This window comes from Jannaschia faecimaris (genome assembly GCF_900107415.1).
GTDB lineage: Bacteria > Pseudomonadota > Alphaproteobacteria > Rhodobacterales > Rhodobacteraceae > Jannaschia > Jannaschia faecimaris.
Window position 1 is genome coordinate 394,785 of the sequence record NZ_FNPX01000001.1, and the last position, 181,136, is coordinate 575,920.

169 protein-coding genes, 1 tRNA gene and 3 pseudogenes are annotated in these 181,136 nt (G+C 61.0%); 110 read left to right on the plus strand and 63 right to left on the minus strand.

What is annotated here, in order from left to right; translation table 11 throughout:
* Positions 1 to 33 precede the first annotated feature (33 nt).
* The 7 genes from BLV27_RS01920 to BLV27_RS01950 are packed head-to-tail and all read left to right on the plus strand — an operon-like array spanning position 34 to position 5,253.
* The gene (locus BLV27_RS01920; RefSeq protein WP_092641454.1) at positions 34 to 714 is read left to right on the plus strand and encodes a WbqC family protein; all 681 of its coding nucleotides are present in this window, start codon (positions 34 to 36) and stop codon (positions 712 to 714) included.
* A gap of 4 nt (positions 715 to 718) precedes the next feature.
* Positions 719 to 1,768: a glycosyltransferase family 2 protein gene (locus BLV27_RS01925; RefSeq protein WP_211605471.1), complete on the plus strand. Its 1,050-nt coding sequence runs from the start codon at positions 719 to 721 to the stop codon at positions 1,766 to 1,768.
* Entirely contained in the window at positions 1,761 to 2,399 is a 639-nt protein-coding gene (locus tag BLV27_RS01930; RefSeq protein WP_092641461.1) for a class I SAM-dependent methyltransferase, read from the plus strand. The genes BLV27_RS01925 and BLV27_RS01930 overlap by 8 nt, the downstream gene beginning before the upstream one ends.
* Entirely contained in the window at positions 2,399 to 3,061 is a 663-nt protein-coding gene (locus BLV27_RS01935; protein ID WP_211605472.1) for an acetyltransferase, read from the plus strand. Before BLV27_RS01930 ends, BLV27_RS01935 begins: the two co-directional genes overlap by 1 nt.
* Complete coding sequence (locus BLV27_RS01940) at positions 3,062 to 3,970, plus strand: glucosamine inositolphosphorylceramide transferase family protein (RefSeq protein WP_092641467.1); 909 nt, start codon at positions 3,062 to 3,064, stop codon at positions 3,968 to 3,970. It begins immediately after the preceding gene.
* A 60-nt stretch (positions 3,971 to 4,030) separates the two neighbouring features.
* Entirely contained in the window at positions 4,031 to 4,402 is a 372-nt protein-coding gene (locus tag BLV27_RS01945) for a GtrA family protein (RefSeq protein WP_170831319.1), read from the plus strand.
* Positions 4,399 to 5,253 (plus strand): class I SAM-dependent methyltransferase, encoded by an 855-nt coding sequence (locus BLV27_RS01950; RefSeq protein ID WP_092641474.1) that lies wholly within the window; start codon positions 4,399 to 4,401, stop codon positions 5,251 to 5,253. The genes BLV27_RS01945 and BLV27_RS01950 overlap by 4 nt, the downstream gene beginning before the upstream one ends.
* 10 nt (positions 5,254 to 5,263) lie before the next feature.
* Here the strand turns inward: BLV27_RS01950 and rffA are convergent, their stop codons facing one another.
* Positions 5,264 to 6,391 carry a dTDP-4-amino-4,6-dideoxygalactose transaminase gene (gene rffA, locus BLV27_RS01955; RefSeq protein ID WP_092641478.1) on the minus strand — a complete coding sequence of 376 codons (1,128 nt, stop codon included), beginning with the start codon at positions 6,389 to 6,391 and terminating at the stop codon, positions 5,264 to 5,266.
* A gap of 244 nt (positions 6,392 to 6,635) precedes the next feature.
* Between rffA and BLV27_RS01960 the strand changes: the two genes are divergently transcribed.
* The 4 genes from BLV27_RS01960 to BLV27_RS01975 all read left to right on the plus strand — a co-directional run bounded on the left by BLV27_RS01960 (position 6,636) and on the right by BLV27_RS01975 (position 8,673).
* Positions 6,636 to 6,878 carry a transposase gene (locus BLV27_RS01960; protein WP_092641481.1) on the plus strand — a complete coding sequence of 81 codons (243 nt, stop codon included), beginning with the start codon at positions 6,636 to 6,638 and terminating at the stop codon, positions 6,876 to 6,878.
* A 34-nt stretch (positions 6,879 to 6,912) separates the two neighbouring features.
* Positions 6,913 to 7,827 carry an IS481 family transposase gene (locus BLV27_RS01965; RefSeq protein ID WP_092641484.1) on the plus strand — a complete coding sequence of 305 codons (915 nt, stop codon included), beginning with the start codon at positions 6,913 to 6,915 and terminating at the stop codon, positions 7,825 to 7,827.
* Between the two features lie 155 nt (positions 7,828 to 7,982).
* The gene (locus BLV27_RS01970) at positions 7,983 to 8,261 is read left to right on the plus strand and encodes an IS3 family transposase (protein WP_139176531.1); all 279 of its coding nucleotides are present in this window, start codon (positions 7,983 to 7,985) and stop codon (positions 8,259 to 8,261) included.
* A gap of 7 nt (positions 8,262 to 8,268) precedes the next feature.
* A complete protein-coding gene (locus BLV27_RS01975) occupies positions 8,269 to 8,673 on the plus strand; it encodes a DDE-type integrase/transposase/recombinase (RefSeq protein ID WP_425283631.1) in 405 nt (134 codons plus the stop codon).
* Between the two features lie 547 nt (positions 8,674 to 9,220).
* On the opposite strand, the gene BLV27_RS01980 is transcribed toward BLV27_RS01975, so the two are convergent.
* The 10 genes and pseudogenes from BLV27_RS01980 to BLV27_RS02020 all read right to left on the minus strand — a co-directional run bounded on the left by BLV27_RS01980 (position 9,221) and on the right by BLV27_RS02020 (position 19,926).
* Entirely contained in the window at positions 9,221 to 11,200 is a 1,980-nt protein-coding gene (locus BLV27_RS01980; protein ID WP_092641494.1) for a hypothetical protein, read from the minus strand.
* A gap of 216 nt (positions 11,201 to 11,416) precedes the next feature.
* Positions 11,417 to 11,632: pseudogene (locus BLV27_RS19650) on the minus strand (IS3 family transposase); the annotation flags it as partial.
* Positions 11,633 to 11,705: 73 nt separating this feature from the next.
* The gene (locus tag BLV27_RS01985) at positions 11,706 to 13,169 is read right to left on the minus strand and encodes a capsular polysaccharide export protein, LipB/KpsS family (protein ID WP_092641498.1); all 1,464 of its coding nucleotides are present in this window, start codon (positions 13,167 to 13,169) and stop codon (positions 11,706 to 11,708) included.
* Positions 13,166 to 14,215 carry a pseudaminic acid synthase gene (gene pseI, locus BLV27_RS01990; RefSeq protein ID WP_092641501.1) on the minus strand — a complete coding sequence of 350 codons (1,050 nt, stop codon included), beginning with the start codon at positions 14,213 to 14,215 and terminating at the stop codon, positions 13,166 to 13,168. Before pseI ends, BLV27_RS01985 begins: the two co-directional genes overlap by 4 nt.
* The gene (gene pseG / locus BLV27_RS01995; protein WP_092641505.1) at positions 14,212 to 15,744 is read right to left on the minus strand and encodes a UDP-2,4-diacetamido-2,4,6-trideoxy-beta-L-altropyranose hydrolase; all 1,533 of its coding nucleotides are present in this window, start codon (positions 15,742 to 15,744) and stop codon (positions 14,212 to 14,214) included. The genes pseI and pseG overlap by 4 nt, the downstream gene beginning before the upstream one ends.
* Before the next feature lie 4 nt (positions 15,745 to 15,748).
* The gene (gene pseF / locus BLV27_RS02000) at positions 15,749 to 16,447 is read right to left on the minus strand and encodes a pseudaminic acid cytidylyltransferase (protein WP_092641508.1); all 699 of its coding nucleotides are present in this window, start codon (positions 16,445 to 16,447) and stop codon (positions 15,749 to 15,751) included.
* Positions 16,448 to 16,589: 142 nt separating this feature from the next.
* A complete protein-coding gene (gene choV, locus BLV27_RS02005) occupies positions 16,590 to 17,606 on the minus strand; it encodes a choline ABC transporter ATP-binding protein (RefSeq protein WP_092641511.1) in 1,017 nt (338 codons plus the stop codon).
* Entirely contained in the window at positions 17,603 to 18,016 is a 414-nt protein-coding gene (locus tag BLV27_RS02010; protein WP_092641514.1) for a GFA family protein, read from the minus strand. The genes choV and BLV27_RS02010 overlap by 4 nt, the downstream gene beginning before the upstream one ends.
* Positions 18,013 to 18,912 (minus strand): choline ABC transporter permease subunit, encoded by a 900-nt coding sequence (gene choW, locus BLV27_RS02015; RefSeq protein WP_092641518.1) that lies wholly within the window; start codon positions 18,910 to 18,912, stop codon positions 18,013 to 18,015. Before choW ends, BLV27_RS02010 begins: the two co-directional genes overlap by 4 nt.
* Positions 18,913 to 18,990: 78 nt before the next feature.
* The gene (locus BLV27_RS02020) at positions 18,991 to 19,926 is read right to left on the minus strand and encodes a choline ABC transporter substrate-binding protein (RefSeq protein WP_170831320.1); all 936 of its coding nucleotides are present in this window, start codon (positions 19,924 to 19,926) and stop codon (positions 18,991 to 18,993) included.
* Positions 19,927 to 20,037: 111 nt separating this feature from the next.
* Here BLV27_RS02020 and betI point away from each other — a divergent pair, with 111 nt between their 5' ends.
* From betI to betA, 4 genes are all read left to right on the plus strand, one after another.
* Positions 20,038 to 20,610 carry a choline-binding transcriptional repressor BetI gene (betI, locus tag BLV27_RS02025; protein ID WP_092641522.1) on the plus strand — a complete coding sequence of 191 codons (573 nt, stop codon included), beginning with the start codon at positions 20,038 to 20,040 and terminating at the stop codon, positions 20,608 to 20,610.
* Positions 20,607 to 22,115, plus strand: a complete 1,509-nt coding sequence (betC, locus tag BLV27_RS02030; RefSeq protein WP_092641525.1) for a choline-sulfatase — start codon at positions 20,607 to 20,609, stop codon at positions 22,113 to 22,115. The genes betI and betC overlap by 4 nt, the downstream gene beginning before the upstream one ends.
* Positions 22,116 to 22,194: 79 nt before the next feature.
* Positions 22,195 to 23,655: a betaine-aldehyde dehydrogenase gene (gene betB / locus BLV27_RS02035; RefSeq protein WP_092641528.1), complete on the plus strand. Its 1,461-nt coding sequence runs from the start codon at positions 22,195 to 22,197 to the stop codon at positions 23,653 to 23,655.
* Entirely contained in the window at positions 23,655 to 25,310 is a 1,656-nt protein-coding gene (gene betA / locus BLV27_RS02040; RefSeq protein WP_092641531.1) for a choline dehydrogenase, read from the plus strand. Before betB ends, betA begins: the two co-directional genes overlap by 1 nt.
* A 58-nt stretch (positions 25,311 to 25,368) precedes the next feature.
* Here betA and BLV27_RS02045 read toward each other — a convergent pair whose 3' ends face one another.
* Both BLV27_RS02045 and BLV27_RS02050 read right to left on the minus strand, forming a co-directional pair.
* Positions 25,369 to 26,070 (minus strand): DUF6639 family protein, encoded by a 702-nt coding sequence (locus BLV27_RS02045; protein ID WP_092641534.1) that lies wholly within the window; start codon positions 26,068 to 26,070, stop codon positions 25,369 to 25,371.
* A 192-nt stretch (positions 26,071 to 26,262) separates the two neighbouring features.
* Positions 26,263 to 26,919 (minus strand): GntR family transcriptional regulator, encoded by a 657-nt coding sequence (locus tag BLV27_RS02050; protein WP_092641537.1) that lies wholly within the window; start codon positions 26,917 to 26,919, stop codon positions 26,263 to 26,265.
* Between the two features lie 146 nt (positions 26,920 to 27,065).
* Here BLV27_RS02050 and dctP point away from each other — a divergent pair, with 146 nt between their 5' ends.
* The 10 genes from dctP to BLV27_RS02100 all read left to right on the plus strand — a co-directional run bounded on the left by dctP (position 27,066) and on the right by BLV27_RS02100 (position 38,473).
* Complete coding sequence (gene dctP, locus BLV27_RS02055; protein WP_092641540.1) at positions 27,066 to 28,046, plus strand: TRAP transporter substrate-binding protein DctP; 981 nt, start codon at positions 27,066 to 27,068, stop codon at positions 28,044 to 28,046.
* A 61-nt stretch (positions 28,047 to 28,107) separates the two neighbouring features.
* Positions 28,108 to 28,656 (plus strand): TRAP transporter small permease, encoded by a 549-nt coding sequence (locus tag BLV27_RS02060; protein ID WP_092641543.1) that lies wholly within the window; start codon positions 28,108 to 28,110, stop codon positions 28,654 to 28,656.
* Positions 28,656 to 29,972, plus strand: a complete 1,317-nt coding sequence (locus BLV27_RS02065; RefSeq protein ID WP_092641546.1) for a TRAP transporter large permease — start codon at positions 28,656 to 28,658, stop codon at positions 29,970 to 29,972. Before BLV27_RS02060 ends, BLV27_RS02065 begins: the two co-directional genes overlap by 1 nt.
* Complete coding sequence (locus tag BLV27_RS02070; RefSeq protein ID WP_092641549.1) at positions 29,969 to 31,213, plus strand: malonyl-CoA decarboxylase; 1,245 nt, start codon at positions 29,969 to 29,971, stop codon at positions 31,211 to 31,213. The genes BLV27_RS02065 and BLV27_RS02070 overlap by 4 nt, the downstream gene beginning before the upstream one ends.
* 11 nt (positions 31,214 to 31,224) lie before the next feature.
* Complete coding sequence (locus BLV27_RS02075) at positions 31,225 to 32,742, plus strand: malonate--CoA ligase (protein WP_092641552.1); 1,518 nt, start codon at positions 31,225 to 31,227, stop codon at positions 32,740 to 32,742.
* A gap of 233 nt (positions 32,743 to 32,975) precedes the next feature.
* Positions 32,976 to 34,559, plus strand: a complete 1,584-nt coding sequence (locus BLV27_RS02080; protein WP_092641554.1) for an ABC transporter substrate-binding protein — start codon at positions 32,976 to 32,978, stop codon at positions 34,557 to 34,559.
* 549 nt (positions 34,560 to 35,108) lie between these two features.
* Complete coding sequence (locus BLV27_RS20160) at positions 35,109 to 35,384, plus strand: LysR family transcriptional regulator (protein ID WP_092641557.1); 276 nt, start codon at positions 35,109 to 35,111, stop codon at positions 35,382 to 35,384.
* Between the two features lie 142 nt (positions 35,385 to 35,526).
* A complete protein-coding gene (locus BLV27_RS19260; RefSeq protein ID WP_170831322.1) occupies positions 35,527 to 35,799 on the plus strand; it encodes a hypothetical protein in 273 nt (90 codons plus the stop codon).
* 85 nt (positions 35,800 to 35,884) lie between these two features.
* Positions 35,885 to 36,868 carry an NAD(P)H-binding protein gene (locus BLV27_RS02095; RefSeq protein WP_092641563.1) on the plus strand — a complete coding sequence of 328 codons (984 nt, stop codon included), beginning with the start codon at positions 35,885 to 35,887 and terminating at the stop codon, positions 36,866 to 36,868.
* A 54-nt stretch (positions 36,869 to 36,922) separates the two neighbouring features.
* A complete protein-coding gene (locus BLV27_RS02100) occupies positions 36,923 to 38,473 on the plus strand; it encodes an ABC transporter substrate-binding protein (RefSeq protein WP_092641566.1) in 1,551 nt (516 codons plus the stop codon).
* Between the two features lie 37 nt (positions 38,474 to 38,510).
* Here BLV27_RS02100 and BLV27_RS02105 read toward each other — a convergent pair whose 3' ends face one another.
* Together BLV27_RS02105 and BLV27_RS02110 are read right to left on the minus strand one after the other, a co-directional pair.
* Complete coding sequence (locus BLV27_RS02105; protein ID WP_092641569.1) at positions 38,511 to 38,912, minus strand: glyoxalase superfamily protein; 402 nt, start codon at positions 38,910 to 38,912, stop codon at positions 38,511 to 38,513.
* Positions 38,909 to 40,267, minus strand: a complete 1,359-nt coding sequence (locus tag BLV27_RS02110) for an MATE family efflux transporter (RefSeq protein ID WP_092641572.1) — start codon at positions 40,265 to 40,267, stop codon at positions 38,909 to 38,911. The genes BLV27_RS02105 and BLV27_RS02110 overlap by 4 nt, the downstream gene beginning before the upstream one ends.
* A gap of 283 nt (positions 40,268 to 40,550) precedes the next feature.
* On the opposite strand from BLV27_RS02110, the gene BLV27_RS02115 reads away from it, so the two are divergent.
* Genes BLV27_RS02115 through BLV27_RS02130 form a run of 4 tightly spaced genes read left to right on the plus strand, consistent with a single transcriptional unit; the run spans position 40,551 to position 44,483 of the window.
* Positions 40,551 to 41,528: an ABC transporter permease gene (locus BLV27_RS02115; RefSeq protein WP_092641575.1), complete on the plus strand. Its 978-nt coding sequence runs from the start codon at positions 40,551 to 40,553 to the stop codon at positions 41,526 to 41,528.
* Positions 41,525 to 42,514, plus strand: coding sequence for an ABC transporter permease (locus tag BLV27_RS02120; RefSeq protein ID WP_092641578.1), 990 nt, complete (start codon positions 41,525 to 41,527; stop codon positions 42,512 to 42,514). The genes BLV27_RS02115 and BLV27_RS02120 overlap by 4 nt, the downstream gene beginning before the upstream one ends.
* Complete coding sequence (locus tag BLV27_RS02125; RefSeq protein WP_092641581.1) at positions 42,514 to 43,497, plus strand: ABC transporter ATP-binding protein; 984 nt, start codon at positions 42,514 to 42,516, stop codon at positions 43,495 to 43,497. Before BLV27_RS02120 ends, BLV27_RS02125 begins: the two co-directional genes overlap by 1 nt.
* Positions 43,494 to 44,483 (plus strand): ABC transporter ATP-binding protein, encoded by a 990-nt coding sequence (locus BLV27_RS02130; RefSeq protein WP_092641584.1) that lies wholly within the window; start codon positions 43,494 to 43,496, stop codon positions 44,481 to 44,483. Before BLV27_RS02125 ends, BLV27_RS02130 begins: the two co-directional genes overlap by 4 nt.
* 9 nt (positions 44,484 to 44,492) lie before the next feature.
* Here BLV27_RS02130 and BLV27_RS02135 read toward each other — a convergent pair whose 3' ends face one another.
* The 4 genes from BLV27_RS02135 to BLV27_RS02150 all read right to left on the minus strand — a co-directional run bounded on the left by BLV27_RS02135 (position 44,493) and on the right by BLV27_RS02150 (position 48,679).
* On the minus strand, positions 44,493 to 45,269 hold the full coding sequence (locus BLV27_RS02135) for an IclR family transcriptional regulator (RefSeq protein ID WP_092641587.1): 777 nt from the start codon (positions 45,267 to 45,269) through the stop codon (positions 44,493 to 44,495).
* A 3-nt stretch (positions 45,270 to 45,272) separates the two neighbouring features.
* Positions 45,273 to 46,631 (minus strand): TRAP transporter large permease, encoded by a 1,359-nt coding sequence (locus BLV27_RS02140; RefSeq protein WP_092641590.1) that lies wholly within the window; start codon positions 46,629 to 46,631, stop codon positions 45,273 to 45,275.
* Positions 46,628 to 47,314: a TRAP transporter small permease gene (locus BLV27_RS02145; RefSeq protein WP_092641594.1), complete on the minus strand. Its 687-nt coding sequence runs from the start codon at positions 47,312 to 47,314 to the stop codon at positions 46,628 to 46,630. The genes BLV27_RS02140 and BLV27_RS02145 overlap by 4 nt, the downstream gene beginning before the upstream one ends.
* 135 nt (positions 47,315 to 47,449) lie before the next feature.
* Positions 47,450 to 48,679, minus strand: coding sequence for a TRAP transporter substrate-binding protein (locus BLV27_RS02150; RefSeq protein ID WP_092641597.1), 1,230 nt, complete (start codon positions 48,677 to 48,679; stop codon positions 47,450 to 47,452).
* Between the two features lie 124 nt (positions 48,680 to 48,803).
* Here BLV27_RS02150 and BLV27_RS02155 point away from each other — a divergent pair, with 124 nt between their 5' ends.
* The gene (locus tag BLV27_RS02155; RefSeq protein ID WP_092641600.1) at positions 48,804 to 50,420 is read left to right on the plus strand and encodes a GMC family oxidoreductase; all 1,617 of its coding nucleotides are present in this window, start codon (positions 48,804 to 48,806) and stop codon (positions 50,418 to 50,420) included.
* Between the two features lie 558 nt (positions 50,421 to 50,978).
* On the opposite strand, the gene BLV27_RS02160 is transcribed toward BLV27_RS02155, so the two are convergent.
* Complete coding sequence (locus BLV27_RS02160) at positions 50,979 to 53,930, minus strand: L-glutamate gamma-semialdehyde dehydrogenase (protein ID WP_092641603.1); 2,952 nt, start codon at positions 53,928 to 53,930, stop codon at positions 50,979 to 50,981.
* A 129-nt stretch (positions 53,931 to 54,059) separates the two neighbouring features.
* Here BLV27_RS02160 and BLV27_RS02165 point away from each other — a divergent pair, with 129 nt between their 5' ends.
* The 5 genes from BLV27_RS02165 (at position 54,060) to BLV27_RS02185 (ending at position 57,701) form a co-directional block, all read left to right on the plus strand.
* Positions 54,060 to 54,521, plus strand: a complete 462-nt coding sequence (locus BLV27_RS02165) for an Lrp/AsnC ligand binding domain-containing protein (protein ID WP_092641607.1) — start codon at positions 54,060 to 54,062, stop codon at positions 54,519 to 54,521.
* 211 nt (positions 54,522 to 54,732) lie between these two features.
* Positions 54,733 to 56,028 (plus strand): flagellin, encoded by a 1,296-nt coding sequence (locus BLV27_RS02170; RefSeq protein WP_092641610.1) that lies wholly within the window; start codon positions 54,733 to 54,735, stop codon positions 56,026 to 56,028.
* Between the two features lie 113 nt (positions 56,029 to 56,141).
* The gene (flaF, locus tag BLV27_RS20165; RefSeq protein ID WP_092641613.1) at positions 56,142 to 56,513 is read left to right on the plus strand and encodes a flagellar biosynthesis regulator FlaF; all 372 of its coding nucleotides are present in this window, start codon (positions 56,142 to 56,144) and stop codon (positions 56,511 to 56,513) included.
* Positions 56,514 to 56,526: 13 nt separating this feature from the next.
* Positions 56,527 to 56,919 carry a flagellar biosynthesis repressor FlbT gene (locus BLV27_RS02180; RefSeq protein ID WP_170831323.1) on the plus strand — a complete coding sequence of 131 codons (393 nt, stop codon included), beginning with the start codon at positions 56,527 to 56,529 and terminating at the stop codon, positions 56,917 to 56,919.
* Positions 56,916 to 57,701, plus strand: coding sequence for a DUF1217 domain-containing protein (locus tag BLV27_RS02185; protein WP_170831324.1), 786 nt, complete (start codon positions 56,916 to 56,918; stop codon positions 57,699 to 57,701). The genes BLV27_RS02180 and BLV27_RS02185 overlap by 4 nt, the downstream gene beginning before the upstream one ends.
* Here BLV27_RS02185 and BLV27_RS02190 read toward each other — a convergent pair.
* Positions 57,641 to 59,050 carry a FliI/YscN family ATPase gene (locus BLV27_RS02190; protein WP_092641622.1) on the minus strand — a complete coding sequence of 470 codons (1,410 nt, stop codon included), beginning with the start codon at positions 59,048 to 59,050 and terminating at the stop codon, positions 57,641 to 57,643. The genes BLV27_RS02185 and BLV27_RS02190 overlap by 61 nt on opposite strands.
* 91 nt (positions 59,051 to 59,141) lie before the next feature.
* Between BLV27_RS02190 and BLV27_RS02195 the strand changes: the two genes are divergently transcribed.
* Genes BLV27_RS02195 through BLV27_RS02235 form a run of 9 tightly spaced genes read left to right on the plus strand, consistent with a single transcriptional unit; the run spans position 59,142 to position 63,572 of the window.
* Positions 59,142 to 59,501 (plus strand): flagellar basal body protein, encoded by a 360-nt coding sequence (locus tag BLV27_RS02195; protein ID WP_244504510.1) that lies wholly within the window; start codon positions 59,142 to 59,144, stop codon positions 59,499 to 59,501.
* 3 nt (positions 59,502 to 59,504) lie between these two features.
* A complete protein-coding gene (gene flgC, locus BLV27_RS02200) occupies positions 59,505 to 59,897 on the plus strand; it encodes a flagellar basal body rod protein FlgC (RefSeq protein WP_092641628.1) in 393 nt (130 codons plus the stop codon).
* A 24-nt stretch (positions 59,898 to 59,921) separates the two neighbouring features.
* Entirely contained in the window at positions 59,922 to 60,179 is a 258-nt protein-coding gene (gene fliE / locus BLV27_RS02205) for a flagellar hook-basal body complex protein FliE (RefSeq protein WP_092641631.1), read from the plus strand.
* Between the two features lie 4 nt (positions 60,180 to 60,183).
* Positions 60,184 to 60,450, plus strand: coding sequence for a flagellar biosynthetic protein FliQ (locus BLV27_RS02210; RefSeq protein ID WP_092641634.1), 267 nt, complete (start codon positions 60,184 to 60,186; stop codon positions 60,448 to 60,450).
* 2 nt (positions 60,451 to 60,452) lie between these two features.
* On the plus strand, positions 60,453 to 61,166 hold the full coding sequence (locus BLV27_RS02215) for a flagellar hook-basal body complex protein (RefSeq protein ID WP_092641637.1): 714 nt from the start codon (positions 60,453 to 60,455) through the stop codon (positions 61,164 to 61,166).
* 10 nt (positions 61,167 to 61,176) lie between these two features.
* Positions 61,177 to 61,962 (plus strand): flagellar basal-body rod protein FlgG, encoded by a 786-nt coding sequence (gene flgG / locus BLV27_RS02220; RefSeq protein WP_092641640.1) that lies wholly within the window; start codon positions 61,177 to 61,179, stop codon positions 61,960 to 61,962.
* Positions 61,959 to 62,372 (plus strand): flagellar basal body P-ring formation chaperone FlgA, encoded by a 414-nt coding sequence (gene flgA / locus BLV27_RS02225; protein ID WP_092641643.1) that lies wholly within the window; start codon positions 61,959 to 61,961, stop codon positions 62,370 to 62,372. The genes flgG and flgA overlap by 4 nt, the downstream gene beginning before the upstream one ends.
* Before the next feature lie 16 nt (positions 62,373 to 62,388).
* The gene (gene flgH, locus BLV27_RS02230) at positions 62,389 to 63,117 is read left to right on the plus strand and encodes a flagellar basal body L-ring protein FlgH (protein WP_092641646.1); all 729 of its coding nucleotides are present in this window, start codon (positions 62,389 to 62,391) and stop codon (positions 63,115 to 63,117) included.
* 14 nt (positions 63,118 to 63,131) lie between these two features.
* Complete coding sequence (locus BLV27_RS02235) at positions 63,132 to 63,572, plus strand: hypothetical protein (RefSeq protein ID WP_139176533.1); 441 nt, start codon at positions 63,132 to 63,134, stop codon at positions 63,570 to 63,572.
* A gap of 16 nt (positions 63,573 to 63,588) precedes the next feature.
* On the opposite strand, the gene BLV27_RS02240 is transcribed toward BLV27_RS02235, so the two are convergent.
* The 9 genes from BLV27_RS02240 to BLV27_RS02280 form a co-directional block, all read right to left on the minus strand.
* Positions 63,589 to 63,915 (minus strand): hypothetical protein, encoded by a 327-nt coding sequence (locus BLV27_RS02240; protein WP_092641652.1) that lies wholly within the window; start codon positions 63,913 to 63,915, stop codon positions 63,589 to 63,591.
* The gene (locus tag BLV27_RS02245) at positions 63,912 to 64,985 is read right to left on the minus strand and encodes an EscU/YscU/HrcU family type III secretion system export apparatus switch protein (RefSeq protein ID WP_092641655.1); all 1,074 of its coding nucleotides are present in this window, start codon (positions 64,983 to 64,985) and stop codon (positions 63,912 to 63,914) included. Before BLV27_RS02245 ends, BLV27_RS02240 begins: the two co-directional genes overlap by 4 nt.
* Positions 64,982 to 65,737, minus strand: coding sequence for a flagellar biosynthetic protein FliR (locus tag BLV27_RS02250; protein ID WP_092641658.1), 756 nt, complete (start codon positions 65,735 to 65,737; stop codon positions 64,982 to 64,984). Before BLV27_RS02250 ends, BLV27_RS02245 begins: the two co-directional genes overlap by 4 nt.
* Entirely contained in the window at positions 65,734 to 67,749 is a 2,016-nt protein-coding gene (locus tag BLV27_RS02255; RefSeq protein ID WP_244504511.1) for a flagellar biosynthesis protein FlhA, read from the minus strand. The genes BLV27_RS02250 and BLV27_RS02255 overlap by 4 nt, the downstream gene beginning before the upstream one ends.
* Positions 67,750 to 67,859: 110 nt before the next feature.
* Positions 67,860 to 69,653: a hypothetical protein gene (locus BLV27_RS18970; protein ID WP_139176534.1), complete on the minus strand. Its 1,794-nt coding sequence runs from the start codon at positions 69,651 to 69,653 to the stop codon at positions 67,860 to 67,862.
* Positions 69,650 to 70,513, minus strand: a complete 864-nt coding sequence (gene motA, locus BLV27_RS02265; protein WP_092641667.1) for a flagellar motor stator protein MotA — start codon at positions 70,511 to 70,513, stop codon at positions 69,650 to 69,652. Before motA ends, BLV27_RS18970 begins: the two co-directional genes overlap by 4 nt.
* 3 nt (positions 70,514 to 70,516) lie before the next feature.
* Positions 70,517 to 71,092 carry a MotE family protein gene (locus BLV27_RS02270; protein WP_092641670.1) on the minus strand — a complete coding sequence of 192 codons (576 nt, stop codon included), beginning with the start codon at positions 71,090 to 71,092 and terminating at the stop codon, positions 70,517 to 70,519.
* Positions 71,089 to 71,490 (minus strand): hypothetical protein, encoded by a 402-nt coding sequence (locus BLV27_RS02275; protein ID WP_092641673.1) that lies wholly within the window; start codon positions 71,488 to 71,490, stop codon positions 71,089 to 71,091. The genes BLV27_RS02270 and BLV27_RS02275 overlap by 4 nt, the downstream gene beginning before the upstream one ends.
* Before the next feature lies 1 nt (position 71,491).
* The gene (locus tag BLV27_RS02280; RefSeq protein WP_092641676.1) at positions 71,492 to 71,986 is read right to left on the minus strand and encodes a flagellar basal body-associated FliL family protein; all 495 of its coding nucleotides are present in this window, start codon (positions 71,984 to 71,986) and stop codon (positions 71,492 to 71,494) included.
* Positions 71,987 to 72,108: 122 nt separating this feature from the next.
* On the opposite strand from BLV27_RS02280, the gene fliF reads away from it, so the two are divergent.
* The 5 genes from fliF to BLV27_RS02305 are packed head-to-tail and all read left to right on the plus strand — an operon-like array spanning position 72,109 to position 76,018.
* Positions 72,109 to 73,782, plus strand: coding sequence for a flagellar basal-body MS-ring/collar protein FliF (gene fliF, locus BLV27_RS02285; protein ID WP_092641680.1), 1,674 nt, complete (start codon positions 72,109 to 72,111; stop codon positions 73,780 to 73,782).
* A complete protein-coding gene (locus BLV27_RS02290) occupies positions 73,782 to 74,387 on the plus strand; it encodes a hypothetical protein (protein WP_092641683.1) in 606 nt (201 codons plus the stop codon). Before fliF ends, BLV27_RS02290 begins: the two co-directional genes overlap by 1 nt.
* A complete protein-coding gene (locus BLV27_RS02295) occupies positions 74,380 to 74,655 on the plus strand; it encodes a FliM/FliN family flagellar motor switch protein (RefSeq protein WP_092641684.1) in 276 nt (91 codons plus the stop codon). The genes BLV27_RS02290 and BLV27_RS02295 overlap by 8 nt, the downstream gene beginning before the upstream one ends.
* Positions 74,652 to 75,374 (plus strand): flagellar type III secretion system pore protein FliP, encoded by a 723-nt coding sequence (fliP, locus tag BLV27_RS02300; RefSeq protein WP_244504500.1) that lies wholly within the window; start codon positions 74,652 to 74,654, stop codon positions 75,372 to 75,374. Before BLV27_RS02295 ends, fliP begins: the two co-directional genes overlap by 4 nt.
* An 11-nt stretch (positions 75,375 to 75,385) precedes the next feature.
* Positions 75,386 to 76,018: a hypothetical protein gene (locus tag BLV27_RS02305; protein ID WP_092641687.1), complete on the plus strand. Its 633-nt coding sequence runs from the start codon at positions 75,386 to 75,388 to the stop codon at positions 76,016 to 76,018.
* On the opposite strand, the gene ettA is transcribed toward BLV27_RS02305, so the two are convergent.
* Positions 76,008 to 77,663 (minus strand): energy-dependent translational throttle protein EttA, encoded by a 1,656-nt coding sequence (ettA, locus tag BLV27_RS02310; RefSeq protein ID WP_092641690.1) that lies wholly within the window; start codon positions 77,661 to 77,663, stop codon positions 76,008 to 76,010. The two genes, BLV27_RS02305 and ettA, sit on opposite strands and share 11 nt — an antisense overlap.
* Before the next feature lie 329 nt (positions 77,664 to 77,992).
* Here ettA and BLV27_RS02315 point away from each other — a divergent pair, with 329 nt between their 5' ends.
* On the plus strand, positions 77,993 to 78,628 hold the full coding sequence (locus BLV27_RS02315; RefSeq protein WP_092642044.1) for a nicotinate-nucleotide adenylyltransferase: 636 nt from the start codon (positions 77,993 to 77,995) through the stop codon (positions 78,626 to 78,628).
* Here BLV27_RS02315 and BLV27_RS02320 read toward each other — a convergent pair.
* Positions 78,591 to 79,433: a DMT family transporter gene (locus BLV27_RS02320; RefSeq protein WP_092641693.1), complete on the minus strand. Its 843-nt coding sequence runs from the start codon at positions 79,431 to 79,433 to the stop codon at positions 78,591 to 78,593. The two genes, BLV27_RS02315 and BLV27_RS02320, sit on opposite strands and share 38 nt — an antisense overlap.
* A 104-nt stretch (positions 79,434 to 79,537) precedes the next feature.
* Between BLV27_RS02320 and dacB the strand changes: the two genes are divergently transcribed.
* The 3 genes from dacB to BLV27_RS02335 are packed head-to-tail and all read left to right on the plus strand — an operon-like array spanning position 79,538 to position 81,785.
* Positions 79,538 to 80,986: a D-alanyl-D-alanine carboxypeptidase/D-alanyl-D-alanine endopeptidase gene (gene dacB / locus BLV27_RS02325; RefSeq protein ID WP_244504501.1), complete on the plus strand. Its 1,449-nt coding sequence runs from the start codon at positions 79,538 to 79,540 to the stop codon at positions 80,984 to 80,986.
* A complete protein-coding gene (locus tag BLV27_RS02330; protein WP_092641696.1) occupies positions 80,983 to 81,444 on the plus strand; it encodes a tRNA (cytidine(34)-2'-O)-methyltransferase in 462 nt (153 codons plus the stop codon). Before dacB ends, BLV27_RS02330 begins: the two co-directional genes overlap by 4 nt.
* Positions 81,445 to 81,473: 29 nt before the next feature.
* Positions 81,474 to 81,785, plus strand: coding sequence for a DUF5665 domain-containing protein (locus BLV27_RS02335; protein ID WP_092641699.1), 312 nt, complete (start codon positions 81,474 to 81,476; stop codon positions 81,783 to 81,785).
* 72 nt (positions 81,786 to 81,857) lie between these two features.
* Here the strand turns inward: BLV27_RS02335 and BLV27_RS02340 are convergent, their stop codons facing one another.
* The gene (locus BLV27_RS02340) at positions 81,858 to 82,121 is read right to left on the minus strand and encodes a hypothetical protein (RefSeq protein ID WP_092641703.1); all 264 of its coding nucleotides are present in this window, start codon (positions 82,119 to 82,121) and stop codon (positions 81,858 to 81,860) included.
* Between the two features lie 187 nt (positions 82,122 to 82,308).
* On the opposite strand from BLV27_RS02340, the gene BLV27_RS02345 reads away from it, so the two are divergent.
* The gene (locus BLV27_RS02345; protein ID WP_092641706.1) at positions 82,309 to 82,584 is read left to right on the plus strand and encodes a GlsB/YeaQ/YmgE family stress response membrane protein; all 276 of its coding nucleotides are present in this window, start codon (positions 82,309 to 82,311) and stop codon (positions 82,582 to 82,584) included.
* A 104-nt stretch (positions 82,585 to 82,688) separates the two neighbouring features.
* On the plus strand, positions 82,689 to 83,093 hold the full coding sequence (locus BLV27_RS02350; RefSeq protein ID WP_170831325.1) for a c-type cytochrome: 405 nt from the start codon (positions 82,689 to 82,691) through the stop codon (positions 83,091 to 83,093).
* A 9-nt stretch (positions 83,094 to 83,102) separates the two neighbouring features.
* Here BLV27_RS02350 and BLV27_RS02355 read toward each other — a convergent pair whose 3' ends face one another.
* Entirely contained in the window at positions 83,103 to 83,873 is a 771-nt protein-coding gene (locus BLV27_RS02355; RefSeq protein WP_092641712.1) for a DUF6782 family putative metallopeptidase, read from the minus strand.
* Positions 83,870 to 86,029, minus strand: coding sequence for an excinuclease ABC subunit UvrB (gene uvrB, locus BLV27_RS02360; protein WP_092642050.1), 2,160 nt, complete (start codon positions 86,027 to 86,029; stop codon positions 83,870 to 83,872). The genes BLV27_RS02355 and uvrB overlap by 4 nt, the downstream gene beginning before the upstream one ends.
* Before the next feature lie 247 nt (positions 86,030 to 86,276).
* On the opposite strand from uvrB, the gene BLV27_RS02365 reads away from it, so the two are divergent.
* Complete coding sequence (locus BLV27_RS02365) at positions 86,277 to 86,588, plus strand: ETC complex I subunit (protein ID WP_092641715.1); 312 nt, start codon at positions 86,277 to 86,279, stop codon at positions 86,586 to 86,588.
* A gap of 4 nt (positions 86,589 to 86,592) precedes the next feature.
* Here BLV27_RS02365 and BLV27_RS02370 read toward each other — a convergent pair whose 3' ends face one another.
* Positions 86,593 to 87,759, minus strand: coding sequence for a BaiN/RdsA family NAD(P)/FAD-dependent oxidoreductase (locus BLV27_RS02370; protein WP_092641718.1), 1,167 nt, complete (start codon positions 87,757 to 87,759; stop codon positions 86,593 to 86,595).
* Positions 87,760 to 87,841: 82 nt separating this feature from the next.
* On the opposite strand from BLV27_RS02370, the gene BLV27_RS02375 reads away from it, so the two are divergent.
* The 3 genes from BLV27_RS02375 to BLV27_RS02385 all read left to right on the plus strand — a co-directional run bounded on the left by BLV27_RS02375 (position 87,842) and on the right by BLV27_RS02385 (position 89,786).
* Positions 87,842 to 88,357 carry a CIA30 family protein gene (locus BLV27_RS02375; protein ID WP_342023379.1) on the plus strand — a complete coding sequence of 172 codons (516 nt, stop codon included), beginning with the start codon at positions 87,842 to 87,844 and terminating at the stop codon, positions 88,355 to 88,357.
* On the plus strand, positions 88,354 to 89,673 hold the full coding sequence (locus BLV27_RS02380; protein ID WP_092641721.1) for an ABC1 kinase family protein: 1,320 nt from the start codon (positions 88,354 to 88,356) through the stop codon (positions 89,671 to 89,673). Before BLV27_RS02375 ends, BLV27_RS02380 begins: the two co-directional genes overlap by 4 nt.
* Before the next feature lie 39 nt (positions 89,674 to 89,712).
* Positions 89,713 to 89,786: transfer RNA gene (locus tag BLV27_RS02385), tRNA-Arg, on the plus strand.
* A 194-nt stretch (positions 89,787 to 89,980) separates the two neighbouring features.
* On the opposite strand, the gene BLV27_RS02390 is transcribed toward BLV27_RS02385, so the two are convergent.
* The 6 genes from BLV27_RS02390 to typA form a co-directional block, all read right to left on the minus strand.
* Positions 89,981 to 91,264 carry a TRAP transporter large permease gene (locus BLV27_RS02390; RefSeq protein WP_092641724.1) on the minus strand — a complete coding sequence of 428 codons (1,284 nt, stop codon included), beginning with the start codon at positions 91,262 to 91,264 and terminating at the stop codon, positions 89,981 to 89,983.
* Positions 91,261 to 91,809: a TRAP transporter small permease subunit gene (locus tag BLV27_RS02395; RefSeq protein ID WP_092641726.1), complete on the minus strand. Its 549-nt coding sequence runs from the start codon at positions 91,807 to 91,809 to the stop codon at positions 91,261 to 91,263. Before BLV27_RS02395 ends, BLV27_RS02390 begins: the two co-directional genes overlap by 4 nt.
* 26 nt (positions 91,810 to 91,835) lie before the next feature.
* Positions 91,836 to 92,867 carry a TRAP transporter substrate-binding protein gene (locus BLV27_RS02400; protein WP_092641729.1) on the minus strand — a complete coding sequence of 344 codons (1,032 nt, stop codon included), beginning with the start codon at positions 92,865 to 92,867 and terminating at the stop codon, positions 91,836 to 91,838.
* 34 nt (positions 92,868 to 92,901) lie between these two features.
* Positions 92,902 to 93,717, minus strand: a complete 816-nt coding sequence (locus BLV27_RS02405; RefSeq protein ID WP_092641732.1) for a putative hydro-lyase — start codon at positions 93,715 to 93,717, stop codon at positions 92,902 to 92,904.
* Positions 93,718 to 93,820: 103 nt separating this feature from the next.
* Positions 93,821 to 94,699, minus strand: coding sequence for a LysR family transcriptional regulator (locus BLV27_RS02410; protein ID WP_092641735.1), 879 nt, complete (start codon positions 94,697 to 94,699; stop codon positions 93,821 to 93,823).
* A 361-nt stretch (positions 94,700 to 95,060) separates the two neighbouring features.
* On the minus strand, positions 95,061 to 96,881 hold the full coding sequence (gene typA, locus BLV27_RS02415) for a translational GTPase TypA (protein WP_092641738.1): 1,821 nt from the start codon (positions 96,879 to 96,881) through the stop codon (positions 95,061 to 95,063).
* A 117-nt stretch (positions 96,882 to 96,998) separates the two neighbouring features.
* Here typA and BLV27_RS02420 point away from each other — a divergent pair, with 117 nt between their 5' ends.
* A complete protein-coding gene (locus tag BLV27_RS02420; RefSeq protein ID WP_092641741.1) occupies positions 96,999 to 98,291 on the plus strand; it encodes a cytochrome-c peroxidase in 1,293 nt (430 codons plus the stop codon).
* A gap of 66 nt (positions 98,292 to 98,357) precedes the next feature.
* Here the strand turns inward: BLV27_RS02420 and BLV27_RS02425 are convergent, their stop codons facing one another.
* On the minus strand, positions 98,358 to 99,818 hold the full coding sequence (locus tag BLV27_RS02425) for a CRTAC1 family protein (protein WP_092641745.1): 1,461 nt from the start codon (positions 99,816 to 99,818) through the stop codon (positions 98,358 to 98,360).
* On the minus strand, positions 99,815 to 101,059 hold the full coding sequence (locus BLV27_RS02430; RefSeq protein ID WP_092641749.1) for an ROK family protein: 1,245 nt from the start codon (positions 101,057 to 101,059) through the stop codon (positions 99,815 to 99,817). Before BLV27_RS02430 ends, BLV27_RS02425 begins: the two co-directional genes overlap by 4 nt.
* 214 nt (positions 101,060 to 101,273) lie before the next feature.
* Between BLV27_RS02430 and xylF the strand changes: the two genes are divergently transcribed.
* The 6 genes from xylF (at position 101,274) to xylA (ending at position 107,724) form a co-directional block, all read left to right on the plus strand.
* Entirely contained in the window at positions 101,274 to 102,308 is a 1,035-nt protein-coding gene (xylF, locus tag BLV27_RS02435; RefSeq protein ID WP_092641753.1) for a D-xylose ABC transporter substrate-binding protein, read from the plus strand.
* A gap of 85 nt (positions 102,309 to 102,393) precedes the next feature.
* Positions 102,394 to 102,870: a hypothetical protein gene (locus tag BLV27_RS02440; RefSeq protein WP_092641756.1), complete on the plus strand. Its 477-nt coding sequence runs from the start codon at positions 102,394 to 102,396 to the stop codon at positions 102,868 to 102,870.
* A 68-nt stretch (positions 102,871 to 102,938) separates the two neighbouring features.
* The gene (locus tag BLV27_RS02445; RefSeq protein ID WP_092641759.1) at positions 102,939 to 104,231 is read left to right on the plus strand and encodes a sugar ABC transporter permease; all 1,293 of its coding nucleotides are present in this window, start codon (positions 102,939 to 102,941) and stop codon (positions 104,229 to 104,231) included.
* Positions 104,231 to 104,980: an ATP-binding cassette domain-containing protein gene (locus tag BLV27_RS02450; RefSeq protein WP_092641762.1), complete on the plus strand. Its 750-nt coding sequence runs from the start codon at positions 104,231 to 104,233 to the stop codon at positions 104,978 to 104,980. Before BLV27_RS02445 ends, BLV27_RS02450 begins: the two co-directional genes overlap by 1 nt.
* Positions 104,981 to 104,996: 16 nt before the next feature.
* A complete protein-coding gene (gene xylB / locus BLV27_RS02455; protein WP_092641765.1) occupies positions 104,997 to 106,418 on the plus strand; it encodes a xylulokinase in 1,422 nt (473 codons plus the stop codon).
* Position 106,419: 1 nt separating this feature from the next.
* Positions 106,420 to 107,724, plus strand: a complete 1,305-nt coding sequence (gene xylA, locus BLV27_RS02460) for a xylose isomerase (protein WP_092641768.1) — start codon at positions 106,420 to 106,422, stop codon at positions 107,722 to 107,724.
* Here xylA and BLV27_RS02465 read toward each other — a convergent pair.
* From BLV27_RS02465 to BLV27_RS02475, 3 genes are all read right to left on the minus strand, one after another.
* A complete protein-coding gene (locus BLV27_RS02465) occupies positions 107,715 to 108,329 on the minus strand; it encodes a hypothetical protein (RefSeq protein ID WP_139176535.1) in 615 nt (204 codons plus the stop codon). The two genes, xylA and BLV27_RS02465, sit on opposite strands and share 10 nt — an antisense overlap.
* Positions 108,330 to 108,417: 88 nt before the next feature.
* Complete coding sequence (locus BLV27_RS02470; RefSeq protein ID WP_092641774.1) at positions 108,418 to 109,041, minus strand: VPLPA-CTERM sorting domain-containing protein; 624 nt, start codon at positions 109,039 to 109,041, stop codon at positions 108,418 to 108,420.
* Positions 109,042 to 109,144: 103 nt separating this feature from the next.
* A complete protein-coding gene (locus BLV27_RS02475; protein WP_092641777.1) occupies positions 109,145 to 110,320 on the minus strand; it encodes an NAD(P)/FAD-dependent oxidoreductase in 1,176 nt (391 codons plus the stop codon).
* Between the two features lie 87 nt (positions 110,321 to 110,407).
* Here BLV27_RS02475 and yddG point away from each other — a divergent pair, with 87 nt between their 5' ends.
* A complete protein-coding gene (yddG, locus tag BLV27_RS02480) occupies positions 110,408 to 111,256 on the plus strand; it encodes an aromatic amino acid exporter YddG (protein WP_170831326.1) in 849 nt (282 codons plus the stop codon).
* A 3-nt stretch (positions 111,257 to 111,259) separates the two neighbouring features.
* On the opposite strand, the gene BLV27_RS02485 is transcribed toward yddG, so the two are convergent.
* Positions 111,260 to 112,189, minus strand: a complete 930-nt coding sequence (locus tag BLV27_RS02485; RefSeq protein WP_092641783.1) for an ABC transporter ATP-binding protein — start codon at positions 112,187 to 112,189, stop codon at positions 111,260 to 111,262.
* Positions 112,190 to 112,358: 169 nt separating this feature from the next.
* Between BLV27_RS02485 and BLV27_RS02490 the strand changes: the two genes are divergently transcribed.
* The 8 genes from BLV27_RS02490 (at position 112,359) to BLV27_RS02525 (ending at position 120,004) form a co-directional block, all read left to right on the plus strand.
* A complete protein-coding gene (locus tag BLV27_RS02490; RefSeq protein WP_092641786.1) occupies positions 112,359 to 112,568 on the plus strand; it encodes a zinc-finger domain-containing protein in 210 nt (69 codons plus the stop codon).
* A gap of 240 nt (positions 112,569 to 112,808) precedes the next feature.
* On the plus strand, positions 112,809 to 113,324 hold the full coding sequence (locus tag BLV27_RS02495) for an MbcA/ParS/Xre antitoxin family protein (RefSeq protein WP_092641789.1): 516 nt from the start codon (positions 112,809 to 112,811) through the stop codon (positions 113,322 to 113,324).
* On the plus strand, positions 113,321 to 114,019 hold the full coding sequence (locus BLV27_RS02500; RefSeq protein WP_211605473.1) for an RES family NAD+ phosphorylase: 699 nt from the start codon (positions 113,321 to 113,323) through the stop codon (positions 114,017 to 114,019). The genes BLV27_RS02495 and BLV27_RS02500 overlap by 4 nt, the downstream gene beginning before the upstream one ends.
* Positions 114,020 to 114,292: 273 nt before the next feature.
* A complete protein-coding gene (gene trhA / locus BLV27_RS02505; RefSeq protein WP_092641792.1) occupies positions 114,293 to 114,961 on the plus strand; it encodes a PAQR family membrane homeostasis protein TrhA in 669 nt (222 codons plus the stop codon).
* A 108-nt stretch (positions 114,962 to 115,069) separates the two neighbouring features.
* The gene (polA, locus tag BLV27_RS02510) at positions 115,070 to 117,862 is read left to right on the plus strand and encodes a DNA polymerase I (RefSeq protein WP_092641795.1); all 2,793 of its coding nucleotides are present in this window, start codon (positions 115,070 to 115,072) and stop codon (positions 117,860 to 117,862) included.
* A gap of 117 nt (positions 117,863 to 117,979) precedes the next feature.
* Positions 117,980 to 118,879 carry a cation diffusion facilitator family transporter gene (locus BLV27_RS02515; protein WP_092641799.1) on the plus strand — a complete coding sequence of 300 codons (900 nt, stop codon included), beginning with the start codon at positions 117,980 to 117,982 and terminating at the stop codon, positions 118,877 to 118,879.
* Positions 118,879 to 119,409, plus strand: a complete 531-nt coding sequence (locus tag BLV27_RS02520) for a pseudouridine synthase (RefSeq protein ID WP_092641802.1) — start codon at positions 118,879 to 118,881, stop codon at positions 119,407 to 119,409. The genes BLV27_RS02515 and BLV27_RS02520 overlap by 1 nt, the downstream gene beginning before the upstream one ends.
* Positions 119,410 to 119,470: 61 nt before the next feature.
* Entirely contained in the window at positions 119,471 to 120,004 is a 534-nt protein-coding gene (locus BLV27_RS02525; RefSeq protein WP_244504502.1) for a peroxiredoxin family protein, read from the plus strand.
* 7 nt (positions 120,005 to 120,011) lie between these two features.
* On the opposite strand, the gene BLV27_RS02530 is transcribed toward BLV27_RS02525, so the two are convergent.
* Both BLV27_RS02530 and BLV27_RS02535 read right to left on the minus strand, forming a co-directional pair.
* Complete coding sequence (locus BLV27_RS02530) at positions 120,012 to 120,239, minus strand: DUF2798 domain-containing protein (RefSeq protein WP_092641805.1); 228 nt, start codon at positions 120,237 to 120,239, stop codon at positions 120,012 to 120,014.
* A gap of 123 nt (positions 120,240 to 120,362) precedes the next feature.
* Positions 120,363 to 120,929, minus strand: a complete 567-nt coding sequence (locus BLV27_RS02535; protein ID WP_092641809.1) for a DUF1285 domain-containing protein — start codon at positions 120,927 to 120,929, stop codon at positions 120,363 to 120,365.
* A 67-nt stretch (positions 120,930 to 120,996) separates the two neighbouring features.
* Between BLV27_RS02535 and BLV27_RS02540 the strand changes: the two genes are divergently transcribed.
* The 8 genes from BLV27_RS02540 to BLV27_RS02575 all read left to right on the plus strand — a co-directional run bounded on the left by BLV27_RS02540 (position 120,997) and on the right by BLV27_RS02575 (position 131,656).
* The gene (locus tag BLV27_RS02540; RefSeq protein ID WP_092641812.1) at positions 120,997 to 122,013 is read left to right on the plus strand and encodes an AAA family ATPase; all 1,017 of its coding nucleotides are present in this window, start codon (positions 120,997 to 120,999) and stop codon (positions 122,011 to 122,013) included.
* Positions 122,010 to 122,894, plus strand: coding sequence for a DUF58 domain-containing protein (locus BLV27_RS02545; RefSeq protein ID WP_244504503.1), 885 nt, complete (start codon positions 122,010 to 122,012; stop codon positions 122,892 to 122,894). The genes BLV27_RS02540 and BLV27_RS02545 overlap by 4 nt, the downstream gene beginning before the upstream one ends.
* On the plus strand, positions 122,891 to 125,584 hold the full coding sequence (locus BLV27_RS02550) for a DUF4159 domain-containing protein (protein WP_092641818.1): 2,694 nt from the start codon (positions 122,891 to 122,893) through the stop codon (positions 125,582 to 125,584). Before BLV27_RS02545 ends, BLV27_RS02550 begins: the two co-directional genes overlap by 4 nt.
* A 1-nt stretch (position 125,585) precedes the next feature.
* Positions 125,586 to 127,646 (plus strand): hypothetical protein, encoded by a 2,061-nt coding sequence (locus tag BLV27_RS02555; protein WP_092641821.1) that lies wholly within the window; start codon positions 125,586 to 125,588, stop codon positions 127,644 to 127,646.
* Positions 127,647 to 127,783: 137 nt separating this feature from the next.
* The gene (locus BLV27_RS02560; RefSeq protein ID WP_092641824.1) at positions 127,784 to 128,812 is read left to right on the plus strand and encodes a TRAP transporter substrate-binding protein; all 1,029 of its coding nucleotides are present in this window, start codon (positions 127,784 to 127,786) and stop codon (positions 128,810 to 128,812) included.
* 69 nt (positions 128,813 to 128,881) lie between these two features.
* Entirely contained in the window at positions 128,882 to 129,460 is a 579-nt protein-coding gene (locus BLV27_RS02565) for a TRAP transporter small permease (protein WP_092641828.1), read from the plus strand.
* Entirely contained in the window at positions 129,457 to 130,767 is a 1,311-nt protein-coding gene (locus tag BLV27_RS02570; RefSeq protein ID WP_092641831.1) for a TRAP transporter large permease, read from the plus strand. Before BLV27_RS02565 ends, BLV27_RS02570 begins: the two co-directional genes overlap by 4 nt.
* Positions 130,768 to 130,825: 58 nt before the next feature.
* Positions 130,826 to 131,656, plus strand: a complete 831-nt coding sequence (locus tag BLV27_RS02575; protein WP_092641833.1) for a 3-oxoadipate:acetyl-CoA acetyltransferase — start codon at positions 130,826 to 130,828, stop codon at positions 131,654 to 131,656.
* Between the two features lie 34 nt (positions 131,657 to 131,690).
* Here BLV27_RS02575 and BLV27_RS02580 read toward each other — a convergent pair whose 3' ends face one another.
* The 3 genes from BLV27_RS02580 to BLV27_RS02590 all read right to left on the minus strand — a co-directional run bounded on the left by BLV27_RS02580 (position 131,691) and on the right by BLV27_RS02590 (position 134,772).
* On the minus strand, positions 131,691 to 133,199 hold the full coding sequence (locus BLV27_RS02580; RefSeq protein WP_092641836.1) for a tripartite tricarboxylate transporter permease: 1,509 nt from the start codon (positions 133,197 to 133,199) through the stop codon (positions 131,691 to 131,693).
* Positions 133,200 to 133,202: 3 nt separating this feature from the next.
* Positions 133,203 to 133,691 carry a tripartite tricarboxylate transporter TctB family protein gene (locus BLV27_RS02585; RefSeq protein WP_092641839.1) on the minus strand — a complete coding sequence of 163 codons (489 nt, stop codon included), beginning with the start codon at positions 133,689 to 133,691 and terminating at the stop codon, positions 133,203 to 133,205.
* Positions 133,692 to 133,776: 85 nt separating this feature from the next.
* Positions 133,777 to 134,772, minus strand: coding sequence for a Bug family tripartite tricarboxylate transporter substrate binding protein (locus tag BLV27_RS02590; protein WP_092641842.1), 996 nt, complete (start codon positions 134,770 to 134,772; stop codon positions 133,777 to 133,779).
* Between the two features lie 844 nt (positions 134,773 to 135,616).
* Here BLV27_RS02590 and BLV27_RS02595 point away from each other — a divergent pair.
* The gene (locus BLV27_RS02595) at positions 135,617 to 138,049 is read left to right on the plus strand and encodes a glycosyltransferase family 2 protein (protein WP_092641845.1); all 2,433 of its coding nucleotides are present in this window, start codon (positions 135,617 to 135,619) and stop codon (positions 138,047 to 138,049) included.
* On the opposite strand, the gene BLV27_RS02600 is transcribed toward BLV27_RS02595, so the two are convergent.
* Both BLV27_RS02600 and BLV27_RS02605 read right to left on the minus strand, forming a co-directional pair.
* Positions 138,030 to 138,938 (minus strand): hypothetical protein, encoded by a 909-nt coding sequence (locus BLV27_RS02600; RefSeq protein ID WP_092641848.1) that lies wholly within the window; start codon positions 138,936 to 138,938, stop codon positions 138,030 to 138,032. The genes BLV27_RS02595 and BLV27_RS02600 overlap by 20 nt on opposite strands.
* A 7-nt stretch (positions 138,939 to 138,945) precedes the next feature.
* A complete protein-coding gene (locus BLV27_RS02605; protein WP_092641851.1) occupies positions 138,946 to 139,767 on the minus strand; it encodes an ABC transporter permease in 822 nt (273 codons plus the stop codon).
* 112 nt (positions 139,768 to 139,879) lie between these two features.
* Between BLV27_RS02605 and BLV27_RS02610 the strand changes: the two genes are divergently transcribed.
* From BLV27_RS02610 to BLV27_RS02620, 3 genes are all read left to right on the plus strand, one after another.
* Entirely contained in the window at positions 139,880 to 141,160 is a 1,281-nt protein-coding gene (locus BLV27_RS02610; protein WP_244504504.1) for a KpsE/RkpR family capsule polysaccharide export protein, read from the plus strand.
* A gap of 9 nt (positions 141,161 to 141,169) precedes the next feature.
* Entirely contained in the window at positions 141,170 to 141,838 is a 669-nt protein-coding gene (locus tag BLV27_RS02615) for an ABC transporter ATP-binding protein (protein ID WP_092641854.1), read from the plus strand.
* A gap of 148 nt (positions 141,839 to 141,986) precedes the next feature.
* A complete protein-coding gene (locus BLV27_RS02620) occupies positions 141,987 to 144,629 on the plus strand; it encodes a DUF4214 domain-containing protein (protein WP_092641857.1) in 2,643 nt (880 codons plus the stop codon).
* A gap of 13 nt (positions 144,630 to 144,642) precedes the next feature.
* On the opposite strand, the gene rfbA is transcribed toward BLV27_RS02620, so the two are convergent.
* From rfbA to rfbC, 4 genes are read right to left on the minus strand one after another with little or no spacing between them, the layout of a single operon-like run.
* Positions 144,643 to 145,512, minus strand: coding sequence for a glucose-1-phosphate thymidylyltransferase RfbA (gene rfbA / locus BLV27_RS02625; RefSeq protein ID WP_092641860.1), 870 nt, complete (start codon positions 145,510 to 145,512; stop codon positions 144,643 to 144,645).
* Positions 145,513 to 145,522: 10 nt separating this feature from the next.
* Positions 145,523 to 146,398 (minus strand): dTDP-4-dehydrorhamnose reductase, encoded by an 876-nt coding sequence (gene rfbD, locus BLV27_RS02630; RefSeq protein ID WP_092641864.1) that lies wholly within the window; start codon positions 146,396 to 146,398, stop codon positions 145,523 to 145,525.
* Positions 146,398 to 147,444, minus strand: coding sequence for a dTDP-glucose 4,6-dehydratase (gene rfbB, locus BLV27_RS02635; RefSeq protein ID WP_092641867.1), 1,047 nt, complete (start codon positions 147,442 to 147,444; stop codon positions 146,398 to 146,400). Before rfbB ends, rfbD begins: the two co-directional genes overlap by 1 nt.
* A 3-nt stretch (positions 147,445 to 147,447) precedes the next feature.
* The gene (gene rfbC, locus BLV27_RS02640; RefSeq protein ID WP_092641870.1) at positions 147,448 to 148,008 is read right to left on the minus strand and encodes a dTDP-4-dehydrorhamnose 3,5-epimerase; all 561 of its coding nucleotides are present in this window, start codon (positions 148,006 to 148,008) and stop codon (positions 147,448 to 147,450) included.
* Between the two features lie 376 nt (positions 148,009 to 148,384).
* On the opposite strand from rfbC, the gene BLV27_RS02645 reads away from it, so the two are divergent.
* The 12 genes from BLV27_RS02645 (at position 148,385) to BLV27_RS02700 (ending at position 162,672) form a co-directional block, all read left to right on the plus strand.
* Positions 148,385 to 149,044 carry an acetyltransferase gene (locus BLV27_RS02645; RefSeq protein WP_170831327.1) on the plus strand — a complete coding sequence of 220 codons (660 nt, stop codon included), beginning with the start codon at positions 148,385 to 148,387 and terminating at the stop codon, positions 149,042 to 149,044.
* 9 nt (positions 149,045 to 149,053) lie between these two features.
* Complete coding sequence (locus tag BLV27_RS02650; protein ID WP_280140280.1) at positions 149,054 to 150,181, plus strand: DegT/DnrJ/EryC1/StrS family aminotransferase; 1,128 nt, start codon at positions 149,054 to 149,056, stop codon at positions 150,179 to 150,181.
* Positions 150,169 to 150,513, plus strand: coding sequence for a hypothetical protein (locus BLV27_RS02655; protein WP_092641876.1), 345 nt, complete (start codon positions 150,169 to 150,171; stop codon positions 150,511 to 150,513). The genes BLV27_RS02650 and BLV27_RS02655 overlap by 13 nt, the downstream gene beginning before the upstream one ends.
* Positions 150,513 to 151,553, plus strand: coding sequence for a glycosyltransferase family 4 protein (locus BLV27_RS02660; protein ID WP_092641880.1), 1,041 nt, complete (start codon positions 150,513 to 150,515; stop codon positions 151,551 to 151,553). The genes BLV27_RS02655 and BLV27_RS02660 overlap by 1 nt, the downstream gene beginning before the upstream one ends.
* On the plus strand, positions 151,550 to 152,890 hold the full coding sequence (locus tag BLV27_RS02665) for a glycosyltransferase (protein ID WP_092641883.1): 1,341 nt from the start codon (positions 151,550 to 151,552) through the stop codon (positions 152,888 to 152,890). The genes BLV27_RS02660 and BLV27_RS02665 overlap by 4 nt, the downstream gene beginning before the upstream one ends.
* Entirely contained in the window at positions 152,887 to 153,666 is a 780-nt protein-coding gene (locus BLV27_RS02670) for a sulfotransferase family 2 domain-containing protein (protein WP_092641886.1), read from the plus strand. Before BLV27_RS02665 ends, BLV27_RS02670 begins: the two co-directional genes overlap by 4 nt.
* 14 nt (positions 153,667 to 153,680) lie before the next feature.
* On the plus strand, positions 153,681 to 154,658 hold the full coding sequence (locus BLV27_RS02675; RefSeq protein WP_092641889.1) for a hypothetical protein: 978 nt from the start codon (positions 153,681 to 153,683) through the stop codon (positions 154,656 to 154,658).
* A 55-nt stretch (positions 154,659 to 154,713) separates the two neighbouring features.
* Entirely contained in the window at positions 154,714 to 155,727 is a 1,014-nt protein-coding gene (gene gmd / locus BLV27_RS02680) for a GDP-mannose 4,6-dehydratase (protein WP_092641892.1), read from the plus strand.
* Between the two features lie 40 nt (positions 155,728 to 155,767).
* Complete coding sequence (locus tag BLV27_RS02685; protein WP_170831328.1) at positions 155,768 to 158,239, plus strand: glycosyltransferase family 4 protein; 2,472 nt, start codon at positions 155,768 to 155,770, stop codon at positions 158,237 to 158,239.
* Positions 158,236 to 159,981, plus strand: coding sequence for a hypothetical protein (locus tag BLV27_RS02690; protein ID WP_092641898.1), 1,746 nt, complete (start codon positions 158,236 to 158,238; stop codon positions 159,979 to 159,981). The genes BLV27_RS02685 and BLV27_RS02690 overlap by 4 nt, the downstream gene beginning before the upstream one ends.
* Before the next feature lie 292 nt (positions 159,982 to 160,273).
* A complete protein-coding gene (locus tag BLV27_RS02695) occupies positions 160,274 to 161,212 on the plus strand; it encodes a sulfotransferase family 2 domain-containing protein (protein WP_092641901.1) in 939 nt (312 codons plus the stop codon).
* Between the two features lie 32 nt (positions 161,213 to 161,244).
* Positions 161,245 to 162,672, plus strand: coding sequence for a mannose-1-phosphate guanylyltransferase/mannose-6-phosphate isomerase (locus BLV27_RS02700; RefSeq protein WP_092641904.1), 1,428 nt, complete (start codon positions 161,245 to 161,247; stop codon positions 162,670 to 162,672).
* Positions 162,673 to 162,829: 157 nt separating this feature from the next.
* Here BLV27_RS02700 and BLV27_RS02705 read toward each other — a convergent pair whose 3' ends face one another.
* A complete protein-coding gene (locus BLV27_RS02705; protein WP_092641907.1) occupies positions 162,830 to 163,912 on the minus strand; it encodes a DUF2793 domain-containing protein in 1,083 nt (360 codons plus the stop codon).
* Between the two features lie 156 nt (positions 163,913 to 164,068).
* On the opposite strand from BLV27_RS02705, the gene BLV27_RS02710 reads away from it, so the two are divergent.
* The 6 genes from BLV27_RS02710 (at position 164,069) to BLV27_RS02730 (ending at position 169,260) form a co-directional block, all read left to right on the plus strand.
* Positions 164,069 to 165,460: a phosphomannomutase gene (locus tag BLV27_RS02710; RefSeq protein WP_092641910.1), complete on the plus strand. Its 1,392-nt coding sequence runs from the start codon at positions 164,069 to 164,071 to the stop codon at positions 165,458 to 165,460.
* A gap of 220 nt (positions 165,461 to 165,680) precedes the next feature.
* Positions 165,681 to 166,847 carry a tyrosine-type recombinase/integrase gene (locus tag BLV27_RS02715; RefSeq protein WP_092641913.1) on the plus strand — a complete coding sequence of 389 codons (1,167 nt, stop codon included), beginning with the start codon at positions 165,681 to 165,683 and terminating at the stop codon, positions 166,845 to 166,847.
* The gene (locus BLV27_RS18975; RefSeq protein WP_139176536.1) at positions 166,840 to 167,496 is read left to right on the plus strand and encodes a hypothetical protein; all 657 of its coding nucleotides are present in this window, start codon (positions 166,840 to 166,842) and stop codon (positions 167,494 to 167,496) included. The genes BLV27_RS02715 and BLV27_RS18975 overlap by 8 nt, the downstream gene beginning before the upstream one ends.
* A gap of 97 nt (positions 167,497 to 167,593) precedes the next feature.
* Positions 167,594 to 167,761, plus strand: coding sequence for a helix-turn-helix transcriptional regulator (locus tag BLV27_RS20170; protein WP_425283632.1), 168 nt, complete (start codon positions 167,594 to 167,596; stop codon positions 167,759 to 167,761).
* 285 nt (positions 167,762 to 168,046) lie between these two features.
* Positions 168,047 to 168,307, plus strand: coding sequence for a hypothetical protein (locus BLV27_RS18980; protein WP_139176537.1), 261 nt, complete (start codon positions 168,047 to 168,049; stop codon positions 168,305 to 168,307).
* Positions 168,304 to 169,260: a DUF1376 domain-containing protein gene (locus tag BLV27_RS02730; protein WP_092641922.1), complete on the plus strand. Its 957-nt coding sequence runs from the start codon at positions 168,304 to 168,306 to the stop codon at positions 169,258 to 169,260. The genes BLV27_RS18980 and BLV27_RS02730 overlap by 4 nt, the downstream gene beginning before the upstream one ends.
* Positions 169,261 to 169,534: 274 nt before the next feature.
* Here the strand turns inward: BLV27_RS02730 and BLV27_RS02735 are convergent.
* Positions 169,535 to 170,462 (minus strand): annotated as a pseudogene (locus tag BLV27_RS02735) (IS3 family transposase); the annotation flags it as partial.
* Between the two features lie 49 nt (positions 170,463 to 170,511).
* Between BLV27_RS02735 and BLV27_RS02740 the strand changes: the two are divergent.
* Positions 170,512 to 171,030: pseudogene (locus BLV27_RS02740) on the plus strand (transposase); the annotation flags it as partial.
* Positions 171,031 to 171,368: 338 nt separating this feature from the next.
* A complete protein-coding gene (locus BLV27_RS02745) occupies positions 171,369 to 171,689 on the plus strand; it encodes a hypothetical protein (protein ID WP_139176538.1) in 321 nt (106 codons plus the stop codon).
* A 557-nt stretch (positions 171,690 to 172,246) separates the two neighbouring features.
* On the opposite strand, the gene BLV27_RS02750 is transcribed toward BLV27_RS02745, so the two are convergent.
* Both BLV27_RS02750 and BLV27_RS02755 read right to left on the minus strand, forming a co-directional pair.
* Positions 172,247 to 172,672, minus strand: coding sequence for a hypothetical protein (locus BLV27_RS02750; protein ID WP_170831329.1), 426 nt, complete (start codon positions 172,670 to 172,672; stop codon positions 172,247 to 172,249).
* A 99-nt stretch (positions 172,673 to 172,771) separates the two neighbouring features.
* Complete coding sequence (locus BLV27_RS02755; protein ID WP_092641932.1) at positions 172,772 to 174,886, minus strand: calcium-binding protein; 2,115 nt, start codon at positions 174,884 to 174,886, stop codon at positions 172,772 to 172,774.
* A gap of 533 nt (positions 174,887 to 175,419) precedes the next feature.
* Here BLV27_RS02755 and BLV27_RS02760 point away from each other — a divergent pair.
* The 3 genes from BLV27_RS02760 (at position 175,420) to BLV27_RS02770 (ending at position 180,987) form a co-directional block, all read left to right on the plus strand.
* Entirely contained in the window at positions 175,420 to 176,142 is a 723-nt protein-coding gene (locus BLV27_RS02760) for a hypothetical protein (protein WP_092641935.1), read from the plus strand.
* 514 nt (positions 176,143 to 176,656) lie between these two features.
* Complete coding sequence (locus tag BLV27_RS18985) at positions 176,657 to 179,662, plus strand: hypothetical protein (RefSeq protein WP_139176539.1); 3,006 nt, start codon at positions 176,657 to 176,659, stop codon at positions 179,660 to 179,662.
* Between the two features lie 5 nt (positions 179,663 to 179,667).
* The gene (locus tag BLV27_RS02770; RefSeq protein WP_092641941.1) at positions 179,668 to 180,987 is read left to right on the plus strand and encodes a sulfotransferase domain-containing protein; all 1,320 of its coding nucleotides are present in this window, start codon (positions 179,668 to 179,670) and stop codon (positions 180,985 to 180,987) included.
* The last annotated feature ends 149 nt before the right edge of the window (positions 180,988 to 181,136 follow it).

Genomic DNA, 181,136 nt, shown 5'->3' on the forward strand with positions numbered 1-181,136 from the left:
ACAGGCGGCGCTTTTGTGACACAGGGCAGACAGATGACGCGCGTTGCGATCTTGCAGTCAAACTACATCCCGTGGCGCGGATTTTTTGATCTGATCCGCAAGGTAGATCATTTCGTGCTATATGACACTGTCCAGTTCACACGCCGCGACTGGCGCAACCGCAACCGCATTAGCACAACCGCGGGGCCGATTTGGCTGACCATCCCAGTAGAATCGACGGGCAAATATTACCAGCGCATTAACGAAACCCGTGTTGCAGACCCGCGCTGGACCGAAACCCATCTGCGCAGCCTGCGACACGGGCTGGGGCGTGCCCCACAGTTCAAAACTTGGCTGGCACCGCGGCTGGAGGATTGGTTCGGGGCAATACGCGATGAAAAGCTGCTATCGAACATCAATCGCAGCCTGATTGCGGCCGTCATGGCAGAGTTGGGGATCACAACGACACTTCACAGCGCACAGGACCTGCCTGAAGCCGATGGACGCAGCGAACAGTTGCTGGAAATTTGCAAAGCCTTGGGGACGACGACATACGTGAGCGGTCCTGCCGCGCGCAGCTATCTGGACGAAGGGCTGTTCCAGTCCCAAGGGGTCAACGTCGAGTGGATGGACTATCCGACCTATCCAACTTACAGACAAACCAATGGCATCCATGATCCGGCAGTCTCCATTCTGGATACGCTAGCCTATCTGCCTCCTGAACAGGTTTTCTGATCGCGTGTCAGACGTCAGCCAAACGGGTATTGCAGTGAAACTGTCGATCGTCACCACGCTATACAAATCGCAGTCCTTTATTGCCGAATTACATGCGCGTGTGACCAAGGTCGCGCGCGACCTTGTGGGCGATGATTATGAAATCGTGGTGGTCAATGACGGGTCGCCAGACCAGTCCCTTGATGCCGCGCTGACTTTGGCGCGCACCGACCCACATATGGTCGTCGTAGATCTCAGCCGTAATTTTGGGCATCACAAAGCACTGATGACAGGGCTGGACCACTCCCAAGGTGCTTTCGTTGCCTTGCTGGACAGTGATCTTGAAGAAGCACCCGAAGACTTGATTGTGCTGGCACAAGACCTGCGCACCAATCGTTGCGACGTAGCATTCGGCGTGCAGCATAGTCGCAAGGGAGGTGTCTTTGAAAAGGCCAGTGGGGCAAGTTTCTATTGGCTTTTTGAAAAACTGACGGGGTCGGCGCTGCCGCGCAACCTGATGACTATGCGACTGATGACACGCCGCTATGTCGACGCGCTGCTGCGGCACCGCGAACGCGACATGGTCATCGCAAATCTTTGGCAAATGACAGGGTTTGATCAACGGCCCGTGATCCTGCACAAAGCGTCGCAAAGTAAGACAAACTATAGCATTTGGCGCAAGTTATCCCTGATGGTGACGGCTGTGACCGCTGTCAGCAGCCGACCTTTGCTTGGGGTGTTTTACATTGGTGTCAGCCTGTTCCTGGTGTCCCTTGCCTATGTCGTTTGGTTGGTGCTGGTCTGGATGCTGCATTCACAGGTCCCAGGTGGGTGGACGTCGTTGATCGTCTCGGTCTGGATGTTGGGGGGATTGACGTTATGCGCCATCGGGATTCTTGGGATTTACCTTGCCAAGATATTCATCGAGGTCAAGCAGCGACCCTATGCCCTAGTGCGCGCCGTTTTTCGTGGTGATGCCGAAGGAGATCTCCCAGATTACGAGGTATTTGCCGCCCTACAAAGACCATCTTCGCCACTTGTTGAAACAAGGAGCCAACGGCCAAGCCATGAATGAAAACGCACCCGACCTGCTGGATAATGTTGCGCGCTATTATGCTGATAAACTGGCCCAGCACGGGGCGACAGCGCGTGGTGTGGACTGGAACAGCACGGAAAGCCAGTTCCTGCGGTTCGAGAAGTTATCAAGTATCATTAACACGCCGAACACACCGTTTTCGATCATCGATTTGGGCTGCGGATATGCCGCGACAGTTGATTACCTATCACGTACATTTTCCGATTTTGACTATTGTGGTGTCGATATTTCCGGCGAAATGATTGCGATTGCGCGCGCGCGCTATCAGGATTACCCCAAATGCCGTTTTGTCGAAGGCAGCATTCCCGATGCCCGCGCCGATTACTGCATCGCCAGCGGTATTTTCAATGTGCGGCTGGACCACTCGGACTCGGAATGGCTGGATCATCTGATTCAAACGCTGGACGTGATGGATCGCTTCAGCCGCCGCGGTTTCGCGTTCAACTGTCTGACATCATGGTCAGATGCCGACCGGATGCGCGAAACGCTTTACTACCCTGATCCCGCGAAAATTTTTAGTCTGTGTGTTCAGCACTATGGCCGTCATGTTGCCTTGCTGCACGATTACGAGCTATATGAATTCACAATTTTAGTTCGAAAGGCGGGATGATGAAACCTTTGGTTATTTTTGGAACATCCCAAATCGCGGAACTAGCCCATTTCTATTTTACACGCGATGCCGACCGATCTGTGGTGGCCTTTACCGTAGATGGCGCTTATGTGACCGAAGCCACGAATTGCAGCTGCCCAGTGGTTCCGTTCGAGGAGCTGGCCGAAAGATTTCCGGCGGACGAACATGATGTCTTTGTTGCGCTCAGTTATGCGTCGATCAACAAGCTGCGCGAACATAAATTCAACGCGGTGCAAGCCCTTGGGTATGATTGTCCCAGCTATATCAGCAGCCGTGCAACCGTTCTGACGCAATATCCCATCGGTAAGAATTGCTTCATTCTGGAAGACAACACTATTCAGCCCTTTGTCCGCATTGGCCACAACGTCACGCTCTGGAGCGGGAACCATATTGGCCACCATTCGGTCATCGAGGACCATGCGTTTATTTCGTCGCATGTCGTTGTTTCTGGCAATTGCTATATTGAAGAAGGGTGCTTTCTGGGTGTGAACAGCACCATCCGTGACAATATGCGGATTGGGAAACGATCGGTCCTTGGGGTCGGTGCGCGTATTCTGGAGGATGTCGCACCCGAAGGGGTCTACATGGAGAAATCCACCGAACGCTCGCGCGTGCCCAGCAGTCGTCTGCGGGGCCTGTGAATGGCGATTTGGAGCAAGCAGGGTCAGATTTACACGCCGTCTGGTCGGCACCCTAAACTGCGAACACATGCCGCCAACCCGTTGGCGCTACACTTGCACGACGATGTGTTCAGAGTGTTTTATTCGGGCCGAGATGCGTATAACCGATCCTCTGTCGGGGCAGTTGATATCGACATTTTGATGCGTCAAGTAGTCTGCGATCATCCCGCGCCCTTCTTCCTACATGGCCCTGAGGGCAGTTTTTTTGCCGATGGCGTCAGTATTGGCTGCGTCTTTGACGCAGGCGCGTTGCGGCGTATGTTATTCATGGCCTGGCAAAGACCTGAGGGTGGGCATTGGCGCGGTGATATTGGCAGCCTGCTTGTTACCCCTGAACTGACGCTTGCGCTTGAAAAGGATACGCCCTTTCTAGCTTCTGACGCGATGGATCCTATCAGCTTGTCCTATCCGTGGGTGCGGCGGATCGGGGATCAGTTCCGAATGTGGTATGGCACGACGGTCACTTGGGACGTGGGAAACTCCGAGATGCTGCATGTCATCGCGCAGGCCGTGTCACAGGACGGCACGAGATGGACCCGCATGGGTCAGGCTGTGCCCCACGAAATTGGTGTGGCACAAGCCTTTTCGCGCCCGACTGTGGTCAAGCGCGGCGACAGGTTGCAGATGTGGTTTTCCTATCGCAATGGTAATGGCCAGACCTATCGCATCGGTTCGGCGTTCAGTTCTGATGACGGCGCAAACTGGCAGCTTGCTTTGGACGCCAGCGGCATTGATGTCAGCGAGACGGGCTGGGATAGTGACATGATTTGCTATCCCTACGTCTTCGAACATGCGGGCCAAGTGTGGATGCTGTATAATGGAAATGGATATGGGGCGACGGGTTTCGGCCTTGCTGTGCTGGAAGGGTGATCCATGTCGTTCCCTGATCCAGCGCCCATTTCCAACCGGAATGACGCACGCCCAACGCCGATGACACGCAACCTGCGCTTCATTGCGACAGGTGTGATTGTGAATGTGACGTTGTATGGACTGCTTGCCGCTGTTCTGAATCTGGGCGTGGACTACAAGCTGGCTACGACGGCAATCTACATCCTTGGCATGACCTGGAGTTATCTTCAGAACCGCCTGTGGTCATGGCAAAGCCGTGCTCCGATCGCGCAATCCGTGTTGCGGTTTCTGGGGGTTTATGCGGGCATTTTTGTGGCGCACATGGGGCTGGTCATGGCGCTGGTTGAGGGGGCGGGCATTCCCCCCCTCTGGGCGGTCCTGCTTTCAGTCGCGGTCCTTGTGACGCCGATATTCATTCTGTTTGATCGCTTTGTCTTCAAGGAAGCCACATGACGCCGCCACTCTTGCAAAGCCTGTTTTCCGATCCGGTCCTGTTATCGCGCATACAGGCTGAAGCAGATTTCGCTTTGTCCGAGATTTCTGACCATATCGACGCCCTACCCGCGGGTGCGCGTGTTCTGGAAATTGGATGTGGCACGGGCTTTTTGCTGGCACGCCTATTGGAATTGCGCCCTGATTTGCAGTTGGTGGGGCTTGAACCCATTGGCGGCGGATTTGCCAGTTTCGAACAGACCCTCGACAGGATCACGACTGCTTTTCCGAGCCTGACCATCCACCGCATTCCTGTCGAGGATTTCGGCTCTAGCCCGGATGTTGCGGCGTTTGATTTCGTCTTTTCCCTCAACGTGTTCGAGCACTTGCAAGATTGGCGTAGGGCAGTGAACCGCGTGGCGGCCTTGCTTGCGCCGCAGGGGCAAATGCTGGTCCTTTGCCCGAATTACCTTGTGCCATATGAACCCCATTTCGGAATTCCGACCCTGTATTCGGCGGACCTGGCCAAAAAGGTGTTCGCGCGCAGGATTGCACAGGTGGAACAGGTCACGAATTCCGCGGGATTGTGGGAATCGATCAATTTCATTTCTGTCCCAGCATTCCGGCGCCATTGCCGCGCAATGACTTTGGACGTGACTTTTGAACGTGGAATGCTGGCGAAGATGTTGGATCGTTTGGGAACTGATCCGGAATTTGCAGCGCGTCAGGCAGGTATTGCAGGGATCGCCCGGCTGTTTCGGGCGCTAGGTGGGATTTGGCTTAGCCGTCGTCTGCCGCCAGATCTGGACCCCTATATGAAGGCGCATGTAAGGCTGCGGCCCCCTGAAGCGCCCGACCTAGCGGTGTGTTGAGCGGGCATCTTTAGGCCAAAATCTGTAGAATTTCCGCGATAACGTTGTCCTGCTGTGCATCGGTCATCGTGTAGTACAACGGAAGACGCACAAGACTGGCCGATATCGCATCGGTCACGGTCATTGGTCCCACCGCGCGCCCGAATTTCAGGCCGGCAGGGGCAGAATGCAGTGGGACATAGTGAAATGGCGTGGTCATTTCCCGCTCGCGCATGGCAGTGATGAACGTGTCACGATCCGCCCGGTCGCGCATCAGCAGATAGAACATATGCCCATTGCCGGTGCGATCCGGCATGGGTGCCGGCAAGCGCACGCGCCCACGTTCGGCGAGCGATGCCAGCCCTGCGGCGTAGCGATCACAAATCACGCGGCGTCGGTCCGTGATCTGCCGTGCCTTTTCAAGCTGGCCATACAGAAACGCCGCAATCAATTCGCCGGGCAGGAAAGATGACCCGATATCGACCCAAGTGTATTTGTCGACGCTCCCCCGCATAAAGCGCGAGCGGTTTGTCCCTTTTTCACGGATGATTTCGGCCCGCTCGACCAGATCGGGACGGTTTATGACCAATGCCCCTCCTTCGCCGCTTACGATATTTTTCGTCTCGTGAAAGGAAAAGGCCGCCAGATCACCGAAACTGCCAGCTTTGCGCCCTTTGAAGCTCGCGCCAAAGGCTTGGGCCGCGTCCTCGACCAGCAGCAAGCCATGATCGGTGGAAATCTCGGCCAAAACATCCATTTCCGCGATCACACTGGCATAATGAACAGCGAAAATGGCTCTGGTCTTGGATGTGATCGCAAGCTGCGTCTGTTCGGGACACAGGTTCAAGGACACTGGATCAATATCTACAAACACAGGAACCCCGCCTCTCAGCGCGACTGCGTTTGCGGTCGAGACAAACGTGAAGGATGGCATTATCACTTCGTCGCCCGGCTGAATATCAGACAAAATGGCGGCCATTTCCAAGGCGGCGGTGCAAGAATGCGTCAACAGCGCATCCTGTGCCCCCGTCTGGGCGACAATCGACTGGCTGCATAGCTTGGTAAACTGCCCGTCACCCGACAATTGCCCCAACGCGATTGCTTTGGTGATATAGTCCAGCTCGTTGCCAACAAATGATGGCAAGTTGAAGGGAGTCATTTCGCGCCCCTGTGACGACAGTGTCTGAAAACTTCTGAAAGTGGGCCTAGTCGATCCGGGCGGCGCGTTCAACACAAAGCCCATGCTTGTCTATACCGCTCCGCCGCGCAATCGGTACCGTTCGTCGGCCACACCTCGCAGGTATTGGTTGTATTCGCTGATTGGTATAGCAGTGATCAGTCGTGGTCCTAGAAAGTCGGGCAGTCGGCTCCGTTGTATCCCAAACCTTTGAAGGGATACGCGAATGGCGAAGCACAGGAACTTTACAGATCAATTTAGGGCCAAGGTGGCGTTGGAAGGGCTGCGTGGTAACAAGACCGTGCAAGAGATTGCGGCGAAGCACCAGTTGCATTCGGACCAGGTCAGCGCGTGGAATCGGCAGACCATCGACGGCGGGGCGGATGTGTTCTCTGGCCGCAAGCAGAGCGGCCCAACTGAGGCCGACGCCAAAGATTTGCATGCCAAGTTCGGGAGGCTAGGTGTTTGATCCCACGGTTTGATGGTGTGATCCTTTCTCAGGAATGGAAGGAAGCATTCTGGGGCAAGCTTCGCTCTCGGAACTGAGCCAAGAACTCGGCATCAACCCAAAGACAGTCGCCAAGTGGCGCAAGCGGAAGACGGTCGAGAATCAGAAGACCGGTCCAAAGGAGCCGCGCTCAACGGTTCTCAGCGAAGAAGAGGAAGCCATGATCGTGGGGTTCCGACGGCACACGCTGCTGCCGCTGGATGATTGCCTTTATGCTCTGCAGCCATCGATCCCATATCTCACGCGGTCAGCGTTGCATCGGTGCCTGCAACGACACGGAATCTCGCGCCTGCCGGAAGTCGGAGGGGACAAGCCGAAGCGACAGAAGTTCAAGCGCTGCCCGATTGGATTCTCCCACATCGACATCGCCGAGGTGCAAACTGCCGAGGGCAGGCTCCATCTCTTTGTCGGCATCGACCGCACCAGCAAGTTTACAGTCACCCAGCTCGTGGAAAAGGCGGATCGCAAAACCGCCTGGGAGTTCCTCGAACATCTACTCAAGGCGGTCCCATATCGCATCCACACAATCCTCACGGATAACGGCATCCAGTTCGCAGAACAGCCCCGCAACCGAAACACCATCTATTCCCGGCCTATGCGCTTCAACATGATCTGTGAGGCGAATGGGATCGAGCATCGACTGACCAAGCCGAACCAACCTTGGACCAATGGCCAAGTCGAGCGGATGAACCGCACGATCAAGGACGCAACCGTCAAGCGTTACAATTACGACAACCACGAAGAGCTGCGCACCCACCTTGGCGACTTCATGGCGGCCTATAGCTTCGCCCGCAGACTCAAGACCCTCGGTGGCCTCACACCTTATGAATACATCTGCAAAATCTGGACATCAGAGCCAGATCGATTCATCATCGACCCAATCAACCAAATGCCCGGACTGAACACCTAGCGATCAAGAGTGATTCTTTTATCGGAAGGGCTCAAAAGGTGAACCCGGCAAAGAAGCGCGCGATAATCCAGCCCGAACAACCGAGGCTGAGCATATTAGTGAGCGATGCAAATTGGTGCAGCCCAGACGCTCTGCATTCTATTACACGCGGGTCCGTGATCGGCGCGGCAATGCTGTCGATGATGAAAGAGATTGACCGGGTGTTTACGAAGTATCCGTTCTTCGGGTCACGCCAGATCGCCGCCTATCTGCGCCGTGCAGGTATCGTCATTGACCGTCATCGGGTTCGGCGATTGATGGCCAAAGTGGGATTGGCTGTCATATACACGCGCTCCAAAACCAGCAAGCCGCACCCGTTGCACCCAGTTTATTTGTATCCGCTCAGAAAGATGGTCATCGACCGTACGAACGAGGTCCTCCTCTCGGGCATGTAAACATGCCCTGTCGGGCAAAGGGTGCTCGGAAACCACATTCATGCCGGTCAAGAACGGCTTTTTGGATCTTGTTGCAATCATGGATTGGGCGACACGGAAAGTCCTGAGTTGGCGACTGTCGAACACGATGCATGCAGATTTCTGTGTCGAGGCGCTGAACGAGGCCCTCTCTCTATGTGGCCCGCCGGAGATCATGAATGCGGATCGGGGATCGCAGCTCACCGAAGCGGTGTGGATCACGAAGTTGATCGAGGCCAGGGTGCGCATCTCGATGAATGGCCGCGGCAGATACCTGGACAACATCTTCATCGAACGCCTGTGGCGAAGCCTGAAGCAGGAGGCGATATACCTTGAGGAGATCAGCGATGGCTTCCAGGGTCGCCGTATCATTAAAGACTGGATGGCCTTCTAAAACCGCAAGCGCCCAAACTCAGCCCTTGGAGGCAGATCGCCAGCCGTGGTCAAATGGCAGAGAAGTCCGATCATGCAACCCGGTCAGCAGGAGCAGAGAGTAGCTTTGAAAGCCCCAGATCCTGTCCATACTTTGCGGAGTAGCTCAAAGGGTGTCATGTGCCAACCCTGCGATTTGAGCGCCTGATCGACGCCCGGACCCCGTGCGCATGCTCCAGTGCACCCGGCAACTCTTTCAGCGTGATGTTCGGGTCCTGCTCGACTAAATCGATCAGGAACGTGTGAAAAGGGGCCAGTCGACGGTGCCCGGACTTGCGTGGGTTCGATGCGGGGGGCGAGGCTGACACCTTGCCGTATCTTCCGCGCTAAGCGCGACGCTGACGCCGCCGATATCATCAACCGGAGACCAGCCTCGGGACCAGACAAGCCTTCCTCAAGAAGTCGCCGGAAGCGGTTGCGAATTTCAGCCGACAGCGGCTTAGTCATGATCTTATCCTCCTGAACAGGATGAACCAGAAATCGTCCCCCCAGAGGCCTCCAAAGTCGAGTCAACGTAAGCTGGGACCGCTCTGGTCCGCGCACGTTTCGATCCATTGCGCGTCGGCGGAAATGACAAGCAGACGCGTCATTCCGCGCACCTGTGCTGTAGCGCAAAGCGCCTCATTGGCCAAATCGGTCGGTGCGCGACCTGCATGCAGGTCATAATCGGCCAGCCCGTAATACGGCGTGATCTCGCAGTTCTGCTCATCGGGCACGATCCCTTGCAGCATGGGCTTTCCCACAAGTGCGGGCAGTAAGAAAATAGTCGCCCAACAGACCTTTTGGCTATTCCAAAAAGCCTCATGCGCGCCATCCAGCACAATGGCATCGATCTCCCTCGCGTGATCACGGCTTGCAAGAAGCGCTCGTCCAGGGGCCGTGTGTTGGACCGCGCGTTCGCCAAGCGATGTCGCTACAGGCAGGCTTGCAAGTGCCGTTTGATATCCCTCCAGCCGGTCAAGGCCGCGCAATTTGTTGTCATGCAGGAACATCATGACGGCAATAAAAGCCGCCACGATCCCAAACTGGCCGAAGGCCCCGCGGCGTGTCAGCCATTTCGGCACCAGCCCCAGCACGGGAACCAGCATCAGCCCCAGCCAACTTCCGGGGTCCGAGAAGTAATATTGCGCCCCTCCGGCCGTGTTGATCAAATAACTGGCCACTAGTCCTGCCCACATGCCAGTTCCCAAAGCCAACGTGAGGGTGCGTGCGCCATGGTCCCGGGGGAAATGCCGATACGCCAAACAGGTCAGGACCAAAGCAAACAGCAACGCGTAAATTGCCGGTTCCATATGTTCTTGCAGAAAGGCGAATGGTTTGATCATCGCCGCTTTGTCCGGCGTAGCAACAGGATAGATAAGGTAAATCGCAACCGTAGGTAATAAACCAGCCAGAATGCTAGCGGCCCATGCCAGTGGTTGCAGCCGTCCCGCAACCAGAATGCCCATGGCCACAGCACACGCCAAAACAGCTCCAACGGAAACTTTACTTAATGTAGCCAAGGCCACTGTGGCCGCCAAAAGCACGATCAGCAAACCTTGTCGGGGCAAAGCCTGATCAGCAGGGTCAACCAGTTGTTGCAGCAGGAGCACTGCCAACAACGCCATCCAAAGCGACAGCGTATAGGATTCCGAGACGTAATACGAATGCCACATCAGCGCGCCACCGAATGCCAGCCACCCCAGGACACTGAACATGGCCGCCGTTGCGCCCAAGTGAATTGTTGCCGGTCGGTGCAGTTGGGCGGCGGTCTGCAACAACAATCCAAGCAGCACGGGAATTGCGACAATGGACATGAAGATCGCATATCCATGTAACATCTCTGTTCCCAGCAACGCCGTGAAACCCCCTATCACGCGATGGCTAAACACATGATAGGCAATCGGAACCAATCCATCCGCCCCGATGCTCGCGACCTGAGCGTGCAGCAAGTTCTGCGCGATTGCTGCGTGAAACAGCGTGTCATGGTGCGACAGCCCGGCAAGTGACGTTTCCAGCGCGACTGGCACCGAATAGTTCAGGCGCAGATTGATCAGTGCCAATGAGGCAGATACGGCAAACGCGAGGGTAACGACACTTGCGATATGGGTCTTGGGCAACTTCGCCGCTTCGCCGAATAACCTGACAAGGCCACGGACACTTATGATGATCGCCACAATTTCAAAACTGAAGCGCAACGATGCAGGTATATAGGCAAGGCCAAGTAGCATAAGCAGGATTGCGGCAACACTTTTGACTGTATGCGGCCCGCCAAAAGCAAAGCCGCACAATACAAACGCAAACGCAACCAAGATGCTGCGAAAATACGTCAGTGCCGGAATCGCAAAGCTGTCAGATCCTAGCAGTTCACGCAGTCCAACCACATATGACGCGCCGCAAACCACCAAGGTCAACGCGAAGATTGTCCCCAGCGTTTGCGTCATCATAGCAGCCTCTAAATTATTTTGAGCAGTCAGGGCAGTCGAATCAAAGACTTTGCTCGCCGGCATGTCGACTCCCCTTATAGCGCGAAAAACTGGATAAGGTTCTAAGTCCTGTCATCGTTCACCGTATCACCTTGATTGTAGACAACAAGGAGCTGACAGCTGATCGTGGGTTGATTGACGCTCAGTGACAATCTGTAGGGGTTGTCCGTCGTCAGGGTATTTAGGACTCGTGGCCGCATGATTTAGCGGAGGGATCGGCTCGTTGGTTGGGTTAGTGTAAGCGGCGCGTTTGCGGTGTTGCAAACAGCGTTGTTTGATCGTCTTTTGCATGATCCTTTCGAGTTCGAGCGCAATTGACTTGCCATGTTCGAAGTAGACGTCAGCCGGTGTGAGATTGCCGAGGCTCTCGTGGTAGCCGTGGTGATTGTAGCCATCGACGAAGCGCTCGATGCTGGCTTCCAGATTGCCTGGGAGGAAGTAGTTTTCCAGCAGGATGCTTCCGTGTCGAATTTGTCCCATGTCACTTCCCTACATTCATGAGAAGGGATCAAACCATAGGATCAAACACCTAGTGGCCTGGAAAGGTCAGCGGCACCGAACCCTTAAGTAGACCCCCGATTATTTTAGCGGTTTGCGCTGTCGAGACTTCTTCGTCGAAGTCCTTGATCATTTTGACGTAATGTCTGTCTACCAAGCCGCGATGGCTGCGAGCCAGCAGCGCACCCACGGCCTGTTGCAGGGCATAGTGGTCGATTTGCGTGTCGCGGATCGCCTCGTAGGTCGGCGCGTCCTCGATGTGATGCACCCCCGGCAACCCGCGATACCAGGCCGACCCGAAGACCAGAGCCGGGGTGCCTTGCCGTATGGCCTCCCACCCGACGGTGCCGGTGATGCTGGCGACGAACCGGGCCTTTGCGGTCAGGGCATGGGTGTCGGCCCAACTGGGCAGGAGGGTCACCGAGGCGATGCGCCCCAGGCGGTGGAAGAACATCGGCCCGCGCATGTAGCTTCCCTGTTTGGGATTTTCCTTGACCAGGATGCGCACCCCTTTGGGCAGCATGTCGGCCAGTGTCTCGATGGCGTGGGCCTGATCGCGGAAGCGACCGCCAAGGCTGCTCGTGGTCATCTCGGGCTGTAGCTGCAGTGGGAAATAGACGAAGTCGCCGTCCAGGTTCAAAACCTGATCCTCGAAGGAGGTCAAGTGGTCGAAGTACTCCAGCGCGTCCTCGTGGAAGAACTTCGCGAAGGGATCGCGCCATTTTGGCAAGCCACCGTAGATACGACTGACATCCTTGGTCAGCCGCCACAGGTAGGCGGGGTTCAGAGCTTTGAGGGGCCGCTTAAGGGCAAGAAACGTCGCGATTTGCGCCATGCCCTTCAACGTAGGCCTGCCACCTGCCTCAGGTTCCTGCTTGATACCTTGCATATAAAACAGGTCAGGTCTGGATCCTTGCTCAATCGCGAAAGGCTTTGCCGTTAGATCGGGCGGAAACCGCCCAAACTCATGCGGATCACGCAAGGAAAAGAAGCGATCGGGAAACAGCGATTCCGTGACGATGGTGCAGGGGATGTCCAAGACCTTGGCCATCTGGAAGACGATAGTGTCATAGGTCAGGTGCGGCACGTTGAAGAACAAACAGTGCGTGATCCCCTTGTCGATCAAAGCCTGTCCGATCACGTCGGCCAAAATGTGATAGTAATCCACGTAGTCCTGCATTGTTCGCAGGGGGTGATTTTTGTGCGCGTTGATGTCTGAACGGCGGTGTAAATGGTCTATAAAGGTTTCCATCTGGTCGAGGAAGTCAGGCGACTCAATCAAGGCTTGTCCTGCCCCAGTCCAGCGCTGTTTGGCAAACAAGTGTCCTTTGCCGCCTTGCCGCGTATTCATTCGTGTAATGGCGGACGCCTTAATGTCGGCCGTAACATGCCCCATGTGCAGCGCGATTTTTATATCTTTGTTTTTGCAAACTAATTTCTCAAGGATGGCATCGGTGTTCGTCGCCGTAGATACGACCATCAGGCGCATCGTCATGGTCCCACCATCGACCAGGCCAACGGCTCGCCGCGTGACAGGGCGCGCGTGGTCACGCGGCCCAGGACCTCGGGAAGATGGTGCGGGGCTAAGCCGTTGCCGGGGCGGACCGAGCGCACGTCATCTTCAGTCAGGGCTGCCCCGGCAGCCACGTCGCGCACCACATAGAGCGAGCGGCGGAACTGCGCGTTGGCACCGCCCACGCCTTTTCGGTCGTACTGCGGCGGGCCAAGGGCTGCGTGCGCCATCCGGCAGTCATCGACCAGCGATTTGAACTCACCCGGCTCCAACGAGAATTCGGCGTCCGGGCCGCCGTCGGATCGCCGGAGCGTCAGGTGCTTCTCGATAATGCAGGCCCCGCGCGCGATGGCCGCGACCGAGACCGCCGATCCCAGCGTGTGATCCGACAGCCCGATTGGCACGCCAAATGCCGCGCCCAGCGCCTCGATGGTTTGCAGACGCATAGTTTCCGGGGCCGCCGGATAGGCCGAGATACAGTGCAGCAATGCGAACCCGTCCGCCCCGCCCTTGCGTGCGGCGGCGCAGGCGCGCTCGATCTCGGCGTAATTCGCAATGCCCGTCGACATGATCAGGGGCAGGCCCTTGGAGGCGGCTTTCTCGATCAAGGGCGTGTCCACCAGCTCGAATGAGGCGATCTTGTAGGCTGGCACACCAAGGCCATGTAGGAAATCCACCGCCGTCGGATCAAACGGCGAGGAAAAACACTGCAAGCCGTGAACCCGTGCGCGGGCGAACAACGCCTCGTGCCAGTCCCAGGGCGTCGAAGCTTCTTGGTAGAGGTCGTGCAGCGTGCGCCCGTCCCATGGCCCGCCGTTGATCCGAAACTCGGGGCGGTCCACGTCAAGGGTGATCGTGTCGGCGGTATATGTCTGCAATTTGACGGCGTCCGCGCCGGTATCGGCGGCGGCATCCACCAGCGCCAGCGCGCGGTTCAGGTCGCCGTTATGGTTCCCCGAGAGTTCCGCGATGATGTAGGGGCTGTGGTCCGGCCCAATGGCGCGGCCCGCGATGGCATAGTCCGTCATGTGTCCGGTCCCCTTTGCGGCAGGCGAAGTCGCTGTCTGACTTCCCATGTCTTCAACGCGAAGGCCAGAACCGACGGATCATCGGATGGCACCTCGGCAAATCCTAACCGGCGATGCAGGCGAAGGGAGGTGGTGTTCTCGTGCCGGACGGTCGCGCGGATCGTTTCGGCCCCCGGTGTCTCGGCAAGAAGGCGCAGGAAAGCGCCGCACATGCGTCCGCCGGCCCCCTGTGGCGCGTCTTCGTCGCCAAGGTAGAACGACCAGGTCCAGCCATCCGGCCCGCCGCTGGCCCCGCAGATGCCCACATCGCGCCCCCCCTCCTGCCAAACGCACCAGCGCGCGTCATCGCGGGTCAGCTCCTGTGTCAGCCAGGGAATGTGGCCTTCCGCGGTGACGGGGGCCTGGCTGCTGGTGACGGCAACGATCCGTGGCTGATTGCGCCAGCTCATCATCATTTCCGCATCGTTCAGAGTCAGGGGCCGCAATCGCGCTTCCAACGCGCATACTACCCGGCCGGCCCCGCGTCCGTCGCACAGTTTGGCCGCTTTGCGCGACATATCTCCGGCGCGGTCGATCCCTTCCTGGATGGCGTGGCGCAGGGTTGGCGGATCGCGCGCGGCCTCCAATGACAGTGGCACGATGGCCCCGGCCTCTGCCAAGCCCGCCACCGCGTCGCGCTGGTTGTCCGCTACCGTGACCGTCACTGTCGGAAGGCCCAGGCAACACCGTTCCCACGACGTCATTCCCCCCGCACCGACGCAAAGATCGGCCGCGACCATTCGTTCCCCCATGTCGATTGCATCCAGCGTCAGGGTCACGCCGGGGCGCTGGTGGTCACGCACCGCTTCAGCGCTTTGCGCGTCCGCTGACATGACGACCTCCACCTCAAGATCGTCGAAATCCTTCAGCGCGTCCAAAACAAGTGGGGCCAGCCCGGCGGCATCCATCATGCCGGGTGTGACCAGGACCCTGCGCACCGGCCCGCCGCGCCGGGTCAGGGCGATGTCCCTCAGAGTGGCGAATTCCGGGCGAAGGAGCGCATAGCCCGGGCCCCGCAACACGGCCGCTGCGCCGAATTTCAGCTCGCCGGCAAGCCGAGTCTGATCCAACAACAGGTCTGACGCCAATTCCCTGTCGTCCAGATCGTCGATGGCGAGGACGCGGATGTCGGGGGCTTTGCCCCGCACCTGCGCAACCCAATCGGCGTCAAGGCCATAATGATCCCAGATCAGCCAATCCGCACCGGTTCGGGCGGCAATCTTGCCGGTGGTCATGCCGTCCACCTCCGGGTCGACGCGCCGCCAGGCGGCATGGGGCGGGGCATTGGCCGACGCGACAGTCGAAACGGGCAGGGAGTGCACCTCGAATCCCGCGCTGCGGACCCGATCTGCCATCCCATCCGACGCATCGGCCATCACGAATTCGACCCGATGCCCCGTGTTTGTCAATGCATCCGCCAACGTCAGGCAGCGCATGACGTGCCCGCCGCCGATACGCCGATCGCCGTCCACCCGGATCAGCACGCGCATCGCGTCAGTCCCCCAGCCCCATCAGGCCGGCCAATCGTTCCGCCCGCGCCCAGTCGTCCGGCGTGTCCACGTCGATGCAGCGATCGTCGGGCAGGACGACCGCCGCCGCCCCGTCCCAGATCCGCGCTTCCGGGTCGGTCCAAGTCGCCGCGCGCGCCCAATAGAATTGCCCCGCGTCGAAAAAGGCCTCCTCCAGATCCTGCGATCGCTTGGGCATCTGCGCCGCGTCGAAGGCGGCCACGCGCGTCCCGTCCTGGCGGTAGGCACGCTGAATCGGGGTGCGATATTTGCCAAGGCTCAGTGCCCAAGTCGCGCCGCGGCCCAAGGCCGCGAAACCGGCCTTCAGGTCGTCGCCTGTCACGAAGAACGCCGTGGGATAGAGACAACAAACCGGAGTTGTTACGGGCAGACCCAGTCGCGTCACCGCGTCGCGGATCACCTCGGTCGTGCCAGCGTGGTCGTCCGACAGGTCGTCGGCGCGCAGGAATGGCACTTCTGCCCCGCAGGCCCGCGCTACCTTGGCGATCTCCGCGTCATCGGTGGTAACCACGATCCGGTCGAACAGGTTACTGTCTTGCGCCGCCGCGATGGGCCAGCCGATGGCGGGCCGACCGGCAAAGGGGCGGACGTTCTTGCGCGGAATGCGCTTGGAGCCGCCGCGCGCAGGCAGGATCAGGACGGGGCCTTCGGATGGGTCGCGCATTCGGTCTGGCCTCCCTGGCCGGGTCGGGACTTGACGTCAGGGCTACCTGCCCGGGGCCGTACCTCGCAAGGGGTGACCGTTCCTGTCTCCGTTTTCCAAGTACTCCGGGGAGCCGGCCCCGACCGACGGGGGCAGCGCCCCCCTAGCGCCCCAACCGCGCAAGCAATGCCTGCCGGCTGACGATACCGACGACGTGGCCGTTGCGTTCCACCGGGATCGGGCCGTCGCGCTTGGCGCAGAGCTGGATCAGGTCCTTTACCGGCATCGATGCGGGGATGCTGTCGCCCACGCCGACGCCTTCGACCATTGCGTCAGCCGCCGTCAGCACGCCCAGCGGATTCATATGGGCCACGAAGTCGGCGACATATTCGTTGACCGGGTTGTTGAAAATGTCGGCCGGGGTGCCGCATTGGATGATGCGCCCGCCTTCCATGATGGCGATCCGACCCCCCAGCTTGAACGCCTCGTCCAGATCGTGGCTGACGAAGACAATCGTGCGCTGCAACCTGTCCTGCAATTCCAGCAACTCGTCCTGCAACCGCGTGCGGATCAGCGGGTCGAGCGCCGAGAACGGCTCGTCCATCAGCAGGATCGGTGCGTCCGTCGCGAAGGCACGGGCCAGCCCCACACGCTGTTGCATCCCGCCCGACAGTTCTCCGACGCGCCGGTCGGCCCAGTCGGTCAGGCCGACCAGTTCCAGCTGACGATCCACAGCCTTGGTCCGTTCCGCCGCTGACACCCCGGCCAGTTCCAGCCCCAAGCCGACATTCTCGCGGACGCGCCGCCAGGGCAGAAGGCCGAACTGCTGGAAAACCATCGCGACCCGGCTTTGGCGCAGCCGCCGCAGATCGGCGGGCTTTGCATGGGTCACGCTGGCCATGTGGTCGCCGTTGTTGATCCGCACCTCGCCGCGTACGACCGGGTTCAAGCCGTTCACCGCCCGCAATAGGGTCGATTTGCCCGAGCCTGACAAGCCCATCAGAACCAGGATTTCGCCCTCCTCGACGGTGAGGGAGCAATCGTGGACGCCGAGCACCTGACCCGTAGCCTCCTGTACTTCGGGGCGGGATTTTCCTTCGTCCATCAGGGGCAGGGCGCTTTGGGGGTTTTCCCCGAAGACAATGGAGACCTTGTCGAACTCAACGGCGGGCTTGGTCATTCGGTGTCCTCGTTCGGCGCGTAGCGCAGCACGCCCGCGACGCGGGGGGTGCCGGTATCGCTGGGGTGGCTCTTACCATCCAGGACGTCGACGGAGGTCAGGAATGGAGTATGATTTTCCAGGCAAGCGAGGTTCACCCCATATTGCTCCGGGTTCGAGCGGCGTTGGTGGTGGGTGTAGATGCCGCATGTCTTGCAGAAGAAATGCTGCGCGGTGTGCGTGTTGAAAGTGTAGCGGGTCAGGTTGTCCTCACCCTGGCTGAACACGATGTCATCCAGCTGCGCCGAAACCGCGACACCCCCCCGCATCGTGCAATACGAACAGGTGCACCGGCGCGCCGTCGCCAGCCCGTCGGTCAGATGCACGGTGAAGCGGACCGCGCCGCAATGGCAGGCTCCGTCGGTTTTCATTTCCGCTCCATGCGCAGCATCCGGTCCAGCATGATGGCGACCACGACGATGATGAACCCACTTTCGAACCCCAGAGCCGTGTTGACCTGGTTAAGCGCACGTACCACCGGCACGCCCAGTCCATCGGCCCCCACAAGGGCGGCGATCACCACCATCGACAGCGACAGCATGATCGTCTGGTTCAACCCGGCCATGATCTGCGGCAGGGCATAGGGAAGTTCGACCTTCCACAAGGTCTGCGAATTGGTGGCCCCGAAGGCCTGCGCGGCCTCGGTCAGGCTTTTGGGGGTAGAGGAAATGCCCAGGTGCGTCAGCCGGATCGGCGCGGGCAGCACGAAGATCACCGTGGCGATCAGGCCGGGTACCATGCCGATACCGAAGAACACGATCGCGGGAATGAGGTAGACGAAGGTCGGCAATGTCTGCATCAAATCCAGCACCGGCCGCATCCAGGCGTAGAGCCGGGGCCGATGCGCCGCCGCGATGCCGATGGGCACGCCGATCGCCATGCAGACCACGCAGGCCGACAAGACCAGCGTCAGGCTTTCGGTCGTTTCTTCCCAATAGTCCTGATTGAGGATGAACAGAAATCCGAGGCCGATGAAAAGACAGAGTTTCCAGCTGCGATGCAGGGCCCATGTCAGGGCGATGAAGCCTGCGATGATGATGAGCGGGTGAAAGTCGGGATTGTAGAGATAGACTTCCTCGTTGCGGCCGACGTCGCGGATCCAGCCGGTGTTCGGCGGATCCTGCAATATGGCGAGGATGACGGAAATCATCGCTTCCATCACCAGGGCAAGTCCGTCGAAGAAGGGCTGACCAACATCCTGAAGCCAGTCGAAGCCCGAAGCAGCCCATTTGCCCAGCGGAATCTTGTTGTCGGTCAGCCAGTCCATGCCCGCCCCCCTTTATTTGGAAAGGAAGAGCCTTGGTCAAAGGCTCTTCCGGAGGTCTTCAGCGAAGACCAACGAGCATTACTGCAACGCGGCTTCGACAGCCGCCTTGGCATCGCCACCGTCCAGCGTGGTCACACCATCAAGCCAACCATCCAGCACGCTCATGTTGGCCTTCAGCCATGTTGCGGCGGCCTCTTCGGGGTCGGTGCCGTCGTTTAGGATCGCGCCCATGATCTCGTTCTCCATCGCCAGGCTGAACTCAAGATTGGCGAGCAGCGCGCCGACATTGGCGCATTCCTCGGCGTAGCCCGAGCGCGTGTTGGTATAGACTGTCGCACCGCCCAGGTTCGGGCCGAAGAAGTCATCGCCGCCCTCAAGATAACCCATGTCGAAGTTGGCGTTCATCGGGTGCGGCTCCCACCCCAGGAAGACGATCGGCTCGTCGCGCTTGGACAGGCGGTCCACCTGCGCCAGCATCCCCTGCTCGGATGATTCGACGACTTCGAAATCGCCCAGGTCGAAGGCATTGTCGTCGATCATCGACTGGATCAGGCGGTTCCCGTCGTTGCCCGGCTCGATCCCGAAGATCTTGGCGTCAAGCGCATCGGCGTGGGTGGCGATGTCGGCGAAGGTCGCAATTCCCAGGTCTTGCGCGGCCTTGTTGACGGCCAAGGTGTATTTCGCGCCTTCCAGGTTGGCGCGCAGGGTGTCGACGGTGCCCGCTTCGCGGTAGGGGGCGATGTCGGCTTCCATCGTCGGCATCCAGTTGCCAAGGAAGACGTCGATGTCGCCTTCGGCCATCGAGGTATAGGTGATCGGCACCGACAGGACCTTCACATCGGTGTCATAGCCCAGCGCAGACAGGATCGTGGTCGTGGCGGCCGTGGTCGCGGTGATGTCGGTCCAGCCCACGTCGGCGAAGGTCACTTCGCCACAGGCTGCGGCGTGGCCGTCGGCAAAGGCCGTTCCGGCCGTAAGGGCAAGGATCGAGGCGGCGGTCAGCGTACGGATCATAAGAGTCACTCCCAGATATTGACGTTTCAACGCTCAGGCGTTTTGTTGATTGACGAGTCAATTAAAACCCAAGGGCCGTCGTTATGCAACGGTCAGCCCGGAGAGAGTGTCGTGCCACGCATCGGAATGGAACCCCAACGTCGCGAAGCCCTTGTCCGCGCGACCATCGCGGAGATCGCAGTTTCGGGTGCCCGCGACATCACCGTCGCGCGGATCGCCAAGCGGGCGGGCATGTCGCCGGCATTGGCGCATCACTACTTTGGCTCCAAGGAACGGATGCTTCTGGCCGCGATGCGCCGCATCCTGTCGGACTTCGCCACCGAAGCGCGCAAGGCGGTCTCTGGGGCGGAATCACCGCATGCGCGACTGGAGGCCATTGTCCGCGCAAGTTTCGGCCCCGCAAACTTCGACGCCGAGGTCGTGGCGGCGTGGCTGAATTTCTATGTGCAAGCCCACCGCGATCCCGACGCGCGCCGCCTGCTGCACATCTATCACGCGCGATTGCGCTCCAATCTTGTGCATGCGCTGCGCCCGCTCACGTCCGACCCCGAAGGCCTGGCTGAAGGGATCGGTGCACTGATCGACGGGCTCTACATGCGCCAGGCGCTGCGTCGGACGGAACTGGCAACCGACATATCCGTCGGGCTGGTGCTCGACTACATCGAACGGGGGCTTGCCCGATGACCAATCCGAACATCCTGGTAATCATGGTGGATCAGTTGAACGGTACGCTGTTTCCCGACGGTCCCGCCGACTGGTTGCACGCGCCCAACCTCAAGGCGCTGGCGGCGAAGTCGCGCCGGTTCAGCAATTGCTATACCGCCAGCCCGCTGTGCGCGCCGGGCCGGGCCAGCTTCATGTCGGGCCTGCTGCCGTCACGCACACGCGTCTATGATAACGCGGCTGAATTCGCCTCCGACATCCCGACTTACGCCCATCACCTGCGCCGTGCAGGATGGCAGACCTGTCTGTCGGGCAAGATGCATTTCGTCGGTCCCGATCAAATGCACGGGTTCGAGGAGCGTCTGACCACCGACATCTACCCTGCCGACTTCGGCTGGACCCCGGATTACCGCAAACCGGGCGAGCGCATCGACTGGTGGTATCACAACATGGGGTCGGTCACCGGGTCCGGCGTGGCCGAGATCACCAACCAAATGGAATACGACGACGAGGTTTGCCACCACGCGAAAATGAAGCTCTACGATTATGCGCGCGGTCATGACCCGCGCCCGTGGTGCCTGACAGTCAGTTTTACGCATCCGCACGACCCTTACGTCGCGCGGCGCGAATTCTGGGATCTCTACGAAGATTGCGCACACCTGATGCCCGTCGTGGGCGAGATGGCTTACGAAGATCACGACCCGCATTCCCAGCGCCTTCTCGATGCCAATGACCGTGGCAACTTCGATGTGACCGAGGAAGATATCTGCCGGTCGCGCCGCGCCTATTTCGCCAATATCTCTTATTTAGACTCGAAAATCGGCGAGATCCTGAAAGTGCTCCACGACACCGGTCAGGAGGCTGTGATCCTGTTCGTGTCGGACCATGGCGATATGCTGGGGGAGCGGGGGCTTTGGTACAAGATGTCCTTCCTCGAAGGGTCCGCCCGCGTTCCGATGATGCTCGCCGCGCCGGGCATCGAGCCCGGCCTTGTCGAGACGCCGGTTTCGAACATAGACGTTTGCCCGACCCTGTGTGACTTGGCGGGCGTCGACATCACCGAGGTTGAACCCTGGACCACGGGGGAGAGCCTGCTGCCGCTGTGCCGTGGTGAGGCGCGCACCAGCCCCGTTGCGATGGAATATGCGGCGGAGGGGTCATACGCGCCGCTGGTGGCGTTGCGACAGGATCAATGGAAATACGCTCGCTGCGTGCTTGATCCCGAGCAGTTGTTCGATCTGGCCGCCGACCCGTATGAGTTAACCAACCTGGCGGATGATCCGGCCCATGCCGAAACCCTTGCCCGGTTTCGCGCAGAGGCCGACTCGCGTTGGGACCTGGCGCGCTTCGATGCCGAGGTGCGCGAGAGCCAGGCCCGCCGCTGGGTCGTCTATGAGGCACTGCGGAAGGGCGGATATTACCCGTGGGATTACCAGCCCCTGCGCGTCGCGTCCGAGCGGTACATGCGCAACCACATGGACCTGAACACCCTCGAAGAAAACCAACGCTTTCCGCAGGGCGAATGACCGGTAGAGGCCGCCCAAACCGCGCAAGAGATTTCAAGCAAAGAAGAAGGGTCGCGCGCCCTTCGGACAGGAGACAGACATGACCCGAACAAATGCCCAACCGACGGCCAGCCACTTTATCGACGGAGCCTATGTCGAGGATGATGCCGGCGTGCCCATCCCCGTGATCTATGCGGCTACCGGAGAGACCATCGCGACGGTCCATGCCGCGACGCATGCGATTGTGGAGCAGGCCATCGCATCCGCCGCGCGGGCCCAGGCCGCGTGGGCCGCCATGGAGCCGGTCGAGCGCGGGCGCGTGCTGCGCCGGGCCGCCGCGATCATGCGGGAAAGGAATCACGAATTGTCCGTGTTAGAGACTTTGGACACCGGAAAACCTCTGCAAGAGACACTTGTTGCCGATGCCACTTCGGGCGCGGATGCCCTTGAGTACTTCGGCGGGTTGGCGGCTGACATGACCGGACTGTCGATGCAGTTCGGTGGCGATTGGGCCTATACCGTGCGCAAGCCGCTGGGTGTCTGTGTCGGGATCGGGGCGTGGAATTACCCGACCCAGATCGCCTGTTGGAAAGGTGCACCCGCCTTGGCCACGGGCAACGCCATGGTCTTCAAGCCGTCGGAGTCCACGCCGCTCTGCGCTTTGAAGGTCGCCGAGATCCTCCATGAGGCGGGGCTGCCCGCGGGCCTGTTCAATGTGGTGCAGGGGCTTGGCGACGTGGGGGCCACGCTGACCGGGGATGCGCGTGTCTCCAAGGTCTCCCTGACCGGATCGGCCCCCACGGGGCGCAAGGTGGCGGCAGCGGCTTCGTCCACGATGAAGCACGTTACGATGGAACTGGGCGGAAAATCTCCGATCCTGGTGTTCGAGGATGCCGATATCGACGATGCGGTGTCCGGTGCTATCAACGGGAATTTCTATTCCTCCGGTCAGATCTGTTCGAACGGGACGCGGGTTTTTGTCCAGGAGGGTGTCGTTGAAGAGTTCCTGAAGCGCCTGAACGACCGGATCGCCACCGCGAAACTGGGCGATCCACTGGATGAAGAAACTAACTTCGGACCCATGACGACCTTGGCGCAGACGGACATCGTGCTGCGCCATCTGGACACCGCCCGAAGTGAAGGCGCGACCATCGCCATCGGTGGCACAAGGCTTGATCGTGAGGGGTTCTGGATCGAGCCGACCGTTCTGACAGGTCTGACGGATGACATGACCTGCGTGCGCGAGGAGATTTTCGGCCCGGTCATGTCCGTCCTGACGTTCAAGGACGAGGCGGAGGCCGTCGCCCGTGCCAACGCGACGGAATATGGTCTCTCTGCCGGGGTATTTACCCGCGATCTGGCCCGCGCCCACCGCGTTGCCACCGCTTTCGAGGCGGGAACCGTCTGGATCAACCAGTACAACCTGACCCCCGCGGGCATGCCCTTCGGTGGCAGCAAGGCGTCGGGCATCGGGCGGGAAAACGCGCGCATGGCGATGGATCATTACACCGAGGCGCAGACGATCTACGTCGGAATGTCCAAGGTCGAGGCTGCATTCTGATGACGACCACCATCGCAGACTACGTCATCGTCGGTGCTGGCAGCGCCGGGTGCGCGATTGCCTATCGACTGGCCGAGGCGGGGAAATCGGTCCTGGTGATCGAGTTCGGTGGATCCGATATTGGCCCGCTGATCCAGATGCCGGGCGCGCTGTCTTTTCCGATGAACATGTCCCGCTATGACTGGGGTTTCCGGTCGGAGCCCGAGCCGCATCTGGGTGGGCGTGTCTTGGCGACGCCGCGGGGCAAGGTCCTTGGCGGATCCAGCAGCATCAACGGCATGGTCTATGTGCGCGGGCACGCCATGGACTACGAACACTGGGAGAAGAGCGGGGCGGCGGGTTGGTCCTACGCTGACGTTCTTCCCTATTTCAAGCGGATGGAAACCTGGCATGACGGCGGGCACGGTGGTGATCCCGCCCGGCGGGGAACCGATGGGCCGCTGCATGTGTCCCGTGGGACGCGGCAAAACCCGCTGTATCAAGCCTTCGTCGATGCAGGCGCGCAGGCCGGCTACCAGGTCACCGACGATTATAATGGTCGGCAGCAGGAAGGTTTCGGCCCGATGGAGCAGACCGTATATCGCGGTCAGCGCTGGTCGGCGGCGAACGCCTACCTCAAGCCTGCAAAGGCTACAGGCCGGTGCGACGTGATCAAGGGTTTGGCCGAGAAGATTGAGTTCACGGATGGCCGCGCCACGGGCGTGCGGCTGGCGGGGGGGCAACTCGTCCAAGCGCGGGCCGAGGTTATCATCTCCGCGAGCTCCATTAACTCGCCAAAATTGCTCATGCATTCCGGAATCGGGCCGGGTAAACATCTGGCTGAGCATGGGATCGAGGTGCGGGCCGATCGCGCGGGGGTCGGGCAGAACCTGCAAGACCACTTGGAGATGTATATCCAGATGGCCGCAAGCCAGCCTATCACGCTGTTCAAGTACTGGAACCTGCTGGGCAAGGCCTATGTGGGCGCGCGCTGGCTGTTCACCAGGACGGGGCCGGGGGCCACGAACAACTTTGAGTCCGCGGCCTTTATTCGATCCGCCGCTGGCGTCCAATATCCTGATATACAGTATCATTTCCTACCTCTGGCCGTGCGTTATGACGGGCAGGTCGCAGCCGAAGGTCATGGGTTTCAGGCGCATGTCGGTCCGATGCGCTCGGCATCGCGCGGGACTATCACACTGCGATCCGGCGATCCGCTGGACGCCCCGAAGATCCGTTTCAATTACATGTCAGACCCCCAGGACTGGGAGGACTTCCGCACCTGCATCCGCCTCACGCGCGAGATTTTCGGGCAGGAAGCCTTTGCCCCGTTCCGCAAGAACGAGATTCAACCGGGTGCAGACGTGCAGACCGACGAGGAATTGGACGCGGCGATCATGGAACACGTCGAGTCCGCCTATCATCCTTGCGGGACCTGCAAGATGGGCGCGGTCGATGATCCCTTGTCGGTGGTCGACCCCCAGACCCGCGTGATCGGGGTGGAAGGGTTGCGCGTGGCAGACAGCTCGATCTTCCCGCGCATAACGAACGGCAATCTGAACGGGCCGTCGATCATGACCGGGGAGAAGGCCTCGGATCACATTCTAGGCCGCTCGCTGGCCCGGTCGAACGCGGATTACTGGATCAATCCGGACTGGGCGACTTCGCAGCGTTGAGGGCGCGGGACGGTGGATATGATCCACGCATGCTGTCGCAACGGTCGCGCCCGGAAAGTCACTGGTAATAGTAGATGTCATGGTCAAAGACGATCTCCCCGTCGACGATGCGAGCCATGAATGCGCACTGGTCCTCCAAACTGGAGAAATGCGCCCATACCTTCTGGGCAAACCGGTCGGGTGCCATAGCGAGAATCATGGGATTTATTTCATCCGCCTCAACGGGGTGGTCGATTGCTTCGGATGACGCGAACTTGGATTGGGCCTGCGGTTCAAGGGACAGAACCTGCATTGCGTAGGCGATGTACTCGACCCCGGCGATGCAATCCGTGAACGGGCAGGGCATGTTGATCGTCGCGGCATGGGCCAGTTCGTGCACCAGAATGCTCTGGAAATATGCGTCGCTGGTCAGATGGGCAAAGGCCCCGTCGGGCGGGGACAGATCCTGCAACAGGTGCGGCGACAGCACGGCGATGTCGCCCCTGATCCGATGATAGAGGCCCAGATGTCCCGGCCGCAGGGTCTCGACGATGTCGATGTGAACCGGGCTGGTGAAAGCGGGTATTCCGCAGTCTCTGAACAAGGCAGTCGCCTTCGATACGGCGCGGCAGGCCAGGTCGGCGTTGCGGTCCTGTTTATAGGCGACCGTTACGTCGGTGCCTTCGCACAGGCGTTCCTGAGCGTTCGCCGGGGACACAAGCAGAAGCAGGCACGCTGCGACGGCGGGAAAATTCGTTCCTTGCTGCTGCATTGATGCCATGGTGCCTACACTTTCGACCTTGATCAGAGTCTAAACCGTGCCGAACGGTCTCCGTGTTGACCAAAGTCAAGCATCGCCTGATCCGACAGTGACTGCGTATCCAAAGTCGGAATTGCACTGGCCCAAATGATCTGCTTCGCGGTGCCGGATGCCTGTGTGACTTGAGGTGCGGTGCGGAGGTTGCATTGCCCGCTACTGCAGCATGTCCTTCGAATTCGCCATCAGGTGGTGGAACTTCTCGCCTTGGATGGCGACATGGTCGCGCAGGGCAGCGGCGGCGCGGTCTGGGTCGCCGTCGACAAGTTCCTTCAAGATTTCGCGGTGTTCGCGCATCGATTGGTTCATTCGCCCGCGCAGGCGCAGCTGTAGCCGACGGAAGGGTTTGAGGCGGCGGTGCAGGCGCAGGGTCTCGGACTCGAGGAAGGCGTTCCCGGAGGCATGGTAGATCAGGTGGTGGAAGGTCTGATTTTCCCGATAGTAGAGATCGACGTTCCCCTGATCGAGGGCAGTCTGGGATTTTTCATTTGTAAGCTGAAGTTGGGCCAAGGTGTCGTCGGATATACGGAGCGCGGCCAGGCGACCGCATGTGGCCTCCAACTCGGCCATGACCTCGAACATCTCAAGCAGCTCGACCGGGCCGGGCTGACGCACGAAAGCGCCCCGCCGGGGCTCCTGCGTGACGAGACCCGAGGTCGCAAGCTTCTGGATGGCTTCACGCACGGGCGTCCGGGAAACGCCGAACCGCTTGGCCAGCGTTATCTCGTCCAGTCGCTCTCCGTTACATAATTGTCCCGTTAGAACAAGATGTTCCAGTTCATTCGCGATCTTGTCGGCGCTTCGGATACTCATCAAACGGACGATAGAGCACTATTCAAAAAACGCAAGAACGATTACCTTGTATACAAGATGCTTGACTTACTATGCAATCGAGATGAGTTTGGCACGACAGGGATGGAGACCTGACGAATTCGGGTTCAAAGGGAGGAACGAACAAGATGAAGAAGACATTGCTACAGACTGCCGCGATCCTGACGCTTGCCGCAGGGGCGGCGGGGGCCGAGGAACTGCGCTTGTCGCACCAGTGGTCGAATCAGGACATCCGCAACCAAGTCGCGCAAATGGTCGCCGATGAGGTTGCCGCCGCAGATGTCGACCTTGAAATTAAGATATTCGGCTCACAATCGCTGTTCAAAGCGCGCGAGCAATACACACCTCTGAGCCGCGGTCAGTTGGATATGACGGTCTTGCCCCTGTCCTATGCGGGGGGACAGCAGCCGGCGTACAACCTGACGCTGATGCCGGGTCTGGTGAAGAACCACGACCATGCCGCGCGCCTGAACGCCTCGCCTTTCATGGATGCCCTTGAAGAAAAGATGGCCGAGGATGACGTGATGGTCCTGGTGCATGGATACCTGGCTGGCGGATTCGCCGGGACCGAGGGCTGCATCACCAATCCAGAAGACGTGGCCGGATTGCAGACCCGCGCGGCGGGCAAGGCGTTCGAGCAGATGCTGGCCGGGGCCGGGGCCTCAATCGCTTCGATGGCGTCTTCGGAAATCTACAATGCGATGCAGACGGGAGTTCTGGATGCGGCGAACACCTCGTCCTCGTCGTTCGTGTCGTACCGCATCTATGAGCAGGTGGCTTGCTACACGCCCGCTGGCGACGTGGCCTTGTGGTTCATGTATCAGCCGATGCTGATGAACAAATCGACCTTCGAGGGTCTGAACGAGGCGCAGCAGGCCGCCTTGTTGGCAGGTGCCGAAAAGGCCCAGGCCTTTTACCTGGAAGAAGCCAAGAAGGAAGATGCCGCCTCGGTCGATGTGTTCCGCGAGGCCGGTGTGGAGATCGCTGAGATGACTCAGGCAGACTTCGATGCCTGGCGCGCGCTGGCGCAACAGACGTCCTACGCGAGCTTCGTCGAGGAGACGCCGGACGGGCAGGCCCTTCTGGACCTGGCGCTGGCGGTCGACTGATCGCACTTGGGGCGGCGCAGCGCGTCGGCCCACCCTTCCACTTCACGATGAGAGCGATCTGATGTCCGGACACCAGACAGCCGCCGAATTTCGCGCGGGCAACAACCCGTTCCTGAAAACAATCGGTGCCATATCGACGCTGGCCGGGTGGTGTTCCGCCACGATGATCGTCGCTGCGGTGGCGATCACCTGCCAGATGATTTTCGTGCGGTTCGTCCTGAACGCCTCCACCATCTGGCAGACGGAAATGGTCGTATATCTGGTGATCGCGGCGACGCTGGTCGGGCTGCCTTACGTGCAGCTCCTCCGGGGGCACGTAAACGTTGACCTGATCCCGCTGATGCTGCCTCCCCCGGTGCGGTTCCTGCTGTGCATCCTGACCCTTGTGATGTCGATCGCGATCTGCGCGGTGATGTTCTGGTATGGGTATGAATTCTGGCACTTCGCCTGGGAGCGGGGCTGGAAGTCGGACACGGTCTGGGGCGTCCGGCTTTGGATTCCTTACCTGGCGCTCCCGGTCGGGCTGGGTCTGCTGGTCCTGCAGTTGATCGCGGACCTCGTCGGCGTTCTGCTTGGAATCGATAAACCCTTCGGACTGGAGGACAACTGATGGATCCGCTTACTCTCAGTGGCCTCGTTGCGCTCTGTACCATTCTCGTCCTGTTTTCGGGGGTATCGGTCGCCATCGGCCTGCTGATCGTGTCGGCCGGGTTCCTGATCGTTTTCGACGGAGTTCGTTCGCTGGAACTGATGCCGGAAATCCTGTTTGGCAAACTGGATAACTTCGCCCTTCTGGCGATCCCGATGTTTATCATCATGGGCTCATCCATCGCCTCGACCCGGGCGGGGGCAGACCTTTACGAAGCGCTGGAGCGTTGGCTGACGCGGGTTCCGGGTGGCCTCGTGATTTCCAACCTCGGTGCGTGCGCCCTGTTCGCGGCGATGTCCGGCTCCAGCCCGGCCACCTGCGCCGCCATTGGTAAGATGGGCATTCCGGAAATGCGCAAGCGGGGCTATCCCGACGGGGTCGCCGCCGGGTCCATCGCGGCGGGTGGCACTCTTGGTATCCTTATCCCGCCATCGGTCACGATGATCGTCTATGGTATTGCCACCGAAAGTTCGATCGGGCGTCTTTTTCTGGCCGGCGTGTTTCCGGGCCTGCTGCTTGTGGGGCTGTTCATGGCTTGGTCGCTCTATTCCACGGCGCGGTCCGGCGACCGGAACCTTCTGAACGTCGGGACTTATACGTGGCGCGAGAAGTTCGAGATCCTGCCCCGTGTCCTTCCATTTCTGTTCATCATCCTAGGCGTGCTCTACGCCATGTACGGCGGTATCGCGACGCCCTCGGAGACGGCGGCTGTCGGCGCACTCCTGTGCCTGATTATTGCGATGGTGATCTACAAGCTTTGGAACCCTCGCGACCTCTGGGTCGTGCTGAAAGACAGCACGCGGGAGTCGGTGATGATCCTGTTCATCATCGCCGCGGCGGGCGTGTTCTCCTACATGCTTTCGAGCCTGTTCATCACGCAATCCATCGCCGAGTGGATCGGGACTCTGGACGTGAACCGGTGGTGGCTGATGGGGGCGATCAACGTGTTCCTGTTGATCGCGGGATTCTTCTTGCCGCCGGTCGCGGTGATCCTGATGGCGGCCCCGATCCTGTTGCCAGTAATCGTGACGGCGGGTTTCGACCCGATCTGGTTCGCGGTAATCCTCACGATCAACATGGAGATCGGTCTGATCTCGCCTCCGGTGGGCCTGAACCTTTATGTTATAAATGGTATCGCACCTGATATCCCGCTGAAGACAATCCTGATGGGGTCGCTCCCGTTCGTGGCCTGCATGGTTCTGGCCATTCTGCTGCTGTGCCTGTTCCCCGGCATCGCGACCTGGTTGCCGGACATGGTGATGGGACCCGCGATATGAGCTTGCTGGCGGACCTTCTGTCGACGGTGTTCGAAAGGTCGGCCCGACTCGCGCCGACCACGAAGTGGGACAGCCGGCCCATCGCGGACCTGGTATCGGAGTTGATCGGGGCCAATGGCGAGGTGCGGGGGATGACGCTGGCGCGGCAGATCCTGGACCGGTACGCGGTGATGGATCTGGACGAGAAACGCGCGTTCTTCACGCATCTGGCCACCGGGCTGGACATCGATGCGGACGCCGTGCGCGCAGCCTTGTCGGCCTACGAGGAGAAGCGTTCCCGTGCCAATTACCGCGCCTTCCTGGGGGCGGCAGAACCCGCGCGGCAGGAATTGATTCGCCGCCTGAACCAGGCACCAGGGGCCACCGGCAGCCTTGTCGAGATGCGCGCAGACCTTTTGCAGATGGCGCGAAATGATACGTCGTTGGCCGCGCTGGACGTGGATTTCCGGCACCTCTTCTCATCGTGGTTTAACCGGGGCTTCCTTGTCTTGCGACCGATCAATTGGGAAAGCCCCGCGCATATTCTGGAGAAGATCATCCAGTATGAAGCGGTTCATGCGATCGACAGCTGGGACGACCTGCGCCGCCGGATGCAGCCCAGCGACCGGCGCTGCTTTGCATTCTTTCACCCGGCGATGCCGGATGAGCCGCTGATCTTTGTGGAAGTGGCCCTGACGAAGGGCGTGCCGGGGTCGATCCAGAGTGTACTGGCTGACGGGCGCGAGGTGCTGGACGCGTCCGTGGCAGATACGGCGGTGTTCTACTCCATCTCCAACTGCCAGTCAGGGCTGGCCGGCATTTCATTCGGCAACTCCTTGATCAAGCAGGTGGTTGACGACCTTTCACGGGAATTGCCGGGGTTGAAGACATTCGTGACCCTGTCGCCGATTCCCGGTTTTGCCAAATGGCTGGCGGACGAGGGGCTGAAGGTGGATATGGGGGATGCGCGGTTGCTGCCGCTGGCCTCGCGGTACCTGTTGCAGGCAAAGCGGCCCGATGGCTTCCCGCTCGACCCCGTGGCGCGGTTCCATCTGGGCAACGGAGCCCGCGTCCACGCGCTGCACGCCGGGGCCGACACCTCCGCCAACGGGCAGTCGCAGTCGCTGGGGATGATGGTCAATTACCTCTACGACGTTTCTGCACTCGCACTGAACCACGAGCGCTTCACCGGAGCCAAAACGATTGCGGCTTCGTCTGAGGTCAAGTCCTTGGTCCGCGCGTCTGAAAAGAGCGACACTTAAGGAGCCCTTAGATGGCAAATCCTCTCTATGATACATTGTTCGGTCGCCATGCGGGGGCAACGACCCCGTTCCTGCATCTGCTGGACGGTACGACGATCACGCACGCGGAGTTCTTGGCGCGAAGTGCCCGGACCGCAAACACCTTGACGCAATTGGGGCTGAAGCCCGGCGACCGGCTGGCTGCTCAGATCGACAAGTCGCCCGATGCAGTGGCACTCTATGCGGCCTGCGTGCAGGCAGGGCTGGTGTTTCTGCCACTCAACACCGGCTACACGCCCGATGAGATCAGCTATTTCATCGAGAATTCAGGTGCAGCGCTTTTCGTCTGCCAAGATAAGCGGCGCGATGATCTGATGCCCGTAGCCAAGGCTGCTGGCGCAAGGTTGGAGACGTTGGACGAGGCGGGCGGCGGCAGCCTTGCCCGGCTGGCCGAGGGACAACCCGACAGTTTCAGGACGGTGGACCGGACGGGGGACGATCTGGCGGCCTTCTTGTATACATCCGGGACCACTGGGCGGTCCAAAGGGGCGATGCTGACGCAGGACAACCTGCTGTCGAACGCGCAGACCTTGGCCAAGCACTGGCGGTTCACCGCGGATGACGTGCTGCTGCATGCGCTTCCGATCTTTCACACGCACGGTCTGTTCGTGGCGATCAACGTCACGCTGGTGTCCGGGGGATCGATGATCTTCCTGCCGAAGTTTGATCTGGATGCGATGATCGAGAACATGCCGCGAGCGACCACGATGATGGGTGTTCCGACGTTCTACACGCGCCTTATGGAAGATCCGCGCTTCACTGACGACCTGACCCGGCATATGCGGCTGTTCATCTCGGGGAGCGCGCCGCTGCTGGCCGATACGCATGTCGCCTTCGAGGACCGAACGGGCCACCGCATCCTTGAACGCTACGGGATGACGGAAACCAACATGAACACCTCGAACCCCTATGACGGGGAGCGCCGCGCCGGGACGGTCGGGTTCCCCCTTCCGGGTGTCGAGCTCAAGATAACCGACCCCGCCACGGGCGATACCCTGCCAGACGGCAAGATCGGCCAGATCGAAGTGCGCGGGCCGAACGTGTTCAAGGGGTATTGGCAGATGCCCGAGAAGACGGCGGCCGAGTTGCGGGACGACGGCTTCTTCATCACCGGCGATTTGGGTCAGATCGATCGCGACGGCTACGTGTCCATCGTCGGGCGCGATAAGGACCTGATCATCTCGGGCGGGTACAATATCTATCCAAAGGAGATCGAGATGGTGATCGACGATCAACCGGGTGTTCAGGAAAGCGCAGTGATTGGTGTCCCACATGCCGATTTCGGCGAAACTGTTCTTGGCCTGATTGTCCCCGAGAAAGACGCGAACCCGGACATGGACGCGATCGCGGGTGTCCTTTCGACGTCGCTGGCACGCTTCAAGCAGCCGCGAAAGCTGATCGTGGTGACGGACTTGCCGCGCAACACCATGGGAAAGGTTCAGAAGAATGTGCTGCGCAAAGAATACGAGACAGCGTTCGCGGCGCAGTAAGTCGTATTCCCGCACGTTCCTTGCCCCGCGTCGGCGTGCCGAGAAAGCGGGGCGGTGAATGCTGGCTGACACTTCTGGATAGAGAAAACCCAGTCTTGCAATGGCAATTATCAATCGACACGGGGGCCGAAAGCGAAGGTAAGATTTACCGTTCCTCTTGCCTCTGCCATTAAACGGTGGTCCCTTCGCGCGCGTCAGCCCCGACAGAGGGCACCACCCACAGGAGAGACTCGATGCTTCGCACCACTGCAATTCTGACCATCGCCACGCTGGCGACCGGCGCATTCGCCGACGGACACAGCGAAACACTGCGCTGGGCGCGCGCGGGCGATAGCCTGACGCTGGACCCCCATGCCCAGAACGAGGGCCCGACGCACACCCTAGCCCACCAGATCTATGAGCCGCTGATCATCCGCGATCAGACCGGCGCGTTCGAGGCGGCGCTGGCCACCGAATGGGCCCCGTCCGAAACCGATCCGAACGTCTGGACGTTCAAGTTGCGGGAAGGCGTGACCTTCTCCGACGGCGCGGCATTCACCGCCGAGGACGTCGTGTTCAGCTTCACCCGTGCGAAGTCGGAAAACTCCGCGATGAAGGAGTTGCTCACCTCGATCAACGAAATCCGTGCAGTCGACGATTACACCGTGGAGTTCGTCACCGACGGACCGAACCCGATCCTGCCGTCGAACTTCACGAACCTGTTCATGATGGACAGCGGCTGGGCCGAGGCCAACGACGTCGTGGACGTGCAGAACATGGCCGACGGCGAGACGACCTTCGCCGCGACCAATGCTAACGGAACCGGCCCCTATTCCGTCGTCAGCCGAGAGCCGGACGTGAAGACCGTCCTGGAAGCGAACCCCGACTACTGGGGCGTAGGAGAGTTCCCGCTGGGCTATGGCCGGATCGAGTATACGCCGATCCAGAACGCCGCGACGCGGGTTGCGGCCCTTCTGTCGGGTGAGGTCGACTTCATCCAGGACGTGCCGGTGCAGGACCTGGGCCGCGTTGCCGAGACCGAGGGCCTGGTCGTCAAGAGCGCGCCGCAGAACCGCGTGATCTTCCTGGGCATGAACATGGGTGCCGACGATCTGGAGCGCGACAACGTGGACGGGGCGAACCCGTTTGCAGACGTCAATGTGCGCCGCGCGATGAACATGGCGATCAACCGCGATGCCATTCGCCAGGTCGTGATGCGCGGCCAGTCGCAGCCCGCAGGCATGATCGCACCGCCCTTCGTCAACGGCTGGACCGCTGAACTGGACGCGGTGCAGGACGCCGACATCGAGGCCGCCAAGGCGCTGCTGGCGGAAGCCGGGTATGCCGACGGGTTCACGGTGCAGATGGATTGCCCGAACGATCGCTACGTCAACGACGAGGCGATCTGTCAGGCGGTCGCGGGGATGCTGGGCCAGATCGGCATCACCATCAACCTGAACGCGCAGTCAAAGGCGCTGCACTTCCCGCTGATCCAGAACGCTACGACCGATCTTTACATGCTGGGTTGGGGCGTTCCGACCTATGACAGCGAATACATCTTCAACTTCCTGGTGCACACCAAGGACGGAGAGCGCGGTTCGTGGAACCCGACCGGGTTCTCGGATGCGGACGTGGACGCCAAGATCAAGAGCCTGGCCTCCGAGACCGACCTGGACGCGCGCAACGCGACCATCGCCGAGATCTGGGAAGTCGTGCAGGACCAGCAGCTTTACCTGCCGCTCCACCACCAGGTCCTGAACTGGGGTATGACCGACGCCGTCGGCACCGAGGTGTCGCCGGAGGATGACCCGAAGTTCAAGCACTTCGAGGCCAACTGATCGGTGTGGAAAACGGTCAAGGGGTGCCACATGCGTCCCTTGATGAATCTGACACCTGCCGGTGCAAGACCGCTCCCGATCAGGTTGAACAGATGACTACGCTCTCGCAGATACCTGCGAGAGCGTTTTCCATTTGCCCGTAGGCCATCGGCGATCCCGACCTACGTTCTCGGGTCGGCAGGGCCGGAAACGCCATAGATGCGGTTGCCTGGCTCTGGCCCAACCACTGCGGTCACAGGAAAATGCGCCAGAGCTTGCCGGGGACTGCATGATCCATTTTCGGGCAATGCGTTTCCAGTGCGCGACACTTCGTCTCCGGGGCTTCAGTCAGAAAGCCGCAACGCGCGACAGTTACATCAAGATCAGTTGCGAACGATGACTGCCAGAACCCTGTCGATGAATCGTCGGAGTGGGGACAGAAGTGCGCTGGATGTGACGACCACCTTTCGCAGCCCGGTTTTTGATCCGCCTGGACGAAGATATTCAGCCGATCGTGCCGGAACATCGGTCACTTGGCATTGGATCGGATAACGGCGGTGACGTTGAGGGATCGCTTTCGGTGGCGCACGCGCGCTCGGCCAGACCTGGCCGACGGTGAGCCGACAGGTTGCCGCGCTTGAGTATGATTTGAATGTCTCCCTGTTCGAGCGCACCGGACTGTCTGTCCCTCAGACGCAACCGGGAATCGAATGGCTTGAATATATCCGATCCATGGTGAGCGGCGCGAATATGGCTTCGCTCGCCGCTTTGGGTCGGTGCCAATCGATCGAAGGCCATGCACTCCCCCCCCGACCAACCAAGCTGTCTGACGAGGCGTGTGCGTGACGAAGTAATGCGGTTCTACGCCTGCCGGGCTTACCTTGATGTCCGTGGTCGGCTGAAGGCGGATAGATTGTCTCAACATCAGATTATCAACTTCGTTGGGGTCGACCGGATCTTGGGATACTTGCTCCCCGTCGGGCTGAACTTGACCAAGTTCAATCTTCGTCTGAGGTCGTCGTCCCAAGTCGTGGCTTGGGGGTTGGCGCGCAGCGGGCTGGGCATGATGATCATGCCCGATCGGATTACGACTAAATTCCCCGAGTTCGTGCCTGTTCTGAGCGAAATAGAGCCGTTCCGTATCCCAACCTGGCTGGTTGCAAACAGCGAACTGCGAACGGGCAGTCGCATCTGGCCGGTGTTCGATCATCTGGCATACGGCCTTTCACCAATGGGCCCACGTGAGATGTCTGCGCCTTAGGCATTGATGGGCTTCCTGGTGGCTTGGCCCCGGCGCGGGGCTGTTTTTTGTTTGCGCCGGCGGCGGCGGGGGGCGATCGTTGGGCATGACAAACCAGCGTATCCTTCTGGCCGGGGTGACTGGCACCATCGGGCGCGCCGTGGCGCATGACCTTGCGCGCGGGGGGCACGATGTGACCTGCCTTGTCCGACCGGGCAGCCAGACTGCCGACCTGCCCGCGGGCGTCACGGTGCACGCGGGTGAGCCGGGGACGGTGCCCGGGCTGAACTTCGACGCTGTCGTATCCTGCATCGCCTCGCGCAGCGGCGTGGCGGAAGATGCCTGGGCCGTGGATCACCGCGCAAACGGCGCGCTTCTGTCTGCGGCAAAGGCATCGGGAGCGGGGCGGTTCGTGCTTGTATCGGCGATTTGCCTACAGAAGCCGGAACTGGCGTTTCAACATGCCAAGTTGGCGTTCGAGGGGGAGTTGAGGGCCAGCGGGTTGGATTGGACAATCGTGCGGCCGACGGCATTCTTCAAATCCCTTTCGGGACAGGTGGCGCGCGTGCAGGCGGGCAAGCCCTTCCTGGTGTTCGGGGATGGAGCGGCGACCGCTTGCAAACCGATCAGCGATCGAGATTTGGCGGCTTTCGTCGGCGATGCTCTGTTCGATCCGGCGGCGCGGAACACCGTATTGCCTGTCGGTGGGCCGGGGCCCGCGATCACGCCTGCGGATCAGGCCCTGCTTTTGGCGGATCTTCTGAGGCGGCCCGTCCCGATCAGGCGGGTTCCGCCCTGGTTCATGGATCGGATCGTCGGGGCCCTGACACTTGCGGCGAAGATCTTGCCGTCGCTGGGGGCCAAGGCGGAACTGGCGCGAATCGGGCGGTATTATTCGCGCGAATCTATGCTGCTGCTGGACCAAAAGACTGGCGAATACGATGCACAGGCAACGCCGGAATATGGTGCAGACACGCTGCGCGAGCATTACGCGGCCCTGATTTCGGGCGAGGTCGCCCACGATGCGGGCAGTCAGCAAGTTTTCAAGCCAGCCAAGGCCGGAACCGGCGGGAGTAGCCACGCCCCTTGACCCCGTGGGTGCCTGCGTCATTCTGCCCGACGCAACCACTCCGGGGAGAAACCGATGAGACCATTACTGACTGCTGCTATTCTGATGGCGGCGCTGCCGGCCGCCGCGAAAGAGCTGCGCTACGCGACGACGTCCGACCCCAACACGCTGGACCCGAACGCCGGCAACTCCGCCCCCGTCTTCAGCCTGTTGAACAACGTCTACGAAGGGCTGGTCCGTCGCGGCCGGGACATGTCTCTGGAGCCCGCGCTGGCCACCGGTTGGGAGCCGATTGGCGCGGGCGAAGGTTGGCGTTTCACCCTGCGCGAAGGCGTGAAATTCCATGGAGGCGAGGACTTTAGCGCCGAAGACGTCCTGTTCAGTTATGAGCGCGCGTCCTCGGCGGAGTCCGACACGTCAAGCTGGTTCGCGGGTGTCGAGAAGGTCGAGATCGTAGATGAGACGACAGTCGATTTCTACACTGCCGCGCCGAATCCGATCTTCCCGGACAGCATTGCAAACTGGATGATGATGGACAGCGGCTGGGCCGAAGCGAACGACGCGACCCGCCCGAATATCGAGCAGGGCAACTTCGCCACGCTGAATACCAACGGCACCGGACCCTACATGGTCACAGAGCGCCAGCCGGGCCTGAAGACCGTTCTGACGGCTTTTGACGGCTGGTGGGACGATGATCGCGGAAACGTGACCTCGGTGACCTACACCCCGGTCCAGAACTCCGCGACCGCCGTGGCCGCGCTTCTGTCCGGCGAATTGGACCTGATCGAGCCGGTACCGTTGCAGGACGCCGACCGCGTGGAACAGGCCGAGGGTGTCGACGTGATCCGCGGGATCGAGGCGCGCGTCATCATGCTGGGGTTCCCGCATGATGCCGACAGCCTGATCGCCGGCGGCGAAGGCAATCCGTTCGCCGACCCCAAGGTCCGTCAGGCGGTGGCCAAGGCCATCAACATCCCGGCGATCCTTCAAACCGTGATGCGCGGATCGGCCGAACAGGCGACGCAGCTTATCGGACCAGGCCTGCGCGGCTATTCCGATGCAGTCGAGCCGAAAGCCTATGACCCCGAAGCGGCCAAGGCGCTGCTAGCCGAGGCCGGCTACCCCGACGGGTTCCGGTTCTCGCTGAAGTGCCCGAACGATCGGTACCTGAACGACGAGGCGGTCTGCACTGCGATCAACACGATGCTCGCCCAAGTCGGGCTTGAACCGCTGTTCGAGACGATGCCGGTTGCCAACTACTGGCCCACCCTGCGGGCCGACGACCACGACATGTACCTGCTGGGATGGTCGCCGGGCACCTTCGACGCGGAGCATCCGATCCGGTTCCTCCTGGCGACTCCCAATGACGAGAAGAAGCTGGGATCCTGGAACTTCGGTGGATATTCGAACGCACGTGTCGACGCGTTGTTGCCGATGATTCAGGGCGAGATCGACGAGGCCAAGCGTCAGGCGATGATTGATGAACTGGTGCAGATCACGTCGGATGAGGTGGCCTATGTGCCGCTCTATATCCAGCCTCTGGTCTGGGGTGTGAAGGCGGGAACGGAAGTCGTTCAGCGGCCTGACAACTTCCTGATCCTGCGCTGGATCGAAATGCCTGCATGATCGAAAACCCGGGGGCGCGGGACCGCGCCCCCGGACTTCAGAGGTCGATGAGAAGATGCGGTGTCCCATCGGACGTCTTCTCGGCGCTTGTACCCTTCGGTCCGACCGTCCCGGTGACGCGGTGACGCAAGGATGAAAAGCTTTCGAACTGTACGGCGTCCACGGGTTTATCCAGAACCAGACACAGTCGGGTCCACCCGGGGCGAACCGTTCGTGCTTCCAACACCTTTGCGGTGAACGGCTGTCCCAGGTAGCGCCCGGTGACGCGATCAGGCACCGTCCATCCATCTGTCAGCGTCGCCGACATCGCGTTCCAGTCACGATGCCCCGCGTCGCGGGCCACCCGGTCCAGCGCCGCACCTTGGGACAGACGTTCACCCATCTTCGCCGCGATGTCCCGCATGGCCCGGGCGCGTGCCTTGGCCTCGCCGCGGGTCATGTTCGGCCCGCTGCGAACAGGCCCCAACCGAACCCCCGCCGCGCCGTATGTGCCAATACTGCGAATGCCAGACAGGCAAGAAGTAACTCTGACGCTGGTCCCGCAAGCCAGATGCCCGGCTCGCCCAAATGCGCCGCCAGAAGGAACGTCAGCGGGAGTGCGAAAAGATAGGGCTTCGTCAGCGACAGTAACGCCGCCCGCGTTGCATCGCCGATGGCCTGGAAATAGGCGGACAGCATCATCAAGGGCCCGGCCAGCACGAGAAGCGCGACGATCATCGGCAGGATGCGCGCGACCTCGGCCACCACGACCGGGTCCCCGACGAAAACGGCTCCGATCGGACCGGCAAACAGCGTCATGCCCGCCTGCATCGCGGCACCGTAGATCAGTGCTGCGTAGAGCGCGATGCGAAGGCTGGTATCCGATCGGGACCAAGACCCCGCACCGTAATTATTGCCGACGATCGACTGCATCGCATGGCTCAGCCCCAGCATCGGCAAATAGGTAAAGGTCAGCACGCGCGTGACGATTCCGAAGGCACTGATGGTGTCGCCATACCCCGGTGCCCCGACCCATTGCAGCGCCAAGACGTTTGCTCCGGATCCCAGGGCGATGCCTACGAAGGTCAGGCTTTGCGGTGCGCCGAGGGCCAGGATCCGGGGCCAATTGTCTGTTCCGAACGCGGGTCGCAGGATCGTGGTGCGATAGCGGAGGGTCAGAATGATGCCCAGGCCCAGAAGCTGCGCCGCCGATGTTCCCAGTGCCGAGCCGGCCACACCGAGGTCGAGCCAAGCGATCAGCACCCAGTTGAACGCGATGTTGGCCAGTGAGACCAATAGGCTCATCGTAGCCATGAACCCGACCCGCCCTTCCGAGCGCAGCGCGTCGGAATTGACGGCGAGCACGAATATCAACGGTGAGGAGAGCACCGTGATCCGCAGGTAGATCATGCCGAGGTCGGCAAGCACCGCCTCGCCACCTGCGACAACGAGCGCTACACTGTGTCCGCCCAGCATAAAAAGCGCAATCAGCGCGATGCCGCAGACCGCCGCCAGTCCATGGGCACCGGCAAACACCGCCCGCGCGCCGTCCTGGTCTCCGGCCCCCAGCCGTCGCGCCAGCAGGGAATTCATTCCCGAGGATACCAGCGTCGCCAGTGCCACGATCAGCATGTAGGCCGGGAACATAAGCGTCACGGCGGCCAGCGCCTCGGGCCCGACATAACGCCCGAGGAACAGCGCATCGGCCACGGCGAGCAGCCCGTTCATTCCCATAACGAAGATGATGGGCAGCGCCGTGCGCAGATAGAGACCGGGCAACGGCCCGTGCAAATAGGGATTTCGGTCGGCAGACATGGGCCAACTCCTTCGATTTACGTCGCGCAGTTTCGATGGGGTCCGCATTGCCATCCGGCGACTGAAGAGGGAGTCGCAAGTATCATCCGATGGGACTTCACCCTGGATCTTGCGGTCTGCGGAAGGCGGGCGCCCGGTGCCATGGGCGGCGGGCTAAACCAATCGGTTCATTTCGTCAACTGTGCGTCCGCAGGCCGATGAATGTCGCGGCATTCTGTGCACAGGCCCGTTTATCAGGCGATCTCTCTCTTGACCCCGACCCGCCAAGGCGGGACACCGAGGGATGCTCGCTTACATCATCCGCCGCATCTTTCAGTCCATCATCGTCCTTCTGGCCGTGGGACTGGTTGCGTTTTCCATGTTTCGCTTCGTCGGGGATCCGATCGAGAACCTTTTGGGGCAGGAACGCACCGTTCAAGACGTCGAACGCCTGCGCGAGGCGCTGGGCCTGAACGACCCTTTCCCGGTGCAATATGCCAAGTTCCTTGGCCGCGCGGTGACGGGCGATTTCGGTATCAGCTACCGGCAGTCGCGCCCCGTTTCCGAGATTATCGTCGAACGCGCCCCGGCCACGCTGGAACTGGCCTTCGTATCCGGGTTCCTGGCTCTGACGGTCGGGATCGGGCTGGGTGTATTCACCGCGATCCGGCGGGACGGGTGGGCGGCGAACGCGATCATGTCACTGTCCCTGATCGGGGTGAGTTTGCCGACCTTCCTGATCGGCATCCTGCTGATCTACCTGTTCGGGGTGCAGTTGCGATGGTTGCCGACCTTTGGGCGGGGTGATGTTGTCGACCTCGGCTGGTGGACGACAGGCTTTCTGACCACAAGTGGATTGAAATCCCTGATCCTGCCGTCGATTACGCTGGGCCTGTTCCAGATGACGTTGATCATGCGGCTGGTACGATCAGAGATGCTGGAGGTGCTGCGGCAGGATTACATCCGCTTTGCACGCGCCCGCGGTCTGGCGGCCAAGTCGGTCAACTTCCGGCACGCCCTCAAGAACACGATGGTTCCGGTCATCACGGTGACGGGCCTGCAACTGGGCGCGATCATCGCCTTCGCGATCATTACCGAAACGGTGTTCCAGTGGCCCGGCGTGGGCCTGCTGTTCATCAACGCGGTGCAATTCGTCGACATTCCGGTGATGGCCGCTTACCTCATGCTGATCTCGGTGATGTTCGTGATGATCAACCTCCTGGTCGATATCCTCTATGTCTGGGTCGACCCCCGCCTGCGCATCGACGGGAGACATACATGAGCGATCTGACCGACGCCGCCCGACAGGGCCCGAAACCCACCGAACGTCTGTCCGACGCAGAGGCGGTCGCGCCGTCCCGCTGGAAGACAATCTGGGAGGCAGACATCACCTACTCCTTCCGCCGGTCGCCCGTCGCGATGCTGGCGGCCCTCGTGACGGTGCTTATGGTGCTGATGGCGGTCTTCGCGCCGCTGGTTGCGACGACAAACCCGTTTGATCCCTCCTCGCTGAACCTGATGAACGGCTTCTCGGCCCCCGGCGTGCCCAATGCCTTCACCGGGGAGACATTCTTTCTGGGCACGGACGATCAGGGGCGCGACGTCTACTCGACGATCCTTTACGGGCTTCGCATCTCGCTCTTCGTGGGCGCGATGGCCGTGGCCTTTGCCATGATCCTGGGCATCACGCTGGGGCTTTTGGCGGGGTATCTGGGCGGCTGGACCGAGACCATCATCATGCGGGTCGCCGACGTACAGCTGACGTTCCCGTCGATTCTCGTGGCGCTGCTGATATTTGGAGTGGCGCGCGGGGTGATCCCGATCGAATACCGCGACCAGATGGCGATCTGGGTCCTGATCGTGGCCATCGGGCTGTCGGACTGGGTGCAATTCGCCCGCGTCGTGCGGGGGGCCACGCTCGTCGAGAAGAACAAGGAATATGTGCAGGCCGCACGCCTGATCGGGCGTAAGCCGGTGGCGATTATGCTCAAGCATATCCTGCCCAACGTGCTCTCGCCCGTGCTGGTCATCGCGACAATCTCGCTGGCGCTGGCCATCATCGCGGAGGCGACGCTGTCGTTCCTCGGCGTGGGGGCTCCGCCGACGCAACCGTCGCTTGGGACGCTGATCCGCATCGGTCAGGATTTCCTGTTCTCCGGCGAATGGTGGATCCTGTTCTTCCCGGCCTGCACCCTGCTTGCGCTGGCACTGTCGGTGAACCTGCTGGGTGACTGGCTGCGCGATGCTTTGAACCCGAGGTTGCGTTGATGACGACTCCCGTTCTTGAACTCCGGAACCTGACTGTCGACATCCCGACGCGTCATGGCACCCTGCGGCCCGTGGATGATGTGTCGTGGTCCATCGATGCGGGTGAAATCCTGGGCGTGGTGGGCGAATCCGGTGCGGGCAAGTCGATGACCGGCAATGCGGTGATTGGCCTGCTGGACCCGCCGGCTCATATTTCCGGGGGCGAAGTGCTGCTGGAAGGGGAGCGGATTGACAACGTATCCCCCGCGCAGATGCGCCGAATTCGCGGCAAGCGGATCGGGATGGTTTTTCAGGACCCGCTGACCTCGCTCAATCCGCTGCTGACCATCGGGGATCAGCTGTCGGAGACGATTCTGCGGCATCTGGACGTGACCAAATCCGAGGCCGATGCGCGCGCTGTCCGGGGCCTTGACGAGGTGGGCATTCCGTCGGCCAAGAACCGTATGGGGGCCTATCCTCACGAGTTCTCCGGGGGCATGCGACAGCGGGTGGTGATCGCTCTGGCGCTGTGTGCCGAGCCGACGCTGCTGATCGCGGACGAGCCGACGACGGCGCTGGACGTGAGCGTTCAGGCGCAGATCACTGCGCTGTTGAAGCGGCTGTGTCGTGAACGGGGAATGGCGGCCATGCTGGTGACACACGACATGGGCGTCATCGCGGAGACCGCGGACCGCGTCGCGGTCATGTATGCAGGCCGACTGGCCGAGATCGGGCCGGTCAGCCAGATCGTGGGCCAACCGCGACATCCCTATACCGACGGCTTGATGGCTTCGACACCGGCGGCCTCGGCGGGCAAGGCGCGCCTTCGGCAGATTCCCGGCGCGATGCCGCGCCTGGGAAAACTTCCGACTGGCTGCGCGTTCCACCCGCGCTGCCCCAAGGTGCAGGACAAATGCCGCGTCGATCCGGGGCCGAAGGTCGGCATCGCGGACGACCGCGCCGCCTGCTGGTTCCCCATCGAAAAGGCGGAGGACGTGGCATGAAGAATATCGTCTCCATCAAGCATCTGACGCGGGTTTTCGACGTATCGAAGCCTTGGCTGAACCGGGTGATCGAACGTCTGCCCAAGCGGATGCTGACCGCCGTATCGGACGTGAGCTTCGACATTCCCGAGCGGACAACCTATGCGCTGGTGGGTGAATCCGGGTCGGGCAAGTCGACCATCGGCAAGATGGTGGTTGGCCTGCTGCGCCCTTCCGAAGGTCACGTCGAGATCGACGGCGTCGACCTGGTGACGGAAAAGGACCCGGCGGTCATCGACCGGATCCGGACCGATATCCAGATGATCTTCCAGGACCCCTTCGCCTCGCTGAACCCCCGGTGGCGGGTGCGCGATATCATTACCGAGCCGGTGGCGGCACGGGGAGGAAACACCGACGGCCTGGCCGAGCGTCTGCTGGAACAAGTCGGCTTAGCTGCGGAGGATGCGAGCAAGTATCCGCACCAGTTTTCCGGTGGCCAGCGGCAACGGTTGTGCGTGGCGCGGGCGCTTGCCAGCGAGCCGAAGCTGATCGTTTGCGATGAGCCGACAAGCGCTTTGGACGTGTCGGTGCAGGCGCAGGTTCTCAACCTGATGTCTGATCTGAAGGACGAACACGGGCTGACCTACTTGTTCATCAGCCACGACCTGACGGTTGTGCGGCACATGGCCGATACCATCGGGGTGCTGTATCTGGGTCGTCTGGTAGAGGAGGCCGCGCCGGATGACCTCTATACTCATCCCGGTCATCCCTACACGGCGATGCTGATCGACGCGGCCCCACGTCTGGATGCCTTCGGGCGCGAAGTGGAGCCACCCGAGGGCGAAATCCCCGATCCAACCGACCCGCCCAGTGGTTGTGCCTTCCACCCGCGTTGCCCATTGGCGAGCGATATCTGCAAGTCAGAGCGACCGCAGTTGAAATCCTTCGGCGCGGGCCGGGTCGCATGCCACCACGCGGGGCAGATCGAATTGAAGAGCGTGGCCTGACCGGACAAGTCAGCCGTTGACTCCCTTGACCAGCGCGGCGAGCTCTCGGGCGGCCTCCTGAAGATGCGGCAGGAATGAAAGCGCGTGCTCCAGGTCGATCCGAAGCGTGGGGGCGTGAAATGACAGCGTTGCCAGTAGGCGACCGTTCTGGTCGTTCACGGGGACAGCAAGGGCGATCATATCCCGCATGAATTCGCCCCGGTCGGTCGCATAACCGCGGGCACGCGCGCGATGGATGGCGGCTTCGAGGTCTTTGCGCTGGGTATATGTACCGGGCGCGCGGGGCTCCAACCGGGTCGCATCAAGGTATGCTTGAAGCTCTCGATGATCCAGGGTCGACAGATACATCTTGCCAGACGCAGTGCAGTAGAACGGCACGCGGGACCCTGCGGGCAGTTGGATGCGCAGGGGCCATTCCGTCTCCACCCGCTCTAGGTAGACCATGCTGTCACCGTCAGGCATGGCGATGTTGCAGGTCTCGCCGATCTTGTTGGACAGCCGGCTCAGGATGGCTTGCCGTGCCGAGCGGATGCGTGATGTCGATAGCACGCCGCCAGCCAGCCCGCGCAAACGGCGGCCGGGCAGATAGGCCCGACCGCCGAGATCGCGTTCTAGAAAGCCCTCGTCGATCAACGTCTGGAAAAGCCGGTGGATGGTCGGCTTGGGCAGGCCCAGCGTCTCGTTTACGGTCGTCGGCGTTATGGGTTCACCCGCCTTGGCCACCTCCTCCAGAACGAGGAGGAGGCGGAGGTTCGTCGGGATTGGCTCACCGCGTAGACCGTCCATCGCTTACCTGTCCGGCAAAAGCGCCGTCGAAAGTTCCGGCACCAGCGCGACGATGATCCACGTCGTCAGCAGGGCCACAAGATATGGCACCGTATAGGGCAGCAGCCGGAAATAGGGAACGCCTGTAACGCCCGATGCGACATAGAGATTCAGACCGTAAGGCGGGGTGATGAATCCGATGGACGCGCCTACTAGGAAGATGACGGCGAACTGCACCGGCTCCACCCCGACTTCGTGCGCGATGGGTGCCAGGATGGGTGCCAGGATGATCGTGACCGGCAGGGATTCCAGCACCATGCCGCAGATGAACACGATCGCCATCGCGGTGAACAGAACGGCGTAGTAGCCGCCCATGCCCGTCACGAAGTTGCCGATGACTTCCTGTGCACCCAGAACTGACAGAATCTGCTGCATCACCACCGACACGGCGATAAGTGGGGCCAGGATGCCGGTGATCTGTGCGGAGCGCATGGTGATCGACGGCAACTCAATCGGGGAAAATCCCTTGACCAGGAAGAACTCCCAGACGTTCTTCTCCTCGACTGTCTTATCCTCGTCGAGATTGAACAGCCTGTAGAGCGGCAGGCAGATGAACCCGACGATGATACAGAAGCCCACCGTCACGCCCGCCGCTTCCGTCGGAGAGAATTTGCCGGTGTAGATGCCCCAAAGCACGAGGCCGATGGCGAAGAAACCGAGCCAGGCACCGATGAAGGTCTTGGTGATCCGCGACGGCGACAGGCCGATCAGAACGCCCCACTTATTCTTCCACGACAGCAGGAACGCCGCCGACATCATAGCCAAAACCATAAGCGACCCGGGGATGATCCCGGCAACGAAAAGATCGCTGATCGGCAGGTTCAGTAGGAAGCCATAGACGATGAAGATGATCGACGGGGGAATGATGATACCGACGGTGCCGCCCGCAGCGGCCGTGGCCGCCGAGAAACGCTCGTCATAGCCGCCCTTGACCATTTCGGGGTGAAGCATCGAACCGATGGTTGCCGTCGTGGCCGAGTTGGAGCCTGAGATGGCAGCAAAAAGCCCGCAAGCCCCCAGAGCCGCCATCGCCAGACCGCCGCGCAGCCAGCCAAGGCAGGAATAGGCATAATCGGACAGGCGCCGGGCAATACCGGACCGGTTGATGAGGTCACCCGTCAGGATGAACAGCGGCATCGCCAGAAGCGCAAAGCCATCGGTGAACACGTTGGTGAGCGCCGCCCCGACGTTGAGCAGCGGAAGGGAAAGCAGGAATGACATCCCGATTACCCAGTAGCCGATCACGAGGAACACCGGCACGCCCAGCATAAAGAAGATTGTGACGCCGACCGAAATCAGCGTGATGATGGTTCCGTCGGTCATGCGTCACCCCCGATCACGGCTTGCTCGATGAGGGTGTTGCCCTCGCGGAAGTTGCGCAGGTCGTTGAACAGGTTCTCGAACACCCGCCCTGACAGGAGCACGAAAGCAAGCGGCACGGTTCCGAGGAACCACCACTGCATCACGCTGTCCGTTCCGGCCATGAACCGGAAGTTGGCTGCCGCTTCGACCGTTTTCCACGCTGTGGTGACGATGACGACCCAGGCAAATCCGAGCCAGAGGACTGCGTCGAGGACAAGGCAGGCGATTTGACCTGCCGGCGGCATCATGGTGCGGAATTCGGCGAAGGCCAGGTGGGTGCGCAGCTTGACGTTATAGCTGCACCCGACCCACGTCATGATCAGGAAGAGGAAAGGGGGGAGAGTCGTCGACCAGGGAGGTTGTCCAGACAGGTAGAAGCGTTGGACCACACCGGCGAAAATGATGCCACCGATCATCAGGTAGCTGGCGACCATGACCGTCTGTTCCAGGTAATTCTCGAAGAACGGGACTCTGCGGTAGAGGGCCATGACGGCCAATCCGCCCAGTACAGTCACGAGAAGTCCCAGGACCCAGACCGATCCGCTGTGTTGGCGCAAAGCGTCGGCCATACCAAACGCGTCATTGTTGAAGATCCAATCAGAGATACCCCCGAAGATCGCGCCCATGCCGTCGAACCATCCCATCGACGTGCCCTCCCAAATTAAGAGCGACCCTCCCGGTCGCTGGTAGAGACGTCAGGCCCGTTGTGCCTGCCTGTCCCTTGTCGTGCGTCCGGGCGCGAAAACCGCGCCCGAATGCATGTCACGAACCCCGAGGGATCAGGCTTTCCACCACCGGCGCGGCTCCACGTTCTCGGCCAGAGTGTGCGTGTTCTGACGGGCAACGTTATAGATGTCCTGGTAGGTATCGAGGCCACCCGACCAGTTGTTGAGCCGCTCGCGCCACTGCTCCCACTCCGCGGGCTGGAACTCGGGCGAGCACATCTCCTCGGCCTTCTTGATCTCTTCGACCGAAAGATCGGCAACGCGCACGCCGTTTTCTGCGAAGATCGTGTCCGGTTTCTGCGGGTTCGACGCCCCCACCGTGTTGACCAGGGCAGCTTCGTTGGCCGCCTGCACGTGGACCTGCGCCAGGTACGACGATTCCATCACCGCATCCTGCAACTCGCCCGACAGACCGTCGAACACGCTGACCGACATGGCAGTGTGCTCCGTGCCGCAGAAGAAGCGCAGATCGACCGACTGCGAGACGACCGGTGACATGTTGGCGTAGGCCACCGCGCTCGCCCATGTCTCTGCGCCGTCGATCAGACCCTGCTTGAGGCCGTCGAGTGTCTCCTCCCAAGCGACGGGCACCGGGTTCAGGTTCAGCAGCTCCATCGCGATGCGACCCAGCTGCGTACCCGTCACGCGGTTCTTGGTGCCGAACAGTTCTTCGATCGTGCTAACGGTCGGCTTGTCGGCGAAGGTCGAGCCCATCTGAAGGCCACGCAGTTCGGCGTGCGAGAAGAGAAATTTCAGGCCGTGACGCTGCTCGTAGGGGTCGCGCAACAGGGCGACCGATTCGGGCGAATAGAGGAAGTGGTAGATATCGGCGCGCGTGCGGAACTGGTAGGCATAGTCCAGCACGTTCAGGTACGGCGCACCGCCGGCGGAATTCTGGGTCGAGGCGGCATACATGTCGACGATGCCCGACTGGGTCTTCTCAACGCAGGAAGTCTGACCGCAGATCTGGTTGTCCCCGATGAACTCGACGCGGATCTCCCCATCCGTCCGGCTCTCCAGGTCGCGGGCGAACTCCAGCACGCCGGCGCGTTCGATCAACAGGTTGCGGGCGTTGAAGCCGGCGGCTCCCAGCTTGAATGTGTGCTTTGCCTCCTTGGCAAAGCGTTTGTCATAGGTCGACTCGGCCGCACGGGCGACATCGCCGATGGTGACGGCACCGGTCAGGGCCGATGCCCCGAGCACGACGGAGGACAGGCCGTACTGCCCCGACAGTTTAAACAGGTCGCGACGGGAAATCCCGCGGAGCGCGTTCGATGCTTTCATTTCCGTATTCCTCCCTTAAGGCTGCAAATATGATACTTGCAGTCTCAATAATCAGCACTCTAAGCTGCACCTGACAAGCTTTTCTTTCGGGATCAGCTAAGAAAACGGGCTGGGAGGACCTGATATGGCAGAACATACGGCAGATTATGTCGTCGTGGGTGGAGGATCGGCGGGCTGCGTGCTCGCGAATCGCCTGTCAGCGGACCCCGGCAACAAGGTGATCTTGCTGGAGGCGGGCAGTCGGGACTGGAACCCGTGGATCCACGTGCCGGTCGGTTACTTCAAGACGATGCACAACCCGTCGGTTGACTGGTGCTATCGCACCGAGCCTGACCCCGGACTCAACGGACGGGCGATCGACTGGCCGCGTGGAAAGGTGCTTGGCGGATCGTCGTCGCTCAACGGTCTGCTCTATGTGCGGGGGCAGGCGGAGGATTACGACCGCTGGCGGCAGATGGGAAACACCGGCTGGGGCTGGGACGATGTGCTGCCACTGTTCAAACGCTCCGAGCGTCAGGAACGCGGGGCGGATGAATTTCACGGATCCGATGGTGATCTGTGGGTGTCGAACATGCGCCTGCAGCGCCCGATCTGCGACGCCTGGGTCGCCGCGGCGCAGGCGGCGGGATACCCGTTCAACCCGGATTACAACGGGGCCAGCCAGGAAGGCGCGTCCTATTTTCAGCTGACGACAAAGAATGGAAGGCGCTGTTCCTCGGCCGTGGCATTCCTGAACCCTGCCCGGTCGCGCGACAACCTGACAATCATCACAAACGCCCCCGCAACCCGCCTGATCCTTGAGGGCAAACGTTGCAACGGTGTGGTGTACCGCGACAAGTCGGGGGCGGAGCGGATCGTGAAGGCCAACCGCGAGGTCATCGTCTCGGGCGGGTCGATCAACTCGCCGCAGTTGCTCATGCTATCGGGCATCGGGGAAGCGGCGCAGTTGCAGGAACACGGGATCGAAGTGAAGGTCGATCTGCCGGGCGTCGGCAAGAACCTTCAGGATCACCTGCAGGCGCGGCTTGTGTTCAAGTGTAATGAGCCGACCCTGAACGACGAGGTGCGCAGCCTGTTCAACCAGGCCAAGATCGCGCTGAAATACGCGATGTTCCGGTCGGGGCCGATGACGATGGCCGCGTCGCTGGCGACCGGGTTTTTCCGAACGGGCGATCACGTCGAGACGCCGGACATCCAGTTTCATGTGCAGCCCTGGTCGGCGGACTCTCCGGGCGAAGGTGTGCATCCGTTCTCGGCCTTCACGATGTCGGTCTGCCAGTTGCGCCCCGAAAGTCGAGGGGAAATTCGCCTCGCGTCGCGTGAACCGAGCGTTTATCCCAAGATAATCCCGAACTACCTGTCGGAGGAAATCGACTGCCGTACCTTGGTGGAAGGGGTCAACATTGCCCGTCGTATCGGCAAGCACGCTCCCCTCAATGACAAGATATCGGAGGAATTTCGTCCGACGTCGGACCTTTCGATAGACGATTACGAGGGCACGCTGGATTGGGCGCGGTCGAATTCGGTCTCGATCTATCACCCGACCGGCACCTGCAAGATGGGGCAGGGCCCTGCTGCCGTCGTGGACGAGCGTCTGCGCGTGCACGGCGTGACGGGTCTGCGGGTCGCGGATTGCTCAATCATGCCTGAGATCGTGTCCGGCAACACCAACGCACCTGCCATCATGATCGGGGAGAAGGCTTCGGACATGGTGTTGGAGGATGCGAAGGCGACGGTCTAGCGGTCAGTCCTGGACGCGAAAGCGGCCGCCTTGCCTGCGGTTCGATTGATTTGCCGGGCGATCACGCCAGGCGCGGCGGCATCATTCGAGCGGAAAAGTGCAGGGGTATTGCAGTTCACGACATGGCTTCGCCCTTACCCCGGCCCTTGGCCTCGCTGATGAACATGTGCGGTCCGTCAGGGCCATGCCCGCTCAATTCAGCTTGCGAGACGAGCGTCGCCTTTGGGGTAGGGCTTGCAACAGACGTCCAGATCGAACAGAGCCAGCCGCCTTGAGCAGAAGGCCCGGCGTTTCCGCGAGGACATCCGCGAAGACGGGGCGATCTTTCATCATCAAATCCAGTGGGGTCGAGTATATCGGAATGAATGGCCGGTACGGGCTGCAGGATCATATGCATTACGCCGACGACTATGCTGCCAACCCCTGCTACTGACCATCGCTGGCGAAGGGGCTAAGCCTTGTTTTCAGGGCTGGCTTTGATGCTTCACAGCGTGTCGTAATGCCCACTTCCGAAGCGGCTCCGGGGCCGTCGCGACGGCCCCGGTCTTGCGGATGTCGTCAGTTCGCCTCCATCGCAATCAGTGTCGCGTTGCCCCCCGCCGCCGTGGTGTCGGTGCTGATCACGACCTCTTCCACGAAGCGCGACAAGTAGAGCGGTCCGCCTGCCTTGGGGCCGGTGCCCGACTTGCCGTGGCCGCCGAAGGGTTGGCTGCCGACGATCGCACCGATCTGGTTGCGGTTGACGTAGACGTTGCCTGCCGTTGCCTGCGCGGTGACGTGGGCGATGGTCGCGTCGATGCGCGAGTGCAGGCCGAAAGTCAGGCCGAAACCGGTCGACGCGATCTCGTCCAACACCTTGTCGATCTGACCGGCCTTCCAACGCTTGACGTGCAGGATCGGGCCGAAGACTTCTTCCTTCAACACCTCGTCCTTGCCCAATTCGATGATCGTAGGCGGAAGGAACAGGCCAGCCGGTGCCTTTCCCTGCCAGCGCGGCTTATGCTTGGCGATGTGGGCGTGGAGACGGTCCAGTGCATCCTGGTCGATGATCGGACCCACGTCCGTTGCCAAGTCCATCCCGTCGCCTAGCGTCAAAGTGGCGGCGGCCCCCTGGATCATCTCCAGCATCCGGTCAGCGACGTCTTCCTGGATATAGAGGATCCGGCAGGCCGAGCAGCGCTGCCCGGCGGAGCGGAAGGCCGAGGCCACGACGTCGCGTGTCACCTGCTCGGGCAGGGCAGTCGCGTCGACGATCATCGCATTTACGCCGCCGGTTTCTGCGATCAGCGGCACGATGGGGCCATCCCGGTCGGCCAATGCGCGGTTGATGGCCTTGGCCGTCGCGGTGGACCCGGTGAAGGCCACCCCGGCAAGAACGTCATGCTCCATCAGTGCGCGACCGATCTCCACGCCGCCCGGGGCGAGGATCAGCGCGTCTTCGGGCACACCGGCGCGGTGCAGCAGGGCCACGGCCTGCGCGGCGATGCGGGGAGTCTGCGGCGCGGGTTTGGCCACGACGGCATTGCCGACCGACAGGGCCGCGGCGGTCTGACCGAGGAAGATGGCCAGCGGGAAGTTCCACGGGGCCACGGTCACGAAGACGCCGCGTCCACGCGCCTGCCAGCGGTTCAACTCGCCGGTGGGGCCGGGCAGGTCGCGCGGCGGGCACAGGCCCTCGGCCTCGTCGGCATAGTACCGCAGGAAGTCCACCGCCTCGCGGATTTCGGCGATGCCGTCGTCGATGGTCTTGCCCGCCTCGCGCGCAAGGGTCGCCATCAGGGCCGGACGCTCTTCCTCCAGAAGGTCGGCACCGCGGCGCAGGGCGGCCGCGCGGGTGGCAACGGGCAGATCGCGCCACGCCGGGGCAGCCTTGGCCGCGCGGGTCATTGCCGCGTCCACATCCTTGGCGGCGAAGGGCTTCACCTTCGGCGCGTCGGGTGCGTCGTACATCGCCTGCGCCAACGCGTCCAACTCGGCTTCATTGCCCCATTCCACGCCATTCGAGTTCAATCGCCCTCCGAACAGCGCCCCCGGCAGCGGAATGCGGGGATGGCGCGGGGACGTTTCCAGATCGTCGGGGAAGAAGAGGACCTCCTCCACGTCCACATCCTTGTCACCGGCCTTGGCGACAAAGCTGGTTGAGGCACCGTTTTCAAGGAGGCGACGAACAAGGTAGGCCAACAGGTCGCGGTGTCCGCCGACCGGGGCGTAGATCCGGCAGGTCGTATCGAACTCACGGGTGACGGCATCATACAGGCTCTCGCCCATGCCGTGGAGGCGCTGGAACTCGTAGCCGCCCGCCGCCTCCCCGGTCTGTTCTGCTGTTTCGAGAATCTGGGCGATGGAGAGGGCGTTGTGCGTCGCGAACTGCGGGAAGAGTTGCGGGCGAAGGGCCAGCATCCGCTTGGCGCAGGCCAGGTAGTTGAGATCCGTCACCTCTTTACGTGTGAAGACCGGGTAATCCGCATGGCCTTCGACCTGCGAATGCTTCACTTCCGTGTCCCAGTAGGCCCCTTTCACAAGGCGAACCATCAGTGTCTGACCATGAGTCCGGGCGAGTTCGCCGGCCCAGTCGATCACGGCCAGCGCCCGCTTGCCATAGGCCTGAATGGCCAGGCCGAAGCCCTGCCAGTCGCGCAGCGACTCGTCGGCGAAGGCCGCTTCGATCACTTCCAGGGAAAGTTCCAGGCGGTCCTGCTCTTCTGCGTCGACGGTGAAGTTCAGATCATGGCTTTTGGCCTGCTTGGCTAGGTCCACCAGAACCGGAACGAGATCGGTCAGAACGGCGGCGCGGTTGCGCGGTTCGTACCGGGGGTGAAGGGCCGAAAGCTTGACCGAGATTCCGGGGCGGAAGGGCAGGGGGCGCTTGCCTGCGGCCTTGCCGATGGCGGCAATGGCGTCAGAATAGGACTTGGCATAGCGGTGCGCGTCGTCCCATGTTTTGGCACCTTCGCCCAGCATGTCATAGCTGTAGAGGTGGCCCTTGGCCTCCTGCTCGCGTGCGCGTTTGAGCGCGGCCTGGATGGTCTCACCCAGAACGAACTGGTGTCCCATGAAGCGCATCGCCTGGCGCACACCCGTGCGAACGGCAGGCGCACCGATGCGACGGGTCAGCCCGCCCAGAACGCCCGGCACGGTGTCGCCGGGACGCAGAAGACGGCTGGAGAGGCCCAGACCCCATGTCGCAGCCGAGACCAGCCAGGCGTCGGAAGGCTCGTGCCCGGCCCAATCACCGGCACCGATCTTGTCCGCGATAAGTGCGTCTTGCGTCTTCTCGTCGGGGACGCGCAGCAACGCTTCGGCCATTGCCATCAGGGCCAGTCCCTCGCGGGTCGAGAGATCGTAATCGCGCAGGAAATCTTCCAACCCGCCGATCCGGGTGCGGGCCCCGCGAATGGTGTTGATCAGGTCAACTGCGGCGGCGTGCGTCTGTTCCGACACGGCCGCATGCGGCATCAGGGCGGCGATCAGGGCTTCGTCGGCTGGGGCGTAGGGGGCAGTAAGCGTCATGGAAGACTCCTGTACAGGTTATATCTCCGAATAAGTCTTATTCGAATGGGAATCTCACCAAAAATGCTAGGATCAATTGATGGATGACGCAGATATATTCCCTCAAACGAAGAATAACCGAGAAAAGCGATGCAACTTGATAAACACGATCACACGATTCTTTCCATCTTGCAGAAGGACGGGCGAATCCCTGTCACCGCGCTCGCCGAAAGGGTGGGGCTGTCGCCGAATGCGACCGCTGAACGGATGCGACGGATGCAGCGGGACGGGGTGATCACCGGATTCCGCGCCACGCTTTCCCCGGTGGCCATGGGGCGGGGCCTGACGGCCTTTGTAGAAGTGCGTCTGGACCGCACATCTTCCGACGTATTCGACGCTTTTGCGCATGTCGTCCGCGACTTGGAAGGTGTCGAAGAGTGTCACATGGTAGCCGGAGGGTTCGACTACCTCCTCAAGACCCGCCACCGCGATATGGCGGCCTATCGCGCGTTCCTGTCGGACAGGTTGGTCGACTTGCCCGGCGTCCGCGAGACGCGAACCTACGCTGTGATGGAAGCCGTGATTGAAGGGGGTGCCCTGACGGTCGGATAGTGCGAATCGCTTCAAATGCAGTGGAAATTGCCTTGATGACACCGCTTTCTATTAAGCGGCGCTTAAGGCCTCCGCCGTAGATCAAGTGGGCCGAGAATGGCGATCAGGAGGTGCCCGACATGGTGTCGGCCCTCAAGGCAGAATGTCGATCAGTCCGCGCAGGCGGACGTCCTTAACCCGCGAAGCGGGAGCATTCACGTGAGGAATACACATGTCCAGCATTCTGACAAACAATGGCGCGATGGTCGCGCTGCAGACGCTGCAATCCATCAACAAGAACCTCGGTATGACCCAGTCCCAGATCTCGACCGGTAAGGCGGTTGCCAACTCCAAGGATAACGCCGCCGTTTGGGCCATCTCCAAGCAGATGGAGTCGGACGTCCAAGGGTTCAAATCCATTCAGGAAAGCCTTTCCCTTGGGGAATCGACGGTTGCCGTGGCACGGAACGCCTCCGAAACGGTCACGGATCTGCTGACGCAGATCAAAGGCAAGATCGTCGGCTCGCAGGGTGAAAACGTCGACCGCGAAAAGATCCAGACAGACATTTCCGCACTGCGGGATCAGATCAGTTCCGTTGTGGGCGCGGCCCAGTTCAACGGCCTGAACCTTCTGTCAAACAAGGATACTGATGCCGGTTCCGGCTCGGTCAACGTTCTGTCTTCGCTGGATCGCTCCGGCGCGGGCGTGACGTCCGGTTCCATCGCGGTGGCCAAGCAAGACCTTGGAATCGAAGCTTCGGGGATCGACGCCGGTGCCGCAGTCGTAGCAACGGCGGACAACAATATCGCCGGTGACGGCGACGCGGCTGCTCTGGCCGTGGCTGGTGTTGTTGACCCCGCTGCCCCCACTGAAGCGACCTTCACTATCGGTGATGAGGTTTCTGCCGGTCAGGGCTATAACATCCAGATCACAGCGGCTGCTGGCGACGTGCCAGCAGATTTCAATACCGGTGGTCTGAGTGATATCATGTATGTCGCGCGGGACGGAGATACGGCGGCTGATGTCGCGAAGGGTCTAACGGACGCCTTTAACGCGTATGTCGCCGACAACGACCTTGCGGACTCGACGATCGGTGCCACGTTTGATGGTGGTGCTGTCACAGTCACGGGTTTCACTGGCGTGGCAGCTGACGCATTCAGCATCAACGTCAACTCCTACGCCGCTGCGGACACGACAATCGGTGGTGGCCTTGAAGCGCTGGCTGACATCGATGTCTCCACCGAGGAAGGGGCCAATGGGGCACTCAATCAAGTTGAAAGCTTGATTCAGAAGGCCGTCGACACGTCGGCGTCGTTCGGTTCGTCCCAGAGCCGGATCGAGACGCAGTCGGCTTTCATCTCCAAGCTGTCTGACTCGCTCAAGTCGGGGATCGGCTCGCTGGTGGATGCCAACATGGAAGAAGCGTCGGCCCGACTGCAGGCTCTTCAGGTTCAGCAGCAGCTGGCGACTCAGTCGCTGTCGATTGCCAACCAGGCACCGCAGTCGATTCTCTCGCTGTTCCGGTAAAGTGAGTGTTCTGCTCCGGAATATTCCGGGGCAGGGCCTCTTTCGAGCCAGGGCGCAAAGCGCCGATCCTTCGCCAAAGACGCGAAACTCGCCAATAGTGAGACAGAACCAAAATGGGCCATCCACAACAGGCCGTCGCCGGCTACGCCGCGCTTGACGCATCGATGTTATCACCAGGCCGCGCCGAGGCTCTGGTCTTTACGAAAGTTACAAGGCGCCTGGAACATGCCTTCGGTGATACTGCAGTCGCCGCAACCACGCGCGTGACAGCGCTGCACGACAATCGCCGCTTGTGGCACGCGGTTGCGATCGCCTGCAGCGATGATGACAACGCTATGCCAGATGCAATGCGTGCAAATCTGATCAGTTTGGCCGGCTTTGTCGACCGGACCACGAGCGCAGTCCTTGCTGGCACCTCGGAGCCGAATGCTCTGTTCGAAATCAACCGTCGGATTGCGGCCGGCCTTTCTTCGGAGGCTGTCTGATATGGCGGGGCTTATGCTGAAATTTCCGTCGGGTGACCGGATCGTTGTCAATGGCGCGGTCATCGAAAACGTAGGCCGGGGTGCGCGGCTCCGTCTTTTGACTCCGGACACCCAGCTTCTACGCTTACGCGATGCGATCAACCCAGAGGCAACAACAACACCTGTAGGGCGTTTGGCCCATACGGTTCAGATGATGTTGGTCGGTGAACTCAGCCCAGATGTTGCCTTGTCTGAAACACTGGCCAATCTGGCGGTTCTTCGCAACGCTTTCGTCGACAGCGAAGATCGTGCCTGCATCGATCAAGTGAGCGCACACTTGCAGGAAACACAGTTTTACCAAGCGCTTCGAACCCTGGGGCGGCTGCGGCGCAAGGAGGCCGAGCTCCTGTCGGTTCAAATTCGGTGACGTTCCAGCCCTTTGTTCCGATTGGCGGTCTGGCGGGGTGGCGGTTCCTTCAGAACACCGCCGAGACGCAACGCGCAGCACATGCAGCTGGGCCAGTGCTGCAACGTGATCTGAACTACTTCGAAGAAAACATCGGGTCGATTAAGACCGCCGAGCAGCTTGTCGGAGATTACCGGCTGCTGTCGGTTGCCCTAGGGGCCTTCGGGCTGAGTGACGATATCAACTCGAAGTTCCTGATAAAGCGCGTCCTTGAAGAAGGAACTATCGATCCGGATTCCCTTGCCAACCGCTTGTCCGACAAACGCTACCGCGACCTTTCGCGGGCCTTCGGGTTCGGGGATTTCGGGGTCGCCAACACCGCTCTGTCGGACTTTCCAGACCGGATTGCAAAGCGGTACAAGGACCAACGTTTCGAAATCGATATGGGCCGGACGAGCGAGATGATGCGCCTCGCTTTGACGGCGCAGCGGGAACTTCCCGCACTGGCTTCGGGCGATTCCTCAAACCGGACCAAATGGTTTACGCTTATGGGAACACCTCCGCTTCGCAAGGTTATGCAGACCGCGCTCAATATGCCGACAGCTATCGGTACGCTGCCGATCGACAGGCAGTTAGAGGTCTTTCAGGAGAGGGCCGAAGCCATCTTCGGGACAAACGACCTAACCGAACTTGCGCGGAGTGACACTTTGAGTCGCGTACTTGACCGATACACTGCGCTTGATCAATCGGGCGGGAGTAGCTCGGTTTCGTCGCCTGCGCTGGTTTTGCTGCGCGGCTTCTGAACCGCTGGGGTCGGCGCGGTGTAGCTGCGCCCCAGGATACCGGCGAGCATCCTGAACCCATCCGTCGCACGCGGCAGACCTTGGGCCGTAAAGACCTCGTTCAATCGCGGCACCAGGATCAAGCTCTGATCTATTTCGGAGTTGGACCCGCGCTCATACAGCCCCGATGTCACCATCAATTCGTTTCGATCATGAGCCGATAGTATTTTGCGGGCTTCGGTGATCAGAGTATTTTCATTCCGTGTCGCCGCGTCGGGCAGGCTGCGGGAAACGGACCGCAGGACGTCGACCGCCGGAAATCGTCCGGCCTCTGCGATTTCGCGCGACAAGACGACGTGGCCATCCAGCTGCCCACGCATAATGTCGGCCAGCGGCTCCTCCATGTCGGAGCCGGCAACCAATACGGAGAAGACGCCGGTGATATCGCCCTGTTCCCCCTCTCCGGGGCCTGCCCGTTCGGCCAATGACGCGAGGAGGGGGGCAAGGCTGGGGGGATGCCCGCGCAGGTTGGCGTCTTCGCCAGCCGCGGTCGCGACTTCCCGATGTGCCTCGGCCAGGCGCGTGATGCTGTCGCACAGAAATAGGACATGTTTGCCCTGATCGCGAAAATGTTCGGCAACCGTCAACGCCGTCACGGCACAGCGGCGGCGCGTATTGGCTGGCTGATCGGACGTGGCTGCGACAACGACCGTCCGGGCCATGCCTTCGGGTCCCAGTATGCGGCGCACAAAGTCCGAAACTTCGCGGCCGCGTTCGCCAACCAATGCCAGAACGCAGACATCCGCCTCCATTTCGCGGGCAAGAGTGCCGATCAGGGTCGACTTACCCACGCCCGAGCCGGCGAACAGCCCTATCCGCTGTCCCCGCACAATCGGGAGCATCGTATCGAGCACGGCAAATCCGGTTCGCAGGCGGGGCCCCATGCCGCGGCGTCGGGCGGCGGCAGGTGGCTGCGCGCGCAGGGGCATGGGCTGGCCGGCTGCAATCGGGCGGTCATCCAAGGGACGTCCAAACGGGTCGATGATCCGACCGATCCATCCATCGTGGGGGTTGATTCGGGGCGACCCCGCGGGCCGGACCGGCAGCCCCATGCGCAACCCCTCGGCGCTGGCGAAGGGCGTCGCCCAGAGACTGCCCTGTTCAAGATGGGAAACTTCCGCTCGTTGCACCAGGCCAGCGGCATCGTCGTAGATCAGCTCATCCCCCAGAAGAGCATGGTCAGACAGGCCTGTAACACGAAAGCCTGCAGGCGAAAGTTCCGCGATGCGGCCAAGTGGAAAGCCACGCTCCGACAGGGCGACTTGAGCCCGAAAATTGGCAAAGGGGGCGAATGTTTCGGTGCGCCGCATCGGGCTTCTCCTCGACTGGTTGAAACGGTTTCTAAAGGAATCACCCTTAAGGCTTCGTTGCACGGACGAAGGAGAATCCCCCGTGAACGAGATGCCAGCCATTCTACGCCTTGCTGCCGGGGCTGCGGCCCATGCCGCGAACCGACAGGGCGTGATCGCCACCAACGTCGCAAATGCCGATACACCTGGGTTTCACGCCCGCGACATGAATCCCTTTGTTGTCGACGATGGCTTCCAGCTCAGGCGCGCCGATGAGCGCCATCTGGCCGGTACCTCACGGCAGTCGGAGGTATTCAAACTGCGCAATGCTGCGGTCGATCCGAACGGCAATACCGTCGATCTGGAAGATCAGGTTCTGCGCGGGATCGAAGCGGCGCGCGCCCACAACCAAGCCATTACTGTTTATCGAAACAATCTCGATATCCTGCGCACCGCGCTGGGCCGGAGATAATTCATGACGGAGTTTTCCAACGCGTTGACGGTCTTGTCGTCGGGGATGCGTGGCCAAGGCCAGCGTCTTCGTCATATCGCTGAGAACATCGCAAACGTTGATACGCCCGGTTACCGCCGCAAGATCATCGAGTTCCGCGAAGAAATTGATGAGGGGCAGCGGACGGGGACGATTCAGGTCGGACGCGTCCGGCTCTCGACCGGAGAGTTGCCCCGCATCCACGACCCCGAACACCCGATGGCGGACACGCAGGGATACCACGATGGTTCCAACGTGCAGCTTGTAACCGAACTGGCCGACGCCCGCGAGGCGCAGCGCAGCTACGAGGCGAACCTCAAGATGTTTGAACAGGTGCGCCGCATGTCGTCGCAGTTGATGGATATTCTGAAACGCTGATTTTGAAACCAACAGGAGGCCAGAATGGACCTTAACCCTATCCTTGTGGGACTTGGCAGAACGCCGGTCCAGAAGCCCAACGCGGCCCGAGAGGCGATCGCCGGCTTCACCGATCTGCTTGAGCAGGGTGAGATGCAATCGACTGCCGCAGTCACGACCGGGACGGACCCGCACTCGCTGGTCACGGCACTGGCCGAGAGCAAGCTCGCCGTAGACGCCATCGTCACCGTTCGCGACCGGGTGGTCGAGGCATACCAGGAAATCTTGCGGATGCCGGTCTGAGCGCATGTCTGAACTGCTCTTCTACGACACGCTGCGCCAAGGTCTTTGGATCGCGGTAATGATATCCACTCCGATCCTTGGTGTAGCCTTGGTCGTGGGCTTGGCCATCGGTCTGTTGCAGGCGCTGACCTCCATCCAGGAGATGACACTGACCTTCGTCCCGAAAATGGCCGCGATCCTGGGGGTTTTCTGGCTGTCCATGGGATTCATGACACTGACCTTGGGGCGATATTTCACCGATACGCTCGTCCCGATAATACAGGGGTTCTGACTATGGCGGATGGAATCTATCCGACGCTCGGGCGTCAGGCCGGCCTGCTGCGCGAAATGGACGTCATCGCGCAGAATATCGCGAATGCGAACACCACGGGCTACCGCGCCGAGGGCCTTATCTTCTCGGAGTTCGTAATCAAGGGAGAGGGCGGGGCAGCGTCGGTGTCGTTTGCCCATGCGCAGGGGCACCAGACGAGGTTCGAGCAAGGCGGGTTGCAGCAGACTGGTGGGACGTTCGACATGGCGATCGAAGGTGAGGGCTACTTCCAGGTCGACGTCGACGGCTCGCTACATTTGACACGGGCGGGGGCCTTTCTGGCTGGACCGGACGGTGGCGTGCAGACTGCCGAGGGATATCCCGTTATGGATGATGGGGGCGCGCCGATATTCGTACCGCCGGACTCGCGCGCCGTGCATATCGCCAGCGACGGGACAGTGTCAGCGGACGGGCGACCTATAGGGCGCGTTGCTATTCTGGCGCCGGCGGACCCTGGAGCCATGTCACGCCGTGCTGGTACGCTGTTTGCTGCCGAAGACGCTCTGCCGGTTGAGAATCCAAAGGTTCTCCAAGGCTTTCTAGAGTCATCGAACGTGAACCCCGTGCTGGAGATCGCGCGAATGGTTTCCGTTCAGAACGCCTACCAGATGGGTCAGGGCTTCATGGATCGAGAACACGAACGGATGCAGTCGATGCTGCGATTGATGGATCAATAAGGAGGCACCCATGCGTGCACTGAGTATCGCCGCGACCGGAATGGCCGCGCAGCAGACACGGGTCGAGGTCATTTCCAACAACCTGGCGAACATGAACACCACCGCATACAACGCCCGACGTGCCGAATTTGCCGACCTGCACTACCAGCAGGTGACGCGTGCGGGATCAATCAATTCCGCCACCGGAGCGGTTGTCCCGGCCGGTGTGCAATTGGGTCTGGGCGTACGCGCGACGGCCGTCAGCATGGAGGTGAAGTCGGGGGCGTTGGGCGAGACCGGCGGCGATCTGGACGTAGCCATCGAGGGTCGCGGATATATCGAAGTAACGCTGCCATCGGGCAATACGGCCTATACCCGCGACGGTGCGCTGAAACGCACTGGCGAGGGGCAGTTGGTGACATCGGATGGGCATCCCGTGGTTCCTGACATCACGATCCCCGCCGACAGTAAGTCAATTTCCATCAACCCCGAAGGAGAGATCTATGCTGATTTCATCGACCGTGTCGAACCGGAGTTTCTGGGCCAGCTAACGCTCGTCGGGTTTAGCAACGAAAAAGGACTAGAGGCACTGGGATCGAATCTCTACTCGGAAACCGGTGCTTCGGGCGCGCCGCTGGCCGGTTTCCCCGGCGAAGATGGCTTGGGTTTCTTCCGGCAGGGATACCTTGAAGACAGTACCGTCGACGCGGTGCGCGAGATCACCGATTTGATCGAGGCGCAGCGTGGCTATGAGATGAATGCCAAAGTCATCACCGCAGCCGACCAAATGATGTCGGCCACGACACAGATCCGATGATCCGGCTCATTCTCTTTCTTCTGGTGTCGGCCGGTCCGGCTGCCGCGCAATCCGTCATGGCACTTCACGCGGTGCGCGCCGGCACGACGCTTTCGGGCGAAGACCTGGCGTTCCACGATGCCGATGCGACCGATGGATTTAGCGATCCCCGCGACGTGATAGGCTTGGAAGCACGCGTGAACCTGTATCCGGGGCGTCCCATCCTGACGCGCGACGTTGGCCTGCCCACTGTCGTAGAGCGCAACGAAATCGTGCCGCTCATATTCAAGCGTCGAGGGTTGTCAATCACGCTGGAGGGGCGCGCCCTTGGACGGGCGGGTGCCGGCGAGACCGTGCGCGTTATGAACCTGTCTTCCCGAAACACCGTCATCGGGGTTGCCACTGAAACCGGCCAAGTTGTCATCCAATGATTCTGAGGACCTACGCATGAAGCCCTTTTTCATCTTCGTCGTTCTGGCCGTCGCCACGGCGGGCTGCGCACGAATTGCCGATATCGGTCAAGCTCCCCAGTTGACCCCCGTTGCGCAAAGTGCCGAACATTTAGCGATGGCCGCGCCTCAACCCGTCGATATCCTGGGGCAACTTGATCCGTTACGCGCTGCGTCTCTATGGACTGGGGGCAGACAATCGTTGCTGGGGGACCAGCGTGCAGGCCAACGCGGCGATATCATGACGGTCGTCGTCGAAATTGATGAGCGAGCCGAAATCGATAATGCGACAAATCGGTCGCGAAGCGGGGCCGAAGATCTCCAGATCCCACAGTTGTTCGGATTGCCGCAACGCGTTGATGAAAATCTGCCTGAAGGGGCGAGCTTGGCGAACGCGGTATCGGCCTCATCTTCGAGCGCGTCGAGCGGATCGGGCCGTGTTCGCCGGGAGGAGCGCTTGACGCTGCGTGTGGCCGCAACGGTCGTGGACGTTCAGCCGAACGGTGTGCTGCGGATCGAAGGGCGGCAAGAGGTGCGCGTCAATTTTGAGCTGCGCGAGATGCTGGTCTCGGGGTATGTGCGTCCCGAAGATATCTCCCGCCAGAACGAAATCACCTACGACAAGATCGCGGCGGCACGTATTTCCTATGGCGGACGTGGTCAGATCACGGACGTGCAACAACCCCGATATGGACAGCAGGTGGCCGACATCCTGCTTCCGTTTTGATAATGGGGAAGGTCATGGCAGCCGTGCTGATCGTTTTGATCGCAGGTGGCGGCACTGCGGCTGGTTTCTTTCTGCAGCCCGTACCGCAGCGGAACGATGGGGCCGGCGTGCTGGCGAGCGTTCCTGAAAATCTTGAATCCGTCGCATCCTTCCGCGACGGATTTATCGTTCCGGTTCTCCGGGATGGTCAGGTCTGGAGCCATGTCGTCCTGTTCCTCGGTGTCTCGTCGGACCGCACGGAGGGGGATGTGATCATAAGCCGTGAACCGCTGTTGAGGGACGGAATGACAGAAGCATTGTTCCAGCACGGCAGCCTTGGCGGCTTCGACGGCGACTTTACGAATGCGGCCTCAATGGCGCGATTGCGCGAACGGTTGGATTTGGTACTTCAGACCCGGTTGGACGATCCGACAGCTAAGGTCTTGATTGTGTCGATGGCTCGTCAGGCGGGCTGAGATCGGCTGATTGCCATTATCGCTTGGTCCGAAGCTTTGTCAGGACAGCGGCGCGCGCGATATCGCGGGCCTGTGCTTCGCGTTGGGGCTGGGCGGCAATGTTCAGCCGTGCAACCTGGGTATTGATCTGCATTAGATTGACTGCGCGCCAACGGTTCCAGCGATCTCGCACGACGGACTCCGCGACGCTCGTGAAGGGTGTATCGGGCTCCTCACGGAGCGCTGTTGCCTTGTCTTCGAGCGTGTTGAGCAGCCCTTGAATGCGGGCGAGGCGCGCGGCGGCGCGATCCGCCCGCAACCTCGACAGTTGACGCAACAGATCCAACTGCGCATCGCGATTCATCGCACACTCCTTTCGGTCAGCTCTCGGGCGAAGCGAACCGCGACGGCCACGGCCGCGAAATGAGCGCGGTCGATCGGGTCGCCAATCTCGACGACGGCGTGCAGGGCACGGGCGGTCGGTGGATCGCTGTAGATCGGCACACCGGCCTGCTTTGCTATTTCCCGGATCCGCGCGGCAGTGTGGTCGACGCCCTTGGCAACGCAAATCGGCGGTGAAGGGTCTAGCGGGGACCATCTAAGCGCAACGGCGTAATGGGTCGGATTTACGACAACGACAGTGGCATCGGGCACGTCGGCCAACATCTGGTTCAGCGCAATATCCTGCGCCCGCTGACGGCGACGGCTCTTGAGGTGAGGGTCCCCCTCGGATTGCTTCGTCTCATCGAGGACTTCCTGACGTGTCATGCGCTGCTTCTTCAGATGGCTGTGCCGCTGCCAGAAATAATCGACTGCCGCGATCGCGCCGGACAATATGACAACGATCCCTACGAATTTCGCCAGTAGAGAAGGTATCAAGGCCGGAATGGCGCGCGGCGCGCCGGCGGCTGCGGCTACGAAGTCATCGGCGTTGCGCACAAGAAAGAAGACCATGAGCCCAATGAACAAAGTCATCTTGGCCGCCGATTTTGCGAATTCAAAAAGGCCATTCGGCCCGAATTTATTCGCTCCGTTCGCGATCAGGGAAATGCGCGATAGCTTGGGGGCCAGCTTGCCGGGGGCAAAGACGAAAGCCTGCTGCACCAGAAGCACAACGATCACCAGTGCAGCAGCCGGTGCGACGAGGATGGCGACCGCCAGGAATCCCTCTCCCAATATCCGCGCGGCTTGCCCCGCACCGCCGGTCCGGAGTGGACGACTAAGATTGTCGGCATCCTGCAAAAGCGTGCCGCCCAAATCAACGAACCGCTGTCCCAAGCCGGGCGCAAGGAGCATCAGGCATAGCAGGATCCCAAGGTAGCTCGCCCAGGTCGCGAGGTCCTGAGATTTGACCAGTTCTCCCTTCTTTCGCGCCTCCGACAATTTTTGCGGGGTTGCCTCGTGATTGCGTTCTGCGCCGTCGTCAGCACTCATGGCAGCCCACCCCCGAGCGGGTCCGCAAGTGCGGCGATCATCGCGGTCTTCCAGACTGACAGGATTAATGGAGCGGCAAGGAGAAGGAGCACCGCGCTCGCCCATGTGATCGCGGGCGCTCCGACCAAGGCCACCATCAGTTGCGGCATCGCCCGATTGATGACGCCCATCGCCGCGTTATAGATAAGCGCGGCAAGGGCGAACGGTGCGGCCAGGGCGAAGGCCAACGCAAAGGCTTCTGCCGCGCGCGAGACGCCCCATTCCACCATGTCGCGGCCAGGCGGAGGCAGGCCGAGAGGCAGGACATCATAGCTCCGAATTAGAAGATCTACGATCATCAATGGCAGGCCGGAAGCCATGAGCAAGGCAAGACCGGCCAAATTCAGCAGGTTCCCCATGGCCGACGATGGCTCCGTACTGCCGAATAGCTGCGCCAGTGAAGTCAGTTGCGCGGCCATCATGCCCGCCATCGTCAGCGCGGAGACAAGAAACCGGAGCACTGCACCGAGCGCGAGGCCGATCGATGTCTCGATGATGATCAACTCGCCACCGATTGTCAGAGGGACCGCAATCGACGGTGCCACAGCGACCGACAGGGCAAATGTCGTGACCAGTCGGATCCGCGACGGGATCATCCTGTCCGACAGGCCGGGCAGGAGCAGCATCAGGCCGCCGACACGTAGCACCACAATGAAAAGCTGAGACAGGGCGGGCGCGATCGTACCGTGCAGGTCGAGCAGGCTCTGGATCATGCTGCGACTGATCCGAGGATTGCGGGCGTGTTCGTGGAACCAATCTCTTCGTATGCAATCACAGGATTGGGAAGGCCGCGCGCCGCCATGATTTCATGTACGAACCGGCGTCGCCGGGCAGACGTAACGATTGCAGGGTGGTTTCCCTGTTCTGCGGCTTTTCCGATACTCTCAGCGAGACCGAGAGCAAGTTTTTGGAACATGTCCGGGGGGAGTGCGATTTCAGCCCGGCCGTTGCTACCGTCCAGCTGATGCTGCTGAAATGCGGCTTCCCATTCCGGCGAAAGCTGGATCAACGGCAAGCTGCCGTCAGGGCGTCGCAGTCCCGTCGTAATTTGCATCGCGAGCCGATGACGCACATGCTCGGACAGGTCTTCCGGGGAAAGCCCGGCTTCTCGCCTCTCGGCGATGGCCTCCAGGATTACGGGAAGGTTGCGCACGGAAACCCTTTCCGCCAGCAAAAGACGAAGTACGCGGAGCAGGAGTTCCATCGATATTTTGCTGGGCACCAGTTCTTCGAGCAGTCGGCGGTTCGCCACGGACTTTTCGGGGGAAGAAACCTTGGTGAAAGCCTCGAGGAGCTGTTGCAGCCCCTTGAGGCCCAGCAACCTGGGAAAGTTTGCTTTGATAATTTCCAGCAGATGCGTGGCCAGAACCTCACCAGGGGTGACGATGGTTTCACCGATCAGGTCGTCAGCTGCTGCGGCTGGGATCCAGCGCGCCGGTGCGCCGTAAACCGGCTCTTTGACATTGCGACCAGGGACCTGCTCTGGCGTACCAAACCCGGTAAGCATAAGAACATGGTCCCGTTCCAGCCGATCGCGTGCGGCTTCGACGCCATGGATTCGAATCACGTATGTTCCGGCGGGAAGTCCCTGGTCGTCGGTCAGGCGAATTTCCGGGAGAATGATCCCGAAGGATTCAGCAATGTGGTTTCGCAAGCCGACTATCCGGCTTTCTAATCCGTTCCCCGGATCTAGGGCCAAGTCGACAAGATCAAGCGCAAAGTCCACGCGAATCTCATCAAGCGCCAGTACATCACCGATCCCTCGTTCGGTCGGCTGCAGGGGCTCTTCCGGTTCTGATGCTTCTTGCGTTGCGGCCATGCTGCGCCACCGCATGAGTGCGGACCCGGCGAGAATGATCGCGCCTCCGGTAAATGGCAGAAACGGCAGACCGGGGACCAAGGCGAAGATCATCATGATGAAGGCGACCGTCGCCAAGGCCGCAGGGTGGCGACCTGTCTGGGCAAGAATGTCCTTGTCGATCGCGCCTTCGCCTCCACCGCGCGCCAGCAGGAGGCCCGACGCGATGGAAATTATCACCGCCGGAATTTGGGATACCAGGCCGTCGCCAACTGTAAGGATTGCGTAGGTTTCGATCGCTTCGCTGATGGGCATCCCGTGCGCGACCATACCTGCAGTAAGACCCACCACCAGGTTCAGTATTGTGATTAGCAAGCCTGCGACCGCGTCTCCCTTGACGAACTTCGATGCCCCGTCGAGTGACCCGAAGAACGTCGTTTCGGCAAGTTCCGTTTCGCGCCGACGTTTTGCCTCGGTGTGGTCGATCGCCCCAGCGGACATGTCGCTGTCAATCGCCAGTTGCTTGCCTGGCATGCCGTCGAGCGCAAAGCGTGCCCCGACTTCTGCCATGCGGGTCGCACCTTTGGTGATCACCATGAAATTCACTATCAATAGAACGCCGAAGACCACCAGACCGAGGGCGACGCTGCCGCTCATGACGAAGGACGCGAATCCCTCAATCACCGCCCCCGCAGCGTCTGTGCCGGTGTGCCCTTCACCAATTATCAATTTCGTTGATGAGACATTCAGCGACAGGCGCAGCATAAGGGACGCCAGAAGGATTGTTGGAAAGGCCGAGAAGTCCAAGGGACGTTCGATGAAGAGAGTGGTTGTGAAGATTAGGATCGCGATGGCGAAACTGGCAGACAATCCGACGTCCAGTACCCAGGATGGCATGGGAAGAATCATCATCAAGATAACGGCCATCAAGGCCAAGGCCATCATTACTGTCGGTTGGAAGACGGCTTTCATGGGGCGGAGTCCATTGACGGATGCGGCTTAGGCTATGGGTGTATGCGCCTTTGGTTAACCGCCCGTTACGGTCCCTGGATAAGGTGCCTTGCAAGCGCCCCGATTTCTCGGCTTTGGCGGAGAACCTGATCTGCGATCGCCAAGTCAGTATCCAGAGTAATGGATTGGTTCCGTTTCAGAATGACATCGGCAATCTCGTTGCGTGCGGACCAGCTTTCAGGCGGAGCGTCTGCCAATGCGCTCAGGTCCCTAGTAAGCCAAGGATCGACGTCGGTCAGACGTGTGGGAACTTGAAACGGAAGGTGCCCACTCGGTGCATCCGCAAAGCGTCTGGCGGTATCTGGAAGGCCCAGCTCAAGGAAGAAATCTCGGCCGCGCAAGCGATTGGGGTCATCTGGCGACAGCAGGGGCTCGAGACGGACCATAAAATCGGCTGCGTCCTCAGGTGACAGATGGGCTGATAGCAGATCGAGAAGGGTTTGGGCTGAAACCTGATTGTCAGTAACCATTTCTATAGCCATGGCAGGCTGGCGCGCAATGACCAGCGACTCTGCCAACACGAGATCGAGTGCATCAAGCATTGGTCCATTCGGAACTGATGGTCGGATTGCCCTAGCGTTTTCCAGATGCAATTCATCCAACGGTTGGCTGGAAATGTTAGCGGATTCAAGGAGGTCAATGGCGGCGAGTACGGCGGCGGCACTAGTTCCCGCCGCAGCCTCGGACAATTTTGGTTCGGACATGGGGGTATTCGCGGTGGGAGTGATTCCGATGAGTAAATCTGCTTGGTTCAGCAGAGTGAGAGACGAACTCAGCCGGTTTCCAAATTCGCGGCGGCGCCCCTCTGGAATCCCGTCGAGAAAGCGCGCAAGTTCCGCTTCGTTTGCGCGCGCCCAAACGTCGGCTTCGACCCCGATGAGGAGGGCTACGACAGCGGCACCGGGCCCGCAACCCGGGTCAATACTTGAATACTCCGGTAACGAGCTGCCATCCAAAGCCGCCGCGACAATACGTATCACCTCCTGATCGTTGGCGGAACTTTCGATTGAACGTTTGGCTTCTGCCCCCCAACCGAGACGTAGATAGACCAATGCCAGATCGTGCACTGCGTTTTCGTCTAGCTCGTCCTGGCCCGTGAGTAATGAAGCGTGCGCTGCGGTCAGATCATCGAGCGCTTCCCCCAAATCGGAAGTCAGGACCATTCGCGCCAGCGCATCGACTTCGCAATTCGATGCCTGATGAATTGCCCTTTCTGAAAGCATCTCATCAAGAACCAATGGAACATGGCCCGTTGGATGCTTAAGAATTTGGTTCGAAGTGATCTGCGCCACTGAAGAACTTTCTATTTCTCCATCGATTAGAGAGCTTTGGTTTCCTCTCGATTCGACAAGAGACGCAAGTAAAGGTGCTTGAAGTTCGAAGGACGGCATGCGCAGCGGCAGAAATTTGAACGGCAATTCCGTTGCATGTGCATTACTATTCGATGAAAATTCCGACAATGGATCATTAATATCTATTACGATATGATTGCTCGGAATTTGTGTTATGTTTACCGGACAGGCGCATCCAAGAACCAAAGAGAGCGTACCATTCTCAAAGGTAGCGCTACGTAGGCGGTCGCGTGGGATCAATTTAAAAACTTGGCTTAAATCCAAACTGGGCATGTCTCTTGAAAATTTGATGTGCGTCACACCATTCAATTCCAAAACTGCCCAAGTGCGATCGGGGCTATCTGGAAATACTAATCTGCTGAAATTCGGGTGTTCGCCAGATTGCACTTCTACTTGCTGCGCGATGGCACCATCAGAAAGAAGCGCGACCAAAATCAAAGCGAATAGCGTTTTGGAGTGCCAAATCATGCAGCTTTCCGTATTTTCAGAGCCTTTTCAAGGTCAGAGTAACTGGGCCGGATGTCTGACGGTGTTGACTGGCGCCCCACTTCAATACAAATATTTGTCGGATGATTTTGAAGGTTCGCCACGAGCACGTCCTGGATCAGTCCATAGAAATTTGAATCCTGTTCGCAAACAGCCTTGAGGCGCATAGCAAAAGGACCGACTATGCCATACGAGAGAAATACCCCTAGAAATGTTCCAACCAATGCACCGCCGATCAGTTTTCCTAGGATTTCGGGCGGCTGATCTATAGAGGCCATTGTCTTGATAACACCCAGAACAGCTGCAACAATCCCGAGGGCCGGAAGGGCGTCGGCCATGGATTGCAGTGCGCGGCTTGAATGCATGGAATGGTGAAGGTTTTCGTCAAGGCGGTTCCCGAGAACATCTTGCACCTGATTGGGGTCGTCGTAATTCATAGATACTGCGCGCAATGTATCGCAGATCATCGCAACCGCTTCCCTGTCAAGCAAGATTTTTGAGTAACTAGTGAAAATCGCCGAGTCCATTGGATTCTCGATATGCTCTTCCAGGGCAACGGCATTCTGCCGGCCAAGACGGATCAATTCGAATAGCAGGCAGAGCAGATCTCGGTAGTCGTCTGGCTTCCAGTGAGCCCCATTGAAAACTTTCTTGATGTCTTTGATCGTCCGCTTTACCTCGGACATGCTGTTGCTGACGAGAAATATCCCTGAAGCGGCTCCGCCAATCATCATCATTTCGAACGGAAGCGACTTAAGGATAATTCCCATTTTTCCGCCAGCCATAAGGTAGCCTCCGAAAATCATGATAAAAATACAGGCGAGTCCAGCGATACTAACCATGATCTACTCCGTCGCTGCGTTTGCATTTCGCCCGGCGATGATCACGCTGAAGGCGTAGGCCTTCCCGGGGCTGAGATTCGAAAAGAGTGCTGAGGCCGAATCAGCATTCATACGCGCGAGAAATCCAGCGGCGAATTCAGGTGCCATAGCTTCGAATAAAATAGCCGCCTCTTTTGGCTTCATACCTTCGTACACGCGAACTAATTGGTCGATATCTGTATTAGATGCTGTACTGGAGAATTCCATTCTTGCGACCAGTCTGTTTTCCGCCTCCACCAGATCATCAAGAGCGGCTTCGATTTCCTGCCTTGCGATGAGTATGTCCTGCTCGCGCAGCGCAACGGCCATTTCCCGTTCGTTCAGCAATGTTGCCTGTCGCTTGATATCACGAAGCAGCGCCGCAACTTCGTTGCTCTCGGTCTGGGATATCCGGGCGGTCGGAGCGGATGCCAGCGTCGGTTCAATGTCCGGACGAACTGACAGGCTGGCCGAAACGATCCGGGTGAGGCCGGACAGGATTAGCAGTGTCACGACTACCGTGACGGTCAATCGCCTCATGCCTCGTGTCCACTGAATCATCGATATGCCCCCGGGCTGGCATCGACTTGACGCGACGCCTTGAAACTCGGAAGGACATCGGCGCGCTCGGGGATTGGATTGTCCAGCACCCTGTCTGCAGCTTCGTCTTCCAGGTCCTCCAAGCTGGCCAGAAGCATCTCCATTCGACCGATTCTATCATCGGCTTGCGCGTTGGCGGCCTTCAGCAACGCACTTCGGTCGTCTGTCTGTTCCGTTGCTGCGGTGATTGATTCCTTCAGATCATCGACCTGAAGCGTCAGTGTTGCGATCGATCCGCCGTGGCCCGCATCCAAATCGTTGAATGCCCGCAGGCGCCTCGCCAGCGTGCGGCACCAGAGGGCCATGCCGCAGGTCGCAGCCAGCAATAGGACATCGGATATAAAGCCAAGTGTTTGCATGTCAGGTAATCACAAAGTCGATGATGAGAAGGTCGCGGACCGAGTCCCTCCCGGCTAAGAGTTGCACCCGCCGCAGAAGTTGCGCCCGCAGGTCGAGGAGTGCCGTAGGGTCTTCCAGCTTCTGTACCGAGACTGCTCGGAGATACGTGGAGAAAATGTCCAGGATACGCGGTTGCAGGGCAGCCACATCGCGGTGCCCTTCCTCTAGCTGGAGAAATGCCCGGAAGCGCATTTGACGGATCGACCCCGCATCGCCGACCGAAATCATCATCGGATCCAGTTCCAGAAATATTGGAACCTTCTCTGGATTTGAGTGAGAGCCGTTGGCGGCATTCATGATTCGACCGGATTCACCCAGCACACCGGAGTAAGAGGCGTAGAAACCGGCCGTTGCCAAAAAGAGCGCAGAGAGGGTCGTGAAGCTCCAGCCCAGTATCCCAAGACCCTTCTTGGGTGTCGTGTCGTTTGCGGAGGCGGATTCGTCAGTATCGGCCATCGGATAATCCTCATGTTGTCGAGAACAGTCCTAACTGACCTGAGCTAACTGAATGTTAATGCAATTGAGGAATCCTGGGCCCTGTACCCAGAACGGGTATCTGGCATCCAGGAGGATCGCGTATGGAGAACCTGACAACGGCTTGGCAAGGACAGGACAAGCGTCGACTTGCCATTCTTGCTGGCGCTACGCTTCTCGCCTTTCTCGCCGTCTTTTTCCTGACGCGTATGGCGACAGCCCCGCGGATGGAGCTCTTGTTCGCGCGGCTCGAATCGGCAACTGCCTCCGAGGTCGTGTCCAGCTTGGATGCGCGCGGCGTGGCCTACGACATCCGGGGTGACTCGATCTATGTCGATGGCGCGACGCGCGATGCCCTGCGTATGCAACTGGCGGGCGAGGGCCTGCCCCGTATGGATGGTGCAGGGTACGAAGTTCTGGACGGTCTGAGCGGGTTTGGCACGACGTCGCAAATGTTCGATGCTGCCTATTGGCGAGCCCGAGAGGGGGAGTTGACGCGCACGATACTCGCCTCGCCTGGGGTCAAGCTTGCCAGGGTGCATCTGGCGACCGCCGAGTCGTCGCCCTTCGCGCGCGACCGGTCGGCCACGGCGTCAGTCACCGTACAGATGACATCGGGAGCCGTGGGATCATCACTCGCCCGAGCGGTGCAATCCCTTATCGCCGGTGCCGTTCGCAACTTGGTCCCCGAGGACGTCACCGTGATCGACGCAAATAGCGGGCGCGTGGTGGGAGGAGGAGCCCAAGACACCAAGGAGGAAGCGCGCGTGACTCGCGTTGCCGAGATGCGTGCAGCCGTGGAGAACCTGCTGGCGGCACGCGTCGGGGCAGACCGGTTCGTGGTCGAACTCGCGGTTGAAACCCGAAAGGATATGGAGCGCATCACGGAGCGTGTGCTCGACCCCGACAGTCGTGTGGTTCTCAGCACCGACACCGAAGAGCGAAGCGCATCGGACAGGGGCGGGTCCGGGGCCGGGGTAACGGTCGCCAGCAACCTCCCGGAGGGCGATGCCGCCTTTGGCGGAGACGGTACGGAAAGCAACAATGCCGAAACGCGGGAGCGGGTGAACTACGATTTCTCGGCCACCGAGCGTCAGATTGAACGGGGTCCCGGAGCGATCGAGCGGGTGACCGTCGCCGTCATGGTCGACGGCCAGCGGACCACCGCAGAGGACGGCACGACAGAGTGGGTCCCCCGCGATGCTGCCGAACTTGAAACGATTCGCGAACTTGTTCAGGCCGCTGTCGGCTACCGCGAGGAGCGGGGTGACGACGTCACGGTCAGAAGCATGCAATTTGAGATACCCAACGGCCCCGGTCCCGCACCGGGCTTGTCGCTGCCTTTTGTAACCGGAGGCCAAGTTACCCAAATGGTGACGGCGGGGATGCTGGCGGCTATAGTTTTGGGTCTTTTGGCATTTGTCGTCCGTCCTGTTCTCAACAGCGTAATGACGCCACAGCTGCCATCTCCGGGAAATGACGACCTGAACCGCGCGCCACCCAGTGGCGAAGTGAATGCGCTGACTGCCCCGCAGGAGCTGCCTTCGCCGGGGGCAGTGACATCTGATGGGCTACCTGCCCCTTCTGCGGGTCAGAGTCATAGCTTGCCGGATCTGTCCGATCTTGGAAACCTTTCAGTCTTCAACGCCTTGGATGACGTAGAGGATGAGCCTCAGGACCCCGTTGATCGGCTCCGCAAGCTGATTTCTGACCGTCGAGAGGAGACTGTCGAAGTCCTGCGTGGATGGATGGACGAAGCGACATCGGAGCAGCCGTAATGGCCCCGCTTTTTGAGGATTTCGGAGACCCTGAGGCGTCACCGCCTGCCAGGTCAAGCCCCACGGCAGTTGCCGTGGATCGCTATGACGATGGCTTTAATGCGGGCTGGGACGACGCGATGGCTCAGGTAGATGCGGAACAGTCTCGAATCGGGGCACAGCTTGCCATTCGACTGGCCGAGATTGACCGTGATGAACGTGAGGCCGGGCAGGCCCTGATCGCCGACCTTGAACCCGCGCTTCGTGACGTGTTCGACAAGGTCTTGCCTCATGCCGTGGAACGAACGTTTCTGGGATGCCTCATGGAGGAGATTACTGACGTGCTGAATGCCGCTAACGAGCAACTGACGGTCAATGTGTCTCCGGAAGATGTGACGCCCATGACGCGTCTGCTGGGCCGGGCTGGCATCGGACCGACGCAGGCCATCGTAAGCGGCGAATCGGCTCTTGCGATGTCGCAGGCGCTTATCACGTGGACAGGCCAGGAACGGCGGATCGACCTAGACGGTGTGTTGTCGGAGTTGGACAGCGCGATCGACACCTTTTTCGAAACACTCGATCGGGGCCAGAACGCCACCGACATCAAGGAGGCCCAGAATGGCTGATCCCACCCCCGAGGCGAAATCCGCGCTGTCGCGTGTGCCTGTCGAAATTACGATATCAGTCGGCCGTGCCCACCCGACTGTGTCGGAACTTCTGAATATGAAGCGCGACACCGTTCTGACACTGGATCGCGGTGTTGCCGACCCGGTCGAACTTTATGCTGGCGACCGGCTGATCGGGCGCGGCGAACTACAGGAAATCGGCGGTGACGGCTCTGGTCGGTTGGCCGTTCGCCTAACCGAGGTGACCGAGACGGATGGTGCTGCGTGAATCACCAATCCTCGCGTGTCGTGGTGCCGGCGCTCGTTCTTGTCCTGCTTGTCTGGCCGGGCATCGCGGTGGCCCAGGATCTGAACTTCGACCTGGGCGACGGGTCGGTTACCTTGCGCACGGTACAGCTGATTGCATTGCTCACGGTTCTCAGCCTGGCACCTGGCATCGCTGTGACCGTCACCTGCTTTCCGTTCATTGTGACCGTGCTGTCGATCATGCGGCAGGCGATCGGACTACAAGCTTCGCCGCCGAACATGCTCATCGTCAGTCTAGCGATGTTTCTGACGTATTTCGTCATGGAGCCGGTGGTCATGGCCGCTTGGGAAGTTGGGATCGGCCCCCTCACACGAGGCGAAATGGAGGCGGTCGATGCCATTCCGGCGGCGGTCGAGCCGTTTCGCGCCTTCATGTCTGCCCGTGTTGACGCGGATACCCTGGCCCACCTTCAGGACCTGCGTCCTTCCGCGGAAGAAGGCGCGCTATCTGTCCTTATTCCATCGTTCCTGCTGTCGGAGGTGACGCGAGCGTTTCAGATTGGGTTCTTGGTGTTCATGCCGTTCCTGATTATCGACATGGTGGCGGCGGCCATATTGATGTCGATGGGCATGATGATGGTCCCTCCAGCAATCGTTTCATTGCCATTCAAACTCGCTTTCTTCGTTGTCGTGGACGGATGGACGCTCGTGTCCGGTGCCCTCGTGCGAAGCTATCTTTAAGAGAGGTCCAGATGCCAGCCATCCCCTTTGCAGACCCCGACCCGCTCATCGCGGATGAAACGCAGCCTGTAACGAACGCGCAGAAGGCCCGCGCCCTTATTGCCATGCTGGAAAAGGGGCATGACGGCTCGGCTGACGTGCCCGCAGAACGGCTGCGCGACTGGGCGAACGACCTCATCCGGACGGTCGAGGCAGAGAGGCCCAAGCCATCCGTCGCCCCAGCACAGCGTCGCCGTCTGTTCACGAAGGCACCGCCGAAGCTGACTGTTGCCGCGCCATCGACGCGGCCGGTACCGGAGGGTCAACCGTCCCGCCTGACCCTGACCGCGCCGACGCCCCATCGGTCCGCCCCGACGATGAAGCCGGCACCCTCACTGACGCCTGCGATCTTCACACAGGGTGATGTTCGCAAAGTCATTGCCACGACTATCGACCCGGTCACGCTCGCCCGTGAGCATCCGGCGGTCATCGCAATGACGCTACTTGGCAAGCCGTCGATGGATCAGGCGTCCGCGCTCCGCAGCCTGCCGGGCGGACAGGTCCGTGCTGTCCACAGAGCGCTGCGTCAATTGGAACAAAGCCAACCGCGCGCTCCTGAGGGGCAATCCCCCTCCGAGGAACGCGCGCCCCCCATCAGCGGGTAAACTTCTTGTGCAGGACGCGCTTCGGCTCCAGCGAGTCAGGGCCGAGGCGGCGGGCCTTATCGTCTTCGTAGGCCTTAAAGTTACCCTCGAACCATTCGACGTGGCTGTTGCCCTCGAACGCCAGGATGTGTGTGCAAAGACGATCCAGGAAGAACCGGTCGTGCGAGATCACAACGGCGCAGCCGGCGAAATCCTCGATCGCGTCTTCCAGCGCGCGCAGGGTTTCCACGTCCAGGTCGTTGGTCGGCTCGTCGAGAAGCAGGACGTTTCCTCCGTCCTTTAGCAGACGCGCCATGTGCACGCGGTTCCGCTCCCCACCCGAGAGGATTCCGACTTTCTTCTGTTGGTCCGAGCCCTTGAAGTTGAACGCTCCGCAGTATGCGCGGGACGCGATTTCCGCGTCGCCCAGCTTGATCAGCTCGGCACCACCCGAAATCGCCTGCCAGACGTTATCATCAGGGTTCAGATCGTCACGCGATTGGTCGACATAGGACAGCTTGACCGTATCACCGAATTCCACCGAGCCTGAGTCGGGCTGTTCCTGCCCGGTCAGCATGCGGAACAGGGTCGATTTGCCCGCACCGTTGGCACCGATTACGCCGACGATACCGCCCGGAGGCAACGAGAACGTCAGGTTTTCGAACAGAAGCTTGTCGCCATAGGCCTTGGTCAGGCCGTTGGCCTCAATCACCTTGTTGCCGAGACGCGGTCCGTTCGGGATGATGATCTGGGCCTTGCCGACGCGGTCCTTTTCCGATCGATCCGCCATCTCGTGGTAGGCGTTGATCCGGGCCTTGGACTTGGTCTGGCGGGCCTTGGCACCGGCGCGCATCCACTCCAACTCGCGGGCCAGCGTCTTCTGGCGGGACTTGTCTTCCTTGGACTCTTGCTCCAGCCGTTTGGCCTTCTGCTCGACCCAGCTGGAGTAGTTACCTTCCCAGGGAATGCCCTTGCCGCGCTCCAGTTCCAGGATCCAGGACGTGATATCGTCGAGGAAATAGCGGTCGTGGGTCACGATCAGGCAGGTGCCCTTGTAGTTGATCAGGTGCCGCTGAAGCCAGGCGATCGTCTCGGCGTCGAGGTGGTTGGTCGGCTCGTCCAGCAGCAACATGTCCGGCTCGTCCAGCAGCAGCTTGCACAGCGCTACCCGACGACGTTCGCCGCCCGACAGGGTGGCGGGGTTGGAGTCGTCCGGCGGGCAGCGTAGCGCCTCCAGCGCGATGTCGACGCGGCTGTCCAGATCCCACAGGTTCTTGCTGTCGATCTCGTCCTGCAGCTTGCCCATTTCCTCGGCGGTCTCGTCCGAGTAGTTCATCGCCAACTCGTTGTAGCGGTCCAGGATGGCCTGTTGGTCGGCGACGCCTTCCATCACGTTTTCGCGGACGGTCTTGCTGTCGTCCAACTCCGGTTCCTGGGACAGGTAGCCGATCTTGGCCCCCTCGGCGGCCCAGGCTTCGCCCTGAAAATCCTTGTCCTGACCGGCCATGATCCGCATCAGCGATGACTTGCCGGTGCCATTCACGCCGACAACGCCGATCTTGACGCCGGGCAGGAACGACAAGCGAATGTTTTCAAACACCTTCTTGCCGCCGGGATAGGTCTTGGACACGCCGTCCATGTGATAGACGTACTGATAGCTTGCCATGCTCGATAGCCTCCGGAATTCGGGTATGGCCGCCATGTATAACGCGACCGGCGCGGGGGCAACGCCCGACCCGGAAATCACAGGGCGGTCAGGGCGACCCATCGTTTTCGTCATCTTGCCGAAGCCGGTTGTCCCCCCTTGGAAATCGGCGCTCGTTCGGCGGGCGAAGCGGTCTTTTCGCGAACTGCGCCGGCCGTGTCATGGCAATGCCGCACCCCGCCGAGAGCGGCGTTTGGGATGGCGGCACCGGCGAACGTTGTTCAGGACCATGCCGCTGCCTGATCCGCAATCGCCTTGCACGTCATGGTCGTGCCGGTGTTCATGCTTGCATGAAACACGGGCTTCCCATCGCGCGGCCGGGGCAGGTCATTGGACTGCTAGGCGGGTCGTTTGACCCGGCTCATGCGGGCCACGTGCACATTACCCGCGAGGCATTGAAACGGCTGGGCCTTGACCGGGTCTGGTGGCTGGTCAGCCCCGGCAACCCGCTGAAGGCCCGCGGCCCCGCACCGCTGTCACAGCGGATGGCGCAGGCGCAGGGCGTCATGAACCATCCCCGCGTTGACGTCACCGATATCGAGGCGCGCCTCGGAACGCGCTACACCTCACGCACGATCGCCGCGCTGCGAAAACGTTATCCTAGGGTGCACTTCGTCTGGCTGATGGGGGCGGACAACCTGGCGCAATTCCACCGTTGGCAGGATTGGCGTGGGATCATGACATCGGTGCCGATCGCCGTCCTGGCGCGGCCCGGAGATCGGATCGCGGCGCGCACCTCGGTGGCGGCCACGGTTTTTCGTACGGCCCGCGTGTCTGTCGCCGATGCACGGGGGCTCGGTCTGCGCAAAGCACCGGCATGGACTTTCCTGAACGTGCCGATGCACGCAGCGTCCTCGACCGCGATCCGACAGAATGGTGATTGGGGGGCTAGCGCCGAACGAAGATCGTGGCGAGACCTGCACTGACCAGAAGGGCCAGCCCAGCAAGCGCCAGTTTGTCGGGAAGCGTGCCGAACACCGTCCAACCCAGAACCGTGGCCGAGATCAGCTGGAAATACACGAACGGGGCCAGGACCGTCGCGCCCGTACGGCGATAAGCCAAGACCAGCAGCAGATTGCCCGAGGCAGACGCCACCCCCGACCACAGGACGAGCCCGCTGACGGGCAAGGTGAGTTCCGGCACCTCTATCAGGCCAAAGGGGGCCAGCAGAACCGTGCCCAATACTGTCTGGGACAGCATGAGTTGTCGCGGTGGAGCGATGTTCGACAACCAGCGCGAGGCGGTGAGGAACGCGCCGTAGAACAACCCCGCCAGCATCGCGAACCCCAGGCCGGGTGTCATGCCGAACCCGGGCCGCACCACCAGCATGACGCCACAGAACCCGAGTACCAGAAGCAGGGTCTGCAATGGCGTCACCCGTTCGCCCAGAAACAGGATCGACAGGACGTAGCTGAAAATCGGGCCGATGAAGAACGCCCCGAAGACGGTCGCGATATCCTCGGTCTTGAGCGCCGTCTGGATGCTGGCGATGCCCGCCGCGATCAGCCCGGCGCGCAGCCAGACGCGCCAGTCGCGGTACAGGTACCAGTGCACCCGCCCCCCCAGGATCAGTGCGATCATCGCCGCGCCGACGGCGAACCGGCTGAACGCGACGAAAATGGACGAGACCCCATGCTCCACGGCGAGCAATTTTCCCGCCGTATCCCCAAGCGGAATCAGCGACATGGCGACGAACATCAGCGCCACCGATCCCAGCAGTTCACGTGTCATTTCGCACCGGTATCACCGGTTGTTGCGCCTGCCCAGATGTGATGCGGGCTTCACATCGCGGAAGCGCCATTGCATCAAGGCATCACTGCAAAGAGGCGATTTCCATGCGTAGACGTTTCTTCCTCACCGGGGCGCTGACCACTGCCGCACTGCCTGCCTGTGCTGGCGCGCCGGAAACATCTGCCCGGCCGACGGGCAAACCGAGTGATGCGCTTGTCCGGTCCGCGCCGGACGCGAATCGACTGGTCGAAGAGGCGGGACTTGGTGGGCGTGTGGGCTTTGTCCTTGCGGATGCGCGCACGGGCGAGATTCTGGAAACCTACAATCCCGTCCGCCCGATGCCGCCGGCGTCGGTGACGAAGGCAGTGACCGGGCTTTATGCGCTGGAGACCCTCGGTGCGGAGTTTCGCTTCACGACGCTGCTGGTCGCGACGGGGCCTATTCGCAATGGCCGCCTTGAAGGAGACCTCGTTCTCGTGGGCGGCGGTGATCCGGCACTCGATAGCGACGGCATCTATGACCTCGCGGCACAGGCCAAGGCCGCTGGTCTGCGCGAGGTCGGCGGGCGTCTGTTGGTCGATGGGGCGGCCCTGCCCAAGGTTGACCGGATTGATCAGTCCCAGCCGGACCATGTGGGGTACAATCCTGCGGTCGGCGGACTGAATCTGAATTTCAACCGTGTGCACTTTAGCTGGAAACGGGCAGGCAACAGCTACGAGACGTCAATGGATGCGCGCACCGACCGGTTCCGCCCCGTGGTGACCACGGCGCGGATGCGCGTCGCCGACCGGTCGATGCCGGTTTACACCTATGGGCGTGACGGCGATGTTGATGCTTGGACAGTAGCGCGCGGACAGTTGGGCGGGACCGGCGCGCGCTGGCTGCCGGTGCGCAACCCCGATCTTTACGCGGGGGACGTGCTGCGTACGATGCTGCGCTCTCACGGGATCACGGCCCCGGCGGCGCAGCGGGGCCGGGGGCAGGGCATAACAATCGGGATCGCGCAAAGCGCCCCGCTTGGACCCATGGTCAAGTCAATGCTGAAATTCTCGACCAACTTGGTGGCGGAGGCTATGGGCCTGACTGCGACCGCGCGCCTTGCAACCGCACCGCGGTCGCTTGGCGCATCGGCCGAAGTGATGTCGCAGTGGGTCAGCCAGCGGGCTGGCGCGCGGCACCCCGATTTCGATGACCATTCCGGTCTCAACGGTACAACCCGGATATCGGCGTCGGACATGGTGCGGTTGCTGACGGCGAACGGGGCGCAGGATATGCTGCGGCCCCTGATGAAGGAGATAACGCTCGAAGGTCCGCCACGCCAGCCGGTGCAGGCGAAGACGGGCACGCTCAACTTCGTGTCGGGGCTGGCCGGTTATTTCGACGCGCGATCTGGCCGCAGCCTGGCATTCGCGACCTTCGTTGCCGATACCGGCCGACGCAACGGACTGTCGGTGGCCGAGCGTGAACGCCCGCGGGGTGGCATCGCCTGGTCGCGTAAGGCGAGATCCTTGCAGTTCGACCTTATTGAGCGTTGGGCGCTGGTCCACCAGTGACGCGGCCGGCCATCGTCCTCGTGCGCCCGGAAATCGCTGGCAATACCGGTTCTGTCGGGCGAACCTGCGTCGCACTTGATCTCGACCTGTGCCTGGTGAAGCCCTACGGATTCCAGATCACCGACCGGAATGTGCGGCGTGCGGGGCTGGATTACTGGAAGCACGTCCGGCTGCACGAATATGATAGCTGGGACGATTTCCTGATCCGCCGCGCGCCTGACCCCGACTCGCTGTACCTGTTCGAGGAATTCGGTGCGCGGTCGTTCTATCACGTGGCTTTCGCCCCCGACTTCCACCTTGTGTTCGGGCAGGAAACCGTCGGGCTTTCGCAAGCGGAACTTGCGGGGCGGGGGGACCGCGTGGTCAAGCTACCCATGCGCTCGCCGCACATACGGTCGCTGAACCTGGCCAACGCGGCGACGGCTGCGGCCTATCAGGCGCTGCGCGGTGTCTTGTAGCTGCGCGTGCTGCCGCCTAGGGTCAAGCGATGAATGATGATGTGATCCATGAAGAAATCGCAGGGCTGCGCCGCGAGCTTGCGCACCTCAACAGCCATCGGTTCATCAGGGTGCACAACTCGTTTCCGAAGCTGATCATGTTTCAGCTGGTGCGGGGGCTGGCCTTCGGCCTCGGCTCGGTTCTGGGCGCGACGTTGGTGTTGTCGGTCGTCGTCTGGTCGCTGAGCCAGATCGACTTCATTCCCGTCATCGGTGATCTTGCGAACGAGATACTGGCCGTGATCCAGCCCAACCTCGGCGTGGATATTCAGGTCGACGAACAACCCATTCAAGAGCCCTGATTCCCCCGGAGACCGGGGGATCGGGAGATCTGAGGTTCATTCAATGTCGGGCTGAACTGGCCTGCGCCGACGTTAGTTCGCGCGGGTCAGGGCGTCGGCCTTTTTCATGCCGTTGTCGCCATCGCTGGTGAAGGTCAGCGTAACGGTGTAGCCCGCAGTCAGGTCGCCGGGCACGAGCAGCGCACCCAGAAGCCAGACGGTACGGTCACCGAAGATGATGATGTTCGCCTGACGGTCATAGGCGAGGATTTCGCCGGTCACCTCGTCGGCCAGAGCAGGCGCGGCAAGGGTCGCAAGGACGAAGGTGGCTTTGATCAGATTGGGAAAGAGACGCATGGCTTTGATCCGACTCAGGGGCGGCGTGATTGCCGCCGATTGCGTCCGATGCGCCTGACCGGTTGGCCCTGCAATATGAATTCGTACGGCGACTTCCGATGATCGCGCGGGGTGAAAATCTGGGACTATTGGCACCCACATGACCCATGCTAGCCATGCTCATCTGTGTTTGGATCGGGATTATACCATGGAGAGTTTTCTGGAAGGTCTGGGCACCATTGCCTTCATCCTGCTGGCGCTGATCGGGTTGGCTGTCGGCGCGCTGGCCGGAGCGATTTCGGGGCGCGGTAAGGGGCTATATGCCGTGATCGGCGCGGTGGCCGCCGTTGCGACACCGTTCCTGCTCGCCGCGCTGGGGGTGACGGTGCTGGCCGCCGGCGGCGTGTTGCTGGTGTTGGTCGTGGGAGCCGCGGGCGCTGCGATCGCGCTCGCGATCGTAGGGGTGGTTTCAGGGCGGAAGTAGGCATCGGAACCGTTCCGGTCGTGTTTGACGCCGGATTGATATCCGTCAAGACCTGCTATGGGCGGTTTTGCCAAGCTTGAGGGACTAAAGCTTGGAGGATGAAAATGCGGTATTCAGCGTACATCGCGGCCATTGCGGTCGTTTTCAGTGTGAGTCCGGCGGTTTCCGATGAACCGGGGGCCGAGGTGTTCCAGCAATACTGCGCCACCTGTCACGGCTCCGATGCAAGGGGCGGCGGCCCACTGTCGGAATACATGACCGACGCGATCCCGGATCTGACAAAATTGTCGGCACGAAACCCCAAGGCCGAGGGTCAATTCCCGATGCTGGACATCATTCATATCATCGACGGCCGCACCGGCCTTCGTGCGCATGGCGGGCCTATGCCGGTCTACGGGGCAATCTTCGCCGAGGAGGGAGCCAACCGTGAAAACTGGGGACAGGTAATGTACACCCGGGGCAAGATCATGTCGCTCGTCTACTATCTGGAGAGTATCCAAGAGGAGTAATCCGCTCGCTCACCTGTCCGGGGGGGGAGGCACGTCGCAGGTATACGCCGACCCATCCGGCATCGTGCAAAGATTCGCGAAATGATCTTCAGGCAGACTATCATAGCTGCGTAGCAGATGCCCGGCTTCCTCCCGGTCGAGGTAATCCATGCTACTGGCGCGCCAGTATCTGTGGACTCGCCAGTCGGACCCGTACCATGCCGCAAAGGCCGCCTCCATCGCCACGCGCTGGTCCCCGCCGGTGCGTACCTTGGCGTAGGCATCCGCGATGTCGGAATAACGGGTCCATTCGACCGAAAGCCAGTTCCAAGGTCCGGGCATTCCCATCGCATGCAACTCCCATGCGGCTGCGGTAGTGGACGCCATCGCATCCGCCTCATAGGCAAGAACGGCACGCGCCGCTTCCTCCATGGACACTTCGTTGCTTGGGCAATAGCCGCGTTCACGTTGCAGCAGGTGGCGCATCTCGTGGAGGAGGATGACGACGCGGCCATCACGTTCGGTGTCGGCTGAAATCACGATCCGACCGGATTCGGAATCTAGGTAGCCGCGAACCTCGACAGCCCCGTCAACCAGACAGACCTCCGGGCCGACCGTGTCGAATGCCATGAAAAGATCCGGGAAACCCTCGCGAAGCGGATCGATCGCCGAAATCATGGCTGCGATCTCGTGGCCCTTTTCGCCTTCCGGAACGTAGGGCGGCGTCATGCACCGTGTCTCTGCTCCGGCTGCTCCGGCCAACGCGATCAGAACGATGGTGAGCGCTGGCGGCGCGATCACCGTTTCTTCCGCCGCTTTACATTCCCCCCGCGCATCCCCGGTCGACCTGCCGTGCTGCGCCCTTCGGCTTTGCGGGCGTCATCCACGGCCTGTTCCACCGCCGACTGGCGCGCCAGCGGGTCGTTCGACACCAGCAGGTCCACCGTCTCCAGACGTTTCACCTCGTCGCGCAGGCGTGCGGCTTCCTCGAATTCCAGGTTTTCGGCAGCCTTGCGCATCTTGTCGCGCAGGGCGTCCAGATGTGCGGCGAGGTTGGCACCGGCCAACGGCGCGTCAACCTTGGCGGTGACGCGGTTCATATCCACGTCGCCCTTGTACAAACCGGCCAGAATGTCTTCGACGTTCTTCTTGACCGTCGCGGGCGTGATGCAGTGCTCCTCGTTATAGGCGATCTGGCGGGTACGGCGGCGGTTGGTCTCGTTGATGGCCCGCTCCATCGATCCGGTGATCCGGTCGGCATACATGATCACGCGGCCATCCTCGTTCCGGGCGGCGCGGCCGATCGTCTGCACGAGGGACGTTTCGGAGCGCAGGAAACCCTCCTTGTCGGCGTCCAGAATGGCGACCAGCCCGCATTCGGGAATATCCAGACCCTCGCGCAGAAGGTTGATCCCGATCAGAACGTCGAAAGCCCCGAGCCGCAGGTCGCGCAGGATCTCGATCCGCTCGATCGTATCGATGTCAGAGTGCATGTAGCGCACCTTGATACCCTGCTCGTGCAGGTATTCCGTCAGGTCCTCGGCCATCCGCTTGGTCAGCGTTGTGCAGAGTGTGCGCATGCCGCGCGCGCTCACGCGGCGGATTTCGTCCAGCAGGTCATCGACCTGTTTGCCGACCGGGCGAATTTCGACCTCGGGGTCCAGCAGACCGGTGGGGCGGATGACCTGTTCCGTGAACACGCCGCCCGTCTGCTCCAGCTCCCACGCGGCCGGGGTGGCCGAGACGAAGACCGACTGCGGGCGCATCGCGTCCCATTCCTCGAACTTGAGCGGGCGGTTGTCCATGCACGATGGCAGGCGGAACCCGTGTTCGGCCAGTGTCATCTTGCGGCGGAAGTCGCCCTTGTACATGCCGCCGATCTGCGGGACCGAAACGTGGGATTCATCGGCGAAGACGATGGCGTTGTCGGGGATGTATTCAAACAGTGTGGGGGGCGGCTCGCCCGGCGCACGACCCGTCAGGTAGCGCGAATAGTTCTCGATCCCGTTACAGACACCGGTCGCCTCCAGCATCTCGATGTCGAAATTCGTGCGCTGCTCCAACCGCTGGGCTTCCAGCAGCTTGCCATCGCCCTGAAGCTGCCCCAGACGGACCGCCAGCTCCTGCTTGATGTTCTTGATCGCGCTTTGCATCGTCGGGCGGGGCGTGACGTAGTGGCTGTTGGCGTAGATGCGGATCTTGTCCATCTCGCTGACTTTGGAGCCCGTCAACGGATCGAACTCCACGATGCTCTCCAACTCCTCGCCAAAGAACGACAGCCGCCACGCCGCGTCGTCCAGGTGGGCTGGCCAGATTTCCAGCGAGTCGCCCCGGACGCGAAACGATCCACGGGAAAATCCTGCGTCGTTGCGCTTGTATTGCTGGGCCACCAGGTCGGCCATCACCTTGCGTTGATCGTAGTCGGTGCCGGCAAACAGATCCTGCGTCATCGCGCCGTAGGTTTCGACCGACCCGATGCCATAGATGCACGACACGGAGGCGACGATGATGACGTCGTCGCGCTCCAGAAGCGCCCGCGTGGCCGAATGGCGCATGCGGTCGATCTGTTCGTTGATCTGGCTTTCCTTCTCGATGAAGGTATCCGACCGGGCGACATAGGCCTCGGGCTGGTAGTAGTCGTAGTAGCTGACGAAGTATTCGACGGCATTGTCAGGGAAGAAACCCTTGAACTCCCCATAGAGCTGCGCGGCCAGCGTCTTGTTCGGGGCCAGGATGATCGCGGGGCGCTGCGTCTCCTCGATGATCTTGGCCATGGTGAAGGTCTTGCCCGTGCCGGTCGCACCCAGCAGAACCTGATCCTGTTCCCCGTCCTTGATGCCTTGTGCAAGTTCGGTGATCGCGGTGGGTTGATCGCCCGCAGGCGCGAATGTCGTGTTCATCCGGAACCGAATGCCGCCTTCCATCTTGGGTCGCGCGGCGGGCGCGCGGGATGTCATGGGCACGTCGGCACCCCGTTCGGGTAACGTCGCGACGTTGCCTTTGGGCTGATTGGTGTTGTTGTGCGCCATGGAACTCACCGGTCTGGGGATGCGACTAATCTATTGCGTCCGGGCGGCGTCACAACCCCACGCTGCGGCCATGGTGCGCGCGCGACGCGCGGGTGCGGCCAGATCACGTCTTGCAAGGAGGGGGGACGGGCGGTTATTCACCGCAACACACGTCTGACTTTCCCGGAGCAAGCCCATGCGCGCGCGTATCTACAAACCCGCCAAGACGGCCATGTCTTCGGGCACGGCCAAGACCCGCGACTGGGTGCTGGAGTTCGTGAGCGAAACAGCGCGCGAGATTGATCCGCTGACCGGTTGGACCGGGGGGCGTGACACGCAGGCGCAGGTCAAGCTGCAGTTCGAGACCCGGAAGGACGCAGAAGACTACGCCCGTGACAAGGGGGTCGAATACATCGTGCTACGGCCGCAGGGTCGCAAAGCCAATCTGCGCGCAGGTGGTTATGGCGAGAATTTCGCGACCAACCGCCGCGCCGTGTGGACACACTGAAGTTTCATCTGCGCGCGGCGATCGCCTGACCTGCCGCGACGCCCGATGACCAGGCCCACTGGAAATTATAGCCGCCTAGCCACCCCGTGACGTCCACGGCCTCGCCGATGGCGTATAGGCCGGGGACAGTGCGCGCTTCCATCGTCTTGGACGAAAGGGCGGCGGTATCGATGCCGCCTGCCGTCACCTCGGCCTTTGCATAGCCTTCGGTGCCCGTTGGATGGAACGTCAGGTTTTCCAGACGCGCCGCCACGCCGTCCAGCATCGTATCGGAGGCATTTCCGAGTTCGGTCGGCAGCGCGATACGCACGGCCAGAACGTCGGCCAGGCGTTTGGGAAGATGTTCGACCAAGGCGGCCTTGAGGCCCGCCCGTGGCATCCGCTTGCGCGCATCGCGCAGCTTTGCACCCGCATCCGGCAGGACGTTGATCGTGACCGGCGCTCCGGGGGCCCAATAGGATGAGACCTGAAGAATCGCCGGACCGGACAGACCGCGATGCGTGAAAAGCGACGCTTCTTCGAACGACTTGCCCCTCACAGATGCGACCGAGGGCACCGCGACGCCCGAGATGTCGCGAAAGGCGGCGTCATCGTCCCCAAGCGTGAAGGGGACAAGCGCGGGGCGGGGCGGAACGATGTTCAGTCCGAATTGCCGCGCGATATCATAGGCTATGCCGGTCGCCCCCATCTTGGGAATCGACGGCCCGCCCGTGGCAATGACGAGGGCGGGCGCGGTGGCCCCGGCGGCACGGTATATCCCGTCGGCGTGGCTGATCTCTCCGATCTCGGTGGACAGGCGAACTTCAACTCCGCCCTTCGCACATTCGTCCAGCAACATCGCCACGATCTGCCGCGCGCTGTCGTCGCAGAAAAGCTGACCCAGGGTTTTTTCGTGCCAGGCGATGCCATGCGCCTGCACCAGCTCCAGGAAATCCCACTGGGTATAGCGGCTTAGCGCGGATTTGGCGAAATGGGGGTTCTCGGACAGAAACCGCGACGCCTCGGTTCCGGTATTGGTGAAATTGCAACGCCCCCCGCCCGAGATCAGGACCTTCTTTCCGGCCTTGGGCGCATGATCCACGAGCAGGACGCGCGCGCCCGCCTGACCAGCGGTGGCCGCGCACATCAGGCCCGCGCCGCCTGCGCCCAGAATGATTGCATCATAGTGCATGGCCGGTCTCTAGGCGCTGACGATGCCCGCTGCAACGCGGGGGGCGGTTTCCATGGTGTCGCAGCGCGCTAGGTCGCAGACCATGATGAAATCAATATTGATGGCCTTTATGGCCGCGACCCCGGCCATTGCGGAGGATGGGATGGATCTGACCCCTGACTGGGAATACGTGGCCGATACGGTCATGGGCGGCGTGTCCACCGGACAGATCACACGGGAAGTCGTCGGCGGGCGCGCGGCGGTCCGGCTGACGGGTGACGTCTCCTTGGACAACAACGGGGGCTTCGTGCAGATGGCGTTCGATACCGATGTCGATGCGAGCGTGTTCGTCGGGGTCGAGTTCGATGCCTATGGCAACGGTGAAACCTACGAGTTGCGCGCGCGCACCGATGCGTTGACGCGACCTTGGCAAAGTTTCCGTGCCACGTTTGTTGCCCCGGCGGAATGGACCACCATCCGCATCCCCTTCGCCGATCTGGAGGCGCACCGAACCGACGCGCGTTTCGTTCCGGGCGAGCTGCGGCGTTTGGGTCTGCTGGCTATCGGACGAGAGTTTCGGGCCGACCTGGCTGTTTCCGGCATCCGCCTGTTCCAATGACCGGCGGGCATAAGTCACGCGCGGTTCCTGTTCCCTCCGGGCGCTTCAATCGCCTTGCGCGGATCGGCGGATTGGGTGCGGGCGTGGCCGGGCGGATGGCGATGGGGGGTGCATGGCAACTGGGTCAGGGCAAGCGGCCCGACGTGCGTGGTCTGCTTCTGACGCCAAAGAATATCACCCGCGTGACCGAGCAGCTGGCCCAGATGCGTGGGGCCGCGATGAAGATCGGTCAGTTGGTGTCGATGGACACGGGCGATGTGCTGCCCCCCGAACTGGCGCAGATCATGGCGCGGTTGCGCGACGATGCGCATAGGATGCCACCCGCGCAGCTCAAACGTGTGCTGACGGAGAATTGGCCGCGCGGCTGGCTTGGGCAATTTGCGCAGTTCGACGTCCACCCTATTGCCGCGGCCTCCATCGGTCAGGTGCATCGCGGCCAGTTGAAGGATGGGCGCGACCTTGCGATCAAGGTGCAATACCCCGGCGTCGCGGGCAGCATCGACAGCGACGTCATCAACGTCGGTGCATTGATCCGCATGTCTGGCCTGTTGCCCAAGGGTTTCGAGCTTGCCCCGTATCTGGAACAAGCGCGGCAACAGCTCCACGAGGAAACGGACTACGCGCTGGAGGGTCGGCACCTCGTGCGGTTCGGCCAACTTCTGTCGAATGACCCGGCGTTCGACGTTCCGGCGTTGCAGTCCGATTGGACGACCGACAACATTCTTGCGATGTCCTTCGTTTCCGGCGCGCCGATCGAGACGGCAGCCGACGCGCCACAGCACACCCGCGACCACATCGCCCGCAGCCTGATCGCATTGACCCTGCGGGAGCTGTTCGAGTGGGGCGTGATGCAGAGCGACCCGAACTTCGCCAACTATCGTTGGAATGCTGATAGCGGGCGGATTGTTCTGCTGGATTTCGGTGCCACTCGGGAGATTTCGCCACACGTCGCGGGACGGTATCGCGAGTTGATGCGCGCGGGCCTTGCGGGAGACATGGCGCGGGCGGAGACCGTCGCGGACGAGATCGGCTTTCTGTCGAGCGCTATTTCGTCGGATCACCGGATACGGATCATGGGCATGATGGAGATCGTCTTCGACGCCCTGCGTATGCCTGGCCCGTTCGATTTCGTCGCCACCGACCTGCCGCGCAGGATGCAGGCCGAGGGTGAGGCGCTGGCGCGATCAGGCTTTGTGCCGCCTCCGGTGCCGATTGATGTTCTTTACCTTCAGCGCAAATTCGGGGGCATGTTCCTGCTGGCATCGAAACTGCGCGCGCGGGTCGATGTGCGAGGCCTGATGAATGCGCACCTGTGACTTGCGTTCCGACCCGGCTTCACGGCATGAACGCGGCAAGGGCCCATAGCTCAGCTGGATAGAGCAGCCGACTTCTAATCGGCAGGTCGAGGGTTCGAATCCTTCTGGGCCCGCGACACCTTTGGCGACGACCCTGATCGGTTGAGCAACCCGGATCTGAGTCGCCCCGAGTGCCTCGGCTGTTGCGCCGTCCTGAAGAATGAAATTGAACGAGGCACCGGTGCCCCGCGCCCCGTGGGCCCGTCTGTGTGTCCAACGCTATCCACCCGGTCGCGCCCACGGGTGGGCACAACCGGATGCACTATGCCTATTGCAGCAAGGCTGGCAGGAACAGCGCGATGCTTGGGAAGGCGATCAACAGGAAGGCCATGGCCAACATGGTCAGGCAGTAGGGCAAGGCTCCCAGCATGACTTCGTTTAGGCTGCCGGATTTGCGCGCCCCCTGAACCACGTACAGGTTCAGCCCGACCGGCGGCGTTATCAGTGCCATCTCGATCAGCACGATCATCAGGATACCGAACCAGATCACGTCATAGCCCTGCGTAACGACCAGCGGAACGATGATCGGGATCGTCACAACCATCAGCGACAACGTTTCGATGAAGAAGCCCAAGACGATGTAGAGGACGACGACCACGAGGATCGTCTTGATCGGTGTCAGTCCCAGTCCCGTCATGAATTCGGTAAGCTCGCGACCAAGACCGGCAGAGGCCAGCGTGAAGTTGAGGAAGGACGCCCCGATCACGATCAGCATGATCATTGAGGTGATCTTGACCGTGCCCGTCAGGCTTTGGCTGAGCATGTCCCAAGAGATGCCTCCGAATGCTAGGGCGATCAGGAAGGCTCCCGCCACGCCGACGGCCGCTGCCTCGGTCGGTGTCGCCCAACCGAGATAAATGGAGCCGACAATCAGCCCGAACAGGATCAGGATCGGGACCAGATCGATCAGAGCGCGCAGCATTTGCGGGAACGGGAAGGTGCGTCGCACACCGCCCAGATCCGGACGAATCGTGCAGATGATCGCGGTGACGGCCATGAAGGCGACGGCCAGCGCAATACCCGGAACCAGACCAGCGAGGAACAGCTGCGGGATCGAGGATTGGGTCAGAAAGCCGTAGACGATCAGGTTGATCGACGGCGGGATCATGATGCCCAGCGTGCCACCAGCCGCGATCGCGCCGGAGAACAGCTTGGGGTCATAGCCCAGCTTTTCAGCTTGCGGCATCGCGACGGTTGCAACCGTCGCTGCCGTTGCAACCGAGGAGCCGGAGGTCGCAGAGAACATCGTCGCCGTCGCCACGTTGGCATGGATCAGACCACCCGGCAGCCATGATACCCACCGATCAAGCGCCGCATAGGTCCGGGTGGCGACACCGCTGCGCACGAGGATTTCGCCCAACAGCACGAAGAACGGAATCGCGATCAGCGTGGCCGAATTCGATGCCGACCAGACCATGTTGCCCAGACCGCGCGTCAGCGGAAAACTGGAAAAGAATACATCGATGCCGAACCCAAGCAGGAACAGGACGATGCCGACGGGAATGGACAGGGCCAGCAGGGCCAGAAGGCCGACGGAGACATAGGCGATCATTGCAGCGTCTCCTGTTCGGCGAATGCGCCGACGAAGGCTTCGGTTTCCGCGTGGCGACGCTTTATCAGCAGGCTCAGCGCGGCAAGGGTGGTCAGGGTCGACATCAGGGCAAACCAGACCCAACCGGCGAACCACGGGAGCTGAACCCAGATGAGCGGCGTTTCCAGCGGCGTGTTCGCGCGAGACCCGTTGGTGAGCGACCGCTCCACCACGGGCCAGGCCTTGATCGCGATCGTGATGATGACGCCGGACATGACGATCATCGAGAAGACGTCGAACAGGGCCTTGCCGAATGTCTGAAAGCGCGTGCGCAACAGGTCGATGCGCACGTGCCCAAGTTCCAACAGCGTGTATGACATGCCCCAGGATGTCGCGAGCGCCATGGCGTATCCCGCGATCTCCTCGGTGCCGCCAAGGGACGTTCCGATCTGGCGCATGATGATATCGGTCAGCACGAAGGCTGCGCAGAGCAGCAGGCCAGCTCCGACAACAAGGGCGACGCCTTTGTTGAGGGCGCGCAGGCCGTGTATCATCTTGAGTTCCATGATCGGTCCGTCCCCTGATTGCTGTTTTAGTTGATCGTCACACCGACGGTCGCGCCGACGCTTTCGTTCCAGCGCGCGGCCCAATCGGCACCGGCACGCTCCGCCCATTCAGGCAGCACTTCCGTGGTCAGGATTTCGCGCGCATGTGCGAAGTCCTCATCGCTCACTTCGACGAGGGTCATGGACCGGGCTTCGCCAGAGGGACATTCGCCATTGCCGGTCAGACAGGCGATGTCATTGACCAAGGCATCCTGTGCGCTGGCCCAGGCAGGATCTTCGAAGCCGGAGACGACTTCGGAGGAAATCAGCGCCTGCGTATCGGCGTCGAGGCTGTTCCACTTGTCGAGGTTGATGGCTGTGACGACGGAGTCCCAGCCGCCCAGCGGGATCGGCAGCAGATGGGTCGAGACTTCCCACCAGCCCGCGCTGTAGCCCGAGCCCGCCCCGGTCACGGCACAATCGACGACACCGTTCTGCAACGCGCCCGGTACTTCGGCGAAGGAGACGTTCACGCCCTCGGCCCCGAGAGCCTCCAGCAGCTTGGCGGTCATCCGGCCTGACGCGCGGACCTTGAGGCCTTCGAGGTCCGCCAGCGACGCGATCTCGTGATTGCAGAATACGACCTGCGGCGGATAGGGGGCAATGGCGAGGACATGGCTGTTGAAGCGGTCGCGGTAGATGTCCGAGACCATCGGGCGTGCGGCATCGACCATCGCGCGGGCCTCGTCTGCCGTCAGCGCCAGCAGCGGCACGTCAAGGCCTTCCAGCTCGGGCGCATCGGCCACGGCATAGTCGGCCACGGTCATGGCGACATCATAGACGCCCTGACCCAGCAGCGGATAGATGTCGCCCAAGCCAAGGCTCATCTGGTTGTGCGTGGTCAATTCCACGTTGATCGTACCGCCAGACGCCTCGGGGAGGGTCGTGCCCCAGAACGGGGCTTCGTACTGATTGTGCAATGGCAGGCTGGACCAGCTTCCGACGACAGACAGATCCTCTGCGAGGGCCGGCGCGGCGAGGGCCGTGGTGGCGGCGAGTAGGGCAAGTGCGTTTTTCATGGTCGAACTCCTTGTTGGGTGAGATTTTATTGATTTAGTTTGTTGGCAGAATTGTCGTTTCTGCATCTTCAGCGACATCCGCGATCAGCATGTGACCCGGCGAATGGGTGATGCAGATCGGCAGGCCCGCATCCAGAAGCACGTTCTGGGGGGTGACACCACAGGCCCAGTAGACGGGGACTTCTCCGGGCTTGATCTCAACCGCGTCGCCCCAGTCGGGGCGCGACAGATCCGCGATGCCGATCATTGCCGGGTCGCCCACGGCGATCGGTGCGCCGTGCGCCTGCGGGAAGCGGGCGCTTATCTCGCGGGCCTGCGCGACCTGATCTTCGGGGATGGGGCGCATGGTGACCACCATTTGCCCACTGAATTTGCCGGCGGGGACCAGGTCGATGTTCGATCGGAACATCGGGACATTCAGACCGCTCTCGACATGGCGCACCGGAATACCGCTGCGCAGCAGCGCGTTCTCGAACGTAAACGAACACCCGAGCGCCACGGCCACGAGGTCATCCGCCCAGACGCCAGAGATGTCGGTGACTTCATCGGCCAGGACGCCATCGCGGAAGATCCGGTATTTCGGTACGTCGGTGCGGATATCGATGTCGCGGCCCAGCGTCCGCAGCATCGGGTCGCCGCTGTCGCTGACGCCTACGACGGGGCACGGTTTCGGGTTACGCTGGCAGAACCGGAGGAAATCAAGGGCGAACCGCTCTGGAATGATCGCCAGATTGCACTGCAGCTTGCCCGATGCCAACCCGGCGGTGTGACCAGCGTAGGACCCGCTGCGGATCGCAGCGCGGACATCCGCCGCAGAAGACGCGACAAGATCGGCGTGTTTGACAGACATTTGTAACAAGTATGCAGCCCCTCTTCTATTTGATCAGCATCACACGAGCGACAACTTCCATGCAATTTATCATATTATATCACCTGCGATAGAGATTTATTACCTATCTTGGATGCGTCCGATCCCAGACCTGCGCCACCTCACGGGCGATTTCGGAACTGTTTTCAATAAGAAAGCTACGCGGCTCGGACAAGTAGGACGCCGTGAAGGCGAGAGGCTGCGGTGTATAGCCCGGATCAAACTCCACGATCTGGCGCGAACTGAGAAAGTCACTTGCCAGCGCGCGCGGATATGGCCCGACGGCGACACCTGCGGCGATCATCTTCAGGCTCGCGGACAAGGACGCCGATGAGAATATCCGCACCTCGGGTCCGATCCGGCGGGTCAGTTCCGACATCAGCTCACGGAAAGGACGCGTCTTGCTTGAATAGGAAATGACCGGGATCCTGGTCAGGTCGGTTTCTTCATTCGTGGTTGAACGATACCAGTGCAGGTCGAACGGCGGGAGGGCGACGTTCTCGACCGAATATTCCGACACCGGTCCCATCAGGATCGCAAGGTCCAGTCTGCGTTCAAGCAGGTCCGTTCGCAGGTTGAGGGAGATGTCGACCGTCAGATCGACAGTGACGCGCGGATATTGCTCGCTGAAGGCCTTGAGGAAATCGGGCAACCACGCCTGGGCGATTGTTTCGGAAGCCCCGACGCGAAACAGGCCCTCGGCCTCGGACGGGTTCGCGACGCGCTGCTTTATCTCTTCTTCGACGAACAGCATCTGTTCAGCATAGGATAAAAGGAGCGTTCCGTACTTGGTTAGAACAAGTCCGCCCGGCCCCCGCTCGAAAAGGGAGACGCGCAGCTCCTGCTCCAGGTTCGAGACGCGGGTGGAGACTGCGGGTTGCGACAGGTGCAGCCGCTCGGCGGCCTTGCGAAAACCACCCAGACGGGCGACCCACAGGAAAGTCCGGATCTGGTCGAAAGTCATGCGGCACCCGTAGTTTTATCGGATAGGCGGGAATTCCTTAGCTTGGACTATCTTCCTCTGGATCGGAATGTCGAAGATTTCCGCGTGCGCTGGTCGTCAGACTTGCTTTCGCAAGACTTCCCGCAAAATCCAGACGTTCCTGTGTCGAAAACCGCCGGCCCGGGCGTTGATATAACTCGCAGATGTTCGATCGAGATGCGCTTTATCCGACAGCCAGTGAAAGCGTCATGGCGAGATGCGGTGCCGGTGGCGGCAGACCCGTCGCGCCTGCCAAGCCGGTCACATGGCACCCTTAAATCGAGAAAGGCGCGCCGTTCTGGCGCGCCCCATGGGTCTGTTCCGGCGGTCCGTTTGCGGTCTCCTACCCGGCGGCGCGCGACTGGCGCTTGCGCTCGTGCGGGTCAAGGAAGCGCTTGCGCATTCGGATGGCGTTGGGCGTGACTTCCACCAGCTCATCATTGTCGATGTACGCGATGGCCTGCTCCAGCGACAGAGTGACCGGTGTGGTCAGGCGAACGGCTTCATCGGTACCTGACGCGCGCACGTTGGTCAGCTGCTTGCCCTTGAGCGGGTTGATTTCCAGATCGTTCTCGCGGCTGTGCTCGCCCAGGATCATGCCTTGGTAGACCTGCTCCTGCGCGCCGATGAAGAATTTGCCGCGATCTTCCAACTTCCACAGGGCGTAGGCCACCGATACACCCGACTCCATCGAGATGAGGACGCCCGCACGACGGCCCGGGATCGGACCCTTGTAGGGGGCCCATTCCTGGAAAACGCGGTTCATGACGCCCGTACCGCGCGTGTCGGTCAGGAATTCACCGTGGTAACCGATCAGGCCGCGTGACGGGACATGCGCAATGATCCGCGTCTTGCCAGCCCCGGCCTGTTTCATCTCGACCAGTTCACCCTTGCGGGCACCAGTGATCTTTTCGATGACCGCCCCGGAGTACTCGTCATCCACATCGATGGTGACTTCTTCGATCGGTTCATGCCGTTGACCGTCGATATCCTGGAACAAAACTTGTGGACGTGAGATGCTCAGTTCAAATCCTTCGCGGCGCATGTTCTCGATCAAGACGCCCATCTGGAGTTCGCCGCGACCGGCAACCTCGAAGGCCTCGCCACCAGGGGTGTCGCTGATCTTGATGGCGACGTTGGTTTCCGCCTCCTTCATCAGGCGGTCGCGGATGACACGCGATTGGACTTTCTTGCCGTCACGACCAGCCAGGGGCGAGTCGTTGATGCCGAAGGTCACGGTGATGGTGGGCGGGTCGATCGGCTGCGCGGGGATCGCCTCCGTCACGGAGGTGTCGCAGATCGTGTCGGCCACGGTGGCCTTGGCCATGCCGGCGATGGTGACGATGTCGCCGGCCTCGGCCAGGTCGATTGGCTGCTGGCTCAGACCGCGGAATGCGAGGATCTTCGTCGCTCGGAACTGTTCGATCTTGGTGCCGTCGCGCGACAAGGCGTGGACTGTCTGACCGGCCTTCAACGTGCCTGCCTCGACCCGGCCGGTTAGGATGCGACCGATAAAAGGATCGGCCCCTAGCGTGGTGGCCAGCATACGGAACGGTTTGTCGCGGTCCGCGACTTGCTTGGGCGTCTCGACGTGCTCAATCACCAGGTCGAACAAGGCGTCGAGGTTTTCGCGCGGGCCATCCAGTTCGGTATCGGCCCAGCCGTTGCGGCCTGAGGCATAGAGAACGGGAAAGTCGAGTTGGTGGTCATCCGCCCCGAGCGATGCAAACAGATCGAAGCATTCGTCCAGCGCGCGGTCCGGCTCCGCATCGGGCTTGTCGACCTTGTTGAGCACCACGATCGGGCGCAGGCCGAGGGCGAGCGCCTTGGATGTCACGAACTTCGTCTGGGGCATCGGGCCCTCTGCCGCGTCAACCAGCAGAACTACGCCATCGACCATCGACAGGATTCGCTCCACCTCGCCGCCGAAATCGGCGTGGCCGGGGGTGTCGACGATATTGATGCGTACGCCCTTCCATTCCACGGATGTGGCCTTGGCAAGGATCGTAATCCCGCGTTCCCGCTCCAGGTCGTTGGAATCCATGGCGCGTTCGGTCGTCGCCTGGTTCTCGCGGTAGGTGCCGGATTGCTTGAGAAGTTCGTCCACCAGCGTCGTCTTGCCGTGGTCCACGTGTGCGATAATCGCGATATTGCGAAGGTCCATGAAGGTCGTCCTGAAAGAGGGGTTGGCGGCGCGTTACCGTCAATTGCACCGAAAGGCCAGCGATTATGCTGCAGTGCGGCCTTCCGCCCCGTGCATTGCTGTGATCCTATCGCGTTCATGTTTCGCTTTGTCCTGATCCTGTTCGCCCTGCCTGCCTCCGCGATGGAGTTCCCGGCCCCCGTGACCGACGCCGACTATCGGGCGACCGACCCGGCCAAGGTCGCGATGGGGCGTCTGCTGTTCTGGGATCCGATCCTGTCGGGGAATCGCAACATAAGCTGCGGGACTTGCCATCATCCCCGGTTCGGAACTGGCGACGGGCTGTCGCTCGGGATGGGGGAAGGGGGCGCGGGTCTGGGGCCGGAGCGGGTGGCCGACCCGGCGAACCCACCCGAAGCCCGCATCCCGCGAAACGCGCCGGGCCTTTGGAACCTGGGCGCACATGAATTTACGGTGCTGTTTCATGATGGTCGCATCGAACAGACCAAAGATGGGCTGCGCACGCCGATGGGGCCGGAAATGGTCCAGGGATTCGATACGCTCCTGTCCGCGCAGTCGATGTTTCCGGTGCTGTCCGCGGACGAGATGGCGGGCCACTATTCCGAAAACGAGGTCAGCCGCGCGGTGCGTCAGGGCTTCATTACCGGGCAGGACGGAGCGTGGGAGAAGCTGTCGGCGCGGGTTCGCGCGATCCCGCGCTATGTGACGATGTGGGAAGCGGCCTTTCCGGGCGACGATACGCTGGATTTCACCGATATTTCCGATGCCATCGCGCAATTCGTCGAACACGAATGGCGCAGTGACACCGCCCCGTTCGACACCTGGCTGCGTGGCGAAGGGGAGTTGCCGACCCGCGCACTGGAAGGGATGGAGTTGTTCTACGGCTCCCTCGACTGCGCGTCGTGCCACTCCGGTCCGTTTCAGACGGACCACGATTTCCACGCCACCGGTCAGCCCCAGTTCGGGCCGGGCAAGGCTGCGGCCTTCGAGACCCACGCCCGCGACGATGGTCGTTTCCGAGTCACGGGTGACGACACGGATCGCTATGCGTTCCGCACGCCCAGCCTGCGCAACGTGACCGAGACCGGGCCTTGGGGCCACACAGGGGCATATGCCAACTTGCGCGACTTCCTGACCGCCCATGCCGCCCCCCGCGCCGCGCTTCGAGACTACCCGCGCGACGTGGTTCTGCCGGAAATGGAGATCAAGGACTGGGCCCTGATGGACGACCCGGAGCAGGTTACCCGAATCGCCGCCCGCGTAATGGGGCCGGATCGGGTGCTGACCGAGGCGGAGGTCACGGCCCTGATGGCCTTTCTTGAAGCCCTGCGCGACGCGGATGCCCTGGAAGGTCGCGACGGGGTGCCCGAAACCGTGCCCTCGGGGTTGCCGGTGGATGGGTCGGATTGAGTATTTGGAAAGCAGAGAAGCAGGCCTGCTTTTCTCGAATTTCCTTCGGTTCGAGATTGAGCTGCTCTAGCGCTGCAAGATTACGTGTCCGGTGGTCACGGGCTCCCAGTCGCCCTGCCTGCTATCTGGCCATAGAACCCGCGCCTCAGCGTTGCGTGCCATGCCGATTCCGAAGTGAAGGGGCAGGACTGATCCCCCCGCGTGCCCGCCGCCCAGTGTCAGTTCCTGCAATTGGACACCGGCTTCGGTTCGCAGCTCGACCCAGGCTCCGACGGCGGCCCGATTTCCGCCCGGCTGATTCAGCGTGATCGACACGGCGTTTCCGGCGTCGCCGACATTGCGCCAGACCTCCAGTGGCGCGCGCCGGTTCACCACCGCTAGGTCAAGGCGTCCGTCGCCGTCCAGATCGGCGAGAACGGCTCCGCGCCCGCGGTGAAGCGAGGCGATCCCGGCGGTCTGGGATACCTCCCGGAATGTGCCGCCTTCGTTCAGCAGAAGGTTGTTGGGGTCTTCCATCGCCATGCCGGGCATCTGGTCGACGTTTCCCTTGGCGATGAACAGGTCCGCGTCGCCGTCGTTGTCCACGTCGCCCCAGGCTGCGTGCCACCCGGTCGAGGGGCGGCCGTCGCCGCCGGTGTGTGGGCGCTGGGCGAAGCTGCCGATGGAGAAGGGGGCCATGGCGTGTCCAGTTGGTGTGGACAGCATCGTGAGCTGGTCGCCCATCGAAGTCAGCACCAGGTCTGGTCGCGCGTCGCCCGTGATGTCGCGCGACGCGATGCCCATGCCCCAGATCGACGGGCCTTCGAAGCCGTCGGCTTCGGTCAGGAACCGATCGAGGGAGAGGGAGTACATCTGCTCCGCCCCGCCGCTCACATAGTAATGGCGGTCGTTGGACAGGCGCAGCGCAGCCTCTCCGTCTCGATCTTCGTCCGAGAACAGGATCGAGAGCGCGCAAAAGCCTGGATCCAGTGTCGTTTCCAGATAGCCGTCCCGTTCGGGGCGCAAGATCAGGTTGGTGTCGCAGGTGCCGAATGGTCCGTCGGGGGCGTCGCGGTCGACGTAATTGCCGAAGGCCAGCGTGGGGCGCGTTCGGTCCGGCTCCCAAGTGGCGGAAAAGGCAGTGGTCCAGGCACCCCTGCCGTCGGGAATGCCGAAATCGTGTGCGGCGAAACCACAGGCACCGTCACCCTTCAGCGTCACGTTCGGTCCGGCGCGCAAGATCACGAGGTCGTCCACGGCATCCGCATCCAGGTCCAGCGCATAGACACCTGTCGCTCCGGTGATCGGCGGGAAGGGTCCGCGCGCGAAGGTCATATCGCCCCGGTTGTGCAACAGTGTGACCGGGTTCTCGCCGCCTGCAGCGATCAGTTCGGGCAGTCTATCACCATCGCAATCCACGGCCGCGATGCCGCCGCCGACGAAGTGCTCCCATCCGCCGGCATAGACGTGGTTGGGCACGGTGACCGGCTCGAACACCGGGTCCGCGCAGGCGGGTGCGGCCAGCAGCAGCAGGGCCCCCCACCTCATGCCAGCAAACGCGGTGTCAGATCGGACAGGGCGAGGGCGGCAGCCCCGCGTGCCCAGACCAGATCGTCCCAGGCGTTAAGCTCGATCGGGGGCGGCTTGTTCAGGGTCAGGCCGGGCACTTCGGCCAGCATTTCTTCGGCATAAAGGAAATCATAGCGCATTCGGCTACCTGACAGGATGATGCGGCGCGGGTCGAACAGGTTGGCAACGTTGGCCAAACCAAGGGCGAGATAGCGCGCGGCGCGGTCGAAGATCGCCCGGGCCGCCTCGTTCCCGTCCTTGGCCTGATGGTAAAGCGCCTCCAATACCGCGCCGCGCGGTGGTAGTGCTCCGTCGAGTGCGATGGGGGCTTCGCGGACGAGCGCGAAATCGGCGACATAGGCCTCCAGGCAGCCGCGTTGGCCGCAACGACAAAGGGCCCCGTCCAGCTGCACCTTGGTGTGTCCAAGCTCCATTCCGTAGCCATGCGCCCCGCGGTAGGGCGCGTGATCCACCACGAGCCCGAGGCCAACGCCATATTCGATGGTGACGACAGCAAAATCGGAGAGGGACCGGCCTTTACCGAACCACATCTCTGCCATGGTGAGCAGGTTGGCGTCATTGTCGACCGACGCGGGCAGGCCCATCCGCTCAGACACCGCGCCGGCAAGATTGATATCGCGGTCGTTGACGATCGGGGACCAACGCAGCTGGCCGCTGGTATGGTCGATCATTCCCGGCATCCCCAGCCCGACGGCAAGGATCGGCGGAGCGGTCGGGCCGGCGGCCTCGGACAGTCGGGCAAGGAGTTGCTCTACCTCATCCAGAAGGCCCGCGACACTGCGCACGTTGTCACCCCGGCGCACCGTGGCGGAGGCGACCGGCTGTCCGGCGAGATCGACAAGCAGAGCCGAGTGTTCGTGATCCGACAGTTTCAGCCCGACAACAAGGCCGCGCTTGGGGTTGACCGCCAGCGTAACCGGGGGGCGGCCACGGCCATGATGTTGTGCATCGTCCCGAACCTCGTAGAGCAATTCCTGCCCCAGAAGGTCGGACACCAGCGGTGTGACCGAACCGGGCGAAACTTCCAGTTCCTTGGCGAGCGCCGCGCGGCTGATGTGCCCGGCGGAGCGGACCCGTTCATAGACTTGCTGGCGCAGGGACAGCGCTCCAGACTGACGCGCCCCGCGCAGGGGGCCGCATCCTGGGGCGTCGTCTCCGGCCAGGTGAGTCGCGGACTGGAGAGATGGTTCAATGCCCATTAATTCGACCTAGCAACTAAAAATCCCCCTGCTGCGCGAAAAAGCAGCGCATGATAGGCCTCTCCGCCCATCAGCTCGGTCCATAGTGAACGATTCTTATGCTCCAAGGTCAAATTAATTTTGACAATCGAATAAAAACTTGTTTCGATGATTCATCCGATCCGGGCCACCCGTCAGAGGTGCGCTCCGTTTTCAGATATAACGGGAGGATACCATGAAGAAACTTATGACGGCGGCCGTTGCCGCCTCGATGACCTTTGCCGGCGCTGCCGCATTCGCGGACGCTCATGCGCCCGTTGTTGGCGTCAGCTGGTCCAATTTCCAGGAAGAGCGCTGGAAAACCGATGAGGGTGCGATGAAGGCAGCCCTTGATGCCGCCGGTGCGACCTATGTGTCCGCCGATGCGCAGTCATCGGCTTCCAAGCAGCTGTCGGACGTCGAAAGCCTGATTGCACAGGGTGTCGATGCCTTGATCATTCTGGCCCAGGACAGCCAAGCGATCGGCCCGGCTGTTACGGCCGCGCAGAACGAAGGTATTCCGGTGGTCGGTTATGACCGCCTGATCGAAGACCCCTATGCCTTCTACCTGACGTTCGACAACGTCGAGGTGGGCCGCATGCAGGCCCGCGCCGTTCTGGCTGCGCAGCCGACCGGCAATTACGTCATGATCAAGGGCTCGGGCACCGACCCGAACGCCGACTTCCTGCGCGGCGGTCAGCAGGAAATCCTGCAGGCCGCGATCGATGCCGGGGATATCACCATCGTGGGCGAAGCCTACACCGATGGTTGGCTGCCCGCGAACGCGCAGCGCAACATGGAGCAGATCCTGACCGCCAACGACAACGCCGTTGACGCCGTGGTCGCCTCCAACGACGGCACCGCCGGTGGTGCAGTTGCCGCGCTGGCCGCACAGGGCATGGACGGGATCCCGGTTTCGGGTCAGGACGGCGACCACGCCGCTTTGAACCGCGTGGCCTCGGGCACGCAGACCGTTTCGGTCTGGAAAGACGCACGCGCATTGGGCACCGCCGCCGCCGAGATCGCGGTTGCGCTGGCTGGTGGCACCGCCCCCGCCGACATCGAAGGTGCACAGACCTGGGTTTCGCCCGCCGGTACCGAGATGAACGCGATGTTCCTGGCCCCCGTGCCGATCACTGCCGATAACCTCTCGACCGTGACCGACGCCGGTTGGATCGAAGTTGAAGCGCTGTGCCAAGGTGTCGAAAACGGCCCGGCACCCTGCAACTGACCTCTGGGTCATGCATAGTGATCGCGCCGGCCCTCGTGCCGGCGCGATCCGCACCTTTCGCTGAAATCTGCACTGGGCCACCGGAATGATCCTCAACTCGATCAGTCACACGGGCATACGGCTTCTGTTGCGCGGGCGGATGAAGCTCAGGCATCTGAAGCCCCGGGCTTCCCCGCGGACTCCGGTACGGCAACGCGTGGTCCTCATGGGCGTGGCCGAGGCGGTCACCCATTCAGACATGCGACTATCCGATGCCGTTCTGCACGTTGATGGAATTACGGCGACGGACGATGTTCTCAACCCAGTTGCCCCTCGCGTGAACGAGGTGGTAGGGCGCAGGCTGGCAGATCCGCGGAGCAGACGCCTCCCTTTTGCCTATGCCGCCAACAAGATGTTCAATCGCCGCCTCGCGCAACACGTACAATGCCTCGATGGCGCGGAAGCCTTCCTGGAAGGGCGCGGTAAAGACCCGTCAGTTCCGCTCTACACCCAGATGAAACACCAGAACGACACGTCGCGCCGGACCTGTTTCGGCGTCGACGTCCTGATCGCCACCGGGTGATCGTGAATATGCGCCACCGCTTCGGCGTCGGCAAACGACACGTCTAGGACTCAATGGAGGAGACAGAGATGACAGACGCATCCGCCCCAGCCACCTCGCCCCGTACGGGCTGGAAGGCGCTGGATCTCGATACCCGGTTGTTAGGCATGATCGGGGCGTTCATCGTTATCGCCATCGCGTTCGATCTGGCGTCCGGCGGTCGGTTCATTACGCCCCGCAACCTGTTCAACCTGACGATTCAGACCGCTTCGGTCGCCATCATGGCGACTGGGATGGTCTTCATCATCGTAACCCGCCACATTGACCTGAGCGTCGGGTCGGTCCTGGCTACCTGCTCGGCCGTCATGGCGATGACGCAGACAGTTATCATGCCCGACTGGCTGGGGCTGGGGTTGAACAACCCGGCCACGGCCTGGGTCGCCATCGTCTTTGGCATCATTGCCGGGGCCGGGATCGGGGCATTCCACGGCTATCTGGTGGGGTATCTCACCATTCCGGCCTTCATCGTGACGCTGGGTGGTTTGCTGATCTGGCGGAACGTTGCGTGGTACCTGACCAACGGTCAGACCATCGGTCCACTGGACGATACGTTCCAATTGTTCGGGGGCATCAACGGCACGTTGGGCGTCACCGGGAGCTGGATCGTCGGTCTGATCGCCGCGGGGGCCGCCACCTGGGCGCTCTTTGCATCGCGTCGCAACAAGATCGGCCACGACTTCCCGGTTAAGCCGATGTGGGCCGAGATGACGGTGATCGGGATCGTGGTCGCCGGTATTCTGGGCTTTGTCGCATTGCTAAACGCTTACGAAGTGCCCAGCCGCGTTCTGGAGCGTCGATTCGAGGCAGATGGCCTGACCATGCCCGAGGGCTATACCGAAGGGTACGGCGTTCCAATCTCGATCGTGCTGCTGATCCTGGTGGCCATCGTGATGACGGTGATCGCCAAGCGCACACGCTTCGGGCGCTACATCTTCGCCACCGGCGGCAACCCGGACGCGGCGGAGCTGTCGGGCATCAACACCAAGATGCTGACCGTCAAGATATTCGCCCTGATGGGTGTGCTCTGCGCGATTTCGGCTGTCGTGGCCTCGGCCCGACTGACGAACCACTCCAACGACATCGGTATTCTTGACGAACTTCGGGTCATTGCCGCCGCCGTCATCGGGGGCACCGCGCTCAAAGGCGGGATCGGCACGATCCACGGTGCAATCATCGGCGCGCTCATCATGCAATCGTTGCAGTCGGGCATGGCCATGGTCGGCGTTGATGCGCCGCTGCAAAACATCGTCGTAGGTTCGGTCCTGGTACTCGCCGTCTGGATCGACATCATCTATCGCAAGCGCACGGGGGCACGGGACTAATGGCTACTCCACTCGTCGAACTCGAGAATATCTCGATCTCATTCGGGGGCGTGCACGCCGTCGACAATGTCAGTCTGAACTTGCACGCGGGCGAAGTCGTGGGCCTGCTGGGTCACAACGGCGCGGGCAAGTCGACGCTGATCAAGATCCTGTCGGGGGCCTATCAGCGCGACTCGGGCACGATCCGGATCGACGGTAAGGAGGTGGATATCCGATCCCCCGCCGACGCGCGTCGCCACAACATCGAGACGATCTACCAGACGCTCGCGCTGGCCGATAACCTGCCGGCACCCGCGAACCTGTTCCTGGGCCGCGAGTTGACGACGCCGTTCGGCCTTGTCGACGACGCCCGGATGGAGGCCGAAACGCGCAAGATCATGGCGCGTCTCAACCCGAACTTTAAAAAGATCAACGAGCCGGTCAGCGCCCTTTCGGGCGGCCAGCGGCAGTCGGTCGCCATCGCGCGCGCCGTCTATTTCAACGCTCGCATCCTGATCATGGACGAGCCGACCGCGGCGTTGGGCGTCCATGAGACCAAGATGGTCGCGGACCTGATCCAGGAGTTGAAGGCGCAAGGTCTGGGCATCTTCCTCATCTCGCACGACACGCGCGAAATGATGGACCTGTGCGACCGTGTTTCCGTCATGAAGAATGGGCAGATGGTCGGGACCGAGCGGGTTGAGGACGTCACCGAAGATGACATCCTTTCCATGATCATCCTTGGTAAGAACCCCAAGGCAGCCGCCTGACCTGAGGGAGCGCGCGATGTTCATCGGCCTGGACCTTGGCACGTCGTCGCTCAAGGCGATCCTGATCGACGGATCTGACCGGGTTTTGGCCGAGCATTCGGTTCCCCTGTCGGTCCAGCGCCTGCACGATGGCTGGTCAGAACAATCGCCAAAAAGTTGGTGCGACGCGGCGCGCGATGCGCTGCGCGCGCTGGCTGGCAAGCATGATTGCAAAGGCGTGCAGGGTATCGGCCTGTCGGGTCACATGCACGGGGCCACCTTGGTCGGGGCGGACGGGCGCGCGTTGCGCCCCTGTCTTCTGTGGAACGACACGCGCGCCCACGCAGAGGCGGCGGCGATGGACGCCGACCCGCAGTTTCGCAAGATCACCGGCAACATCGTGTTTCCGGGCTTCACCGCGCCCAAGGTCGAATGGGTCCGGCGGAATGAGGCGGATGTATTCGTCAAGACGAAGAAGATCCTGCTGCCCAAGGACTACCTGCGTCTGTACCTAACCGGTGAATACGTGTCTGAAATGTCGGACGCGGCCGGGACAAGCTGGCTCGATACGGGTGCGCGGGACTGGTCGGATGATCTGTTGTCGGCCTGTCATCTGACGCGCGACCACATGCCCCGGCTGGTCGAGGGGTCGGCGGTCAGCGGCACGCTGCGCGCTGACCTCGGCCTGCCGCAGGTGCCTGTCGCGGGAGGCGCGGGTGACAATGCCGCCGCCGCAATCGGTGCGGGCTGCGTCAAGGATGGCGCGGCGTTTCTGTCGCTTGGCACGTCCGGCGTTTTGTTTGCCGCCAACGCAGGTTACCGCCCCGACCCTGATTCGGCTGTTCACAGCTTTTGTCACGCGGTGCCGCACACCTGGCACCAGATGGGCGTGATTCTTGCGGCGACCGATGCGCTGAACTGGCTTTCGGGCCTGACGGGCCGGTCGGTTGTTGATCTGACCGCCGACCTGGGGCCGCTGCGCAAACCCGGCAAGCCGCTGTTCCTGCCATACTTGGGCGGGGAGCGGACGCCGCACAACGATGCACGCATCCGGGGCCAGTTTCTGAATCTGGACCATGCCACCGATGCCCGCGCCGCAGCGCGCGCGGTGATGGAGGGGGTCGCCTACGCCTTTGCCGATTGCCGTGATGCATTGGCCTCGACGGGCACGCAAATTCCCCGCGCCCTGGCGATGGGGGGTGGGGCCAAGTCCGAGTACTGGCTCCGGACGCTGGCGACCGTACTGAGATTTCCGCTGGACTTGCCCGCGCAGGGTGAGTTCGGTGCCGCGCTCGGGGCGGCCCGGCTGGGCCGCATGGCCGCGACGGGCGAGGGGCCCGAGATCGCTACGCCCCCTGTCGTCGACCGCAGCTTCGACCCCGAGGCTGGGATGATTGATGCCTTCACCGAAGGCCACGCCCGCTATCGTCGGGCCTACCAACTGCTCAAGGATTTCTGAGATGACTGAATTCTTCGCCGGTATCGACAAGGTTACCTTCAACCCGAACGCCACGGATGACCTGTCCTATCGCCACTACGACGCGAACGAGGTCGTGATGGGCAAGCGGATGGAAGATCATTTACGCTTCGCTGTCGCATGGTGGCACAGCTTCGCCTGGCCCGGTGGCGACCCGTTCGGCGGACAGACGTTCCAGCGGCCCTGGTTTCCGGTCGGGGGCGACGACACGATGGCGCTGGCGAAGCTCAAGGCTGACGCGGCGTTCGAGATGTTCGAAATTCTTGGTCAGCCCTACTATTGCTTCCACGATGCCGATATCCGGCCCGAAGGCGCGGATTTTGCTGAAAACACCGCCCGCCTGGACGAGATCACCGATCACATGGGCGAGAAGATGCGCGCGGGTGGCCCCAAACTGCTTTGGGGGACGGCCAACCTGTTCTCGCACCGCCGCTACATGGCAGGGGCCGCGACAAACCCCGACCCCGACGTCTTTGCTTTTGCGGCTGCGACAGTGAAGACCTGCATCGACGCGACGGACAAGCTCGGGGGGGAAAACTATGTCCTCTGGGGGGGACGCGAGGGGTACGAGACGCTACTGAACACCGACCTGAAGCGCGAGCGGGAACAGGCGGGCCGGTTTCTGTGCATGGTGGTCGATTACTGCAAGAAGATTGGTTTCGACGGCACCATCCTGATCGAGCCCAAGCCGCAGGAGCCGACCAAGCACCAGTACGATTACGACGTGAACACGGTCTACGGTTTCCTCAAGGACTTCGGGCTGGAAAACGAAGTGAAGATGAACATCGAACAGGGCCACGCGATCCTGGCGGGTCACAGCTTCGAACATGAACTGGCCATGGCGCGGTCCCTCGGGATCTTTGGATCTATCGATATGAACCGCAACGACTACCAATCCGGTTGGGACACCGACCAGTTCCCCGACAACGTACCGGAGGCTGCGCGCGCTTATTACGAGGTTCTGATGGCAGGGGGCTTCACCACGGGGGGCACCAATTTTGACGCCAAGCTTCGGCGGCAATCGCTGGACCCGGTTGATCTGATCGCCGCGCATGTCGGCGCGATGGATGTCTGTGCACGGGGGCTGAAGGCGGCCGCCGCGATGATCGAGGGGGGTGAATTGGAGGCTGCTCGGACCACGCGCTATTCTGGATGGGAGGCGCAGGGCGACCTGCTTGCGTCTGATCTGGATGATATCGAAGCGCGTGTTCGGGCCGAGGGGATCAACCCCAAGCCGGCCTCCGGTCGTCAGGAGCGGTTGGAGAACATCCTGAATCGCTACGTCTGAGGAAGCTTGCGGTTCGTTGCGGCAGCACTGCGGCGGCGCAGGAAGGCAAGCGCACCCAGTGCCGCCAAGAGCAAGACCCCCGGCGCGGGCAAGGGCACGGCGGCCACGACCGATCCGTTGACGCGCACCGTCGCGCTGAAGAGGCGGAATGCGTCCGACCTGCCGATGCCTGGTTCGGTAAAGGTGAAGTCAATTCTCAGACCCGCGACGGCTGCCTCGAATGCGTCGGTGCCGGGTCTCAGGGTGAACGTTTGCGGGGCTTGATCTTCATCGAGCATGGCAACGGTGTTTGTACCGATCCCTGATCCTGCTCCCGAAATTTCGACGAACCAGTTTTCCGATTTCTTCGGATCAGGCCCGGCCTCGTCGAACATGAGCATCAAGTCGATGCTGTCTACCGTAACATTCGGACCTATTCCTGAGATGTCGATGATGTCGCGGAAGTCGGAGCGGCCACTGCCAGCACTCCCGACTTCGACATGCCTTCCCTTATGCTTTCCGTATTCGGAAGGCGCGATAAGGCCGGACGACTTTCCGTAGTCATGCGTATACGTGCCGATGACTGCCGCATTGGCCGTCATCGCCAGCCCGATGCTGAGGATCATCATGCATATGAATGACGTGAGCAATCTCATAGCGGTGCTTTAACCCCGGATTCGAGCAATCTCATGGCAGCCGTGACGATTGTTGCGGTCAGGCGGCGGCCGAAGTCTTGCGACGGCGCATCAGGCCCATGCCAGCCAGCGCCCCGAGCAGTAGCAGACCCGGCGCGGGTAGTGGAACGACTGCTGCCGTGCCATTCACGGCCAGGCTGACGCTCGCCAGGCGGAAGCTGTTGTTCGGGAGAGAGCCCGACTGGTCGAACGCAAAGTTGAAGCCCATGTTCGCTACCGCATCCGCGAAGAACGAATTGCCCGGAGCCGTGCTTGCGTCGATTGCGCCGGTCCAGGTGGATTGGTCGTCGACCAGTTGCGCGAACAGATCGTCTGACGAGCCCAAGGGGTCCGATCCTTCGACTGTCACTTCCCAGGATTCGAGAATTCCAAAAAGGAGTGGTCCCGCCCCGCTGAACGCGAAGGTGAGTTCGAAGGAATCGATGACCGCGCCTGCCAGATTGCCGAAGTTGAAACTGTCGCGGAATGTGACCCCGTCATCGACGATCAGCACCCCGGATGCATTCTGGTCCCGGCCCTGTCCGCTTCGGTTGCCGGTGTCGGAGTAGTCGTAGTCATAGGTCCCGATGACAGCCGCGGTCGCTACGTCGGCGGGCAAGATGAACGCGGCTGCAAGAGCCAGTGGGACAATACGGTGTTTCATGACTCCGACGTGCCATCTGATTCTGCCCGAATTCGGGCGAATTTTAGATCAATTCGAAGCAGGTCCGGCAAAGGTCCGGATGAACCAGATTGCTTGTCGGTGCCTAGATCACCGCTGTTTCGGGAAAAGGAGTCATGGCGCGGATGCGATCCGGTCCCAATGGGGTCAGGTCGAGTGTGCGGTAACTGCCTTGTGTCAGGTATTCGGCAAGGCCCCGCCCCAGTGCGGGCGATTGCTGCAACCCGTGGCCGGAAAAACCATTCAGGCTGAAGAAGCCCGGCAGGTCTGAATGCGGGCCGACGACCGCGTTCTGGTCAAAAGTGTTGTAGTCATAATGCCCGACCCAGGCGCGGCGAACGCGGATTTCTTCGAAAGCGGGGATGCGGGTCGCCAGCGCGGGCCAGACCTTGTCTTCCCAGATGCTCCAGTCGCCGCCGAAATCGTCGGGATCGACGGCGGGATCGGGATCCGGCTTGGCCCCGACCATATAGCCTGCCCCATCCTGTCGCACGTGCACGCCCGAAGGATCGATGGTCAGCGGCAGATCCCGGTCCAGCGGTCGTGCCGCTTCGAAAACCCAAGTATAGCGCTTGCGCGCTTCGATCGGCAGATCAAGACCGGCCATCCGCGCGACCTGTGCCCCGCGCGTGCCGGCGACGTTGACCACGATGTCTGCGCCCGCCGTATTTCCTGACGCCAAGGTCACGCCGCCGATCCGTCCGCCGCGCGTGTCGATCGCGGTGACGGTATCGGCCAGAAAGGTCACGCCGCGTTCCCGGGCCAGCCGCCGCCACCAGTCGAACATGGTTGTTCCGTCGAAATAGCCCTCGTTTTCCGCCCCGTGAGAGCCGAGAAGAATGCCGTCGAGATTGTAGAACGGGTATTCAGCGGCCAAGGCGTCGGGATCCATCAGGCGAGTCGCGGCCCCGGCCTTCGTCTGTATGGCCTGCACCCGACGCAGGTGGTCGGCCATCGCCGGCGTGTCGGCCAGATACATGTAACCGAACGGATGGAAATGCACCGGCGGCACCCGGTCGTCGCCCATGATCATCTGGAAATTCTTGATACATTCGACGCCGAACCGGCTGATCGCGACGTTGAGCGGATTGCCGAATTGCTGCCGGATGCAGCTGTTGGAAAAGGCCGTGCCGCAGGCGGCATAGGTCGGATCGCGTTCGACGACGGTGATCGCGCCGGGCGGGTGCCCGAGCTCGGTAAGCCACCAAGCCAGACTGGATCCCATGATCGCACCGCCGATGATGATAATGCGGTCTGCCATGGCGTTCACTCCTGCGTGCCGACGGGGCGACGTTACAACTTGCACAGGGCTGTTCAAGCGGGCATCGCTGCACCGGTGACGCGTAATATGGCAACATTGGCGGGCTTCGGTGCCGTCCTCCTATGGGCGACCCTCGCCCTGTTCACTACGCTGTCGGGGGATGTGCCGCCGCTGCAACTTCTGGCGCTCTGCTTTGCATTGGGCGGGGGCATGGGCCTGCTGGCCGGATGGCGTCGGCGCGGTTGGCGTGCGTGGCGGCAACCCTGGCCGGTCTGGGCGCTGGGGGTCGGCGGGTTGTTCGGCTATCACCTGCTGTATGTGCTGGCGCTGCGGAACGCCCCACCGGCGCAGGCCAGCCTGATCGCCTACCTCTGGCCCCTTCTGATCGTGCTGCTTGCATCCGTGGAGACGGGCCTCCGCGCGCATCATCTGGCCGGCGCTCTGCTGGGGCTGGTCGGAGCCGCGCTGATCGTGACGGGTGGGCAGGGTCTCACGCTGTCGGGGCAACATGTCACGGGCTATGCCATCGCCTTCCTCGCCGCGTTCTTTTGGGCCGGCTATTCGGTGCTCTCGCGCCGCGTGGCGCAGGTGTCGACGGATGCTGTTACGGGGTTCTGCCTCGCGACGGCGCTGCTGTCCGGGCTGGCGCATCTGGCCCTGGAGGAGACGGTCACGCCGCAGGGTACCGAATGGCTGGCGATCCTTGGGCTGGGCCTGGGGCCAGTGGGTCTGGCGTTTTTTCTGTGGGATATCGGGGTCAAGCGCGGCGACCTGCCGGTTCTGGGCGCGACCAGCTATGCGGCCCCGCTCCTGTCGACCTTCGTCCTGGTCGGGGCGGGACAGGCCCATTTCACCTGGGTCGTGGGTACAGCCTGCGTGCTGATCACAGGTGGGGCGTGCCTTGCCGCAAAAGACCTGATCCTGCGGCGGGCCTGAGCGTCAGGTCTGTTTCGTGAGGGAGACGAAGACGTCCTCCAGATCCGCCTCCTCGGTGCGCACGTCGCGGATGCAAATGCCCGCGCCTTTCACGAAGTTGAGCAGTTGTTCTGCTGAAACCTTTGCGCGGGCATAGCTGAAGGCGAGGGAGCCGTCACTGCGCCGGTCAAGTTGCAGGCCGGCAGGCAGGTCCAGATCGCCCACGGGGGCCTCGGGCGTGATAACCATCGTCTTGGCATCCAGCCGGTTCAGCAGGTTTACGGTCTTGTCGCGGATTATCAGTTCACCCTTGTTGATGATGGCGATCTCGTCGCACATCTCCTGCGCTTCCTGCAGGTAATGCGTCGTCAGGATGACCGTCATCCCGCGCTCCTGGTTCAGACGTCGGACGTTGCGCCAGAGCATCTGGCGCAACTCGATGTCGACCCCGGCAGTCGGCTCGTCCAGAACGAGGATCTGGGGGTGATGCACCAGCGCCTTGGCCAGAAGCAGACGCCGCCGCATCCCCCCCGAGAGCGTGCGTGCATATGCATCGGCCTTATCGCTCAGGCCGACCAGTTCCAGGATTTCCGCAGTTTGGCGCTGTGATTTCGGCACGCCGTAAAGCCCTGCCTGCACATCCAGCGCACCGGCGGGCGTAAAGAACGGGTCCAGGTTCAACTCCTGCGGCATGACGCCGATAGCCGCGCGCGACTGGCGGGGGTTTTCGTCCTGGTCAAAGCCCCATATGCGAACCTTGCCGGCGGTCTTGCGCACCAGCCCGGCCAAGATGTTGATCATTGTAGATTTCCCCGCCCCGTTCGGCCCGAGCAGGCCGAAGATGCTGCCCGTCGGGATCGTCAGGTCGACACCTTTCAATGCTTCTTTCGGCGGTGTCTTCCCGTCGCCGCCATAGGTTTTCCTCAGGCCTTCGATCTCGATCGCGTTGGTCATGGGGTAATCCGTATGCAGTGCGTCTGCGCCTTGAGGTAGAAGGACGTTGCCCACAAGGCAACTGCGCCGGATGTGAACAGGGTGTGCATCCCTGTCCGATGGCTTGCGGCCACGGGGGGCGATGCGCCATAAGACCCAAGACTCTTGCCGCCAATCCCGAGGCCCGCCCATGACCACCGGAACTCCGCGTTACCCCAGCCGTCAGCACGATCTGCCCCCGCCCGAGACGGAAACGGTGACGACCACGCGCGTTGCCTGTGACGGCAGCGGGCCTGCCTTGGGCCATCCGCGTGTCTGGCTCTCGATCGACCCCAAGATCGGGTTCGTCGATTGCGGCTATTGCGACAAGCGCTTCATCCTCGAAGGTGATGACCACTAAGCCGATTGAACGTTGGCACGGGGTACGTTCTTGCTTGCTTGCAGGATTCTTGACCTGAGATGACGATGTTTTTTTGGAAATAGGATCCCTAGGGATCTGATCAGTCGTCGTGATGATTTACTTCGAACCGAGAGTGCCGCGGTGCCCGCAGTTTCGGTGACGGCCGTTGACCGCCGTGCCCGTCAAGCTTGAATTGTCCACATATAGACATTAGGTCTATTAAAAGACAAGGAGGCGGACATGCAGGTTGCGAAATTCCCGACTCGGGCGGAGCCTTATGGAAGGGTGGTCTTGCGACCGATCGAGCGAGATGATCGGACGCGCAAGAGCGGCCCAGGACTTCGGGCGTTTCGGAACATTGCCGATCAGTGGGGCCTGAGCGAGATCGACCGCATCGCCATTCTCGGAGACCCTGGGCGCTCGACGTATCATCAGTGGATGAAGAAAGCGCGCGAGGAGCAACCGCTCACGCTCCCACTCGATACGCTCCTCCGGATCTCGGCCATTCTCGGGATCCACAAGGCCCTTGCTATTCTATTCGAGGACCAATCCCAGGCGCTGGTCTGGTTAAAGGGACCTCATCAAGGCACGTTATTCCACGGTGCGTCGCCGATGAACTATATCCGAGACGGCGGTCATGACGGCATCATGTCGGTGCGAAGGTATCTTGACGCCTGGCGCGGAGGTGAGGTCGGGCACGGCGCTCCGGAAGGGTCTTACGTACCGGTTTCCGGAAACGATATCGTCTTCGTGTGAGTATCGATCTATCCGCGTATGACGTGGTGTTTGCCCCGTTGGGCACCACCCGGCTGATCCCGTCTCGTTTTCCTCCGGTTTCCGCTTTCGACAGCGTGACGTCCGCGTCCGACCTCGAAGAGGTTCTCGACCTCGAGGGGTGGACGAACGACCGCCTTGTGGTGCCAAGGTTGCAAAGGCTCGACCCGTCCGAGTGGGTTTACGGTCGACCGAACGCCAGCGTCGTCATGTCGGCATTCCTGCATGGATCTCCGGGCGGTCAGCGCTTCTGCGATGCCTCGATGGGGGCTTGGTATGCCGCGACCGAGCTGACGACTGCGGTGGCTGAAGTGGCAAACGGCATCCGCAAGGAGATATCGCTCAGCGCGCTGACCCGGAAGACGGAGACGTATCGGCAATACAAGGCAGACCTCTGTGGTGGATACGTCGATATCTTTGGACGCCATCCCGAGTATCATCGGCCAGACGACAGCACGTACCCTGTTCCGCAGACTTTCGGTCATCATGTGAGGGCGAACGGTCAAAGCGCCGGTATCGCCGGCATTCGCTACGAGAGCGTACGAAGCCCCGGAGAAGAGAGCTGGGTCTCATTCCGCCCTCGGAGCATCCGGAATGTCGTTCAGGCGAACCACTACGACATCGAGGTCCGCGAGGTCGGGCCTGTCGTTGTCCGACGCAAGGCCGCGCCCGACTGATAACCCACAACGGCCTGACGACGGGCGGGTGCCGAATTTGTTCCGCCAAGCGTGTTTGATACCCGACGCAGGACCGTGCGCGTGGACAATTGAACCAATGACTTGCGGTTCGGAATCTCTGTCCAAGGCCACACACTTGACCAGGTGGCGGCGGCTTCCGGCCCTGCCGTGGCGGTACCGCAACCGGTTCGTTTGGCGATCGACACGGATCTGTGAAATCGGTCACGCAACGTCGGGCGATGACTGTTAACGTATTGATGCTATATTGAAAGCATGACCGAAAACGAACACCGCCCAGCCGAATGCCGCCCCTATGACAGGGTCGAACGGATCAGCGATGCTGTCGTGCATATCATGGGTCTTCTTCTGGCGTTGGTCTCGGTTCCCGTTCTCATCACGCTGACGGCGGTCATGCGGGGCGATATGACCGGCATTATCGCTGTCTCGGTATATGGTGCGACGTTGATCACGATGCTGAGCGCGTCGCTGGCCTACAACCACATTTCGCACCCGGAATGGCAGGATTGGCTGCGCCGGATGGACCTGTCGGCGATCTACCTCAAGATTGCGGGAACGGTCACGCCGTTTGCGCTGCTTTCGGGCACGGGCAACACCTTCCTCGCCGCGATGTGGGTGGCGGCCATGGCGGCGACGGCGACGACCTTCCTGCGCCGCCGCCGGTCGACCATCCTCTCGGTTGCGATCGGCCTGTCGATGGGCTGGGCCGTCCTGATCGGCGGGGGGGAAGTTATTGCCACAACGTCCTGGCCGGTCTTCGCCCTGATGCTGGCGGGCGGCGTGGTCTATTCGTTGGGCACGCCGTTCCTGCTGCTGGAGCGGATGCGGTTTCATAATGCGATCTGGCATGGCTTCGTGGTTACGGCTTCGGTCGTCTATTTCATCGCGATCACCTGGCACATGCTCGCGACGACCGTGGTTTAGCCACGCCAGACATCCCCAAGGTATTTTCGGCCGATAGAACGCGGGCAAGGTGGTGCCCCATTTCCGTTCGTGGCATCACGTAGGCCAGCCACCAGAGGGGAACGCGCGATGACTTTCGGCAAGGGATGCCACTTGCATCTGATCGACGGATCGGCCTTCATCTTCCGCGCGTTTCATGCGCTGCCGCCGCTCGCGCGCAAGTCGGACGGGCTGCCTATCGGAGCGGTGTCGGGGTTCTGCAACATGTTGGACCGATATGTGCAGGATAATGATGGGCCGGACGCGGCGACGCATGTTGCGGTGATCTTCGACAAGGGATCGCATACGTTTCGCAATGATCTTTACGATCAATACAAGGCCAACCGCGACGCCATGCCCGAGGATCTACGCCCGCAGATTCCCCTGACGCGGGAGGCAACGCGGGCTTTCAACATCGCCTGCGAGGAGATCGAGGGGTTTGAAGCGGATGACATAATCGCCACCCTGGCCCACCAGGCGCGGGATGCGGGCGGACGTGTCACCATCCTGTCGTCGGACAAGGACCTGATGCAGCTGGTTGGCGGCGGGGTCGAAATGCTCGATCCGATGAAGAACAAACGCATCGATGACGATGGCGTGTTCGAGAAATTTGGCGTGGCCCCGAACCGGGTGGTCGATGTGCAGGCGCTGGCCGGGGATTCGGTCGATAACGTGCCCGGCGCGCCCGGCATTGGCATCAAGACGGCGGCGCAGTTGATTCAAGAGTACGGATCGCTGGAGGAGTTGCTGGACCGCGCCGAAGAGATCAAGCAGCCCAAGCGCCGTCAGACCCTGATCGAGAAGCGCGAACAGATTGAGTTGTCGAAGAAGCTGGTGCAGCTCGATTGTGACATGGAGCTTCCGTTCGGACTGGACGATCTGGAAATCAGGGATGCCGTTGCCGAGGACCTGCTGGACTTCTTGAACCGGATGGAATTCCGCAGCCTGACGCGCCGCATCGCCGAGCGCTTGGGGGCCGAGCCGCCGGCGGTCATCGAGGCCGCGCCTTCCAATGACGCGCCCGAGGCCCCCGAAGACCCAAGGATCGACCACGCGACTTACGAAGTCGTGCGCGATGCCGCCGGGTTGCAGGACTGGTTGGACCGGATCGAGAGGGCGGGAACCGTCGCCGTGGACACCGAGACCACCTCCTTGAATGAAATGCAGGCAGAACTTGTCGGGGTGTCTCTGGCCGTCGCCCCGGGCGAGGCGTGCTACATCCCCCTGACCCACCGTTCGGGCGGCGGTGATCTGTTCGACACCGAAGCATTTGCGGAAGGTCAGATGCCGTTGGACGCCGCGCTGAAGATGTTGAAGCCGATGCTGGAGGACCTTGCGATTCTGAAGGTGGGACAGAACATGAAGTACGACTTCAAGATATTTGCCCGCCTTGGCATCACGGTTGCGCCGATCGACGATACGATGCTGCTCAGCTACGCGCAGAACGCAGGGCTGCACAATCACGGCATGGACACGCTGTCCGATCGCTACCTCAATCATCAACCGATCCCGATCAAGACGCTGATCGGGACGGGTAAGGCTCAGGTCACTTTCGACCGGGTCGAGATCGACAAGGCCGCGCCCTACGCCGCCGAGGACGCCGACATCACCCTGCGCCTGCACCGTCTGTTCAAGCCGCAGCTGCATTCAAACAAGGTGACCAAGGTCTACGAGACGCTGGAACGCCCCCTGATTCCGGTTCTCGCACGAATGGAGATGGCCGGGGTGAAGGTGGACCGGGATGTCCTGTCGCGCATGTCCGGCAAATTCGCGCAGAAGATGGCCGGGCTGGAGGAGGACATCCACGCCAAGGCAGGTCGGCCCTTTAACGTAGGCTCGCCCAAGCAGCTGGGCGAGATCCTGTTTGATGAGCTGGGCCTTCCGGGCGGCAAGAAAGGTAAGACCGGGGCCTATTCCACCGGGGCGGATGTCCTGGAAGATCTGGCTACGGAGCATGAACTGCCCCGCCTGATCCTGGACTGGCGTCAACTGTCCAAGCTCAAATCGACCTACACCGATGCGCTTCAGGATCACATCGATCCCGATACGGGCCGCGTCCACACCTCCTATTCCATTGCGGGGGCAACCACCGGGCGGCTGGCGTCCACCGATCCGAACCTGCAAAACATCCCGATCCGAACCGAGGAGGGCCGCCGCATTCGCGAAGCTTTCGTCGCTCCGGAGGGGCGGATCTTGGTCGCACTTGATTATTCACAGATTGAACTTCGTATTCTTGCGCACATCGCCGGTATCGATCAGCTCAAGCAGGCGTTCAAGGATGGCCAGGACATCCATGCGATGACCGCGTCCGAGATGTTCGGTGTCCCGCTGGACCAGATGACGCCGGAAATCCGCCGCCAGGCCAAGGCGATCAACTTCGGTGTGATCTATGGCATTTCGGGCTTTGGCCTTGCGCGGAATCTGCGCATCCCGCGGGCCGAGGCGCAGGCCTTTATCGACACCTATTTCGAGCGCTTCCCCGGCATCCGCGACTACATGGATGACACGGTGAAATTCGCAAAGGAACACAAGCGGGTCGAGACGCTGTTCGGTCGTCGCATCCACACGCCCGAGATCAGCGCCAAGGGCCCCGGTGCCGGTTTCGCCAAACGCGCGGCGATTAACGCGCCGATCCAAGGAACGGCCGCCGATGTGATCCGCCGTGCCATGGTCCGAATGGAGTCGGCGATTTCCGGACTTGATGCGAGAATGTTGCTTCAGGTGCACGACGAATTGCTGTTCGAGGTGGCCGAGCGCGATGTTGAAAAGCTGACCAAGGTGGCCCGCGAGGTGATGGAGGGGGCGCATCATCCGGTCGTCGACTTGTCGGTCCCGCTGATCGTTGACGCGGGCCAGGGGGCGAACTGGGCCGAGGCGCATTGACAGTGAGTGCCTTTGCGACATGCTTAACCGCGGGTGGGCAGCGCCGTTGCAGTGACGGCTTCCATGCTTGGAGGCGACCCGATCTGGCAGGTCTCCCGCTGAAGTTGAGATGCGACTATGGCCCATGATCATAGCCATATAGACCCGGACGCCGGGGACCGGCGTGTCGCTGGCGCAATTGTCGTAAACCTTGGCCTGACGATCGCGCAAATCGTAGCCGGCTCGGTGTCGGGCTCGCTCGCCATGATTGCCGATGCGATTCATAACCTTTCGGATGCGCTGACCCTGCTGATCGCCTTCGCCGCCCGCAAGATCGCGCGGCGTCCGGCGGATGCAAGGATGACGTTCGGTTACGGTCGTGCGGAAATGGTCGCGGCGCTGGTGAATTACACGACGCTGGCGGTTCTCTCGCTCTGGCTGATGTGGGAGGGGGTTGCGCGCCTGTTCGACCCGCAGCCGGTTGCGGGTTGGATAGTGGTCATTGTCGCCGGCATCGCGCTGGCTGTCGATCTGGTCACCGCCGCGCTGACCTATACGATGTCGAAGAACAGCGCCAACATCCGCGCGGCCTTTCTGCACAACCTGGCCGATGCGCTGGGGTCCGTGGGCGTGATCGTGGCGGGCACATTGATATTGCTCTTCGATTGGCGGATCGTTGACCCGATCGTGACGCTCGGCATCGCCGGTTACATTCTCTGGCATGTCTGGAAAGGGACGCCGCGGGTTGTCCGGATGTTGATGCTGGGCGCGCCGCCTGGCATCGAAACGCATTCTGTGCTCAGGGCGATGGAGGGAGTCGCGGGCGTAGCCTCGGTACACCATCTTCACCTTTGGGAAATGCAGGAGGGGGTGGCGGTCGTCGACGCACATATAGTGGCCGAAGTGGGCACCGGAGCGGTGGACCTGCGTGCGCGTGTCGCACGCCTGCTGCACGACTCGTTCGGTGTGGGGCATGCGACGCTTGAAATCGAGCTGGACGGGACCTGCGACCCCGATGCCGCAGTCATCGGTCACTGATGCTTATCGCCTTCAACAAACCCATGAACGTGCTCAGCCAATTCACCGATGAGGGGAAATGGAAGGGTCTGAAACACTGGATCGACGTGCCCGGCGTCTATGCCGCCGGTCGGCTGGACCGCGACAGCGAGGGGCTGCTGATCCTGACGGACAACGGCAAGGCGCAGGCACGGATCGCCTCGCCCAAGTCAGGCACGCCCAAGACCTATTTTGCCCTTGTCGAAGGTGAGCCACAGCCCGATGCGCTGGCCGCTTTGCGCCATGGAGTGACGCTCAAGGACGGCACGACCCGGCCCGCCGATATTGAACAGGTTCCGGCCCCCGATTGGCTCTGGCCGCGCGATCCGCCCGTGCGCCTGCGCAAAACGGTTCCGGATGCGTGGTTGCGCTTGACGATTACCGAAGGCCGCAACCGGCAGGTCCGTCGCATGTGTGCGCATGTTGGCCTGCCGGTGCTGCGGCTGATCCGCTGGTCGGTGGGGGACTGGACTCTGGAGGATATGCCCTCCGGCGAATGGCGGGTGCTATAGGATCGGAACCGGGACGGCACCCGAGCCGTCGAGTGGCAACATTTTCAAGTAAGGATACCCCATGAATCAGATCGCACCGATGCCGCTGCCTGGCCAACCCGCGCCCGACCTTGATCTTGATCTGATCATCGGTGCCAAGTGGGCACTGGCGGACCAATCGCCCAAGGCTTTCACCATGATCGTCTTCTATCGCGGCCAGCATTGCCCAATCTGCAGCAACTTCCTGGGTGACTTACGGGGCATGTATGACGACTTCCTGAGCAAGGGCGTCGAGGTCATCAACGTCTCGATGGACGACAAGGACCGCGCGGCCAAATCGCACGAGGCGTGGGGGCTGGACCCGATCCCTATGGGCTATGGCATGTCAGAGGCGCAGGCGCGGGCCTGGGGCCTTTATCTCTCTACTGCCCGAAATGACAATGAACCCGGTGTCTTCTCGGAGCCGGGTCTTGCCCTCGTGAAGCCTGACGGCACGCTTTATATGGCCGAAATGTCCAGCGCGCCGTTTCTGCGGCCCGATTTGAAGGCGCTGCTCTCGCGTCTCGATTTCATCATCGAAAAGGACTATCCGCCGCGGGGTACCAAGGCGGCGTGACCTAGGTTCACCGCTGCGGTGTCAGCCGGGCGACAATCCGCCGGGTGATCGGGGCCACCACAAGAACGGTCGGAAACGCGACCGCCCAAGAGAAGAGCCAAGCCCCGATTGAGGAACTTATAAAGCCTTCCACCAAACCGACGGTTCTCACAGTCGCGATTGCGGATACCAGGAAGGACATGAATCCCGAGAGGATGAAGCCGAACAGGATGGGAGCAAAGCGTGGCGGGATCATCTGGACCTCTTGGACGGAAGCGCCGACCCTTCGGGCCGCTTGCGCCGATCTAGAGTGCCTGTAGGCGGGACGCATCTGCACGAACGGCGTTCCGTGTGTGCATCAGTCCTGTATCGGGTCCAACTAGAGGGAGGCCGATGAAACAATCGGGAAGAAGGTATCACCAGATGCCACGCCGAACTTGCCGTCACGTTCCTTCCCAATGTCCACAAGCCGGTAGAACGATTTTCGGTCGATCAACGCGTCCAGTCCACGGCGGACCTCGACATAGGGCGATGGCTCTCCGTCCTCGGCGATCTCCACGCGAATTGGGTTTGCCGACCCCGCAGCCACCACGTCTCCGACATTCGTCACGAAAGTTATGACGCCGTCGACGACCTCGAAATCGACCGCGACGAAGGGCGCATCCTCGACCTGAAGACGGACTTTCTCCACCGGGGTCACGAGGAAGTGTTCGTCGCCCTCCCTCTTCAGGATCGATGCGAAGAGCTTGACCAGGCCGGGCCGCCTGATCGGCGTGCCTTCGTGGATCCAAGTACCGTCGCGTTTGATTGTTATATCAATGTCCCCGCAAAACGGCGGATCCCAGGATTCCACCGGCGGCGAACCGCGTTTGCCTTCTTTCGCGGCGACCTGCGCCGATTGCAGGAAGTTGCTCGCCGATGGGGGTGCGTGATCTTGTCGTGCCATTGCCCTTTGCCCTCGCGTCCGTCAGCCATATCTATGACTGAAAGATAATGCGCGCGGGAGCAATGCAATGGCCGGTAACCAAGGGGCGGACGACCTTTTGAACGAGATCGAGGCGCTGGGCGCGAAATTGACGCTGGCCCGTGCCGCGATCGGAAGCCGCATCATCGGGCAGGATCGCGTCGTCGATCTGTCGCTTGCGGCGATGCTGGCCGGGGGGCACGCGCTGTTGATGGGTCTGCCCGGTCTGGGCAAGACGCGCCTGGTGGAGACGCTGGCCACGGTGATGGGTCTGACGGGCAACCGCATCCAGTTCACGCCCGACCTGATGCCGTCGGATATCCTCGGGTCTGAAGTTCTGGAAACCGCCGCCGACGGAAGCCGGGCATTTCGCTATATCGAAGGGCCGATCTTTTCGCAGCTGCTGATGGCGGACGAAATCAACCGCGCGTCCCCGCGCACGCAATCCGCGCTGCTTCAGGCGATGCAGGAGCGCGAGGTGACCGTCGCGGGACAGACTCGCAAATTGCCCGCGCCGTTCCACGTGCTCGCCACGCAGAACCCGATCGAGCAGGAGGGGACCTATCCCCTGCCCGAAGCACAGCTGGACCGTTTCCTGGTCAAGATCGACGTCGAGTACCCGGATCGCGAGACCGAGCGGGCCATCGTCCTGGCCACGACCGGCAGCGTCGATGCAGAGGCCCGGGCCATCTTCGACGCCGAAACCTTGATCGCCGCGCAATCGGTCGTGCGTCGGATGCCGGTGGGGGACACAGTCGTCGACCTTATTTTGGACCTGGTCCGCGCCTGCCGTCCCGACAATCCGGATGCCCCGGAGGCGGTGAAGGCCCATGTCGCCTGGGGCCCCGGCCCGCGGGCGGCGCAGGCGCTGATGCTGCTGGTCCGTGCGCAGGCGCTGCTGGGTGGACGTCTGGCCCCCGACGTATCTGACGTGGTCCGGTTGGCGCGCCCCGTACTGGAGCACCGCATGGCGCTGTCCTTCGCCGCCCGGGCCGAAGGCGTGCTGCTGGAGGAGGTAATTGATGAAGTTGCCGCCCGCGTGACCCAAAGCGAGCGCGCCGCTTGAGCGATACACTTCATACACCGGCGTCCCTGCGCGCCCGGTCCGAAGGGGCCGCAGCGGGCCTACCCGGCTTGCTGATGGCGGCCGAACGGCTGGCCGCGACGATCCTGCTGGGTGACCACGGCCGCAAGCGGGCGGGGCCGGGCGATGCCTTCTGGCAGTTCCGCGCGGCACAACCCGGTGATCCACGCCGGTCCATCGATTGGCGTCAATCGGCGCGCGGTGACGGTCATTTCGTCCGCGAGACGGAATGGCAGGCGGCACAGTCGGTGATGATTTGGGTGGACGACGCGGCCTCGATGCGGTTTTCGTCCGGGGATCGCCCGTCCAAACTGCGTCGGGCGCAGACGCTGGCCCTGGCGCTTGCCGTCCTTACGACCCGCGCGGGCGAACGCGCGGGGCTTGCCAACCTGGCCGAGCCGCCGCGCGGTGGAAAGGCGCAGTTGATCCGTATTGCCGACGCGCTGATGGAGGGCGGCGACGTCCCCGATTACGGTGCGCCGCGCCCCCGCGTGATGCCGATGGGCGCGCGGGCGGTTTTCCTGTCGGATTTCCTGGGACCGGTTGAGCCGGTCGCCGATGCGCTCACGTCCGCCGCCGACCGGGGGGTGCAGGGCGTTCTGGTGCAGATCCTCGACCCCGAGGAGGAGGCGTTTCCCTACGATGGTCGAACCGTGTTCGAGAGCATGTCGGGGGCCGTTCGATTCGAAACCCTTAAGGCCGGACACCTGCGCGAGGCCTACCTCGATCGCCTGACCAAGCGGCGCGCGGCGCTGCGTGATCTGTGCCGCCGCACGGGCTGGCAGTATCAATTGCACCACACCGATGCCTCTGCCGAAGCGGCGCTTCTACCGCTCTATGCCGCACTGGACCGTCGCCGGTGAGCGCTGTCGCCTTCACCACGCCACTGCTCCTGCTGGCGCTGATCGCTCTGCCGATCCTGTGGTGGCTGCTGCGTGCCGTGCCGCCTGCGCCAATCAGGCGCCGCTTCCCCGGCATCGTCCTGCTGCTGGGCCTCAAGGACGAGGAAAGCCAGACGGCGACCACGCCATGGTGGCTTCTGGCCCTGCGGATGCTGGCGCTGGCTGCCGTGATATTGGGGTTTGCCGGACCGATCCTGAACCCGCGCCAAGCGGGGACGGGGACCGGGCCGCTTTTGGTGGTGATGGATGCCAGCTGGGCCTCGGCGCGCGACTGGCCCGCGCGGATGGCCAAGGTCGAACAGATGCTGCGCGACGCCGCGCGCGCGGGGCGCCTTGCCGCCGTGCTGCCGTTGACTGAACCGGTGCCGGACGAAATCCCCTGGCAATCCGCCGCCGCCTGGGTCGAGCGTTTGCCGTCGGTCCGTCCGGCCGCCTGGGAGCCGAATTATCAGGGCCTTGATGATCTGGGTCTTGATAATACGGAAGTTGTCTGGGTCTCCGACGGTCTTGCCCGCGATGGGCGCGATGCGCTGGACGCCCGTGTCATCGAAAGCACGCGGCCCCTGCTGGGCCTGACGCCCGCGACATATGAAGACGGGACCATCGCACTGCGCGCTCTACGCCTGAACGACGGCACGGAACGCGGCATGGACCTGCGCGCCATTGGGCCGGGACCCAGCGGTGCGTTGACACAACTGGGCGTGGCGACGGCCGATTTCGCGGCGGGCGCGACCGACGCCGAAGTCTCGCTGACCCTGCCGCCCGAGCTGCGGAACCGCGTGACCCGGTTCGAGATTGTCGGCGAACGCTCCGCCGGGGCTGTCTCGCTGACCGATGACAGCCTGTCGCGCCGCGAGGTCGCCCTGCTGACGCAGGCCGAGGACGAGTCGCAGGACCTGCTCTCGCCGCTGTACTATCTGCGCAACGCGCTGGCCCCGACCGCCGACCTGATTGAGGGCGATCTGGAGGCACTCCTGCCCGCGACACCCGACGTGCTGGTCATGGCGGACGTCGCGCGGCTGTCTTCGGCGGAAACCGCGCAGGTAACCGAATGGGTCGAGAGTGGCGGTCTGCTGTTGCGCTTTGCGGGGCCGAATCTTGCCGCCTCGGACATCAGTCGCGACGCGGAGGATGCGCTCTTGCCGGTTCGGCTGCGCTCCGGTGGGCGTACCGTGGGCGGTGCCCTGTCCTGGGGCGAGCCGAAGGCGCTACGGCCTTTCGACCTGTCCTCCCCCTTTTTCGGGCTGGAGGTGCGTGATGAAGTGACCGTCACTAGCCAGATCGTCGCCCAACCTGACCCAACGCTTGCCGACCGCACCATTGCGGCGCTGGCCGATGGCACGCCGCTGGTTACCCGCAAGACGCTGGGGCAGGGCCAGGTCGTGTTATTCCACGTCACCGCGAATGCCGAGTGGTCGTCGTTGCCGCTGTCCGGTCTTTTTGTGCAGATGCTGGAGCGGCTTGCCGTTTCCACCCGGCCCGCCGCGCTTTCAGCGGAGGCGCTGGCGGGCACGACCTGGGTCCCCCGTGTGACGCTGGATGGGTTCGGTGTGGCACGGGATGCGGGCACGCTGGCTGGCGTCCCGGGTGAGGACCTGATTGATCCGGTGCCGTCTGCGGAGCTTCCGCCGGGCCTTTACGAAGGGCCGGGGCAGAGCCTTGCCCTCAACGTGTTGGGGCCGGAGGCAACGCTTGCTGCCGCCGCTTGGCCTGCCGGTACCGCCGTGGAAGGCTTAGAGCGGGCAGAGGAGACGAACCTGATGCCGTACCTGCTGGCCGCTGCGCTTGCCCTTCTGACGCTGGATGCTGTCGCTTCGCTCTGGCTGGGCGGTCGCCTGCGACGGGGCACGACTGCGGTTGTCGCGCTGATCGCAATGATCGTCGCGGCCCCTCATGCGCAGGCGCAGGAGCGCCAGCCACCGGCCGAAGTGGCGCTGGCCTATGTCCGCACCGGCGACGCGCGCGTTGACGAGGTATCGGAAGCGGGACTTAGGGGGCTGTCTCAGGTTTTGGTCCAACGCACCAGCGTCGAGCCTGACCCACCGCGCGGCGTCGACCTGGAGATGGACGAGCTGGCCTTCTTCCCACTGCTCTATTGGCCTGTCGATCCATCGCAGCCGATTCCGTCGTCAGACGCCTATGCCAAGCTCAATCGCTACCTGCGTGGCGGGGGGATGATCGTGTTCGACACGCGCGACGCGGATATCGGCGGCTTCGGCTCCAATTCGCCGGCGGCGGTACGTCTGCGCGATCTTGCGGCACCGCTTGATATTCCGCCGTTGGAGCCGCTGCCCGACGACCACGTGATGACTCGCAGCTTCTACCTGCTGCAGGATTATCCGGGCCGCTATAACTCCCGCGACGTCTGGGTGGAGGCCAGCCCCGATGTCGAACAAGTGGAGGGGATGCCCTTCCGCAACCTCAACGATGGCGTCACGCCCGTCGTGATTGGTGCGAATGACTGGGCTGCGGCATGGGCGATTGACCGGAACGGGCGCGCGCTTCTGCCCGTCGGTCGGGGCTTCGCCGGAGAGCAACAGCGCGAAGTCGCCTTCCGATTCGGCGTAAACCTCGTGATGCACGTGCTCTCGGGGAACTACAAATCAGATCAGGTGCACGTGCCCGCTCTGCTGGACCGGCTGGGGAACTGAGATGACGCGCCAGATCCTTCTCGATCCGATGTTGCCGCTCTGGCTGATTGCCGCCTTGGCCAGTGTCGCCCTGCTGGCCTGTCTTCTGGCGGCTCTGCGAGGGCTGCCCGGTTGGTGGTTGCGCGCGCTGGGCGTGGTAACGCTAGCCGTTGCACTGCTGAACCCCAGTCTTCAGACCGAGGAGCGGGAGCCGCTGACCGATATCCTGCTGATCGCGGTTGACGACAGTGCCAGCCAAGACCTGTCGGACCGCGCCGCCCAGACGGAGGCAGCGTTGCAGGACCTTTTAACCGAAGCGGAGACAGAAGGATTGGACACCCGTGTCGCGCGCGTGCCCGACGGTGATGGCGACAGCGGGACGCTGGTTATGGGGGCCCTGTCCGAGCTTATGGCCGAGGTTCCCCGCGATCGCATCGCCGGAGCGGTGGTGATTTCGGACGGGCGCGTGCACGACGCCGCGCAGGCCCCCGATCTGCCCGCGCCGCTGCACCTGTTGAAGACGGGTCGTGCGGATGACTGGGACCGCCGGCTGATCGTGTCGAATGCGCCCAGCTTCGCCATCCTCGACGAGGAGTTCACGATTACCCTGCGCATCGAGGATCAGGGCGATGTCCCGGCGAGTGCGGGCACCCAGGCCGAGATCATCCTGGCGATCGATGGTGGCCAGCCGCGTGGCTATGTCATGCCGGTGGGCGAAGATATCCAGCTTCCGGTGACACTGCCGCATGGTGGGCTGAACGTAATCGAGTTCCGCGTACCGGAGGCGGAGGACGAGTTGACCGACCGTAACAATGCCGCCGTCGTTCAGATCAACGGCGTACGCGACCGGCTGCGCGTGCTGCTGGTCTCAGGGGAGCCGCATACCGGCCAGCGGACCTGGCGCAATCTGCTCAAGGCGGACGCGGCCGTGGATCTGGTGCATTTCACGATCCTGCGTCCGCCGGGCAAGCAGGACGGCGTGCCCGTGACCGAACTGTCGCTGATCGCCTTTCCCACGCGGGAGTTGTTTTCCGAGAAGATCGATGAATTCGACCTGATCATTTTCGACCGCTATCAACGTCGCGGAATCTTACCATCAATATACCTCGATAACGTGCGGGACTACGTGGAGCAGGGCGGCGCGCTTCTGGTTGCCGCCGGGCCGGATTTCGCAAGCGCCGACAGCATCTTTCGCAGCCCGCTGGCCCCGATCCTGCCCGCGGCACCCACGGCCATCGTGCGCGAGGAAGGCTTTCTGCCCGCGGTTTCGGAACTGGGTGAAAAGCACCCCGTGACCGAAGGTTTGCCGCGGGGCTTCGGGTTGGATGGTGCGCCGTGGGGACGTTGGTTCCGTCAGGTGCAGGTCGATGCGTTGCCGGACACCCAATCGGTGATGACCGGACTGGACGGTGAGCCGCTTCTTGTGCTGGACCGGGTCAAGTCGGGGCGCGTCGCGTTGCTGGGGTCGGACCATGTCTGGATGTGGGATCGCGGGTTCGAGGGGGGTGGCCCGCAGGCCGAACTGCTGCGTCGGCTGGCCCATTGGCTGATGCAGGAGCCGGAGCTGGAGGAGGAGGCGCTGGTCGCCTCGGCGCTTGGGCAGGAAATCACCGTCACCCGTCGAACCCTTGGCGATGCACCGGGGGCCGTCACTGTAACCGCGCCCGACGGCAGCGAGACGGAGCTTGATCTTGCCGAGGAGGCCCCGGGCCGCTTCGTCGGTCGCCTTGTGGGGCCGGAACAGGGTCTCTACCGCTTGCAGGAAGGTGTGCGGACGGCGGTGATTGGATTGGGTCCCGCCGCGCCGCGCGAATTTGTTCAGACCATCGCCACCGACGAAGTTCTGCGCACCGCTATCGATGCGCGGCAGGGCGGAGCGGTCACTGTGGAAGAGGGTACGCCGGATCTGCGCGCCGTGCGCGAAGGCCGTCGTGCGTCCGGGCGCGGTTGGCTCGGCTTTACGCCGCGGGGCGCGTACCTGACGGCGGACGTACGGATCATGTCGCTGGTCCCGGCCTGGCTGTTCCTGATGCTGGCTGCGGGATTCGCGACATGGGCCTGGCTGCGCGAAGGCCGCGACTGACGGGCGTTCTGCTGCGGCGGATGTCACACGTGCGACCGATTGGACGGACTTGTCTTTTGCAATGGTGCTGCAATCGTGGTGAGGTTCGTGCCGTGAGGGGCAGAGGTGTCCCGCTTCATTCAGGGAGGATGAACCACATGATCAATCGCAGAACCCTTGCTGGGCTTCTGGGCGGTGCCGCCCTGGCGCTGAGCATTCTGCCGGCAGGCGCGCAGGAAGTGACGCTCAAACTGCACCAATTCCTGCCTGCGCAGGCGAATGTTCCCAAGCTGATCCTGGACGTCTGGGCCGACAACGTGGAGGCCGCGTCGGAGGGGCGCATCAAGGTAGAACGGTATCCCTCGATGCAGCTTGGCGGTTCCCCGCCGCAGCTGATGGATCAGGCGATCGACGGGGTGGCCGATGTGATCTGGACGGTCGTGGGATATACCCCTGGTCGGTTCCCCCGCACCGAAGTATTCGAACTGCCGTTCATGGTGACCAACGCGCGTGCCGGATCCGCCGCCTATTGGCAAATGTACGAAAAGCACATGCAGGAGGATTTCGCCGACGTGCATATCCTTGGCACCTGGATCCACGGCCCCGGTATGATCCATGCAAACAAGGAAATCACCACGCCCGCCGATATGCAGGGCATGAAGATCCGGGGCGCGACCCGGCAGGTAAACTCCCTGATCGAGACGCTGGGTGCGACCCCGGTCGGCATGCCCGTGCCCGCCATCCCCGAGGCCCTGTCCAAGGGCGTGATCGATGGCACAACGATCCCGTGGGAAGTGACGCCCGCCCTGAAGATTACCGAGCTGGTGCGGAACCATACGGAGTTCGTGGGCAACCACCTTTATAACGTGACGTTCGTACTGGCCATGAACAAGGCCCGGTACGAAGGCCTGCCGGACGATCTGAAGACGGTGATCGACGACAACTCCGGACTGGAATTCTCGGTGTTCGCGGGCGGGACGCAATCGGACGCCGATGTCCCCTCGCGGCAGATTTCGGTGGATGCGGGCAACAACATCGTCACCATCTCCGAGGAAGATGCCGCTGTGTGGCGCGCAGCCGCGCAGCCGGTCTACGACGCCTGGGTGTCCGAGATGTCGGACAAGGGCATCGACGGCCAGGCGCTGATCGACGAGGCGCGCGCCCTGATGGACGCCTATGAAGGCTGAGGTTAAGACGATCGCAAAAGGGGGTCGCGTCCGGACCGGGCGCGACCCCCACACGTGAAAGGACCGCAAATGCTGCGACGCATCATCGAGGCGTTGGCCCGCCTGATGGCCATTCTGGGCGGTCTGGTCCTGACTGTTCTGATCTTGATGACCTGCCTGTCGATCTTGGGCCGGTTCCTGAACGGCGTGCTGCATGGGCCGCCTTTTGACGGGGGCGGCTTTGCAACCTGGGCTCTGGGCCTTGGAATTGGGCCGGTCAACGGTGACTTCGAACTGATCGAGGCCGGAATGGCATTCTGCATCTTCGCCTTCCTGCCGATCACGCAGTTGACGGGCGGTCACGCCTCGGTCGACATCCTGACCAATCGACTGGGTGTGCTGCCGAACCGGGTGCTGGCGGTCCTTTGGTCACTGCTCTTTGCCTTTGTGATGGTCCTGATCGCCTGGCAGCTCTGGCAGGGAACGCAGGCCAAGATGCGCTATGGCGAGACGACATATCTGATCCAGTTCCCGATCTGGTGGGCCTATGCCGCCGCCCTGAGTGGGGCCTTCGTGACTGCATTGGTCGCGGTCTACGTGGCGGTTGCCCGACTGGCCGAGCTCGTGTCCGGCACCGATATCCTGCCGACCGAGGGGGCGGACCATTGAGCAATCTTGAAATCGGGCTGTGGTCGTTTCCCGGCCTCATGGTCCTGATATTCTTGCGTGTTCCGATCGGTCTGGCGATGTTCGTTACTGGACTCGTTGGCCTTTACTTTGTCACCGACGGCAACACTGTCGCGCTCTCCCGTCTCAAGAACGAGACCTATTCGACCTTCTCCAGTTACTCGCTCTCGATCGTGCCGATGTTCCTGCTGATGGGCCATTTCGCGACCTTGGGGGGCATGAGCCAGGCCTTGTTTCGCGCCGCCGAAGGGTTCCTCGGGCACCGCAGGGGCGGCGTGGCGATGGCCGCGGTGGGGGCCTGTGCCGGCTTCGGTGCCATCTGCGGGTCGTCCCTTGCCACGGCGGCCACCATGGGGCGCGTCGCCCTCCCGGAGTTGCGCCGATATGGCTATGACGGCGGTTTCTCGACCGCGACGCTGGCGGCGGGCGGCACGCTGGGCATCCTGATTCCGCCGTCGGTCATTCTTGTGATCTACGCCATTCTGACCGAACAGAACATTGCGAAGCTGTTTCTTGCCGCGTTCCTGCCGGGTGTGATCGCGGCCATCGGCTACGTGATCGCCATCTCGATCTACGTACGTCTGAACCCCGGCTCCGCGGGGATGCGCGACCCGATCCCGATGGCCGAACGTTTCCGCCTGCTGGCGGCAGTCTGGCCAGTACTCATGGTCTTCATCGTGGTCGTGGGCGGCATCTACGGCGGCATCTTCACCCCCACCGAGGGCGCGGCGGTCGGAGCCTTGGGGACGGGGCTGATCGCCCTGATCAATGGCGGACTGACGGGGCGGACGTTGATGGAAAGCTTCCTGGTGACGGCCAAATCCTCGGCGATGATCTTTTTCATCGTGTTGGGTGCCGCGATTTATAACGGCTTTCTGGCCCTGACCCAGGTCCCGCAGGAGATGTCTACCTGGGTTGTGACCCAAGGCTTTGCCCCGATCACGGTACTGATCGTGATCCTGATCTTTTACCTGTTGCTGGGTTGCGTGATGGACAGCCTTTCCATGATTCTGCTGACAATCCCGATTTTCTTTCCGGTTATCGTCGCGCTCGACTTCGGGATGACGACGGAACAGGTGGCCATTTGGTTCGGAATCCTGACCCTGATCGTGGTAGAGGTAGGGCTGATTACGCCGCCGGTGGGGATGAACCTGTTCGTCATCAACGCGATGGATCGCGCGACGCCCATGATCCAGACCTATCGGGCGGTACTCTATTTTGTGGGGTCTGACCTGGTGCGTGTGGCACTACTGGTGGCATTCCCCGCGATCACGTTGTTCCTGATTTGATCGGGCCGGGGGCCAGCCCCCGGACCCCCGGGATATTTATGGCAAGAGGAAGATGGAGATGAACAAACCCTGTATTATCTGCGTGGCGATCACCGGATCGGTTCCGCGGACATCCGATAATCCCGCGGTTCCCGTGACCATCGAGCAGCAGGTTGAAAGCACCCATGCCGCATTCGAGGCCGGGGCCGCGATCTGCCATGCCCATGTGCGCAACGACGACGAAACGCCATCGTCCGACCCGGAGAAGTTTGCGCGACTGAAGGAGGGGCTGGAGAAGCATTGCCCCGGCATGATCGTGCAGTTCTCCACCGGGGGCCGGTCGGGGGCGGGGCGCGAGCGCGGTGGGATGCTGTCATTGCGGCCCGACATGGCGTCGCTGTCGGTCGGGTCGAACAATTTCCCGACCCGCGTCTATGAGAACCCGCCGAACCTTGTGGACTGGCTGGCCAGCGAGATGCTGACCCATGATGTGAAGCCCGAGATCGAATGTTTCGATCTGTCCCACATTCACCAGGCGGCGAAGATGCAGGGGGATGGGCGATTGGCCGCCCCGGCGTATGTGCAGTTCGTGATGGGTGTGAAGAACGCCATGCCGGTGGATCGCCCAACGTTCGATTTCTATGTCGAGACGGTGAAGCGCATCCTGCCCGACAGCGAATGGTGCGCTGCGGGCGTCGGTCCGGGGCAAGTCACGCTCAACGAATGGGCCATTGCTGCGGGAGGGCATGTGCGCACGGGGTTGGAGGACAACATTCGCTGGGACCGAGAGACCCTCGCACCGTCGAATGCGGCGTTGGTGCAGCGAGCGGTGGACATCTGCGCGATGGCCGAAAGACCTGTTGCCACGGTAGATCAGGCGCGCGGCTTGTTGGGCCTGCGCCCGGCCTGAGGTGATGGTGCGGCCCCTAGGCCGCACCTCGATCTCAATCGCCTTCGGGCATTTCGCCGGCGCGTTGGCGGCGCGACCGCCAGGCGGGCAGCACCACCAGAAGGACGGCGAAGCCCAGTAGACCCATGGTCATCGGGCGCTCCAGGATGAAGCCGATGCCGCCTTCCAATTGCATTGAGCGGCTGAAGTTGTCTTCCAGCATCTGACCCAGAATAAACCCGATCAGCAGGGGGGCCAGCGGGTAGTTGGCAAACCGCAATATGGTCGCGCAGACGCCGAAGCCCACCAGCATCAGCAGTTCAGTCGAATTATTCTGGCCGATGTAGGCCCCCATCAGGGTGAAGAACAGAATGAACGGAATCAGGAACGTTCGCGGCACTGTCAGCACCTTGGCGATATAGGGGATCAGCGGCAGGTTCAGAATCAGCAGAACTACGTTGCCAATGTACATGGAGATAATGACCGACCAGAAGATCTGCGGTTCGTCCACCAACAGGCGCGGCCCCGGCGTCACATTGAGCGCGATCAGCGCACCCAGCAGAATCGCAGTGGTGCCCGAACCCGGTATCCCCAGCGTCAGCAGCGGGACGAATGACCCCGTCGCGGCCGCATTGTTGGCCGATTCCGGCGCGGCGAGGCCCTTGAGAGAGCCTTTGCCGAACTCGTCCTGTTCACGCTTTGGGGCGATATTGCGCTCCACCGCATAGCCCAGGAAGGATGCGATGGTGGCACCCGCGCCGGGCAACACGCCGATCAGGAACCCCTGAATCGACTGGCGCCCGATGACCGGCGCGATGCTGCGGGCTTCGGCCCGTGTAATGCGCAGGTCCTTGATCTCGCCGCCGCCGTCGTTGTCCGAGCGGCGCGGGTCCAGAACCAGGTACATCGCTTCGGGCAGGGCAAACATCGCCATCGCCAGGGTGATGAACCCGATCCCCGATTGCAGGTCCATGATGCCCATGGTGAAGCGCGGCGCATTGAACAGCGCGCCTTCACCGATCGTCGACAGGATCAGGCCCAGCAGCGTCATCAGAAGAGCCTTTCCGACGTTGCCCGATCCGGCGAAGGCCGCAATGGCCGACAGGCCCACCACCATCAGCGCGAAATATTCCGCCGAATGGAACAGCAACGCGACCGAGGCGAGGCCGGGCGCAAAGATCATCAGAAGCACGGCCCCGATCGTACCGCCGCAGAAGGACGCGATGGCGGCCACGGTCAGGGCCTTGCCCGCCTTGCCCTGTCGCGTCAGCGGATAGCCGTCGAAGCTCGTAGCGACTGTCGATGCGACCCCCGGCGCATTGATGAGGATGGAGGAGGTGGAGCCGCCGAAGATGGCACCGTAGTAAACCCCCGCCAGCAGGATCAGCGCCGCCGACGGATCGCCGATCGAGATGGCGACGGGGATCATGATCGCGATGATCGACATCGGGCCCAGACCCGGCAGCATGCCGATGAACGTGCCGATCAGGCAGCCGCCGATCACCATCAACAGGTTGCCCGGGGAGATGGCCGTGTTGAGACCCATCAAGATACCTTCAAGCATGGCTCAGACTCCCATGAAGAACGGCAGCGGGCGCAGGAAGATGCCAAGCACCTCTTGCACCAGGTACCAGATGCCGCCGGTGGCGATGAATGCGACCGGCAGCATCAGGTGCCAGCGCCGCTCGCCCAGCAGGAACGATCCGACCACGAGGAAGACGATGGTCGACACGAGGAAACCCGCCATTCGCAATGTCAGCGCATAGCCCACCATCAATGCCAGGAACGTGACGGCTTGCCCGATCTTGTAGTCGCCCAGGCGACGGTAATCGACATCGCCTTCGCCCGGATCATAATCGGTCTTCTCAAGCTTCAGGACGATGGACAGCGCAACAAGGATCGTCAGGACCGACAGAACCTTGGGGAAGGTCGATGGCCAAACGGGGTTGCGTTGCATGAAGGGCGGCAGCGACGCGTCCATCGTGAAGAACGCGGCGTATCCGTAAACGAGCGCGACGAGCAGAACGGTCAGCGCGATCCAGCGATCAAGCGCCATTGGGTATCCTCCGGTCGGGGTATGCAAAGCCCGCCCGCATCCGAAGATGCGAACGGGTCGGCAGGGCGAACCTGCCGTCGAGGCCTCAGAGGAAGCCCAGTTCCTTCATCAGGTCGCCGATAACCTTTTCCTGATTCTCCAGGAAGGCTTTGAAGTCATCGCCCGAGTTGTGGATGTTGACCCAACCGTTGGCGGCACGCACGGCTTCCCACTCTGGGGTGTCGTACATCTTTTCCAGCACGGTCTGGTAGGCCGTCAGCTGCTCTTCGGGCAGGCCGGGGGCGGCGAAGAAGCCGCGCCAGTTGACGAACTCGGCGTCTATGTCCTGCTCCATCATGGTTGGCGCGTCGGCATATGCGGGCACGCGCTCCTCGGATGTGACGCCGATGATCCGGACTTCGCCGGCTTCGGCCAGGGCAACCGCTTCGGAGAACCCGGTCGAAAGCGCCTTGATCTCGCCCGACAGAAGGCCCGCCATAGCCGTACCGCCCGCGTCGTAGGGGATGTAGTTGACAGCCAACGGGTCTTCGCCGGCGGCTTTCATCACCATGGCAACGACCACATGATCCATACCGCCCGGAACGGAGCCGCCCCCGATCGCGGTGCCGGAAGGGTCTGCCTGGAACGCCGCAACAAGGTCGGCCATGCTCTCGATGCCGCTATCTGCGGGAACGACCATGGCAGCATAATCGCCGATGGTGCCCGCAACCAGTGTCAGATCGCTGAAGTTGTAGGGGAAGACGCCGGTGAGCGACCGGATCACGATCGGGGTCGAGTTGACCATCAGCGTGCCCTGCTGGCTGTCGGCGTTCTCGATCATGTAGCCGATCGCCACACCGCCGCCGCCCCCGGACATGTTCTCGTAGGATGCGCTGCCGATCAGGCCGCTCTCGACCAAAGCCTGGCCGGTCCCGCGTGCCGTACCGTCCCATCCGCCGCCGGCACCGCCGGGGATCAGGAAGTGGATGCTGTCGACAACCTGGTGCCCATCCGCCTGGGCCACGGTCGTAAAGGCCGTACCCAGCGACAGGGTTGCCGTCAGGCCGGCCATCAGGACGCGGCGCGTCATGCTGAATTTCATTTTATGTTCCTCCCTTTTGACAAGATCGAGGCTTCTCGATCATGCCAGTCCATCGTGCCAATCTGACACCGGCCTGTCATCCTTCTTATTCACGTTTTGGTCCTACAAGTGGATTTGGTGGTTCATTTCTTCGGGATCGTGGCCGAAGAGAACTGCGATGCGTCAGGTCACTGGGGCAATTGTTTCTGAGCGCAGGGCCGATGTGAGTGGAAACGCGCGGGGCACATGGGAACCGAATTTTGATGCCCAGAACCGCGGTGGAAGGTCTGGTGCAATCATTTCGCGATTGATCGACCTCTTGAATGGTGAGGGGATGCTAGGCCGAGATATTTCCAAATTCTCGTGCGCCAATGCCGCGGGATGTCCCTCTAAGGTATTATTTTTTCGACGTATCCTCTTCAACTGGCGCTTTCCGATGCCTATTGTTCCAAGCGGAACGGCAGGTCAAACGGTAGGATAAAAACATGGCGAGTTTGACAGCGATGCGGGTCTCGACGCTCCGAGCGATGCCCGGGGCACCGCAATACGCCTGCGTGCCAACCTTGTCGCGCTTCCGGTCGCAAATGCCGGGATTGAAGCGCGCGTGATCGAGGCGGCAACCCGGTCAGAGAAATCCGAAAGTATTGACCCTGAAAGGCCTGACAGAGCCTTTTTAGGGGCCACGCTGCGCCGGTTTGGCACAGGACTGACGTCGGAAGGCCCCAAATGAAAGGTAGGCTTCATCGCGCCAAGGAGGCCGTTCTCATGGATCTTTCCACCGACGCATCACGCGCGAAGTCATGATGGCTTCGACAGCGGTGCCGACAGCTTTCCTCAGCGTAACGTCCGGCTTCCGGAACGCACGATGCTGATTCATCGCCTGCACCGGATTTTCCAGGTCTTTGCCGAGGCGAGCATGGCCATCGATGGGCGGGGTGCACGGTTGCACGATGCCGCCGGGCGACAGATCGGTGCGACTACGGCTGTCGAGGTTCGGTCGAACCGATTGATCGTACGTGGGACGGCACCGGCGGGTGGAATCGTCCTGCGGTTAGGGGCGGTGGCGCACCCCGGCACGATTGATCCCGCGACAGGAGCGTTCCGCTTCGATCTGCCGTTCGAGACGGGCGCGATGGAGATCGTGCCCGAAGGACATCCGGCGCAACCGCTGTCCGGATTCACATCGGCACAGCTTGCCCGTGCGCGGTGGCGACTGGCGGGGCGGTTCGGGCTGACGCTGCTCACACTGCTGCCTCAGATCCTGCGTTGGAAGGCGCGTGGCGACATGGAGGCCCGCGAGAGCGTGAAAGAGACATTGAAGCTGGTCATTCGCCCGACGGCCGGATTGATCGACAAAAGTGTCCTCACGCCACCTTCGACCCCTCCGGTGCCCGGCCGCGCCATGTTGTTGATGCCCGTGCACAATGCGTTCGACTTGGTTGTCGAGGCACTCGACCGCGTCGTCCGTCACAGCGGGACGGACTGGCACCTGATCGTGATCGAGGATGCCTCCACCGATCCGCGCCTGCGCCCGTGGCTGTGCGCCTGGGCGGCGGAGCAGGGGGCACGGGTCACGTTGCTGCTGCAGGATATCAACCTTGGGTTCATCGGCGCGGTGAATCTTGGGTTCGAGGTGGCGCGACGGAACCCGGACCTTCCGGTCGTGCTGATCAATTCCGACGCGATGGTGCCCAAAGACTGGCTGCCGCGCCTGTTGGCACCGCTGGCCGACCCATCTGTCGCCTCGGTCACGCCCATGTCTAACGACGCCGAGCTCTTGACGGTGCCGGTGATCGTCAAGCCGCACAGCCTCGCACCGGGGCAGGGGGATGCGTTGGACGCCGCGGCGCGCAACTTGGCCGCCGGTACGATCCACCCCGACCTGCCGACGGGCGTGGGGTTCTGCATGGCGCTGTCACCACGGTTCCTACGTGAAATCCCCACGTTCGACACTGATTTCGGGCGTGGCTACGGCGAGGAGGTGGACTGGTGCCGCAAGGCGCTGCTGTGCGGTGGGCGGCATGTTTGCGCACAGAACCTGTTCGTGGAACATCGCGGTGGGGCGTCCTTCGGGTTTGCGACCAAGCAGCGGCTGCTGGAGGAAAACGGTGCCCGGATCGCACGTCGCTATCCGCGGTTCGCGGGCGAGGTGGAGAACTTCCTGCGCGGCGACCCCCTGACAACGCCGCGCCTGGCGTTGGCGCTGTCCTTGGCGGGGCTGGGGGGCGAGGTGCCTGTCTATCTCGCCCATGCCCTGGGCGGCGGGGCCGAGGATTGGCTGCGGGACCGGATCAAGGACCGCGCGGATCGGGGGCGGTCATCGGTCGTGGTGCGTGTGGGGCAACGGCATCGCTGGCGGTTGGAGGTGCATGGACCGGAGGGCATGACCGCGGGGGTTTGTAACGACGTTTCTGTTGTAGAGAGCCTTATTCAGAGACTTCCGAACCGCCGCATCATCTATTCCTGCGGAGTGAGCCACCCCGAAGCGGCGGAGTTGCCTGAAGTCCTGTTGCGGCTGGCCGATGGGGGGCATCCGGTCGAGGTTCTGTTTCACGACTTCTTCGCCATCAGCCCGTCCTATACCCTGCTGGATGCCGATTCGGTGTTTCGCGGTGTTCCCCTTGGCGGGGTGACCGACGACCCGGCGCATCGTCACCTCGCTCCGGACAGCACCGTTACCGACCTCGCCGAATGGCAGGCCCGATGGGGGCGTCTGGTCGCGCGGGCCGAGAGGGTTGTGACCTTCTCGAACGACAGCGGCGCGCATGTCCTGCGGGCCTATCCGCAGGCGCGGGGCAGGATGGTGGTCGCGCCCCATTCCCCGGTCGGTGCGGTTCCCGTGGTCACGCCCCCCGGTGGCACAGATCCTGTGATCGGTGTGCTGGGTAACATTGGGCCGCACAAGGGTGCCGCCGTTCTGCAGCGTCTGTCGCGCGACCTGGCCCGGCAGGGGGGGGGGCGGCTGATTGTCCTGGGGCATCTGGCATCGGATTTTTCGCTGGCCAAGCCCAGCCAGGTCCACGGAACCTATCGGTTGGAGGATCTGCCTGGGTTGGTCGCGCGCTATGGCATCCGGGGCTGGTTCATGCCCTCGGTCTGGCCCGAGACGTTCTCGTTCACCACGCACGAGGTGCTTGCGACAGGCATGCCGATCGCCGCCTTCGACCTAGGAGCACAGGGCGAGGCGGTGCGACGCGCGGTGGCAGCGGGGGCAACGGGCGGCGTACTGCCCATGACGCTGGCGCAGGGCGAAGGCGACCTTGCCGTGGCGCTCAGGGCTATGCTTCGACTGGCCTGAGCGGTTGGACGTCGGGGTTGAACAGGTTGCCGTCGAGCTTCAGGAAGCGCCGACCGACCTGGACGTTTTTGGTGTGATACAGCGCGGTGATCGTGCGCCGCATGTCAGGGCTAAGGGCGTCATGGCTTTTTTCGGCGGCGGCGGCATGTTTGCTCAGGATGCGTCGGCGTTCGCGAAGCAGACGACCGGGATCGCCGGTGTAGCGGCGGTTGGCTGCCAGCATGGCCTCTAACCCGCTTCGCGTCAGACCGGGATTAAGGTCACGTGCAGCCCGCACGATCCCCTGCGACAGGTCCAGCCCGATCTCTCCGGCAACGTCGTCGAGAATGTCGCCGCGCATCCAGGTCCTTCCGTAGCGGCGTACCCTGATCGCGTCGACACCCAGACCCGCCGCCGCAAGATTGAGGTAGTTGGCGTATTCCAAACGCTGCGAGACGCGGGGCAGGAAGTCGAAGACGTCGCCCGCCTCGCCCACGCTCTTGACTTGGTGATTGTAAAGCGACGCGACCACGTCGGCCTGCGGTCGCAGGTAACACAGAAGGGTGATGTCCCAGCCTGAAAAACACTCGGCAATGATCTTGTAAGGTGCCATGCCGGGCAGACGCGGGAAGGGCAACAGCGACAGTTCCTCGGATGAGACGACGACAGTGCCCTGCCCGGTACCGTCGGCTTCGGCGCGCAGGGCCGTCCAGATGTCTCGGCCCCGGTCGGCGTTGCGCAGGGCATAGGCCAGGTCGTGGTGTCCCCAGGTGTTGGGTTTCGCCAAAAGCCCCGTCTCTGGATAGAGGATGCCCTGCCGCTGCAGGGCAGTGCGGTTCGCGTGCAGGGTCTTCTGCAGGGTCGTTGTGCCGGTCTTGTGGATGCCGGCGTGGACGATCAGGCGGGGCATAAACGCTCTAACGGTTGAGAAGGTCGCGGTGATAGCGGCGTAGGAACACCAGACCCAGCATCAACGCGACCAGTCCGACCACCATGACGTAGACTGGCGATACGTAGGTGGCGTCGTAGGTGCCGTAGAACCCCCGTCGCATCAGCCCGACGATATGAACGAGCGGGTTCCACCATATCCAGTCGCGATAGGGTTGGGGAACAGTCTCGAACAGGAAGAAAATACATGAAATTAGAAACATTGGCCGCATTATGATGCTCCAGGCCTGCTGCCAGATCGGAAAGCGCCCGACCAGGAAGGCATTGAGCACGCCAATTCCGCCTGCCAGCAGGGCGGCCAGGGTAAAGGCTTCCACTATGATGCTGTAGTCAGGGGTCACGCGGGTATCGAACAGAAAGAAGATCCCCGACAGCAGCACATAGGCGACCATCAACTGGGTCATCGTGTTCAACAGAAACCGACCAATCAGGGCATCGACGAACGTAACCGTCGGATAGGCCAGCAGCGGACGGGAAAAGTTCAGAGACTGGGACACGGTGTTCGCCACGGCGTTGAACATCAGGAACGGCAACATCCCCGTGGCGTAGAACATCGGAAAACTAACGCCGAGAGCCGGGGCACGGAAAGCGACCGAAAAGACCAGGCTCAGTAGGGCGATGCCGGCCACCGGCTCGAGCACGGCCCAGGCATATCCACCAGGAGAGCGGCCGTGAGTCGTCGCCATTTCGCGCAGCATCAAGGCGACAACGGCGCGGAGGCTGGCGAACCGGCGCTTTGAAGAGGCGGCCTTGGCAGGGGCCTGCGGACTGAACGGGGCCTGTGCCGTCATCTCTCACTCCATGGGAAAAAGGCTGCGGAAAATTGTATTTGTTTTCTAGTCAATAGGCGCTGTGTTCCGTATCAGAAAGCCCAGAAGAACAATGAATTGTATCGGAGAGGCCGTGACTGAAGCCGCGCCCAAGATGACAGTCGCGCCAGCCGCGAAAAATGGCCCCGCCCGCCAGTCGGGGCAAGGACCGGATAGGCCCAAGCCAGCCGGGACTGCCGGGTCATCGGTCGATCGGCCCGGCCTTGCGCTCTCTGCCCCTTCGGTCGCGCGGACCGTGGCGCAAACGCGGATCCGGCTGCGCCACGTAATTGTAATGCTCAGCTTTCTGGTCTGCGTCCTGATCCCGACCGCGCTGACGGGCTTGTACCTGTGGGGGGTGGCCGCTGACCAATACGCGTCGAAGGTCGGCTTTTCGGTTCGCCGGGAGGAGGGCGGCTCGGCGATGGATCTGCTGGGCGGAATCGGGGCCCTGACGGGAACGTCGTCGTCGACCGATACCGACATACTTTATGAGTTCATTCAGAGCCAGCGCATGGTCGCCGACATCGACGGGCGCATCGACTTGCGGAGCATGTGGTCGCGGCCCGAGAACGACGTGATCTTTGCCTATGACGAAACCGGCACGATCGAGGATTTGCTGGAGTATTGGAACAATATGGTGCGCCTGTCCTATGACAGCGGTGCCGGGTTGATCGAAGTGGAGGTCCGTGCCTTCGTCGCCGAAGACGCCACGCGGATCGCCGAAGAGATCTTCGACGAGAGTTCCGAGATGATCAACAAACTGTCCTCGATCGCCCAGCAGGATGCGATAGGCTATGCGCGCGACGAGTTAGAAACCGCGCTGGAACGCCTCAAGCAGGCGCGCGAGACGGTCACCCGGTTCCGCAATCTTAACCAGTTGGTCGACCCGACACTGGATTTGCAAAGCCAGGCTGGCCTGCTGGGATCGCTGGAGGCGCAATTGGCCGAGCAGCTTATCGAGGTTGATATCCTGCGCGACACCGGCAGCGGCCCTGACCCGCGGTTGACCCAAGCGCAGCGCCGGGTCGAGGTGATCCAAAACCGCATCGATGCCGAAAGAGCCAAGCTGGGCGTCAGCGGTCAGGGGGCCGACAGTTTCGCCTTTGCCGACCTGGTGGGGGAGTACGAACGTCTGGTGGTTGACCGCGAATTCGCCGAGACGGCCTATGTCTCTGCCTTGGCTAGCTTTGATGCGGCCCAGGCCGAGGCCCGCCGCAAGAGCCGCTACCTGGCCGCCTACATGGAGCCGACGCGGGCCGAGGCATCGATTTATCCCCAGCGTTTGACTCTTCTGGCGCTGGTTTCGTTGTTTCTGTTCCTCGGGTGGTCGATTGTGACGATGGTGGCATACTCGCTCAAGGACCGGCGCTGAGGGCGCGGTATGATCGAGTTTCGCAATCTCACCAAGGTTTTCCGCCTGAGCGGGCGCAGCAAGGTCGTGGCCCAGAACATCAACCAGGTGGTTCCCTCGGGTGTGGCGGTCGCGCTGTTGGGCAGCAACGGCGCGGGCAAGTCGACGCTGCTGCAGATGATCGCCGGGACGATAAGGCCCACGTCGGGCGTGATCCGCTCCACCGGTTCGATCTCTTGGCCGGTGGGGTTTGCTGGGTCGTTTCACGGTGACCTGACGGGGTCGCAGAACGCCCGGTTCCTGGCGCGGATATATGGCGTGGACACGGACGAACTGGTGGCCTTCGTAGATGATTTCGCGGGCCTGGGCACGCATTTTCACCTTCCTTTCCGGACCTATTCGTCGGGTATGAGGTCACGCCTCGCCTTTGGAATATCGATGGCAATAGACTTCGACACCTACCTCGTCGACGAGATCACGGCCGTTGGCGACCAAGCCTTCCGCACCAAAAGCAGCCGTATCTTTCGAGATCGTCTGCACCGGTCGGGAGCGGTGCTTGCCACCCATTCGATGTCCCAGGCGCGCGAATTGTGTGACGCGGTTGCCGTTCTGGACCGCGGCCAGCTGCATTATTTCGACGATATCGAGGACGGGATCGCTTGGCACCAGGCCAACATGCAGGCTGTGGCCAACGCCTGACGCGCTGGAGCGTCGATAATTCACTAAAAAACCGTCTTGAATCTGGGGTGAACTCCGCATTTTCGCGCCAGTTGCGACCGGTGCCTGTCGCGGCTGTGCCGTGCTGCTGCGTCATCCCTTCCTGCGAAATTCGCAGGAGCAGACGCCCATGGCCACACTCGCCCATATCCAGACTGATCGAATTGCCGCAGCCCTTCACGACGGGGTCGTCGTGCAGGTGCTGCTGCTCGGGGGCGACCTGCTCGGGTCGATCACCGCGGCGGGGCAGGTGACGGTTCAACGGTCGCAGGACGACCTGGGGGTCTTGCACCTTGCTGCCCTGCCCGAGGACGCCACGCACTTGCCCGGCGTTCTGGGCCTGCAACGCGTGCAGATCGCCGGGCAGGACAGTGTCCTGGCCCACGGCCGGGTCGATGCGCTTTACGGCTGGACCATCGAGACCGACGGTCGGCTGTCGGACGCCCGGGTCTGGACCTTGCCTGGCGCGGGGGCCGCGCTGGCGGCGCAGACGGTCGAGGTCGGGGACCAAACCATGGTCTACGTGGCGGCGCGCGGCGCGGGTGGCCTTGAAGCTTGGAGCTTGGGAACCACTGGCGCGCAGGCGGTTCAGAGTATCGGACTGTCGGCCACGGGTGGCGAAACGGGTCGCGGAACGGGGGGTGATATTTTCGCCCTGGAGCAGATTGAGCTGGGCGGGCGGCCCCACCTGCTGGCCGCCTCGGCGGGCGACGGCACGCTGAGCATCCTGCGCCTGGAGGAGGACGGGCGAATGACACTGGTCGGCCAAGCCGGTCTGCGCGCGGGCCTGCCCATCGCCACCCCGACCCAGATCGAGACGGTGACCTTGGGTCAGACGACATACGTCGTGGTCGGTGCCGCGGACAGCGCCTCGGTTTCGGTCCTGCGCCTCAAGGCGGACGGCACCCCGGTGGCGACGGATCAGGTGGGCGATGATCGGAACACGCGGTTTCAGGGGGTCTCGGTGCTGGAGACGGTGGAACTGGACGGACGCGCCTTCGTGATCGCGGGCGGGGCCGATGACGGGCTGACCGTGATGGAGCTGTTGCCAGGAGGACGCCTGCTGCACCGCGCCACGATCGCCGACGACCTCGACATGGTGCTGACCAATCCGGGCGCGCTGGTCGCGCTGGCGCGGGACGGCGGAATAGACCTGTTCGTGACAGGATCGGCGGCTGAGGGCCTGACCCAGCTGCGCTTTGAACCGGGGGACGCGGGGGTGGTGTATGTCGGCGGACCGGTGGGTGCCACCCTGACCGGGACGGAGGGCAATGACACGCTGATGGGGGGCGCGGGGGACGACGTGCTGGTCGGGGGTGCGGGGGACGACGTGCTGACCGACGGTGCGGGGGCGGACACGATGCAGGGCGGAGGGGGTGCCGACGTCTTCGTGATCGCCCCCGACGGCGCGCTCGACCGCATCGAGGGGTTCGAGATCGGCATCGACCGGCTGGACCTCTCGCAGATGGGGCGGTTCTACACGGTTGAAGACGTGCACATGGAGTCGCGCGGGAATGGCATTGTCATCACCTTTGGCGACGAACAGCTGCACATCCTGACTGCCGACGGCACCACGCTCAACGCCTCGGACTTCGGCATCGCCGACTTGCGCGATCTTTGGCACGTCGAGGTGCCACCGCCGGACGCCACCGCGTTGCATTTGATTGGCGGGAGACCGGCCAATACCCTGCTGGGTGGGGCCGGGGACGACATGATCCTCGGAGGAATCCAGAATGTGCAGTTCGATGAGACGGCCGCCCTGGTAATGCGTCTTTACCAGGCGGCGCTGGGCCGCGCGCCCGAGCAGACGGGACTGAAAGGGTGGGCAGAACGGCTGCTCTCCGAGCGGTTCACGCCCGAACAGGCCGCCAACGGTTTTGTTGCCTCCAAGGAATTTCAGAACCTTTACGGAACGACAGACACAGACGACTTCGTCACGCTGCTCTATGCAAATGTTCTGGGCCGGGAGCCGGACCCCCAAGGCTTTGCGGGCTGGACCCAGCGGTTGGAGAGCGGAACGATGACGCGCCCGGAAGTAGTGCTTGGGTTTTCCGAAAGCCGCGAGTTCACCAACGCCACCCGCTTCGATGCCATGATGGTGAGCCGGGAGGGACTCGCAATGAGCTGGTCGGATGATGTTTTTCGTCTCTATCACGCTACTTTGGGTCGCACTCCGGACCTTGGAGGGATGTGGGGCTGGTCGCATCGGCTAGCCGAGGATTGGTCTCATGACGAGGTGATCTCCGGCTTCGTCGGCTCCAGAGAGTTCGGCAAGCGATACGGGGAAACCGACACCGGCGAGTTCGTTACCCTGCTCTATGCCAACGTCATGGGCCGTGAGCCGGACCCGCGGGGCTTCGCCGGTTGGACCGGGCGGCTCCTGGACGGTGACTGGAGTCGCGCCGACGTTGTTGCCGCCTTCGCTCAGAGCCGGGAATTTCGTATGCTGACCGAAGCCCCACTAACTGCCTGGATGCGCGCTGCAGGGGCCGATGATCGCCTACGCGGCGGTGCCGGAAATGACGTCATGTTCGGCGGCCTTCTGTCGGATACCTTCGTTTTCGAAAGTGGGGATGCAGGGCGCAAGGATATCGTCGGACTGGAGCGTTGGGACCTGCTGGATTTCACCGACTTGGGATTCGACGACCCGGCGACTTTGCAGGCGGAGTTCCGGCAAGTGGGCGACGACCTGCGACTGACGGTGGACGACCTGCTGGTGGTGCTGCACGACACCTGGCTTGCCGATCTGCATCCCGACATGCTGCTGATCTAAAGTGCGTTAGACCCTAAAGAAGGCTTTTCAGGTAGTCGCCATATCGGTTCTTGCCCATCATCTCTGCGAGGTCGGCCAGGCGATCGCGATCTATCCATCCCTGCTCGTAGGCGATTTCCTCGGGTGATCCTGTCTGCATTCCCTGGCGTTGTTCCAGCGTGCGCACCAGGTTGCTTGCGTCCAGCAGGCTGCCGTGGGTGCCGGTATCGAGCCATGCATAGCCGCGCCCCATGCGCTGTACCATCAGCTGCCCGTCGGAAAGATACATCTCCAGAAGCGTGGTTATCTCCAACTCGCCACGGGCGGAAGGCTGCACCCGGCGTGCACGTTCGGGGGCGGAGCCATCGACGAAATAGAGCCCCGTCACCGCGTGGCTGGACGGGGGGACGGTCGGCTTTTCAACGATGCCGCGCACGGTGCCGTCCGCGTCGAAGTCGACCACGCCGTAGCGTTCCGGGTCGGCGACGCGATACCCGAAGACGGTCGCTCCGTCGGTATGGGCATCGGCGGCGCGCAACAGTGCGGCCAGGCCGTGGCCGAAGAAAATGTTGTCGCCCAGAACCAGCACCGAGGGGGCCCCGGCCAGGAATTCATCGGCCAGGATGAAGGCCTGCGCCAGACCGTCGGGCGCAGGCTGGGTGATGTAGGTCAGGGCAATGCCCCATTGGCCGCCGTCGCCCAGCAGGCGCTTGAACTGGTCCTGGTCCTGCGGCGTGGTGATGACCGCGATCTCGTGGATGCCTGCAAGCATCAGGACGGACAGCGGATAGTAGATCATCGGTTTGTCATAGACTGGCAGCAACTGCTTGGAGACGGCCATGGTGATCGGGTAGAGCCGCGTGCCGGAGCCGCCGGCCAGGATGATGCCCTTGCGATCTGTCATGGAAGTCTCCTCAGGGTCGGGGTCGCAGCGTCGCCAGCACACGGTTCAGGCCCGCGTCCCAGTCGGGCCGGGCAATGCCATGGTCGCGGGTGATGTCGCTACAGTCCAGCCGCGAATTGGCGGGCCGCGCGGCGGCGGTGGGAAAGGCGCTGGTGGAGATGTCGGTCACGGCACAGCGGATCCCGGATTTCGCAAAGATGGCGCGGGCGAAATCGGCCCAGGTGATGTCGGGGGTGCCCGCGAAATGATACGTGCCCGACGGCCCCGCCCCGGACGCCAGATTTCCCGCCAGCGTCAGACAGGCGGCGGCGATGTCGGCGGCGGGGGTCGGGCCGCCCACCTGGTCGGCGACGATGGATAGCGCGTCGCGCTCGTCCCCAAGACGCAGCATCGTCTTCACAAAGTTCGTGCCATTGGCCGAGAACACCCAAGCCGTGCGTAGGATCGCGTGCGGTCCACTCGCGGCACGCAGGCCCTGTTCGCCCGCCAGTTTGCTGCGCCCGTAAGCGCCCAGCGGGCCGGTGGCGTCGCCGGGTCTCCATGGGTTCGTGCCACTGCCGTCGAAGACGTAATCGGTGGAGATGTGGACAAGTGGGATGCCTGCGTCGGCACAGGCGCGGGCCATGGCGGCAGGTGCGGTGCCGTTGACCAGCTGGGCCGTGGCCTCGTCTGTCTCTGCCGCGTCCACGGCGGTGTAGGCGGCGGCGTTGATCACGGCGTCCCAGTCGCTACCGGTGATGGCCTCGGCGCAGGCCTCTGGGTTGGTAAGGTCGGCCGCTTCCCGGCCCATGAATATAGGCTTCATAGTCTCGAACGCTGGGGTTTCGGCCTGCTGCACCAGTTCAGTGGCGACCTGGCCGGTGCGCCCGAAGACGAGAATCCGCATCAACCTGTGCCCAGACGTGTGCCAACACCCGTGCGATCGAGCAGGGCGCGCCACCAGTCCTCGTTGTCGAGATACCATTGGACGGTCTTCGCCAGTCCTTCCTCTATGGTGACGGACGGCGTCCAGCCCAACTCCTCACGCATGCGGGTCGCGTCGATGGCGTAGCGAGCGTCGTGGCCGGGGCGGTCGGCGACGAAGGCGATCTGGTCGGCGTAGGAGCCGCGGGCATCGGGGCGTTTGTCATCAAGGATCGCGCAGAGGGTGCGCACGAGGTCTATGTTCGCCCGCTCATTGTCGCCGCCGACGTTGTAACTGCGGCCGGGTATGCCTTTCTCCAGCACGAGGAGCAGCGCATCGGCGTGGTCCTCCACGTAGAGCCAGTCTCGGATGTTGGAGCCGTCGCCATAGATCGGCAGCGGCTCCCCGGCGAGGGCCTTGAGGATAATCACGGGGATCAGCTTCTCGGGGAAATGGAAGGGGCCATAATTGTTGGAGCAATTGGTCAGCAGGGTGGGCAGGCCGTAGGTCTCGCCCCATGCGCGCACCAAGTGATCCGACGACGCCTTGGACGCGGAGTAGGGTGAGCGGGGATCGTAGGGCGTGTCTTCTGTGAATCGGACCGATGGGTCGGCAGGCAGGGAACCGAACACCTCGTCGGTGGAGATGTGGTGGAAGCGAAAGCCATCAGGCCGGCCCGCGCCCGCCCAGTAGGCGCGGGCGGCCTCCAGCAGATGATAGGTGCCGGTGACGTTCGTCTCGATGAAATCGCCCGGTCCGTCGATGGAGCGGTCGACGTGGCTTTCGGCGGCAAGGTGCATGACGGCATCGGGCGCGTGATCGGCAAAGACGGCATCCAATGCGGCCCGGTCTCGGATATCGGCGCGCACAAAGGTATAGCCGGGCGTGGAATCGACGCTGGCGACGTTGGCAAGGCAGGCGGCATAGGTCAGCGCGTCGAGGTTGATGACCTCGTGGCCCCGCGCGATCGCAAGGCGGACGACGGCCGATCCGATGAACCCGGCCCCGCCGGTCACGAGAATTCGCATTGCTCAGTCTCCGTAGGTGAAGGGGCTGTCGAAGTCGACAAGACGCTGTGCGGTGGCATCCTTGTCGGATAAGATCGCCGCACCTGTCAGGCCCCAGTCGATCCCGATGTCAGGGTCGTCGAACCGCACGGCTCCGTCGCAGTCGGGGGCATAGTAGTCAGAGCATTTGTAGATGATTTCGGTATCCGGCGCGCGCGTGACGAAGCCGTGCAGAAAGCCGCGGGGGACCAGTAGTTGCTTTCCGTTCTCGAAGCTCAGGTCGGCACCCACCCACATTCCGTAGGTTGGCGAGCCGCGACGGATGTCGACAGCCACATCGTACATGCTTCCACGTCCGCAGCGCACCAGCTTTTCCTGGGCGTGGGGGGGGGACTGGAAGTGCAGGCCGCGCACGGTGCCCACCTTCGCCGACAGCGAATGGTTGTCCTGAACGAAGTCGATATCGATGCCATGGCGCGCAAAGGTCTGCCGGCTCCAGCTCTCCGAGAAGAATCCGCGGCTGTCGCCGAAGCGGGTGGGGATGATGATCTTCACGCCCTCAAGGGCCGTGTCCTGGATGAGCACTGAGCAGTCTTCTGAAATGGTTTCTTGGCCCGGAGAGCGTTAGCAAAGAATTCAGTCCTGCAACACCGTCGATCTTGCCACTGGATCCAGGATTGGGCGGGGGTGGTCACTGGTCTGGGCATTGCTGGTGGTCGCTTTCGATATGACGGAATTCAAATTCGATCCTTGAATCCGACCGCGCCAGTCATGTCAGCGCGCCCAACGATCCGGCGTCATGCCTGACCGGGTGTCCACCTTCGAAGATCGTCCCTGTTTTCATTAAAAACTGGGAGAAATTTTAGGTATTTTCAGATTGTGAGGGAAAGGGACGCGTGGTCCTAACCGCCGGAGAGCGCTCTGCCGAGGGGCTAAACCTTGACACCACTGCATGAGCCCAATGTCTGACCACAAAACTGCGATTTGGCTTTTCGGTGCTGGCGGCCACGCTGCCAGCATTCTGGAAGTCCTGCATGCGACTGGGATGCACCCGGTGGGGGTCGTTGATCCCTACTTTTCTGAAGCCGCCTTTTTCGGAATCCGTGTGCACGCCGATTTTCCGGCTGATCCCGAGATCTGCTTCAAGGCGGTCGTCGCGATCGGGGATAATGCGACCCGCAGAAACGTCATGACCGAGATGTCGGCAAGATTTGCCAGTATGAGCCTGCCGTCCCTGATCCATCCGTCTGCAACCGTCTCGCACACAGCCGAGATAGGGCCGGGTACGATCGTGTTTCAGAACGCGGTCATCGGATCCGCTTGTCGGATTGGCGCAGGCTGCGTCGTGAATACGACTGCTTCGGTCGATCACGAATGCAGCATGGGTGATTACGCGTCCGTGGCACCGCGGGCGACGCTGGGTGGTCGGGTCAGCGTCGGGGAGCTCGCATTTGTCGGAATGGGCACGACGGTCCTGCAAGGGCGTCTGATTGGGGAAAGGGTCGTTCTGGGGGCCAATTCCCTGGTCACACGCGATCTGAACGAGCCGGGGGGATATTGGGGCACACCGGCACGGTTTCGAAAATCCGAGGCGGAAATGAGCGACTTTCTTGCGAGATAGGAATTCGATTTGACCCAAAGCATTCCCGTAGCGCGGCCGACGATCGGTCAGCGCGAAAAGGATCTTGTTCACACTTGCATGGAAACCGGATGGATTTCGTCTGCCGGCAAGTATGTGGAAGCCTTCGAGACTGCCTTCGCGGACAAGATCGGGGCCAGACATGCGATTTCCGTGTCCAACGGTACGCTGGCCCTGCACCTGGCGCTGATGGGGATCGAGCTGAGACCTGGGGATGAGGTCATCGTGCCTGCGGTGACATACATCGCGACGGCCAACGCGGTGAAATACTGCGGCGGTCAGGTGCGGCTTGCCGATGTGGACCCGGTGACTCTGAATGTGACGCCACAGACCGTCGCCGCCGCCATTACGCCCCGCACGCGGGCCATCCTGCCGGTGCATCTGTTCGGTGTGCCTTGCGATATCGACGGAATCCTGACGCTGGCCCGTGCGCATGGCCTGTCCGTGATCGAGGACAGCGCGGAAGCGGTCGGAGCCACATGGAACGGTCGGAGTGTCGGGACTTTCGGGGATGTCGGCATGTTCAGCTTCTTCGGCAACAAGACCATAACCACCGGCGAGGGCGGTATGATGGTCACCGACAGCGACGAGATCAACGCCCGGTGCCGCCTCTTGCGCGGTCAGGGCATGTCGCCTGAGCGCCGCTACTGGCACACCGTGGTCGGGTATAATTACCGCATGACGAATATCTGCGCCGCCATCGGCCTGGGTCAGTTGGAGCAACTGGACGAAAAGATTTCGACGCGTCGTCGTTTGCGCCGAGCCTATGCCAATGCGTTTGCCGCGGAGGGGATTGCGGATCGGCTGGTCCTGCCCCACGGGGCACCGGACGCTTTCGACAGTGTATGGATGGTCAACATCGTGTTGGAGGCCAACGTGCGTCCGAACAGGGACGCCATCGCCGCCAGGATGGCCGCCGATGGCATCGAGACTCGCCCGACATTCTATCCGCTTTACATGATGCCGCCCTATTCGGATCTGGACGGTGATTTTCCGGGCTCTCGTCACGCATTGCGCGGGCTTACATTGCCGACATTCGAAGCCCTGACGGACGATGAGATCGGTGCCGTCGCACGTTCCCTTGCCGCAGCAATTGAGGCTGAAGAATGCGCGGCCTGATCCTGTTCGATGACCTGTTTGAACCCGACGACATTCTTCTTGCGCGCGCGGCAGATTGGGCAATGGGTCTGCAAGCGTTTGACAAGGTCCCCTCGGAAGTCTTGACCCTTCCCTGGTCGAAGTCGGGCGATCTCGCGCGCCAGTTGTTTGCGGTCGGTCTGATCGCGTTCAACCGCTATCAGGAGGTGTGCGTGCTGCAACGACAGGGCCTCTGCGTGCAGGTTCCCAAGCTTTATCTTCTGGAGCCGCGTGACGGTGGTGGGTTTCACCGCATCCCCGTGCATGATGGTGTGCCGCAGAAGGCCGATGCGATAATGCGGGGTGACGCGTGATGCGGATCGTCGTAGCGAACAGCCATGTGGCGGGTGTGCATGGCGGAGCCGAGGAGCTGGCGGCCAATCTCGTACGGGAGCTTGGCAGGACGCGGGGCATATCGGCTAAATTGTTGCGTATCCCTTTCGACTGGTCGTCGCAGGAAGACCTGCTGACGCAAGTGCTGGGCCTGCGCAATCTCGACCTCGGCGCGATCGACCTGCTGATCCCGCTCAAGTTCCCGGCGTACTTTCTCCAGGCCCCGCGGCGCACGGCATGGATCGTACACCAGTTCCGGCAGGCCTATGATATGCATGGCGGACCCTTTACCTTTTTCGAGAACAGCCAAAAGGGACAGGATGTCCGGCGTGCGCTGATTGAACAGGACACCTTGGAGTTGCCGCGCTACGACCGCCTGTTCACCAACTCTTCGGTCACCCAGAACCGGCTGTTCTCCTATAACGGCATCGGCAGCGACATCCTGCACGCTCCGGTCAACACCCCCGACCTGTTTGCTTGCGAAGATTTCGAAGACTTCCTCTTCGTGGGGGGGCGCATAAACGCGTCCAAGCGGCAGAAGTTGGTGTTGGACGCGTTGGCCGCCACTGCGCCCGATGTGCGTGTAGTCATCGCCGGGCCCTGCGAAGATGACACGTATCTTGCTGACATGCGCCGGCTGATCCAAGAGCGCGAGCTTGGGGACCGTGTCATCCTCAAGCCGACTTTCCTGCCACGGGAGGAGATCATCGACTATAACAATCGATGTCTCGCCGCCGTGTACGTTCCGGTGGACGAGGACAGCTTCGGCTATGTCGCGATGGAGGCGTCCCAATCGGGGAAAGCCTTGGTCACGACCTTGGATTCAGGCGGCGTCGCCGATCTGGTCGAGGACGGACTGTCCGGTTTCGTGACCGCGCCCACAGCCGAAGCCCTGGGGGATGCGATGCAGTCCCTTTGGACCGACCGTCACGCGACACGTGACATGGGCAAACGGGCGCGTGAGCGGCTCGATAGCTTCGGCCTCACCTGGGACCGGACGATCGAGATGCTGCTGTCATGAAAATCGCATGGGTCTCACCCTTCGCCAAAGCTTCGGCGATCGGTCATTATTCCACCATCGTCTGCGACGAGGTCGCTGCCCTCGGCCATGAAGTGGTTCGCGTGCGCCTGGAGCCGCCCGCCTCCGGCGTCGCTGAAGCGGGCCCGCATCCGCACGACATGGACTTCGAGCCGTTTCTGGCGGTCGATCCGAAGGCATTCGACCGCATCATCTACAACCTTGGGAATTCCTGGGAAAATCATGGCCCGCTGATGGGGGACCGAATTCCGCCGGGCGTTTTCATACTGCACGACGTCTGTTTTCCGCACTTGTTCTTTGCGCATTGTGCGCAAAAGACCCTCGATCCGTTGGCCCTGCTGGACGGTTTGGTTCCCTTGGGGCTGGCCCCTGAAAACCACCGGGCAATCTCCGCGGCGGTCGAGAGCACGGATAATCCCGACGTTCGGATTTCTCTCTTGGCGGACCTGGACATGGTCGGCTGGGCGACACGCAACGCCACCCGTCTATTCGTGCATTCACCCTCGGTGACCGACGCGATTACGCGTAAAACCGGCCTGCCGGTCGACCATCTGCCACTGGCCTTCTGGAACGCGGCACAGACGGCGCGCCTGCCGGAAGTCCGTCCGTTGAAGCACGAAAAACGGACATTGGTCAGCTTCGGCCACCTTGTCGCAAACAAACGTGTATCGTCTCTAATCCGCAGCATCGGCAGTGATCAGGCCCTGTCAGAGACGTGGCAGTTGCGCATTGTCGGCCCGTCCGATGAGCCCAGCCGCCAGCACTACATGGATCTTGCAGAAAAGCAGTCGCACCAAGTCGACCTCGTTTTCACCGGCGAAGTGGACGACGCGACCTTCGAAGCTGAAATGCAGGCAGCCACTTGCATCTCCTGTCTGCGCCGCCCGTCTTATGAATCCGGATCGGCCACGCTGGCTCTTGCGATGGCGATCAACGGAAACGTCCTCGTGTCCGAAGACAGCACCTCCAGCGGCATGGTGCAGGGCATGGCCACGATGATCCCCGCAACGGGGGAAGATGCGGCCGTGGCCTCGGCCCTGCGAGAGATGGCGAAACGTCCGGTCCATTCTACAGAGGACCTGGCCCGGATCCGCACCACCGCCCGCGACATGTTCGATGCGCGGAACTACGCGGAAGCCCTGCTTGCAATGCTCCAGACGGCTTCGGCAGCGGAAGCGGACGTTGCGCGCTTCCGCAGCATCTTTCCCGAGGAGGGGGACTTTGCCTGCGCCTTGCGACGCTGGGGCGGACCGCGAATGACGTCCGCTGGCCTACGCATAAAGCCCATCCTGCAAAGTCTGGAAGAGACCGGCATATGAAGATCAGAAGGTTCACGCCAGACGGCCCGGTGAAGCACGACTCTGAGCTGCCGCTTGTGTTCATCCATATAAACAAGACGGCAGGCACGACCTTTTCCCATATGCTTTTCGATCTGTTTTCACCTGAACAGATTGCACCGGCCTATCGCGGCGATTTCTCGGCACTGGATGTCGGTCGGCCCCAGCATCGGCTCTATCACGGTCACATGCGCTATGCGGACTGGTATCACAATGGCGTCCCAGCCCTTCCGATCTGCATGTTGCGTGATCCCGAAGCTCGTGTGGTTTCGCAGTATAAATCGTTCAAGAATGCTGCGAATGCCAAAGATGCCCAACGCTGGTTAAATGGCGCAAGGGGCGCGAAAGCTCTCGAAATCGCCCGCTCCAGTACCTTCGACGAGTTCCTGCTCAGCGACTTTCCCCCAATCCGTGGGCACATCGATAATATCCAAGTCCAATTCCTGAGCGAAGGAGGCGCTGCCCGCAACGAGGACGACGTCCAGACCGCTTTGCGCAATATCACCGACGCCTTATTTTTTTTCGGGATCACAGATCGTTATGACGACGCGATGAACCTGTTGTCGTGGCAACTTGCGGACAGGGTGCTGCCATCCAGCCCTTCGCGAAACATCAGCAAGCCCGAAACGATAGAGGCCGTCTCCCCGGAAGCGAAGGCCGCCCTGGAACGCTACACCAAGTGGGACAAGCTTCTTTATACCAAGGCAAACGCGCTGTTCGAGGAGCGGCTTCGCCAAGTGGCGGACGGTATCGTTTGAAGGAAAGCAGCGTAATGTATGACCGTCTCTTGGGCGCTTATCTGGTGCCGCGCCGATCGGATGCCGTTCAAGGCATCTACTCCGATCGTCCGGTCCAGTTTGGCAGCGCTTTCCTGCCTCCGGACCCGATGCTGAGGCTGAGGGGTCTCGATGATCCCGAGCCGATGGGCCGATGGTCGCTGAACGATGCGTTCACGGTCGCATTGCCGCGCCCCGACGATGTCGAAGACCTGATCTTGGAAGCGGAGTTCGGGCCCGCGTTCCTGCCGGACGGGGTGCTGCGCATGGCGGTCGTGGTAAACGGGAGGACTGTCGAGGAGGTGGTCTTTGACCCGCAGTGTCTTCACTTCAAGCTTCGCTTTCCCTTGGCTGAGCTTCCGCCGTCGCGTGACATCACCCTGACCTGCGTGATGTCCGAGCCGCGCGGCCCTACGGAGAGTGGTTTGCACGAAGACAACCGGGTTTTGGGTGTCGTGTTGCGAAATGTCGGTCTGGCAAGGGAGTTGAGCCGTACACGCCTTTACGAGGGTACCGACCACGCGTTTACCCTGCCACGGACCGGGTGGTTCACTCCGGACGTTTTGCTCTGGGCCAAGGATGAGATGGCAACGATCACCTTGCCAGCTGCGGACCTGTGTTCGAACACCTTTGCGCTGCAGATGACTCTCGATGCCGTTGCCGCGCAGAAAGATGTATCCATCAGCGTGGGAGAGCAGATGCGGACCGTCGATGTCGATGGGCCGACACAGGTTGTGTTCGAGGGAACATTTGGTGCGCCCGGTACGGATGTTCCCATTGTGTTTGGCAACTACGAACGACATCGCCCCTCCGAGATCGGGCCAAGCGCCGACACGCGCCTTCTTGGCCTCGGGCTGAGCGCCCTGACCGTGAATTACCTGATCTGCAACCGTCGACCGAGCTTCGGTGCCGAATGGCCAGCGGACGGATCGGGAAAGACGGCCGCGTCACCGGACCGGAGGTCGGTAACATGAAAACCGCTGCGAAATTTGCGAGCAGACAAATCTGCACCTCCAAGGAAATGACCACATGAAAAAAGCATTTATCACCGGCGTCACCGGCCAGGACGGCGCGTATCTCGCGCAGCTGCTGCTGGAAAAGGGCTATGAGGTCCACGGCGGGGTGCGCCGGATTTCCCATCCCGAATTGCCGCGCCTGGAAAAACTGGGCGTCGCCGACAAGGTCCACTTGCACGAATTCGACCTGTCGGACCCCTACAATATCATCCGCGCGGTCAATGCGGTGCAGCCCGACGAATTCTATAATCTCGCGGCGCAGAGCTTCGTGGGGGCTTCTTGGGATCTGCCGATCTACACGGCGGACGTTGATGCCATGGGCGTCGTGCGCATCCTGGATGCACTGCGCACCAATTCGCCAAAGACACGTTTCTACCAGGCCTCGACGTCCGAGATGTTCGGCCTCGTGCAGGAAGTGCCCCAATTGGAAACCACGCGCCTCTATCCGCGGTCGCCCTATGGCGTGGCCAAGGTATATGGCCACTACATCACGATGAACTACCGCGAGAGCTTCGGCATGCACGCCTCCTCGGGGATCCTGTTCAATCATGAGAGCCCGCTGCGGGGGAAGGAATTCGTAACCCGGAAAATCACGCTGGGCCTCGCGGCCTTGGCCCACGGTGGCACCGACCCAATCGAGTTAGGCAACATGGATGCCCGGCGCGATTGGGGCTTTGCCGGCGACTACGTCGAGGGCATGTGGCGCATGCTTCAGCAGGACGAAGCCGACGATTACGTTCTCGCCACGAACACCACCACCACCATCCGCGATTTTTTCACCTATGCCGCCGAGGCGATGTGGATGGATCTGGACTGGCGGGGCGAGGGTGAGAACGAGACGGCCATCGACCGCAAGACCGGCAAGCTGGTGATGCGGGTCAACCCCAAATTCTATCGCCCGGCCGAGGTTGATCTGTTGATCGGTGACCCCACCAAGGCAAAGAAGAAACTGGGCTGGACAGCCACTGTCGATATCCGGCAACTCGCTGAAATGATGGCTAAGTCGGACTACGATGCCCTTGCGTGAACGTTTCAGGGAAACCCGCCTAGGGCGCGTCCTCAGGGGTATGCGTCAGATACGGGGCAACATCGACGGGTTTCAGGACAATGAGATCGTCGGATGGGTCGCCCCTGCCGACGGAAGCCACCTGTCCGTCGGTGCCTATACCAGCCACGGCCTGGTGGCCCAGGCCTCGGCCAACGTGTTCCGTGGTGATTTGCTGGCGGAGGGCATCGGCCTGGGCGACTACGGTTTCTGCATTCCGCTGACCGACGCAATCCGTGACAGTGTCGCCCGCCAAGGGGGCATGGTGGAGCTTCGTACACTGGGCAAGACGGCGCGTCGCCTTGGGTCGGTTCGCCTTCCCGATCGGGTGGCGCAGAATGACGCCGCTCAGCGGGCCACTGGCACTCCTTCTGCATCGCGCGGGACCGGCACGGCCTTGGGTCAACTGATGTTCGGCGACCTGGAGGCGCTGGCCGATCTGGCCCGCGTGGCGCGCAAGCGTCCACCCACTGGCGCGCGCTCCCCTTATCGGCCACATGCGAAAATGTTCGCCGGGACCGATTACCTCAAGGGGGGATCCCTGCCGGACGTAATGTCGGCCTACGCCGAATACGTCCGCTACCGCTATAAGCTGGACACACCTTTCCCCATACATGACGATCCTGAAAACGTCGCGCATTTCCTGAATTGGTACATCGCCGGGTACGGTCCGCTGCGCCGCGGGCTTCGCACACCCTTGTCGGCCGGGATGCTCGACTTTCTGAACGCGCCCGTCGTCATCGGTGGCCAGCGGCCCAGCCTGACGCAGGTCACGTGGTCGTTCCTGATGGGTGTCAAACCGATCCTGACTGCAATGGATTTCAACAATCCCGACTGGGTGTTCTGGGCGGTGTACTGGTGGTCGATCGATCAGGCCAAGGCGATGCACTGCGAGGATTGCCTGGTGCCCGAAGCCTATATCGAGTTGTTGGCCGGAATATCGGAGGGCTGGCACGACCAGCCCTGGCCGCTGACGCAGTTCATGATCCGCATTCACGCCCAGACCGACGGGTTGTCTCAACTGGACATGGGGCGCGAAGCTGACCGGCGAGAGCTGACGCTGGCGCTGATGGCGATGGCCGCACGCCGGCCCGACTACCTGCGCTATCTGCCCGAGGCGTCGATCGCCGCGGCGCTGAAAGAAACGAACGAAGGCTGCCTTCTGGACAGATTCCTTGCGCTCCATTCCCCCGACCGGACCGACGCTGGGCTGGATGCGGCAACTTTCGCGGCGTTGCTGCGCCTGCGCGGTTTCGATCTGGAATCGCGGCGCTTTGTTACCCTGACCGATGATGGACACCGGTTCGAAGCGGCCATGTTGCCCCCGGTCGAAGAGGACGAGATGGTCGATATCCAGCTAATAGGTCCCTTCGAGAAGGCCTCGGGCCTGGGCCAGGCCACGCGCCTGTCGCAGGCCGTGCTGGCGCACACGGGCTACAGTGTGAATCCGGTCAACTTCGGCCTGGATAACCCGGCACCCGAGGGGTTTTCGAAGACGGGCAAGCTGTCGGACTGGAAGCGCACGCGCGTCAACCTGATCCACCTGAACGCGGAATCCATCCCCTTGGTCTATGCTTATGCGCCCGACGTGTTCTCGGAGGCCTACAACATCGGCTATTTCTACTGGGAACTGGACAGCCCGGCCGCCTGTCACTTCCTTGGCATGGATCTACTGGACGAGATCTGGGTGTCGACCGATTACGGCGTCGAAATCTATGGCCCCGCCAACAAGGGCCGCCCGGTCACCAACGTGGGCATGTGCTACGAGGATCTGCCGGATCTGGATCGCGCAACCAGCAGAGCCTTTGTGAAGGACCGCTTCGGCTTCGAGGATGGAGTTTTCGTCTTCTTGGTGGCCTTTGACAGCTTTTCCTTCATCCAGCGCAAGAACCCGATCGGCACGCTCAGGGCATTCGCGAAGGCGTTCGAGGGCGTGAAGAACGTGCGCCTGATCATAAAGACGCAGAACCGCACCAAGGTCACCGACCCGGTACAACAAGAGATATGGAAGACCGTCGACAAGATGGTCGAAGCTGATGATCGCATTCACGTCTTGGACGAGACACTGGTTTATGACGATCTGTTGCGCCTTAAACAGGGCAGCGACTGCTATGTCTCGCTGCACAAGTCCGAAGGCTGGGGCTTTGGCATGATCGAGGCGATGAACCTCGGCGTGCCGGTGGTGGCCACGGGCTACTCGGGGAACATGGACTTCTGCACGCCCGAGACCGCTTGGCTCGTCGACTACACCGAGGTGGAGCTGGACCCAGACGACTATATTTTCGTGCGGCCTGGTCAGAAATGGGCAGAGCCAGACGTGGACGACGCCGCCCGGCAACTCCACGCCGTCTTTTCCGACGAGGATACCCGCAAAGCCCGCGCCGAGGCCGCCCGCACCCTGGTGCGCACCGGCTTCTCCGAACAGGCCATCGCACGCCGCTATGGCGACCGGCTCAAGCAGATCCTTCCGCAGAAACCGGAGCGCGCGTCGTGACGACCAAACGCCTGATCATCCACGTCGGCTACCACAAAACCGGCAGCAGTTCGGTCCAAAAGTGGCTGCAACAACACGCCGAGATTCTGTCACCGCATTTGTATTGTTTTAACTTGGCCGATGGCGGCTCTAACACGCTGAAGTTCGCGGCGATGAATTGGCTTCGCGGTCATGCCACCAGGGACGACTTTGTCCGTCACTGTCGGACCATGGCTGCCGAGATTCATGCTTTGTCCCAGCCCGTAATCTGCATCACTGACGAAAGCCTGCTCGGGATGCCGCTGGGGTTCTCGAACGGCGATTACGCCGAGACCGAAATTTATCCCCAAGCTCGCAGCATCGTGGACGTGATCGCACAAGAATTCTCTGATTTTGATTTGACGATTGTCGCCGTTGAGCGGGATGCCGACAATTGGCTGCGCAGCGTGCACAACCAGATGTACAAGCAGGGCTGTGTGGCCGAGGATTTTGACGGCTATCTCTCCCGCTTTGAGCCTATGGTAGACTGGCCCGCCCTGCGCGGCGAGATCGAAGCCGGCCTGGCCGGGCGTGGACGTCTGCAAACGCTGGCTTTCGAGGAAGAACTCTCTCATCCGTTGGTGTCGGGCATGGGCATCGTCGGCCTTCTTGATCTGCCCCCGGAACTGCTGGCGCAGTGCCGTCTGAACCTGGAACAGGTGAACCCCTCGGTCCCGTTGCAAAGCAAGACGGTCTCGGCCGGGCCGCTGCGGGCGATGATCCTCGGGGGGTCCAACTCGATGATTGCCAAGGGTTGGGTGAACCTGATGCGGCGCGACTACGCGGCGCTGATCGTCGCCGACAATCTGTCGGTTGGGGCATGTACCACGACGATGGGCCTGTACCGTTTGCTGTCGCAGCCCAGCCGCCCGCCGGGCATGCCGGTAATCTGGGAATACGGAGTCAACGAATACAACCACATGGTCGGGGGGCAGCCCCTGTCGAGCCTGTTGCGTCACATCGAATGGCTGCTTCAGATATGCATCCGGGAGCACCGCCCCTTCCTACCCGTATTGATGCGCAACAAGTCGCAGACCGTGCTGCCGCACGACGATGTCTATGTCCATGCCGTAACCGATTTGTTCCGGCGGTACGGTTTGTCGGCTCTGGACTGCACCACGCTGCTACGCGTTATGGCGCGCGGTGATCTGGATGCAAACGCCTGGTACAGTGATAACGCCCATTATGATACGGCGACCGAACTGCCGCGGCGGGTTGCGGAAGCCGTCCTTCTGGCACTGCCCTCGGCGCAGGTACCGATCTCTCCAGCCGACCGCGCGATCCATTTCGACCCGCTGGAAATGCGCCTTGCCTTGCCAACTGACCCCCGGAGCCGTTTGGAAAACTCGATCATCAACTGCGCATACGCTGCCTTTGATGAATCCCCCGAGCTCGAGATCACCGGCCGTGTGCTGGCCGCGATCATCGCGACCTCTGGCAGCGGCCCTGACATACGGATCTCGGCGGGGGATCATACGCTGGGTTATTATGCCACGCAGGTGGCCCATGGCCCGCAGGTTCCAGCCCAGCAACTGCGGCAACTAGTGTTCGACACCGGTCAGGGCGGTTTTGCCGTGACCGGCGATAGACTCCGGCTGAGCGTGGACGAAAGCCATCAAAACCCCACCGTGCAGACGATGTATCGAAAGGGCCCGAAGCCCGAGATACTCCACGGGGGCGGTCTTGTGGCGATCCTCTGCGAGTGTTCTCGCGGCGAAGTATGAGCCACCCAATCCTCTCTGTCGGAGATCAAAGCAACTGATTACCCTCATCTATGCCCGAAACCTCAACCGTCTTCGGCGGATTCGGTCCGCGCCGCGCGAATTGCCGCAAAAGACTTTCCCTCGCAGTGCACCGACGTCGTGGGCGGCCAAGGCCTGTTCGGAACCGAAAGCCGCAACAGCCCGGAGTTCCAGCGCGTCGCTGACGGCATTGATAGCAAACAGACTTGGGTAAACCCGGTGCTTGCCCGTTGGATATCCTGCCTCGTCGGCCATCCGGCCAGAAAGAATACACATGACCAAGATTAGCCAGATGGATCGCATATTAAGCGAACAGGACCTTGTGCTGTCGTATCAGATGTTTCTGGGCCGCAATCCCTCCACCTCCGAAGTGGCGCGGATGTTGAGTCGGGGTGCCTCACTGAATCGCCTGCGCCGCGTCTTCCTGTCGTCGCCGGAATTCCGCAACGGCTATGACAAGTTGCGAGTCGCGCCGCGTGAAGAACAGGAAGCAGTTTTGATCCATATGCATATCCCCAAAACAGCCGGATCGTCTTTCAACCGAATCCTGTCGGATAATTACGAGGGCCGCTTTCGCTATGCCTTCCGTAACATGCGTGAGCTTTTGGAGATGCCAGCACCGCAGCGAGCCAAAATCGACCTGATCTTCGGCCATACGACCTATGGAGTGCATGATTTGCTGCGCCGCGAGCATCTTTATCTGTTTGTGCTGCGCGATCCTAAGGCCCGACTGTACAGTTTCTACAAGTATATCCGGAAGGCTGCGGACCACCCGCTGCATCGCCGGGTGAATGAAGAAAATCTATCTTTCGGAGCGTTCCTGGATGCTTCAACCCAGACAGACGGCAAGGGTTGGGATGTTGATAATGCCCAGATGAAGCGCATTGCAGGCGTCCTGCCGCATGAGGTCAAGACAACGAGGGATTTCCCCGAGATATTCCGTTCAGCCTGTCGGCATTGCTTCTCGCAGCAGACCGAATTTGGCTTGGTTGATGAGTTCCCAGCTTATCTGATGCGGCTCAAGGGCCGAGGGATACTGAAGGCAGCTCAGGAAACCCGACTAAACATCACCAACAGTTCCAGCACTCTTGACGAGGCATTGGACGGGCTTTCCCCCAATCAGCACGCTATCCTCGTCCAATATACAGATTGGGATCAACGTTTGTATGATATCTGTGCCGATTATCTAGGTGGTGCTTTTCCCGCCTCCTGATTAAGCTTCTGAAAGAAACGGAGTTTGCCCCCATGATCACTCCCATCCTTCTGTGCGGCGGATCCGGTACCCGTCTTTGGCCCTTGTCCCGCAAGAGCTTTCCAAAGCAATTCACCGATCTCGTGGGTGATGAGAGCCTGTTTGAGGCCTCGGCCCGGCGGTTTTCCGGGGTGGGGTTCGCCGAACCGGTCGTCATAACCGGCAATGATTTCCGCTTCATCGTCACCGAGCAGTTGGAGAGAGTTGGCATCCCACCCGCCGGTATCCTGATTGAGCCGGAGGGGCGCAACACCGCACCCGCCGCTGCCGCCGCCGCGCTGTTTGCCGCGCGCAGTGATCCCTCGGCGTTGATCCTGCTGGTGCCTTCCGATCATGCCGTACCCGATCCGGGGGCCTTCCGGGCCGCTGTCGAAGCGGGACGCGGTGCCGCTGAAAACGGTCAGATCGTCACCTTCGGCATCGCTCCGACCCGCGCCGAAACCGGCTATGGCTGGCTGGAGGCCGGGGAGGAGACCGCCCCCGGCGTCCACCGCCTGACCAAATTCATCGAAAAGCCTGATGCCGCGCGCGCCGAAATCCTGTTCGCTGACGCCAACAACCTATGGAACGCCGGCGTCTTCCTTGCATCGGCCCAGACCATAATCGCGGCCTTCAGGGATCATGCGCCAGCCATCCTCGACGCGGTTCAGGCCGCTTTGGACGCAGGCACGGTTGACTTGGGTTTTACCCGTCTGGACGAGGATCTCTGGGCCAAGGTCCCCGAGGATTCGATCGACTACGCGGTGATGGAGCGGGCCGGGAACGTGTCTGTCGTTCGCTTTGAGGGGCATTGGTCCGACTTGGGTGGTTGGGAGTCGGTCTGGCTGGAATCGCCGCGTGACGAGAACGGCAATGCAAGCACGGACCACGCGACCGCCTTCGATTGTGAAAACACGCTGCTGCGATCGGAGAGTGACGAGATCGAGTTGGTGGGCATCGGGCTCAAGAACACCGTCGCCATTGCCATGCGCGACGCGGTCATGGTCGCCGACATGTCCGAGGCCCAAAACGTCAAGAAGGCGGTCAGCGTCCTGCGCGATCGCGGTGCCAAGCAGGCGCAACACTTCCCTGTCGATCACCGCCCCTGGGGCTGGTTCGAGACGCTGGTGCTGGCCGACCGCTTCCAGGTCAAGCGCATCCACGTCCACCCCGGCGCAGCCCTGTCGCTGCAAAGCCACCACCACCGGGCCGAACACTGGATCGTTGTGTCGGGCACGGCGAAGGTGACCGTCGACGAGGAGGTGAAGCTCGTGACCGAGAACCAGTCGGTCTATATCCCGCTTGGCGCGACCCACAGGATGGAGAACCCCGGCAAGGTGCCGATGGTTCTGATCGAGGTGCAGACAGGGGCTTATCTGGGTGAAGACGACATCATCCGCTACGAAGATGTCTACGCCCGTGGCCAAGGCGCGAAGGGCTGAGCTTCTGACAATCGACCCAGTGGATCGATTATCGACGTGAACCGCCAAGGCGTAGCCTGCCACGGGTCGGAGATGGGCCGGACAAGTCGTCTGAAGATTCATCCGGCGGATCCATCATCAGCCCGTGATCGGATTGGCTTGGGGCTTGCAGCGCTTCCTATAGCCAACGCCCTATGGCGAGAACATCGACATAAAGTGTTCGACGTGTGCCCATGATGTCCCAACCATTTACGTCCACACCCAGGAGTGTTGCGCCCTGATGGGACGCCAGCCGGGCGGCGGCCGAGGCCGGGGACAGGGTGATGCGTGGTGTATCGGCAAAGGCCGCCGGGAAAGTCCAGGGAGTCGGGGCGGTGTCCGAGGTTTGAAACCGATGCGCGCAGATCTGTGTCCCGTCGGCGAATCGGATGAACGTTCCATCAGGGGACGACCCGCTTTCGAACAGGGCACCCGTCGGCAGTCCGGCACTTTGCGATACCTGACCTAGAATATCCCCCCTCACATAGCCGTCGGCGGCCCGGATCAGCCGGTCGGGGGTTGTATCCGCTGGTCCCTGGGTCACGGCGGTGCCTGTGATTGATCCGTCAACCTCCGCGCCCTGCGGAAGCGTCACGGTGCCCGTGGCACCGTCGGTGCGCAACGCTTCTGCCCAAGTGGTTCCGTCGGCGCTAACCTTGATGGAGAAGTCGTCCATCCCCGTTAGCCCCATCTCGGCGCGACCCGAGAATGCCGTCTGGTACAGTAGGCTGGCCGTCTGGTCCGAATCCGCCTTGTTGATCTTCACTTGGTGCCCCGCCCCCTCGTGGGTCAGCAGTGTCGCAGGCGCGGACACCGCCAGACGATTGATCGTATCCGCCGTCGTATTCAGGCCCAGGGTGTCCGCCGTATCCGTCGCGGCGGCAGTCCAGCCGTCGGGTGCGCCCCGCTGCACCGCCAACTGTGTTTCATCTTCGATCCAGGCGAGCCAGCCAGTGCGCGGAGTAAGGAAATGCCAGCCCCCGCCCAGTTCCGACACGGCCACTTCGCCGTCATGCCCTGCCCAGGCCTCGGTGCCGCCGGAGGCGACGATGAACCGTGCGCCCGGCTCGGCGGTTGCGGGCGGATTGGCCAACTGCCGGCTGCCGACGGCCAGTTGCACGGCCCCGTCCAGAATCCGCAACGCCTCGTTGTGGGTGACATGTTTCTGCGCCTGCGCCTGCTGGATATAAGGCATCGACAGAATGGGAGAATTTTCGGACATGGCCGGGCTCCTGGTGTTTGCGACAAGCCCCGGACTCTCAGTTCGTACGGTTAACGATCCCTTTCGATCTGGCCCCACCGCGCAAGACCGCGCTTGCCACTCGGACCTCCTGTCGCCATGAATCGTGCACCCGGTTTTCAGCGCGCGAGGATTTCCATGGCTCCCAAATTCGGCACCAGCGGACTGCGCGGCCTTGTCACCGAGCTTACGGACGAATTGGTCGGTGATCACGTATGCGCCTTTCTGACCGCCTGCCCCCACGGAGGGCAGGTTCACGTCGGGTGGGATCTGCGCGACTCCTCGCCCGCCATCGCTGAAGCCGTTATCGCTGCCGTCCGCAGCCTGGGTCTCGTGGCTGTGCGCGAAGGCGTGCTGCCGACGCCTGCGCTGGCCTTGGCGTCGATGGAGGCGGGTGCGGCCGCGGTCATGGTCACCGGGAGTCACATCCCCGCCGATCGCAACGGGCTGAAGTTCTACGTGCCCACCGGCGAGATTTCCAAGGCGGACGAAGGCGCAATCCTTGCTCAATTGGGTGCGCCCCAGCCACAGGCCACTCCGGGTGCGGTGCGTGACGGTGACGCTACATTGGCGGGCTATGCCGACCGCTATCTCCGTGCCTTCGGTGTGAACTCCCTGTCGGGCCTGCGCGTGGGTATCTATGAACACAGCTCTGTAGCGCGCGACGTGATGGGGACGGTGCTGCGTGCCCTGGGGGCCCAGACCGTGCCGCTCGCCCGCTCCGACACCTTCATTCCTGTCGATACCGAGGCCGTGGACCCCGATACCCGGACTCAACTGGCGAGCTGGGCGCGCAATCATGGTCTCGATTCCATAGTCTCGACCGATGGGGACGGGGACCGCCCGATGGTAACCGACGCGCAGGGGAATCTGGTGCTCGGGGATGTGCTGGGGCCGATCACCGCCCGCCTGCTGGGTGCGACGCTGCTTGTCACTCCGGTGTCGTCGAACACGATGGTGGACGCGATGGAGGATTTTGCAGTCACTCGCACGCGCATCGGTTCTCCGTATGTGATCGCGGCCATGGAGGCGGCGCTGGAAGTTGATCCGACCGTTTCAGTCGTTGGATACGAGGCAAACGGAGGCTTCCTGCTGGGCTTTACCGCCGACGGCCCCGTCGGCCCATTGTCCCCGCTGATGACCCGCGACAGCCTGCTGCCGATCGTCGCACCGCTGGTCGCCGCGCGCGCGAAGGACATTCCTCTGGCCCAACTGGTCGCCGCCCTGCCGGCCCGCTTCACGGCCGCAGATCGGTTGCAGGGCATCGCCCCTGAAGCCGCCGCTCCATTCTTGACTCGCCTGTCTGAAAGCGCCGGTGCGCGCGCCGCCTTCTTCATCGGCGTGGGGACGGAAAAGTCGGTCGACCGGACCGACGGTTTGCGCGTCTCCTTCGCGGACGGTGAGATTGTACATCTGCGCCCATCGGGCAACGCGCCGGAATTCCGCTGCTACGTCGAAGCCGACAGTCCGGAGGCGGCCGCAATGTTGCTTTCCGCGCATCTGGATAGGTTGCGGAGTGAGTTGGGCTGAAGTGCGTAAGCAGCGTTACCGCGTGCCACAACGTCTTGCCAAATAGCCATCAAATTCAATTGTAAAGGGATGGTGGAGCCTAGGTCTACCATATTCCTGCAGCCCACAGTCGCCGATAGTCTTTTTAATATACTGTTTTGAATGTTTTCTCTCCTTCCTTGTTGCCTGCTGATGCCTACTGTCTTACGCTGATCGGTAGGACAAACGGTGGGACAAGAGCATGGCGGGCTTGACGGTGAAGCGGGTATCTGCGCTCAGCGCGCCGGGCATGTATGGCGACGGCGGGGGCCTCTACCTAAGAGTTGGGCCATCTGGCGGTAAAAGTTGGATCCTTAGAACCTTCGTCCATGGGCGACGTAGGAGCCTGGGGCTTGGGTCTGCTTCATTGGTCGGGCTTGCGGAGGCACGGCAGGAAGCGACGAAGCTTCGCAAGGTGGCACGAGCCGGCGGAGATCCCGATACAATCCGAAAGCGTCAATCTTTTACCTTTGAAGAGGCGGCGCGAAAGGTACATGCCAACCTCGCGCCGACATGGAAGAACGCTCACCATAGTGCTGAGTGGCTCTCTTCACTTAATCGATACGCCTTCGCAAAGATTGGTTCGCGACCTATTGATACGCTAGGGGCGTCCGATGTTCTGGATGTCTTGTCACCGATCTGGACAGCTAAGCCAGAGACAGCCAAGCGGGTGCGACAACGGTTAGGCGTCATCTTCGACTGGGCAAAAGGTGCAGGCCACTATCAGGGAGACAACCCGGTAACCGGCATCAAACGCGCACTTCCCAGCGTCAAGCCACATGTCCAGCATATGTCCGCTATGGCTTGGAAAGACTTGCCCGATTTCATAATTGCTTTGGGCAAACGCGAGGGGCTCTCCGCTCTCACGCTCCAATTCCTTATCCTGACTGCCACCCGGTCAGGAGAGGCGCGAGGCGCGCGCTGGGATGAAATCGAGGGCGCGATCTGGACGGTGCCTGGCGTTCGCATGAAGAGGGGCAAGCCGCACCGCATCCCGCTTTCTCCAGAAGCCCTTGCTGTCCTGGACAAAGTGCGTGGGCTTGGAGCAGGCCTCGTCTTTCCAGCCATCACGAAGAGTGCTGACGGGGAGCGAGAGCAATCGGTAAATGTCTTCCGCGCCCTATATAAACGAATGGGCAAGGACGGCATCACGACGCATGGTTTTCGATCAAGTTTCAGAGATTGGGCGTCTGAGGCGGCGCATGCGCAGCGCGAAGTTGCGGAAGGAGCTCTCGCCCATACTGTCGGGGACGCTGTGGAGCGCGCCTATGCCCGGTCAGATCTATTTGAACGGCGGCGGGTACTGATGGACGCATGGGGGCAGTTCGCGACCGGGGGCACTGAAACTTTGGCCCGCCTTCATGAGTAATCCAGAGTTCGAATGTGCGGTCAACTTCGTTGTCGAGCAGATTAAGCTATGCGAGATCCTCGAGACGATGGGGTCTGATGGAATTGATTTTGATTACCTTTCGGCAGCCATGGATACGCCTAGTCGTAGGTTATTGGACGGGAGCTTCATAATCGCACATGAGGATGCTTATAGACTCATAATCGAAGCAGAAAATACTCGGGGAGCCTTTGATTACGCGGCAGCAATTTGTGTCAAGAATATTGAAGCCAATCGACGCATGCCTCACCCTCTACATGAATTTGCCTGTAGTGTCCTCTCGGGAAATTATCCTATCCCACCCCAAAGCCGTCGCCATCGACTGTGGGCAAAAAACTTCTTTCTCGTCTCTACGATTGAAGATGTGACTATAAAATACGGCTTCAATCCTTCTCGAAACGATGAAGCAAAGGATCAATTTTCGTCTATCGATGCAGTCAAGGTTGGAATGGAAAGGGTCGGCCAGCACATAACCTTTGATACACTAAAAAATTTATATATGCGTAAGGACTCTAGTAGCCGACACGAACTCGCCAAGTTCAGTCGGGTAGTTGAAAAAATTGGACACCAAGAGTTCTTTCTGCGGCTCCCAGGAACAGATCCTTCATCACCACCTTGGGCCGGATCTTGACCGTGTGATGTTTCGAAAATGAGAATACACACGATTTAGGTCACTAAAAACTGCACCTCTGCGCCATACCGCAAAGGAGGGCGCATCGATGCGACTAATGACAGACACCGACGTAGCCCAGATGTTGGGGATCCACCGCTCTACCGTATGGCGCTGGGCGAAAGATGGCCGGTTGCCCGCGCCAATCCGACCGCTTCGAGCACGCATCGCCCGATGGCGCGTCGAGGAGATAGAAGCCGCCATTCTCGCTCATACCGAGCAATAAACAACCCAATCGAACAATCGACGACGGCGCGCACCCATGTTCTGCAACTCTGACTTGATACTCAAGGACCTCGCACCCGTCCGCACCGCGGGAATTGAATCTCGCTCGGGCTTGTCGCGACGCGGCATGGCGATTGGCCGGACCAGAAGCGGTGCCACGCGGCGAAAAAGCAGACCAAGCGTCGTCTACGAGGGCCTCTTCCATCGGAGCATTCTACATCTACAGCGACGGAAGCTGCCAACGGGCGAGGCTACGACGCTGATACACGCAGCGAACGCGTTGAACATGTACTCCATAATCGACGCCCTCCAGATCGCGCAGGACAACGCAAAGGCGTTCAGCATGCTCTCCGGCCGGCCTGACCTTCGATGGTGCCGATCTGGGGGCCCACTTCGCTGTTTCGAGGTCAAGGCACCCGGCAATAAGCCGACCGCCGATCAACTGGCCTTCCGCGACGGCATCAAGGCCGTAGGCGGCCTCTGGGCCTCTATCGACGAGATCGACGCCATTGAGGCGCAATTCAGGACACGGGGTTATGCGTTATGAAACACGGATCGGACTGGTACAAGCGATATCCCAATGACCATTTGGGCGGGATCCAAGGCCTTTCAGTCAAAGAGCACGCCGTCTACTCGATCGTCCTCGACTTGATCTATTCGCACGGCGGGTCGGTCAACGATGACCCCGGATGGATCTCCGGATGGATCAAGGATCTCGGACCATCAGCGACAAGAAACACCATCAATTCGCTGGTTGCCCGCGGCAAACTGGATCGCGAAGGCGACCAACTAACGCAGAAACGCGCCACAATTGAAGCGAAAACGAAAGAAGATCTGAGTGAAACCCGACAGGGGGCAGGAAAAAAAGGTGGCATTTCTAGTGGGGTTTCGCGGCAAGAATCACAGAAAAACAGATATTTAAGTGAAGCATATGCTTGCCCTAGAGAAGAGGAGAGAAGAGGAGGGAAGAGGAAAGGAGAGGAGAGAAGAGGAGAAGTTGATGATGATGATGATGGTGGACGCGTTCACGCGCGCGAGGCCGATCAATCACCAGATTTTCGCGAACGCTTGCTCGTCGCCATTGGAGCGGATCCAGTATCGGGAATGATCGGGCCGACCGGAAAACGCTTCGGCACCGGCCACGAAATGGCCAGAGCCCAAAAGTGGCGCGACAACTTTGGATTTACTGAAGACGAAATCGTTCAGGAAATCGCGATCATCACCGAGGCGCGCGACGCCAACGGCACAGGCCCGCCCGGATCATGGGCCTACTACGAATCCGCACTGACCCGCCTCAAGACCGAGCGCGCGATAGCGGCCATGGACACCTCCCCCGACACCCCGCAAGGAACGCCCCGTGCAAACCGATCAAACTCCCGCCCGCTTGCCGACAACCGAGAGTTCCACCGTGCCCACGCCGAGTATGAGCGCCGCCTCGCTGCGGGTGAAATCGACCGAGGCCCTGACCCAAGTGATCCGTGGGCAAGGATCAGCGAATGAAGCCGCTAGGCGTCGCGCATGTTAAAACGTGTGCGAGTCAGCGATGCCATCGATGCCGGACTCTTGCGTATCAGCCAGTGGCTTGCCTTCGAGGCCTAAGACGCCGCGCCCAAGAAGCGAGGCCCTTACTAACCTCGCGCGAAAAATAATATTTCAGAGTGCCCATTACCGAATGGGCGCGGCAAACCCATGCCAGATGCAAAAAAAGGACAAGTTTTCGACCTGAAAAAGCATAGCATCTAACTTGGCACAGGGGTTCCTTCTTGGTGGCTTATCCGTTCTCCCACGGTGACCCGGGCTCGATGAATGCGGTCTTGGCTCCGACAGCTTTGATCCAGTTCCGGACGGCTTCGGCAATGAACTCCGGGCCGTTGTCGGATCGTATGTAGGCGGGAACACCGCGCAGGATGAACAAGTCTGTCAGCGCGTCGATGACTTCGGTCGAGTTCAGCTTCCGTTTCACCCGGATCGCCAGACATTCCCGGCTGTGGTCGTCAAGGATATTCAGGGCCCGGAATGCCTTCCCGTCATCTGTCCTGTGATGCACGAAGTCATATGACCAGACATGGTTCCGATACTCTGGTCGGAGCCGAACACATGACCCGTCATTGAGCCAGAGCCGCGCTTTCTTCGATTGTTTCATTGGAACCTTCAGCCCTCTCGTCGCCAGAGCCGTTCGACGCGTTTGTCGTTCACCTGCCAACCTGCATCCCTCAGCAGAGCGGCGATCCGGCGATAGCCATAGCGTCCATACTGGCGTGTCAGCTCGATCATGTCGGCCACCAGGCGCGCCTCATCCGCACGTCCCACTGGCAACCGTCTCTGAGTGGATCGGTGTTGGCCCAAAACCCGGCACACCCGTCGCTCAGACAATCGCATTGAGCTGCGAATGTGATCGATGCAGGCCCGACGACGAGAAGGGCTCAGAAGTTTCCCCGTGCAGCTTCCGACAGGATGAGCTTGTCGAGCGTCAAATCAGACACTGCTCTGCGCAACCGATCATGCTCCTTCTGAAGCCGTTTGAGTTCCTTCAGTTGGCCCGCCCCCATGCCTCCGTATTGCTTGCGCCAGCGATAAAAAGTCTGCTCTGTAATCTGCAATTGGCGGATTGCATCGATACGCGGCATTCCCTGACCGCACAGCATCTCAACCTGCCGCAACTTACTGACAATCTCTTCCGGCTTGTGTCGTTTGATTCCCATCCTTGATCCTCCGTTTCCTAACTATAGGGGCGGACCACTTCAGTGGGGGAGGCTCAACCTCTCAGGCACCGTGATCAAGACCCGGATCGAAAAGAAGGCGACGAACATCTCGGTTTTGGCCGCGATCGGCGTGCGCCGTGATGGCCAGAAAGTCCTGCTTGCCATCAGGAATATGGGCGGAGAGAGCACGGCTGCCTGGCGACAGTTTCTCGATGACCTCGATGCGCGTGACCTCAAGCGCCCTGAATTCGCTATTGTGGATGGCGCGCCCGGGCTGGAGGCGGCTCTGGTCGCGCTGTGGGGCGATGATCTCCCCATCCAGCGCTGCACGGTTCACAAGCATCGCAACCTTCTCGCGCATGCCCCAGAGCATGTGCAGGACGAGCTCACTGAAGATTACCGCGACATGATCTACGCCGACACGGCCGACGAAGTAGAGCAGAAGCGTAAGGCCTTCCTGCGCAAATGGCACCTCAAGTGCCGCGCTGTGGCTGATAGCCTTGGCTCTTTGGAAAGTACGGCCGAAGCCGTGCCATCTGAGCTTCGCTCAGCCAATACAAGTCGCTCATGCCGTGCCTCCAAAGTTCGGGAGCTCGAATCAGGCAGCCTCGGGAACTGCAACCAAATCAATGGGTCCTGAACACCTAGTAATCAGATGGATGCAGGGTTTGGCAGCGCTTCTTCTCGGTAATAGTGTTGTAAATCAGTAACTTGCTAATCTTCTTCCTCTGCGGAGCTTACCGTTAACGTATGATTCAGAACTCTTCTTCAACTTGAGCCCGGTCCAGCATTGGAATTAATCCAAAATTTTAATGGATCTATATTATTTTGACGTACTTGCATCCGCTCGCCGCTCTTATCGAGTCCCCGCTTACAGCAGCGGAGGTCGAATACCTGACAGAAGGTATGAGCTTGACCGTAGCTTCGGATATTCCGAAGTCGATTGTATATGCGCCGAGGCGGCAGATAAGCATCAAATATTCTTCAGCCTTCGATGTTCTTCTCGCCGTGACGGCACGAGGCAATATGGTTTTGGCGGAGCGGATTGAGACCTTTTGCAGTGAGTTAGACGACGGCTGTCAGTCGATCCATTATGCGTCCGATATCTGCGAGGCGATCTCGTTCCTCTGGGAGGAAATCGGCCTCTGTTCATCAAGGGAATATATCAAGTTTCTGGACCGGCTCAGCACGATAATAAAACATCTCAGCTCTTCTGACGCGTATTAGGTCAAAACACGCCATAGTGCCCTAGACTGCTTGGATGCCTTGATCCAACTCTACGCCTGCACAAGACATAAGCAGCCATGCCCTCCGGCAGGAACGGCCGGTGTGGCATGAGCGAGGTATTCATGTGCAGTGCTCTTGCAAAAGTTCAGCCTCTTGCGGAGATCTGGCTATCCTCGACCGGAAGGAAGCTCACGATATTTGAGACCGGATCATAGGGAATCTTCGTGTGCTGCTTGGACAGACTGGATGGAACATAGCCACCCGGTGGAATCAGTTGAGACGTGTCTGTAGTCAAAGACCATGGAACTTGTCCCGGCTGGGCCAGCAATTGAAATCGCCTCGAAGCGACGCAATGCGGGACCGGGCACACGATAGCCCGATAGAAAGTGGGCATGAAGCCACGGACTTCATCTATGAGCCCAGTATCACTGCAAGTTTCGCACATGCTGCCTCCAAAACATCTTATTGTCGTCGTTTTTTTAGTGTCTTGATGGTAAAGTGTTAAAAAGTCTTTAATCTATGAGACAATTGTTGCGTCTGCGGAAAGTGGCTTGTGACTATTCGTTTCGGGCATCGGCCGGCTGAGGCCAGGTTTTGTTAGGCAGGGGCGCTTGGCTGTCCCAGATCAGGGGGCTGAACACGATCTCGATTGCTGAGGTACAGGTCTCCAGCAAAGCCTCCGAAGGCCCTGGCGCGTTCAGGCCAAGATCGATTCGAAGGAGTTCACGAGAACTGCTCGTCACGTCGACATACTCCAGGGTCAAGCCGCCAGTCTGACTGAACTGGACAGAGTTGATATCGAAGACCACGCCGCCACGGTTGTAGAACCTCAGCACATCTCCCTCGCTCGCATCGAAGTCTGTGATCATGGTTTCGGTCGATGTTCGGCTGAATTCGAACACGTCGGCACCGCCGCCACCGGAAATCGTGTCGTTCCCCGCGCCACCGATGATAACGTCGTTGCCTGATCCTCCGAAGGTCAACTCGTCACCATCCGAAGCCCAAATAATGTCGCCCCATTCACCGCCGTCGAGATAGTCAACATCAAACTTGGATCGTAGTGTGTCATTCTCTTCGCGACCCTATAGGAAGTCGTCTGCTAGGCCCGCGGAGACGAAATCATTCCCAGCCCCGACGTAAATGGTGTCGCTTCCACCCCCGGCATAAATGATGTCGTCTCCAGCCCCGTCATAAATGACATCGTTTCCAGCCCCGCCATAGATGATGTCATCTCCATCTTCGCCATAAATGATGTTGCTTCCAGCCCCGGCATAAATGATGTCATCTCCAGCCCCGGCATAGATGATGTTGTTTCCATCTCCGCCATAAATGGTGTCATTTCCACCCCCGGAAAAAATAAAATTGTCTCCAGCCCCGGCATAAATGATGTCATCTCCATCTCCGCCATAAATGACGTTGTCTCCAGCCCCGGCATAAATGATATTATCTCCATCTCCGCCATAAATAGTGTCGTCTCCATCTCCGCCATAAATGGTGTCGTCTCCAGCCTCGCCATGAATGATGTCGTCGTCCGCCGTACCGACGATCTCACCGGGCCAGTCTATTCCAACAAGCGTTTGGCCTGGCTCGGTCTGTGCGGGATTCTCCTCTTCGACCTCGCGCACGATTGGATCTCTCTCGCTGTCCGGAGACTGGAATTCGATCCGAACCATTTCCCAGGGGCGCAGATCGAACTCGAGAAGCGATCCGGCCAGGTAGGATTCGGTTGAGAAGCGGATGACAGGATTTGCCGCGTCGCTGGTGAAACTGCCGTCATCGCTGTACAGATAGCTGATGATTATGGTCGACCCGTCGGCCGGCGCATAAGCGCCGAGATCTATCTGGACGCTGCCGCCGGACGCTTCGTTGTGTGAGTAGCCACCACGTTCAGCAACGAACATGGTCATGTCTGATCCATCTCCGAAGCCGTGAACGTCGAATTGATCGGTGATTTCGAAGTCGAACAGAGCTTGCATTCCGACGACGGACTCGGCGAGCCACTGGAAAGTCACGCCCCCAAAGGTCAGATCCCCCTCGTCGGTGTCGATGAGTGTCCTGTGGTCATTGCGGGAACTTCCGAAGGTCATGGGCCAGAAATTCGCGCCATCGACACCGTTGGACACGAGCTCAAAGAAAGCTTCGACAGTGGTATGTGCGTAGTGCAGCCCGTTCGCATTGCCGAGGTTTCGCTCACCGCTACTCCAGAGCGGATTGCGAGCGCTCCATTCCGTCACGTAGAAATCGAGGTCGTTTACCCCGAGGCGGTTTGCGAAGATCTGGGGAACACGATCAAGCGCGAAATTCCGTTGATTGTCGATCCCGTCAAAGCCAGCATCGAAGTAAACATGCCCAACGACACCGTCGATACTGTCCGCAGCACCGGTCCACTGCCGGATTTGATCGGCAATGAGGGTGGTTTGGGCGGCGGCATTGCCCGAGCCGGGCATCGTCGCCTCGAGCCAGCTCTCTGGTTTCTGACCGCTGATCTCGGATGCCGAATGCACGATGAAGTCGCCGGAGCCGTCAGGTTCAAGATAGACCGTGCGGTCCACTGCCGGGCTGTATTCATTCGCGCTGGCGGCGGCCTGAACAATGACGTCCAAACCCGGATACTGGGCTTCGATAAACAGCGCGAGTTGACCTGCCAGCCAGCCGTACTCACCCGCGGTCATCTGACCGCTGCCCCAGAATTCGTTCCCGATCTCGATCGTGGTGATCGAGGTGCCACTTTGCTGCGCCTCCTCGATCGAGTAATCCAGATAGCGTTGAACCCAGCCGAAGTAATCCGGATCAAGATCCGTACGTTCCCCGTAGGTGCCGTTGAGCAGGGCTTGTCCGGCCGAGTCGCTGAACGCGACCCTGGTCGGAACCACGAGCTGGACGGTCGCGCCAATGTCTGCGGCGACATCGATGAACTCGCTCAGGGGCGTGAGCTCCCGCAGCCCGCCGTTTGGGCCGACGTATTCATCGATGGTCCAATTTCCCGTCAAGAACGAAGCTTCGGTGAAGATCCCTTCCGTTACGCTGCCTCCGGGGAAGCGTAAGACATCTATCCCAAGTTCACCCAGGGTGGACGCGAGACCATCGTCGCGCCCGAACTCGAAATCATAGCTGGTGACATAGTTCGCACCGAACATGCTTTCGGATACGCTTTCTGTGGAGAAGGCTTCATTTTCTTCAATGGTGATCTGTGGCATGGCAGGTCCCTCCGTCGTGTCGACAGAAAGTTGCCCGAGGGGTTCGACCGGCAGTGGTGCGCAAATATGTCTGAAATTGGCATCTTGCCGAGGATGCGGCGAAAATTTTATGACAGTGCACCCGGATCGTTCCAGCAGCTGGTCAGACCGCGGAAGCTTCCTCTTAGGTCAATGACACCAAAACTTTAGCCGGACATCTGGACGGCCACCACTCATGGCGTCAGTGGCTCTCGCCTTGATGCCGGCGTGCATCCCACTTTGATATTACTTCTAAGCACACCCAGCATGCCGGTAAGGTTTAGGATTGGCGGGACATGGTCGTCTGCTGCGCTCGGCGGCAAGGCCGCTCTGCAAACCAAGTTGTCTTTCAAATATCGTGATGACTCACCGATTCAGTGTTGCCATATCGCACCTTTGCATTTTTAAGATACTTATTTTGCATATATTTCGCCTCGCCTTGAGGGTGTTCCAAAGTTAGCAAGCGATTGTTCGACTTGGCCCCGTTGGCTATAAAATTAATAGGAAATTGCAGAATGAACAAATTACCCCAAGTAATCGGTGTTTTAATCCTTGGATTACTTGTATCGCCCGCTGCCGCCGTGGAACTAAACGGTGGTGATTTCAATTTAGAATACTCCTGGTTCGACCAAGATATCGGCGATACTACGGTAGACACTTTTTCTTTCGACGGTTCGGTTGAGGTGGGCTTCAGCCACAACCTTGCCGCTCAGCTTGATCTTGGACGGTATAAGTTCGGTTTTATTAACGAGACCGGAACAAACGGTGCACTGCATGCGATTTATAACCTGAATGAAAGCACGGCCCTGGGCGCATTCTATAGCGTGGATGAAATTTTTAGCGAGAGCACGGATTTTTATGGAATTGAAGCCGTTTATGATACTGATCAATTTGAGTTGGAAGCCTACATCGGTAGAGGGGAAGACGCTGGAGTTGACGGAAGCGTCTATGGCGTGCTCGGTGCTTTTAGCATAACCGAGTCTATAGACATCACAGGTTCGGCCGAGAACGCTAGCTTTGACGGGGATGTTGATTTTTCAAAATACGCCATCGGAATGCGCTTCTTTGCAACGCCAAAAGTGGCATTTACGACCAGCATCGGATCTTTTGAGGCAAACGCTTTTGGCCTTTCGGGCTCGGAAACCTTTTTCTCTGTTGGTGCCGAGTTTAAGTTTGGTCAGAATGAAGGTGCCACTTTCGGTAAACGCGGATTGCTGACACTCATTCCTGGTCTTTGATCTAGTAGGGTATTAGCCCTTTTATTACACAGTCTGGTCTCCTCGATTGCGCGGAAGAGCAGACGAGTGTGACGCTTGCAGGCTGATTCTAACTTCAGTTCTGCAAGCGAACCACTAGTGTTAAGCGCCGTACTCATTCGGCATTTGGAGCGGGTCTCAATTGGACTCGAAGTTGACCTTCGCTGCTACAAACACAAAGATCCGTTATGGGCCGTTCACCATCATGGGAAGCTTCGTCTATACCGATAACTGGTGACGGCGTTTGCCTCCACTTCGATCAGGCATCTTCAGAACTTGAAAATTCGTCTAAGAGCTTCTTGTGTTAATTTCCATACAGAAGTGACCCGGTTAAGCGTATAATTTCCATTGAGAATTGACCCATGTGAACCTTCCCCCAAAGCAACTTGCGGCGGGGGGGCAACGGAGTGATCCACATGGGACTTTTGAACATCATCACGCGAAATGGCTTCCCATCTTCAGCGAAATGCGAATATATCTACGGAGACTATAAAGAATGAATGTTGCTAACTCTAATCGGCCGTCTACTGATACAACAGAGCTCACAGAGGCGAGCGCCACAATCATAGCTCAGAAAATTCGACTGAGAAAAGCTCCCGACGGATATAGCACCAAGTTCCCCGATGTTGGACGCGCAAGAGCCTTTTCGATCATTCGGGATCCCGATCTGCACTACTCGTTATATGGGCATTCTCAGGGGCGCTCGATACTGGCTCGTCTTGCGCAGAGGGTCCGAAACGTCATTATCGTATCTCCCAGTCACAACAAACAATGTGGCATCGGTGAGTACGGCCGCTATCTTGCCAGCGTTCTTGCGCCGTTTGCTGACAAGCTTGAAATTGTGCGCAGTTCATCGGCTCTCTTTGATTTCTCACCTGAATTTCTTGAAGGAACGTTAATTCTTGTAAATCATGGTCCAGGATTGTTTGACGGCCTAAATCCGCGGCTTTCACAAGGTGAGTCCACATCTGCGTTGTTGAAAAACTTGAATAGAATGGCCACTGAATATGGCGCTAATCCCGTCATCCTGCATCATTCACTCATTGATGTGGAACATGATCTTTTGTTCTCCCGCCAACAGCAAATTTTAGAATCTGCAATCCCATCATGCTCATTTATTAGTTCAGCTGGCAGGCATTTCTTTATGCCCTTTATAGAGCTTGGTGTCTCCCCCGTGTCGTTAGAGGAGGATACCTATGATGGTGATCGATATAGCCGGTCTGAATGTGTTGGGTTTTTTGGCTTTTATCAATACGGTGGCAAGGACTTTCAGGCACTTTTTCGTTTAGTGTCTGAACTACGAGGTAAGCTTGTTGGGAGTGTTGCCACATCGAACGGTGATGAATTGCGAAATTTTCAAGAGACGCTGGAAACAACCGCTATAGAAAATGATCTAGGATCGGGGTGGATCGAAGATAGTGAATTGATAGACCGCCTGCAGGAAGCTGACTATTTTTATTTACCTCAAAACGACTACGATCACTGGAACAACAGTGCGACTGCACGGTTCGTAACAAACATTCCGCGCCCCCTTTTCTTGCCACCTAATCACCCATTCCTCGACATGGCTGATGGATCTATTTTTGCAACTCAGGAAGATCTTCCTCGTATTGTATCGCATTTCCGTGAGCAAGGGCAGTATGACAAAGCGGTCAGACGCGTAAACGCATTCCGTGAGCGCGCCGATATGTCGAACACTGCAAAGGCGATATCAAATGGCTTACCAAAGGGCTTATCGGCTCTTTCTCAAGAGCTAATGGAACGCCAGGACCCACTCTCTGCAGAGCGCTACAATGAAATGGAAGATGCACGTAAGGCTGAATTTGCTGTCGGTACTGGATGCATAGACCCCGCAAACCTCACGGCGATTGCCGAGCAGTTGCCTGCAATATTTCGGTCTGTTGCCCCAAAGCAATTCTGGAGAAAACACTATGAACTCGGAGATTTAGTTTTTGATAGCCCATTGGAAAGTATACATGCAATTTTCATGGCGCTGTGTAAGCGTCAGGTTACCATTGACGAATTGTCCCAAATTCTAGCCCGCGCTGACGATGACAAAACTCATGCATTTGAGGTTATTGTTGTGAGACAGGCATTTAAGGCAGCTAATGAACAAGCGGCAGGTCTCCTTTTCGACCAAGATGTCATGTTCTTGGAGCAAGGCGACCCAATCGACCCTGTCGTTATGCTTGAACCTGAACGTATCGGAGCGTTTCTGGGCAAAAAGAAAGAAAATATATCCCATCTACTGACCGTTCTGAGTTTGAATGTTAGGCCCAAAATCACGAATTTAACTGAAGTGCTAACTCTACCTAAAGAAGAGTTGGCCTTGCGTGAAGCACCATTTAATCTTTCAAAGATTGACATGGACTATGTGATGGCACCAAAGACGCTATCAAAGCGTTTGAATAGATTGTTGGCGGAAGGTGATCAAGCAGGATTGGATTTTTCCGAGTATTTTGTTTTTGATGAGCTGATACCACGCCCAATCGAACATAACGTTACTGACTATGTCGTTGAAGACTTCATTTATCTCAGCGGTGATTTGTTCATACTCAATGCATACCGCAGCTTACTGAAGCGTGAGCCGTTTCCACTAGAGATGCTGGTCATGCAAACAATTTTGTCGACGACATCTAAGCGCACTATCTTGTCTGTACTGCTTGGCCAGTCCTATCGAAAAGTTAAGGTTTCCAACCTCGACAGTAGAGATTTTGAGCCTATCCAAAAGAACTTTAGTAAATTTATTGCAATTGCTCGAGATCCGTTAATGGGTCTGATTGATGCACGTAATGCGTATGAAATCCAACGACGCCATAACCTTCGCTGGTGGATTAACTCCAAACAGCTTTGGGATGCCGTTTGGCATGGTGCAGAGCAAAACATTTCTACAATCAACACGCTGTATCAAAAACTGATCGACAGCACCGTGATGCCTCTTCAGCTAGATGCAAGCGGACTTTTCTTTGATCCGGTATCAGACTCGCATAAAAGTATACTTTTGGAGCGCAACAGAGAAACGAACATCACCCAATCAAACCCGGCTCCTATTGAAAATTCTCTCTTGGGCTTCCACAGCGTTGAGGAAACTGGCACCTGGACAAACGGCGTATCAGGCCTTGTTATTACCCAATGCCTTCGGGAATCGAGCCCTCTTGAGGAAATACATGCCATTTCACTAGAAGCAACAATGTCATTTTTTGGCAGCTTGAATTTGGGACCACGCAAAATGATAATGAGTGTTCGTTTTCGCAATCCTGGAGCGGACGAATGGGGGCTTTTCGAGACCACGATCAAGGTCGAAGAGGACACGCAGAGAAATGTTTCTGTTGACTGCCCTCAAATGAAAGCAGGAGCCACCGCTATGATTTCTCTGAACATTGATCATGCAACAAGCCCCAAACAAGAAAGCATTTCTACAGATGAACGGCTGCTGGGTATACATTTGAGCAAAATCAAATTGTCTATTAAGCCACATTTCAGTAACGCTGAGCAGGGGTAGAATTGATGAAAAACCTCAAACAGAAATTCCTGATAGTTGTCGGACTTCCAAAGTCCGGCACAACATTTCTCTATTCCCAGCTCAAAGAGCTGACCGATAAGTTCAACATCCCAACCGACCGCAAAGAGATCGATTTCTTTCGCGGTCAAAGCGGGCTTAATGCCTATCTGAGCGAGTTCACAATTACTTCGGAAAACGGAGTGTTTCTCGATTGCTCCCCGCTCTATATCGACCAGATTACTGACTCCATAAACAACATATCCGAAACCCTCAAAGATCATGAAGTAAGGATTGTTGTTTGCCTACGTGATCCGATCGAGCGAGCGTTTTCACATTATCTGCATGACGTGGCGCAACATCAAAAACTTCTAGCGCATGCAGATTATAATTTTTTCTCGCCCTCTGTGATGGCAAAATATTTCTACCCCGTTTCCCCGCGCGTTGCCGCGCTGAAAAAAGCCTTCGGGAACGAGAATGTTTTGGGCTTCTCCTTCTCGCAAGACAACAGTGCCTTTGCAAATATGCTCAGAGTGTTTGCGGGGCTGCCCGACGACTGGAATTTCGACTATTCCTCAAATCCGGCTCCAGGCTTTACTTCGCCGCAGACATTTTATCATCCCACACAAGCTTCAACCATCATGCTTGAAGGTGAGTACTACCGGATTGAACCTGGTGAGCTTCTGGCTGTGAATCGTCAATACAGCCTCTACCGGAAAAAAATACACTGTGAAACCGCACAAAGCATCATGTGTCATCAGGCCTCTATCACGCGCCAGATCAATACAGACCAGCTTCCCCCCGAGTTGCGCAATTTGGTGGGAGATGATTTTGATTCAGCAATGACCCAACTAGACATGGTCTTGCCGCAGGACCGTTCTGATCGGGTATATGCCGCACGCGTATCCGAAAGCGTGACAGACCAAATCAAAAAGCAGCTTAATCATGTGGGATCAGTAGCAGATGTAACTGCAGAATTGTTTTCACACCCTTTGCGGCCCACGCCGGAGACCACTATGGCCCTGACTGAGCACTCACCGTCTTTTGCCCAAGAGATGGCCAGACTCAGTCTCAATATTCCGGGCCGGACAGAACAGATAAGGCGCATGATTGCAGAGTTTGGCCCCGTCCCAATGTACATGCAATATCTCGTAGATCAGGCCCTGAGGAACAAATCGTATGATGCCGCATTGGCCTTGTTAGAGTCTTATGGAAGCAGTGATGCATTTATGTACCCCGTGGTTGTGAGGAGTGGCGAAGGTAATGCTGCCCTGCCTGATGACATCAAAGAACGCGCGTTTATACAGGGCGTATTATATAATACGTAATTGGTTAGACTTTTAACAGAAGATTATCTGTCATCGGCTCTGTTGCATAAATCGGGTGAGGGATTCATCTCGTGAATCCAGCATGGTAGCTGACGTGCATGAGCAGACCCACACCCTCGACCTACAAGACCACGAACTGGCCCGTCTAT

Bases quoted from the DNA above. Each gene is read 5' to 3' on its own strand.
- BLV27_RS01920 (WP_092641454.1), top strand. From the start codon at position 34: ATGACGCGCGTTGCGATCTTGCAGTCAAACTACATCCCGTGGCGCGGA.
- BLV27_RS01930 (WP_092641461.1), top strand. From the start codon at position 1,761: ATGAATGAAAACGCACCCGACCTGCTGGATAATGTTGCGCGCTATTAT.
- BLV27_RS01935 (WP_211605472.1), top strand. From the start codon at position 2,399: ATGAAACCTTTGGTTATTTTTGGAACATCCCAAATCGCGGAACTAGCC.
- BLV27_RS01940 (WP_092641467.1), top strand. From the start codon at position 3,062: ATGGCGATTTGGAGCAAGCAGGGTCAGATTTACACGCCGTCTGGTCGG.
- BLV27_RS01945 (WP_170831319.1), top strand. From the start codon at position 4,031: ATGACACGCAACCTGCGCTTCATTGCGACAGGTGTGATTGTGAATGTG.
- BLV27_RS01950 (WP_092641474.1), top strand. From the start codon at position 4,399: ATGACGCCGCCACTCTTGCAAAGCCTGTTTTCCGATCCGGTCCTGTTA.
- rffA (WP_092641478.1), bottom strand. From the start codon at position 6,391: ATGACTCCCTTCAACTTGCCATCATTTGTTGGCAACGAGCTGGACTAT.
- BLV27_RS01960 (WP_092641481.1), top strand. From the start codon at position 6,636: ATGGCGAAGCACAGGAACTTTACAGATCAATTTAGGGCCAAGGTGGCG.
- BLV27_RS01965 (WP_092641484.1), top strand. From the start codon at position 6,913: ATGGAAGGAAGCATTCTGGGGCAAGCTTCGCTCTCGGAACTGAGCCAA.
- BLV27_RS01980 (WP_092641494.1), bottom strand. From the start codon at position 11,200: ATGCCGGCGAGCAAAGTCTTTGATTCGACTGCCCTGACTGCTCAAAAT.
- BLV27_RS01985 (WP_092641498.1), bottom strand. From the start codon at position 13,169: ATGACGATGCGCCTGATGGTCGTATCTACGGCGACGAACACCGATGCC.
- pseI (WP_092641501.1), bottom strand. From the start codon at position 14,215: ATGACGGACTATGCCATCGCGGGCCGCGCCATTGGGCCGGACCACAGC.
- pseG (WP_092641505.1), bottom strand. From the start codon at position 15,744: ATGCGCGTGCTGATCCGGGTGGACGGCGATCGGCGTATCGGCGGCGGG.
- pseF (WP_092641508.1), bottom strand. From the start codon at position 16,447: ATGCGCGACCCATCCGAAGGCCCCGTCCTGATCCTGCCTGCGCGCGGC.
- choV (WP_092641511.1), bottom strand. From the start codon at position 17,606: ATGACCAAGCCCGCCGTTGAGTTCGACAAGGTCTCCATTGTCTTCGGG.
- BLV27_RS02010 (WP_092641514.1), bottom strand. From the start codon at position 18,016: ATGAAAACCGACGGAGCCTGCCATTGCGGCGCGGTCCGCTTCACCGTG.
- choW (WP_092641518.1), bottom strand. From the start codon at position 18,912: ATGGACTGGCTGACCGACAACAAGATTCCGCTGGGCAAATGGGCTGCT.
- BLV27_RS02020 (WP_170831320.1), bottom strand. From the start codon at position 19,926: ATGATCCGTACGCTGACCGCCGCCTCGATCCTTGCCCTTACGGCCGGA.
- betC (WP_092641525.1), top strand. From the start codon at position 20,607: ATGACCAATCCGAACATCCTGGTAATCATGGTGGATCAGTTGAACGGT.
- betB (WP_092641528.1), top strand. From the start codon at position 22,195: ATGACCCGAACAAATGCCCAACCGACGGCCAGCCACTTTATCGACGGA.
- betA (WP_092641531.1), top strand. From the start codon at position 23,655: ATGACGACCACCATCGCAGACTACGTCATCGTCGGTGCTGGCAGCGCC.
- BLV27_RS02045 (WP_092641534.1), bottom strand. From the start codon at position 26,070: ATGGCATCAATGCAGCAGCAAGGAACGAATTTTCCCGCCGTCGCAGCG.
- BLV27_RS02050 (WP_092641537.1), bottom strand. From the start codon at position 26,919: ATGAGTATCCGAAGCGCCGACAAGATCGCGAATGAACTGGAACATCTT.
- dctP (WP_092641540.1), top strand. From the start codon at position 27,066: ATGAAGAAGACATTGCTACAGACTGCCGCGATCCTGACGCTTGCCGCA.
- BLV27_RS02060 (WP_092641543.1), top strand. From the start codon at position 28,108: ATGTCCGGACACCAGACAGCCGCCGAATTTCGCGCGGGCAACAACCCG.
- BLV27_RS02065 (WP_092641546.1), top strand. From the start codon at position 28,656: ATGGATCCGCTTACTCTCAGTGGCCTCGTTGCGCTCTGTACCATTCTC.
- BLV27_RS02070 (WP_092641549.1), top strand. From the start codon at position 29,969: ATGAGCTTGCTGGCGGACCTTCTGTCGACGGTGTTCGAAAGGTCGGCC.
- BLV27_RS02075 (WP_092641552.1), top strand. From the start codon at position 31,225: ATGGCAAATCCTCTCTATGATACATTGTTCGGTCGCCATGCGGGGGCA.
- BLV27_RS02080 (WP_092641554.1), top strand. From the start codon at position 32,976: ATGCTTCGCACCACTGCAATTCTGACCATCGCCACGCTGGCGACCGGC.
- BLV27_RS02095 (WP_092641563.1), top strand. From the start codon at position 35,885: ATGACAAACCAGCGTATCCTTCTGGCCGGGGTGACTGGCACCATCGGG.
- BLV27_RS02100 (WP_092641566.1), top strand. From the start codon at position 36,923: ATGAGACCATTACTGACTGCTGCTATTCTGATGGCGGCGCTGCCGGCC.
- BLV27_RS02105 (WP_092641569.1), bottom strand. From the start codon at position 38,912: ATGACCCGCGGCGAGGCCAAGGCACGCGCCCGGGCCATGCGGGACATC.
- BLV27_RS02110 (WP_092641572.1), bottom strand. From the start codon at position 40,267: ATGTCTGCCGACCGAAATCCCTATTTGCACGGGCCGTTGCCCGGTCTC.
- BLV27_RS02115 (WP_092641575.1), top strand. From the start codon at position 40,551: ATGCTCGCTTACATCATCCGCCGCATCTTTCAGTCCATCATCGTCCTT.
- BLV27_RS02120 (WP_092641578.1), top strand. From the start codon at position 41,525: ATGAGCGATCTGACCGACGCCGCCCGACAGGGCCCGAAACCCACCGAA.
- BLV27_RS02125 (WP_092641581.1), top strand. From the start codon at position 42,514: ATGACGACTCCCGTTCTTGAACTCCGGAACCTGACTGTCGACATCCCG.
- BLV27_RS02130 (WP_092641584.1), top strand. From the start codon at position 43,494: ATGAAGAATATCGTCTCCATCAAGCATCTGACGCGGGTTTTCGACGTA.
- BLV27_RS02135 (WP_092641587.1), bottom strand. From the start codon at position 45,269: ATGGACGGTCTACGCGGTGAGCCAATCCCGACGAACCTCCGCCTCCTC.
- BLV27_RS02140 (WP_092641590.1), bottom strand. From the start codon at position 46,631: ATGACCGACGGAACCATCATCACGCTGATTTCGGTCGGCGTCACAATC.
- BLV27_RS02145 (WP_092641594.1), bottom strand. From the start codon at position 47,314: ATGGGATGGTTCGACGGCATGGGCGCGATCTTCGGGGGTATCTCTGAT.
- BLV27_RS02150 (WP_092641597.1), bottom strand. From the start codon at position 48,679: ATGAAAGCATCGAACGCGCTCCGCGGGATTTCCCGTCGCGACCTGTTT.
- BLV27_RS02155 (WP_092641600.1), top strand. From the start codon at position 48,804: ATGGCAGAACATACGGCAGATTATGTCGTCGTGGGTGGAGGATCGGCG.
- BLV27_RS02160 (WP_092641603.1), bottom strand. From the start codon at position 53,930: ATGACGCTTACTGCCCCCTACGCCCCAGCCGACGAAGCCCTGATCGCC.
- BLV27_RS02165 (WP_092641607.1), top strand. From the start codon at position 54,060: ATGCAACTTGATAAACACGATCACACGATTCTTTCCATCTTGCAGAAG.
- BLV27_RS02170 (WP_092641610.1), top strand. From the start codon at position 54,733: ATGTCCAGCATTCTGACAAACAATGGCGCGATGGTCGCGCTGCAGACG.
- flaF (WP_092641613.1), top strand. From the start codon at position 56,142: ATGGGCCATCCACAACAGGCCGTCGCCGGCTACGCCGCGCTTGACGCA.
- BLV27_RS02180 (WP_170831323.1), top strand. From the start codon at position 56,527: ATGCTGAAATTTCCGTCGGGTGACCGGATCGTTGTCAATGGCGCGGTC.
- BLV27_RS02190 (WP_092641622.1), bottom strand. From the start codon at position 59,050: ATGCGGCGCACCGAAACATTCGCCCCCTTTGCCAATTTTCGGGCTCAA.
- BLV27_RS02195 (WP_244504510.1), top strand. From the start codon at position 59,142: ATGCCAGCCATTCTACGCCTTGCTGCCGGGGCTGCGGCCCATGCCGCG.
- flgC (WP_092641628.1), top strand. From the start codon at position 59,505: ATGACGGAGTTTTCCAACGCGTTGACGGTCTTGTCGTCGGGGATGCGT.
- fliE (WP_092641631.1), top strand. From the start codon at position 59,922: ATGGACCTTAACCCTATCCTTGTGGGACTTGGCAGAACGCCGGTCCAG.
- BLV27_RS02210 (WP_092641634.1), top strand. From the start codon at position 60,184: ATGTCTGAACTGCTCTTCTACGACACGCTGCGCCAAGGTCTTTGGATC.
- BLV27_RS02215 (WP_092641637.1), top strand. From the start codon at position 60,453: ATGGCGGATGGAATCTATCCGACGCTCGGGCGTCAGGCCGGCCTGCTG.
- flgG (WP_092641640.1), top strand. From the start codon at position 61,177: ATGCGTGCACTGAGTATCGCCGCGACCGGAATGGCCGCGCAGCAGACA.
- flgA (WP_092641643.1), top strand. From the start codon at position 61,959: ATGATCCGGCTCATTCTCTTTCTTCTGGTGTCGGCCGGTCCGGCTGCC.
- flgH (WP_092641646.1), top strand. From the start codon at position 62,389: ATGAAGCCCTTTTTCATCTTCGTCGTTCTGGCCGTCGCCACGGCGGGC.
- BLV27_RS02235 (WP_139176533.1), top strand. From the start codon at position 63,132: ATGGCAGCCGTGCTGATCGTTTTGATCGCAGGTGGCGGCACTGCGGCT.
- BLV27_RS02240 (WP_092641652.1), bottom strand. From the start codon at position 63,915: ATGAATCGCGATGCGCAGTTGGATCTGTTGCGTCAACTGTCGAGGTTG.
- BLV27_RS02245 (WP_092641655.1), bottom strand. From the start codon at position 64,985: ATGAGTGCTGACGACGGCGCAGAACGCAATCACGAGGCAACCCCGCAA.
- BLV27_RS02250 (WP_092641658.1), bottom strand. From the start codon at position 65,737: ATGATCCAGAGCCTGCTCGACCTGCACGGTACGATCGCGCCCGCCCTG.
- BLV27_RS02255 (WP_244504511.1), bottom strand. From the start codon at position 67,749: ATGGCCGTTATCTTGATGATGATTCTTCCCATGCCATCCTGGGTACTG.
- BLV27_RS18970 (WP_139176534.1), bottom strand. From the start codon at position 69,653: ATGATTTGGCACTCCAAAACGCTATTCGCTTTGATTTTGGTCGCGCTT.
- motA (WP_092641667.1), bottom strand. From the start codon at position 70,513: ATGGTTAGTATCGCTGGACTCGCCTGTATTTTTATCATGATTTTCGGA.
- BLV27_RS02270 (WP_092641670.1), bottom strand. From the start codon at position 71,092: ATGATTCAGTGGACACGAGGCATGAGGCGATTGACCGTCACGGTAGTC.
- BLV27_RS02275 (WP_092641673.1), bottom strand. From the start codon at position 71,490: ATGCAAACACTTGGCTTTATATCCGATGTCCTATTGCTGGCTGCGACC.
- BLV27_RS02280 (WP_092641676.1), bottom strand. From the start codon at position 71,986: ATGGCCGATACTGACGAATCCGCCTCCGCAAACGACACGACACCCAAG.
- fliF (WP_092641680.1), top strand. From the start codon at position 72,109: ATGGAGAACCTGACAACGGCTTGGCAAGGACAGGACAAGCGTCGACTT.
- BLV27_RS02290 (WP_092641683.1), top strand. From the start codon at position 73,782: ATGGCCCCGCTTTTTGAGGATTTCGGAGACCCTGAGGCGTCACCGCCT.
- BLV27_RS02295 (WP_092641684.1), top strand. From the start codon at position 74,380: ATGGCTGATCCCACCCCCGAGGCGAAATCCGCGCTGTCGCGTGTGCCT.
- BLV27_RS02305 (WP_092641687.1), top strand. From the start codon at position 75,386: ATGCCAGCCATCCCCTTTGCAGACCCCGACCCGCTCATCGCGGATGAA.
- ettA (WP_092641690.1), bottom strand. From the start codon at position 77,663: ATGGCAAGCTATCAGTACGTCTATCACATGGACGGCGTGTCCAAGACC.
- BLV27_RS02315 (WP_092642044.1), top strand. From the start codon at position 77,993: ATGAAACACGGGCTTCCCATCGCGCGGCCGGGGCAGGTCATTGGACTG.
- BLV27_RS02320 (WP_092641693.1), bottom strand. From the start codon at position 79,433: ATGACACGTGAACTGCTGGGATCGGTGGCGCTGATGTTCGTCGCCATG.
- dacB (WP_244504501.1), top strand. From the start codon at position 79,538: ATGCGTAGACGTTTCTTCCTCACCGGGGCGCTGACCACTGCCGCACTG.
- BLV27_RS02335 (WP_092641699.1), top strand. From the start codon at position 81,474: ATGAATGATGATGTGATCCATGAAGAAATCGCAGGGCTGCGCCGCGAG.
- BLV27_RS02340 (WP_092641703.1), bottom strand. From the start codon at position 82,121: ATGCGTCTCTTTCCCAATCTGATCAAAGCCACCTTCGTCCTTGCGACC.
- BLV27_RS02345 (WP_092641706.1), top strand. From the start codon at position 82,309: ATGGAGAGTTTTCTGGAAGGTCTGGGCACCATTGCCTTCATCCTGCTG.
- BLV27_RS02350 (WP_170831325.1), top strand. From the start codon at position 82,689: ATGCGGTATTCAGCGTACATCGCGGCCATTGCGGTCGTTTTCAGTGTG.
- uvrB (WP_092642050.1), bottom strand. From the start codon at position 86,029: ATGACATCCCGCGCGCCCGCCGCGCGACCCAAGATGGAAGGCGGCATT.
- BLV27_RS02365 (WP_092641715.1), top strand. From the start codon at position 86,277: ATGCGCGCGCGTATCTACAAACCCGCCAAGACGGCCATGTCTTCGGGC.
- BLV27_RS02370 (WP_092641718.1), bottom strand. From the start codon at position 87,759: ATGCACTATGATGCAATCATTCTGGGCGCAGGCGGCGCGGGCCTGATG.
- BLV27_RS02375 (WP_342023379.1), top strand. From the start codon at position 87,842: ATGATGAAATCAATATTGATGGCCTTTATGGCCGCGACCCCGGCCATT.
- BLV27_RS02380 (WP_092641721.1), top strand. From the start codon at position 88,354: ATGACCGGCGGGCATAAGTCACGCGCGGTTCCTGTTCCCTCCGGGCGC.
- BLV27_RS02390 (WP_092641724.1), bottom strand. From the start codon at position 91,264: ATGATCGCCTATGTCTCCGTCGGCCTTCTGGCCCTGCTGGCCCTGTCC.
- BLV27_RS02395 (WP_092641726.1), bottom strand. From the start codon at position 91,809: ATGGAACTCAAGATGATACACGGCCTGCGCGCCCTCAACAAAGGCGTC.
- BLV27_RS02400 (WP_092641729.1), bottom strand. From the start codon at position 92,867: ATGAAAAACGCACTTGCCCTACTCGCCGCCACCACGGCCCTCGCCGCG.
- BLV27_RS02405 (WP_092641732.1), bottom strand. From the start codon at position 93,717: ATGTCTGTCAAACACGCCGATCTTGTCGCGTCTTCTGCGGCGGATGTC.
- BLV27_RS02410 (WP_092641735.1), bottom strand. From the start codon at position 94,699: ATGACTTTCGACCAGATCCGGACTTTCCTGTGGGTCGCCCGTCTGGGT.
- typA (WP_092641738.1), bottom strand. From the start codon at position 96,881: ATGGACCTTCGCAATATCGCGATTATCGCACACGTGGACCACGGCAAG.
- BLV27_RS02420 (WP_092641741.1), top strand. From the start codon at position 96,999: ATGTTTCGCTTTGTCCTGATCCTGTTCGCCCTGCCTGCCTCCGCGATG.
- BLV27_RS02425 (WP_092641745.1), bottom strand. From the start codon at position 99,818: ATGAGGTGGGGGGCCCTGCTGCTGCTGGCCGCACCCGCCTGCGCGGAC.
- BLV27_RS02430 (WP_092641749.1), bottom strand. From the start codon at position 101,059: ATGGGCATTGAACCATCTCTCCAGTCCGCGACTCACCTGGCCGGAGAC.
- xylF (WP_092641753.1), top strand. From the start codon at position 101,274: ATGAAGAAACTTATGACGGCGGCCGTTGCCGCCTCGATGACCTTTGCC.
- BLV27_RS02440 (WP_092641756.1), top strand. From the start codon at position 102,394: ATGATCCTCAACTCGATCAGTCACACGGGCATACGGCTTCTGTTGCGC.
- BLV27_RS02445 (WP_092641759.1), top strand. From the start codon at position 102,939: ATGACAGACGCATCCGCCCCAGCCACCTCGCCCCGTACGGGCTGGAAG.
- BLV27_RS02450 (WP_092641762.1), top strand. From the start codon at position 104,231: ATGGCTACTCCACTCGTCGAACTCGAGAATATCTCGATCTCATTCGGG.
- xylB (WP_092641765.1), top strand. From the start codon at position 104,997: ATGTTCATCGGCCTGGACCTTGGCACGTCGTCGCTCAAGGCGATCCTG.
- xylA (WP_092641768.1), top strand. From the start codon at position 106,420: ATGACTGAATTCTTCGCCGGTATCGACAAGGTTACCTTCAACCCGAAC.
- BLV27_RS02465 (WP_139176535.1), bottom strand. From the start codon at position 108,329: ATGATCCTCAGCATCGGGCTGGCGATGACGGCCAATGCGGCAGTCATC.
- BLV27_RS02470 (WP_092641774.1), bottom strand. From the start codon at position 109,041: ATGAAACACCGTATTGTCCCACTGGCTCTTGCAGCCGCGTTCATCTTG.
- BLV27_RS02475 (WP_092641777.1), bottom strand. From the start codon at position 110,320: ATGGCAGACCGCATTATCATCATCGGCGGTGCGATCATGGGATCCAGT.
- yddG (WP_170831326.1), top strand. From the start codon at position 110,408: ATGGCAACATTGGCGGGCTTCGGTGCCGTCCTCCTATGGGCGACCCTC.
- BLV27_RS02485 (WP_092641783.1), bottom strand. From the start codon at position 112,189: ATGACCAACGCGATCGAGATCGAAGGCCTGAGGAAAACCTATGGCGGC.
- BLV27_RS02490 (WP_092641786.1), top strand. From the start codon at position 112,359: ATGACCACCGGAACTCCGCGTTACCCCAGCCGTCAGCACGATCTGCCC.
- BLV27_RS02495 (WP_092641789.1), top strand. From the start codon at position 112,809: ATGCAGGTTGCGAAATTCCCGACTCGGGCGGAGCCTTATGGAAGGGTG.
- trhA (WP_092641792.1), top strand. From the start codon at position 114,293: ATGACCGAAAACGAACACCGCCCAGCCGAATGCCGCCCCTATGACAGG.
- polA (WP_092641795.1), top strand. From the start codon at position 115,070: ATGACTTTCGGCAAGGGATGCCACTTGCATCTGATCGACGGATCGGCC.
- BLV27_RS02515 (WP_092641799.1), top strand. From the start codon at position 117,980: ATGGCCCATGATCATAGCCATATAGACCCGGACGCCGGGGACCGGCGT.
- BLV27_RS02520 (WP_092641802.1), top strand. From the start codon at position 118,879: ATGCTTATCGCCTTCAACAAACCCATGAACGTGCTCAGCCAATTCACC.
- BLV27_RS02525 (WP_244504502.1), top strand. From the start codon at position 119,471: ATGAATCAGATCGCACCGATGCCGCTGCCTGGCCAACCCGCGCCCGAC.
- BLV27_RS02530 (WP_092641805.1), bottom strand. From the start codon at position 120,239: ATGATCCCGCCACGCTTTGCTCCCATCCTGTTCGGCTTCATCCTCTCG.
- BLV27_RS02535 (WP_092641809.1), bottom strand. From the start codon at position 120,929: ATGGCACGACAAGATCACGCACCCCCATCGGCGAGCAACTTCCTGCAA.
- BLV27_RS02540 (WP_092641812.1), top strand. From the start codon at position 120,997: ATGGCCGGTAACCAAGGGGCGGACGACCTTTTGAACGAGATCGAGGCG.
- BLV27_RS02555 (WP_092641821.1), top strand. From the start codon at position 125,586: ATGACGCGCCAGATCCTTCTCGATCCGATGTTGCCGCTCTGGCTGATT.
- BLV27_RS02560 (WP_092641824.1), top strand. From the start codon at position 127,784: ATGATCAATCGCAGAACCCTTGCTGGGCTTCTGGGCGGTGCCGCCCTG.
- BLV27_RS02565 (WP_092641828.1), top strand. From the start codon at position 128,882: ATGCTGCGACGCATCATCGAGGCGTTGGCCCGCCTGATGGCCATTCTG.
- BLV27_RS02575 (WP_092641833.1), top strand. From the start codon at position 130,826: ATGAACAAACCCTGTATTATCTGCGTGGCGATCACCGGATCGGTTCCG.
- BLV27_RS02580 (WP_092641836.1), bottom strand. From the start codon at position 133,199: ATGCTTGAAGGTATCTTGATGGGTCTCAACACGGCCATCTCCCCGGGC.
- BLV27_RS02585 (WP_092641839.1), bottom strand. From the start codon at position 133,691: ATGGCGCTTGATCGCTGGATCGCGCTGACCGTTCTGCTCGTCGCGCTC.
- BLV27_RS02590 (WP_092641842.1), bottom strand. From the start codon at position 134,772: ATGAAATTCAGCATGACGCGCCGCGTCCTGATGGCCGGCCTGACGGCA.
- BLV27_RS02595 (WP_092641845.1), top strand. From the start codon at position 135,617: ATGCTGATTCATCGCCTGCACCGGATTTTCCAGGTCTTTGCCGAGGCG.
- BLV27_RS02600 (WP_092641848.1), bottom strand. From the start codon at position 138,938: ATGCCCCGCCTGATCGTCCACGCCGGCATCCACAAGACCGGCACAACG.
- BLV27_RS02605 (WP_092641851.1), bottom strand. From the start codon at position 139,767: ATGACGGCACAGGCCCCGTTCAGTCCGCAGGCCCCTGCCAAGGCCGCC.
- BLV27_RS02615 (WP_092641854.1), top strand. From the start codon at position 141,170: ATGATCGAGTTTCGCAATCTCACCAAGGTTTTCCGCCTGAGCGGGCGC.
- BLV27_RS02620 (WP_092641857.1), top strand. From the start codon at position 141,987: ATGGCCACACTCGCCCATATCCAGACTGATCGAATTGCCGCAGCCCTT.
- rfbA (WP_092641860.1), bottom strand. From the start codon at position 145,512: ATGACAGATCGCAAGGGCATCATCCTGGCCGGCGGCTCCGGCACGCGG.
- rfbD (WP_092641864.1), bottom strand. From the start codon at position 146,398: ATGCGGATTCTCGTCTTCGGGCGCACCGGCCAGGTCGCCACTGAACTG.
- rfbB (WP_092641867.1), bottom strand. From the start codon at position 147,444: ATGCGAATTCTCGTGACCGGCGGGGCCGGGTTCATCGGATCGGCCGTC.
- BLV27_RS02645 (WP_170831327.1), top strand. From the start codon at position 148,385: ATGTCTGACCACAAAACTGCGATTTGGCTTTTCGGTGCTGGCGGCCAC.
- BLV27_RS02655 (WP_092641876.1), top strand. From the start codon at position 150,169: ATGCGCGGCCTGATCCTGTTCGATGACCTGTTTGAACCCGACGACATT.
- BLV27_RS02660 (WP_092641880.1), top strand. From the start codon at position 150,513: ATGCGGATCGTCGTAGCGAACAGCCATGTGGCGGGTGTGCATGGCGGA.
- BLV27_RS02665 (WP_092641883.1), top strand. From the start codon at position 151,550: ATGAAAATCGCATGGGTCTCACCCTTCGCCAAAGCTTCGGCGATCGGT.
- BLV27_RS02670 (WP_092641886.1), top strand. From the start codon at position 152,887: ATGAAGATCAGAAGGTTCACGCCAGACGGCCCGGTGAAGCACGACTCT.
- BLV27_RS02675 (WP_092641889.1), top strand. From the start codon at position 153,681: ATGTATGACCGTCTCTTGGGCGCTTATCTGGTGCCGCGCCGATCGGAT.
- gmd (WP_092641892.1), top strand. From the start codon at position 154,714: ATGAAAAAAGCATTTATCACCGGCGTCACCGGCCAGGACGGCGCGTAT.
- BLV27_RS02685 (WP_170831328.1), top strand. From the start codon at position 155,768: ATGCGTCAGATACGGGGCAACATCGACGGGTTTCAGGACAATGAGATC.
- BLV27_RS02695 (WP_092641901.1), top strand. From the start codon at position 160,274: ATGACCAAGATTAGCCAGATGGATCGCATATTAAGCGAACAGGACCTT.
- BLV27_RS02700 (WP_092641904.1), top strand. From the start codon at position 161,245: ATGATCACTCCCATCCTTCTGTGCGGCGGATCCGGTACCCGTCTTTGG.
- BLV27_RS02705 (WP_092641907.1), bottom strand. From the start codon at position 163,912: ATGTCCGAAAATTCTCCCATTCTGTCGATGCCTTATATCCAGCAGGCG.
- BLV27_RS02710 (WP_092641910.1), top strand. From the start codon at position 164,069: ATGGCTCCCAAATTCGGCACCAGCGGACTGCGCGGCCTTGTCACCGAG.
- BLV27_RS02715 (WP_092641913.1), top strand. From the start codon at position 165,681: ATGGCGGGCTTGACGGTGAAGCGGGTATCTGCGCTCAGCGCGCCGGGC.
- BLV27_RS18975 (WP_139176536.1), top strand. From the start codon at position 166,840: ATGAGTAATCCAGAGTTCGAATGTGCGGTCAACTTCGTTGTCGAGCAG.
- BLV27_RS20170 (WP_425283632.1), top strand. From the start codon at position 167,594: ATGACAGACACCGACGTAGCCCAGATGTTGGGGATCCACCGCTCTACC.
- BLV27_RS18980 (WP_139176537.1), top strand. From the start codon at position 168,047: ATGTACTCCATAATCGACGCCCTCCAGATCGCGCAGGACAACGCAAAG.
- BLV27_RS02730 (WP_092641922.1), top strand. From the start codon at position 168,304: ATGAAACACGGATCGGACTGGTACAAGCGATATCCCAATGACCATTTG.
- BLV27_RS02745 (WP_139176538.1), top strand. From the start codon at position 171,369: ATGAGCTTGACCGTAGCTTCGGATATTCCGAAGTCGATTGTATATGCG.
- BLV27_RS02755 (WP_092641932.1), bottom strand. From the start codon at position 174,886: ATGCCACAGATCACCATTGAAGAAAATGAAGCCTTCTCCACAGAAAGC.
- BLV27_RS02760 (WP_092641935.1), top strand. From the start codon at position 175,420: ATGAACAAATTACCCCAAGTAATCGGTGTTTTAATCCTTGGATTACTT.
- BLV27_RS18985 (WP_139176539.1), top strand. From the start codon at position 176,657: ATGAATGTTGCTAACTCTAATCGGCCGTCTACTGATACAACAGAGCTC.
- BLV27_RS02770 (WP_092641941.1), top strand. From the start codon at position 179,668: ATGAAAAACCTCAAACAGAAATTCCTGATAGTTGTCGGACTTCCAAAG.